We start from the raw sequence: 188058 nt of genomic DNA on the forward strand, positions 1-188058 counted from the left end.
ACCGAGACCGAAAGATTGGCGCCTCAAGACAGATAATGCTCCATATTTCGAACGTTATGCCGCTTAATGTTCGAAATATGGAGCATTAACCCGTAGTCCAAGTTCTACACCACGAGCTTCGGGAAGGCGATCTCGAAGCGGGCGCCGCCCTCGGGATTGTTGGCGGCGCGCAGCGTGCCGCCTTGGGCCGAGATGAGGGCCTGGGCCAGGGAAAGCCCAATACCGAAGCCGGCAGGCTGGCGCACGGCGGTCTCCGCGGCTCCGTCGGCGACGGCTGCGAGCTCCTCACTCTGCGCGCCATCGATGTCGACCGCGACCAGCACGCCCTGCGCGCCGGAGTCTTCCACGCCGCGGGCTCCCTCGTCGCGACCGCGGTAGAAGCGCTCGAAGATGTGGGGCAAGTCCTCCGCAGCGATGCCGGGACCTGTGTCGCTCACCATCAAGGTGGTGGCCAGGGCGTCTTCCCGCACGGTCACGGTCACGGTGCCGCCGGCAGGAGTGTGTTCCATGCAGTTCTTCACGATGTTCTCCAGGGCCTCGGCGCTCCACGGGGCATCGCCCGCGAAGGTGGCGGCCTCGTCCACATCCATCACCAGGTTCACATCCCGCAGGTCCATGGCCGTGGCCAAGGGCCCCACGGCCCGGCGGGCCACCTCGCCGGCCCGCACGTCGCGGCGCTCCACGTGCATGGCGCCCGCGTCCACCTTGGCGATTTTCAGCAGCGTGGTCACGAGCCAGGACACCTGGTCGAGCATTCCCTCCAGCTCCCGCACGAGGCGGCGGCGCTCCCGCCCGTCATCAGTGCGCTCGATGAGGGGCAACATGAGGCCGATGGCCGTGAGCGGCGTGCGAATCTGGTGGGACACGTCGGCCAGAGCGTCGGCCAGGGCGTTGCGTTCTTGCGCCAGGGTGTCGCCGGTGCGGGCCAGGCGCGCCACCATCTTCCCCAGCTCGTTGGTGAGCACGGCCACATCGCCCTCGCGGCAGTTGGAGAAGTCAACCCGGCGCCCGTCGTGGAGCACCTCGTCGATCTCCTCGGCGAGACGGCGAATCTGGTGATGGCGGTAGAGCGACACGGCAAGGAACGCCGCGAGCAGCACCGCCCCCGTGCCGACGACCCACAGCTTCGCCTCGTAGGGAGCGGCCCAGGCGAGCACGACCGTCAGCGCCACCATGGCCGCGCATTGGCGCAGCAGCGTGGAGAGGGAGCCCACCCTACTCCCCCACCTTGTAACCGAGGCCGCGCACCGTCACGATGATGGACGGATCGGACGGGTCGGCCTCCACCTTCTCGCGCAAGCGCTTGATGTACACGTTCAGGGCATTGTCGGACACGTATTCCCCGGCACTGTCCCAAATGGCGTCGCGCAGGTTCTCGCGGGTAACGAGCTTGCCCTTGCGCTGGAGAAAGTACAGCAGCAGCCGGTATTCCAGGACCGAGAGGAACACCTCGGTCCCGCCCCGGGTCACGGCGCCGGAACTCACGTCGAGCCGCACGTCGCCCACGGTCAGCACGTTGTCGGCGGGGCTCGTGCGCCGCAGGGCCCCGCGCATGCGCGAGACCAACTCCCGGGCGCGGAAGGGCTTGGCAATGTAGTCGACGGCCCCCATATCCAGGCCGGCCACAGTGGAGTACTCGTCGTCGGAGGCGGTGAGGAAGATGACCGGCATGTCCGGCGCCACCTCCCGGGCGGCGGCGCACACGGCGAACCCGTTGCCCTGGGCCAGGGTCACGTCCAGCAGGGCGATGTCGAAGTGCTCGGCGGCCAAGCGGGCACAGGCCCCGTCCTGGGTCGCCTCGGCGACCACCGAGAACCCCTCGTCGGCCAGCAACTCCGACAGCGTGCGCACGATGGCGCCGTCATCCTCGACCAACAGCACGTTCATGGCGCCTCCTTTCCATCGGCACCATGATACCGTGGGTTGCGCCCCATCCCAAGACCGCCCCGGGAAAAGGATCGCCCCCTTACGGAACCGTAATCACAGCAACGACGCAAGGGGGGCGTCCATACGCAAACGAAGCCAAGGGCGCGAATGGGCCGTAGGGGCAATGGGCCGAAGGAGCGCCGAAGAAACAGGCTCGTGCTCAAGCGCCCCGTTCCACGGAGCCGCCCCGCTCCCGATAGCACTCGCGCCTTAGGCGAGATGGGCCGCCACGACGTCCACGAGGCGACGGGCCACAGCGGCCTTGCTCATGAGGGGCAGCAGCACCTCATCGTCGGCGGTCACGAGCCACACCTCGTTGTCGTCGGCACCAAAGGCGAGCCCGTCGCCCACCTGGTTGGCCACGATCATGTCGGCATGCTTCTTCGCGAGCTTGGCGTGGGCGTTCATGAGCACGTCGTCGGTCTCGGCGGCGAATCCCACCACATACTGGTCGTCGCGCTTGCCCGCGGCCAAAGTAGCCAGAATGTCCGGATTCTCCGTGAGGGGCACGTTGGCCAGTGCCTCATCGTCGCGGCCCTTCTTCAGCTTGCGGTCGGCCGGATTCGCCGGACGCAGATCGGCCACAGCCGCGGCGAAGATGGCCGCATCGGCCACGGGGAATACCTCGGAGGCGGCGGCCAGCATGTCGCGGGCCGTCTTCACGGACACCACCTCCACGCCCGCCGGTGCCGCCAGAGCCACCGGCCCCGACACGAGCACCACCCGGGCACCGGCGGCAGCCGCGGCCTCGGCTATGCAATAGCCCATCTTGCCCGAAGAGTAGTTGGAAATGTAGCGCACCGCGTCGATGGGCTCCACCGTGGGGCCCGCCGTCACGAGCACCGTGCGGCCCGCGAGCGCGCCGGCTGGCATCGTCGCCGCCCCATCGGCCACAGCCGCCGGCAGCGGAGCAGCGCTGGCCGCAGGTGCACCGGGTGTCGCAATCTCCCCCGATGCCGCTGGCATCAGCCCATCACCGGCCCCGGGCACGTCCGCCGCTTCCCCCGACGCCGCGCCGGCCGCCACGACACTCCCTGAAGTTGACACGCAAGGCACCGCAGCTCCAGCCACCGGCTGCGCCCCTTCGTCGCCTGAGGCGCCGCGGCCCGCAGAAACGGCGCGCAATGATTCAACCACCGTGGCGAACGGCACTTCCCCATAGGACTCGCAGGCAGCCCGCAGGGCTTCCTCGCCCACCCGCTCGGCCAACAATGCCAGCGTCTCGCGCACAATGATCGCCGGGTCGGCCAAGCGGCCGCGCCCCACATCCCCACAGGCCAAATAGCCCGCATCCCCTTCGATGAAGCGCACGCCGCGCGCCCGCAGCGTGGCCATGTTCGCCTGAGTGGCCGCCGCCTCGTACATGTGCACGTTGGCCGCCGGCGCGATGGCGAGCGTTGCCGTGGTGGCGAGCGCCGTGGTGGACAGCAGATCGTCGGCGATGCCGCAGGCCACCTTCGCCATCACATTGGCCGTGCAAGGCGCGATGAGGAACACGTCGCACTCCTGGGCCAGCGAGATGTGATGAATGGGGTCGGACGGATCGTCGAACAGACCCACGGCCACCTTCTCGTGGGTCAGCGCCCGGAAGGTCACCGGATCCACGAAGTGGGTGCCGTGCTCGGTCATGACCACCTTCACCCGCACGCCCGCCTTCTGCAGCCCGCGCACAATCTCGCAGGCCTTATAGGCCGCAATGCACCCGGTCACACCCACCAAGACACAAGGCCGCTCCACGCTCATATCAACCTCCTGAAACGATTTCCCCGCAATCTCAACGAGCCTGTCGCTGGAAAACAAGGGTATAGACGTACACAGTATCGAGGGCATCGAAATACTCGTAGAAAATATCGAAGGGATCGACGACCATCTTTAAGACGCCCTCGCCGAACTCCGCTCGGATCATCCTGGGGATATTGCGCGAGCCAATGGAAGGCACAGCCTCGATGATATCCAAGGTATCGTAGATTTTCTGCTCCACTCGCGCAGAGGTCACTCGGGAGAGCTCCCGGGCGAACCGCGGCGCGTAAACCATCTTAGCCATGCTGGGCCCGCAGCGCGGCAACCGCCTCGCGAAGGGCATCGGTGCCCTCGATGCCAAGGCCCGCCGCAATCTGCTCGCGACCTTCAAGAATACCGCTCCGCACCAGCTCAACGTAATCAGCATCCGCCTCGCCGGCAGGCGCAATCACCACCCAGGGCTTCGAGTTCTTGAACACCGTCACGCGCTCCCCCGTCTCGCTTACCGCCGAGGCGATGCGCGAGAAATTGGTGCGAGCCTCCGCTGCCGTAGCCGTCAAAACTGTCATTGCAGCCTCCTTTGTTAGCCTAGGGGGAATTTTAGCGTAAATTCAAGCGTAAATATAGCCTCCCTATACTTCTGTCATCGCTCTGAAGTCGCAAAGAGTCATAAGAAAGGGGCAGCTCAAAGGCTGCCCGACCTCAGACCGTCGACAGGCGAAGGAGCATCTCCCTTCGCCGCCTGCCCAACAGCCTCTACATGTTCACGCAGTGGATCTTCTCGCCGCGCTCCAGGTAGGCCATGACTTCCTCCACGGCCATCTTGGCGCAGTTGTCCTCGGCCTCGGCAGTGGAGGCGCCCAGGTGCGGCATGACGATGGCGCGCTCCATCTTCACCACGGCCGGGTTCGCGAAGTCGGTCACGTAGGCGCTCACCTTGCCGCTCTCCAGGGCAGCGGCCATGGCCGCATCGTCCACGAGCACGTCGCGGGAGAAGTTCAGGAACACCACACCGTCCTTCATCTGGTCGATGGCGTCGCCGTTGATCATGAGCTTGGTGGAGGGCAGCGCCGGCACGTGGATGGTGATGAAGTCGCAGGCCGGATACAGCTTGGCCAGGTCATCGGCGAACTCCACCGTGGGGGAGATCTTCTCGTGCACGGTGATGCCGTCCATGGCCGGGTCGTAGCCGATGACCTTCATGCCCAGAGCCTCGGCCGCCTGCGCCACCTTGGCCCCAATGGCCCCCAAGCCGATGACGCCCAGGGTCTTAGCGCAGATCTCGCCGCCGGCGAACTGCTTCTTGGCCTTCTCGGCGGACTTGCCCACATTCTCGTCGTCGGCGTTGTCGCGCACCCAGGCCACGCCGCCGATGATGTCGCGGGAGGCCAGTAGCATACCGGCCAGCACCAGCTCCTTCACGGCGTTGGCATTGGCGCCCGGGGTGTTGAACACGGCGATGCCGGCCTCGGCGAAGGCGTCGAGCGGGATGTTGTTCACACCGGCGCCGGCGCGGGCCACGGCCTTCAGGTTCGCGGGAATGTCCATGGCGTGCATGTCGGCGGAGCGCACCAGGATGGCGTCGGCCTCTTCCACGTTGTCGGTCAGCTCGTACTCGTCGGTGAGCAGGGCCAGGCCCTCGGCGGAGATGTTGTTCAGGCAGTGGATCTTGTACATGGAGCGCTCCTTCTCGCATTTCGCGGAACCCAGGTTCAAATACCGTCCCTAGCATACCGCGAAACCGTCCCGGTGCCCGACGGGCGCCGCCCTGCGGGGCAAATGCGGCTCGCTATGGCGTGACGGCGTTGGCGTGGTGCACGAAATCGCGAATGTGCTCGACGAAGCGATCCCGGGCCTCGGCCAGATCGCCCCCCTCGCCGCCGATGTAATAGAGCGTGGTGGTGAGCACCATGCCCACCAGGGCCACGGCCTCGAAGGCGGCATCGATCTCGGGGCGCACCGTGCCCTCGCGCTGGCCGCGCTCGAGCTGGGCCTGCAACAGAGCCAGCAGGCGCTGCTCGTGGCCGCGCATGGCCTCAGACCAGGCTCGGCCGGGACGCCACAGCTCCGCCACGAAGAAGCGGCCGAAGGCATCATTCTCGAAGATGACCGAGGCGAACAGCTCCACCATGGCAATGAGGGCATCAGTAGCCGTGGGCGCTTCGGCGGCAATGGCCTCGAAGGAGGTGATGAGCTCGCCGATGCCCTCCACGAGAATGCTCTCGGCAATATCGGCCTTGCTGGAGAAATAGTAGTAGGCGACGCCCTTGGAAACGCCGGCCTCCTCCACGATGCGATCCACCGTGGCCTCCGAGTAACCGCGCGCGGCGATGACGGAAAGGGCCGCGTCCAGAAGCTGGCGGCGCGTCGCATCCGCCTTGCTCGTCCTCGCCTTCTGCCGGGCCACGCCGCTCCTCCCTCGGGTCTGCTCATGGGTACTGCCGAAAATTATACCCTTCGCGCTCCGGTGGAATTCGCGAACGGGAACGATCATCAATTCCCCAATTCCCTGACCTGTTGACTCAACATAAATAACCGATTATCCCCTGATAGACCCTGAATTTCTCCCTATTTCAACCATCGGATGCCAAGTTGGGAAAAGAATTGCTACAATGCGCGAAAGCCAACCTCGATCCCATTGAAAGGAACAGGCCATGGCAGCGAAGATCATCAGATTTCCGGTGGATCCGCGCACGAGGGCCCAGGGGACGGCCCGCGCCACCGAAGGGGGAGCATCTCTCGATCTCGTCATCGAGCTGGCCGACACCGATCCGGCCCTGTTCCGCTGCGCCACGGTACGCGCCGACGACTCCCTGGCCGACCTCCACGCCCTCATAGCCGACCTCTTCGGCTGGGACGGCGGCCACAACTACTTCTTCAGCCACGGGAGCAACCGCTACGAGGATCCGGCCCTCTTCCGCAGCCGCGATCCGCTCATCAGTCGCTGCCTCAAGCTGTACTCGGCCGCCGACGTGCCCCTCGGCAACGTGCTCGGCGGCACCGAGACGCCCCTTTTCTACGCCTACAACCTGGGAAACTGCTGGGAGTTGCGCATCTCCGTTCGTGCGGAGGTCGCCCTCGAGCAGTTCGGCTAGGACGTCGGAGGCCGAACGGAGAGGGCGGTCCCGGCCGGAACCGCCCTCTGCTTCGCCCCTCCCAATCCGACTCCGGACGCGGCGCCCTTAGGCCAGCATCAAATCGAGGGCGGCGAAGAGCTTGTCCATCTCAATGGGCTTGGTCAGGTGGCCATCCATGCCGCAGCGCAAAGCCCGCTGGCGGTCCTCCTCGAAGGCATCGGCGGTCATGGCCAGAATGGGAATGGCCGCCAGGCGATCATCCTCGAAGCGGCGGATGACCTTGGTGGCCTCATACCCGTTCATGACCGGCATCTGCACATCCATGAGCACCAGCTGGAAGTGGTCGGGGCCGGCCTCGCGCAGGGCATCCACGGCCTGCTGGCCGTCCACGGCGTATTCCACGATGAAGCCCTCGTCCTCCAGCAGGGTGATGGCGATCTCCCGATTCAGATCGTTGTCGTCCACGAGCAGGATGCGACTGCCGCGCATGCGGTGATCGGAGCCGAAGCTCGTCATCGGCGCCGGGGCCGCCACCGCGCCCGCGCCCGACCCCAGGGCCAACGTCAGCTCGATAGTGAACAGGGAGCCGACGCCCTTCTCGCTTTCCACGGCAATGGTACCGTGCATCATGTCCACGAGGTTCTTCGTGATGGACATACCCAGGCCCGTGCCCTGGATGCCGCTGATGGTGCTCGTGCGCTCCCGCTCGAAGGGGTCGAAGATGTGCTCCACGAACTCGGGGCTCATGCCAATGCCCGTATCCGACACCGTGAAGCGATAGCGGCCGTAGCCCGCCGGAGCACCGTCCACTTCGGTGACATGCACTTTGATGAAGCCGCCGGCCTTGGTGAACTTCAGGGAATTTCCCAACAGGTTCAGCAAGATCTGGTTGATGCGCAGCTTGTCGCAGCGCACGTTGGGATGCTCGATGCCCTCCGCATTCACCGTGAGGTACAACTGGCGGGCACTCGCCTCGGCCTGGATGATGCTGTACAGATCGTCCAAGAGCACCGTGAGGTTGCAGGGCTGCTCGTCGAGGGCCACCTTGCCGCTCTCGATGCGGCTCATGTCCAAGATGTCGTTGATGAGGCTCAGCAGATGGGTGGAGGAGGACTGGATCTTGTCCAGGTACTCCCGCACTTTCTCCGGCTGGTCGATGCGACTGCCGGCCAGGGCGGTGAAGCCGACGATGGCGTTCATGGGCGTGCGGATGTCATGGGACATATTTGACAAAAAGGCGCTCTTGGCGGCGCTGGCCTTGTTGGCCCGCTCGAGAGCCTCTTCCAGCAGCGCCCGGCGCTTCATCTCGTCGCGCGTCTGCACATCGACGCTGCGGAAGCCGAGCACGATGTTGTGATGCTCGGGCCAGCTGCCCGTGCGCACGGCCGTGACCTGGCAGTATTCCACTGTATCGCCGCGTCGGGTGCGGTAGTTCACATGAACGCGCTTGTCTTCGGCCAGCTCTTCCCGCAGAGCGGCGGCCGACAGCGACGCCCGCACCATGGCCCGATCCTCTTCGCAGACGATCTGGTCCATGTAAGCGCCCAGGCACTCCTCCAGTACGAGCGAGCCGAAGAAGATTTTGTCCAAGCCGCGCTCTTCCTCGGCCGCCACGCGCAGGGGGATGCCCTCGCCGCTATCAAGATCGAAGGAGCAGACGAGCAGATAGTCCTCGGACAGGGCGTGGATGAGCTCCCGCTGGTAGCGGTCCTTCTGCACCTCTTCCAGCTTCTTGTCGGTGTAATCCAGCAGGAAGCGCTGGTAGAGCAGCTCCCCGTCGCTTTCCACAAGCTTTACGTTGCCGAGCACGTGCAGGATGTCGCCGTTGTCGTGGCGCACCCGGTACTCGGTGCTCACTGAATCGCCCACGGCCTTCAACGTGGCGATGCTCGCCCGCAGCCGATCGGCATCGTCGGGCAGCACCGAGGGGGCCACCATATCGAAGCCGTTGCGCTGCAGTTCCTCTTCCGAGTCGTAGCCGAGAATGTTCAAGGCCGCCTGGTTGATGCCGATGATGCGATGACCATCGTGGGAGTGGGTTATGACGCCGCATTCCATGGAGGTGAAGATGGTCTCGAGGGTGCGGTTCTTATCGACGATCTCGTTCTCGTAGGCCCGTTCCTGAGTGACATCGATGGCCACGCCCACGGTGCCCATGACCGAGCCGTCGATATTGTAGAGGGGCGACTTGTAGGTGGTGAGCAGGCGCGTTCCGTCGCCGGTCTGCACCACCTCCTCAGAGACGATGGTGGATTCGGTTTCCATGACCTGGCGCTCCGATTCGATGCACGCCGGGTCATCGGCCTCCACATCCCAAATATAGGCATGGCCGCGGCCCTGCACATCGTCCTTGGTCTTGTTCACCGTGCCGCAGAAGGCGTCGTTCACTTTATGGTGGATGCCGTCGGCAGACTTGTACCACACGAGGCAGGGAATGGAATTGATGGTGGCCTCGAGGTACTGGGCCGTCTCCCAGGAATCGGCATAGCGCTTGCAGCCGCGCTGCCAATGGTTGTAGCGATAGGAGAATTCCGCCGGAGACAGCGGCGCGATCCAGATATCGGCAATGCGGTCGAAGAACGGTTCCAGGGCCTCCACCTGCTCGTGGCGGGCAATGACCATCATGGTAGCCGGCGGCTTCTTCACCGCGCACAACTCTTCGGCCCACGCGGCGGCATCGTGCTTTGTCACGTCCACGAACAGCGCATCGGCCTGAGCCGTCAAAGCGGCATCGGGGGCGGCGGTGCGCTGGTAACTATGGGAGAACGGGGCCAGCGGAGCTGTGCTCTCCACGATGTGGGCCGCCTCTTCGCTGAGGCCGACCAGGCAGAAGTTGACCGGGCAGTGGTACATGACAGGCGTCCTTCACAGGGTACCGGACAGTTGATGGAAACGTTACGGTAAGGCAACGGTTTCCATCACGGTAGTATACCAAGTTAATGCCGACTTTATCTGCGCATTTCCGCGATGACCCCCGAGGCGGCCCAAATTTGCTATAGTGAACGCCTTCCCAACCGTCGTCTGCCCAGGAGGTGCCCCGTGCCCCGCGATCGCGCCCGTCGCCCGTCGCTTGTCGTCCGCTGCTTGCGGGCACTGGCCCTCGCGGCCCTGGCCCTGGCGGTAATCGTCGTGGCGGCGAACGCCATCACCGTGGGCACCACCCGCGGCAACGTGCACACCGTAGCCCAGACCGCCGAGCTCCTCGAAGGGCAGCCGGCCGATGCCGTAGTGGTGCTGGGGGCCAGCGTGCACGCCGACGGCACTCCGAGCGACATCCTGGCCGACCGCCTGGAAGTGGCTGTGGATCTGTACCGTTCCGGCGCTGCACGGGCCATCATCGTGAGCGGCGACAACCGCTCCTCCCACTACAACGAGTCCGACGCCATGAAGGCCTTCTGCGTGGATTTGGGCGTTCCCAGCGCCGACGTGTACGTGGACCACGGCGGCGTCGGCACCTACGAGTCCATGTACCGGGCCCGTCATGTTTTCGGGGCCGAGCGCATCATCGTGGCCACCCAGGCCTACCACCTCTATCGCGCCATGTTCGCCGCCGACTGCCTGGGCATGGAGGCCTGGGGTGTGGCCTGCGACAAGGGCGCCTATAACGACCAGGCCCGCTACAGCATGCGCGAGGCCCTGGCCCGCACGAAGGACTTCCTGGCCGCCCTGCTGCGACTTCCCGTGGACACGGGCGGCGAGACCGTCTCACTCGATGCCCCGGGCGACCTCACCTAAGGAGACGCGGTGCAGACCATCTCGACCGAACTGGACATGCTCGTCGCCAACCTCGGCGAAGAGGCGGCCCGCGCGATGAAGCGGGCCCGCAACAAAGAGCGCTACCGCGCCGCCGTGGAGCGCACGTGGCGGATGCGCCCGGAAGTGGCCCGGCTCATCCTGGCCCATACCAATGGCATCTTCATCGCCAAGGACGAGCGCCCCCGCCGCGGCCCCGATCGCGACCGCGACTGGTGGGTGTTCGGCATCTACCTGGACGACGCCATGGTGCGCACCGAGGTGGATGCCTGGCAGTCGGTGCTTCTCCAAACCCTGCGCGACGAGGGCATCTCCGTGGACGAGCTGCGCTTCCTCCCCGCCAAGTGGGATATGCGCGCCCGCAAGCTCTTCCCCGAGATAGCCGCCGGACGCGAAGAGCCCGCGACCAGCGAGAAAAGCGCCCGCGGCCCCTGGCGCGGCCAAGACGAGTCCCGGGCCCTGGATACGGTGAAGAAGGCGGTGTGCCTCGTGTTCGAGGACACGGAGCAGGCTTGGGCGCTGCTCGAATCGGTGCGCGGCGCCGCCTTGGACGAGGTGCTCTTGCGCGAGCCCACCGACACCGGCTCCCGCCGCGACGGCAAGACCCAGGGGAAGAAGAGCTACTGGTTGCGGCTCTACGTAGACGACGTGGCCGCCACCGAGCACCTCCTCGGTGCCTACGGCGAGGCCATCCGCTCCCGGGCCTACCGCCTCGGCCTGCGCATCCGCAAGATCGTCGTGCGCCCGGCCGGCGCGAAGCTCGCCGGCCAGCACGCCTTCTACCGACAGGGCCCCTCGCGCCCCCTCCCCCGACCGGGCCGCTAAAGCACGCGCCCGGGATCTCGTTGCACCTCTCCCATTGCGGGAGGGGACGCCCCTTGGCGCAGACCTCTGAGCGCCCCGCGAAGAACGCGATAGGTAAAGAAAGAGCCCCACGCCAGCAGCAAGTGTGCTGGGACGGGGCTCTCATGCGTGCGTTCCTTCCGCTCTTTCTTTCATCTCGTTCGCAGCGGGAAAGAGCGCTCAGCGGGCTGGGCCAAGGGGCGTCCCCTTCCGCAGCCCGAAAAGGCTTTGCCTACACCGCCACGATGTTCACGAGGCGGCCGGGCACGTAGACTTCCTTCTTCACCGACTTGCCCTCGATGGCGCCGGCCACGGCCTCGCGGGCGGCAGCCAGCACGTCGGCCTCGGGGGCGTCGGCGGCCACCAGGATGCGGGCCTTCACCTTGCCGCAGATCTGCACGGCCAGCTCCACCTCGTCGGCGCGGGCCTGCTCGGGATCGAAGGTGGGCCAGGGCTCGCCGTAGAGGAAGCCCTCGCGGCCGAGGGCCTGCCGCCACAGCTCGTCGGTGATGTGCGGCGCGATGGGGGCCATGAGCTTCACGAGGGTCTCGGCCACGTCCGCATCCAGGGCCCGATGGTCGGGGCAGGCGGCGCGAACGTCGGGGCTGAAGGCACGCAGGTACTCACCGGCGGCGTTGGACAGCTCCATGATGGCGGCGATGGCGGTGTTGAAGTTGTTGCGCTCGATGTCGGCGCTCACCTTCTGCACCACGCGATGGCGCTCGCGGTTCAGCTTCTGGGCCAGCTTCACGGCCACCTCGGGCTCGGGCGCAGCCGTGAACAGCGTCTCATCGCCGGCCTTGCCGCACAGGTCGTGCACCTGGCGCCACAGGCGGTTCAGGAACTTGTACATGCCCGGCAGGCCGTCGTCGTTCCACAGCTTCTCCTTCTCGGGCGGCCCGAGGAAGAGGGTGTAGGAGCGCACGGCGTCGGCACCGTACTCGGCGATGATGGCCTCGGGGGACACCACGTTGCCCTTCGACTTGCTCATCACCTCGCCGTGGGCGTCCAGCACCATGCCCTGGCACAGCAGGTTGGTGAAGGGCTCGTCGAAGTCGAGCATACCCAGATCGCGCAGGACCTTCGTGAAGAAGCGGCTGTAGAGCAGGTGCAGGATGGCATGCTCGATGCCGCCGATGTACTGGTCCACGGGCATCCAGCCGTTGGCCTTGGCGGGATCGAAGGGGGCGTGGATGTTGTGCGGGTCGGTATAGCGCATGTAGTACCAGCTGGAGCATGTGAAGGTGTCCATGGTGTCGGTCTCGCGCCGAGCCGGCGCGCCGCACACCGGGCAGGTGCACTCGGCGAAGCCGGCGTGGGTGGCCAGGGTCTCGCCGGCGGCCAGGTCGATGTCCTCGGGCAGGCGCACGGGCAGGTCCTCCTCGGGCACCGGCACCACGCCGCAGGTCTCGCAGTGGATGGCGGGAATGGGGTTGCCCCAGTAGCGCTGGCGGGAGATGAGCCAGTCGCGCAGGCGGAATTCCACGGTGCGCTTGCCACGGCCCGCCTCCTCCAGGGCGGCCACGATGGCGGCCTCGCCCTCGGAGTGCTTGCCGCCGGTCATACCCGTGTAGGGACCCGACTGCACGAGGGTGCCCTCGGCGGCGTAGGCCTCGGGCCAGTCCACGGTCGTGACCACGCGGTTCCGCTCGTCTTTCAGCGACGGGTACAGCGGGTCGTCGTCGCCCAGAATGATGGGGATGATGGGCAGATCGTACTTGCGGGCGAACTCGAAGTCGCGCGCGTCGCCGCAGGGCACGGCCATGACGGCGCCGGTGCCGTAGTCGGCCACGATGTAGTCGGCCACCCATACGGGCACCTTCTCGCCGTTGATGGGATTCACCACGTAGCGGCCCGTGAACGCGCCGTGCTTCTCGTGGTCGCCCTGGGCCCGCTGCACGGCGGTCACCTTCTTAGCGGCCTCCACGAGCTCCATGACCGGCGCCTCGTATTCCGTGCCCGCCACCAGGCCGTGCAAGAGCTTGCTCTCGGGGGCCAGCAGGAAGAAGCTGCAACCGAAGAGCGTGTCGGCGCGGGTGGTGAACACGGTGATGATGTCGTCTTCCGTCGGCTCGGCCGGCACGTTGCCCTCGGCGTCGCACAGGATGAAGTCCACGTTGGCGCCCTCGGAGCGGCCGATCCAGTTGGCCTGCTGCTGCTTCACGCGCTCGGGCCAGCCTTCCAGCTGGTCCAGGTCGTCCAGCAGCTCCTGGGCATAGTCGGTGATCTTGTAGTACCACTGGGTCAGGTCACGCTTCTCCACCTCGGAGTCGCAGCGCCAACAGCGCCCCTCGATGACCTGCTCGTTGGCGAGCACCGTAGCGCAGCTGGGGCACCAGTTCACCGGGCTGTTGCGGCGCTCCACCAATCCGCGCTCCCAGAATTTCAGGAAGATCCACTGGCCCCAGCGGTAGTACTCGGGATCGCAGGCCACCACCTTGCGGTCCCAGTCGTAGGAAAAGCCCATGCGCGTGAAGCTCTTGCGCTGGGTCTCGATGTTCTGGTAAGTCCAGATGGCCGGATGGCTGTGGTGCTTCACCGCCGCGTTCTCGGCGGGCAGGCCGAAGGCGTCCCAACCCATGGGATGCAGCACGTCGAAGCCCTGCATCTTCGCGTAGCGGGCCGCCACGTCGCCGTAGGTGTAATTGCTCGCGTGCCCCATGTGCATGTCGCCGGAGGGGTAGGGGAACATCTCCAGCACGTACTTCTTCGGACGATCGGAGTTCTCCGGCACGCAGAACAGGCCGGCTTCCTCCCAGGCCAGCTGCAGGCGCGGCTCGATCTCATGGGGATTGTAGGCTTTCATGGCACTCCCTCGGAAACGTCGTTGAAATAGGCAATGCCCCATTATAACCGTGATTTTCCCCAGCGGAAGGGGCACCTCGCCACCGCGTCCCTCCCCCACCTGAATGGGCCCCTCACATCCGCCAAGCGAACTGGGCCGGAGATCTTTCCGCCTACCGCACGCGACGCAGAGAGGCGCCGCAGTTCCAGCAGGCTTCGCGGGTACCGTCGTTGTCGGCGGCGCACACCGCGCAGGTCTTCACCGGACGGGGGGCCTCCACCTCGTCGGTGGGCAGCGGCACCTCGACCTCGTCGTCGGCCAGACGCGCCATGGCCGCCCGAATCCCTTGCACCCCGGTGATGCGCGCCACTTCCAGCTTGTCGCTGCGTCCTTTTTCTGCCATTCCGCTGCCCCCATCCTTAGGTGGTTTGTCTTTCGGCTACCATGAATGAAACCATTCTCCGCCTTGTTGGCCGTAAAGTGGCTTGAAAATGACGGTTTTGGTACCCGGAGGCTCGATTCTCGACGTAAAGCGTATTACTGACGCAACGTTTTCCCTGTTCGTGTATTACCGCGGCCGATTTCAGCCTCTTTTCGGTTCCAAACTCGTCATTTTCAAGCCAAAATACGAGGTATCAGGCGAAGATGTCACGAAACGGTCGTTTTCAAGCAGCCCGTCCGTGCGCGAGCGCACGCCGCTGGGCACCCGTGCGAGCGAGCATCATCAGTCCCCGTGCGCGGCCGTGCGGCACCGCACCGCTGCGCCCGAACGCGTGGCACCGCCCCGTCCCCGAAGGAGTCCCCATGAACTTCCATAACGCATCGTTCAAGGCCGCCTACGGCACGTCGGCCCAGCTGCCCCCCTCCACGGGCCCCGAGGTGTCCTTCGCGGGTCGGTCGAACGTGGGCAAGTCGTCGCTGCTCAACAAGCTCATGTATCGCAAGGGCCTGGCGAAGGTGTCATCTACCCCCGGCAAGACGGCCACCATCAACTTCTACGACGTGGACGGCCGCGACCTGGTGGACCTGCCCGGCTACGGCTTCGCCAAGGTGTCGAAATCCGAGAAGGGCCGCTGGAGCGACCTCATCGAGGGCTACTACAACCAGGACCGCGCCTTCGCCCTGGTGGTGTCGCTCATCGACATCCGCCACGACCCCTCGGCCCTCGACCGCAACATGGTGCGCTTCCTGCAGGACGCCGAACTGCCCTTCGCCATTGTGCTGACCAAAGCCGACAAGCTGTCGAAGCAACAGCAGCAGAAGCAGCGAGCCGCCATCAAGAAGGCCCTCGATCTGCCCCGCGGCGTGCCCATGGTGGTCACCTCATCGGAGAAGGGCGACGGCATCGACGAGCTGCGCACCCTCATCTCCCGGGCTATGGAGCGCTAGCCCCATCTGCTCGCGGGCCGGCACCTCCTCGCCGCTCGCCTGGTGCCAGCCGCTCCCTAGCCAGTCTTCCCGCCCCATCGCTCCTCCACGCTGCCCCCCGCGCCGCCCTGGCGTTTTTCCACCCCCCCGCCTCTTCCCCGCGCGAACGATCCCGAAAAAGGCGAACGCCCCGGCAAGGGCACCGGGGCGTTCAGGAGAGAGAGGAGGGGCCATCGGCATAGGCCGAGGCAGAGAATTGGTTGTTACTCGACGATCTCGGGCATCAGCACCGCAGGGGCTTCCGCAGCCGGAGCCGCCGCCTTCGCGCCCTTCGGCGTGCCGAAGAAGAACCTCATGTAGTGCACGAAGACGTAGGTGACCATCACGGCCGCGAACACCGTCTCAAGGGCGATGAGCGCTTCCACCATGGGCAGAGCGGGAATGGTCACGCCAGCGGCATAGAGAGCCTGCATGCCCTTGCCGAGGGCCATGGCGGAGATCACGAAGGGGAAGGTCATGGCCGCGTAGCTCGGATAGAACTTCAGGGCGAGGAACTTCGGCAGCTGGGTGGCCACGCCCACGAGCATCACCTGGCCGAGGCCCATGAGCACGCCCACAAACAGCGGGTCGGGATTCGGCGTGACAGCCAGATAGCCCACGAGCGACAGGCCCATCGGAGCCGCGAAGATGCAGAACAGCGGGCGGGCGGGCTCGGGAATCTCATGCTTGAGGTAGCGGGCCACCACCGTGGCCAGCAGCACCGCGAAGCAGGCCAGGCCGAACCAGAAGATGCCGCGGCCGAAGGCCTCCATGCCGAAGACGGGCGAGGTAACCGCCGCCACGATAATGCCCACATAGCAGATGAAGTACGTGGGGAAGACCTCAGAGAGCTTGAAGCGGCGAATGAAATGGGCCGTGAACCACCCCATCAGGATGAAGTGACCCGCAATGGCCGCGCACCACAGCCCGAACGCCGGCACGATGGCCACGGGAGCCAGGTAGCCGGCCAGCTGCATGAGGGTCATGAAGAACGTGGCCGAAACGCTCGCGAAGATGGAATTCTGCAGATCGTCGCGGATCATGGAGGGGAACAGGATCACCTTCGCCACAATCATGGCCACGAGGAACAGAGAGAGGGCACCGCAGATAATATGGGCAACCTCGGCGTAGGGTTGCAGCAGATTACCCAGAGCGGCCAGGCCAAGGGCCACGCCCGCCGTGGGAATCGGCACTTTTTGAATGATGTCGCGCATGGGCATCGCCTTTCAGAGGGGCACATTGATCGATGCAGGGTGTTCGACCACGGATCGCCGGGGGAGCCGCAGCGGGCCGCAGGAACTCAGTACGGCTATTATGCGCTCTCGGTTACCAAATGAAAACTTATATATATTTATGCTGTCATAACTTGAGATTATGGTTATAGTCAAGGGGATCGCCGCGCCGAAAGGATTCCCATGCAGGACTTCCGCGTCAAGACCTTCCTCACCGTATGCCAGACCCTGAACTACACGCGGGCGGCCGAGGAGCTGGCCCTCACCCAGCCCGCCGTGTCGCAGCACATCAGCTACCTCGAGCGCGAGTACGGGGCCAAGCTGTTCACCTACCGCCACAAGAAGCTCGAGCTCACCCGCGCCGGACGGGTGCTACGCGACGCCCTGGCCACCATGGCCCATGACGACGCCCTGCTCCATGAGCGCATCGCGGAGGTGGCCCACGGTGCCGCAGTGCCCCTGCGCATCGGCATGACCCTCACGGCCGGAGAATACGTGGTGGCCGAGCCCCTCGTCCGCTACCTGGCGGCCCACCCGGAGATTCGCGCCTCGGTGCGCTCGGGCGGCACCAAGGCCCTGCTCGACCTGCTGGCCGCCGGGGCCATCGACTGCGCCTTCGTCGAGGGGCTCTTCGACAAGAGCGCCTTCGCCGGCGACACCTTCCGCACCGAGAATCTTGTGTGCATCTGCGCCGCCCATCATCAGTTCGCCCGCGAGCCCGCCACCTTGGACGACCTGCTCGGCGAACGCCTCATCCTGCGCGAGGAGGGCTCGGGCAGCCGCGCCGTGCTCACCCACGCCCTGGCGAAGCGCAATTTGAGCCCCAGCGCCTTCGCCGACAGCTGCGTGGTGGAGAGCCTCGACATCATCAAGATCTTCGTAGCCGGCGACCTGGGCATCTCCTTTGTCTACGAGGCGGCCATTCAGCGGGAGCTGGCCGCCGGCACTCTGCGCATCGTGCCTTTGGCGGGCGAGCCCATCACCCACGACATCTCCTTCGTGCGCCTGCCCCACAGCATCTTCGAGGACGACCTGCGCGCCCTGTTCGAGGGCCTCGCATAGAAAAGGCGCACCCCGCAGGGTGCGCCTCAAGTCAAGCAATGGAGTGGGACGGCTTTACCTGGTAAGAGTGTCCCAGCTGGAACAAGGTTACCGGGTTAAGAGTGTCCCTTTTTTACAGGTCGGCAGCCAGGGTCAGCAGCAGCAGCGCGTCGTGGGCGATGGCGTCGTCCACGATCTCGCGGGTGAGCACGGTACCCTTCGCCACGGTGAAGGAGCCGTCCTCGCTGGCCACGTCGTCCACCAGGGTGGCGCCCACGAGCAGCTCCACGAGCTGGGCATCCTCAGCGGACAGCTCGGGGCCGGCCTCGGCAGCCTCCTCGGCGGCTTCCTCGGCCTCAACGGCCTCTTCGGCATCGTCCTCAGCGGCCACCTCTTCGTCGGCCACCTCCTCGATCACGGCCTCCTCAACCTCGGCCTCGGCAACGCCGGCGCGCAGCTCAGCGGCCGTCTTGGCGCCGTTGTCGACGAAGACGAACTCGGGGGCGAAGAAGACGAAGGTATCGGCAGCGAACACGGTGCCGTCGTCCAGGGTCACGCTCGTCACGGTGCCGTAGACCGGATCGAAGTCGTAGGTGGCCACGGTGCCCAGCTTGTTACCGGTGCGGCTGTAGGCCTCCACGCCCACGAGCTTGAAACCATCGGCGATGAGGGCCTGGGCCTCGGGATCGGAGGCGGCCAGGAAGTTCTCGCGAGACTGCACCGTCACAAAGGTGTCGCCGATGGCCAGGGCGCGATCGAAGGGAAGCGCGAGAGGGGCGTTGGTGGTGGCGCTCGCCACGATGTAGTGGCTTACGGCAAGGGTGTCGCAATTGACGCGCAGTTCGCGCATCTTGCCGATGACCCGGCGGTCGTCCAGGCCCACGACGTTGCGAACGAGAATGGACTCATTAGTCTCCATCTTCAGCTCTTTCTCGAGGGAGCAGGCCGCGCGGGGCAGCCGTGGCGCTCTTTCTTGCAGGTAGGCTTCATTATAGGCGAAACCCGCGCCCGCAACAGCGAGAAGTCGGAGAGGTTTGCTCTGTCCGGGGAAAATCAAGGGCGCCGGAGCACGAGGGGGCGAAAGCCGGGGCGGCCCTATTTGTTCGGGTCGACGCTTCCCTCGGAGGTGGTCACGGGCGTCGTCTCGTCAACCTGGTAGATGTCGCTCGACAGCAGGTCGCGCGTGGTGCGCTCGCCATCCTGGTAGTACACGCGGAAGGCCTCGGACACGTAGTACTGGCGCGAGGTGCCGGCGGCATCGTCACGCTCGTAGCGGCTCACGATCTGGGACGTGGCGTCCACCGTGCGCCCCTCGGGCAGCGGCGCGCCCTCGATGGACACGTCCACCGTCTGCCCCACGGCCTTGGCATGGATGATCATGGGCTCGTCGGTATTGTTCTTCAGGCGCAGGTCGAAGGAGCCGTAGACGATGGTGGCATCGAGGCCGATGGGGGCGTAGTCTGAGGGCACCGAGTGGGGATGGCGCTCCACGATTTCCATATCGGCCTTCACGGCGGCGATGTAGAGGGCCGTGGACACCTGGCACACGCCGCCGCCATCGCCCTGGGCCACTTGCCCGTCGCGAATGACGGCCGCCTCCTGGTAGCCGCGCTCAGCCGAGGTATTGCCCACCACGTCGTTGAAGGAGAACGTGCCGCCGGGCTCGATGACCGTGCCGTCGATGGCCTCGGTGGCCAGGCGAATATTCTCGCGACGGCCGGGGTCGTCGCTCTGGGAAATGGCCTGATAGCTGCCGACGACCTCCAGGCCGGACTCCTCGGGCTGCTCCGTCTCCTCTTCGGAAGTGCCGGGATCGGCCGGAGCGGGCTGGTCGGAGAGGGACTCCGGATCGAGGAACTGGTCGGCCCCGGTCCACAGCACCGGGTTGCCGAAGGCCATGCAGGCGGAAAGGGCCACGGCGCACACGGCCACGAAGGGGGCCACGTAGGGCGAGGCGACGGGCATGCGCGGACGGCGGCCGAAGGCGGGGCGATCCGCCGGCACGCGCGGCTCGACCGGGCGCTCGGCCGCAGCGCGACTGGCCGAGGGACGGCTGTCACTTTGGCGAAGCGTGGGACGAGGGGTGGGGGCCATGGGCTATCCCATCCTCTCGACGGCGTCGAGCTTGATGCGCTCGATGCGGGTGAGCACACTGGCGTTGCGCAGCTCGGCTGCGAGAGCGCGGGCCTTGTCGCCCTGGCCGGCCTTCACGTAGCAGGCCATCTCCTCGAAGCGGGCGCGGCGAGCCTCCGACGTGGAGGACGCAGCCGCAGCGGCCTCGCCGTAGAGACGGGCAGCCACGGGGAACAGGCCCTTGTCGCGCAGGCCCTGGGCCTTGGTGATGAACTCGTTGTAACGCGCATCGCGCGTGGAGGCGGCAGCGGGAGCCGGTGCAGACTCGGGGGTCGGCGCGGGCTCGGCGACCGGGACCGGAGTTGGGGTGGCCGGGGTGGCCGGGGCCGGGATGGCCGAGACTGTCGCGGCGACCGGGGGCTCGGGACGCAGGACGGGGGCAGCCGCGGGCTCCACAACCGGTGCGGGCTCGGGGGCCGGTGCCACGGTCGGCTCGGAGATGGGGGCGGCCGGGGACGGGGCCGCAGCCGGCGCGGGCTCGGGGACAACTGGGGCCGATGCGGCAGCCGGTGCGGACGCGGAGGCAATCGGGGCCGATGCGGGTGCCGGAGCTACGGGCTCGACAGCGATCGCGGTCGGCGCGGGCGCCGGAGCCGCGGGGGCCGCAGCGGCGGCCATGGCGGCGGCCACGGGCTCTGCCGCGGGAACGGCCACGGGGCGCTCCTCGATGGGAGCGCGCTGTTCGGTCGCAGCCGGGACGGCTGCGGGCCGGAGCTCGGGTTCCGAACGGAACGCGGCAACGCGCGGCTCGTCAACGGGCCGCTGCACCGGCGCCTCTTCAACCCGGCGAGGCTCGACAGCGGGGCAGATGCCCGACTCGACGATGCGACGCTCGGGCCGGGGCTCCGCAGCCGACCGAGCCGGGGCGACCGCCTCCTCGCCGCGGCGGGGCTCGGCGGCAACTTCGGCAGCGCGGCGGGGCTCCACGGCAGAACGCCCCTCGGTCGGGGAAGCCGGAGCGGCCGTGCGGGCAGCCGGGGCCGAGGCCGCGGGGGCGTGCTTGGCCACCGGGCGGAACGCCGGCTTGAAAGGGCTTTCCGGACGCGGCGTGAAATCGAGCTCCAGCTGCGGGGCCACGGGAGCGCTGTCGTCCTTGGGAGCCTCGCGGAAGATGGCGGCGAAGTCCACGCTGGCCGGCGGCTCGCCGAGGGCGGGCTCTTCCAGCTCCACCGGCTCCTCCACCTGGGGCAGCGGAGCGGCGGCGCGCGGCTCGGCGGCCGGCGCGGCGGTCTGGCGGCTCTGCGCGGCAGCCTCCTCGGCCTCTGCCGACGGCTTGGCATGAACGCCGCGACGGGAAGCGCCCAGGGGCACCAAGTGGGACGAGGTGGTGCGCTTGTAAGCGAGGATGGGGTTGGGCACCGACGTGGTGTCGGACACCACGAGGTACTGCTCGTCGCCCTCCGGGAAGGGCACCGTCATCATCATGGTGGAGGTCGTATGGGGCGCCTCGGTGCGAGGCTGGAGGGAGGGGGCCATCTCGGGCTCGAACATGCCGTCCTCGCCCTCGTTCTGCTCGATCAGATACTCTTCGATGAACGCCTCGGTGCGCTCGGCCCGCTCCTGGGGCTCGTCGGCCTTGGGGGCAGTGCCGCTCTCTTCCGCAGCCCCGGCCGTCTCGGCCGAAACCGCCTCGGCATCCTCGGCAGCCGGAGCAGCCACCGGCGCCTTCTCCTCGACCGTCTCCGCTGCGCTGGCGATCTCATCGCGCCGCTCTTCCCCATCGGCCGCTTCCGGCGCATTATGGAGGTCGCGGAATTCGTTCACGGGGTGGTTGGGGGCCACGGGCATGACGGCGGCCTCCAGGGCCGATCCGGTCTTGGCCTGGCGCGGGCGCCCGTCCTCGCGGCGCTTCGGCTCGGGACGGGAGGACTTCGAGGCCTTCATGATGCCGCTGTAGGCGGCCACGGGAACGACGATGCAAGCGATGGCGAAGAAGGGAGCCGTCCACACCTGGGAGGCGCCCATGGCCACGGCCCAGAACGCAGCAGCCACCAGGGCCATGAGGACGAAGGAAACCGCCACGGCACGGCGCTGGGGAGACGTCGAGCTGAGGCGCAGCCCGATGATGAGGCCAACGATAATGATCAGCACAAAGAGCGCGATGCCGATCGACATATTGCCCACGTCACGTCCTTCCCTCTTGCAAAATGGCGGTCTTATCCATTAAAAGGGCAGTATAGCATCCGTCAAGAATGACGGCACGAGAACGTCAATTTCTTAGAATTATAGACACAACCAGCGGATTTTCGGTCGTTCCAGCGCCCTGCGAGCAGTCCGCGGGCACCTCCGACCCGGCAGCGCCACGCAGGACACTTTGGCGCCCCCGGGCGGCCCATCCGGAAGCAGCCCGGGGGCACCCCCGACCCGCAACGCAGAAGGCGGCCCCGCAGAGCCGCCTTCCCTTCCAAGCCTTTTGGGGCACCTCCTAGCGGGTGTTGCTCGCGTAGGGAGCCTTGTCCTTCAGCAGGACGTCGTGGGCGCCGCCCTCCACGATGGAGGTGGCGCTCACCAGGGTGAGCTTCGCCTTGTCCTGGAACTCGGGGATGGTGAGCGCGCCGCAGTTGCACATGGTGGACTTCAGCTTCAGCAGGGTGATGGCCATGTTGTCCTTCAGGCTGCCGGCGTAGGGCACATAGGAGTCGACACCCTCCTCGAAGGAGAGGTTCTTCTTCTTGCCGCCCAGGTCATAGCGCTGCCAGTTGCGAGCGCGGGCACTCCCCTCGCCCCAGTACTCCTTCATGTAGGTGCCGTTCACCATGACCTTGGCCGAGGGACTCTCGTCGAAGCGGGCGAAGTAGCGGCCGAGCATAACGAAGTCGGCGCCCATGGCCAGGGCGAGCGAGATGTGGTGGTCGTACACGATGCCGCCATCGGAGCAGATGGGAACGTACACGCCGGTCTCGCGGAAGTACTCGTCGCGGGCCTTCGCCACCTCGATGGTGGCCGTGGCCTGACCGCGGCCGATACCCTTGGTCTCGCGGGTGATGCAGATGGAGCCGCCGCCGATACCAATCTTGATGAAGTCGGCGCCCGCGTCGGCGAGGAAGCGGAAGCCCTCGGCGTCCACCACGTTGCCCGCGCCGATCTTCACGGAGTCGCCGTAGTGCTCGCGCACCCATTCGATGGTCAGCTTCTGCCAGTCGGAATAGCCCTCGGAGCTGTCGATGCACAGCACGTCGGCGCCGGCCTCCACCAGCGCCGGAATGCGCTCGGCGTAGTCGCGGGAGTTGATGCCCGCGCCCACCATGTAGCGCTTGTGGGAGTCGAGCAGCTCGTCGGGGTTGGACTTGTGGGAGTCGTAGTCCTTGCGGAACACGAGCGCCACCAGGTGATCGTCGGCGTCCACGATGGGCAGGGAGTTCAGCTTGTGCTCCCAGATGATGTCGTTGGCCTCCTTGAGGGAGGTGTCGGCCGGGGCCACCACGAGCTTCTCGCGGGGGGTCATGAAGTCGGCCACCTTCTCGTCCAGGGACATGCGGGAGAGGCGGTAGTCGCGCTCGGTGACGATGCCCAACAGCTTGCCGTGGGCGCTGCCGTCGGCGGTGACGGGCATGGTGGAGTGGCCGAATTCCTCCTTCAGATCCACCACTTCGCCGAGGGTCATGTCCGGCGAGAGGTTCGCGTCGGAAGTGACGAAGCCGGCCTTGTAGTCCTTCACGCGGGCCACCATGGCGGCCTCGTCCTCGATGGACTGGTTGCCGTAGATGAACGACAGGCCGCCCTCGGTGGCCAGGGCCACGGCCATCTTGTCGTCGGACACGGCGGCCATGATGGCGGACACCATGGGCACGGACAGCTCGAGGGGGCAGTCCTCCTCGCCCTTGCGGTACTTCACCAGCGGCGTCTTCAGGCTGACGCGGGCCGGCACGCAATCGGCGGGCGTATGGCCCGGGACCAACAGGTACTCGTTGAAGGTACGGGACGGTTCATCGAAATAGTAGGCCACGGCTGCGCTCCTTCTTCCACTCGGTGCCCTGGATTCCAGTAATTGACCCATTATAGGACGAGAAGGGAACATGCACCAGAGCGCCGCCATATTTTCGGCAGCGGCCCATGGCGGCAGCGCCTCTCCTACCGCGCCACGGCGGAGCGGCCCCGCAGCAGTGGGGCCTCCTCCGAGCGCGCCACGGCGGAGCGACCGCCATGGAGCTCCGACGGCCGTCCCGCCGCTAGCCTCCCCTACCGCGCCACGGCGGCGTCCATGGCGTCGGCGAAGATGGGCGTGGCCAGGCCGAAGCCGCCGGAGACTTCCAGCAGCTGGCCGGTGGTGGAGGCGCTCTCGTCGCCGAGGAAGTACACCACGGCCGCGGCGATGTCGGCCGGGTCGGCCATGCGGCCCAGGGGAATGTGGCGCAGGAAGAAGGCCTTGAACTCGTCGGAGAGGTTGTCGGCCACGGCGTCGGCGGCGGTCATGCCCGGGGCCACGGCGTTCACGCGGATGTTCGCCCGGGCCAGCTGCACGGCCATGGACTTCGTCATGTGGTTGATGGCCGCCTTCGCCGTGCCGTAGGCCAGCTGGCTGATATCGGGCACGCTGCCGGCGATGGAGCTGATGTTCACGAGGGAACCGCCGCCGGCCTTCGCCATTTCGCGAGCCGCCGCCCGGCAACCGAGAAAGACGCTGCCCACGTTGGCGTCGAGCCCGGCCAGGAAGGAATCGTAGGTGCTGTTCAGCAGGTCCTTGTCCTCGGCCGGGTTCGTGCCGCCGAAGTTGTTCACAAGGCCGTCGATGCGACCCTCGGCGGCCACCACCGTATCGATCATGGACTGGTAGCTGTCGGGCTTGCTCGCGTCGTTGTAGACGCACTTCACGTGCAGACCCGCCGCAGCCAGCTCGTCGGCCTCAGCCTGGGCCCGCTCCAGATTGCGCGCACCGATGTAGGCAGTGGCGCCTTCCTGGGCGCACGCCTTCACGATGGCCGCGCCGATACCGCGCGTCGCCGCCGTCACTACCACCACTTTATCTTGCAGCCGCATGGGGAATCCTTTCGCGCATCCGGGCCTTAAGCCCGGTGAACAGACAACGCCCCCATCATAGAAAAGGCCGCGCGCGAAAGGGAGTGACCGCTCTCACCCGTTTCACGCCCGTTGCCGAAGGCGCCCGTCCGCAACCCGCGCGGGCCCAGAAAAGGGAAGGAGCCCCGAGGGGCTCCTTCTTGTCGCATCTGGCGTTTCCACGCCTGTTTGGTCTTTGCGCGGCTGTATTTCGCGGACCCGTGGGCCCCGTGGCCGCAGGCGAACCCGTTGTAGCGCGGTTTGGCCGCCAGCGTCGCCTCCTCGGCCGACTGTCGCCACACGACGGCGTCCTTCGGCTTCGCCGGCTGCACCGGATGCGCCCGCTTGCGCTTCTTCGACATACCCTCTCACCTCCTTCGCAAGCAACTTCCAACGATCCCATCCTACACTCAAAACGCCATTCTTCGTCAACGAATCACCCTGTTTTTGCACAAGATCTCGAATTATCAGCGTCTAAGAAGGCCTTCCTACTTCCAATTTATATGCTTTACGATAATTTCTCTTGAAAGTGTCTTGTGCAGAGGCTCATAACTCGCGATCTCGTGCATATTCCGTCGGTTGGCTGACCGCAACTATGCAAAAAGCGGCCACCCGCAGGGCAGCCGCTTTCGTCAGACTCGTTTTCCGCAGAGAGCTTAGAACTTGCGGAACTTGTCGGCCGGGGTAAAGCAGATGGGGCACTTCTCGAAGTCGTCGCCCTTGTGGATGTAGCCGCAGATGGGGCACAGGTAGTAGGCCTCGTCGGTGGGGGCGTCGATGTTGTTGTAGGCGTCCATGTACAGCTCGGCGTGCACGGCCTCGGCCAGCTTGGCGCGGGTGAACACCATCTCGGCCTTCTTGTTGCCCTCGTCGATGGCGACCTTGATGAAGTTCGGGTACATGTCGGAGGTCTCGTAGATCTCGCCCAGGGCGCCGGCGATGAGGTTCAGATCGGTGGCGATGCCCTCGGCCTCGGGGGCGGCGGGACGCTCGTAGCCCGGCTCCATCTCGGTGATCACGCCGGCCTCCAGGCCGATGTGGATCTGCTCGGCGGCGCTGGTGGCCTCGAACAGGCGGGCGATCTGGTCAAAGCCCTGATCCTTGGCGGCCACGGCGCAGGCGGCGTACTTGGCGGAAGCACCGGTCTCGCCGCAGACGGCGGCCTTCAGGTTCTCCAGGGTGGTGCCCACCTCGGTGATGGCCTCGGGGACCACGTTGAAGTTGCTGGAGTTCTCGGCGGTAGGAATAACATCACGCAGATTCATGGAATCGCTCCTTCTTGTTCGTCTTCTTGCTTCGGCCGCTTGAAAAATGGCCGCCTGACAGTATAGTGCGCCCAGCGCCTCGCGCGAGCGAAACTGCGAGGCTTCACAAACCCCTTACTTCGCCCGCCCGGGGACCATCGCGCAGCAGTCGCGGCGATCTTTCGTCCACGGGCCATTATGGGGCACGGGCCCTGGTTTTTCCTTGGCCTTGCGCCCATCCGTTGCGGTTTCGTAGCATACTGAAGACAAGCATTCGCACCTTCGAGAAACGAGGTTTTATGGAACGCGAAGTGGCCTGGAAGCAATACGACGAGGCGGCCCTGACCGCCCTGGAGGCGCTGGCCGCCGACTATATCGAATTCATTTCCGTGAACAAGACCGAGCGGGAATGCGCCGCGGCAGCCATCGCCGCAGCCGAGGACGTCGGCTACGATTCCCTGGCCGACTGCATCGCCGCCGGCACCCCGGTGGGCCCGGGCAGCAAGCTGTGGGCCTGCGCCCAGGGCAAGGCGGTCATCCTCGTGCACGTGGGCAGCGAGCCTATGGCCGCGGGTCTGAACATCCTGGGGGCCCACATCGACTCGCCGCGCCTGGATATCAAGCAGAACCCGCTGTACGAGGCCAACGATTTCGCGCTTCTGGACACTCATTACTACGGCGGCATCAAGAACTACCAGTGGACGGCCCTGCCCTTGGCCCTGCACGGCGTGGTGGCCCAAACCGACGGCACCGTGGTGGAGGTGAACATCGGCGAGGATCCCGCCGACCCGGTGTTCTGCGTGACCGACCTTCTGCCGCACTTGGGTGCCCAGCAGCTGGACAAGAAGGGCTCGAAGGTGGTGGAAGGCGAGGATCTGGATGTGCTCGTGGGCAATCGGCCGCTGGTGAGCACCGCCGACCCCTCCGACTCCTCCGATATTGAGAAGGCCGAAGCTCCCAAGGACCCGGTGAAGGCCCTGGTGCTGTCGCTTCTGGCCGACAAGTACGGCATTGCCGAGGAGGATTTCCTCTCCGCCGAGCTGGAAGTGGTGCCCGCCGGCCGTGCCCGCGACCTGGGGCTGGACCGCTCCATGGTCATCGGTTACGGCCAGGACGACCGCGTCTGCGCCTACACGTCGCTGGCGGCCCAGCTGGCCCTGGGCGATGATGTGCCCGCCCGCACCGCCGTGTGCGTGCTGGTGGACAAAGAGGAGATTGGCAGCGTGGGTGCCTCGGGCATGGCCTCGATGTTCTTCGAGAACACCATCGCCGAGATCATGGCCCTGGCCGGGGAGGACGGCCCCCTCGCCCTGCGCCGGGCCCTCACCCGCTCCCGTATGCTGTCCTCGGACGTGTCCGCCGGCTTCGATCCGGCCTACGCGAGCGTCTACGAGGCGAAGAACTCCGCCTATCTGGGCCGTGGCCTCGTGTTCAACAAGTACACCGGCGCCCGCGGCAAGAGCGGCTCCAACGACGCCTCGGCCGAGTACGTGGCCCTCGTGCGCCGCATCATGGACGATGCCGGCGTGAGCTTCCAAACCGCCGAGCTCGGCCGCGTGGATGCGGGCGGCGGCGGGACCATCGCCTACATTCCCGCGAAGTACGGCATGGACGTCATCGATTCCGGCGTGGCCGTGCTCTCCATGCACGCCCCCTGGGAAGTGACGAGCAAGGCCGACATCTACGAGGCCCAGCGCGGCTACGAGGCCTTCCTGCGCGACGCCTCCTAGGCCGGCTGCCCGAGCCCCGACCCAACCCCCACCTATGCCGAAGGGCTCCCCGCGGGGAGCCCTTCCTGGTTTCACGGGTGGGACACCTTACCGGGTAAGGTGTCCCACCCGGCATCCCGCCCCGGTGGCTGCGGCGACGTTCTTGCCGGAGAAGGCAAGGCCCCCGCGGCGGAGTGGTACGCGATTGTCGCGCTGTACTTCCCTACTCGGCAGTCTCAGCAGCTTCTTCGGCCCAGGGGCTCGCGTACACGGCGTAGCTGGCGAATTCGGGAGCGCCCACGGCGTAGATGTCGTAGTCGGCGGCCTTGCCCGGCTCGGTGTCGACGATCTTGAAGTAACCGCCCTCGATCTTGCCGTCCTGGTCGAGCAGGATCACATCGACCCGCGACTGGGTGGCGCCGTCAAGCTGTTCGCTCGCGGTCACGGTGCCCGTGAACTCCTTGGCGCCGAACTCGGTGTCGGCAGCTCCGCCGTCGGTGACGGTGTACACGTCGCCGAGCTTCTGCTCGGTGGCCTGCCAAGAGCCCTCGGGAGTCGTGATGGTGAAGTCTACCGTCGCGGGCTTGGCGCTCGTCGTGGCATCGGCACCCTTACTCGCCGTAGAGCCGGCCACATAGGAATAGTAATAGGTGGAATCGGGCAATACGCCGGGGGTCTCGATGGTCTCGTCGAAGATCACGTTGCCGGCCTCGTCCTTGCCCACCACCTCGATGACGGGATCCACCGCCTCGACGGTCTTGTTGGGGTTCTGCACTTTCACGGCAAAGTCGACCATGCCGTTGTCGGCAGCGAACCAACCGGAATCGACAATCTGGAGCGCGGCGGGGCTCGCCGCCTCCTGTTCGGCCGTGGCCTCATCAACCGGCTCGGCCGTCACCACCTCTTCAGTTTCCTCAACCGTCTCAACGGTCGCCGGAGCCCCGTTGTCCAGGGCGGTCGGCTGATCGGTCTGCGTGGCCGCACAGCCGGCCAGGCTCAGCGCGAACAGGCCGGAGAGAGCCGCCGTGCCCAAAAAGCGAAGTTTCATGTCAATCACCATTCCCTTACTGAGAGGTCCGTGCTCGATGGACGGGAAGGCGCTTCCCCAGGGGAAGCCCTAGGGACATGATGAGGGGAACGAGGGACCGGCGAAGAGCGCGCAGGGGTGCCGTCAGGGCCGCGCCATGGGATTGTTTTCCTAGAAATCGTGGCGTTATACGGGAGAAATATGCACCTTCGACCTCAAGGTTCACGCTGCGTCAACCAAGGTAACGCCCTGGGTGCATGCGGCGTTCGTCGGGAAAACGGCGCGGAAGTGAGCGCCCTTTCTTCCGGAAAAGAAGCCCCAGAAACACGAAACCCGCAGGGAGGGGAGGTCCTGCGGGTTTCGTGGTGGCGAGCGCGAGACGAGGAGATGCACTCGCCACCCCATAAAACAAGAAGAGAGGAGGTGTCTTCCAGTTGCAGAACCTTCGGTTGATCTGGTGATCTTCCGTCGGCCCGTGCCCCTTCTGACAAAAGTTATAGTACGTTAACTCTCACGACTGATCAAGGGTGTTAACCGTGGTTTACACTTTCTCCACAAGTCGCTCAGCCCGAAAGCGCTCAGCCGAAATGTCCTCGCCTCCCCCAGGCGCCGACCGATCCGCGGAGAATGGCCCGGGCCTCGCCAGAAACGGCCGATGGCGAATTGTCACGGGAAGATGGACGCTTATTTACACGACGGTAACTAAGCGCATCGCTGACCTTCTCCCTGAGGAATGAGGGCCTATACTGCGATCAGCGAAACGGAGAAAAGAGCAGAAACCTCCTCCTTTCCCTTTCCTTTCCTTCTTCTCTCTTTTGGAAGCGAGCATCCCCTCAACAGGCCCGCTTCCGCGAGAACGAGATCTCCCCAATCCGTTCTCGAACCCTGCACGAGGCGGCCCTCCCCAGGCCGCCTCACTTCTTTTCTACGGAATAAACGGCGTCGGGAATCCAGGGGACTCCCCGTCCCCATTCCCAGAAGCTGCCCTCCATGGGAATGCGGCCCCCATCCTTTGCCCGGCCACGGCGGGTTCGACGATGCGCGCTACGATGCCTTGGCGGGAGGCTCCTCGCCTAGAATGGCCAGGGCGCGCCCGTAGCCGCCGGCACCGTAGCTGAGGCATTTGGAAACCCGGGCGATCGTGGTGGCCGAGGCACCCGTTTCCGCCTCGATGGCCGCGTAGGACTTCCCCGCCGCCAGCAGCCGTGCCACCCCGAGGCGCTGGGCGATCTCGCGAATCTCGCGCACGGTGAACAGGTCTTCCAACAGCGCGAAGATGGCGTCCGGATCGTCCATCGCCGCGAGCACCTTCAGAAGGTCGTCCACTTCCGCCGTGCGAATTTCCGCCATCGTATGTCCTCCCACACCTCGCAAGCCCGAAAGGCCTGCCGCCAGCCCTATAAGTAAGTAAGGACCATTGTACTCCAACACAGTAGAGTGGCGAAGCCGTTTCGGAGAACGCCCATTCTCAGCCGCCCCCGCCCCGAACACCCCAATGTGCCACTTTTTAGTCGGAACTTTTGGCATTCGCGCCATTTTTTAGTCGGAATAATTGGCATCCATGCCACTTTTCAGGCGGAAAATTAGCTTCCAGCTCCAGCAACACTTGCGAACATGGTATTCTGACAGCAGCGGAAAGGAGGTTGTTGCCATGGAGCGATTTGCCCTAAAAGACCTGGTTGCCTGGAAGAATTCGACCCATCGGCGCCCCCTGCTCGTACAAGGAGCGCGGCAGGTGGGCAAAACGTGGCTCATTAAGAAGTTCGGGCGCGACAATTTCGCGAAGGTCGCCTATGTGAACTTTCTTGAAGACGAGGCTCTGGTCCGGCAATTCGAGGGCGAGCTGGCTCCCTCAAGGCTGCTCGACGCCGTCACCCTGTACACCGGCGTCAACGCCAAGGACCCGAATACCCTCGTGGTGTTCGACGAGATCCAGGAATGCCCACGGGCACTCACGTCTCTCAAATCGTTCGCCGAACGCAGGCCCGAAACCGCCCTCATCGCTGCCGGTTCGCTTTTGGGGGTCGCCCTCCATCGGGGCACTTCCTTCCCCGTCGGGAAAGTTGACCACCTGTTCATCTATCCCATGACCTTTGATGAGTTCCTGATTGCAACAGGCAATGAGCTCATGCTCAGCACCCTGCGCGAGGGCAATCTGGCCTTGGCCGCCTCCCTTTCCGAGCGCTACATAGAGCAGCTGCGCACCTACTACTTCATCGGCGGCATGCCCGAGGTGGTTCAAACATTTTTGGATACGGGCAGCTTCAGCGAGGCACGGAAGCAGCAGAACCGGCTGCTCTTCGACTACGAGCACGATTTTTCCAAGTATGCCGACGCCGCCCTCGCTGAAAAAATACGGCTCGTGTGGAACTCTGCCCCCGGCCAGCTTGCCCGCGAGAACAAGAAGTTCGTCTACTCCGCGGTGCGCACCGGCGCCCGTGCCCGCGGCTACGAAGAGGCCATCCAGTGGCTCGTGGACGCAGGGCTGCTCCTGCGCGTCAACCGCATCACGAAACCGGGGCTGCCCCTCTCCTCCTATGAGGACAGGGACGCTTTCAAGATCTATCTGTTCGACGTTGGACTTCTGGGCGCTGCAAGCCGCCTCGATGCCTCGGTTCTCGTTGACGGCCACAAACTGTTTTCCGAGTTCAAGGGTGCCCTTACGGAAAACTACGTATGCCAAGAGCTGGTGGCATCGGGCAAGGTGGTTCCCTACTATTGGTCGGCCGAGAACTCCTCGGGCGAAGTCGACTTCGTGTACGATTACGGCCGCTCCGTCGTAGCCGTCGAAGCGAAGGCGACCACGAACCTGAAAGCGAAAAGCCTGCGCCTGTTCGTAGAGCGCAACCACCTCGGCCGCGGTCTGCGCCTGTCGCTTTCCCCCTTCAAGGAGCAAGACTGGGTGGTGAACCTGCCCCTGTACGCCGCAGGTCTGCTACCTGAGTGGTTCAAGGAGCTCCAGGGGAACAACCGATAGGGCCCGAAGTGCGCGACTCCGGGCCCTGGGAGAACGGCGAATTATTGTCCTTTTATTGCGAGGCCTTTTCAGCTGGACGTGAAACCCGCGCTACGCCTGTTTCCACTATACTGGCTGCGAAGACTATTCGCGCTAACTCGAAGGAGGTCCCGCGCTTCTCTACCATGGCTCGCGTCACAGCATTGACGGACCCATTGTGCCTATCAGCCGAGATCGGTGCGACTTCGGGCGGGGCTTCTACCTGGGCACCGAGCCCATGCAGCCGCTTACGCTGATCTGCGATTTTCCCGATGCGCGCCTGTACACCCTGGAACTCGATCTTGACGGCCTTGATGTGCGCGAGCTTTCTGCCGACGCAACCTGGGCCCTCGTCGTCGCCTATTACCGCGGCAAGATGGAGCAGGCTCGAGGCACCGACCTCTATACGGCGACGGCCGCCGTGCTTGAGGGAGCAGATGTCGCCATCGGGCCCATTGCCAACGACCGCATGTTCGTCATGCTCGATCGGTTCTTCAACGGGGACATCACCGACGTCGCCCTTATAAAGAGCCTTTCCGCGCTGCAGCTGGGCAACCAGGTAGTAGCGCTCACCCAAGCCGCCTGCGATGCCATTCGCATCGTGGATGAGCGAGACCTCAGCGAAGCCGAGCGGGCCGAGCTGATTGCCACGAACGAGGCGAACCGGGCCGAGGGAGTGGCTTTGGCCGAGCGTATCTGCCGCGACTATCGCCGTGAGGGGCGCTTCTTCGACGAGATATTGGAAGCTGGTGTTCCCCTTGGCTGACCTGCGATTGGACCAACGACAGCTGTGCGACATCCAAGGGCGGCTCTTCGAGCTGGCCCGCGCCAACGGCTACGATTGCCCCGCCTTTATCGCCGCCTTCATGGAGAGCGACGTAGCCCGGCGCATGGACGCAACGTTCGACTTTCTGCAATGGGCCGGCGAGGAATACCTGCTAGAAGAGCTGAACGACGAGGTGGGCGGCCTTCCCCGTGCCGGCACTACCTGGGGCCGCGAGCCCATGTACTGGACTGGCTGGCTGTATCGCTTTTGGCACTACCTCACCGGCGAGACGAGCCGTGCTATCTATGCCACCGCCGACGCCGCCACCATGGGCGGCGCTTACCTCGGCATGCACACTCTCGACCCGGAAATGGCCATCGAGAACTTGAAGGAGCTGGCGGCGCAACGGTCGCAGGCCTAAGCGATTTCCTTGCCCGTGCCTTTCAAAGCCATGGCTCTCCAGGCCGTTTAGCGGAAAGACTATCCTTCGAAGAAAGCGCTGAAGGGCGGCTATACGAACCGGATTAAGCGGCCTTCCGCAGCTTGCGGGCGTAGGCGAGGGCGAGGGAGGCGCCGGTGAGGGCTATGGCGGCGGCTACGGCGAGGGCGCAGGCGAAGCCCTCCGCGCTGGCCTGAGCGGCCGGGGCGCCGGTGACGGCGAAGGCGGCCGTGGCGGCGCTCATGACGCCGATGTAGAGGGCCGGCCCCAGGCAGGCGGACAGCTGCACGGCCATGGACATGAGGGTGACGCCGTGGGAATCCAGCTCGTTGGGCAAACGCCGCAGGCCGGCGGTCTGGGCCGGCGAGAGCACCATGCCCGTGCCGAGGTAGCCGAAGAAGATGCCCACCGTGGCCGCGGCCACCGAGCCCGCGAGTGCCCCGCCGATGGTGACGAGAAGCCCCGCGGTGGCGATGCCGAGCCCTGCGGGCAGCACGGGCCATTCCCCGCGACGGTCAAGCACACGGCCCGACAGCACCGATGCCGTGGCGTTGGCCAGCACCGGTGCCACCATGAGCACGCCGGCGGTGCTGGCGGCCAGGCCCGCGGCCTCCTCGAAGTACAGCGGCGCCATGACCGAGAGCGAGAAGTAGGTCATCATGGTGATCATCACGAGCACGGCCGCCGGCCAGAAGGCGGCATGACGCACCGGCTCCAGGGACACGAGCGGGCGGGTCAGGCGCACCTGGCGCCGGGCGAACCAGCCGAGGGCGAAGGCGGCGCCGATGAGGGCCGCAGCGCCCACCGCCGGGTGCAGGGCCACTTCCGAGAGGCCCACGGACAAAAGCGTCACGCCCGCGGCCACGAGCAGGGCCGAGGGCACGTCGAAGGGCTGGCGCTGCGCCTCGCGGCCGCCGCGCACCACGAAGGCGCCGGCCCCGGCCAGCAGCACCGCAGCGACCAGGGGCACCGTAAACACGCTGCGCCATCCCAGATCGCTCACCATGAAGCCGGTCACAATAGGGGCCGTGGCGGGACCGATGGTGATCATGGCCGAGCCGATGGCCAGGTAGGTGCCCATATTCTCGTGGGGCACGCGATCGACGATGACGTTCATCATGAGCGGGATGAACACGCCGGTACCCAAGGCCTGCACGAGCCGCGCCACCAGCAACAGCGCGAAGTTCGGCGCCACGAGGCCGCCGAGCGAACCGACAATACTCAGCCCGGCGGCGGCAAAGAACAGTGCCCGCATGGTGAGGCGCCGGTACAGGTAGGCCATGCAGGTGACCACCACCGTGACGGCGATCATGTAGCCGGTGACGAGCCACTGGGCTGTCACGGCATCCACGGCGAAATCACCCATGATGGACACCAGGGCCATGTTCACCAAATTCTCGTTGAAGCCAGCTAGAAACCCGCAGCCGTAGAACACCGCCAACAGCGCCTTGAGCGAGGGAGTGCGCATGGGCCTTCCTTTCCTCAGTATCCGAACCGTGAAGCGCGGCGGAACCCAGGGAACGGCCGCAGGCAGCGTAGATACGAGGAAGAATCCTCGCCGCGTTCTGCAAGCCGCTAGTATAGCGCAAAAGGGCCGCCCGCCACGGAATCGTCACGGACAGACAGCGCGAACGTTTCCGCACCGACGCGCGCATTCGGTCGCCCGAAGACAGCCAAGATCCCTCCGATACCTTGCTCGGAGAAGTCGTTTCTCTTTATCACTTCTTTATCAAACGGCTTGAGGCCGGGCTCGTGGGAGCATCAGTGCGACTGCTCCTCGAGCCAGAAGGCGTCGAAGGCGTCCATGAGTTCCATGCGGGAGTGGACATCGCACTTGCGGTAGATGCTGTGGACGTGAGCACGCACGGTGGACTCGGCGATGAACAGTTTCTCGGCGGCGAAGCTGGTGGTGCGACCGGCCAGCAGAAAGGCGGCCACCTCCGCCTCGCGCCGCGAGAGGCCCCGGGCCTCGGCAAAAGCCACAGCCGCCTCCTCGCGGGTTGGGCCCTCGGCGCCATGCTCGGCGAGAGCGCGATCGTCAGCCACCGAGGCCAGGGAGGCGAGATCGCGTTCGGTGAACACGACGGATACGGCCAGAAGGGCCGCGAACAGGCCCAGCGCCACGAGGAACGCCACGGTGGCGTGCATCCCCGCCGCCGTGGCTGCGGCGAACACGACAAGCCATCCGGCGAACATGCCGACGGTGATGGCGAGCCGGGCGGCGGCCATCACCCGCAAAAGCGACGAGTCGTTGGCCTTCACCACGTTGCAGCAGTCGTTCAGCACGAGTAGCTCGAACAGCACGTAACCGAGCGCCACGCAAAAACCGCCCACGGCATCGGGCAGTACCGGCACCACCATGAGCAGAAACCCGAGCCCCATGAGCGGGGCCACGGCGCGGTAAAGGGCATAGGGCCGCTCGGGGTGGCGGGAAGTTTTGAAGAAGGCGAGGCAGATGAGCCCGAGCGCGATCATGGCCACGGGCTCCACCGTGAACGACGCCTCGGGGCCGGCGAACAGCACGATGCCGCAGGAAACGGAGAACGCGAAGGAGTACAGCACGAGGCCCCCGGCGGCCCGCACCTGCTGAGAGCGGCCCACCATGCGGGCCCGAGCCGCAGCCCAAGGACCAGCGGCCGCCTCCCCCGCCGCGGCCGGCACGCCCTCGCCTGCGACCTCGGCCCCCACCGCGGCCCCCTCCGCAGCGCCGAACAGGTTCTCACCCGTGCGGGCGGCGTTCAAGCGCTGCGAGAGCACGAAGGCCGCTCCCGACAGCACGGGGAACAGCACCGCCGCAGCGGCCATGGCGTTGAAGCCGAGGGCTACCGTCAGAAGGAAGAGCACCGAGCCGATGGCGTAGGCGCCCACGAGCAGCACAAACGTCTCGCCTAGCTTCATGTAGCCGAAGAAGCACAGCCACAGAAGGAACATGCACACCTCGCCGAGGGCGGCCGCGACGGCCGAAGCGCTCGCCGCCGCCGGCACCGCTCCGGCCGCCAGCACCAAGGGCGCCGAAACAGCACTGGCGATCACGCCCGTGCCGAGCAGCGCCCACTGGCCCGCCCGGGTAGCCAGCGGACGGGCCGCCACCAGGGCCGCAACGAGTCCAAGAGCCCGCACCGATAACTCCATCATCTCAAAGGGCGCGCCGCCGAAACCCGTCGGCGCCCCGATGAGCGGCGAGGGCGTCACCCCCGCCAGAAACAGCCATGCCCAGAAAAACCCGAACCCGAGAAACCGCACGGGAAAGAGGTTCCCGTCTGCGCCCCTATCGGTTGCCATAGTGCCCGCTCCTCTCCCCTTCACGGGGCATTCCCATAGCTAAACACCCTCCACCTGCGGTTTCACCGAACCTAAGCGTTTTGGTGGAGGGGAATATTGCCGTTTTTACAGCGTTTAGGAGAATGTTCAGCACCCCTTTGTCCGCGTAACCTTGCCTGCCAAGGGAGGCTCGAAATGACGAGTGGATGAGCCTCCCGCAGTGTACCAGAAACCCCTTGCCGCCGTCTTGCGGCAGCCTCGGGCAATCACGGGAGAGGAGACGCGTGATGGGGAAGAAGGAGAAGGACACCAACGCCACGGCCCCGGGTCTGAGCCGGCGGTCCCTGGTCGGCGGGGCTGTCATGGCCGCCGGACTGGTGGCCTTCGGAGGCGCTACCGTGGCCTTCGGCGGTGAGATCGAGTCGTTGCGACCGCCCGGAGGCCAGGACGCCGATCGGTTCTGGGGCGCCTGCATCCGCTGCGACCGCTGCCGGGCGGCCTGTCAGCTCACCGCCATCGGCGTGGAGGGACTGACCCCCGGCATTATCGGGGCGCGGCTGCCCCTGATGGACTTCCGCGAGGGCTACTGCGACATGTGCAACGGCGAGTACCGCTGCATCGCCGCCTGCCCCACCGGAGCGCTCACGACCTTCGACCCTTACGTGGACAAGATCGGCATGGCCGTGGTGAACGAGGACGAGTGCCAGCTGTTCGGCATCTCGGGCACCTGCAACGCTCCCTGCATCGATGCCTGCACTTGGGATGCCCTGGCCCTGGATGGGCATGGGCGCCTGGTGGTGGACGAGGAACGCTGCAACGGCTGCGGTGCCTGCGAGTACGTGTGCCCCACGAGCGCCTACCGCAACTACGACGCCAGCAACCGGCGCGGCATCAACGTGGAGGTGTGGCATGGCTAAGGCGAAGACCACCGGAAAGACCGTTCAGTCTCCCAAGCCGTCGAAGAAAGAAGGCCGTTCGAAGGTGAGCCGCGTGCGCCGGTATGTCCCGGGCATCGTATTCGCTCTCCTCCTGATCGGGCTGGTGACGGGCGTCGGCTCGGGCACCCTCTGCTCGGTGGGCTACGAGTCCATCGCGGCGGTATGCCCCCTGGGCGCGTTGGAGTCGCTCTTCGGCGCTGGAACCTTCGTAGCCCGAGCCCTCATCATCCTGGTCGTGGCCGCCGTGGTGGTGCTGCTCGTGGGCAAGGCCTTCTGCAGCTGGGTGTGCCCCATCCCGCCGCTGGATCGGTTCCTGTCGGGCAAAAAGCGCCGCGAAGCCGACAAGGCGGCCCGCACCGAGGCAGCCCAGCATGTGAGCACACGGCTAACCGGGTGCGCAAGTTGCGCGGGATGCCAAGACAGCACCGGCGGCGAGGGCGTGAAGAACACCGGCGCCAGTACCGGCACCGACGCCAACGGCTTCGCAATGGCCGAAGGCTCCTCGCCGAAGAAGCGGCGGTTCGCGAAGGTGGACGGCCGCCACGTGGTGCTCGGCGGCTCGCTGGTGTCGGCGGCGGTGTGCGGGTTCCCCGTGTTCTGCCTCATCTGCCCGGTGGGCCTCACGTTCGCCACGGCCATCGCCCTCTACCGCCTCGTCGGGTTCAACGAGCCCACGCTGGACCTCATCGTGTTCCCCCTCATCATCGTGGCCGAGCTCACGCTGCTGCGGAAGTGGTGCCACCGCTTCTGCCCCATCAGCGCCCTCATGGCGCTTCTGGCCAACTTCAACAAGGCCACGCGCCCCAAGATCGACCCCAACCTCTGCCTGCGCAAAGATGGCACGCCCTGCACCGTGTGCGCCACCGTCTGCCCCGAGTTCATCGACCCGGCGGGGGATCTGGGAAACAGGGCCCTGGCCGAGTGCACCCGCTGCGGCCAGTGCGCCGAGGCCTGCCCCACCGACGCCATCCGCTTCACGAAGAAAGGACTGACCCGTGGAAACCGCTAGCATGCCCGCGCCTCGCCCCGACGACGCCAGCGCCGAGGCCACCTTCGAAGAGGCCGTGGCGTCCCTCACCGAAACGGTGAACCGGGCGCCCCTGCACCGCGAGATCTTCCTGAAGCTCCTCGCCTTCTGCACCACCCAACGTCCGCTGGCCGAGGCCGAGGAAGCGGCCCGGGGCTGCCCCGAGTTCGCCTCGGTGGCCCAAAGCCCCTACCGACTCATCCGCACCCTCGTGCACGCCGGCGGCCTGTACTGGCTGGAACTGGACGAGACCGGCACGCCGCTCACACTCCAGTTTAAGGCGGGCCTCACCCCCGACGAGATCGAGGACGCCACCTTCGCCTACGCCGTGGTGACCACGCCGGTCGGCGAGCAGGTGGCCGACGACCTCGCCCCCGAAAAGCGGCTGCGGCGCCTGTTCGACCTCGTACCCCAGCGGATGGGCACCTACCTGGACCTCATGGATTTCTGCCGCGAGCAGCGTACCTTCAAGGAGATCGAGGCGCTGCTGCGCGCCCGGCCCGCCACCACCTTCGCGAGCACCGCATCAAGCCAACCCTTGCAGCCGAGCTTCTTCGTGGACGCACTGGAACGCTCGGGCGGCCTTGCCTGGAACGATGGATGGAAGATCACAGAGAGGGGAATGAAGATTCTGCAAGAACTGAGCTAGACCGACCGCACCACCCCGAGAGACGAAAGAAAGAGAGGAAGCGATGACCCAGACAACCCTGAGCCGACGGGGCTTCATGAAAGCCGCCGCGGCCACCGGCGCGGCCTTAAGCGCCGCATCCCTCCCGCTGTTGGAGGCCACCGACGAGGCCTTCGCCGACGGCTCCGTGGAGCGCGTGATGCACAAGACCGCCTGCCACGGCTGCACCAACTGCTGCCCGGTGCGCGTGTACACCGAGGACGGCCGCGTCGTGAAGATCGAGGGCGACCCGGACGGCCCCTTGAACAAGGGCGGCGTGTGCCTGAAGTGCCTGTCCCAGATTCAGACCGTCTACAGCCCCCGCCACGTGCTGCATCCCATGAAACGCGTCGGCGAGCGCGGCGAGAACAAATGGGAGGCCATCAGCTGGGACGAGGCCGTGGAATTGGCCGGCGAGCAGATCGCCACGGCCGTGAAGAAGTACGGCCCCTACTCCTACTGGAGCGCCCGCGGAGGCGGCGGTGCCTATATCGAATGGGAGACCTCGGGCCTCGACTACACCTTCGGCGGCTGCAACTCGCTCGCCTCCGGCGCCTGCCAATGCGCCATGCCCCGCGACTTCGTGTCCACCACCTCGGTCGGCTTCAACTGCTGTGTCGACATGGATAACGTGGACCGCTGGGTGGGCATCACTGACAACGCCGAGCTGGACGGCACCCGCCGCGACGACACCGAGCGCGTCTTCGTGCTGTGGGGCAGCCAGCCCCATTCGTCGAAGGCGGCCCACGGCGGCCACGGCCTCACCGACGCCCGTTCCAACTTGGGTGCCAAGACCATCGTGGTGGACCCGTACCTGACCGCCGAGGCCTCCAAAGCCGACGTGTGGCTGCCCGTGCGGCCCGGCTCCGACTGCGCCCTCATGCTAGCCTGGATTCACCACATCATCGAGAACGACCTGTACGATGAGGAGTTCGTGAAGCACTGGACGAACCTGCCCTTCCTCATCAACCCCGACACGCGCCTGGCCTACAAGGCCGAGGACGTGTGGCCCAACTACGTGAACCCGGCCGCCGATCCCAAGGGTATCTACGACACCCCGGCCTACGTGTGCTTCGATGCCAAGACCAATTCCATCCAGCCCTTCCCCTTCACCGCTCCCGAGGATTGCGCCGTTGACCCGGTCATCTTCACCACCGCCACGGTGAACGGCAAGGAGGCCAAGACCGCCGGCCAGATCTACCGCGAGGAGGCGGAGCCCTGGACCCTGGAGGCGGCCGGCGAGACCTGCTGGCTCGATCCGGAGCGCATCCGCGAGGCCATCGAGCTGTACGCGAACGCCGATTTCGGCGGCCTCTCCAACGGCGTGTTCTCCGACCACCAGGAGAACTCCTCCACCGCGCCTTTGGGGGCGCTCGCCATCGACGCGCTGCTCGGCTACGTGGAATCCCCCTGCTCCGCCTTCCAGAACCACGGCGCCGCCAGCCGCACTCCTGACCGCCCGACCCAGCGTCTGGGCGTGTTCTCCTCCACCTTCGAGCGCTACGGCCTGGGCTGGACCACCGGCCTCACCAAGGGCGAGAACGACCGCCTGTTGGACGAGATTGTGGCGGGCTGGGACGCCAAGGGCCGCGACGGCAAGGAGATGCAGCGCTACTTCTTCCAGTCCCGCTGCGACACCATGGGCGCCAACGAGCATAAGGGCACTCACCAGTGGCAGACCTGCGCCCCCAAGGAGCTGCGGCTGGCCATCACCACCGGCGAGCCCTACCGCCCGCGCGTGATGTACGAGATGTCCGGCAACAAGTACGCGGTCATGGGCCCGTCCCTGGAATGGAAGAAGGCCTACGACCAGCAGGACTTCGTCATCCAGCAGTATCCGAACATGACCTCGTTCACCGTGCAGACCGTCGACTTGTTCCTGCCCACCAACGAGTGGCTGGAGTACGACTCCTACGAGGCCCCGGGCACCCACTTCAACCGCCACTACGCCCGCTGCCAGGTGACGCACCTCGGCGAGACCGTGAACCCCTTCGTGTCGCCCTACCAGGTGGCAGAAGCGGCCGTGGAGAAGCTCGGCGCCGAGAACGTGTTCGACCCCGACGCCTACAAGGTGCCGTTCTTCGAGAGCCTGGAAGCGGCCCGGGCCGCGTGGGCCGAGCAGATGGGCAAGGAGAGTTGGCAGGCGATGCTCGACGACATCGACCACCGCTTCACCGAAGAGCCCATGGACACCTACATGGCCTACTACCAGTACAAGGAACCGGTGAGCGATGGGCTGCCCCGCGGGTTCGCCACCATGTCGCGCAAGGTGGACGTGTACTCCGAGGCCATGCTGCGCCTGGCCCGCACCGGCTTCCCCTACATGTACCCCTTCGATCAGCCGGCCTGCGAGGATTACGACCCCATCTGCACCTTCAAGGAACCCACGGAAAGCCCCCTCGAGGGACAGCCGGGCTACGATCCGGAATACCCGCTGGTCATCACCACCGGGCGCCTGCCCCACTTCCACCACGGCACCATGCGCCACGCTCCCTTCGTGCGCGAGGTCATGCCGGCCCCGGAGCTGAAGATCAACCCGGCCACGGCCGCCGAGTACGGCATCGAGCATTTGGACTGGGTGAAGATCACCTCGCGGCGCGGCTCCTCCAATGCCCGGGCCTACCTCACCGAGGGCATTGCCCCCGGCGTCCTCATCACCGAGCGCTTTTGGAACCCGGAGTGCTTCGACGAGACCCAGGAGACCATCACCCCGGGCATCGAGGAGTGCGGCTACAACATCATGTCCGCCGACGAGTTCCAAAACCCCTGCTTCGCCACGAACAGCTACCGCGCCTTCACGGTGAAGATCGAGAAGACCACCCGCCCCGAGCGCATCTGGATCGAGAGCGAGCAGTTCCAACCGTTCATGCCCACGCTTTCGGGCGAACCTGTCACCGAGGAGGTGTTCTAAATGCGCAAGGGCCTGCTGATCAACCTGGATCGTTGCTCCGGCTGCGACAGCTGCATCGTGGCGTGCAAGCTGGAAAACGACCTGCCCCTGGGCCATTTCTACAACAAGGTGATCGCCGTGGGCCCCACGGGCACCTTCCCCGACGTGGAGAAGTACTGGCTGCCATCCCAGTGCCAGCAGTGCGAGAACCCGGCCTGCGTGCATGTGTGCCCCACGGCGGCCAGCTACCGCGACCCGAAAACGGGCATGGTGCTCATCGACAAGGAGAAGTGCATCGGCTGCCAGTACTGCATCTACGCCTGTCCCTACGGCGTGCGCCAGTTCAACGAGGACGCCGGCGTGGTGCAGAAGTGCACCCTGTGCGCCCAGATCACCGCTGACGGCGACGGCGTGCCGGCCTGCGTGCACAACTGCAACTGCGGCGCCCGCTTCTTCGGCGACTACGACGACCCCGACTCCGACGTGTGCCGCGAGCTGGCGAAGTACCCGGACGAGGCCATCCACACGCTGCCCGACCCCGGCAACGCCAAGCCACTCACGCGCTACATCCTGTCCCCCAAGATCGCAAGCTGGAAGGAGCTGGTGTAACCATGGCGATCCAATGGCCCCTTGTCCTGTTCTCCCTGCTGGCCGGCGGTGCCGGCGGCCTGCTCGCCCTTGCCGGCCTCTCCGAGCTTTTGGGCGGCTCGCGCACCGTGCGCCGTCGTGCCTCGTGGACGGCACTCGTGCTGCTCGTGGTGGGCGGCCTCGCCTCGGTGGCGCACCTGGCGTCGCCCTTGAACGCCATCAGCGCCGTGACAAACCTGCTGTCATTCTCGGGCATCTCCATTGAACTGATGCTCTTGGGCGCGAACTTCATCGTGGGTGCCGTATACCTGGTGCTCACCCGCGAGGGCGACGGCAGCACGGCGGCGAAGGTGTTCGCGGTGCTGGCCGTGGTGTGCGGCATCGCCATCGGATTCTTCTGCGGCCACGGCTATGTCATCGACGCCCAGCCCACGTGGAACACCGAGACGCTGCCCTTGGCCTACCTGGGTACGGCCTTGGCCCTGGGCGCATTTCTGTACGCGCTGGTGGCCGGACTGACGAAGAAGCCGGCCGGTGCCGAGGTCGCGAGGGCCGACAGCTCTGACGGCGCCCCTGCGGCGACGGTTGTCGCGAGCGAGCTGGGCGGCAAGCTGTGGCTCGCCGTGCTGGTGTGCTGCGCCTTGGACGCCGTGGGCATCGTGGCCTACGGGCTGTTCCTCGGCTTCGACGCCGCCGGGGCCCACGGTGCCCTGTTCTGGGGCGGTTGCGTGGTCGTCGGCGTGGCCGGCGTGCTGGCCTGCGGCGTTGCCGGCATGACGGCCGCGGCGACGAAGGCCCCGGTGCCCCTGGCCGCCGTGGGCGCGGTCTGCGCCTTCGTGGGCGGCATCGCCCTGCGTATGCTCATGTGGGCAGCAGCCACCGGCTACCTCGACCTGTTCTCCCACACCGTTCCCAGCGTCATGCTGAACCTGTAGCGCATTCCCTCTCTTTTCCGGCGGCGGGAGGCTTTCCTCCTTCCTGCTTCCCGCCGCCGCCCCTCCTCATCCACTCGTCATCTAAGGAGCTTGCCATGAACGACGACACCCGCGCCGAGGCCATCGCGCTGTGCGAGAGCCGCGCCGGCCTCTACCGCCTGATCGCCACGCTGTACTTCCAGCCGCTCTCCCAGGAGCAGATCGACGCCCTGGCCGCAAGCGATATCGCGGACGCGGCGTCGGAAGAGGGCTCCCCCTTCGCCATCGCCTACGCCGATTTGTCCAAAGCGTTGCGCCTGCGCCATTCCGGCACGAAGGAAACGCTGGCCGCCGACTACACCGGCGCCTTCTACGGCATCCGTACCGTGAGCGGCCGCACCGCCCAGCCGTTCCAGTCCCTGTTCGAGGCGAACGCCCTGGGACTCATGGGCGAGGCCCGCAGCGAGGTGTACCGCACGCTGAAGGCCCATGCCCTGCGCGTGCCCGCAGGTGCCGACCTGCCGGAAGACCACCTGTCGTTCATCTGCGAGTACCTGGCCTTCCTGTGCGACGAGACCGCAGCAACCCTTCGCGAGCAACGCGACGAGGATGCCACCTCGCTGATCCGGGACCAGCGGGCCTTCTTCGAAACGCACGTCGCCTCCTGGTTTCCCACCTTCCACGCCATCGCCGACCAGATCGTGGAGACCCGCTTCTACCGCGGCGTCCTCAACCTGACAGAGGCCTTCATCGCCGAAGAGGCCGCCATGCTCGATGATCTCGAGCGGCTACTCAGCTGAGTCCGAACGCTGGTCTCGCGGATCGCGACCGCCGCCCGGACCTCCCATGCCGTGGGCGCCCATGCCGCCCACGGTGTTGCTCGGGGTGGTGGAGGCGGTGAATTCCGTGGCAGTACCGTTCACGATGACCTGGTAGGTGCCCCCTTCGGTGAAGTCGGGAGACGACACCACGGCGCATTGGAAGGCCTTGGGGACGGTGTACTCGGCGAGAGTCGCGCCCGAGGCGTCGGCGATGGTCAGGGTGTCGCTGGCCGCGCCGCTCACGGCCACGAGGGCGAAGGGCTGGGTGCCCTCGGTGAAGGTCTCGGCCATGCCCGTGGAACCGGCGAGGATGACGGTGCCGCCCGTTACCGTGGCGCCGTACTCGTAGTCGAGGGCGCTGTCGCCGCCGCCAGCCGAGCCGTTGGCGAACACGGTGCCGCCGTTGATTTCCACGTACCCGTTGGAATCGAGCCCGTCGCCGCCGGCATCGATGGTTACCTTCCCGCCGTTGATCTGGATGAGGCAGTCCTCACTGGCATTAGACGCCATCGGGCCGCCGGCACCGCCGCCCATGCCGCCGGGGCCGCCGAAGCCACCTTCGGGCATCTGACCCTCTTCCGCGCCTTCGGGAAGTTCGGGGCGCTCGCCGCTGGCGGGATCGAAGCCCTCAGGGGGTTCGGGCATGGTGCCGTTCTCACCCGTCGGGGGCTGGGGCTGCTGGCCGTCGGCGCCCGTGGGAGGCTCGGGCATCTGCCCCTCTTCCATACCCTCGGGCAACGCCGGGGGCTCGCCGACGCCATCGCCCGGAGTGTCCTGCTCTCCGCCGGCCGCGGTGTCGCCGCCGGTTTTGCCATCCGCAGCGGTCGCCTCCACCGTGCCTTCGGTCTCGTCCGAGCGCTCGGCCACAGCGGCGTTGATGCCGTCGTCGCTGGCCACGATATTCAACGCGCCGTCGTTGACGATCACCTTCTCGGCCTCGATGCCCTCATCGCATCCGGTCACGTTCAGCGTGCCGCCGTCCATGGTGAAGCGGGTCTCGGGGTTCATGCCCTTGCCGCCGGCTTCCACGGTGAAGTCGCCGCCGGTCATGGCCGCCTCCACTTCCGAGCGGAATGCGTGGTCGTCGGCGTTCACCGTGCCCTCGCCCCCGGCGATGCGCAGGTAGGTAGCGGCCTGCACGCCGTCGTCCTGCACGTTCAGCGCAAAGGTGCCGCCATCGATGGCCACGAACCCGCGCGTGGGATCCTCGTCGTTGCTCGACTGGATGCCGTCCTCCCCCGCCGTCACCGTAAACGTGCCGTCGGCGATCTTCACGCAGTCCTTCCCGCGCAAGCCGTCCTCCTTGGCCGTCACGGCGATGGCGCCGCCCGTCACCACCAGGTCGTCCTTGGAGTTCACGCCGTGGCGGTAGTTGCCTTCCACGGTGAGAGCGCCCGTGCCGTTGATGGTGAGGTCGGCCTTGGAGAACAGAGCCGCGTTCGGCTCGTCCTCCCCTTCGGCCAGAGCGTAATCGGCCCCATCGGCCAGCGTGTTCTGGGTGCCCTCGGCCAGGGTCACGAACACCTTGTCCGCTTGCTGAATGTTCAGGGCCGCGCCGTCGGCGTTGCGAACGGAAGCGCCGGCCAGCACCACCTGCACCTTGTCCTGGTCGCTGGCGTTCACCACCACCTCGCCGTCGGCCAGCTCGCCGGACACCACGTAGGTGCCCGCGGCGAAAATAGCAACCGTGGAGCCGTCAACGGAGGCGCCTTCGCCCGTCACCGTGGCCCCGTCGCCCGTCAGCTCGATGGTGGTAGCGGAGGCGGCGTCGTAGGAAGCGTCCTTGTCGCGATCAGAATAGTCAAAGTCCATCCCGTCGATGTCGATGAGCGCATCCCAGTCGACGGCTTCCGCACCACTATCGGTCGCGGACGTATCCTGCTTCTGAGCGTCATCGCCAGCGACAGCCGCATCGTCGCCGTAGTTCCCGCCCGCACATCCCGTCAGTGCCAACGCTCCCGTCAGCGCCACAGCCACCGCCCCGCGACCCCAAGCCCGCCGTCGAGCAGCTACCTGATCCAATAAGCTATTCTTCACCATGTTCAATTCCTTTTCCATTCGTGCATTTCAACCAGGGAAACCGTTCCAGGCGGCTTCCGGATGTGCGGTTTCGGCGACCTCTGAGCGCCCCACGGAGAACGCGGCCCATAAGAAGCAGATTCCACTTCAGCAGCAACGATGCTGGGATAGTACCGGCAGATGTGCGTCATCTTCTCTGCTTCTTCTGCCGCGTTCGCAGTGGGATCAGCGCTCAGCGGGCGACGAAACCGCGCATCCGGAAGCCGCCCCGGCAGACTTACAACGTTTCCCGACCCTGGGGCATAACCCCGAGGGAAATCTTCAAGTTCCCGTTCAGGCACCGCAACTCGTCGATGAGGGCCTTCTCCAGCCCCGGCTCCTGCAGCCGCAGAACGTAAGTGAGCTGGAAGAGGCTGCCCATGTTGGTGGTGGTCACCTCGATCAGCTCGGCCTCGGTGGTATAGCGGCCGAGCACTTCGTCGAAGACACCGTCGTATTCCAAGTCTTCCGGGATGGTGATTTTCAGCATCTTGCCCGGTTCGCGCGGCCGGCCGAAGGGGGTGAGCACGAACAGCAGGTTCACCAGGGCCACCACCGCGGTGAACAGCACCGCGAGTCCCAGAAAGCCCATGCCCGTAGCCAGGCCCACGGCCATGGCCAGAAACACGCTGCCGATGTCCTTCGCCGAGCCGGGAATGGAGCGGAACCGCACGAGGTTGAACACGCCCATGACGGCGATGCCCGCGCCGAGGTTGCCGTTCACCAGGGTGATGACCATCTGCACAATGAGCGGCAGCAGGGCCAGCGTGACCACGAAGTTCTTCGTATAGCTGTGGCGGAACATGTACACAGCCGCGCAGATGGCACCGAGCACCACCGAGAAACCGCAGCACAGCAGGAAGTCGGCGGCGGATACCGCCCCCACGAGGGATTCGGCCGTGCCGAACACGGAGCTGAACGTTGCATCGAACATGGAAATCCTTTCTCTAGGCGAACTTGCGGGGCTGCGGCGCGACAGGCGGCGTGCAGCAGCAGTAGGCCTGGCCGTACTTGGTGAACGAGGCCGGGTAGATGCGGTGGGCCGAAAGGACTGTCACAAGCCAGGGTGGGTAGGGGCCGGCGCTCTTGATCTCCAGGATGGCCTCATCGGGCGCGATGATCGGCACCCACGGGGCCTCCAACTGGTGACAGTCGAGATACGCCAGCCCGTCGTCGAAGGTGAGGCGCAGACCCGGATCGAAGGCGGCCTGTCGGGCTGCATCGGAGACAGAGCGCAGAATCGGGTCGAAGGGGCCAGTCGCTTCGATTCCACGGTTCCCTTCTGCCCCGCCCTCCCCTTCGGATGCCGCGGCCGCAGCATAGGACCAGGCCTCGCGGTCGCAGGCGATGCCCATGGAGGGTGCGAGCGGCAGCCAGCGGTCCATGGCGGCCGTCAGTTCCCGGGCGATCTGACGGGCACCGGGGGCGAGGCCGTCCTCCCCGGAGCCGTCGGTCACGGGCCAGCAGGCCCAAGCCTGCTCGTAGGGCAAGCCGCTCACGAAGGCCAGGGCCGCTGGCAGCGTGAGGGCCAGGCGCCGCTTGTACACGATGCCCTTGAACTTCTTCTTGATGCCGAAGAACACCGTCGGCGCAGCGCTCAAGCCCGCCGTCGCCAGGGCCGCGGCCACTCGCGCCTCCACTTCAGCATCTGCCAAGGGCGCGCCGCCGACTTCCCGTCTCATCGGCCCGGCGCCAGCTTCAGGCCGCACCCCTTCCGCGCCGCTAGCCCCGCACCGCACTCCTTCCACGCCGTCAACCCCGTGCCCCATCGGCCCCGCGCCGAACGCAGCCATCAGCGCCACGCCAGCCGCCTCGCCGTAGGCCCGCAGGCGCAGTTTCTCCTTGTAGAGGGGCTTTTCCACGGACCGGGCGATCATGGCCCGCTCGGGCGTGTCCAGATACAGGCTCGTGATGCGCGTGCGGCCGTAGGCGTCCACGGCCAAGGGGCCGCCTTCCCGGGCAGCCGCCTCCATCGCGCGACGCTCGGCCGCCCCGAGACGGTACTTCTTTTCCACGCGCTTGAACACGCACTGGTAATCGGCCATGGGCACCTCCGTTCGCTCTTTGCCGGCGGCCATCATAGGGGGACTTCCTGAAAAGTCCCTGAAGCAGGGCGGTCCTTTCAGCTTGCTTTCAGCCACGGCGTTACAATGGAGACCGCGGCAAAACGGCCCGGCCTAAGGAGAAGGAGCCCCATGCACATACTGGTGGTGGAAGACGACGTGCGCCTCGCCGAGGCGCTGGCCCGCATCCTGGAGGACAACGGCTACACCGTGGACGCGGTCCACGACGGCCAGGCCGGCATCGACTACGGCGCGACGGGCATCTACGACGTCATCATCCTGGACGTCATGCTGCCGAAGGCCGACGGCTTCACCGTGGCCCAGCACCTGCGGCGCGCCCACGTGAGCACGCCCATCCTGCTGCTCACGGCCCGCGATGCCACGGCCGACAAGATCGCCGGGCTCGATTCGGGCGCCGACGACTACATGACCAAGCCCTTCTCCCCGGCCGAGCTCATGGCCCATTTGCGGGCCCTCACCCGCCGCCAGGGCGACGTGGTCTTCGAGACCCTGACCGCGGGCGACCTCACCCTGAACCTGGAGAGCCTCGATCTCGGCTGCGGAGAAGCCGCCGTGCGCCTGAGCCAGAAGGAATTCGCCATCGCCCGCATTTTGCTGGGCTCGCCCGGGGCGGTCATCTCGAAGGAGGCGCTCATCACCCGGGCCTGGGGACCCGATTCCAGCGCCAGCGACAACAATGTGGAAGCCTACATCTCCTTTTTGCGGAAGAAGATCGCCCACGTGGGATCGACAGCCAAGATCGAGACCATCCGCAGCGTCGGCTATCGCTTCGCCGAGGGCGGCGCCTCGTGAGCGATGGCACTTCCACAACGGCAGCGAAGGGGGCGAAAAGGGCAAATGCGCTGGCCGGAATGGGCCCGGCACTGGGCGCTCACGCCAGGGCGGCCGGCCCTGGCGGTGCGACGACCCCGCCTTTGCTGCGCGGCCTGCGGGCGAAGTTCATCGCCTTGAACATGGGTCTGGCCGCCCTGGTGCTGGCCGGCTCCTTCACGGCCATCTGCTACATGGACTACCGCAGCGACGTGGACGAGACCTACCGCACCCTCGCCCAGGCCCTGAGCCCCGCGGGCCGCCGGGCCCAACTGGTTCCCGACCGCCACCCCCTCACGCCCCCCGACGAGAACGGGCCCGCGGACGAGGGCACCTTCACGCCCCCGGAGATCGGCGGCGAGCCCCAGGGGGCGCCGGACAGCCCCGTGCCCACGGCCGTGTACCATTGGGAGGACGGCCTTATCCAGCCGCTGTTGGAACAGTCGAGCGCCGCCGTACCCGAGGCAGTGCTGCCCGAAGCGATGCAAGCCGCTCTCATGGCACCGGGCACCCACGGCTACCTAGAGGAGCAGCGCCTGTTCTTCTCGAAGCGGGAAGCGGGGCCCGGATGGCTCGTGGCCTTTGCCGGCGGCGGGGCGGCGAGCGCCTGGCAGGGGCTCGCCTGGGGACTCGCGGGCATCGGCGTGATGGCCCTTGGGCTGTTGTTCCTGCTCAACCTGCGATTCTCTCGCTGGGCCCTCGGACCGGTGCAGCGGGCCTGGAACCAGCAGCAGCAATTCATTGCCGATGCGTCCCACGAGCTGAAGACGCCCCTCACGGTGATCCTCGCGAACAATGCCATCCTGCGGCGGCGGGGCGGCGATACCGTGGCCAGCCAGATGCAATGGGTGGAAAGCACCCAGGTGGAGGCCGAGCGCATGCAGGCCCTCGTAGCCGATATGCTCGATCTGGCCCGCCCCGCCACCGAAGAGGCCACGGGCGACGAGGCCCCGCTGGTGAATCTCAGCCGCCTCGTGGAAGGGGAAGCGCTCTCCTTCGAGGCCGTGGCCTTCGAGCGCGCCATCACCTGGGAGTGCACCGTGGCCGCGGGCATCTCGGTGCGCGGAAACAGCGCGCGCCTCGAGCGGCTCGTGGCCGTGCTGCTGGACAACGCCTGCAAGTACACCGAGCCCGGGGGCACCGTGGCCATCGGCCTCGGCATCGAACCGGGCGAGGCCGTGCTCGCTGTGCGCAACAGCGGCGAGCCCATCCCGCCGGAGGACCTGCCGCACCTGTTCGACCGCTTCTACCGAGCCGATAAGGCCCGCACCCACGGCGCGGCCGGACCGGCCGACGGCTACGGCCTCGGGCTCGCCATCGCCCAAGACATCGCCCGGGCCCATCGCGGCACCCTCGCCGCCGCGAGCGCCGCCGAAGCGGGCACCACCTTCACCCTGCGCCTCCCCTTGGCCTAGGCTTGCGCCCCGGTTCCTCCCCTCCCCATCTTCCCCAACTGCCTGCCGCCCATGCAGCCCGGTTCCCACGCGCCCCGTGGCCGCCATGCAAAAAGCCCCCGAGCCATGAAGAGGATAGAGGCTCGGGGGCGGGGTAGGACAACTGCCAAATGACCGATGTTAACTCGTCCAAATTGACGATATTAAATCTGCCAAATGACCGATGTTATTATTGCCAAATGACCGAAATTATCGTAAACTTCCTGATTATTAGGAGGTTCCCATGCTTGAATACTATCCTCGCGTTGCTGACTCCCTCCTCGATTTCAAGCTGCAATCGAGCGGAGCCGTGCTCATCCGAGGGCCCAAATGGTGCGGTAAGTCGACGACTGCCGAGCAGAGGGCCCGAAGCTCCGTCTTCATGCAAGATCGCCAAACAAGTGCCCAGAACAGAGAGCTTGCCAAAAACGCTCCCTCCCTCCTGCTGGCCGGCCCCACCCCTCGGCTCATCGATGAATGGCAAGTGATTCCCTTCATTTGGGATCAAATTCGCTTCGAGGTGGATCAGCGCGACGAGAACGGACAGTTCATACTCACTGGCTCAGCCACACCGCTCTCCGATCCGGAAGGCGACGAACCTCATCCCTACGAGCACAGCGGCATAGGACGCATAAACCCCCTGACTATGAGAACCATGTCGCTATTCGAATCTCGCGACGGCAACGGCAGCGTTTCCCTAGCGGACCTGTTCCGCGAAAACGGAGCGATAGCCGCCCAATGCGACCTGACACTGGAAGACTACGCCTATCTCACCTGTCGCGGCGGGTGGCCCCGCGCCCTCGATCTGGATCGAGAGGTCGCCCTCGAACAGGCCTTTGTGTTCTACGATGGCCTCGTTCACGAGGATATCAACCGAATCTTTCGGCGAACAAAGAACCCCGAGCGCATCAAGCGCTTCATGCGCTCCTACTCCCGTGCCGTCGCCACTGAGACCTCGCTGGCCGAAATCCGCAAGGACATGGCAGCCAACGACGAGGCGACGCTGAGTGACGAGACCATCTCGCTCTACATCTCTGCGTTGGAAAAATTGTTCGTCATCGAGAATCTTCCCGCGTGGAATCCGAATCTGCGGTCGAAAACCGCCGTGCGAACATCGGCGACGAAGCATTTCGTCGACCCATCCATTGCCTGCGCCGCCCTCGGTCTTGGACCCCGCGATCTCATCAACGACCTCGCGACCTTCGGACTGCTCTTCGAATCCCTCTGCGTGCGAGACCTGCGCGTCTACGCCGAGAGCCTCAACGGTCAGATATACCATTACCGCGACAAAAGGGGCCGCGAGGCCGATGCGGTCATCCACCTGAGAGACGGAAGCTGGGCGCCGGTCGAAGTAAAGCTGGCCAGCCAAGAGCACATTGAGGAGGCAGCGCAGAACCTACTCCGTTTCGCTGCCGATATTGACACCGACAGGATGAAGCCCCCGAGCTTCCTCGCAGTCGTCACCGCCACCGGCTATGCCTATCGTCGCTCCGACAGCGTCTACGTCATCCCCCTCGGCTGCTTGCGCCCGTAAGAACCCATCCATGGATTTTAGACGATGAGAAGAAGATCGCGCCATTATATACTTCGCTCGCCCATCAGGGCAGGTGAAACAAAAGCCCCCGAGCCATGAAGAGGATAGAGGCTCGGGGGCGGGGTAGGACGGCTGCCGAAAAGTTGCAGGGAGAGTGGCGGCCGTCTACCTCTCGAAAATGTCGCCGTTGAAATCGAGGCGGAAGGTGTCGAGAATCTGATGGGGGTTGTCGCTGAGGCTGACGGGGCGGGGCGTCATGGCGTAGCGATGGGCATCGCCATCCACGAGGCCGGCCGTGCGCACCTCGTCGAGAACCGTGATGGCATCGGCGGGGCAAATGTCCGCACAGCTGCCGCACTTCACGCAGTCGGCGGGGCGATGGACGACCCCGAGCGCGCCATCGGCCTCGTCGAACTTCTCGATAGCGCCAGTGGGGCAGAACGTGGCGCACATACGGCAGGAAACGCACTTCGTGCCGTCGATAACCACGGTGCCCCACAGGCGGCACGCTATCGATGAAGTTGCTGGTTCGCCCAAGGCGGCCAGGGCATCGAGCAGGCGCTCGCGCCGATCGGGAACGAAATGGGGCAGGGTGCCGTCCTTCATGACATGCAGGGAATGGGACGCGACCTTGCGGCTGTGACCCGAATTCCAGAAGAAGCGCAGACCCGGACCCACCGTGGTATCGGCCGCCTCGGCCTCCGGGGATGAGAGGGATACCGGGCCGCGACCGGCCTCGCGGGGGCTGGCGGCGGAAGCGGGTTCGCTGGGGGCAGCCGAATCGCCGGCAGCCAGCTCGGCATCAGCCGCGATATCGCCGCCGGACTCGCCAGGGCCGTCGGCCGCAGCGCCCCCTTCGCACACCACCGGCGCGCAGGCGCGGCCGTCGGCGAAGAAGTCGTCGCGGGCCCGGGCCGCAGCAGCAGCCGTGACGCCCTCGGCCAGCAGAAACTGCGGCACCTCGTCGGTCACCCGCACGGTCAGGGAAGCGCCCCAGGCATCCAGCAGGGTCTGGGCCGTCTCAGCCACGAGCACGGCCGTCGCGGCTCCATGGCGCTGGGCGCACCGGTCGCACCGACCGCAGAGCACGGTAGCTTCCCGCACCCCGCGGGCCGCCAGCGTACACAGAAGCGACTCGTCCACGCGCCCAGCGCACACCACGGGAACCACGGCGGCGCTATCCACAAGACCATCCAGCGCCTCCAGGGCCAGCCCGCAGCCCACAACTACCCGCCCGTCGCGCGCGGCATTCAGGCAGGCGCCGACCAACTCGGCATCACTCGGGTTCAGGGATTCCAAGGCGCAGGTGGGACACACCGTCGCGCAGGTACCGCAACCGACGCACTGGGCCGCATCGATCACCAGCTCGCCCTCTACCAGGGCAATGCAGCCCGAGGTGCAGGCAGCGGCGCATTTCAGGCACTCCACATTGCGGTTGCGCACCTTAGCGCAGCGCTCGCGATGAACGCGAATGGCCGTGCTATCCACGGCCGTAAAGGCGGCACCCACATGACGGTGGGCCGCCGCATCGATCTTCTCAACCATAGTTGCTCCTCTTCAAAGGCGGTCGAGCCTCTCCCAAAGCCCTTCCGCACCAACAACTAAAGCAATATCTCTTACGTCGGGCTCCGGCGGCCGCCCTCGCCGACCTCTGCTCGCCCTGCACTCTGCTCAAAATGATATCGCGCAGGCGGCCCGCGGCATCGGCGCGAGCCGCCCCAAGTTCCTAGTCCAGCTTCGGTTCCAAATCCTCCAGAGCCGGATCGGCCTCCACGACGGTGCCCTTCGCCTTCTTCCCCGCCAGCAGCGGCATGGTGATGGCACGCGTGGGGCAGGCATCCACGCAGGCGCGGCAGCGGGTGCAGTCGGCCATGGTGAGCTCGCCGAAATCGGGATGGCGCAGGTTGATGTCGAACTGGCACACCTCGGCGCACTTGCTGCACGAGGCGCCCTTGGCCGTCTCCAGGCACTTCTCGTCGTTGATGGTCGGCACGAAGGTGCGCGAGAAGCGGCCCACCAGGTTCATGAGAGCCGACAGCGGGCAGAAGCGCGTGCACCACTTCCGCAGAAACACGATCTCGATGATGAGCATGGCCGGGATGAGGACAATGCCGATGGTGGCATCGCCCGCCGAGAAGGCCCGCCACAGCACAAGCACCGTGGCGAAGGTGAGGCCCACGGGGCACACGAGGCAGAACACCGGGAAGCCGAACACGGCCGTGGACAGAAGCGCGCCACCGAGCACCGCATGGCGGGAGTCCAGCTTACCGTGCTTGAGGGGCTGGCACTTGCCGCAGGCACCGCAGGCGTGGGCCGTCGATCCGTCCTTCGCCGGCTTCAGGCCGTCCAGCTCCTGCTGGGAAATGGCCTTGATCTCGGCATTCTTCTGCTCGGCCAGGGCCTTGCGCTTCTTAGGCGAGCGGAAGTAGTCGCGGATGCGGTAGATGAGGGTGGTGGGGCACAGCCACGCGCAGAAGGCGCGGCCCACGAGCAGCACGAGGGCCGCCATGATGACGAGCGAGATGACCGCCCGGGGAATCATGGTCTTCGTGGCGATCATGGTGCCGAGGGCGCCCAGGGGGCACAGCGCCGCGATGGTGTCCCAGCCGAAGCCGGACAGGGTGCCGGTGCTCACGCCGGCCACCAGGCCGATGGTCATCACGCCGAACACCGCGGCGGCAATGAGGGTGCGGAGGTTCTTGGTCTTCATGGGTGCGTCCTCCCTACGCCTGGATGGGGCGAACCACGATGGCCCGCTCGCTGGACTTGATGGAACCCGACGACAGCGACAGACACACGGCCTGGCACGCGCCGCAGCCGTTGCACCGGTCTTCGATGACGTAGGGAATGGGGTTCGCGCCGCCCTCGTCCTTCAGCTCGATGGCGCCGTACTTGCAGGCATCGTAGCAGTCGCGGCAGCCGGTGAGGCGGTAGGCCAGGCAGGTGCGCGGGTCAATTTCAGCCGTGCCGATGATGATGTCGCCCGTCTCGCCGGTCTCGGGGTTGCCCACGGTGTAGGAGGCCGGAAGCTCCAGGGCCTCGGTGGGGCACACGGCCACGCACATGGGGTTGCCGCCGTTCTCCTCGTAGCAGAAGTCGCAGTAGTTCCCCGTGTTGAAATCGAGCATGGGGCTGCGCATGCCGAGCAGGCCGTCCTCGATCTTCGCGGGCACGATCACCTTGCGCGGGCACGCCTCGTAGCAGCGCTCGCAGCGGATGCAGCCCGACACCAGATGCGCCTCGTCGGTGCCTCCAGGAGGCCGGTTCACCGGGTTGTGGCCCGCATAGCGCAGGCCGCCCAGACCCAGCAGGGCCACCGTGGACCCCACGCCGATGAACAGTCCGCGGCGCGAGATGCCGCCGCGCTCGGTGCGCTTGGGCTCAGCGGCGCCGTCCCCGGGCACCGCCGTCGCTTCGTTCTTCTCCTCAGCCATGGCTTCTCCTCTTCACTCTCGCTCAAATGGCTTCAAAATCGAGGTTGTGCCACCGCCCCAGGCCGCCGCCGGGGCAATTCCCCGCGCCAAGTGCTCATTTTCGCCGCTTTCGCTACCGAAACGGGCGCCGTGGCAGCAGTTGCGCCTCGAAAGCGTCGCGCAACCTCGATTTTCAAGCCATTTCCGAAACTACATGACCCCTCCCCTGGGGAAGGCGCCGCCCGCGCGCCGCATTGCCCCTCGGGAAGGGGCCGCTATCAGGCGGGAAAGCGAGGCGGGCCGGTGCGTTGCCTGCGGGGCTTGTCCGGTAAGAAAAGCCCGCCTCGCTCAGGTTCCTCAAAGGGCGGCCCGTCGACCAGAACGGGCCGCCTCCGTTACGCTAGTTCGCCCACTGGAACTGGATGAGGGCGTTCACGGCCACTTCGTAGAGCAGCACGCGCCACACGATGGTGCCGATGATGGCGCACGCGATGGCGATCACGGCGGCCACAAGCACCTTGTCGGCGGCGATCTTGCCGGTCATCGCCAGGAAGGAGACGATGGCCGGGGCCACGCACCCGATGACGATGGCGCCGAGCCAGAAGGCCACGGCATGCTCGCCGGTCATGATGGCGCCGGTCACGGCAGCCTCAGCGCCGCGCATGGGCACATCGGGCAGGGTCGGGTCGAAGTAGTACTCCATGGTGGTGTAGGACTCGCCCATACCGGAAATGGCCACGGCGTAGATCACGGTCACGATGGCCACGCACACGGTGCCGATGAAGGCCAGGGTGCTGGACAGCTTCACCGCGTCCTCAGCCTTGGTGGCGCCGGCGATGATCATGGCGGCCAGACCGCCGAGCATCACCGTGGCGGCCACGTAGTAGACCGGCAGCAGCATGGTGTCCCACACCGGGATGGCGGCCATGAGGTAGGAGTCGCCCGTCGCGAACGGCAGGGCCACGGACACCACGATGGCCAGGATGGCGCACCACTTCGGGGCAATACCCTCCTCGGCGCGGCGCATCATGAGGAAGTACAGCACCACGGCGATACCGAAGATGATCACGAAGATCAGCTCAATGGTGATGCCGGAGGTGATGTGGCCGAAGCCGTTCAGCATGCGCAGGGGGTTCTCCAGGTGGAAGAACACCGCCAGGCCGCCCACGGCCAAAGCCACGATGGCGCTCGCGCAGGAGGCCAGCTGCATGGCCTTGCCCTTGCCCGCCAGGGTCAGGACGCCCTGGACGAGGAAGATGCCGGAGGCCAGGCAGTTAAAGAACGTGAAGAGAATCAAGGGCCATTGGATTTCCATCGGTTGTTACTCCCTCCACTTGCGGCCCTCGCGCAACAGGTACATGATCTTGGGATCGTTGCCCTTGTTGGTGAGGTGGTGAATATCGTTCTCGGTGAAGGCCTCCACGTAGTCCTTCAGCTTCACGCGAGTCTTGGTCATCTCGTCGTACTGGCAGCCGGGGCTGTCGGGATGGGCCGGGCCCTCGAAGTTCTCGACGCCGGCGTCCAGATCGCCGAAGAAGCGGGCGCGGGCGCCGCACTGGGCCACGCACTGGGGCAGCTCGCCCTGGGAGATACGCTGCTCGCACAGGGTGCACTTCTCCACGACGCGCTCCTCCTCATTGAGGTAGCGCACGCCGTAGGGGCAGGCCATGGCGCAGAACTGGCAGCCGATGCACTTGTCCTTGTCGATCTGGATGGTGCCGTCGGCGGCCACATGGGACGCCTCGGTCGGGCACACCTTCACGCACTCGGGGTTGGCGCAGTGCTGGCACTGCACGGGGAGGAAGTACATCTCCACGTCCGGGAAGGTGCCGGAGCCGCCCTCGGTGGGGTGCGGGCCGACGCGCAAAGTCTTGATCCAGAAGTTGCCCACGTCGACGCCGTTGATGGCCTTGCACGCCACGGTGCAGGCGAGGCAACCGGTGCAACGGTTCAGGTCGGTGATGATCGCGTAATTCGCCACGGTTCTTCCTCCTTTCTATTCCTTGATGAGGCTGATAGTCTGCAGGCCCTTGGCATCGGCGCTCGCATAGGTGAGCTCCACCTTCGAGTCGGCCAGACGCGGGTCGTTGGCCAGCCATTCCTTCAGACGCGGGTCGTTGGCGTTGGTGATGGCCTCGTTGCCCCACGGATCGCACGGCACGGGGTTGCCGAACGGCGAGTTCTCCTCGGTGGCCTTGTAGACGACCATCGGGTTGCCGCGCAGCTGGGAAGCGCCGCAGATCCAGCACTGGGCGTACTTGTCCATGGTGCAGTTGATGCCGACGAGCTCGAAGCCGTGGGCGGCGTGGTCCATCTCGGGGTACCACCAGGCGTGGTTGGCGTTGGTGGTGCCTTCCTTGATGCCGTAGTACAGGTCGACCACCTCGCGGATGGCGCCCCAGGGGGTGCGCACCCAGACCCAGTCGCCCTGCTCCAGGCCGAGGCGGGCGGCGTCCTTCGGGTTCATCTCGAAGCGCGGGGACGGCCACAGCTCGCGGCACCAGGGCAGCTGACGGTGCTCGGAGTGGAAGTAGACGGGCTGGCGGGCACCGGAGGTGCAGATGAAGGTGGCCTCCGGGTTGTCCTTCACAGCCTGCTTGTAGGCCTCGAGGTTGTCGGTGGAGCCGTCATCGGTGGCCTGGCCCGTGCCCACGCCGGGCAGGGCGTGGTAGGGCTTGTTCAGGTAGCCCTCGCTGTTGTAGGAGGCGCTGTCCACCAGGCTCGCGTCGTACCACTCGGGCGCCTGGACGCGGGAGTTCTTCGCCTCGAACCAGTGCGGGAACTTGTCGATGTCCGGGATGTCGCCGGCGTAGGCGGCGCGATCCGGCGAGCATACCTCGGCAAAGGTCTTGGTCTCGTCGCCGATGTAGGACTCGGCGATGGTGGACCAGATCTCCACCTTGCCGGTGGGGGTGCCGAAGGCGCACTTCTCGTCCACGGCGGCGTACAGGTTGTAGCCGGCCTGCTGGCGACGGTAGCCCATCTCCCAGCGACGGTAGGTGCCCCAGCGCTCGGGATGCCACTTGCGGCAGTCGAACCAGCCCTCTTCCTGGAACTTCGCCGCGTACTGCGGGAAGTCGGGGCCGTCGGGGAACTCCTCGATCTTCCACCAGTCGGTGGCGTCCTTGAGCACGCGGTACTCCTGCTCCTCGTAGCCCACGGAACCGCCGTTCTGGATGAAGTCGTGGTAGTCGAGGTTCAGCCACTCGTCGTACTCGGGGTCGCGGTCGTTGAACGGCACGCCCATGGCCTTGTGCAGGCACACGACGAAGGTCGGGTCGAAGACCACGTCACCGATGGGCTCCACGCAGCGCTGGCCGGCACCGAAGATGCCGCCGGCGCCCTGGGACACACGGCCGGTGTTGGTCTCGAGCCAGTGGGTGCAGGCGAACACGTAGTCGGCGCAGCCGTTGTTCGGGCAGGACCACAGGTTGATGTCCACCCAGAAGTCCAGCTGGGTCAGGGCGTCCCACGCCTCCAGCAGGTTCGACTGGTTCATGAAGTCGCCGGACATGCAGATGCCGCCGTAAATCTTGTAGGGAGAGTCGATCTCGCGCACGGCGTCCCAGATGGAGCTGGCGTCCGACCAGCTGTTCCAGAAGCGCAGCAGCGGGAAGCGCTCGGCGGAAATCTGGTCCTCGTTGGTCTCGAAGGGCGTCTTCAGGCCGGGGAAGGCACGGGAGGACTTGTAGTTGCCGCCCTTGCGCTCGGCGATCCAGCGGGCCTCCTCGGCCGTGGGCACCTTGCCGCCGTAGCGCTCCACCAGCGGGGACTTCTCGTCGATGAGGTACTGCACGAAGTTCTGGATCAGCGGGATCTGGTCCTCAATGGTCAAGTCGCGCGGCGTGTTGCCGAGCTCCATGGTGCCGATGCCCTCGCGGATGCCCCAGTCGACGGGCTCGTGATCGGTCACCAGCATGTTGGCGCGGCCGGCGCAGCCGTCAACCTGGGCCTTGGAGGAGCCGCGGTTGCCGGCGGGCTCGTCGGAGTTGCCGGTGATGCAAGCGATGATCTGCAGGGCGCGGGTGTTCTGCACCGCGTGACCCGTCTGGTCGGGAGCCAGCTGGTAGTGGATGCCGCCGTTGCCGTGCAGGGGGTTCAGGCGCGTGGTGTAGGTGCGCACAGCCTCCTCGATCTTGTCGGCGGGCACCTCGGTGATCTGGGACACGTTCTCGAGGGTGTACTCCTCCAGGTTGTGCTCCCACTCCTGCCACACGGACTTGGCCTCGATCATCCGACCGTCAGCGAGCTTCACCTGCACGCCGTCGGGCCACAGCTCCGGGTCCTTCGGCAGGCCCTTGGGGTTGGACTTGGCGCCCTTCTCGTTGCCCTCGCCGGTCCAGTAGGCGTCGTAGGCCGGGTCGGCCGGGTCGGCGAACTTGGAGGGGTCGGGCAGCCAGGCATCGGCGATGATGGGCTTGTAGGGGTGCTCGATCCAGGTACCGGTGGTCGGGATCTTGTGCTTCTCGCCCTCCCACTGGCACTCCTCGGCGTCCCAGTAGGTCGGCTTCTCGTTGGCCGCGTCCCAGCAGATGAAGCGGCGGTAGGAGTACTCGGCCGGAGCCGGCTCCCAGAACTGGGACACCCACTCGCGATCGAGGTCGGCCTCAGTGAGAAGACGGCTGGTCATGTGGATGCCGCCGTTCATCTCGAAGAAGTAGCCCTTGTAGTTCTTGCCGTCGGCCTCGGGGTTGTACAGGAACGGGCCGTTGGACCAGCGCTTCACGAAGTTCTTGTCGTAGGCGTCGTTGTCCACGATCCACTTCAGCCAGCCCAGAGACAGCGCCAGGTCGGTGCCGACGCGGATGGGCAGCCAGATGTCGGCCTCCTTGCCCAGCGGGCTCATGCGGGGGTCAACGAGGATGTGCTTGTAGGCGCGCTGGGAGCAGTCCACCACGGTACGGTTCGTGGAGTCGTAGTTGGAGTACTCGGACGCGGTGCCCCACTGCACGTACACGATGGGGCCCTGCTCCACCTCCATCCAGGGCGAGCCCTTCTCATCGGTGAGCACGCCGCCGAAGTGACGGGGGCCCTTGCAGATCTCGTAGGCGGAGTGGAAGTTGTGGGTGCCGAGCACCGACTTCAGCGTGCCATAGGGAGGCTGCGCCCACACGCGGGACGTGCCGCCCATGGTGAACAGCGCCTTGCCGCCGCCGAACTTCTCCTTGATCTCGTTGAACTTCGCGCCCACGGCGTCGAGCGCCTCGGCGAAGCCCACGCGCACCCAACCGGGATCGTCCTCGCCCTTGGGATTGGTGCGCTTCATGGTGTAGCGCAGACGATCGGGATGGTACAGCGCCAGCATGGACGACTGCGACTTGGCGCAGCAGTGACCGCGGCTATGCGCGTTGGACTCGTCACCTTCCACCTTGATGACCTTGTTGTCCTGGACCGTGACCCACACACCGCACTCAACCTTGCCGCAAGCACGGCAGCAGGAGCGGATGCGCTTGACCTCACCAGCTGATTCGTCGACACCCTCGGCCAAGGCCGTCGAGGGCACGGCGGCGAAGCTCAGCGTGCTCGCGGCGCCCGTCACGGCAGCGGCCTTCAGGAAGCTGCGACGCGTCAGTGAAAGTTTAGCCATGGGTCCTCCTCTCTCTTACTCGTTTGATTTCCAACAAAACACCGGCGGCGGCCGGTTGGGTGCGGCGCCTTCCAGGAGGGGTCGGTCGGCGCTGGCCCGACCGGTGCGCCCCCGATGTTTTGTTGCCCAACGGTGAGAAATGATACGGAGCCGTTAGAAACGGGAATCATAAGAGGAGGGGGATTGTGGGGCCGCGCAATCATCCGCAGGGTCATCTTAGCGGGATGATTTCCCTGTTGGCACCCCTTCTATACTGGTCGGCGAAGAGGATAGAAAGGAGAACTTCCCATGAGCAAGCCCCATCCTACTTTGGCCTTGCGCCTTGATCTGGACGAGCGGTTGGTAAACCACGATCTGCGCCTGGAGATCGACCGCTGCTACTCCTATCTCGGCACGCCGGTGGTGCGCACGCACCCGGCCGCCGAGGGCGCCCCGGAAAACATCATGGTGGCCACGGTGCGCGTCGGCGCCCGGGAGTACCTGGACGCATCGGTTCCCGGAGCCGACGAGCTGTGGAACGACTACATCGAGCACTGGCTGCTGAACCAGGTGCACGCCCTGGAGAACCAGATGAAGATCTTCAACCGCCGCCAGCGGGAAGAGGGTCGCGACGAGCTGTTGTTCACCTGGCTCGATGTGGAACTGGCCGGCGGCCGCCTCACGGTGCGCCTGCGGCTTGATTCCGCCTGCGGTATTGATCCGGCCGACAGCGTGTGGGTGGGCCGCGTGCGCCGCGCCCTGAACGAGGGCCGCCTGGGCGACGACGTGGTGCGCGTGCAGCTGCCCTCCGACACCTCCTACGAGGCTCAGCTCGCGGCCGGCCTGGCCGCGAAGGCGGCCCGCGAGGCCGCCGAGGCCGAGGCGGCGGCCGAAGCCGCCCAGCGCGAAGCGGCCGAGGCCGAGGCGGCCGAGGCAGCGGCCGAGGAGGCATTCCTGGCCTCCCCCGCCCTGTTGGCCGAGGCGGCCGAGGCGGCGGCCGAAGCCGAGGAAGCGGCCGACTTGGTGGTGCAGGCCCGCATTCGCGAGGATTTGGCCGCGGCCGAGCGCGGCGAGACGGACAAGACCGCCGAGGAGATCATCGCCGAGCGCATCGCCGAGGAGGCCCATCTGGGCGAGGATATTCAGAAGAAGTACGCCCTGCCCCAGGCTGATTTCCCCCTGACCTTCGATCAGTGGACCGTCATCTACGACGATGGCTCAACCCGCGACTTTAACGCCACGACCGGCGTTTTGGCCGAAAGCTAGGAGGCGCCATGATTTCCGTGATTGACGAGATCGCCGCCTTTACGGGCCGCGTCGCCAAGGTGAGCGGCGCGGTGCGCACGGGCAAGACCGAGGCCCTGGTGCGCCGGGCCGCCGCGGCCGTGGCCGCCGGTGCCACCCCCGAGGATATCCTGCTGGAAACCACCACGGCCGAGGGCGCCCGCTGCGCCCGGGTGCGCCTGGCGACCGCCCTGGCCGATGCCGGCGTGGCCGAGGCCGAGGCTACGGCGGCCCGCGTGCACGTGGCCACGGCCGACGAGGTGTGCCTGGAGGTGCTGGCAACGGCCGAGGCCCGCGCGTTCACGGGCCGCGCACCCCGGGTGCTCGCCCCCTTCGAGTACAACTTCTTCCTGGAGGACATGAAGACCCTGGGCCAGCCGGCCCGGCGCCTGCGCTCGGTGCTCGGCCAGTTCCGCCGCCAGTGGTGCGCCCTGGCTCCCGAGGACGAGTGGCTCGTGCCCGGTGATGAGGAAGAGGCCCTGCGCCACAGCGAGCGGCTCCTCAAGGTCATCGACGCCATGCTGCCCGAGGAAGTGGCCTATCTCTGCGGCACCTACCTGCAAAGCGAGGCGGGCACCGACGCCCGCGCCCGCTTCGCCGTAGTGCTCGCCGACGACTTCCAGAACCTGTCGGCCGCCCAGCAGACCTGCCTGTGCCTGCTGGCCCGCGACCAGCTCATCGTGGCCGGCAACACCGACGAGACCGTGGCGGTCGCCACCGCCTTCCCGGCTCCCGACGGGTTTGCCACCTTCGACACCCTGCGCCGACATGTCACCACCTTCACCCTGGTGGAAGCCTTCGGCAACCCCAACGTCACCGCCTTCTGCGATGCCCTGGGCACCGCCGAGGCCGCCGATAAGCGCACCGGCACCATCCGCGACATCGCCCTGGTGAAGTGGAACACCCCCGACGACGAGTTCAACGGACTGACCCGCTACCTGTTCGCCCTGAGCCAGGAGCGCGACGAGGCAGCCGTGCGCACCGCCGTGGTGGCCCCGAACAAGCAGTGGGCCGCCGCCTTTGCCCAGATGCTCGCCCGCCGGGGCTTCGCCGTCTCGTCCCTGGGCTTCGACACCATCGGCGGCGACCCGCGCGACGTGAACCGCGCGAAGGCCATGATGGCCTACACGGCCCTGAACCTGCTGGCCGATCCCGCCGACGCCGCCGCCTGGCGCGCTTGGGTGGGCTTCGGCAACTACCTGACCTTGAGCGACGGCTGGGACGCCCTCATCGCCTGGTGCGACGAGCAGGACGCCACGCCCCTGGAGGCCCTCGCAGCGGCGGCTGCGGCGGCCGATGCCGGTGCCGAGGAGCCCTTCCTGCGGGCCTTCGCCCTGGCCGAGCGCTACGAAGCGGGCCAGGCCCTTCTGGCTGCCCACGGCGCCCGCACCGGCTTCGGGCTGCTTACGGCCGTCGGGGCCGCCGGGCTGCGGGAGTTCGCGGCCGTCGAGGAGGCCATGGTGGGCGACGAGGACGCCGCCGCCCTGTTCGCCCTCATCCGCGACCGCCAGTTCGCCCCCACCCACACAGCCGACCCCCGGGCCGTGGCCGTGAGCTCCTACGAGCAGATGGTCGGCTGCTCCTACGACAGCCTGTACCTGGTGGGCTGCGTGGACGGCTTCATGCCGGCCCGCGACGCCTTCGAGGTGGTGGCCACCGACGCCGATCGCGCCCGGGTGCGCGACACGGGCCGCCGCCTGTTCCTGAGCGCGGCGGGCAAGGCCGGCGACACCCTGACGTTCTCTGCCTTCGCCAAGGCCGACTTGGAACTGGCCGAGCGCACGAAGATGCAGGTCATGCGCGTGCGCATGGAAGAGGGCCGGCGCATCGCCTGCCTGCGCCCCACCGACTTCATCGAGGAGGCCGGCGCGGCAGCCCCCATCACCGTGGGCGGCCAGGCACTCCTCGCCGACATGGGCATCGACTAAGCCCCGTTGGCGCTGGCTGTGCCCAGCGCGCCCGCCCAAAGCGGGCACACCTCAGGTGTAGTTACGAAAAAAGGCCTCGTCACGAGGCCTTTTTCTCTGGGCAATTTCAGGTTCTTCAAACCCTCTTTCCGCCCCCAGATATGCGTCGACCCCGCGAGGGGGAGGCGGGGTCGACAGAAGGAGGGGAAGAAAAGGGGGATGGTAAAGGGATGGCCGTCGGGCATCGCGCAGAGCTCGGCCCGCGCGGCGCCCGGGCAGCGGGCGCGGAGGGGACTTACTCCTCCACGGAATCCAGCAGCTCGCGCAGAACGGCGCCGTCCTCCTCGATGGTGCCCAGAGTCAGCTGGCCCAGACCCTGGTAGAACAGGGTCTTCGAATGCAGGCGCATGTCGGTGACCAGCATGGGCACCCAGTTCAGCAGGTGATTCTCCAAAAACTCGTAGGAGGTGCGCAGATAGGCCACGGCCTCGTCCTCGGCCCCGTCGGCCAGGGCCTCGGCGGCGCGCAGGGCCATGCGCTGCATGAACTCCAGCTCCAGGGCGATGTGGTCCTCGGCCTCGTTCCAGTCGCCGCGCTTCAGCTCGTTCTCGCGCAGGGTGGCCAGCACCTCAGCTCGGGCCTCCTGCATGAGCAGGCGGCGCTCGGAGGTGTACACGCTCTCATAGGGGTAGGCGGCCGAGTAGCCGTTCACGCCGTGGCCGATGAAGGTGCGCACGTAGTCGATGGCCAGCTCGGTCACGGAATCTTCCCATGCGCGGCGCAGGTACTCGAACAGCTGGTGGTAGCCCTCGTCCACGGTGGCGTTGCCCGTGGCCGTCGGGAAGCGCATACCCTGCAGCTCGCGCAGGGTGGCCAGATCCACTTCCTCGCGGAACAGGCGGGCGAGCATGCCGTAGGCCTGCGCCCGGCTCTTCATGAGGTCGATGAGATTCACGTCTTCCATGGTTTAAGCCTCCTTCGCGGCTTTCATCTCGGCGAACAGGGTGCGGCCCAGGTCGGTCAGCTGCCAGCCCTCGCGGGCCCACACGGCGCAATCGGTGGCCTGGAGCACGTCCATGAAGTGCTGGCCGTAGCGCTTCGGCTTCTTCGTGATGGGGAAGGTGTCGGTCAGCGCCTCGATGGCGCCCATGGACTGGGGAGCCTCTTCCAGCAGCGCCATGACGGCCTCGTACACCTCGCCGTAGCGGGCCTCGTCGCTTTCCAGCACCACGGAGCGGAACTGGTCGCCGCTCAGATACTCCTGGCGCAGGGCCAAAGCCTCGTCGGTGGCGCGCCACACCGGATCCACAGTCTCGCGAATCTCAAGGTAGGCCACGCCGCCTTCCGCATCCTCGGCCACCTCGGTGGTCTCGGGCATCTCCAGCACGAGGGCGCCGGCGCGCTCCAGCATGCGGCACAACGTCATGGGGGCGTACACCGAGCGGTTGTCGCGCATCCACTCGTCCACCTTCGCGGAAATGGCGCTGGCGGCGCAGCCGCCCTCGGCGAGTCCCACGATGTTCATGAGCACCCGGCGATGGCTCGGGTTCTGCCGCACGAGGGCCCGCAGCGCCTCGGCCACCGAGCCCTGGCGCTCCGGCGTGTACACGGCGGCGCGATGGGGCGTCTCGGGCATGTTGCGCAGGGTGGGGTAATCGATGGTGTCGTAGGGATTCTCGTCGTCCATCCATTCCTGGTCGATGGCCGTCTCGTCCACCGCCAGGGGGTCGAACTCGTCGTCGAAGTCGAGCAGCGTCAGGGTCCCCTCCCCCGTCGCCGTTGCAGAATATGCCATGGGGCACCTTCCTTCTCTTGCGCGACGGCACCGGGCGAGCCGGGCCGTCAACCTATCCTCTTCGCTCTCCATTCTAGTGAGCGGGGCGGGGCCGTCTTCATACGGGGAGGCCGTATCTGCTGGTCACGGCATCATCCTCCCGTGATGATTTCACCCCATGGCGAGGATGATTCCGCCCCACAGCAGCCCCTTTGCCCTTGACGCTCCGCGCGAGCGCGCCATAATGGATGTGCGTTGCGAAACTGCGGGGCGACCAACCAAGGGAGCACTTATGACCAACGCAGCATTCGGCAAGAAGACTCTTGCCATCGCGGTTATGGCCAGCCTTTGTGCGGCCCTGATCGCCGTCCCGGCCTATGGTTTCTACCATGTGCACGACGACGGCGTGTCGGACGGATCGAAGGGCCTGGGTGCCTGCGAGGTCTTCGCGGTGGTCGACGAGACCGCCGTCGGGGGCGACGTGCACTCCGACCTGATGTTCGTGCCGGCGGGCAGCACGGCCGATGTCGTCCTCACCGAGGGCGTCATCTCCAGCGAGAACCAGAACGGCCTGGATGCCATCCACAACTATGATGTGCAGTCCATCGCCGACTATCTCGCGGCCAACGGGTACAACTACACCGTTGCGGTGTACCCGACGGGCGAGGCCCAGACCTACAAGGATGCGGAGGGTGCCTACGCCGCCACGTCTCAGAACGTGAGCGAGGCGTACACCGCCGCCTCCAAGGGCGACGGCAGCACCGTCGTCGATCGCTACGACAACGTGGTGATCACGGTGACCCAGTAGGGCACCAGCTCATTGGAGGGCCGTCCTTTCGTCGACCAGCGAAGGGGCGGCCCTCGGCCCTCTCGGTGCGAGCAGGGCGGCAGAGACCGGGGATTGGCGCTTGACCGGGGGACGGCAGCCATCTATAATCCGCTGGCTCAGCGTTAATGGAGTCGTCGCCGCAGGCGATGGGGCAGGTAAAGGGGGCGTTATGGGTTTCCATGTGCCGCGCGTCACTATTCGCGTCGATTTCGGCAAGGAGGCATCCTTCGGGGAGCTGAGCCTCATTTCCCTCGGTTACGGGCTGCACCAGGCCTGGATCTACAGCTCCATGTTCGACAAGAGCGGCATCTTCGGCAGCACGCCCCTGGAAATCACCCCCTTGAACGGCGAGCTGTCCCTGGCCTACTTCGCCTCCATCCTCATCTATGGGCTGGTGCTGCTCATAGCGAGCATCCTGGACACCCGACTCATTCGTCTCCTCCACGCCACCCCCGTGCTGGCCGTGGCCGCCGGCCTCGGTTGCCTTGGCACCCTGCTCCTGCTTGATCCCTCCCAAGGGGCCCTCGATGGCACCGTTTTGAATGTCGCGTCGGGCGCACTCACGGGCGCGGGCTCCGCCATCCTGCTTCTGGCCTGGGGTATTGCCTTCGCCCGGCGCGATTCGGCCTCCATCATCATCAACGGAGCCCTGTCCATCGCCATCGGCTTCGGCGTGTATGGCCTGGTGCTGCACCAGGCGCCCTTCCCCTTCAGCGGCATTGCAAGCGCCCTCATTCCCCTGGCTGAGCTGGCCCTGCTGCTCGTACTGCGACGCCGCGTCAGCCTTGATTTCGACAACCGCCGCCTGCTGTTCCAGCCCCTGCCCATCAACCACGCCCGCTTCGTGTTCCGCTTCGGCATCCCCGTGTTTCTGCTGGGCATGGCCCTCGGCATCATGCGGCAGACCTCCATCAGCACCGTGCTGCCGGGCACCGTTTTCGATGACCAGGCGCTTCTGTTCGTGACGGCCTGCTGCGCCATGGTCATCATCATGGTGACCTTTTTGGCCCTCGGCGGCAACGAGCGCTGGCACACCCTGTTCCGCCCGCTTCTGCCCTTCATCGCCGTGACGGCGGTGTTCATCCCCTTCACGGCCGAGGGCAACTCGTTCTGGGGCACCTCCATCGTGCTGATGGGCTACATGTCCTTCGAGGCCCTTATGTGGATCTTCTTCTCTGAGCTGGCCCAGCGCTTCCGCCTCTCCCCCATCTTCGTGTTCGGCCTGGGACGCGGCGTGATGGCCCTGGCGGCCCTCGGCGGCTCATCGCTGCCCCTGTTCACCGGCGGCATTCCCCTGGTGACTACGTTCGGAGACCTGGGTACCGTGCTCATCGTCATCATCGCCATGATGCTGGCCTACGCCCTGCTGCCCGACGAACGGGAAATGGCCCGCATCCTCGCCGTGGACCCGCACCAGGTGGCCGCCGTGCGCAATATTCCCCGCGCCCCCTTGATCGAGGTGCGCGAAGGGGCCGGCACGGAAGATGGCACCGATGGCATGGAAGACGACGTAGAAGAAGAGATCGGAAGTCCCGTCGCGCTTTCTTCCGGGGAAGAGGCGCCGGGCCGGGAAGCCGCCCTGCGCGATGGGGGCGTCCCTGGCGCGATTGCTCCTCAGAGCGTTGTTGGGAACGGCACCCCGGCTGATGGCGGCGCCTTCGGAGACGGGAGCACCTTCCCCGTTGCGTCCGCACCCCGAGAGGCAACGGCCGCTCCAAGCCCGATAGCCGCGCAGGGTTCCCCGACCGATGTTTCCCCGTCAGGCGCCCCAGCCATGCCGGGCGCGACTGCCATCCCGGGCGCCGTGGGCGACCCTACCGCTCCCGCTGCCCCTGGCGCGCCGGCCGCTCCGGCGCAGCCCTCGGCGGCCCGTCAGGCCATGGACCCCTCCCGCTCCATCTTCGCCGACAGCGAGGGAGGCGCCACCGCGGCCGAGGACGAGGCCCGCCGCAGCCGCTTCCGCGAGCGCTGCGAGATCGTGGCCAACACCTACCTGCTGTCGCGCCGCGAGAACGAGGTCATGTACTACCTGGCCCGCGGCTACAAGTCCACCTTCATCCAGCAGCAACTCTACATCTCCGAGGGCACGGCGAAGACCCACATCCGCCACATCTACCGCAAGCTGAACATCCACAGCCAGCAGGACCTCATCCGCCTCATCGACGAAGTAGAACTGTAAGGCCCGAGCGCCTGCCCGACAACACAATCGAGCACCCTTAGACGCGGAAAGCCCCCGGCGGGGGCGATTCGCGTTTGCAAGGGGTTTGGGGAAACGAACCGCGCCCGCCGGGGGCTTTCTCGGGAGGGTCAGTCAAGATCGAGTGCAGCGGAACCATAACGCTCAAAACCGAGACCGGGCGTAGAGGAGATGCCGGGTGTTCCAACCGAGCGAGTTCCGCAGCGACCGGAACAGTCCAGTGGACTGTTCCGCAAAGCGAGGACTGTCTGAGCGAATTGGAATGCCCGGCAGCTCCGACCGGGAGGGGCCGCAAGCCGCGAGCCCCTCCCGCTGGGCCGCTAGAAGAACGGGTACACTGACACGCCGGTCATGTAGAAGACGACGCGCAGGGCGATGGCGCTCGCGAGCACGCAGCCCGCACCCACGGCGCCCCACACCTTCCAGTCGCCCTTGGCCCTGCCGATAAAGGCGCTCGCCGCGCCGGCCACGGCGGCGATGATGGCCACCACGGCCGCGCCCACCGAGGCCCCAGCGAAGGGCGCCGTGGAGCCGTCGGGGGTGATGTCGAGGGTCGGGCTCGTGGGATCGAACCAGAACTCCACGGCGGCGTAGGAGCCGGCTGTGGCCTGCATGGCCACGAGGTAGGCCACCGCCAGCACGAGGTTCGCGCACTGGCCGATGACATTGGCCCGGGCGTCCAGATCGGAGGCCTCGTCGCGCACGGCGCAGATGAGGGCCATGGTGGCCGGGCCGAAGGCGCAGGCCGCGCCCAAAAGCGAGCCGATCTGCAGCAGGGAGTCCCAGGCCGGCAGCGAGGCCATCATGTAGGAGTGGCCCATGACGACCACGAGCACGACGGCCACGACGATGCCGACGGCGGACAGCCACGCCGGCACCTTCGCCTCACCGCCACGGCGCAGGTACACGAAGTACACCACCATGACCACGGCGAGCACCACGATGGCGATGAGCTCCTGGGTGATGCCGCTGGTCATGTGACCGAAGCCGTTGAAGATACGCTCCCAGTGCTCCAGGTGGAAGAACACCGCGATGCCGCCGACGGCCAGAAGCGCCGCCGAGCCGATGAGGGCCGGCATCTGGGCCTTCGCGCCCCGGCCGCGCAGGGCCCACAGGCACTGGGCGCCGAACAGGCCGGCCGCCCACGCGAGCAGCGTCGTAAACAAGATAAGGGGCCATTGCAGTTCCATTATTCCCCACCCTTCCATTCTCTATCGCGCAGGATGTAGGCGAAGTGCGGGCCGTTGCCCACGTCGGGCAGATGGTGCACATCGCCGTCGGCGTACTCCTTCACCATGTCGCCCAGCTTCACGCGGTTGCCGGTGTACAGGTTGTCGTAGGAGCGGTCGGTGTCGTAGCCCACGGCCGGCGCCTCGAAGGAATCGATGCCGCCGTCCAAGTCGCCGAAGAAGCGGGCACGGCCGCCGCACTGGATGACGCACTGGGGCAGGCCGCCGGCGGCGGTGATCTGCTCGCAGAGCGTGCACTTCTCCACGACGCGCTCCTCCTCGTTCAGGTAGCGCACGCCGTAGGGGCAGGCCATGGCGCAGAACTGGCAGCCGATGCACTTCGACTTGTCGATCTGCACGGTGCCGTCCTCGAGCACATGGGAGGCGCCCGTCGGGCACACCTTCACGCACTCAGGGTTCTCACAGTGCTGGCACTGCACGGGCAGGTAGTACATCTCCACGTCGCGGGCGCTCGTGGCGCCGGCCTTCTTGCTCGGGCCGATGCGCAGCACCTTGTTCCAATAGCTGCCGATGGGCACGTTGTTCACGGCCTTGCACGCGACCATGCACGCGAGGCAGCCCACGCAGCGGTTCAGGTCGGTGACGATAGCGTTCGTTGCCATGGCTTTAGGCCTCCTCTCGAATATCGTAGTTGGGCAGCCATGCCTTCAGGCGCGGGTCGGAGGCATCGCAGATGATCTGGGTGCCGTCCTCGGGCGCGCAGGGAATGACCTGGCCGTCCGGGCAGTTCTCGGGCATGGCCTTGTAGATCTTCACCGGCACGCCGCGCATGTGGGAGCTTCCGATGAACTTGTCCTGGCCGTAGGGGTTCCAGATGCACTCGATGTTGGACAGCGTGAAGCCGTGGGTCGGCGCGGGAAGCTCCGGGAACCACCAGGCGTGCTCGGCGTTGGCCCAGCCCGGCGCGATGCCGTGGTACAGGTCGACGCACTGGCGCACCTTGCCCCACTCGGTCTCAATCCAGGCCCAGTCGCCCTGCTTGAGCCCGAGCTTCTCGGCGTCCTCGGGGTTCATCTCCAGGCGCGGGGCCGGCCACAGCTCGCGGCACCAGGGCAGCTGGCGATGCTCGCTGTGGAAGTACACGGGAATGCGGCGGCCGGTGGTGAGGATGATCGGGTACTCCTCCAGATCGATGGTGCCGCTGCCGGCCGCGGACACGGGCGGCTCGTAGTTCGGCATCATTTCCTTGATGACATCGAACTTGCCCGGCTCGGCCTCGTTGGCCATATCGAGGCACAGCGTCTCGAACTGCATGGACCAGAAGCTCACCAGGCCCGTGGGGGTGGGGCAGCCGAAGTTGTTCACCGGCTGGCCCGTGGCGGGATCGGTCGACCAGGGAGCGGCGGTGCAGGCGTCCTTGCCCATGCGCATCCAGCCGGTTTCGAAGCGGCGGTAGGTGCCCCAGCGCTCGGGTTCCACCACCTTCGCGTTGATCCAGCCGTTGTCCTGGAAGTCCTGGCGGAAGTCCTCCCAGTGCTCCCACTTGCAGCCCGGGTAGCGATCCGAGAAGCCCGACACCTCGTTATGGGCCTGGAACCAGTCCTCCAGACGGTCGTCGTGCAGGTAGGCGCCCGGGGCGTCGCCGGCGATGTTGGTCCAGGTGCCGTTCGGGTTGCCCTGCTTCTCCAGGGCCTCGAAGATGAGGCGGTTGATGTCGTAGTCGAACTTCGTGTCGGCCGGCGGCTCGATGGCGCGCTGGGTAAGCCCGATGCCGCCCGAGGCGCCCTGGGACACGCGGATGCAGTTCAGCTCGGTCCAGTGCTGGCAGGGCAGGATGATGTCGGCCATCTCGGTGCCGGGGTGGTGGAACATGTTGATGTCCACCCAGAAGTCCAGCTGCGAGAGCGCCTCCCAGGCCAGGTTGGCGTTGGACATGTTCATGAACGAGCCGGACTCGTTGATACCGCCGCGCAGGCGGTACTCGCCGTTGCCGAGGCAGGCCTCCCAGATGAGGGTGGCATCGGCCCACTCGCCGTAGTAGGGCAGCATGGGGAACTTGCTCGCGCCGATCATCTTGCCGTGCACATCGCGCTTGTCCGGGATGTTCATGGGGTCGATTTCCACGTCGTTCAAGTACATCGGCGGGCACATGGGCTCGCCGGTGAGCAGCTCCATGCCCTTCAGGGTGTACTTCACTTCCTCGGGCATGTTGGTGCCCGGGGCGGCCGTGGACTGCTCGTCCACAGGGGAGCGCGTAAGGCCGCGGTTGCCGGCGGGGCCGTCGAAGTTGCCCGAGGTGTAGATGAGGTTGCAGATGGCGCGCACCGTCTGGGTGCAGTTGCCGATCTGGTCGGGGGCCAGCTGCAGGTGGATGCCGCCGTTGCCGTAGGTCTGGCCCTCGGGGCGGGTCAGCCACAGCACGCAGGTCTCCTCGATCATCTGCGGGTCGAGGCCCGTGATCTCGGCGGCCCACTCGGGGGTGCAATCGGCCACGGAAGCGGCCAGGTAGCTCCACACGGGACGGGCGACGTGCTTGCTGCCGTCGGCCAGGGTCACCTCGTGGGTGCCTTCCAGATCGAAGTCGATGCCGGCCTCCACGAGCTCGTTATAGGAGATGGGCGGCAGGTAGCCCTCCTGGGAGGTGCCGGCGTACACCACTTCCATCTGCTCGCGGGTGGGGGCCACGTGGTTGCAGCCCTGCCACTGGGTGGTGTCGGCGTCCCAGTACACCAGGCCGCCGGCGCCGTTGTTGGCGTTCTTGTTCCAGGCCATGAACTTGTGGGGGCTGCCGCCGGCCACCAGATCGCTCTCCTTCAGAAGGCGCGTCTTCAGCTTCGTGCCGATGAGGTCCTGCAGCGGCGGCACGGCGATGGGGGCCGTCAGGTCCAGGTAGCGGCCGCCCGTGGGCTCCATGTCCTCCACCACCAGCAGGGAGGCGTCGGTCCAGCGCTTCACGAACTCCCAGTCCACCAGGTCCTTCTCGATCATAACGTGCTGCCAGGCCAGGGCGAGGGCCCCGTCGGTGCCCGGCTCCAGGTTCAGCCAGTAGTCGGCCTCCTTGCCCGAGCCGGACAGGCGCGGGTCGACGCAGATGTGGGTCTCGGCGTCGGTCATGCGGTCCACGAGGTTGCGGCAGCTGTCGTCGTAGTTGGAATTCTCCGGCGCGGTGCCCCACTGCACGTAGACGCGCGGCCCGTCACGCAGGGCCATCCACGGGGAGCCGTCCACCGAGCTGATCCAGCCCATGAGGCGGCGGGGACCCTTGCAGATCTCCGAGGCCACGTGGGCGTTGGGGGTCTGGAACAGCCACTTGTAGAACGCATAGGGCCCGTAGACCCACTGGCGGGAGGTGCCACACATGTTGAAGATGCACTCGCCGCCGTACTGGTCGATGAGCTCCTGGAACTTGGTGCCGATGGTCTCCATGGCCTCGTCCCAGGTGATGCGCACCCAGCCCGGGTCCTCGCCCTTGGGGTTGGTGCGCTTCATGGGATGGTAGATGCGGTCGGGGTGGTAGGCCGCCTGCAGCGACGACTGCGACTTGCCGCAGCAGTTGCCCGACGACTGGAACGACGACTGGTCGCCCTCCACCTTGACGGCGCGCCCGTTCTCCACCGTGACCCACACGCCGCACTCCATCTTGCCGCAGCCGCGGCAGCAGGTGCGCACGCGCTTGACCTCGCTGCCCTTGTTCGGCGCCTCGGCATCCTCGGCCAGCGCCGCACCGGGCACGGCACATCCGATGACCGCCGTGGCGGCCGTGGCCGCGGACAGCTTGGCGAAGATACGGCGGCTCAGGTTGAGCTTACCCATCTCTCCTCCTTTGTCTCTCTTCTCTTTCGGAAGCCGCTGGCGCGGTCTCCCACGTTGACATGGTGGCAAAATCGGGGTGCCACCGCATCATATGTTTGCCATGATTTTTAAGTTTCCCCTGCTCAATGCTGTCTTTCCCAGTAAAAAAGATGAGGGGTTCCCGGCTGGTTTCCCACTATAATTTTCCCAGGGGAAACAGGGCAGATTCCCCGCCATTTCCAGGGGAGGAACGGAAGCGCTGCCCCGCCCGTTCCATGGTTGCCAGTCAAGTCGAGGGGGCTCGCGTGAGATTCGACTACATCGCAGAGAACCTGCGCGCCCGACGCGCGGAAATCGGCTCGCACCCGCTGTCCCCGAACCGGGTGCTCGGCTTCACGCTCATCCGCGGTTGGGTATACCTCATGTTCGTCGGCGCCGCCGCCAGCTCCATGACGTGGACCGGCGAGGCCCTCCCACCCGTCTTCTACACCGTCTCCACCGCGAGCCTGTGCGCCGTGCTGCTCGCGAGCGCCCTGGCCGGTAACCGCTTCGTCCAGCTCATGCTGCACCCCGCCGCCCGTCTCGCCGGGCCCGTGCTCACCAGCGGGGGCACCCTGCTTCTGGCCTCTTCGGTCGGCGAGAGCGGCGCGGCCCTCATGTGCGGGCTTCTGGGCGCCCTCACCACGGGCATCGGCTCGGGCATCATCGATTTGGGCTACGGAGAGCTGTACCGCAACGAGCCGCCGGCCCGCACCACCTTCGAGGTGCCCCTGGCCTTCTTCCTGGCCGCCGTGGTGTTCTCCCTCGTCATCGCCCTGCCCCCGACCGCAGGCTGCGTCATCTGCTCGCTGTTGCCCGCCCTTTCCGGCTGGATCCTCTTCGGTCGCGAGCACGCCTGGTCCCGCCGGCACCGCGCCAGCGTGCTGCCCATCGACTTCGATCTGAAGTCCTTCGCCTGGCGCATCGGCGTGTGCGCCTGCCTCGTGGGCGTGGCCGATGGCATGGTGCGGGCCGCCTTCCTCTCGTCCAACAACCTGAGCATGCACATGTTCCTGCAATGGCCTCTGGCCGGGGCGGGGCTGCTCACCATGGCCATCGTCTACGGCGCCGCCATCTTGAGCTCCGAGCAGAGCGCCCGCACCATCTACAAGGCGGCCATCTTCGTCATGGCCTTCTTCTTCATGCTGCTGCCCGTGTTCACCGGCGCCCAAGACGTGGAAAGCGTGCTGGCCCTGGCCGGCTACGGCACCTTCAACGTGCTCATATGGATGCTGTTGGCGGAAATCTCCTACACCTACCGGCTCTCTTCCACCGAAGTGTTCGGCATCGGCTGGGCCATGGTGACCCTCGGCGTGCTGCTCGGCTCCATCGCCGGCATTGTGGTGGACCAGTTCGCCCCGTTCACGCCCCAGTTCCTCAGCCTCATCGCGCTCGTGGCCACCATGGCCGTGCTCCTGTCGTTTTTGTTCGTGTTCCGCGAGAGCGACCTCATCGACCTGACCGAGGAGCCCGAAGACGACAGCGCGAACGCTGCCGAGGAGGCAGCGGAGGGCAGTGCCGCCGCAGCGGCCGACGCGCCGAGCACCGAAGAGCCCCATCGGCCGCGCTTCCACGATCGCTGCCTGGAAGTGGCCGCCGCATTCGAACTCTCGCCGAAGGAGACCGAGGTCATGACCTTGTTCGCCAAGGGCCGTTCGGCCGCCCGCATCCAAGAGGAGCTGTTCATATCGAAAGGCACCGTGAGCACCCATTTGCGCCATATCTACCAGAAGATGGACGTCCACTCCAAGCAGGAGCTCCTCGACGTCATCGAAGACCGCGACCGGGGATAGCCCGAACGGCCCACCACCCCTCTTTTCCTTTTTCGGGCGTTCAGTATAATAGCGGGCTGGAAGGAGGGGGGTCATGGCTTTGAACGGACGTGCTGCGCTCATCGCGCTGGGAGCGGCCCTGAACCTGAGCACCTACGGCATCGGCGTCTGGGGCGAGAGCGTGCTGCTCTCCAGCGGCGCCTTCGTCGGCCCGGCCCTCGCCGCCCTTGCCGACACCTACCTGCTGTTCTCGGCCCTCGGCCTGTTCGGCGCCCTCATCCTGCGCATCGCCGTGGCCGCCCTCACCGAGAAGAGCAACCGCTACTACGCGACCTGCGGCCTGGGGCCCATGGCCTTAGGCGCGCTCCTCTTCCTGTCGGGGGCATGGAACTCCTCGGGGCTGCTCGTGGCCCTGGCCGCCTTCTGCGCGGGGTGGACCTTCGGGTGCCAGAGCCTGTTCTGGATGGCCTCGCTGTCCTTCGAGCCGGCTCGCGTCGGAGTGGTGTTTCCCCTGGAGCTTATCGGAGCCGCAGCGCTGAACGGCCTGTTCATCATCGGCTTCCTCGATCACCAGGGGCTCTTTCTCGGCCTGTGCATCGCCCTGTCCACCCTTTGCAGCCTGGGACTCGCCCGAAAAGATGCCGCTCTCGAGCGCCCGGCCGTCGCGCCCTTGGCCGGCGCCCTCGTGAGCTGCTACGTGCCGGGCTTCCGCGCCTTCGCCGAAGTGCTGTTCTGCGTCGTGGCCCTCCAGACCATCGCTCCCACGTTAAATTACATGGGGCTGCTCGGCGCCCTGGAGCCCGCCCAACAGCAGGTGGCCGTCATCGCCGCGAAGGCGGCCGCGGCCCTGGCCCTCGTGGCCATCCTTCGCTTCTCGCGGGCTCCCCTGTATTCGGTGCAGGTGTTCAAAGTGGTCACGCCCGTGCTCATCCTGCTGCTGTTCGCCGTGCCCTTCGCCAGCCCCGACTATCTGTTCGTGCTGCTCGTCGGCGGCTCCTGCCTGCACTTCATCGTCACGAACTCGCTGTTCTGCGTCGACGCCATCACCCTGGCCCGCAGCCGCAAGCTCGTGTTCGAGCTCTTCTACGGCGTGGGCTACGCCGTGCTCATGGCATTCTGCATCGTGCTGGAGAAGGTCATGCCCCGGCTGCTGGCCGCCTCGTCCTCGGCCGAGCTCCTGCTCGTCTTCGGGGTGTTCTTCTGCGTCTACGCCCTCTCCATGGCCTTCGTCCTCGTGCGCCGGCGCCGGCGCGACGGTGCCACGGCCACGGCGCCCTCCGCCCCCACCGAGGCCCCGGAGGCGCCGCACGCTTCCGCTTCCCCCACCGCCGCCGCGCCCGAGAAGGCAGTGCCCGAGCCGACCGCAGCCGATCGGGTGGCGGCCGTCCAAGAACGCTGCGGGCTTTCCGACCGCGAGGCCGAGATCGTGCTCCTCATGATGCACGGGCGCAACGTGCCGGCCATGGCCGAGGAGCTGGTCATCTCGCCGAACACCGTGCGCACCCACGTGAAGCGCATCTACCGCGCCTGCGGGGTGCATTCCCGCCAAGAGCTCATCGCCCACTGCGAAACCGAGGAACCCCTGGCCCGCGACGACGATTCCCCCAGGTAAATCACCTAGTAACCCATCATAATCACCCATTTTGAGACACGGTGGCGCCCCCTTCGTGCCCTATGGTTTCCCTGTCGCAGGAAGCGACGAGAGACCAAGGAGGGAACCTATGTCGAAGATCACCCGAGGCGGGCTGTCCCGCCGCCAGTTCCTGACCGGATCGGCGCTCACCGCCGGTGCCGTGGCATCGCTCGGCCTGGCCGGTTGTACCCCGAAGGCCCCGGCCGAGGCCCCCGCAGCCGGAGACGACCTGGCCGCCACTGGCGATAATGCCGCCAACGTGCGCGCCCATGCGGCCCAGCTCAACCCCCAAGGCGAGCCGAAACCGGTGCAGAACACCACCTGCCCCTCGCTGTTCACCGAGTGGAAGATGGGCGCGCTCACCTTGCCCAACCGCGTGGTGAAGTCGGCCGCCGGCTACATCGGCGTGACAAGCCAGGGCATCACCGGCGACTTGCACATGCAGCACTACGGCAAGCTGGCCGCCGGCGGCGCCTCGGTGGTGTACTGCGATGACTTCGCCGAGCTGTACGACCACTTCCGCGCCATTCCCGACGTGGGCAAGTTCACCGACTGGACCGATGCCGACCTGACCGCCTTCGCCCAGAACATCAAGGACAACGGGGCTGCGGCCGGTTACCAGCTGGCCACCATGGGCCTCGTGTTCAGCGGTTTCGAGCCCGATCCCACGGCCATCTTCCAGTCCTCGGACTGCATGGACATGACGGCCGAGGAGATCCAGAACCTCATCGCCGACACCATCAAGGCCGCTGCCACCCTGAAGCGCTGCGGCTTCGACTGCGTGGAGATCAACGCCGCCGGCGAGAACATCGGCCAGACTTTCATGTCCCGCAACCGCAACAAACGCGAGGACGACTACGGCCCGCAGACCCTCGAGAGCCGCACCCGCTTCGTCTGCGAGATCGTGCGCGGCATCAAGGCCGAGTGCGGCGCCGACTTCCCCGTCCAGGTGCTCATCAACGGCGTGGAGGAGAACGACAAGGCCATCGGCGACTCCGCCTTCTTCACCACCGTGGAGGAGAACAAGGAGATGTGCAAGCTCATCGAGGCCGCCGGGGCCGACTCGCTGCACATCCGCATCGGGCCCTGCGGCCAGCACGTGGCCGAGTTCGCCGGCGATCTGTACTTCTGCGGCACCGGCATCGAGGGCACCACGGGCTACGGCACCCAGTTCGACTTCACCCGCCATTGGCAGGGCATGCTGAAGGCCGACCAGTCGGGCCTCGGCGTCATGGTGCCCGTGGCCGCCGAGATCAAGAAGGCCGTGAGCATCCCCGTGGGCGCGGTCACCTACATGGACCCGGCCCGCGATCCGGAGTTCTTCGAGGGGCTCATCGCCAACGGCGAGCTGGACTTCATTCTCATGAACCGCCCGCTTTCCGTGGACTACGACTACCTGCACAAGCTGGAAGAGGGCCGCATCGACGAGATCCGTCCCTGCACCCGCTGCATGCACTGCCACTGGGACGCGGCCGACGACGGCAACCTCACCTTCAGCTGCCGCACCAACGCCGCCCATCCCTTCCGCTTCGTCACCGGCCAGCTGACCGGCGGTTACGACCCGGAGCCGGCCGCAGCGGCCAAGAACGTCGTAGTGGTGGGCGCCGGGCCGGCCGGTCTGGAGGCGGCACGCGTGGCCGCCGAGCGCGGGCACGCCGTGACCCTCTATGAGAAGAAGGGCTCCGTGGGCGGCCTGCTGGAATTCGCCAACAACGTGAAGGGCCCCCACGAGAACTTGGCCGTGCTGCGCAGCTACTTCGAGCGCCAGATGGAGCTGCTCGGCGTGAACGTGGTGCTGAACACCGAGGCCACGGCCGATATCATCGCCGAGGCCGCCCCCGATGCCGTGATTCTGGCCACGGGCGGCGTGCGCGACAGCCTGGGCCTGGCCGAGACGGCCGGCACGAGCGTGGTGGGCATCGACGACTTCATGATGGCCGATGTGGCCGAGGAGGTCGTGGTGGTGGGCTCGAACGCCCAGGCTATCGACGCGGCCATGTACCTGCTGGCCCAGGGCAAGGCCGTGTCGGTGGTCACGCCGAGCGCGGCGGAGGCCATCGGCACCGGCCACTCCTTCTGGGTGAAGACCTTCACCCAGCCGAACATGAAGGCCCTGGGCGTGCGCTTCTGGCCCGAGGCCGAGGTAGTGGCCGTGAACGATGGCTCCGTTACCGTGAAGACGGCCACGGGCATCCAGCAGGAGATTCCCTGCGGTACCGTGGTGGAGGCCCTGGACAGCCTGCCGAACCCGGCCCTGGCCGAGGAGCTCTCCTGCGAGGTGGTCACCGTGGGCGATGCCGCCCGGCCCTTCAACATCGGCGAGGCCATCTGCTCCGCCAACGCCGCCGCCCGCGCCCTTTAGCACGGGGGAAGCCCCGGCAGAGCGACACCCACCCGCGACACCTGGCGGCCGAGGGCGGCGGGACTCCCTTCGCACGGTTCCCGGCGCCCTCGGACCACCTGCACCCTCCCCGAGGCGGGCGACCCACCCGGATCGCCCGCCTCCCTTCGTCGCATCTCGCCCTCGGGTCGCCCGTCCATGGTATGATGCCCCGTCGAAGAGGGGAGGATCCGTGAACATCAATCAACTGGAATGGTTCTGCTTGGCCTACGAGACGCGGTCGTTCGCCAAGGCGGCCGAGAGCGCCTTCGTGTCGCGCCAGGCCCTGGGCAAGGCCCTGGCCCATTTGGAAGGCGAGGTGGGCGCTCGCCTGTTCGAGCGCAGCGAGGCCGGCGTGACCCCCACGGGCGCCGCCGATGCCGCCTACCCCATCGCCCAGCGCATCGTCGCCGACGAGCGGGCCCTGCGCCGCGCCTGCGCCGAGGCATCCCAAGCCGAGCGCCCCGCCCTGCGCATCGCCATCGCCAACGGCGTGCTCCGCTCGCTGCCCACGGGCCTGCTCGCCCGCTTGGAGACGGCCTTTCCCGCGCTGGATTTCTTCATCGAGAAGCACTACTTCCTGGAATGCTTCGATCGCCTCGAGGCAGGCGAGGTGGACTTCGCGCTCTGCCCCGCCCCGCGCGAGGGCGCCTACCAGCGCTGGTCCGTGGCTGAAGAGACCGTTTTCGTGGCCGCCGTCGACGCCCTCATCTCCTTCGACCCCGCCGCCTGTACGTTAGAAGACCTTGAAAGCCTCGTGTTCTTCCTACCCGGCGATCGCGGCCCGAACGACCTGGGGCTCGGCCGCGCCATGGCCGAGCGGGGCCTCACGCGCCACACGAACACCCAGTACACCGACTACGACTTCATCACCGAGAAGGTCATTGCCGGTCAGGGTGCGGCCCTGGCACCGACAAGTGCCCTGGCCCCCTTCGTCGAAGCCGGGCTGACCACCTTCCCCGTACCGGAGCCCACGGTGCGCTGGCGCGTGGAGCTGCTCGCCCGACAGCGGGAGCTCACTAAGGCCGAGCGCCAGGTCATCGCCTTCCTCACCGCACCGACGACCCGGCAGTAACCCGCGACCCGCCTCGCTCGGGGTGAAACCTTTGGTTGCACCCCGCAAGATCTTCGCTTCTTCCCGCCCCCGTCCTCCCCATGGTTGAATGGCCCCGTTGTCCCGGCGCCTGCGGGCGCCATCCCAGGAGGAGGAGAAACCATGACCCAGCATTCCGTATCCCGTCGCTCGTTTCTGCGCGGTGCGGGCCTCGCGGCCCTCGGCGCGGGCATCGCCGGCGCGGGCCTTTCCGGCTGCGCGCCCCAGTCCCCGGCCGTCGCAACCGGCGAAGAGCTCGCCAGCACGGCCGGCAGCGCCGGCGAGAACGATGTGATCTACCAGGCCCTCGTGAACCCCCAGGACTACGACTATCGCGCAAGCACGACCGATTTCGCCACACTGTTCTCGCCCTGGAAACTCGGGCCCCTGGAAATCAAGAACCGCGTGGTGAAGAGCGCCGCCGGCAGCGCCACCTACCTGGCCGGCTATACCGACGAGCTGCGCCAGTACTACGTGAACTTCGCCGAGGGCGGCGTGGGAATGATCTGGGTGGAAGGCGAGGCCTTTGCCATGCCCGCCGATGGCGGCCCGGTGCCCGAGGAAGCCGTTGCCTTCTTCACCGATCTGACCGACGAGCTGAAATCCCACGGCGCTCACGTCGGCTTCCAGTGGGCGCCCTTCGGCGTGGCCCCCTCGGAACTGACCGTGGAGGCCATCAAGGGCATCGAGGCCGCCGGTGCCGCCCTGGCCGCCCAGCTGCAATCCATGGGCTTCGAAGCCATGGAGATCAACGCCGCCGGGTTCAACCAGGGCGAGCAGTTCCTCTCCCGCTTCCACAACGACCGCACCGACGAGTACGGCCCCGACAGCATCGAGAACCGCGCCCGCTTCGTCGTGGAGTGCATTCAGGAGATCAAGAAAGCCTGCGGCAACGACTTCGTCGTGCAGGTGCTGATCGATCTGGCCGAGGAGAGTGACAACCTCACCAACAACCCCACCCTCATGGATCTGGATTGCGACCTGACCAAGCCTTTCAGCAAGACCACCACCGTGGACGAGGGTATCGCTCTGGCCCAGCAGTTCGAGGCGGCCGGCGCCGACTCCATGCACCTGCGCCTCGGGCCTTTGAGCAACCATCCCTGCCAGTTCGGCAGCGATCTGTACTTCATCGTCAACGGCATCGAGGGAGCCACGGGCTTCGGCACCCAGTTCGACTTCAACCGTCACTTCGGTGGCGAGCTCATCGGCAACCACAGCGGCGCCGGCATGACGCTGAACATGGTGGCCCGCTACAAAGAGGCGCTGTCCATCCCCTGCGGCGCCGTCACCTACATGGACCCGGCCCACGCCCCCGACTTCTTCGAGGAGGCCCTGGCCTCGGGCATGGTGGACTTCTATATGATGACGCGCCCGCTGACCGTGGATCCCGAGTACGTGAACAAGCTCGCCGAGGGCCGCGCTGACGAGATCATGCCCTGCACCCGCTGCTTCCACTGCCATATCGGCAGCAACGAGATGAACGCCGCCATGGGCTGCTGCCGCGTGAATGCCCTCACCCAGCGCGTCATGCGCGACGGAGGCCCGGCCACCTACGAGCTTGAGCCGGCCGCTACGGCGAAGAAGGTGCTCGTGGTCGGCGGCGGCCCTGCCGGCATGGAGGCCGCCCGCATCGCCGCCCTGCGCGGGCACGCGGTGACCCTCTGCGAGAAGAAGGGCTCCCTCGGCGGCCTGCTCTCCTTCGCTTCCCAGATCAAAGGCCCCCACGAGAACCTGGACGACTACCGCGCCTACCTGGAGCGCCAGTGCGAGCTGGCCGGAGTGGACGTGCGCTGCAATACCGAGGTGACCGCCGAGATGGTGGCCAGCGAGGCCCCCGATGCCCTCGTGCTCGCCTGCGGCGGCCTGCGTGGCAGCCTGGCCGTGGACGGTGCCACCGTGGTGCCCCTGGAGAACTACATGAATATGGAAGGCGACAATGTGATCGTCTGGGGCTCCAATGCCCAGGCCTTCGATATGGCGCTGTGGCTCACGGTGCACAAGAAGAACGTGACCATCGTCACCCCGAGCGGCGTGGACGAGCTGGATATGCAGCAGTCCCATCACGCCCAGCGCTTCATGACCACGAGCCTCTACGCCCTGGGCGTGCGCCCCTACACCCACGCCTCCATTACCGCCGTGGCCGACGGCTTCGCCACCGTGCACGCCGGCGACATGGACTGCGAGGTGCGCATCCCCTGCGACGCCATCGTGGACGCGGCCGACATGCTGCCCAACGACGGCCTCTTGGCCGAGGTGTCGGTGGCCGAGACCTATGCCATCGGCGACTGCGCGAGCCCCTTCAACATCGCCATGGCCGTCCGCTCCGGCAACGACACGGGCCGCGCGATCTAGCGATCCTCCATCGGTCTTAAGCCTCGGCGCGAACCATACCCTCCCGCGGCGGCCGGCCCTTCCCCTTGGGCCGCTCGCCATCCCTGTACCCTCCCCCATCTGGGCCAGTTCGTCTTTCCGAGCTGGCCCAGCTTTGTTACGATCCACACCCCAAAGATGCCTCTCTCACACCACCGACCTTTGCATGGGATGTTTGAACCGCGAGATAGCGCAGAGCTCTCAGCTCTTACAAGTGGAAATTTCGTTCTATAGATAACTTTTTTTCCGGAAATAATGTTACAATTGCAACGAAATTTCCGATAAGGAGTAAGCCATGCGTCGAAAAATCACCTCAGATCTCTTTCAGTGGAAAGACGCATCCCTTCGCAAGCCTCTCGTCCTTCAAGGGGCGCGACAGGTGGGGAAGACCTACTCCGTGCTCGAATTCGCTCACGAGGCCTTCGATGACCTTGTCTACATCGATTTCTCGGCCCAAAGGAACTACGCCAGCCTCTTCGAGGGCGATATAACCCCCGCTTCCTTGATCCCCCAACTCGAAGCTCTGGAGCGCAAAACCATCTCGGCCCGACGCACCCTCATATTCTTCGACGAGATCCAGGCATGTCCCCGTGCCCTCACCTCGCTCAAATACTTCTACGAGCGCGCGCCGGAGTATCATGTCATTGCCGCCGGAAGCCTCCTCGGCGTCGCCCTCGGTCGCGATGACTACTCTTATCCCGTCGGCAAAGTGGATACCCTTGCCATGCATCCGCTCGATTTCGAAGAGTTTCTCTGGGGCGTGGGCGAACAGAGAATCGCCGACCTCATCATCGACGCCTATCGAAGCAACGCCCCTCTCGGCCTTCACGAACATGCCCTGGATCTTTACCGCACCTATCTTCTTGTCGGAGGGATGCCCGAAGCCGTTGCGGCCCACATCAGAGGAGCAGACCTCCCGAGCGTGCGCCGTATTCAGCACGATCTCACCGATGCCTATCTCGCAGATATGACCAAATACGCCTCGCCTATCGATTCGTCGAAGATCCTTAACGTATGGCGCAGTATCCCGGAACAGCTGGCTAAGGAGAACCACAAATTCCAGTATGCAACCATCGCCTCATCGGCCCGAGCGCACCAATACGAAGCCCCAATCAACTGGCTCCATGCGGCAGGGCTCGTGTCATTCTGCTATCGCGTCAGCGAAGGCTCGCTCCCTCTTCAAGCCTTCGCTGAGCGCGATTTCTTCAAGCTCTACCTACTTGACACTGGCCTGCTCGGTGCCCTCCAGGGCGTCGAAGCGGACGACCTGCTGCCCAGCGCAGGAAAAGGCGCCCATCTACGGGGCGGCGTCGCCGAGAACTACGTGATGCAGCAACTCGTCGCGGCGGGCATAGAGCCCTTTTACTGGGGAACAACCAGCAAATCGGAGGTGGATTTCATTATCTCGGTAAGCCACCAGGCCGTTCCGCTGGAAGTGAAATCGGGAAAGAACGTTACCGCTCGCAGTTTGGAGGCTTACCGCAAGGCCTACAACCCTTCCCTCGTGTATCGGCTCTCAACCAAGGAATTTGGCCTCGAAGGCGGCATACGGAGTGTCCCCCTTTATGCCGCCTTCTGCTTGGGGAGCGAGATTTCCCCCTATCGACCTTGCTGGGAGGGACTTGGCCAGCAGGGGCGTCTCACGAGCACTGATGTCCATTCCTAAGCAAGGGCCGTCTCGTCGGTGGGGAAGGTGAGAGTGATGGTCAGCTCGTTGCCTTCCAGCGCGGCCGTGACCTCCATGTCCTGGGCGGCGGCGAGGCTCGCTACCACGGCCAGGCCGAGGCCCGCGCCACTGCGGGCCCGGGCGGCATCGGCCCGGTAGAAACGCTCGAAAAGGCGGTCGACGTCGAGAGCCGCCGGGTCTTCCACCATGTTGGCGAAGGTGATGGCGCGGCCCTCCTGGGTGATAGCGGGCGCCGCCGTGCCATAGCGCAGGGCGTTGCTGATGAGGTTCTCGAAGATGCGGGCGAGAGCCTCCTCGTCGGCCTCCACCACTAGGGACTCGTCGGAGATGCGCACCTCCGGCTCCCAGCCGCGCTCCTCGAAGGCGGGAAACTGCCCCGTGAGCACCGAAGCCAGCACGGGCATCACCGCCGTGGGCCGCAGGTCCAGCGCAGCGGTCGGGTCGGTGGCCCGGGCGTAGGCGAACAGGGCGTCGAGCAGCCCCTCCATGTCGTCGAGCCGGGCCGAGGCCGCGCCCAGGTAGTGGGCCCGCCGCTCGCCGTCGGCCTCGTCGGCCGCCAGGGCCACGTAGCCCTTGGCCCCCATGAGCGGCGTGCGAATATCATGGGACAAACTCGCCAAGTCGCGCTGGAACTGGCGCTGCTCGGCGGCCGCCTCGCGGCGCTCCGCCTCGGCATCGTCCAGGGTCTCGTTCACGGCCCGGGCCAGGGCCGCAAAGCCCGGACCCGGCATCTCGGTGGATAATCGTCCGTTGGAGCGCTGCTCGCGTCCCCGCAGGAAGGCGGCCATGCGGCGCAGCTCGCGACCGTACAGCACCACCGTCGCGAAGGCGCACAGGGCCAGGGCTCCCATACCCAGCGCAAACGTCATGAACCGCTCCTTTCCCATCGGCGCCCGGGGCGCCGCTACTCACTTGCACGACGCCCGTGCGCCCTACCTCACTCTTACAACGCTCGGGGTGCCCCGCCTCACTCCCGTAGGGCAAGGGCATGGCCCTTGCCCTACGGGAGGGCGCCGCTCCTCACTTTCAGCAGCCCCAACACGGAGGGGCGCCCTACTTACACGTCCCGCTTGCGCAGCACGCCCAGGGCCAGGGCGCTGCACAAACCGGCCACGATCGCGCCCACAAGGAGCACCTGCACCGCCACGGGCACCATGGTCAGAGGTGCGGCTGCCGGGCCGCTGAGCAGCGTGCCGGCGTTCGAGCCCAGGGCTTGCACACAGGAAGCGAGCAGCCACGGCTCCAGAGCGCCGAGCCACGGCACCGCCGTGCCCAGCAGCAACAGCACCTGGCCCGCCATGGCCCCCAAGAAACCCGAGCATACCACGATGGCCCAGGCCACACCGGCTCCCGCGCTGCGGCTGATCCATACGATAACCGCCGCCGAGCAGCCGTAGGCGAAGACGACCAGCCACGTCAGACCGAAGAACGCCAACAGGTCGGCCGGACTGTTCATGTCCCCGTAGGTAAAGCCCGCCGCGGCGAAGGACACCACGCTGACCAGCGAGACCACGGCCACAAAGAACGCCGCCAGCACCCCCACGAGCACGATCTTCCCCCCGTAGTAGCGCACGCGACCGCGCCGGTCCATCACGAGGTTGCGGGCAAACCGCGTCGTGAAGTCCTGAGCGCAGAACAGCGCCGTCACCAGGGCGACGACCAGGGTCAGCAAGCCGCCCGACACCACCGAGTCGCCCAGCATATCCGCAGGGGTAGCGAAGGTGCGCATCTCCCGGGACACGCCCTCGAAGTCGGCCTCGCTCAGGGCCTGGGGGCTCTCCTCGACCAGGGCCCACAGCTCCGCCGAGGCGGAACCGGGCGCGGCCCCCTCCCCGGCTTCCGCAGCCTCTTCCATGGCATCCTCGGCCGTCTCCACCGCGGTGTCGGCCGTAGCCCCCAGCGACGCCCCGGGCACAGACTGGCCGCCACTCTCAGCGCCCGCGCGCTCACCGCCCCCAGCCGAACCCTCTGCCGTCTCGTCGTCGCAGGCCGTAACCGTCATATCCATGGCAGACGCGGACATGGAAAGGAACTCCGGCGACGACACCGCGTACATCGCGACGGCCGCGAGGATGGACAGCGCCACCACGACGACCGTCACCACCCAGAGCATCTTGCCGTGGACCAAACGGTACAGATCGCTCTTCATCAGGTTAAACATGGGTCGCGCCCCCTTCCATCAACGCAACGAAGTAGTCTTCGATATCCCGGTGGTCCTGGGAGAATTCCAGGACCACCTGGCCCGCACCGGCCAAGGTGCGGGCCACCGCCTCGGCATCGTAGTCACCCGACACCACGATGGTGCCGCCCGGCTCCGCGCGGAACGCCGCAGCGGGATAGGCCTCCTCCAGCAGGGCCAGGGCCCGGGGGCTGTCGGCCGTGCGCACCCGTAGGCTGCCCCCGCACTCGGCCGCCACCTCCTCGGCGCTCATCTCGCGCACCATGCGGCCGTTGGCGATCACGCCGTAGCGGGTGGCCATGCGATCCAGCTGGTCGAGCACATGGGACGAGATCACCACGGTAATGCCGAAGGTTTGGGCCAGGCGCACGATGAGGTTGCGCATGGCGCGGGTAGCCTCGGGGTCCAGCCCATTGAAGGGCTCGTCCAGCAGCAGCACGTCGGGGTTGCCCAGCAGGGCCAGGGCCAGGCCGAGGCGCTGGCGCATGCCGAGGGAGAACCCGCGCACCTTCTGCTTGCCCGCGCCGGATAGCCCCACGAGCCGCAGCACCTCCTCGCATCGGGCCGGCCCATCCACAATGCCCCAGGCCAGAGCCTTGGCCTGCAAGTTCTGATAGGCCGTCAGGTTCGGCAGCAGCCCCGGCTGCTCGATGAGCACGCCGATGCGCCGGGCCTGATCGCCCTCGCCGGGCGCCCCCTGCGCGGGGCCAACGCCCGTCGGCACGCCGAACAGCGCCACCTCGCCGGCCGTCGGCGTCACCTCCCCGCAGATCATCTTCATCACCGTGGACTTGCCGGCCCCGTTCTTTCCCACAAAACCGTAGATATCGCCCGCGGCCACGGTCATGGCGAAATCATCCACCACGCGCCGACCGCCGTAGGCCTTGGCCAGACCGCGCGCCTCAATCACATTCATGGCTCTCTCCTTTCTCCGTACAGGTATACCCCATTTCCGACGCGTTCCAGTGTGGAGGGGAACATTAAAGAAAGTTCTGGCGAAGCGTTAAGAATGTTTGAAGATGGCGCCTCGCGCCCGCGCGCCGTATTATGCTGCCAGAAAAGCACCTGGCGAAGGAGGCCCGAACCGCCCGATGGACACCCCCTTGGACATACTGGTTATCGAAGACGACCCTTCCATCAACGAGGTGGTGACCGCCCATCTGGAACGTCAGGGCCATCGCTGCCGCCAGGCCTTCTCGGGCACCGAGGGCACCCTGCTTCTGCGCGAGCAGCGCCCCGACCTGGTCATCACCGACCTCATGCTGCCGGGCATCACGGGCGAGGAGATCGTCCGGACCATCCGCGCCACCGACGGTGCGCTGCCCATCATCGTCATCTCGGCCCGCATCACCGCCGCCGACAAGATCATGCTGCTGCAAGAAGGGGCCGACGACTACCTGACCAAGCCCTTCGACCTGGACGAGCTGAGCGCGCGCATCGCCGTGCAGTGCCGCCACCGGGCCGCCCGCAGCCGCGACAGCGCTTCTACCTCAGATGACGCGGCCGCCGATGGGCGCGGGCCCGACAGCCCCGAAACCGCCGTGCTGCGCTTCCGCGATTGGGAGCTCAACAGCGACGAGCGCACCTTCGCTGTGGCCGGCACCCCCGTGGCCCTCACGCGCACCGAGTTCAACATCCTGGAGCTGCTCATGGCCCGTCCGCGCAAGGTGTTCACCAAGCAGGAACTGTTCGAGCTGGCCTGGGGCGAGCCCTATTCCGTGGAAGACTCCACTGTGAACGTCCACGTGTCGAACCTCCGCCGCAAGCTGAAGCCCACAGGCACCGACGGCTACCTGCAAACAGTCTGGGGTATGGGATTCAAACTGACAACCCAGTAGGACTCCCGAAGCCCCGGCCCCGCGCCCCGCGTCGCCCCGGCCGCCGTCACTCTCGTTCCGCGCAAAATCCGTGCAAAGTAACGCCTCTTCGCTCGAAACATGCATGTTTTGCCCCGCTTTGCAAGTTTCGGTGTCAGGCGGGCGTCACTTTGCACGGATTCCCCGCCTCGCTCCGTCTCGCCCCCAGCGCTCCATAAATACAGGTCGCCTTTCGCCGTTGCGCTGGCTATTGTCGTGGCAATGTGGGACAATGATACGACTTGACTTTCTCGACTTCCCCATGGGAAGGAGCCTATGATGTTTGACTTTTTCCGCAAGAAGAAAAGCGGTGGCAGTGACGGCCAGGGCTCTGCGCCGGCCGCGGACGGCAACACCCCCACTGGGGACAAGACCACCCGCGATGTGCTGGGCGAGTTCATCACCGCACCGCTGCCCGACGCCGTGGACGGCCTGCTGTTCCGCGTGTCCATGGCCGACGCCGCCAACCCGGCCCCGGGCTTCGAGGCCTATGCCGCCCGCCTGCTCTCCGATGCCGAGGCGCCCACCCTGCGCGCCATCGCCGTGGAGCACCCGGTGGAGCTGCGCCGCCTGAACACCACCGAGCTGTTCTGGTCGGTCTTCGACGACAGCACCATCAGCGCTGGCGCCCGCGGCACCATCCTGCGCATCGAGTCGGTGCTCGACCGCCTGGCCCTTATCTCGAAGCTCATGGAAGACGGCAACGGCGCCGTGGCCGCTACCGCCTACAGCGAGGAACAGTGCAGCGAGGCCGACTGGCGCGTGCTGCGCTCCATCGCCAACGATGCCGGCGACTACCTGAGCGCCGCCGACCGCGACAACAAGCTGAATACCCAGTACGGCACCACGGGCACTCGCGGCGGCAACTGGGACCTGGCCACCCGCTTCGCCGCCTCCTGCGAGGCCATGGTGCTCCCCTTCCGCCTGGAGTACCGCTTCGTCTGCGACGCGAGCACCGGCACCATCGTGGCCGACGTGTCCACACCGGCCCCCGACGTGTTCCCCAAATCGCGCTACGATGCCGCAACCGACCAGTGGGTCGACAACACCCTGCGCCGCGCCGATGCCGCTGCGGCCTACGGCCTACGCCTGGCGGCCCTCATCGCCGCGGCGGCCTTTGGCTGCTCCGTGGGCGTCACCCGCGTGGTGGTAAACGAGAAGGAGGGCTCCATCGCCGGACCCACGGTCATGTCCCTCGAGTTCGGCCGCATCCCCTTCACCATGGGCACCATGGCGAAGATCCGCAGCGGCGAGTTCGCCTCGCCCGAGAGCGAGTGCAACCCAGGGCTGCTCTTCGACATGCTGCACCTCCAGAACCGCGCCATCGACCTGGCCGATGACGGCACGCTGCGCCCCGTCGAGCCCCTGGCGGTGGAGCTGGGCACCGTGCGCACCCCCGTGGCCGAAGACGACCGCGAGCTCTCCCCAGAGCTGCGCGACCTGCTGCATGCCGATGTGGTACGCGACCTGGACGTGATGAGCGAGCAGAATGCCGACCTGGCCGCCCGCTACCGCGCCATCATGGACGAGAAGGACGATTCCCTGCTGTTGGCCGTGGCCCAGCTGGAGGACATCGTGGCCGAGACGAGCAAGGCCACCGAAGAGGAGGAAGTCGCCCGCGCCCTGCGCGAGACCGGCGTGACCGTGAAGCCGCTGTACTGCGAGAACGTCTTCGCCCGGTACCTCACGAGCGTCGTGGAAAGCGACCCCGCGGTGCGCTACCAGCGCCTGTCCGACATTGGCCAGGCAGCCCGCTCGTCGCTGTCGCGCATCTACCGCGATATGGGCGATCTGGATGCCGCCGAGGCCCAGGCCCGCGTGTGCATCGAGCTGGCTCCCACAAGCGCCCCGGCCTTCAACGACCTCATCACCTGCTTCGCCGAGGGCGATCACTACGACCGCATCATCGAGGTGGCCAAGGACGCCCTGCGCGTGGCCGTGACCGGCAACGACATCTCCTATATCTTCTACCGTCTGGCCTTCGCCTACTGGCAGACCGGCCGTTTGCGCGAGGCTCTTGCCTGCTATCTGCGGGTGCCCGAGGCGAGCCCCATGGGCGAGGCCGCCCTGCGCGAGCGCAACGACCTGCTGAGCGAGATGGGCAACAACGTGCCCGGCAACGACTGGGATCCCACGGCCTGCCTGCGCACCGCCGGCGTGCCCCTGGCCCCCTTGGACGATGTCATGGAAGTGGTCGGCCGCGCCCTCGTGCTGCTGTGCGACCAGAACATGCCCCTGGCTGCCGCCCCGCTCGCGAGCCTCGTGGCCAGCACCCAGCGCAACGACATCCTCCACGCCGTAGCCGCCAGCCTCCGCCAAGGCGTGTAGAAGCCCGCACTACCCCCCCCCGAACGCACGAAGGGCCCGCATCACGCGGGCCCTTCCCTTATATTCTTCTTTTTGTCCCCGGAATGCGCCCTAGGAAGTCAGCGAGGTTCCGACCGGCGCCTGGAATTGCGCTAAAGAGCGGCTGAGCGGCCTTTGCGCCGCGAAGGAAAGCTCTGAAGCGCAAGGCCAGGTGCCCGTCGGAACCGCAGCGTCAGGCGTAGTTAGAAGCGGAAAGCTTCTAACTACGCGTAAAACAAAATCTCATTGTAGGTCGGCACCGGCCAGGCCTCGCGCTCGACGATGATCTCCAGGCTGTCCACGGCCTCGCGCAGCGCGTCCATCACCGGTACGATCTCGTGGGCGTTCATGTTCGCCCGCTCCTGCTGATCGGCGATCTCGCGGGAGGCGTGGTGCAGGTCGTTCAGCTTCTCCAGCTGGCGGTTGATCTCGGCAGCCCCGGCCACCAGGCGACGCAGCTTGTCTTCCATGAACGAGGTGTCGCCATCGGGCAGCACGCCGCGAATGGCGGTGATACCGTTGGCCAGCTTCGCCGCGTAGCGGTTGATGGCCGGCAGGTAATCGCGGCGCACGAGGCGCTTCATCACCCGGCACTCGATGTTCATGATCTTGTTGTACTTCTCCAGCTTCACCTCGTAGCGGCTGCGCACCTCGGTTTCGGTGAGCACGCCGAACTCGGCGAACAGCGCGATGGACTTCGGATCCACGTAGCAAGGCAGCGCCTCGGCTGTGGTACGGTGGTTCGCCAAGCCGCGACGGGCCGCCTCGGCCTCCCACTCGGCGGAATAGCCGTCGCCGTTGAAGATAATGCGCTCGTGATCGCGCAGGGTCTGCTTGATGTAGTCGATGGCCGCGGCCTCGAACTCGTCGCCGGTCTTGCCCTCCATGGCATCGGCGAAGCCCTTGAGCGAGGCGGCCATGGCCGTGTTCAGCACCATGTTCACATCCGACAGGTTCTGGGCACTCCCCGGCATGCGGAACTCGAACTTGTTGCCGGTGAAGGCGAAGGGGCTCGTGCGGTTGCGGTCGGTGTTGTCCTTGATGAAGTTCGGCAGCACATCCACGCCGAGATCCATGGCCACGCGCTCGGCCGAGGAGTAGTCGTGCTCGTCCACCAGGGCCTCCACGATGGCCCCCAGCTCGTCGCCGAGGAACATGGACACGATGGCAGGCGGCGCCTCGTTGGCCCCCAGGCGATGGTCGTTGCCGGCGCTGGCGGCCGACATGCGCAACAGCTCCTGGTACTCGTCCACGGCCTCGATCACGCAGGTGAGAAACACCAGGAAACGCAGGTTCTCCATGGGGTTCTCGCCGGGATCGAACAGGTTCTTGCCGTCGGCGGAGATGGACCAGTTGTTGTGCTTGCCACTTCCGTTGATGAACTCGAAGGGCTTCTCGTGCTGCAGGCACACCAGGCCGTAGTGGCTGGCCAACAGCTTCATCTTCTCCATGGTGAGCAGGTTCTCGTCTACGCCGCGATTCGTCTCTGCGAAGATGGGCGCCAGCTCGTGCTGGGCCGGGGCCACCTCGTTGTGCTTGGTGCGGGCCGATACGCCCAGCGCCCACAGCTCGTCATCGAGCTCCTTCATGAACTCGTTCACCGTGGGGCGGATGGCGCCGAAGTAGTGCTCCTCCAATTCCTGGCCCTTGCAGGGGGAATAGCCGAACAGGGTGCGGCCCGTGAGCATGAGGTCGAGGCGCTGCTCGTAGTCCTTCTCGGAAACGAGGAAGTACTCCTGCTCGGCGCCCAGCGTGGTGGTCACGCGCTCCCCCGCCTCGCCGAACAGGGCCAGCACGCGCTTGGCCTGAATCTCGATGGCCTTCATGGAACGCAGAAGCGGCGTCTTCTTATCCAGGGCCTCGCCGGTGTAGGAGCAGAAGGCCGTGGGGATGCACAGCACTTCGTCCTTGATGAAGGCGTAGGAGGTGGGGTCCCAGGCCGTGTAGCCGCGGGCCTCGAAGGTGGCGCGCAGGCCGCCCGAGGGGAAGCTGGAGGCGTCGGGCTCGCCCTGGATGAGCTCCTTGCCCGAGAAGGTCATGATGGCCCGCCCGTCGGGGGTGGGGTCGATGAAGCTGTCGTGCTTCTCAGAGGTGATGCCCGTCAGCGGTTGAAACCAGTGGGTGAAGTGGGTGGCGCCCTTCTCGATGGCCCATTCCTTCATGGCGTGGGCAACCACGTTCGCCACGTCGATGTCGAGCGGCTCGCCGCCCTTGATGGTGCGCATGAGCTGCTTGTAGGTGGCAGAAGGCAAACGCTCCTGCATGGTGTGCTCGTTGAACACCATGGAGCCATACAGATCGGTCACTTTCGACATAGCGGGCACGCTCCTCACTCGGATCGATGATCGGACAAAGATACCACGTTGCCGCGAAGTCGGCGAGCCGAGCCGCCCGTTTACCAAACTAACGGCGCATCGTTTCGGGAAGTTTCCGGTCAGGAAAACCGAGATTGCGAAACAGGAGCCCTCGGAGAAGCTGCCGCTCCCTTAAAGGATAAAGGAGCCAGTGCGGGCAAAACGGCGCCCGCACATTTGCTACGAACGGCAGTTACGAGGACTGCACTTCATCAACTGAAATGAGGTAGAGCCTTGCTATAGGCCATAAACCTGGAAAAGACTCTCCGCCACTGCAGGATCAGCCATAGCAGCAAGGGCGTCCTCGGCACGATCTTCCTCCGCAAGTCGGCCAGCGAGGGCCGCCATACGTGCAGCAAACTCCGCGCGACCTTCCTCGCGCCCTTGGGCCATGCCCTGAGCCATACCCTGAGCCATACCCTGAGCCATACCCTGAGCCATACCCTGAGCCATACCTTGGGCTATGCCCTCCGCCCGACCTTCAGCCAGACCCTGCTCTTGAGCATCGAGGCGAACCTCCTCCATCAAGTCTCTCGCAGTCATCACGGAGCCCACCCACTTTCTGTCCTTGTTGGCCGTGGAAACCTCGGCGTCCATGGCAGTAACGAGCCTGTCGCCTGGGGCCACAGCACCCTTTCGGATGTATTCTAGCAGATTACGCATTCCCTCGGTGGGAGCGCAGGCGGCGGCCCGAGCGTTCAGGATCTTCCAAACGGCGCCTGTGGCGGCACTGAGCGTCGGGTCCTCGCGGCACAGACTCTCGAAGGTATAAACGGGAAGCCCCGCGCCGAACCAGTCGAAGTCGCAAGCGAAGATGATATAGCTGTCGCGCAGTTCCCTCCATGCGGCACCCTGATCCATAAGTCCCGAGTCGATGCCAGCTTGATAGTAGCGCAACCGTCGCCCTGGGGCGGCGTGGGGATTCGCCTGCATCTCCACATCGACGACGCCTGCGTCCGTCTCGGCGTACACATCCAGCCGCACGCCACGCGCATCGACAGCCGGTTGGAGCACCTGCTCCCGGTTGAGGTAGGCGATGTCGCCCACCTCGATGCCCAAGACACGTTCCAGAAAGCCGCGACACACCTCCTCGTTGCAGAGCACGCGCCCGAACATGAAGTTGTCGGATATAGGAAGTCGACCGGCCATGACAGCCCCTTTCCCTCGGCGGCTGTCCCCGCGAACGGGTTAGGGGCTCCCCAGCCTAGATTCCCACTGAAGGGAATCTTACGAACGTTTGTTTCATTATAGCCTCAAAAGTTAGCCAATGCAAGAAAAATAGAACATTAGTTTTATTTTGAGAGGCTTGGCGAGCTGAGGTAAAGCCAAATCGCGGTCGACGAGGCGGCGGAGGCAGTCGGATCGGCTCATGCCCCCGCGTTTGGCGCGGGCATCCATCTCGGACAATTCCCGCCGAGGACTCTTGAAGGCGATCGAAGCCAGCTCTTCCCCGAACTTGGGGGGGTCATCCGCGCACAATGCGCGTCTCGTCCGCAGGTCATTCACCGCGCTCGAACATCTCGGCCAGCGCCCCAGCTGTTCATCGCTCACAACAGAACCGCTCTTCGTTATAAGGGTGGGGCTGGGTATCGCCTCATGTATCGTTAGCCCCTATCGCACGAACGGCAGAACAATACATATACCCAAAGGTATTTCAAATTGTGCAGTAGTACGAGCGTCATATTTATACAAGTTTTCGCGACCAGCGCAAGACGCAGCATGCCTCGCCAAAAACCCACTTAGCCATGCTGCTTTGCAGAAAAGGGTGCAGCGCGTAGACACAAAACGGCCCCGCCGAAGCGGGGTCGTCGCAGAGCCAAATCAGAAACGGCAAACGCCAGGGGAGCGCTCACTAGCGAGACGCCTCCCCTAGTCGATATGCTTCCCGTAGCGCTCATCGGTGATCTCGTCGAGGGTGCGGCCCTGGGTGTTGGGGCACCACACGACGCCCACCACGAGCGACACCAGCAGAAAGCCGCACATGATGATGCCGGCGGTCACGAAGCCCGCGGGCGCTTCCACGCCCAGGCCCGCCACGGCCACGAGCGACCAGATGCCCAGCACGCCGCGCACCAGGAAGAACATGATGCCCTGCACGCCGCCACGGTACAGCGTGGGGAACAGCTCCGTGGACCACAGGGCGTAGAAGCACTGGGCCGAGAAACCGGCCGAGATGCCCCACAGCGCCACGAACACCCACAGAAGCCAGCCCCAGGCATCAGCGGTGCCGGCCTGCAGCTGCATGCCGAAGAACACCATGACCGCCCAGGCCGCCAGGGCCATAAGGGCCGTGGCCGCGAACAGGATGCGGTGCGGAATCTTGTCGCCGAACTTCGAGAAGATGGCAAGCGACCCCACGGCCGTGAGGATCCACATGACCGCCTGCAGAAGCGAGATGGTGGTGTCGTCCAAATGACCGGCGGCCGCATACATGTAGGGCATGAACTGGCCCATGGTGCCGGCCACGATGTTCCAGGTCAGGTACACCGCCACCAAAAACACGATGGACTTCACGTTCACCGAGTTCGTCAGCGCCCGGCGCATCATCTGCACGAAGGTGTCGCGCTGGCCGGCCGCGTCCTGCTTCTCGGTCCAATCCTTCGACTCCTCCAGCTTACGCTGCAAATTCCACGCAACGAGCGCCACCACGAACAGGATGAGGAACAGAAGGCGCATAGCGAACAGGCCGTCGAAGGGCCCGTAGGTGCCCGCGGGCAGAAGCGCGCCGTCCGGCCCGAAGGTGGGGAACACGAAGGAGAACACCAGCGCGATGAGGAAGATGGCCGCCGGGCCGCAGGACCAGGCGAACTGGCTGATGCCGATGTTGGCGGCACGGCTCGTGGAGGAGGACATCTCGGAAATGTAGCTCCACGACGAGGGCACGCCGGCGCCCACGGACAGGCCGGAGATGACGATGCCGATGCACAGCATGGACAGGTTCACCGCGCACATGATGATGAACACGCCCGCCGCGTACACGAGCAGGTTGTAGGTGTAGATGAACTTGCGGCCAAAGCGGTCGGCCAGAAAGCCGCCGATGAGCGCACCCACGGCAGCGCCGAAGGCGTTCGCGCCCACGGCGCCTAAGATGGACACCCACACGTTGTCGAAGTTGAACGCCACGGCCCAGGCGGCCAGCGCCACGGCCGAGGCCACGATGCACCCGGAATCGAGGAAGTTGGTCATCGAGACCGCGATGGTGCCCTTTTTCTCTTGAGACAGTGCCATAACCGTTGTGAACCTTTCTTAGTTGTTGCCCTCCAAGGCCACGGGGAAGCCCAGCATGGCCTCGTTGATCTTGATGTTGAACTCGCGGCCGATAGCCCGCAGTCCCTCATCGGTGATGGTGTTCATGAAATCGTCGGAGCCGCCGTTCATAGAGCGGGCGCGCACGTAGATGTCGGCGGCCTTCTCCACGGTGTGCATGAGCCCGAAGGTGGTGTCGAAATCGGGACCGGCGGCGAACAGGCCGTGCTGCGCCCAGATAACGGCGTCGAAGGTCTCCATCATAGCCGCGGTCTCCCGGGCGATCTCGGCACCGCCCGGCACCATCCACGGCACCACGCCCACGCCGCCGGGAAACACCACCACGCACTCGGTCATGGCCTTCCACAGTGCCCGGGTGAAGGCGCGCGATTCCAGGGGCAGCACGAAGGTCATGGCAATGACGTTGTTCGGGTGCGCATGGTACAGCACCCGCGACGCCCCGTCCGTGGCCCGCATGCGCACGGCGTGGCACATGAAGTGGCTTGGGAACTCCGAGGTGGGCTTGCCGCCGTCGGTGAGGCCCCACACGATGCGCCAGGCGCTGCCAGCCGGGTCGATCTCCACGATACCGATGTTATGGGCCGGGTCGGCGGCCACGTTACGCATGTAGCGACCCGAGCCCGTGGTGAGGAAGAAGGCCCCGCCCAAGTCGGCAGCCTCCACACCCATGGGCACCCACGCGCCGGGCGCTTCGTTGAAGAAGGGGCGAGCGGCGCTCACGTCCTCGTCGCGCATACGATAGGTGAGGTTGCCGCCGTTGCGCTCGTGCCAACCCTGGCCCCAGCCATCATCGCACAGGCGCACGAAGCCGCGCACGAAGCCGAGCTGCTCCACGGCCACGCCCGACACCGCCCCGCGAGCCGCACTGGCCCCCTTCGCCAACAAATCCTGTGCCTGATCGATAAATGCCATCTTAACTCCTTGTCGTAACTCTCCCCGATCGGGACCACCGGGTATTCCAATTCGCTCAAACAGTCCTCGCTTTGTGAAACAGGACATTAGGTCCTGTTTCAGTCGCTGCGGAACTCGCTCGGTTGGAACACCCGCTGTTCCCTCTGCGCTCAACCTTGGTTGAGCAGGCGGGGGACACGGGGTGTGCCTCCACGCGCAGTTCCGCAGCGAACGGAACAGTCCGGTGGACTGTTCCGCCGAGCGAGGACTGTCTGAGCATGGAGGTATACCCCGCGGCCCCCGCCGAACAACCCGCTACTGTCGGGTCGGCAGAATCTTTGCCTCGTAGGCGGCAACGAGAGGATACACCTCGCCGTCGGTGGGGCAGCCCTCGCGGCGGCAGTACTCGTCCCATACGGCGCCGAAGGGCATGCTCTTCGCCTGCTCGGCCAGGGCCATCTTCTCGGTGAAGCGGTAGGTGTCCTGCATCTCCTTCAGCTGAGCCGCCGGCTGCAGCAGGGCGTACAGCAGCGACTTCTCCATGGCGCGGGTGCCGATGGCCCAGGCGCCCACGCGGTTGATGGAGGCGTCGAAGAAGTCCAGGCCGATGATGACCTTCTCCCAGGCCCCGGGGCAGTGGGCGATCTCCATGGCCATTTCCTTCACCGGGTCGTCGAAGAGCACCACGTGGTCGGAATCCCAGCGGATGGGGCGCGTCACGTGCAGCGGCACCTTGTCGAAGAACAGCAGCAGGGCGGACAGCTTGTCGGCCACGTTCTCGGTCGGGTGGAAGTGCCCCAGGTCAAGCAGGTCGTACACGCCGGGGTGCGTGGCAGCGTAGGCCAGGTAGAACTCGTTGGAACCCACGGTCATGGACTCCAGGCCGATGCCGAACACCTTCGACTCGCAGGAATCGATCACGCGGTCGTACTTCTCGGCGTAAATGGCGTCCAGCGAATCGCGCAGGCGCTCGCGCAGCCCGTAGCGGTCGGCCGGCACGTCCTTCAGGCCGTCGGGAATCCAGATGTTGCACAGGGTCTCGTCGCCCAGCGCCTCGGCGATCTGCTGGGAGATCTTGCGGCAGGCCTGGCAGTGGCGAATCCAGAAATCGCGCGTGGCCGCGTCGGGCGAGGAGAGCGACAGCTCGTTGTTCATCATGGGATGGCCGAAGATGGTGGGGTTGAAGTCGATGCCGAAGCCGTGTTCCTTCGCCCAGGTCACCCAGGGCTCGAAGTGCTTGTACTCCAGGGCGTCGCGATCGACCCAGGGGTTCTCGTCGGTGAACACGGCGTAGCTCGCGTGCAGGTTGATGCGCTTGGCACCGGGCACGAGGGCCATGGCGGCCTCGAAGTCGGCCGTGAGCTCCTCGAAGCTGCGGGCGCGACCGGGATAGTTGCCCGTGGTCTGGATGCCGCCGGACAGGCCGCCCACCTGATCGAAACCGAGCACGTCGTCGCCCTGCCAGCAGTGCACCGAGATGGGCTTGTCCGCCAGCTTCGCCATCACGGCCTCGGTATCGATACCGAGGGCCGCGTACTCCTCTTTCGCCAGTTCGTACATGGTGGTCATTTAGATGTCCTTTCGCTCAGGTTCGATTTTTCTCACATCGAAAGATTCGGAAATAGCAGCCCGCACGGCTTTGAGGTGCGGGAACACGCCGTCGGCGAGCATCTGCACGGCCAGGTTGCCGAGGGCTGTGCCCTCCACGGGGCCGGCGTACACGGGCAGGCCGCACAGCTCGGCCGTGCGGCGGTTCAGGTGGCTGTCGCGGCAGCCGCCGCCGACGATGTTGATGGAGGCGTAGCCGTGGCCGGCCAGGGTCGCCAGCCCCTCGATGGCGTCGCGGTAGCACCGCGCCAGGCTCTCGTACACGCAGAGCATGAGCTCGCCCAAGGTCTCGGGCACCGCCTGGCCCGACTCGTCGCAGGCCGCGCAAATCTCCTCGATCATGGAGTCGGGGGCCAAGAACCGGTCGTCGTTCACGTTCACGATGGAGGCCACCACGCCGGCGGCCTCGGCCTCGTCGGCGGCCTTGATGAGATCGGCGAATCCCACCTCGTGGCCGAGCCCTTCCACGCGCATGTACTGGTGCAGGCGCCCCTTGCGCATGGCCTTCTCGTCCACCACGTAGGTGATGCCGTTCAGTTCGCGGCGGATGGACTGGATCATCCACAGGCCCATGATGTTCTTCAGGAAACGGTAGCGGAAATGGTAGCCGCCCTCGTTGGTGAAGTTCGCGCGGAAGGCCGCCTCCGAGCAGATGGGGCTGCGGTTCTCCACGCCGAGCAGGCTCCAAGTGCCCGACGAGAGGAACACCGCCGGCGGCTCGCAGGCGGGCACGGCCAAGTAAGCGCTGCCCGTGTCGTGGGTGGCCGGCAACACCACGCGCGGCTCGTAGCCGATGGCCGCGGCGATCTCGGGGCGCACGGGCCCCAGGCTGGCTCCGGCATGGGTCACGTTGGGGAACAGCCGCCGCGGAATGGAGAAGGCGGCCATGACGGCCTCGTCCCAGGCGCCGGTTTCCGCGTTCAGCAGGCCCGTGGTGGAGGCGTTGGTGTACTCCACGGCCTTCTGGCCCGTGAGCAGGAAGTTCAGGTAGTCGGGAATCATGAGGAAGGTGGCGGCTGCCTCCAGCTGCTCGGGATGTTCCCGCTGCAGGGCCAGCAGCTGGTAGACGGTGTTGAAGGGCTGCCGCTGCAGGCCCACGCGACGGTACAGCTCCTCGGGGGCCATAATGGCGTCGGCCACCGCGTACATGCCCGCCGTGCGACCGTCGCGGTAGGCCACGGCATCGCCCACCAGGTTGTCATCGCCGTCCAGCAGCACAAAATCGACGCCCCAGGTGTCGATACCCACGGTCTTGGGCGCAAAACCGGCCTCCTTGCAGCGGGCCAAGCCGCGCACCAGCTCGCTCGAGAGCAGATCCAGGTCCCAGCAATCGTGGCCGTCGCGGCGCACCTGGCGGTTGTCGAAGCGATGGACCTCTTCCAGGCGGATGAGCCCCTCTTCCACGTACCCGACCACCACGCGCCCCGACGACGCGCCGATATCCACCGCCGCGTAGCAATCGTCCCGCAGCCTCGGTGTGCGATGAGCCATGGCCCCATCCTATCTATGAGTGTATTTCTCAGCTTTTACCTGGCGAAATACGCGGTCGAAGAATAATGCGCGGGACAGTGTAGCATCACACGGGGCCCTGCAGGCGCACAGCGCCAAAGCGGCGACCGTCTGTAGCAAATCAACAATAATGGCTTCACGGAAGGCGTTCTTCGACTCATTCGCTGTCTTCCAGACCCCGACGCTTTTCCATAAGGTAGCCTTCTAGCTCCTCCACGCTGGGGAGCTCAAATTGGTAGCGAGATGCGAACATCTGCCTACCATCTGCGAGGGTCGAGTACTTCGCAATGGCCTCGTTCTTCTCCGAGCACAGGATAAGCCCGATCGTAGGATTGTCGTCCGGCTGCCGCATGAGGTCGTCGAACATACGAATATAGCCGTCCATTTGACCTACGTCCCCATGGGTCAGCTTTCCCACTTTCAGATCAATGAGCACATAGCATTTCAAAATGCTATGATAGAAAACCAGGTCAACGTAGAAATCGTCATCGTCGTAGCGCATCAGCTTCTGACGGGCGACGAAGCAGAAGCCTCGACCCAACTCAAGGAGAAACTGCTGCAGATGATCGATCAGCACCTGCTCCAAGCCTGATTCGCGCAGCGCCGGATAATCCTTCAGATCGATGAATTCTAGAACGTAGGGGTCCTTGATAAATTGCACCGGCTCTACCGCTGCGAGCTTTTCGACCGCCTCAGCAACGACCGATTCCTTCTCGGCACTTGCCAGAAGCCGCTCATAATACAGCGTCGAGATTTGACGTTCAAGCTGACGGCTCGACCAGTGATTCCGCACGGTTTCCTCAATGTACCAGTCTCGGGCGTCGGGGTTCTCAACCCGGAGAAGGGCCCGGTAGTGTGTCCATGTCAAATGCGAACGCAGTGCGTTCGCATTTGGGAACAAGTCGTAGAATTTCTTCATTTGCTGCAAGTTGCGAACGCTATAGCCCTTTCCGAACTCGACGGTGAGCCGATCGGAAACACTCTTCAACACGCCTTTTCCGTAGGCACTTCCCTTCCCCTCTTCCCCAAACACGAAAAAAGCCCGCTCCGGGGAGCGGGCTTTCTGCAGGTTGTATCTCGCTGCGGCTTAGCGCTTGGAGAACTGCGGGCGCTTGCGGGCCTTCTTCAGACCGTACTTCTTGCGCTCCACCATACGGGCGTCGCGGGTCAGGAAGCCAGCCTTCTTCAGCTCGGCGCGGTAGTCGCCGGCCTCCAGCAGAGCGCGGGAGATGCCGTGACGCAGAGCGCCGGCCTGGCCGGACACGCCACCACCGTCGATGCGGGCCTTCACGTCGAAGTGACCAGCGGTGTCGGTCACCTTGAAGGGGGTCATCGCGTAGTTGAACAGCGCCTCACGACCGAAGTACTCCTCGCCGTCGCGGCCATTGATGGTCACCTTGCCGGTGCCGGGAACGAGACGGACGCGCGCCACCGCGTTCTTGCGGCGGCCAGTGCCGTAGTACAAAGCCTCATCTGCCATGATTAACCCTCCAACTCAATCTTGCGGGGCTTCTGAGCAGCATGGGGATGCTCAGCGCCAACGTACACCTTCAGCTTCTTGCCCATCGCACGGCCCAGCGTGTTCTTCGGCAGCATGCCCTTGACGGCATGCTCGATGACGCGCTCGGGGTGCTTGGTCATGGCCTCGGTGAACGTCTCCTGCTTGAGCCCACCCGGGAACCCGCTATGACGATAGTAGGTCTTGGTGGCAGCCTTGGTACCGGTGACCTTGATCTTGTCAGCATTGATGATGATGACAAAGTCGCCGGTGTCCACATGGGGGGTGTACTGCGGCTTGTGCTTGCCCTTCAGAATCTGAGCGGCGCGGGCAGCCACGCGACCGAGGACCTGGTCCTCAGCGTCGATGATGACCCATTCGCGCTCAACCTCACCGGGCTTTGCATAATACGTCTTCACTGTTTCCTCCATTAACTTGCAGGTTCTGTCCGACGGGTGAAGCCTCCGCTTCTCCGTGCGTTGCGACCTTGCGGCCGCGCTGCCTGGAAGCGCGGAACCGTCTTCCAGAGTGTTTGTTTTCAAAAGTGCACGATCCGTGGAAGTCGGTTTCCTACGCCGACACGCGGTGCCGCGGGCCTGGACAACCCTTGGCGGTTGCGTTTCCTTGAACCCATGCGTTTACGGGGCTTTTGAAAGCGAACTTTTGCATTCTCACCCGCCCGCGCGTATATGTCAACGGACGACTTCGCCGAACGGCCAGAAATGCAGAAACTCTCCGCGAAGGGCGGAGGCGTCCACCAGCGGTCGGCTATCTGGGAGGCCTCACGGTCACTCAGTCGACGAACGCGCCGATAATTGCACGAGATCTCGAGTTATGAGCGTCCCCGGGGGCACTTCCGGGCAAGCTGCCGGAGTATAGCCCCACGAGTGACGCCCCGATCGGGCTTTTTCCGAAATCGCCTTCTAGTCGCAACTCGCCTTGAGCCGGCCAGACGCTCATAACTCGCGATCTCATGCAAAAATGCCCTTCCTGGCAATCGCTATGCACATTTCCTTCTGGACGTCGATAACAAACACCGGACGAACTTTGCCCATGCCCGGGTGGTCGAGAAAATCAACATAGGCGAGCCAAATCTCTCCTGGCCTTGGCTCACAGGAGGACATCGTAGACCCCCTTGTCTTCTTCGTCGTCCCAATCAGCGGGCAGGAAGGTGCGTCGTGTTTCCGGATCAACGCGAATAACATCCTGCCTCGCCCAGTCGATACTCGGAACATGATCGCTGCAGCTACACTCAATATGTATTTGAGGCAGTTTTTTATCCATTGTCAAATCCACAATCCCCAGATAAGGGCATTGAAGGCTGCAGCGGCAGCAACGCCGAGCGCGGCAACATAGCGCTTGGCCCTAACCTCATAAACAAAAAGAATAGCCAGATAGCCATAGAAAATTACGTTTACGATCGCATTGGCTACCATGCGAGGCATTTCCCAGAGGAACGTCGCAGCCATGCAGAGCACAATGAGAACCGTCGCGACCATTGCGATAACGATCCAAGGATTTTTCGCACTCCAGAACGTGTTGGTGTTCTCTCGTTCGAGCCACCATAAAAGATCTTTGCGCTCCGACTCTTTCTCGCCCATGGCCAGCCACCTTCCGTTGTTGGGCTACGTCAGACAGATGCCGCTAATTTTGATTATACTCCCACAAGTCTCGGGGAAGCGAGCGTATCCCCTCCCGGTCTCACGCCGCTGCGGGAGAAAAAGTTACCTTCGACTAACGTTTGGGGGCTAAGCGGTGGGCTTTCGGCCGTCGTTGGCGCACAATAGGGGCCGTGCCCGAGCGGGCGACGTGCCCGAAACGTCGCTGGCCCGCAACGGACAGCGCAGCACGACAGCCATTCGAGTTAGCAAAGGTCTTTCATGGAAGCAATGGATCCGTTCCTCTTCATCACCTTGGTCACCCTCGTCTCCGGCGCGGGAGGCACGGGGCTCGGGGGCCTCATCGGCGCCTTGTTCAAGAGCGAGAGCAACCGCACCATCAGCCTGCTCCTGGCCTTTGCCGGCGGCGTGATGACCGCCATGGTGTGCTTCGATCTGCTGGCCGAGGCCGAAGAGGCCGCCAACCAGATCACCGAGCACGGCGTGCTGCTGGTCATCTTCGCCGTGGCCCTGGGCGTGGCCGTGGTGTACCTGCTGAACCACCTGATCGACCGCAAGACGCGCAAGGAAGTGTCCCACACCGCCGACGCAGCACACCCCGAGACCCACGACGACATCGACGAGCTGGTGCACGCCGACCACCTGAACATGCACAAGCGCCATAACGACTCGCGGCTGTCGCTGTTCGTGGCCGGCGTGGTCATGGCCTGCGCCATCGCCCTGCACAACATCCCCGAGGGCATGACCATCGGCGCGAGTTTCGCCGTGTCGAGCGATTTGGTCTGGGGCACCGGCATGATCATGGCCGTGCTCATCGGCCTGCACAACATCCCCGAGGGCATGGCCGTGGCCGTGCCGCTCATCTCCGGCGGCACGAGCCGCGTGAAGGCCACCCTGCTCACGGCAGCCTGCGGCTTGCCCACGGTGCTCGGCGCGTGGCTCGGCTTCTGGCTCGGCGACATCGGGCCTTTGGGCCTCACCATGTCCCTCGGCTTCGCCTCGGGCGCCATGCTCTACGTGGTGTTCGGCGAGATCATGCCCGAGAGCTACCTCATCTACCGCAGCAAGCTGCCCGCCTTCGCCGTCATGGTCGGCCTCGCCCTGGGCATGCTGATGATCTTCTTCTAGGACAGCTTTTCCAGCAGCTGGTTGAGTCTCTTGTCAAAGGTGAGCACTGGAACACCTTCGATCACCGAGCGGGCGGCGAGGACGCAGTCGGCGAAATCGAGATTGTGGTCCCGGTAGAGCTCGAGTGCATAGCGCATAGCGGCCTCATGCTCGCAGGCAATATCATCGAGAAGGAAGCCCATGGTGCTCGCCACATCGGCCCGGTCGAAGCCGTAAACCGATCCGCCGAGCACGTACACGCATTCCGCTATGAACTCCGGCGCGGTGCACGCGCCCTGCTCCACGCAGCGGCGCACCATCTCGAATTGGTCTTCGATGTCGGCGAGCAGATAGCGCAGGAGGCAGTTGGTATCAAGGAAGGTCGACATACTTGGCCTCCAACGCCTCCCGATAGGCGGCTTTCTCAGCCTCGCGCGATACCACCGGCCGTTTTCCGGCCAAGGCCCCTGCCGCCTTCAGCTTCCGCGGCGCAGGCTTGGGAATGGGCACGATCATGGCGCAGGGCCGGTTTCTCACTGTCACTACGAACTCCGCCCCCGTCTCATCCACGCGCCGAACGACGGAGGAGAGGTTCGCCTTCGCCTCCGCCAAGGCAATGTTCGCTGCCATGGAGCCCCCTTTCCAAGATGGATCCCATGCCACCGATTCTACCACCTATCTGACCATTTGACTAGTTAGATGGTCAATACAGCTTCTCGTAGATGAGGCGGTGGGACTGGTGGCCGAGCCAGTCGGAGAGGTCGATAGTGCCGGCCACGGTCCAGCCCTCGCGGGCGAGCAGGTCGCGCATGGGGCCGTTGGTGGCGTACACGTCGCAGCAGAGGTTGCGGCAGCCGCCGTCGCGGGCGATGCGCTGGGCCGTGCCCAGAATGTAGGCGCCCACGCCGCAGCGACGGGCCTCCGGCTCCACATTCACCCAGTGCAGGGCCCCGTAGTTGCCATCGCCCTCGGTGAGCCAGGTGAGGCCGCGGCCGCGCTCGTAGGCCGGGTCCCCGGTCACGTCCACATCGAACATGGCGATGATGCGGCTCTCGCCGTTCGGCTCCGCCGGCGCCTCGCCGCCGTCCACGCCGAGCCATCCGGGGTTGCTCACCACCACGTACACGCCGCCGGCATCCACCGCGCGCAGCAGACGGCGCGACGAGGGATAGCGCTTCGTGCCCTCCTTCACCCCGAGGGCGGCCATGGCGTGGCGCCCGTCGGCCAGCAGCTCCTTGAGCCGCGGCACATCGTCGCGCGTGGCCTGGCGGGCGGCGTAGTAGCCCAGCTCGCTCGCCCGGCCCTGGAACAGGGGCATAGGCCCGCGGGCGCCATCGTAGGGCGTGGCCTCGCGGTCGGCACTATCCTCCCGCTCGGTCACGAGAAACACCATGGCCACGATCATGGCGCAGCCGATAATATCCATCACCGACACCGTCGTGCCCAGCCACACCGCCGAGATGATGGTGGCCGACACCGGTTCCACGCACCCCACCAAACCGGCGCGCACCGGGCCCGCATCGGCGATGCCCTGAAGGTAGAACAAGTAGGCCGCGAAGGTGCCGACGAGCACCATGAGCGCCATGACGCCCACCACTTCCGGCGTCACCGTCACATTCAGGTTCCACGGCTGCACCGCTACCATGGACACCGAGCCGCCCAGGGCCATGGCGATGCCCGTCACGATGAAGCTGCCCCATTTCGCCAGAGGCTTGCCGGGCATCAGCGTGTAGAAGGCCAGGGCCACGGCGGAAATAAGCCCCCACATGAGCCCCATGGGAGCGATAGAGAGCCCCGTGAGATCGCCCTGGGTGGCGATGATGACGGTGCCGCCGATGGCGAGCACGAGACCGACCGCCTCGCGGGGATGGGGCAGGCGTCGGGTGCGCAGGCAGACGTAGCCCATGATGAGCACGAGGCCCGTGCGCTCGAGCACAGTGCCCGTGCCGGCGTTGGTGTAGGCGATGGCCGAGAGGTAGCTCACCTGGGTGAGCAGCACGCCGAGCAGGGCGAACCCGGCAATGTAGAGCAGCGAGCGGCTGTCACGCAGGGCCGCCAACAGGTTGCGCGGCTCGCGCACCACGCAGACGAGCAGGAAGATAACAGCAGCGGCCGTCAGGCGAAACGGGGTGATCCACATGACCGGCACGCCGAGACCGGCCGTGAGCAGCTGGGCACAGTTACCGGAAAACCCCCAGCAAATGCCCCCGAGGGCTGCAAAGACAATACCGCGCAGGGCGTGATTCTCCGCCGCGCCCGCCTGGCCCCGATTCCCCATGAACGCCCTCCTTCTCGGTTCGAGATGTCGTCGTCAGGGCGATTGTGACAGGTCGCCGCACCCCCGTAAAGGGGCCGCGCCCGAAGGCGTTTCGCGAACCGCGAGCGGGCTCTAGGCCCAGGGATCCTCCTGGAAGAGAGGCTCGGGTCGCGCGGGGCGGTCGGAATAGGGGTCGTAACCGTCGTCGTCCTCGTTGGCGGCCCGCAAGAAGGGGTCGGCCGGCGGGGCAGCCGAGCCGGCGGCACCCGAGCGCGCGTCCGCCCCCGTCGCCTTCCGCCCTTGGCTCGGCAGCGGCTTCACCACGAAGTGGGCGTGGGGATCATGCTTCGGATCGAGGGCCATGGAACACGTCGCCTTCCTTCTCGCCGGCGCGGGTAATATCGTAGGGGGTCGTCTGGTACACATAGTAGTTCAGCCAGTTGGTGTACAGCAGCTGGGCATGGGAAAACCACGTGGCCGCGGGCTCGGCGGCCGGGTCGTCGCCCGGGAAGTAGTGGGCCGGCAGCGCCATGGCCATACCGGCCTCCACGTCGCGCTCGTACTCGCGCAGAAGCGTGTCGCGATCGTACTCGGGGTGCCCGAATACGAAGAAGTTCGACGAATCGGTGGACTTCGCCACGTACACCCCCGCCTCGTCGGACACGGCGATCAGCTCCAGTTCGGGATGGGCCTCGATGTCGGCCGCCCGCACCTCGGTGAACCGGGAATGGGGCGCCCAGAAGGCATCGTCGAACCCGCGCACGAGGGGCGACGTGCGCTTCACCACCTCGTGGGGAAACACGCCGAACATCTTCTCGGGCAGAGCGTGCTTGGGCACCCCGTAGTGGTAGTAGATGCCCGCCTGGGCACCCCAGCAAATATGGAACGTGGAATGCACATGGGTCTTCGACCATTCCATGATCTCGCACAGCTCGGGCCAGTAGTCCACCGCCTCGAAATCGAGGCGCTCCACGGGGGCGCCGGTGATAATGAGCCCGTCGAAATGCTCGTCGCGCACGGCGTCGAAGGTGGTGTAGAAGGCCTCCAGATGCTCGGCCGCCGTGTTCTTCGCGGCGTGGCTGACGGTCTGGAGCAGTTCCACTTCCACCTGCAGCGGCGTGTTCGACAGCTTCCGCAGAATCTGGGTCTCAGTGGTGATCTTGGTGGGCATGAGGTTCAGCAGCAGCAGCCGCAAGGGGCGAATATCCTGGTGCATGGCGCGATGCTCCGTCATCACGAAGATGTTCTCGCTTTCCAAGGCGGCGGTGGCGGGCAGGGCGTCGGGAATGCGGATGGGCATAAAGGGCTCCTTTATCGAGCGACGGGTTCGGCGCGGCATTGCGCAGAGCGGGAATGCCGCGCCGGCGCGAACGGGCGAGTGCAGTGCGCCTACCGCACGGCGGCCAGGGCCTGGTCGATATCGGCGATGAGGTCGGCGGCGTCCTCGATGCCACAAGACAGGCGGATGAGGTCGGCGCTAATGCCCGCAGCCTCGAGCTCGCCGTCGTTCATCTGGCGATGGGTGGCGTTGGCCGGGTGCAGCACGCAGGTGCGCGCGTCGGCCACATGGGTGGCGATCTGGGCCAGCTTCAGGTTCGCCATGAAGGTCTCAGCCGCGGCACGGCCCCCGGCCACCCCAAAGCTCACCACACCGCAGCTGCCCTCGGGCAGGTACTTCTCGGCCAGGGCCGCCTCGGAATCGCCCGCCAGCGAGGGATGGCGCACCCAGGCCACCTTCGGGTGGGCCGCCAAATGCTCAGCCACCGCGCGGCCGTTGGCGGCGTGCCGGGCCATGCGCAGGTGCAGGCTTTCCAGGCCCAGGTTGATGAGGAAGGCGTTCTGCGGCGCCTGGATAGACCCCAGATCGCGCATGAGCTGGGCCGTCGCCTTGGTGATGTAGGCGCCTTCCAAGCCGAAGCGCTCGGTGTACACCACGCCGTGGTAGCTCTCATCGGGCGTGGTGAGCCCGGGGAACTTGTCGGCGTGGGCGTTCCAGTCGAACGTTCCCGCGTCCACGATGACACCGCCGACGGAAGCGCCGTGACCGTCCATGTACTTGGTGGTGGAGTGGGTCACGATATCGGCACCCCACTCGATGGGGCGGCACAGCACCGGCGTGGGGAAGGTGTTGTCCACGATGAGCGGCACCCCGTGGTCGTGGGCCGCCGCCGCGAAGCGCTCGATGTCGAGCACCGACAGGGCCGGATTCGCGATGGTCTCGCCGAAGACGCACTTGGTGTTGGGGCGGAAAGCGGCCGCCAACTCTTCATCGGTGCAGTGCGGGTCCACGAAGGTGCACTCCAGCCCCATGCGGGCCATGGTGTGGGCGAACAGGTTGTAGGTGCCACCGTAGATGGCCGAGGAGGCCACCACATGATCGCCCGCGCCGGCAATGTTGAACACGGCGAAGAAGTTCGCCGCCTGGCCCGAGGAGGTGAGCATGGCTGCCGTGCCCCCTTCCAGCGCAGCGATCTTGGCCGCCACCGCGTCGTTGGTGGGGTTGGCCAGACGCGTGTAGAAGTAACCGGACTCCTCCAGATCGAACAGGCGCCCCATGTGCTCGCTCGTATCGTACTTCCACGTGGTGTTCTGATAGATGGGCACCTGGCGCGGCTCGCCATCGCCGGGCCGCCAGCCGCCTTGCACGCAGATGGTTCCAATGCGCTCGTCCATGGAGGGCTCCTTTGCTGATCTCTTGTCTCATAGAAGGGGTTCGCCCATTATAGGGGCAACGGGCCCGTGCCCGTTATAGGAACTATCCGGCCAATGCCATCGAAAAAACCGAGGAACGCGCTGCAACCGCAGGCCAGAGCAAAAACAGAACGGACCCCCGGATCGTCATATGACGTCCCAGGGGCCCGATTTTCTATCGGCTCGCTTTCGCAGCGCACCCGTTTGCAAGGGGGTTTGGGGAAAGGCGCCCTGCGAAAAGCGGCTTTTAGTAGAACATGAACACCGACGCACCCGCCGAGTAGAACACCATGCGCAGGCACACGGCACCCACGATCGCGCAGGCGAGGCCGACGCCGGCGAGGGGCACCGCGGGCGCACCCTTGCGACGGCCGAGAGCCGCGCATACGACCGGTACCGCGCAGCCGATGACCACCACGCCTATCCAGAACAGAAGCGATGCTTCTCCGGACAGAATGTTCGCCGCCTCGGCCGGATTGACGATGGGATAGTTGGGATGGGTCGGATCCCAGTACAGGCCCACCTCGGTGAAGGACGCCGCGCTCATCATGACCGACGCGCCCCATGCCACCGAGAGCACGGCGTTGGCGACGGCACCGACCACACCGCTGGTGGCGAGCACCGATCCCGCTCGCACGACCGCTTTCGCCGAAGCGGCTTCCGGGGCATCCTCAGAGACACCTTCCGCATCGGGGAAGGATGCAGCCAAGAGCGTCACCGTCAGCGGGCCGAAGAGGGCGGCGTTACCCAGGTAGGCCAGCCAAAGCAGGGGCGAATCCCAGGCCGGACGGGCCGCCATGTTGTAAGAGTGGCTCATCACCACCACAAGCGCCACCGACACCACGATCGCGGCCACCGCCAGCCACCGGGGCACCACAGGCTCCGGCTTGCGCAGGTACACGAAGTACACCACCATCACCACCGCCATCAGCACGATGACGATGAGCTCCTGGGTAATGCCCGACGTGGGGTTGCCGAAGCCGTTGAAGATGCGATCCCAGTGCTCCAGATGGAAGAACACCGCGATGCCGCCCACGGCCAGCAGCACGACCGACGTCACCAGCGCAGGCATTTGCACCCGCTTGCCGCCGCCTGCCAAGGCAAGCACCGCTGCCGTTCCAAATACACCGGCCGACCACGCCATGAACAGCGTGAACAGAATAAGGGGCCATTGCATTTCCATTGCCTACTCCTTTCCCTGCCAGGTGTGGTCGCGCAGGATATAGAGGAACGACGGCCTATTCCCCACATCGGTCAGCGTATGCACATCGTGCTCTCCATCGAAGGGCTCGCAGAAGTCGCCCATCGTTTCCCCGCAAGGCCCGCGGAAGCTCTCGATGCCCTCGTCCAAATCACCGAACCATTTGGCCATGCCCACGCAGTTCGTCACGCACTGGGGCAACTCGCCCTGGGCGATCTGCTGCTCGCAGAGGGTGCACTTCTCCACGACGCGCTCTTCCTCGTTCAGGTAGCGCACACCGTAGGGGCAGCTCATGGCGCAGAACTGGCAGCCGATGCACTTCCCCTTGTCAATCTGCACCGTACCATCAGGCAGCCTATGGCTGGCGCCCGTGGGGCACACCTTCACGCATTCGGGGTTTTCGCAGTGCTGGCATTGCACGGGAAGGAAGTAGAAGTCGTGGCTCGGCACCTCGTCCTGCCCCGGCTCATTGGGGCCGATGCGCAGCACCTTGTTCCAGAAGCTGCCGATGGGCACATTGTTTACCATTTTGCACGCACCGTTGCAGGCCATGCAGCCCACGCACCGGTTGCAGTCGATGGCAAGTGCGTAACGCGCCATTACTGATCCCTCCCCTCGTAGACGGGCGCCCAGTCCTTCAGGCGCGGGTCGCTGGCATCATGAATGATCTCCACCCCGTCATCGGAGCAGGGACATGGATTGCCGAACGGCGAATTCTCCGGAGTGGCCTTGTACACCTTCACGGGATAGCCGCGCACCACCGACGCACCGCAATGGGGGTCATCGATATCGTTGTTGACCAGCTGGTTGACCGCCGAGAGCCGCCAGCCGTGCTCGGGAGCGGGCATTTCCGGATACCACCACATATGCTCGGCGTTGATGACGCCGCGCGGAATACCATAGTAGAGATCGGCTGTTTGGCGAATCTTGCCGTGAGGGCTCTCGATCCACACCCAATCGCCCTGCTCGATGCCCCAGTCGGCCGCATCGTCCGGGTTGATTTCCACGCGCGGCACCGGCCACACTTCGCGGCACCAGGGCAGCTGGCGATGCTCGCTATGGAAGTACACGGGAATGCGACGCCCCGTCAGACAATGCACGGGATACTCTTTCCAAAGCTCGGGATTCTTGTCTATCGTATCGGGATGGGGGCGATAATCGGGTAGCGCATCCTCAGCACCATGGTAGGTCTCCATAATGGTGCACCAAATTTCCTGCTTCATGGTGGGCGTGTTGAATCCCGGAATAACATTCGACGGGGTGGGGTCTTCCGCCATCGACTTCTTCATAAAGCCAGTCTGGAATCGATAGTAGGTGCCCCAGTCGTCTGGACGCAGCTTCTTCACGTCCCACCAGCCGTTTTCCTGGAATTCCTCAACCAATTCCTTCCACGACGGACCCACTTTGCGCACAGTGTGGTCGAGAATCTCCTCCATCGTGGGATAAGGGTTGTCTTCGTCCCAACCCCAGGGTAGCCCCGCGCGCTCGTACAGATCCTCGACGATCTGCGGATCGTAACGCGTATCGGCTGGAGGCTCCACGCAAGGTACGCACAGTCCCAGCGCGCCACTCGACCCCTGGCTCTGGCGCGGCGAGGGCACCTCCAGCCAGTGCTGAGCCGGCAACAGAACATCGGCCATTTCAGCGGTGGGATGGTGCCACAGGTCGATGTCGAACATGAAGTCCAGCTGGGCAAGGGTGTCCCACGCCATCGTGGTATTGCCCATGTTCAGAAAGTCTCCAGACTGGCACACGCATCCCTTCACCGGATAAGGCTCGCCCGTGACGCCCGCCTCCCAAACCGTATTGGCGTTCGCCCAGTTCGTCCACCACGCGAACAGCGGATGCGTGTCGCGCCCCAGTTGCTTCTCCATAATTTCCGGATGGAACTTCGGGTTATCCAACAGGGGCGATTGGGGAAGGCTGTCGAAAGAGCCCATATACGTGACGTCTATCTTCGTGGAGCCGCGCTGACCGCCGGGGCCGTCGGTGTTCCCGGTAATAGCGGTGAGCAGCTCGATGGCCCGGCAATTCATGATGGCATTGCCGTGATGCTCTACCGCCAACTGGTACATGATACCGCCATTGCCCCAACGCGGATCTACCCGCGTGCCGTACACAAGGGCCGCTTCGGTCACCTTTTCCGCAGGAACTCCGGTGATGGATTCCGATTTCTCGGGCGCATATTCAGCGCAACGTTCAGCGAACTTCTGCCAAACGGGAATGGCTGTGTGCTTCGTGCCATCGGCGAAAGTTACTTCGAATGCCCCCTCGGTAGCAGGATCAATGGACTCGAAATCATCTAGCTCGGGAGACCACGCCTGCATGTGGCCCTCCCGCACGTTCGCCTCTCCCCATTGACCCGGGAAGTTCTCCTTTGACCAATGCTCCTCGAAGCCGGATCCGTCATAGCGCTTGTAGGGCTTCTCCCCTTCCCAGATGCCGCACTCCGGATCGGTGGCGGGATCGTAGTCGGGATTGGCCTTTGCCTGGTCGGCCGAAGCGTTGAACCACTTCAACGAATTGGACGCCTTGTCCCACACCATGTACTTCCAGGGACTTCCGTCTTCCTGCAGATCCGCTTGGGTCAGCAGCTTGGTCTTCACCATTGTCGTAGCATTGTACGTATGAGGAATGGGCGGTCCCGAAGGCTCCTTGTCATCTACCACAAGGAAGCACGCGTTGGTCCAGCGCTTTACGAACTTCCAATCCACCAGGTCGTTCTCGATAATGACATGGCACATGGCCAAGGCAAGCGGCGTATCCGTCCCACCCTTCAGCGCCAGATGGATGTCCGCCTCCTTGCCCAGGTTTGTCGTGCGTGGATCCACCGAGATAAATGTCTGAGCCTGCATGGCCTCATCGACGACCGAGCGGCCGGCCTCATCATAGTTGGAGCCCTCGGGCGTGGAGGCCCAGATGGTGAACACCGGAGGCCGTTCCACCGTGGCCGACCAGCTATGGTTGAATTCGGAGGTGAGTGCCGAAGCAAAGTGGCGAGGGCCCTTGCACACCTGCCATGCCACCACGTTGTTAGGGGTCATGAACCAGCTATCATAGCCGTTGTAAGGGGACATGCTCCAGATGCGCCCCGTACCGCCCATGGTGAACAACGACTGGCCACCGTATTTGTCCTTTACCTGCTGAACGCCGGCCACAATGATGTCCAGCGCCTCATCCCAGCTAATACGCACCCAGCCCGGATCCTCTCCCTTGGGATTGGTACGCTTCATAGGATGGTACAGGCGATCAGGATGGTAGCACGCCTGCAACGACGAGACCGACTTGTTGCAGCAGCTGCCCATGGTGTGGGGCGCCGTCTCGTCGCCCTCAATCTTCACGGCCCGGCCATTCGCCACGGTCACCCACACACCGCACTCCATCTTTCCACATCCGCGGCAGCAACTGCGAATGCGCTTGACTTCGCCCGCGCCATCTGCGGCAGTGTGCGAAGTTTCGGCCAGAGCGCTTTCCGCATTCAGAGCGAGATTCGCCGCAACTGCCGTGGCCGCCGCCGTTTTCAGGAAGCTCCGTCGGGACAAGTTCAATGAGCCCATTTCCTCCTCCTTCTCTTTCCTAGTAGGGTTTTCCCGCATGGACCCGAGCCCGTACTCGCGCATCTCTTCCCAGTGAATCAGACCGGTCGGCCACAATGCCGAGAGCGGCACTCATCTAGCGGGCTGTGTAATTAGCCTATCGCGCTGCTCCCAGCGATGGTGGTGCAACCTTTCTAACCTTTATGCAGACCACGACGCCCTGTTGCGCAGCCGCCCAGCCCCCTGCACTTGCCTCCTGCGGTGATGCTATACTTGCATCACCAATTCCATGAAGCCGCGCCACCGAACGGAGCCCTATGGCATACTGCTCATGGTTGAGGGAAAGAGGGGATATGGAAATAGAGCATCTACGAGAATTCGCCATCCTCGCACGTCACTTGAATTTTCGCGAGGCCGCAGCAGACCTGCACATCTCGCAATCGGCACTCAGCCGCCACATTGCCGCACTCGAGCAGTTCTACGGCACGGCCTTGTTCAAGCGCGATCGCCACGCCGTCTATCTCACCGATGCCGGAGCCTTCCTTCTCGATTACGCCGAGCAACTTTGGGAGCAGTTCTCCCTCTCCCGGGAACATCTCCAGCGTCTTTTTTGCGGAGAGCGCCACCTGCGTATCAGCGGCATCGTCGGGCACCCTTCGTTTTATCCTTACATCCTTAATGCGGAAACTCGTTTGCGCGCCGTCGATCCCACCGTCACCCTGCGGGTCGAGCGCAATGCGAGCGCCTCGCTCCTCGAGCAAGTCGAGGCGTTGCAGAGCGGTGAGACCGATTGTGCCCTGCTTCTCTCCTCCGTTGCCGGCACCAGGGAGGCCCGCGAAAACATGGAGAGCATCCGCTTGGGCCATGTCCCCGTGTCCCTCATCGTGCGGCGCGACCATCCCCTCGCCCATGAGCCGCTCCTCACCGCCAACGCGCTCCAGAACGGCCGTTTCGTGCACTTTACCGGCCCCGATTTCTCACCTTACTGGCACGTTTTCAGCCAGTTGCTCGATGGGGCCGGAATAACTTATACGACCGCACCCTACCCCGCCAACAGCGAGTATGATGTTATCCGGGCCATTGATGCCATGGGCACCGACCTCTATCTCTCGCCTCGGACTTCCATTCTGCCCGCCATCGCCCAAAACCCCGACGCGGCCATCATTCCCCTCGTCGGCGAAGAGCTTACCCTGGACCTGGATTTGCTCTACCGCCCGGGGCACAAGGAGGATCTTGTGCGCCTGGTCGCTCCGTGCCTCGAAGGTGCCTTCGCCGCATTCAACGCAACTCTGTAGGTGGGCACCGCCGGCCCACCCCGCACCCCACTCGGATCGCCGCGTGGCCGCGCATCCCCAGGCTTACGACGCCCCTACTTCCCGCGCACGGCGTCGGCGGGGTGGATGGTCATGGACTGGAAGCGGTCGGCCATGACGGTGTCGTCGAAGTGCTGGTCGTAGAACTGCTGGATGGGCGTGTCCACCTTGTCGCCGGAGAGGCGCTCGTACCAGCAGTCCAGGGCCTGCAGGGTCATCACGGCATCGGCCAGCATGAACACGGCGGCCACCACGGTCAGCCCGTAGCGCCAGTTCCACGGAATGAAGTTCACAAGCCGCAGCATGAAGGGCAACGCCAGCTTGATCCACACCACCCCGAGCAGCCCCCAGCAGGCCATGAACGGCAGACAGGTGCGACCGCCGAACAGCGATCCGGGCATATTGGAGTAGTCCCACGCCACCGCGCCGTAGGCGTACTGCATGAACAGGCTGGTCAGTGCCTCGAAGCCACCGCCGATCACCGCGGCCACCACGAAGATGATGAGCCAGTTGCTCTTGTGGAAGCGGTTGAGGAACACGGTCATGAGCACCGCCCCGCAGCCGTAGATGGGCGAGAACGGCCCGAACAGGAGCCCGGCGCGGTCCTGCCACTGGCCCGGCACCACGATCAGGAAATGCACCACCTCTTCCATGATGAGCCCCAGGATGCTGGCCACTACGAAGATCCAGAACAGGTTGAAGAAGTTCAGCGTGATGTAGCCCTTGCCCGTGAGGTCGCGGCCCAGGGTGCCGGCCTCGCCCTCGGCGTGCTCCTCGGCCTCGCGCTGCTGGCGGTGGCGACGGCGCTCTTCCAGAAGCGAGGGGTCCAGATAGCTTTGCAGCGCGATGGTCACCACGAAGGCCACCAGGTAGAACACCAGATTCGACGTAATGCCCTGCAGCATGATGGAGCACAGCACCCCGGCGATCAGCAGCACGTACAGGCCGTAGGAGATGATGGCGGCCCAGCGGCGCTGGTTGCGGAAGAGGCGGTAGCCGAAGATGACCGCCGTCAGCGCCAAAACCGAGAGCACCCCCAGGTGCAGGAAGTTCACCACCACCGTGGAGACGCCCTCGGTGCCCACGCCATGGGCCTCCAGGCTCGTCGCTGACCGGTAGATGGCAGTGCCGATACCCGGCAATGTTGCGAGGGACACCAGGGCCAGCAGCACGCCGAACACCTTCAGCACCCGGGGCAGCTTGCGGGCGTCGGCAGGGCTCGTGAACTCGGCGGCAATGGTGGCGGCGGTGCGGTCGAAGGCGGCCTTCTTGGCAGCCACGGCGCGCTCGGCATCAGCGACGATCACGCTGGGGTGCTCCACGGCGTGCATCATCGCGCCCGCTTCCGCGGCACCGTGCTCCAACCGCGCTTCGGCTGCGGCCACAAAGCGCTCGGGATGGCGCAAGTCGTCGACCGCCTGGGCCACTTTCTGCTTGTCACGGGCCACATCGGCCCGCAGCTCGGCGCCATCGTTGTGCAGCTGCTCGCTCCACTCGTGCTCGGTCTCGGCCATATCAGCCCGCTCGAACGCCACGGCCTTTTCCAGCTCTTCGGCCACCTTCGCCTCGGCGGCGCGGATGGTCTTGGCAAGGCGTTCCTCGCGCTCGGGATGCTGACCGCTCTCGGGTTTCGACGGACTCACGGCCTCCCCCTTCCCTACTGACACTGATTCATGGTGCCAGTATAGAAAGGCCGCCCCTCCATTGATGACCGCCGCACCCAACATCTGCCAACCTGGCACGCACCCGTCACGCGACCGAAACGTCACCGCGCCTCTCCCTTGACCAAATAGGAAAAAAAGGAAAAAATAGGAAAGAAAGGAAAACTTAGGAAAGAAAGGAAAGGCCGAGCATGCATCCCAGCGACACGGTATTCTCTCCATCCTTCGGAAACCGGCCCTCCTACCTCGTGGGCCGCGACGACATGCTCGACCAGCTCATGCGAGGGCTCACCTCAGCCCCCGGAAGTCGCGACCGCGCCGTGGTCCTTTTGGGGCAGCGCGGCTCGGGCAAAACCGTACTCCTCTGGGAACTGGCCGACCGGATGCGTCGGCAGAATTTCGTCGTCGCCACTCCCACCATCGTCTCAGAAAGCATGCTTGAGCGCATCGCCGAGAAGATCGTCGACGACGCTGGCACCGCTGCAAAAGGGAAAGCCCACGTCAGCGGTGGCAGTCTCGGAGCGCTCGGATTCTCCGCGGGTCTTCAGTTCCAACACGACGCACCCGAGCCGCCCAGCATCCAGCACCGGCTCACCCAGCTGTGCCGCGCCCTCACCAAGCAAGGTCGCGGCGTGCTCATACTCGTGGACGAACTTCAGGCGAGCAACCCCGAGGTGAGGCAGCTCATCATCACCTATCAGGAGCTCGTAGGCGAAGGGCTCAACGTGGCCATCGTGCTCGCCGGACTGCCCGGGGCGGTCTCCGCCACGCTGAACGACAAGGTGCTCACCTTCCTGAACCGAGCCCGCAAAGTGCCGCTGGAGCCCCTTGCCTTCGGAGACGTGGACGCCTTCCTCGCCCGATCTTTTCGGCAGATCGGCCTCGCCATCGATCCGGATCTGCGCCGTCGCGCGTCCAGCTTTACCGAGGGATCGCCCTATCTCCTGCAATTAGTGGGCCACAACACCGTGCAGTACGCCCAGCCCGACGGGGAGGTTACGGAAGACACGCTCGAGGACGCCCTGCGCACATCCCAGGAAGACTTCGAGAACGACGTGTGCCGCACAACCTTGGCGGCGCTTTCCGAAAAGGACATCGAGTTCCTTGACGCCCTCGCGGCCGAAAGCGGGGAAGAAGGTGAGGGCGCTACCGCGGCCATCGCCGAACGCATGGGCGTCACCCACGATTACGCCCAGAAGTACCGCAAACGCCTCATCGATGCCGGTATCGTGCAGGCCTCCGGCCGGGGGCGCGTCGCCATGGCCGTACCGCACCTCGCCGATCACCTGCGACGCCAAGCCCAGGAGTAGGGCCGTCGTCGCATGGCCCCGCGCGGCACCTGGCACTCAGCTCAACCCGGCACCGGGTTCGCGATCCACTCCCTGGGCTGACGGCCTGCTAATCTCCGTAGGGAATGACGTTGGTGAAGGGGTAGGTGCCGTCGGTGGCGATGACGAGGTAGTTGTCGGCACCGCCGAACTGCTCGTCGGCGGCATCGATGACGTACACGTTAGCGAAATGTTCGCGCAGGCGCTCCACCTGCGCGAACAGCTGGTACATGGCGTTGCCGGTGAATTCCACTACACAGTTGGCCATCAGCAGACCACCTGGAACCAACCTCGCCTTGGCAGCGGCAATGCCCTCGTCGCTGGCGAAGAACGCCACCGGCTCGCGCCCCACAAAGGCATCGTTGATGATGACGTCGTAGCCTTCGGCCGCGCCGCCTTCGCCTCGCAGGAACTCGGCACCATCTTCCACGAAAATGCGCAGATCGTCGGCCCGATCCTCCGCCGCCAGCAACGCCTCCAGGCGATCCAGACAGAAGTGCTCGCGGGCTAGCGCCACCATGGCAGGATCAATCTCCACCACATCCAGCCTCACGCCCGGATGGTTCACCAGCAGCGCCTTCGGGTAGGCGAACCCGGCCCCGCCGATCATGAGCACTGACCCAACGGCCAGCGGATGGGGCGCCGACGGGTCCGCAGCCTCGAAGAGATGGTCGAAGGCCCGCAGGTAGGCGAAGGGGCACACGGCCCAGCGCTCGTCGGTGTAGGTGGCCGACTGCAGCACGCCGCCCACATTCAGCATGCGCACGAGCGATCCGTCCTCGTCGGGCATCGTGTACACCGTGGCCTCGCCGAACCGCGTGGGAATCGTCAGCCGTCCCTCCCGCCGGCGCACCTTGCCCCACCACTCAGAAAGCACAGCGCACCCTCACATGCCCTGCGGCCGCGCCGAGCCGTCAGTCGGCTGCGCTGTCGCCGCAGGCTCGGCCGGTGCCGGCTGCGGCGCGGCGGGCGCCGGGCGGCCATTCTCCTGGACGTACTTCTTAATGCCCGCGTACACCGCCTGGCGCACCACGAAGTACAGCGCCACGAACGCCACGGCCGCGGGAACCAGATATATCAACATATATACGGGGAGCAGCACCAATTCCATACCGCCAATGCCCATCATACGATCAGCCTCCCATCGCCTCGGATAACGCCCTCATTATACCGCGCGCAGGATGCTTCCCCCGCACCTGGTTTCCCGCGGCTCCTGCCTCCCGCCAGAAACTCTGCGGAAAGCGAAAGAGGGCAGGACGGGGCACCGGCAGCCTCTACCCCCAGCAGGCGATCATCATGGCGATGGCCACGAACACGGTAGCCAGGCCCATCACGGCGAAAATGTCACTCAGCTTGTTCATGGGCATCTCCTCACGCAGGCTGCGGCATGTGGGGCGCAGCGAACCCCTCACAGGCCGCCCCCGCCACCGCAGGCGCGGCCTCTCTCTACTTCTAAGACGCGCGGGACACCCCCTTTTGTTGCATCCCCCGCACCCATTCCACGAAAGCGCCATGACTAGGAGGCCGGCTCGCCCGAGCGAATCCCGTCGAGATAGGCGTTGCGCACGCCCGCCCGAGCCGCATCGTGGGCGTTAGCGAGCTTCAAGGCAATGATGCGGCGGGGATGGTAGTCGACGTAGGAGATTTCCATGTTCGAGAGATCCGCGCCGTCGATGCCGTCCTCTTCCGCAAAGCTATTGCGGAAGATGCGGAATGCGTAGCTGATGACGCGCCTCTCCCCCGGCATCACCTGGTTGTAACCACCGCCGAGCGCCGCGGGTGCCTCTTCCCCTTCCAGGGGATACAAAGCAGCCTGTACAGCATTGTCGGGAAACATTCCCGTGTTGAACATCGTGTACGGCCCAAGAAACGCCGCGCTCTTCAGGATGGGGTCGGGCGGCGCGATCGCCTCGGGGCCGAGGTTCTCGACCTCAACGTCCACCACCACGATTCGCTCATCCTCTTCGGCAAACAGTACGCCAGAATGGTCGAGTTCGGGATACAGCGGGTACCATTCCGCAAAGGCCGAGGGCGACACCATGGCGCAACCGACGACGCGGGCAGAGAAGGGAGCCCGCTCGAAATCCCAGTCCTCGCTTTCCCGACATTCCTGCCGCTCGGCCTCCGTCTTCTTTTCCCATTCGTCCTGCAAATAGGAGCTGGCCTCATAATCGTATTTCATTCCCCGGGTGAGATCGTCGAGCACCACGGTCTCGCCATAGGGAACTTCAACGATCTCGTCGGCCTCCACCGCCAATTCCCCGGAAAAGGCAACGCCTACGGGAGTCGGCTGGGTGAGGGTGGCTTGACGCGGCTGGGCGATGAAGCGACCGGCCATCCACCAGAAAGCAAGCAAGAGGCCCACTACGGCGGCCGCACCCACTGCCACACGCATGATGCGGCGAGAGGTCCTTGATGCCGCCAGCCCGAGGTGTCTCCGTTCGACCATGGCGCGTCCTTCCCTTGCGATATCCGTCTTCTTCCATGGCCCAAGCTAGCATGCATCCTGGTCAGAGGGCAATGGTGATATTTTTCACCCTGGGGATTTCCCGCCCCATGGGGTAAAGTGGGAGGCGGTCAAATTCGGAAAGGAGACGCCCCTCGTGATTCCCCTCTCCAGCTTCATCGTCGTGCTGTGCGCCTTGGCTGGGGTGGTGGCGGCATGCTATGCCATCGGCCAGGCTTGCTTCCGACGGCACCGCGACGGTGCGGCTACGCAGCTCGCGCTGCTCTGGTCGGCCGTCAGTGTCGCGCTCACCATTGTCGTGCCGGCCCTCGACGGTTTTCGTGCCTCGGGAACCGCCGCCCTCGCCTCCATCCTGCTACTGGCGACAGCGGCTTTGCTCGCGTTCTTCCTCGGCCACCAGTGGCGCGAGGCGGCCATGGAGCGCGAGGTCCAGCGAATCCGGCTCCAGCGGGCGGAGAGTGCCGATGCCAAGACCGCCGACCCCGATCTTGAGACGCTGTGCGCCAAGGCCGCCCGTCGCTACGATCTCACCCGTCGCGAGGAGGACGTGCTGCGCCTGCTCGTCGAGGGGCGCACCGCCCCGCAAATCGCCGAGGACCTCGTCGTGTCCCCCAACACCGTGAAGACCCACGTGCGCAACCTCTATAAAAAGCTCGGCATCACCCGCCGCGACGACCTCGCCAGCCGGCTGAAAGGCTAGGAAATCCCCCTCGTTTGAGCGGCCCCCCACGCTACCACAACGATCCCCCAACGCAAGCAACGGCGGTTAACATGGCGATCGACCCCCTGTTGCAGAGGGGAACGTTCGCCTTCAAGACTAGGCACCCACGTATTCCAGAATGCGACGCGCCGTAGCTCGGCTTACTTTGGAACTGTCGCCCTTTCCGAGAAACGCATAGACGTTTCCCTTGTTCAGGCCCAGCTCTTCGCAAATCCGGTAGCCGGTGAGGCCGCGCTGCTCCATGGCGGTCAGAATCTTGCGCCGCATCAGGTCGATAACACGCCGGTCGGTGAGAACGGCATCGCGCTTCGCCACATAGGCACTCCACACCTTCTGATAGCGCTGCGGGGCACATTCCGACTGCAAGAAGGACGCAACCTCTTCGGGGGCGCCCAAGCACGACGCCGCCGCTTCGTAATCTTTCTCCATCCAAGTGCCCCGGCTAAGCGCAACCAGATACGGCGCTTTGCCCTGAATGGCAGCGAACACCATGATCGCCTCGGCAGCCGCAGGCGAGCCATCGGCCGCTGCGGCACACAGCTTTTTCAAGCTATCTGTCTGCAATCCCGTCAGCTCGCGGCAATAAGAGCGGAGAAACCCCTTGAACGTCAGGTTCATCTCCCAATCCTTTCGCAAAAGCGCTCATAGGCGCCGAGCATCTCCCGATACCGACGTGCCGACAATGCCGAGGCTTGGGCTTCGTCGGAAGCACGAACTAAATGATCGAGCAATTCCCAATCCACCAGCCCTTGCCGGGCGGCATTGTCCATATCCTGAAGGTCATGGGGGCGCTCCGCATAGAGCTTCATGACGATCATGTCCTCGGTCGAAGGGGTGCAGTACGTGATCGCCCTCGCCCCCATATCCAAGGGCGCAAGTCTGTCTTCGAAATTATAGGGTATCTGATCTGCATAGGTTGCAACAGCACCGTTGACATGGGGATAGGCGTTGAGTATCTCGCGAACTTGCCGACTTGCTTGCAGGACATCCACATCATGAGTGACAGGCCTTGAAGTAAGATCTCTCAACATGAAAGCCGCTCCACCAACAATCACGACCACGGGTTTCGCCTTTGCGGGGTCAAGGACAAAAGATGCCTCTTCATCAATGGAGAGAAGCACTTCGACAAGATCGTTCTTATTCATGGCACCCTCCGAATAGTATTATTAATCTAGATGAATAATACTATTGCCATTGGCTTCGTGCAATATCGTGTGCCTGATACATGCCCATCTTCGAGAGAGGAACGCTCTTGGCAGACCAGCCAGGCAGCGGAACCAGCGACGAGCAGGTGGCGGCACAAGGTGCACGTTTCCCTTGTTCAGGCCCAGCTCTTCGCAAATCCGGCAGCCGGTGAGGCCGCGCTGCTCCATGGCGGTCAGAATCTTGCGCCGCATCAGGTCGATAACACGCCGGTCGGTGAGAACGGCATCGCGCAGCTCGGTGCCGATCGCGTTGGCCTCGCGAGACAACCGACGAGCCGAGGGACGCCCTACACCAAGGAGCCAACAGCGAACTCGCCAATTTGCGTCTTGCCATCCGATTCGTAAACAGGAATATGTGTGGACACCTGGTCTTGCGCCGCCAGATACGCGTCATCGAGAACAGCCTGCACGTCCGTTTCCGGAAGGCCCGTTGCCTGGGCCAAATCGGCAAGCCCCTGCTGGCGCACAGATGCCAACCCCTCGTCGAAGGGATCGGGGATGGCCGCCCGCACCACCGTATCCAAGTATTGGGTCGCTTGCTCCACCGTCACCTCCACACCCTCAGGCAACAGACGCGTCAGCTGTTCGGCAAGGGCCCGGTTACTTGCCGCCTCGGCATTTTCCATATATTGGACAGCCTCATCGGGACTGGTCGCATTCATGCCGGCGGCCTCTTGAAACGCATCAAAGTACACATAGCCCTCGCGACCATTGGTGGCCACCACCGCCACAAGATCCACCTGCCCGCCAGGCGCTTCGGCCTGATCTACGGTTCCATACACAAGCCCATCGTCGTTGATACGCGGCGGAATCGAATTCAGGTCAAGCCCATGATCCGCAACGGGCAACGACGCTTCAGCCACTTGCGAAGTGGCGGAGCTCTCCTCAGATACGGTCGTCGCGCCAAACGCCGACGAAACTCCTATCATGAGCCCCATGCCCAACACCGTTACGCCGAGCACGCGCACCACCGTTTTCCGAGAAATCAACTCCGAAGATTTCGCCTTCATGGCTACCAACCTCCTTCGCTCGATCAACTTTCCAGTTGCATCCCTGTGAAAACACCCTTGCAAAAGAATCTAAACGTCAGCGTTGATGTAATCCATGACCCTTTGCCCATCAGCCTCATCTAGTGGCTCTGATCCAAAATTCTCATGTACCGCCGAGCCATCATCTCCGTAGACGGGAATATAGTCAACGACATTCGCTTGTGCCTCATCAATAACCTCATTAACAAGCTGCCCATCAAGGGACGCGAACAGCACTGGATCCGCAGCCTTAATCACCTCGAGAAGAGCTTTCGCACGGTTTGAATTACATAGTTCCTAGAATGGTTTTTCCATCTTGGGCGTACAGTGTCACGCCGTCGAGCGTGCGAGGCGCAGCGGCTTCAGGAGAAGGAGGGTCCTCTCCAAAAAAGTCGTCGAGAGTGATGTAGCCCTCGATGCCTTCAGTGTTCTGCGCCAAAATGAGGTCGGGATAGAAGACCTTCATCTCCTCCGTTGTCCCGCTGAAGCCCTCTGGAATGTTCGCGTCGAGTGCGCTACCGCAAGTCTGCCCCGCCTCGTTGACGGGGAAATCGACCCCGTTGATATCGCGGTACTGCACCTCTGACTGAGCGCAGCCCCCACATACCATGCCGATCATCAACACCACCAGCGCCACGCCAAAAATGCTCTTCCACTTCTTCATGAGAGCTCACCCCTTACGTCAGATTTGAGCAGCCGTCGCCACCCGTTTGAAGAAATCGGAAAGTTTTCCCTTCACTGAGCCATACACTTGAGGCTGATAATTCCTTACAAATTTGATAAAATTTTTTGATAGATTTCTAAAGAAATTGTTCACCGATATATCTCAGAGACTTTGGTCAAACTTTTCGAAAAGTTTTTTCAAAAAGCTGTAAGAAAACAAGGGGGTTTGGGGTAAGGCTTATAGAAGGGGTTGCGCAACTCTAGGAAGCACTCAGCGAGAGGAGTGTGGTGCTATCGACAATATCGATGACATTGAACGGGCATTCGATGCCTACGGAGACCGCGTCTCTTGGCTAGCCATGCGTTACTTCAAGTCGCGGGATACGGCGGACGATATCGTTCAGGAGACGTTTCTTCGGCTCTGCCGTGCCACTACCGTCTTCGCCAGCGAAAAGCATCTTGAGAATTGGCTGATTAAAACAGCGGCCAACCTTTGCAAAAACAGAATCCGTCATCTCTCGAATCACCCAACCGCAGCATTTGACGATGCCGCCGTCGAAGCCCTTGATCAGAGGGCTTTCGACCAGTACTCCCTCGATGAGGTTGAAAAAGATGCCCGTGAATTCATAGGCGAGCATCTTGACGCGCTGCCAGAGGGTCTGCGCGACATCATCAACCTGCGCTACTTCGACGAGAACGACACGGCTACCATCGCCGAAACTGTCGGCATCAGCAAGAGAAACGTCTACGTCAAGCTACACCGTGCACGCAAATTTCTCAGAGAAAGGATTGAGAGGGAGGGGGTTTCCCATGCTTGACCGGGATTCCGCATACCACGCAGCTGAACTTGAGCGCTGCAAACTGAGGCCCGAGAGCGCCCAAAGAATTCGGCAGCGGCTACGCCAAGAGTGCGCCATGAACAACCACAGAAAGTTGTTGCGAGGCAGAAGCCGTGCGTCTGCCGGTCGCATGGCGCACTCCGGGCAACGCGCAAAGACAGCTACGTTTCTAAAGGCGGTCGCCTGCCTTGCGATTATCGCCGGCATCGGCGTTCTCGTAAATACGGGCATGGTCGTCCACGAGACGACCACCCACTCTGTTGAACGCGCCATAGCAGGTACCCCCATGCGCCCCTATCAGCGCATCGAGTTGGAGGGTGGATTTTTTAGCTGTCCCGCAGCCGAACCGCCCTATCGCGAAACGAGAGTGTATACCCCATCCGCGCAGTACCAGTGTGGCGTAACAGCACGATTATTCCTGCCTGGCATCTCTGCCGACCAGTGCGAAATAGCTTTAATGAATGCTGGCGACGCAAGGGTGTGCTGCGAAGACCTCTTAAGTCTGAACATGGAAATCCCACCAGAAAGTACGCGAGCTATCGCCACTAAAGACACTGACTATCTTTTCAATATTACGTGGCCGATAGAAATGACCCAGAAAAAATTTGACGAAGTATTCGGGGAGACACCGGGTTTCTCGTGGCTTAGCCGAGAACCTGCAACTTTTTTCGACTCAATTCGTGATGCCCAACTTCTTGTAACAGCTGATGGGATCACGCACACCTATCGTTTTAACTTTGGCGATCTCACCGACGAACAATCTATTCGACGGGAATTCGCACACAATTACAAACCCGCTATTTTTGGTCTCATTGAGGAGAACAGGTGATTTGATGCAAAATTCCATACTCGATCGTTCGGCCACCCGCCGGTCTTTCTCCGTTCTAGCCGCTACCGCCATTTTCACCATGGCCTTCTCGCCCTCCCAGGCGCTTGCTGCCACCCTGTGGAGCACATCTTCTTCCCACTCGGATCAGGGCGTGAGGTTTACCTACCAGTCTGGCCTAGATACCGGATCACCCGTCAAAGCCCACACCACCATCAGAGCTAGCCAGTCTGTACCCGCAGGAACGATGTACGCCCAGGCATGCATCGTCAAGGGCCTCGATCTTGCCATCATCGCCTCCAGCGCAGCAACTTCCAATAAGACTAAGACAGCATCATTGACGGCGACCGTGAGCCTCAACAGATTGGCCGCAGGATATCGATCAAAGGGCAAGGTGAAGACCTACAGCTCTGGCTGGAGATCATGCACTTCCACTGCAGTAGGCTACTCCCTATCTTCCGATCTCCCCATGAATGGCAGCGGCCAGACTTACGGCACCTACGGAGACGTGGAGGCGGGTGCCATTCCCGATCTTATTGCTATCGTGGCTGATAGCGGCCTCGAGGGCTACGCCCTTTACGAGCAGTTCAGCGCCGTTGACGCGCCCGACGCTATTCCCGTCTACGATGTTGAGGGAACCACTCTCATCGGCATGTTCACGTTTGGGGACAAATAGCGCAGCCGCGAACGCCAGGGCATCCAAACACCCGGCAACTCAGCAACACCAACACAGACGGGCCGGCTGCGCCATAGGGTGCAGCCGGCCCGTACCATCTATCCAAACTATCTGCTATAGCTTGCTAACCACTGCATTCGCCGTACCCTCATTACGCCCAAAAGAACTGCAGACACCATGACGCCCAGGCATATTGCGAGCTCCAACTCAGGACACAGAGCGAAGTCGTCGAACTGGCGAGATCGCGCAAACATCCCATACTGAGGAAACAGCAGAGGATTCTCGAAAAACACCGAGACCAGCAGATAGGTCACCGCGCCCCCAAGCACATACGGAGCATCAACAAAAAGCGACAATGCGGTACACAGCATGCAGAGGGCTAGTGACGACATATAGCATACTAAAATATCGAGAATCAATTCCCTTGTTGAATAATTAGAATTTATTATAAGGTAATCATCATAATATAATAAATGATTATATGATACTTCAAAAACACCGCTACCATTAATTATCCCCACCGCAACACAGAATCCCAGAAGCACTATCCAAAGGATTGAGACAACCGTAAACACCCACAAGCACTTCGAGGCCCACCATGAAATGCGGCTCGTCCTGATAACAATCCCATTGCCATCACGTTCTCGCGCCCTTACAGGATAAGAGATGATGGAAAAAACAACTGCCAGCTGCACCACTATCCATGTGACAGGCAATACGAGCACGTGATCAAACCCAAAAACAACCGGCATGTTTCCTTCGCAAATACCCATTATGATACTTGCCGCCGAGAGTGGTTCTGATGACGAATTGACCATACTGCGTGAGCAGGTACTCACCAGTGCCGCACTTAGGGTGAGGCAAGCCCCGAGAAGCCGCCATTTTGCCTCAGAAAAACCGCGTTGCAAATCATATATGTACAAGCGCATTATCTTCTTCATAATCTGACAAACCTATTCTATCCACCACAAAGGAGGCTTGCCCTCTCGACGTCAACAATAGACCCGTTTTCCATGAATATCGTAACGTCGGCTATTTCAGCAAGTTTTCCGACATCGTGACTAGCTACCAAAAGGCAGGCACCCCGCAAACGCTCTTCCTGAATGACTTTCAGAGTCTTCTGAACAGCCGCCTCGTCCAATCCGTTAAGGGGCTCGTCCAGCAGAATTAAATCAGGATGCTCAACAATTGCACCCGCAATCCCTAGCTTTTGCTTCATTCCCAGAGAATACTTCCGAAAAGGACGCTGATCAGCGGCATCGAGACCGACACGCTCGAGAGCAAGAGATATATCATCCGAGCTAGCCGTCTTTTTAATCGAACAAAGCAATTCTAAGTTTTTGCTTCCCGAATAGCCTCCCAGAAAAGCCGGACGCTCAATTAACAACCCGAGACTGCCGGGAAATTCAATATCCCTCCCCAGAACTTGCCCTCCAACGATCACCTTGCCCCCCGAAGGGAATACCAGGCCTGCGATAACGCGCAAAAGCATTGTCTTGCCGCAACCGTTATGACCGCGCAGGCAATAGATTGATCCTCTCTCGAATGTAAAATCTATACTCGCAAGAATAGTATTACCCTCTATTATCTTGCTTACATCGACTACCTCAACCATACATACCTCGATCCACTTTTCCTCTCCAAAATGACCTAATCGCGAGCAACTCTCCGATTGCAAGCAAACACAGCGCTGCACCTATAGGCGCGAAACCGATGCCGCTATGAAAAGGTTGGTAAGGCTGCATAAACGTAATCGGAGAAAGAAACACGAACGCCTCAGTTCCTATCATTTCTCCTGCAAAGAGATAAAGGAGCCCCATGCAAAGGGCAAACGAGGAGCATGTCAAAACAATCCTGTTTCTCACAACTTGCGTACAAGCCAGAGGAAAACAGCTTAGCAAGCCACCAGTAACTGCGATCAGCGTTATATATGCTGCAGTGTACATATATGCGTTCTCATAGAAAAGCTCGCTCCACATATGGTATGCCGCAAGGGGAAATATCCCTGAGCTCGCATCTGGCTGAACCAAAGGCAAGATAAGGGAACACAGATAGAAGTTGAGCAGAAGCGGCATAGTCGAAACAGTGGCGCCAACGGCAAAGCACGCAGCCATTTTCGCCAAAATATACGCACGGATCCCTGATCGCACGCCCACCTGCTCACTCCACCCACTTCTCAAATCTTCATAAAGCGAAGACGAGAAAGGTATGCAAACCAGCAGTGGGGTCAACATAAAATACAGCGTGGGCCAGACGCCCTCCCCCCATCCTCCAATCCATCGATTAAAAACCGACAGAGGCTACTGCACAAGATCTAAATACATAATCTGATCCTGCGCCTCGGGAAGAACGAAAAAGAAAATATGTCCTATGGTGATCGCGGCAGCCGTGGTAATTGCCGCGACATATGCACGGCTCAGAAAGGCTCTCTGGAATTCTTCTTTCAGCGCTCTCACTGGCTAATCCTATCTCACGAATGAAGGCTGACCTCTATTTTTCGCGGATAATCACGAAACACGAGTTTGTAGTTCAAGTCCCTCACAAGGGCCCATTGGCTGGAGCTCATTCCAACTTGCCACAATTCGAAGGCAACTACCATATGATGCGTGGAATGTGCCGGAGCACGCCAATAGAATTCATTCTCTGCATGATAATTTTCATCAACCCAATATCCGTTAAGCGCCTCGGTGGCACTTTCATCATGACATGCCGAAAACGATCCGGCCTCCACGTCAAACCAAAGAGGGCTGGTAGGAATATCACTCTCGTTGCTGATCGTTAAGTCCACTAGAAGGTAAACATACTCGTCATGAGAGCGGCCGGCTAGAGAGGCCATATCCCACTTTCCCCCGGTAAGAGAAAGCATTTCATCAACAGTCACGAAACGAGGATCGGAGAAAGAGAAGGTCACCCCCTCCTGCATAAGATGATCATGATCTCGACATCCCGCCACATCGATGGGCTCCCCCATACCATACTGCTCGATTACTTCTTTGCTGTCGGCAATTTCTTCTATTCCGTTTGCGTCTAAAACCGCTTGCTTTTGCTCGGAGAGCAGTTGAGTGTTTACATACTGGATACGAAAATACGAAGCCATGAGCAGAGCAACGCACACAGCAACGCCGACGACAACCTTGAGGGCGTTGCTGTGTTTTTTCAAGCCGCTGGTCATTCCCCACTCATCCTAGTAGCCGGAGGAGTTGTCGGGGCTCCAAACGCCATCGGAATGATAGCGAGTAAGTGTATTGTTGTTAGAAAACTGCAAGTAAGCATAGGCTTCTTTGTACTGGTTAGGGCGACTCTCTAAAACATAATTAGTGAGATACTTCGTGCCTTTTGATCCTGCATACTTCGGCCCATAGCTGTACGTCTTGCCATCCTGGAGGCCATTGGCCCTAACGCTACCACTTCCCGTGACATTCACACACTTCAGATACACCTTTGTCGTGTTGCCTTTTGGCCGACTTGCCGTATTCTTGCTCGTATTCGTCGTGATATCAACCATGTAGGTTGTATCGGCAGTATTTGCTGCATGGGCAACCGTTACCCCGAAAAACGACAGCAGGAGCAAGAGAGCAACCCCTAAGCACATCATATGCCGGGTAATCCACTTTTCTTTCCGCGCAAACATCATGATCCCTTCCTTTCGCTCCCATGGGCAATCGTCATTACCCTTCACTATGCCTTACACCCGAACCGACCCACTTCTTACAGAATCTGACAAACTCGCCCCAAAAAATTTTCGAGAAGGCAAGCCACTGTAGCCACCAGCGCATTCCCCTTGGCAATAAATGGCATTCGGCAAGCCGTCAAACACGGCAAGCGTATCTAGTCTTTCCCGCAATTAAAGTGGGGCACCAAAACACCCGGCAAGTCAGCAGCGACAACACGAGCGGGCCGGCTGCGCCATGGGGTGCAGCCGGCCCGCATCGTTCGGGCATCTTATTTCGACGCCGTGCGAACTTACAGAGCCGCGGCTCCGACGCAGCCGGCGAGGGCGGCGGTGGCGAGGGCGAACAGGGCGGCTCCGGCAACAATGGCAATCATGGCAGATCTCCTTTCCGGGCAGGCGGGACAACCTCTTTCGGCGCCCCGCTTCCGTGCGGCTGGGGCGATCTCTTTCGATGCCCCGCCTTCATGCGGAATAATTTCGATAAGACCACTATGACAGCCCCACCTTACCGCCCCGTTGCGCGTCCCTTACAAAAATGTCGCTTTTGCGCCGAGACCCGGACAAAAAGCTCCCTACCACCCTGGCACAACGAGGCCACGCTCGGCAGCCAGCGTGTTCACCGTGGTGATCTGCCTCGCCGTTTGCTTCTGCACCGCAGCGATAAAGCGCTCGTCTATCTCGGGGTTCTCCCCCAGCACGGCGGCGATGTCGTCGGCAAAGCCGTCGAGCGCCGACGGATCGTACCAGCTGAGGTCTTCCACCAACGCCAGCTGCTGGGACGGGTATTCGCGAAACGGATGGCTCTCCCAGCCATAGGGACGCGCCTCCAGCTCGGCGGTGGTGGCCCGACTGTAGAATCCGCAACCGTGATCGAACAGGGGCGCGACGCGGTAGCCCTCGAGGGCCTCGGCATTGCGAATGAGGCCGAAGTTGTGGGTATGTCGGTCAAAATTCGCCATAAGGTGATCGACCACGACCATCTTATCGATGAGCCGCTGAGCTCCTTCCACGCCCAACTCCTCCAAAGCGTGCAGATAGCCCCGATGCCCATCGCGCCCCTCGCTCACGGCGAAGGCGGTCAGCACATCTTGAGCGGGAATGAGCTCAGTTTCCGCCGTCACCATGTTCGCGCACGACGAATAGGCCCTCCCCGCCCGCGTGGTCACCGTATAGGGAACGAATTCTCCGGCCTCCAGAAGCCGTTCGAGCAGCCGCGTCGCCAGCTTCTCGTTGTAGGGCTCACGGTTCTCGTTGCCCACGCCGCCCTTGATAAGATAATCCACCCCACGCCGGCGCACCCAGGTCTTGCTGAGCATGCCGTTGGTGGCCGTGTCGGGAGAATGGGTAAGGGCCGGCCCGCGTCCCGATGGCACCGTGGCGGCACCTTCCCCGTGCGCCGTTCCTGGGCGAGGCGCCGGTGACAGCCCCGCTAGCATGAGATCGCCGAACGCCTCCTCATAGCCGTGATCGAAATAGTTGATGGCGGCCCACGAGGCCTCAGCGCTCTCGGGCCTGAACCAGTAGGGGTCGGACAGGCTCAGGCCCCACGATTGGAACATGAGCGTTGGCGCGTTGCGGGCGGCCAGATCGCGCAATGCCACGGGCAGATTGGGGCGCATGCCGGGAATGGCGCGGTTGCGCAGCCATTCCGCCATGTCATAGCGGTTCGGGGCCTTATCGCGACGACCGATGCCGAAGGGCTTCCAGGCAATGCCGTCCAAGGGCTCGATGCCCGTAACGGCACCGGTGCGGAAGTGATAGGTGAAGGCAAGCACCTCGTGCTCGCGGCTCATGAGCGTATAGCGGGCGCTGTCGGCCGCATCATCGGCCCGGGGGCGTCCCGGCTGCGATCCGGCCTGAAGCCGCTCCCGCACCGAGGCCTCGTCCACCATCCACGCGCGGCCGAACTTCTGCGCGCGCAATGCCCCGGCCTCGATGAGGTTGTTCACCCGCCGTGGGGTAACACCCAGCTTTTCCGCCGCCTCTTTCGTCGTCAGCATACGCGCCTCGCCTTCCCTGTGCCGTTCTGCTAACTATACCGAATGAGGAATAGTTTTTGCGCACGTATTCCCGAAAATAAAGGTTCCTCATAGTATAAAGCTGGCTTACTCGGCGCAAGCCTCGCCTGCATAATCACCAGAGCCCTCAGCTCAAACCAGGGTCCGGTACCGCGAATAGATTCGTCAAATAGCTGTAGGCCTCACCCCTTGACTCAAGAAAAGAACTTGAGACTGTCTCTTTCGAAGAGACATCCCAGATAAATATCATCCGAGTTCTAACATCGAGGAAGTAGAGTTTGCCGTCCTTCGCGATCATTTGGTCCGCCCCATAGGGCAACGGATACGACTCAACGGAACCTGAGGCAATGTCAAAAACGCACAAGGTTGCGCTATCGCCTGGATCACTTCCAACAATATCGTAGCAGGCTACATAGAGTTTCCCATTCTCGGCAATCACCCCGAAAGGGTAATCGCAACCCAAGTTAATCTGCGTAATTTCTCCCGTTGATAAATCAAGGGATCCAAGTTGGGTCAACCCCTGCGGAGTCGAGTCGTCAAGGCCGGTAAAGTACAGCACACCCTCATCATAGGATGCCCGATATTGATTTGTCCCCAATGCACTAATATCAAAGGAGCGAATCTCGTTCAGGTCTGCATCGAACTGAATTACCCTTTCGGAACATGAGGGGGTTTGCCCGACACCGAAAGAATCGTTGGCGGAGAATGCCATGAGCGATTCATTCGCCCAAAGAATAAGGCTGACGTATTCACCCGCGATAGTTTGCTCCGCAACGTCGCCAGTTATTTTGTCATAGCGCACGATATAAGAGTCGCCATTCCTATTGCCTGCCACAAAAATATACTTGTCATGTGCTGCCACGGAAAGAATGCCGGGACGACCCACATCATAGGATGTCATTGAAAGGTTTTGGAGAGAAAATTCAATGACTTCTTGGCCATCCTTGACATTGTAATAGCCAAGCGGCAGCGTGTAGAGCGACCCTCCCGAAATACACGGGTCGTAGAACGACTCCCCCAAGGTCGCCCTTGGAATAGGAACTTCCCACATTTCTTGCAAATTGTCATCGAGCAACACTATTTTGCTATCGAGCCGGGCTCCAGACGTTTCGATGAAGCCCACTGCCGCGTTTTCCAAAACTGCGGTAATACCCTCATCGGCCTCGCGCCCCCCATGATTTTTCAATACGGAAGAATCTCCCACGCAAGCAGAAAGAAAGAGAGGAACAGCCAACGCAATCAAATACAACAGCGCCCTTTTCATAGACACATCCTCTCGCAAGTAGAGGACTCCGCACAATAGCGGAGCCCTCCGCAAGTCCTATTTAGTGTAAACAATCATCGAAGTCTTGGGGCTTTTAAGAAGATCTGGCGGGTAGATGACTCCGCCCGTCTTAACAGGACAAATGTCGATGAATGCCGTGCTCAAGTACGCCTGCCAGACCAATTGCGAGCAATAGAATTGATCTGTCCTTTTTGGGTTCAGGAAATCCATGCTATAGGGCTTTCCTATCTGCCTTGCCGCCCAATCAGCAGCTTTGGTTTGCTGGGACGACGATGCTGCGTAGATGTTAAGACCATAGCAAGTCTTTTTAGAGGTTGTCCAATTGTTCGGCCCTTTTTGCACCCCAGTTCCTAAAGACTCGATTACCGTATTTGACGTGTAGACAATTGCAGCATGGCCTGTGGGAATTAAGTCTTAATCCCCTCTTCGGCAAAAGCAATCCCTGGAGCGGCTACGGGAATGGCAAGCAATCCCACCAACGCGATTGCGAGAGTAGTTTTTCTTAATTTCACGATCGTCCTCCTTTTCGATCAGGTGAGCGATCGTCATCGCCCTTTACATCTCTCGGAAAATTTTCCTTTCACTAAGCCTTACACCGTGGACGATTGATTTCTTACAAAAATGCCGAACTTTTCGAGAATGCTTGAGTAGAAGTTCAATCTGTGTTCTTTGAAAAACATTCCGGACTCGCTGCTTCTCAGGAATTTCCTCATGTCACCACCGTGACAGCCTAAGCCTACCACGCTGTTACCAGTGCCTTACGGTTTTTGCCTTATCGGAATGCCGCGACGCCACGTGCCCTACGCAGAGGGGACAGCGCCCAACCAGCAGCCCTTAGCAACCTGCACATATTGTAAAAGGATAGAAGGCGCCTATTCCCTCGCCTTCGCGAGGAACTTGTCGGCGGTGAGGTCTTCCCAGCTGGCGATGAGGAAGTCGGCGCGGGCGAGCAGGTCGGCGCGGGGGCCGGAGATGTCGTTGTCATAGATGGCGCCGGTGCGAAAGCCCGCCGCCCGCAGGGTGTCCAGGGCGTAGGAGGCGTCCTCGAAGCCCCAGGTGTGGGCGCGGTCGGTACCGAGGAAGCCGCGGGCGTAATCGTACACCGCCGGCTCGCGCTTGCTCGTACCCAAGTCGTCCACGGATACGACGGCCTTCAGGTAGGGTGCGAACCCGCAGCGCTCGATGCAGGTGGCCAGCATGTCGGGCGGCGTGGACGAGGCCACGGCCATGGGCACGCCGCGCTCGTGCAGCCCTTGCACGAAGGCGAGCGCCCCGGGCCGCGCTTCCACTTCATAGGCGTAGAAAGCGCGCATGCGGTCGAAGATCATCTCCTTCACCGCCGCCGTGCTAGCACCCAAGCCGCATTGCTCGTGCAGATAGGCGCTCGCCTCGTCGAGCGACATGGTGGTGATGGCGTCGGTATCCGCCTTCGTCAGCGCGATGCCCGCCTCGGCCGCAAGCGTGCGATCCACCTCGTGCCACGCGCCCATGGAATCCACAAGCGTCCCATCGCAATCGAAGATAACGCCGATATTCTGCGCCACAGCCTGCTCCTTCCAACAAAACGGGACGGAGTAGCACCCCGCCCCGCAACAATCTCATCCTATTGGGACACCGTTACCCGGTAAGACTGTCCCACTCCACCCGTCAGGCCACGCGGAACCGGTTATTCCTCCACGCGGATGACCGAGGGAGTATCCAGCACCACATTGTCCAGGGAGAGGGCCTCTTCCAAGGCCTCGCGGATATCGCGCTCGCTGCAGCGGTGCGTGACCACCACCTGGTCCACCCGCTCGGCGCCCGAGCGGCCGCGCTGCACGATGGACTTCACCGAGATGTTGTGACGGGCGAACACGCCGGCCATGGTCTCCAGAACGCCGGGGCGGTCGGTCACGGAGAAGCGCAGGTAGTAGCGCATGACGAGCTCGTCCATGGGAAGGATCGGCAGCTCGTCGGTGCAGGTGCAGCCCACGATGGGGGCCACGCCCTGCTGCACGTGACGGGCCACTTCCAGCACGTCTCCCATAACGGCGCTGGCCGCAGCACCAGCACCGGCCCCTTCGCCGAAGAACATGGTCTCGCCCACGAAATCGCCCACCACGTAGATGGCGTTGAACACGCCGTTCACCGTGGCCAGCTGATGGTTGGCGGGGATCATGGTGGGGTGCACGCGCACGTCCACGCCGCCCTCGCGGCGATGGGCGATGGCCAAAAGCTTGATGACGTAGCCCATGTCGCGTGCCGCCTCGATGTCCACCGGCGTGATGTTGGTGATGCCGTCGGTGAACACGTCGTCCAAGGTCACGCGCGAGTTGAAGGCGATGGAGGCCAGAATGGCGATCTTGGCGGCCGCATCGAACCCGCCCACATCAGCGGTGGGATCGGCCTCGGCGAAGCCCTTCTGCTGGGCCTCGGCCAGCGCATCCTCGTAGGACAGGCCGTTGTCGGCCATGCGGGTGAGCATGTAGTTGGTGGTGCCGTTCACAATACCCATGACCGAGGTGATCTCGTTGGCAATGAGCGAGTGCTTCAGCGGGTCGATAATGGGAATGCCACCGCCCACACTCGCCTCGAAGGCCAGCTCCTTGCCCGCGGCGGCCGCAGCGTCCATGACTTCCTTGCCATGGGTCGCCATGAGCGCCTTGTTGGCCGTGACCACGTTCTTCCCCGCCGCCAGCGCGTTTAAGACCACGGTGCGGGCAATGGTGGTGCCGCCGATGAGCTCCACCACGATATCGATCTCGGGATCGTTGATGATGTTGTTGAAGTTGTCGGTGAACAGGTGCCCCACGCCATGGGCCTCGGCCTCGGCGGAAGACAGCGAGCACACGCGCACCAGTTCCAGGTCGATGCCGAAATGGCGGCGGAACGCGTCGCCGTGCTTCAAAATGATATCGATGCAGCCGCCACCCACGGTGCCGGTGCCCACCAAGCCGATCTTCACTGCCATATTGCGTCCTCTCCCGAGCGCGAAGTCTTGCGAATGGGATGATTATACGGGCAAAAGCCGCACCCCCGCCCGCAAAGCGGGGAAAGGCCCACCCAACCCCGCGAAACCCACCGACCCCGTTTCCGACCGCCTGACCGCGGCCCGTTCGCTTCCGCTCTGGATAATTAGCGGAAGTGAAACTAATTTCGCTTCCGCTATGCAAAAGGAACGGAAGCGAAACCCGGTTCGCTTCCGTTCCTTTTTACGGGATAGATCGTTGGCAGGGATCGCCGACGGAGCCGCATGGCTACGCCGCGAAGATTTCCTTTTCCACGACGAGGTTGTTCTTAATGTGGCCGACGAGTTTCTGGAGAGCGTCGATGCAGTTGGGGCGAATGTCGGCGCCGATGAGCACGTACATGAGCGAATCGCCCACCTCGCAGCGGCCCTCGTTGAGCCAGGTGCGCACGTAGTACACGCCGGGCCAGGTGAGCGCCTCGGCCTCGGCAGCGGCCAGGCCTTCCGCGTCGTAGGAGAACTCCACGGCCACCACCTCGCCAAGGCCCTCCACGCCCTCGCGCACCTGCTGCTTCGGCGTGATGCGCACCACGCCGTTATGGGTGAGGAACATGCCGCACTGGGCCGCCACCGGATCGGCCTTGGCCTCGGCCAGCCACTGGTCCACCGAAGGTTCTGTCTTCGCCATGTCGCGTCCTTTCGCCGCGGCCGCGCCGCACCGAGCAACGGGGCCATATTATTCACTGGCGAGAATATACCACAGCCACCGTGTCGCGCTCGTGCCGCAGCCACGAATTTCCGCACCATTCGTTCCGAATTCTCATACGGACACCCACGGAATTTGCCCGCCGGAAATAAACCCTTGCTACCATGGGCGCGCACGGGGAATCCACACGCGAGCCCGCGGGCCGCGTTTACCAGAAGAAAGGATGGGGAAATGGCCCTGCCTGCCTCCGACTTGACCAAGAAGCCCGACCTGCGCACCACCATGGAGCTGGGCGCCGTACTGCCCGAGACCGCCGAAGTGCGCGACGACCACCTGTTCATCGGCGGCGTCGACATGGTTCAGCTAGCCCGCGAAGAGGGCACTGCGCTCTACGTGTTCGACGAGGCCGACCTGCGCCACCGCATGGAAACCTACCGCGAGGCCTTCCGCAGCCGCTACGAGAACTCCGACGTCATTTACGCCTCGAAGGCCTTCCTCAACAAGGAAGTGGTGCGCATCGCCCAGGCCGAGGGGCTGTGCCTGGACGTGTCCGGCGGCGGCGAGCTGGCCTGCGCCCTTTCGGTGGGCTTCCCCGCCGAGCGCGTGTTCGTGCACGGGAACAACAAGACGCCGCGCGAGCTGGAAGAGGCCATCGCCGCGGGCGTGGGCCGCATCGTGGTGGACAGCCGCATCGAGCTGGCCCGCGTGAACGAGATCGCCGGCCGCCTTGGCGTGGTGCAGGACATCTACATGCGCATCACCCCCGGCGTGGAAGCCGATACCCACGAGTACATCCGCACCGGCTGCGAGGATTCCAAGTTCGGCTTCACCATGCGCGAGGACTTCGCCTTCACGTGCGTCGCCGACGTGCTGGCGGCGGAAAATGTGCGGCTTGTGGGCCTGCACTGCCATATCGGCTCGCAGATCTTCGCCCTGCACTCCTTCCGCGAGGCCGCGGCGGTCATGGTTGAGTTCATGGCCCGCATCCGCGACACCTACGGCCACGAGATCGCCGAGCTGGATCTGGGCGGCGGCCTCGGCATCGCCTACCTGGCCGATGACGCCCCCTCCTCCATCGACGACTTCGCCGAGGTCACCTGCACCGCCGTGCGCGACCTGTGCGAGCGCCACGGCCTGGCGCTGCCCCGCCTGCTGGTGGAACCGGGCCGCAGCCTGGTGGCCAACGCCGGCGTGACCCTGTACACCGTGGGCATCTTGAAGACGCTGCCAGGCATCCGCAAATACGTGGCCATCGACGGCGGCATGTCCGACAACATCCGCACGGCCCTGTACCACGCCGACTACGAGCCCACCATCGCCAATAAGGCTGGCCAACCGCGCACCGAGATCGTCACCTTGTGCGGCAAGCACTGCGAGAGCGGCGACGCCGTAGTGGTGGACATGCCGCTGCAGAAGGCCGATGTGGGCGACATCGTCTGCGTCTTCGGCACCGGCGCCTACAACATGACCATGGCCAGCAACTACAACGGCCAGCCGCGCCCCGCCGTGGTGTTCGTGCGCGACGGTGAGGCCCGCGTGGTCACCCGCCGCGAAACCTACGACGACCTCTACCAGCGCGACCTGTAAGGACCGAGCGCAGTTCCTGTCCCACAGACGGGCGACCTTCGGGCCGCCCTTTTCTTTTCGGTTCCGTAGCAAAGGGTTCGCAGGTCAGTAATGGGAAGAACCTTCGCCACCTTCTGCGATCCGCGGCCGCTAAAGTGGGAATCCGATGCGATCATCGCGCCCTCGGCGCGTTCTCGCGGCAGTCCGCGCCCTGGGTGGCGCCCACCGCTGCGTCCCACCAGCGAAAAGGATCGAGGCAGTCTCATGAACGCCATCTTCAAACGGAGCAGCGTGCGGCAATTCACCGACGAACCCGTGGCCATTGACGACATCGAGCGGCTTATGCGCGCCGCCATGGCCGCCCCTTCGGCGGGCAACCAGCAACCCTGGGAGTTCTATCTCGCCCGCGACGAGACCACCCGCATGGCCCTGGCCGCCACGAGCCCCTATGCCGCACCCGCGAAGCTCGCTCCCTGCGTCATCGCCGCTTGTACGCGCACCGACGGCCTGCGCTTCGCCCCCTGCGCGCCTCTCGACATGAGCGCCGCCGTGGAGAACATCCTGCTGGAAGCGGCCAATATTGGTCTAGGCGCGGTCTGGCTCGGCGTGGCCCCCGACCGCGACCGCATGGCCGCCGTAGCCGTGGCCCTGGGCAGCCCCCGGGGCGCGGAGCCTTTCGCCCTCGTCGCCGTGGGACACCCCACCCATCGCCCGGAGCCCAAAGGCCCTAGCCGCTACGACGAGACCCGCGTCCACTGGATTTAGGGAAGGACGCCCCCGGGGAGGAAGAGAGCGTCCTTCACGACCGCCGGTCTACGCCCAGTCTTCGAGCGTAGCCGCATCTTTCGCCGCAATATACCCGAACACCTTGGTAGCGCCGATGGAGCCGCCGGCTCCAGGGTACACGCGGCCGGGAGCGCCGATGGCGGCGGCGTTGCTCGTCGCGTACAAGCGCGGCACGATGTCACCGAGCGTGCTCAGCACTTGGGCCTTCTCATTGACCTTGATGCCGCCATGGGTGCCGTTGTAGAACTGCGTGCACTTCACCGCGTAGTAGGGGCCCTCTCCGAGCGGCGCGATGCCCATGCGGCCGTACTCGGTGTCGACGCCACCGTTCGCAGCATCGCTGTTCCAGCGATCGAAGGCCACCTGCAGATTGCGCCCATCGATACCGGAATTCTCGGCAAGCTCGGCGATGGTGTCACCCCGCGTCAGCCAACTCGGCAGAGGATCGAGCGTGTCGAATTGGGATGCCGCCGCTCCAGCCGCATCGAAGATAGCGAAGCTGTAGGGCAGGTACCGGTGCTGGAAATCGCCGTGGGCGTCCAGGCCCGCCCACGCATCCATAGACGAGTAGGTTCCCGGCTCCGCATAGAACCGCTGCCCCATACGGCTCACGACGAAATAGGTAGCGTCGAAGCCAATGCGGCGCCCCTGGAAATACGTGTCATGGAAATCGCCGGCCGAGGCATTGATGGGCAGCGGCACCGAACCGCTCTCGATTTCGTCATAGGCGTAGATCTCGACGGGACAGGCCCACCCTTGGGTAACCATGCCGCAATCGGCACCCACCGCCTGGGCCATCCTGAAGCCATCGCCCGTGCAGGTGTCGTTTTGGAAGGTGTAGGGCGTCGTATGGGGAAGGTACTGTTTGCACAGCTCCCGGTCCCAATCGAAACTGCCCGTGCCAATAATGACGGCCTTGCGTGCCTTAATGGCAATGTCCGCCGCCCCATCGTTGGCTATGACACCTAGTACTTCCTGACGCCCGTCCTCCATGGGCCGAGCGACCAGCCGCACCGCCGGGGTCCCCGTAAGCAGCGTGCCGCCCAGAGCCTCGAAGGCCTCTATCTCGGGTACCGTGAAGTTGCCACCCGTCGACTTGGTGGGATCGTCGGCGTTGGGCACATTGAGGCTGCGCATGTTCGACGAGGCGCCGGGCCAATCAGGCTGCAAGTCCTTACGCTCGGCCACCTGCCAATTCGCCCCCGTCTTCTCAATGAGGAAGTCGATCATCTCGGCACCGTTGTCCAGATAGGCGTCGATCATGGCCTCCGTGACGTAGTCGTCGACGTTACAGCGCATCATGTATTCCTTCGCAGCCGCTCTGTCGTCATCGACCAAGGACGAGCAGCAGATATAGCATTTGCCTCCGGAAAATGCCGTGGTGCCACCTGCCATCGGCGCCTTCTCCAGCACGATAGTCTCAAGGCCATCGGCGGCTGCCTTCACGGCAGCCGAGAGCACCGTGCCGCTTCCGAGGATCACCACGTCGGCTTCCCGATCCCATGCCTCAGGCACGCCGGCCACCATCGGGGTGCCCGTCCCGCTCAGTCCATCGGAGGATCCGGAATCCGTCGCCGAGCATCCGGCAAGCCCGAGGACCCCTAAAGATGCGACGCCCAAGGCAGTCGCCCCCAGAAAACCCCGTCGATCCATGTTGCATCCGCTCTTCATATTCCTCTCCTTCTCACAACGATCTCACTGGTCGCGCCCTCAACGTTGCTGCGATCTGCCATGGGCGTCCGTAGAGCCGAGAGACATCCAGGGCCATCCATGGCCACCCTCGAAGCACCGAGAGCGCGATATGTATAATAGGAAGAGCGGCACGGAATCGGCATCGTCCGAAATGGCGGTAACTCCATTTTGACGAGCCATTTCGATAATTTGCACCATTATGGTGGAGAACATGGGAGGGAATGCACGATGGCCCGGGAAGTCACCCTACGGCAGCTGCTGGGAGGCGTACTGCGAAAGCAACGAAAAGCGCTCATTGCATCTGCCTGTTATGGCGTTTGGCTGTTTTCTATCCTCTTCAACAACATGTTCTTCGAGGGCGGCTCCGTCTTGATCGCTATCAGCGCCTATGGATGGGGAATCGTCATCAGCCTCGCTCTGCTCGGAGTCGCGCAGCTTGTATCATCCCGCTCTCAAAAACCGTTGTCGCCGAAGGCCCTGGTCATTGCATCTCTTGCCACGGCCCTCGGTTTCTGCGCCGTCGAGGCCGCTTGCTTCGCGCATCTGATTGATTCTGGCCTGGGAGCGGCACTGGCCATCATCGCTGCCGCGACAAGCCTCACTGCGGGAATGGCCGCTGCCTTCGCGCTTCTCGCTCCCTTATCCCTTGAAGAGCGCCTTGGCATGCTCATCCTCGGCCTGACCGCGGCCGGCCTGCTTTTTCTCGGAACACTCCTCGCGCCTTTCCGGGTCTTTCGACTTGTCCTGATCGCCACCATCCTCATCGTCGGCCTCGGGGCCAGCGCAACAGAGAGCGGATACGACTCCCGAAACCGTCAAGAGGACTACCGCTTTGACGCCCGTTCGCGAAGGGGCCTCATCCTCCTGCTCGCCGGCGGAGGCTTCCTCTGCTCCTACGAGCTGAACACAATGCAAAAGACCACGCATTTCGTGCAAGACATATTCGGTCAAGCTGCAATCGGGGGCACCGCCGCGGCCTCGCTCTTGGCCGTGACCCTGCTCATCGTGCTGCTCTGCCTCATCTTGCGCGAGCTCAGACGACCGCAACGCGCCATTGCGGCCATCGCCTTCGCCCTCATCCTGATGGCCATCTATTACTGTCTCCCCATTATGGAGAATCAGACTTTTCCCATTTCGTTCATCCTCATTCTTGCGCTGGGCAGCTCTTTTCTCGTCGGCGCCCTTCTCCTTTTCCTCGAAGGCCGACGAAGAAAAGATTGGCTCGTCGAAAAATCGCTCTCCCCGATAGGGGCCTGGGGCATCGTCCAGGCAGGTGCCCTCGGAGGCGCTACGCTCGCCTACTGGATCATGGAGAGTTTCAGCGCCGGGTCCCCAGTCGGCAAAATACTCTCTTTTCTGCCCTCCCTGACCATCTTCGCCATCCTCGGATGCTTTCTGTTCTATTGGAAGGACTTGCGGTCGCTGACCCAAGAGGCGCCCGACCTCGCATCACCGCCCCTACGAGATCTCGATACGTCCCGCATGGAAGATCGCTGTCAGTTTTTCTCCCAACAGTTCAAACTTACCCGGCGCGAGAGCGAGGTATTGCGGCTCGTCTCACAGGGACGGAATATTCCCGGCATAGCCGAAGCGCTCACGGTGTCCCAGGCCACGGCGAAGTCGCACCTGCTCCACATCTACAAGAAGGCATCTGTCTCCTCGCGCCAAGAGCTCATCGATCTCCTCTACGCCAACGAGGGCGACCGATAGAGACCCGCGTCCACTGGATTTAGGACTATTTCTTACTTGCGCGGCGGGCGTTGTTGCGGGCGGCGGTGACGTCGCTGAAGGCGCGGGTGAGACCGCGCAGGGCGTTGAGCATGGTGGTGCGGTCGGCCATGGGAGCCCGCATGACGCCGTCCCGCAGAATGGCCCACTCCCGTCCGCCGGCGAATAGCTGGGCCGCATCGGTGATGCCCGCGGCCTTCAAGGCGCTGAACAGGGCGTTCACCATGCGCTCGCGATCTTCCCCGTCCATGGAGGCAAGCCATGCCGCCAGCGCCTCGGCCCGACGCTCCGTGCGCTCGGGCAGCGCGCCTACCGTGGCGAAGTCAACGCCGCCCTCGGCCACAACCCAGCGGTACACCGTGTGCTGCTCGAAGCCCCGCCCTGTGGCCCGCACCACCTCCGTGGGCATCAGGGACTCCATGAGAATGCCCACCATGGAATCTTCCGGCACCTGCTTGGTCATGCGGCCCGCCAACGGCTCGTAGTCGGCCGCCGTGAAGGTGCCGGGCATGAACCCGGGGCCGTCGTGGTTGTACAGGCGGGCAATGCGCTCCTGCACCGCCGGCGATGCCTTCAGCGCCGCATATTCAGCCAGGTTGCCGCCCTTGGAATGGCCGCCCACGATGAGCCGTTCGGGCAACCGGCGGTCGGCGGCCACGGCCTCCAGATAGCGCACGGCCAAATCCTGGGCCGGCACCGGCACCATGTAGGCCATGTTGAAATCCTCGCGCCACCCAGTGAGCGTCGTGTCGGTGCCTCGGTACCCCACGTAGGTGAACTGCCCCGGGCACACGAAGGTCGTAGCGGCGAACTGCATGTCGAGGGCCTCATCGAAGGCGGCCTCGTGGTCGTAGATGAGCAGCTCGCGAAAGCGGGGGCTTGCGGCCATCCAAAACAGCTGCTGGACCATCGAGGTCGCGTGCATGCCCGAGAACATCGTGGGGAACAGCTCGGCCCACAGCAGATCGGTGAAGCGAATGGGCTTCGTGGGAGCTCCGGCATCTTGGGCATCCTCGGCCCGATCCAACGTTTCGGCCTTCGTGGCGCCCGGGATGGCCGCAACGCCATCGCCGGCCGCAGCCGTCTGGGTCGCCGCCCGCACCAAGCCGCCAGCCCCGACGCTCGCTGCAGCCGCCGCCTCGTTGGCCGCCGCAGCACCACCCGCCGCGCCTCCGGCAGTCGCCCCAGCTCCATCGCCGGTCGCGGCGCTGCCGGCCCCACCGCGCTCTCGCGGCCCCCGCGGCCCGTGGCCCCGGTGGCGCAAGCGCTCAAGCAGCGCCGTCAATCGATGGCGACCCCGTGGCGCGGCTCCATCCTCTTCCGGCGCCGGCGCCAGCATGCGGGGCATCACCCCCTCGCCCCGGGCCATGCAGAACTGGGCGAGCAGCGCCGAATCCACCGCATTGAAAGGCTCCTCGGCAAAGGAGGCCCGTTGGGTTTCCAAATATGTGAGCACATCGTTCATGGTTGCATTATGCCCCACTTCCCCGCCGGGCGCACGGTTTCCTCCCCCGCCAGACACAAAGCCGTTGCCAAAGCCAACAACGCCCACCATGACCTTCGTCCTCACCTTCCGCTACAATGGCTCCTGCAATTTCGTTCAAACGCACGGACGCGACGGAACACGGCCCCGGCCCGGCCCGCCGCGCCCCCAGTCCAAGGAGAACCCATGGCAACCGATCCCGCCTCTATCCCCGCGCCGGCCCGCGACGCCGCCGTCCCGGCCGCTGACAGCAACCCCGCCGGCGGCGACATCCCCACTGGCATCGACAGCGCGGCCGCGCCCCGCGAGCACTTCGCCAGCCGCCTCGGCTTCATCCTCATCTCGGCCGGCTGCGCCATTGGCCTGGGCAACGTGTGGCGCTTCCCCTATATCGCCGGCGAGTACGGCGGCGCGGCGTTCATCCTGCTGTACCTGATCTTCCTCGTTATCCTGGGCCTACCGGTCATGGTGATGGAGTTCGCCGTGGGCCGCGCCTCCCAGCGCTCGGCGGCCCTGGCCTTCGACGTGCTGCAACCCTCCCGCCGCTGGCACTGGTTCAGCTGGTGGGCCTACGCGGGCTGCATGCTGCTCATGATGTTCTACACCACCGTGTGCGGCTGGATGCTCGCCTACACCGCTAAGATGGCCACGGGCACCTTCAACGGGCTCGATCCCGAGGGCGTCGGCGGCGTGTTCGGCACTATGCTGGCGAACCCCTCCGAGATGGTGGGCTGGATGCTGGCCGTGGTGGTCATCGGCTTTTTCGTGTGCAGCTTCGGCCTGCAGAAGGGCGTGGAGCGCATCACCAAGATCATGATGATCTGCCTGCTCGGCGTCATGGGCCTGCTGGTCGTCCGCTCGGTCACCCTGCCCGGCGCCGCCGAGGGACTGGCCTTCTATCTCATCCCCGACTTCGGGCGCATGTTCGCCGGCGGCATCGGCGGCTTCGGCGAGGCGGTGTACGCCGCCATGGGCCAGGCGTTCTTCACGCTGTCGCTCGGCATCTCGGCCATGGAGGTCTTCGGCAGCCGCATCGGCAAGCAGAACTCGCTCACCGGCGAGGCCCTGCGCATCTGCGGCCTTGATACCCTGGTGGCCATCCTCGCGGGCCTCATCATCTTCCCCGCCTGCTTCGCCTTCGCCGTGGCCCCCGACCAGGGCCCCTCGCTCGTGTTCGTCACCCTGCCCAACGTGTTCAACCAGATGCCCTTAGGCCAGCTGTGGGGCACCCTGTTCTTCGTGTTCATGAGCTTCGCGGCCCTGTCCACCATCATCGCCGTGTTCGAGAACCTCATCACCTTCACCATGGAGAAGTGGGACCTCTCCCGCCGCGACGCCATCAAGCGCACGGCCATCCTCGTCACCGTGCTGAGCCTGCCCTGCGCGCTCGGCTTCAACGTGCTGGCCGGCGTCACCGTGCCGGGCATCGGCGACATCCAGTCCATCGAGGACTTCATCGTGTCGAACAACCTGCTGCCCCTGGGCAGCCTCCTGTACGTGGTGTTCTGCGTGTCCCGCAAGGGCTGGGGGTGGAAGAACTTCCTGGCCGAGGCCGACACGGGCACCGGCGCGAAGTTCCCCCGCTGGGCCCGCGGATGGCTCGCCTTCGGCCTGCCGACGCTCATTATCATCATCTTCATCATGGGCTACGTGCCGAAGATCATGCTGTGGCTGGGATTGGCCTAATTCCCCTCGACGGCGGCGCGGCCTTCCGCTATACTGCGTAGATGCGCTCAGGCCCGGGTGGTGGAACGGCAGACACGACGGTCTCAAAAACCGTTGCCGCAAGGTGTGCGGGTTCAAATCCCGCCCCGGGCACCATGAAACTGCAAGCGGCTCCCTCTCGGGAGCCGCTTTTCGTTGAGAGTGTTGGGAGTGGGCCGGTTGGCAGAGTGTTTTGCCGTCGTTGCTACTCCGTGCGACCACAGGAAAACCCGTCCAGTACCAGCAACTCAAAAGATGCCGGCACCAGCAACCCAAGAGACGCCTCCGAACGTCGGCAAAGGCCCGTGGCTCGTCCGTGCTTCCCTCTTGCCAGTTTTCGTGCAACAAACTCCGCGAAATAGACTCCGGAACCTTCCCCTCTCTCGACTCGCTGCGCTCTGCCCTGAGATTACCAGGGAAAATGTCTTTTAGCTGGCGCCAAACACCCTGATCGACCAATTCTCGCTCCACAAACATCTATTTCGCGGAGTTTGTTGCACGAAAACACGATTATCAAAAACACCACGCATCGTTTACTTCCCGTGCAGCCCCAGTACCCCGGAGCCGCCTTCTTTCGAGCGCTCCGTGCGCCCCGGCGCAGCACCGCTCGCCGCTCGACTCCGGCACCAAAAAAACGCCGCCGCGACAGCGACACCGCCAAAGCAGGCCCATCGCACGCAGCAACCCCGCAACAACTTGCGGCAGAGGGAGCGTGTCAATCACCGAGCGGAAAATGCTCACGATGAAACTTTCGAACCTGCTGCCTCAGCTTCATGTGCACTTCTATTTGACCCGGACCCCAACCTCGGAAACGCTTCCCCACTTTTTCGGATACCTTGGCCATAATCTCAGAGAACTCATACACGCTGTCAAACTGGGCCGCGGTCACCGTCACCATCTCGACGCCTTCTGCAAGCAATGCGTCCCGGCGACGAGAATCGCGGGCGCGCGCGACGGCTCCCCCATGGGATGAGCGGCCGTCGTACTCAACCGCCACACTGCATTCCCACCAGCACAAGTCGCCCACAACGTATTTCTGCCGCGCAATGCGACGACCCTTCTCACCCAGACCAAACGCTTCGTTTAAAGAGCCCGCGGGCAGCCCTAAGCCGCCGCGCCGTCGCGAGGTCAGGGCTGTTATGGCGACCTCGGTCTCCATAACCGAAGCCGACTTGCGCCGAACCTGGGCCGCCGCCGAACGAGCTAACTTTACAGCCCGGATGTCGGAAAGCTGTTCGAGGAAGGCCAGTAGTCGCTGCGGGGTCGTAAGCGGGCGCCGCACCAGAAAGCCACCTTGTCCGGGAATCGGGTAGCTGCCACACAACTCGTATCCCAAAGCAAGAAGTTCTCCGTAAGTCAGGCGCGTGGCCATTTGCGCGAAAACCAGCTCCGGCGAAGAACTCCAGACCCCCGGCGCGATTTCGAGAAACGCCTTACGCGGCAAGTTTCGGTCGCACTGATGCCGCTTCACCGAGGACGAGGAACGCACACCGGGCCTGCGTCCCACCAGCACCTCGACCAGCGCCCCTCGATCCAGCGAGACGCAGGGAGTTTTCGCCGTCCCCGGAAGACCGCGCGCTTCCCACACAGACTCGGCGAGAATGGAAGCTATCTCCTCATGCGTCGAGGCGGCGGCCCGGATCACAGCCGATCCCGGGAGCAAGTGCGAGGGCAGATCGAGCCCCTTACGCCTCCCGGACAGGTGAAATTCCTGCAGCGTTACCGGACGCGCCGCCGACCAGGAACGCCAGAGCTGAAGAGCAGACCTATGACTGAAATATATGTTCATAGGGGGCAGGCTACCGCAACATTGGCAATTGACGCTCCACCTTGGGCGAAACCAATGAACGCCCATTCATGATAGTGGCGCTCGTGTTTTCGAAACCAGCGTGTTTGTGCAACAAACTCCGCGAAATAGATCCTAGTAGCGCTTAAACCGGCCAGGCGGAAAACTCGAGTCCGAAGGAAAGAGCGTTTTACCTGGTAAACTGAGGCAGATCTGCAATATCCCCTCGGCGAAGGAACACTGGCATCTACTTCGCGGAGTTTACTGCGCAAAACCACGCATCATCGGAACCGCAAGATTTCCCAAGCGCCGATCGACCCCTCTCGCACAGCGGCGAGTCCCGCCGGAAGGGCCGTCCCGCATGGTAGCGAGCCTCACCAGAGGATTCCCCTTCGGCCCCCTCCGCCAGATGCTAACCGCCTACGCCCAGAAAAGCGTCCCGTGTTTGTCCAACTCCCCTTGCCCCGACTAGATGCCAGCCGCCTACACCACCTCACGGTAGTAGATGCGCATGTCCTCGTACTCGTCATCCTTGTTGCGAAACCCGCCGGGGATGGTGCCGATGTAGGCGAACCCGAGGCTCTCGTACAGGGCCCGGGCCCGTTCGTTGCTGGCCACCACGGCGTTGAATTGCAGCCCGCGAAATCCCAGCTTGCCCGCCTGGCGCAGGGAATCTTCCACGAGCTGGCGCCCGAGGCCGTGGCCGCGCAGGCCCGATGCCACGGCGTAGCTCGCGTTGGCCACGTGCCCGCAGCGACCGACGTTGTTGGGGTGCAGGATGTAGAGCCCCGCCACGCGCCCGGCCACGGTCACCACGGCCGTGTGGGACTGCTCGGCGAAAAACACCCGGGCCTCATCTACCGTCATGGGATCAGTCTGGGGAAAGGCCGCCCCCGTTTCCACCACGGCATTCCAAATGTCCGTCATGGCCGGCACGTCCTCCTCACGGTAGGGCCGCACCTCCCGCACCGTCATCTTCTCCGCGCCCATGGCTGCGCACCTTCCCTTCGTCGTCCATAAAGAAAGGCTCCCTTTCGGAAGCCTTTCCCAAAATGCCTTCGCGTCCGCTGGCTTAGATGTCGGCCAGGGTGAAGTCGCGCTCGCCGTTGAACACGGCCAGGGCGTCGGCGACGGACCAGTCGGCCAGGGTGATGGCGGAGATGGCCTTAGTCAGGCGCACGGCCTCGTCCAGAGAGCGCTGGTGGATGTTGCGGCCCGTGGCGTTGCCCACGGCCCCGCCCACGTGAATCTGATCGTAGAGCTGGGTGAGGAAGGTGTCGGCGTCCACCGTGGAGCCGCCTGCGCACACCAGGCCGCAGCGGCCGGCGGCGGTGGAGGCGATCTTCAGGGCCTCGGCGGCCGGGGTGCCGTCCTCGGGCTTCGGCGGGTTCACCTTCACGAAGTCGGCGCCGAGGCACAGGGCCACACCGGCGGCACCGGCGATGAGATCCGGATCCTTCTCAGCGGTGACGGCCTTGCCGCGGGGGTAGATCCACAGCACCACGATGAGGCCGTTGGCATGGGCCTGGGCGATGAGCTCGCCGGCCTCGGCCATCATGGTGGCCTCGTACTCGCTGCCGAGGTAGATGGTGTAGCCGAGGCCCACCACGTTCACGCCGGCCTCCTTCATGGCCAGCACGGCGTCCAGATCGTACAGCTGCGGAGAGTAGGGATCCTCCTGCTTGGTGCCCACGAGGTTGGTCTTGGAGTTCATCTTCACGAGGTAGTTGATCTCCGGGTAGTCGGCCGCGTACTGGGCCACCAGGCCGCGCTGGCCGGCAAGCACGCCGCAGACGCCCTCGGAGCCGATCTTGAAGAGGTGCTCCGGATCCAGGTCGGCGATGTCGATGCCCTCGCCGTAGAAGTCCTTGTTCAAGTGCTCGATCTTCTGATCGCAGGCGAACAGCATGAGACGACCGGTCTCGCGCGTGGCCTTCATGTAGTTGGAGATGTACTCGTCACGGGCCTCGGGCATGACGTCGGCGGGAACGCGCACCTGATCACGGGTGATCTTCGGCATGGGGATCCTCCTTGAAATTCGTAACGTTAACGGTGGCTATTGTACAGAAAAGTAAGCCTGACCGCGCATTCTTTCACAAAGAAAGTGGCGAAGGGCCGGCACGGCGAAGAGCTCCGCACTGAGTGAAGAGAGCCGCCCCGCGCCAGGCGCCCTTACTCCTTCGGGCCGGCAGGCTTCTTGGTCATGCGGCTGTACACCACGAGCGCCACAATGGCGATAGCCGCCGTCACCGCGAAGATGACGATGGACTCCACGATGTTGCCGCTCACCAGGCCGGCGGCGGCGTAGGTGGACAGCACGATGCCGGGAATGCGGGCGAAGTTCGAGATGAGCACGAAGTTGCGCATGGACATGTGCGTGAGCGGCGTGATGTAGGTGAACACGTCCTTCGGCAGCCCCGGGATAAGGAACAAGATGAATACGATGACGTTGAACTTCTCGGAGGTTTCCCATTCGCGGAACTTGCCCATGTACTTCTCGGGCACCATGGCCTGCACGAAGGGGGCGCCCAGCTTGTGCACGAGCACGAAGATGAAGGCGCTCGAGATGACGCAACCGATCCAGATGATGAGGGCGCCCACCCAGGGGCCGTAGATCATGCCGGCGGCCACCTGCACCACCTCGCCGGGAATGAAGGCCACCACGATCTGCAAAAACTGGATGGCCAGCAGAATGAGGAAGCCCCAGGGGCCGGCGTCGCGGATGTCGGTGGTCACGCGATCGACGCCGCCGGGCTCGAACAGCTCGTGGATCATGGGCCAGATGGCGATGCACACCACGATCATGATGACGAAGAACGCGATGAGGCCCGCGAACTTGAAGATGTTCGCCGCAGGCATCTCGTGGCCGGCGACGGACTTCTCCTCGTGGGCCTTGGCCTCCAGCTTTTGGAGGCGCTCGGATTTGGGGGTTTTACTGTCGTGTGTATTCATAGGCTCCAGTGTAACGGAGCGCCCCGCGGGGCGGGGCGCATCTTAAAGAACTCTATAGCTTAGTGACGAAATCGTAAGAGCTGCCCCTAGTCGTCGTCCTTGCGGGCCTTGTCGTACTCCTCCTTGAAGGCGGAGAACATGCCGCTGGCCCGCTTGATCTGACGGCCCGTGGCGTAGGCCCCGGCATTCACGGCCTTGCCCGCGGCCTTCGTGGCCGTGGACACGGCCGGCTTCACCGCTTCCACGGTCTCCCGGGCGCGGTCGGCCACCACGGCCGTGGCCTCGCCGGCCTTCGCCGCCAAGCCGCCCTCGGCGGTCAGCTCGGCCGCCTCGTCGGACACGAGAATCGCCCCCAGCTCGGGGTTCTCCTCGTCGGCCTGGCCGTTCACGGACAGCGCCGTGCCGATGCCGCGGCGGAAGCCCCGGATCATGGAGCCGGGAATCTCCTTCACGCCGAGCAGGGCGTTGGCCGTGGCCCCCTGGGTCACGGCCAGGGAGCGCACCTCGCCGGTCTTGGGGTCGAAGGACACGTCGCCCACGGTGCCGTAGACGGTGCCGCCCTCGCTGATGACGGGCAGCCCCGCCCACAGCACGCAGTCGTCGTAATCCACGCCCAGGGCCTTGCAGGCGCCCTTATCGGTGGCTGCGGAATCTTGCAGCACGAGGATACGGCCGTCCACCACGTCGTAGCCGTTGTAGGCCACGAACACATCCTTGCGGTGGAACATCCACAGGAGATCCGGCCGCTTCACGATGAAGCCGACGAAGCGGCGCTGGGTGGGATGGAACACGCAATGGCGCACCTTCCCCAGCCTTTTCACCGCCTCGGGCTTCTTGGGCGTGCTCTTGTCGAAGAAGACGCGCTTCCCGACGATTTCCCCGGTGGTGCCGTAACGCTTGGCCATGGTTTACTCGGCGTCCTTCTTGTCGTCGGCCTCGACGGCCTCCTGCACGGTCTCCTTCGCCTCGTGGGCGGCGGTCTTCACGGCCTCGCCGGCGTCGGCGGCCGCATCCTTCACGTCCTCGGCGGCATCGGCCACGGCGTCGGCATCTTCGCCGGCGTTCTTGGCCACCTGATCGGCGATGCGCTGGCGGGCGGCCTCGATCTTCTCGCGCAGCTCGTCGCCCTTCTCGTTGATGGTGGGGGAAATGGTGCTGGCGGCCTCCTGGATGGAAGCGGCCACATCGGCGCCGCGGGCAGCGGCCTCGGAGGCGATCTCCTGGCCCCGGGCAGTCACGTTGTTCACCACTTCGACGCCCTTGGCGGCAGCCTCCTGGTAGATGTGCTGGGCGCCGGCCGCGGCCTGGCCGCCCCACTGCTGGGCATCGCCCAGGATGTCGTTGGCCTTGTCGGCCACCATGGCGCGGGTCTCAGCGCCGGGACGCGGCGCGGCCAGCAGGGCTGCGACGGCACCGACGACGCCACCGATCAGAAACATTCCAAATTTGTTGGCCATAACTGCCTCCTTTATCGACAGGTTATCAAGTCCGCTCATTATAGGGTGAGCGCACCCGAAACGGGGCCGTGAAAGCCCGCCTCTCACCTTACGGTAAACAAGCCGTCAAACATCATCGATAAGGAAAACTCTCAGAGAAAACCTCAGCCTGTGCGCAATGCGGGCACAGGCTGAGGCGAAGGGGCGAACTTGGGCGCGGGCGCTTAGAACTTGGCGCCGCGGGCGTAGGCCTCGGTCACGAGGGTGTCGAGCACCTTCGGCAGGGTGAGGCCGGCGGCCGAGCAGGCCATGGGGAACAGGGAGTGCGGCGTCATGCCCGGGGACACGTCCAACTCGAAGCAGCGAGCGGCACCGCCGTCCCACACGAGATCCACGCGGCCCAGATCGCGGGCGCCATAGGCCCGGTACACCTCGAGGGCCGCCCGCTCAATCTCGGCGCGGATGGCGTGGGCCGCAGCCTCATCGGGCGACAGGGAGGCGGGGCGCACGGGGCAGAAGAATTCCACGGCATCATTGCGCATGCGGGCCGCCGCGTCGAAGAACTCCCCTTCGCGGGCGACGATCTCCACCGGGGGCAGGGCGTAGGCGTCCCAGCCGGTGCCGAGGATGGCCACGGACACTTCCACGCCGTCGACCCACTGCTCGATGTTCACGGCCTCGTCGAAGGACAGGGCGTCGAGCACGGCCTCGCCGAGCTCCTCCTGGCTCTCCACCTTGTGCACGCCCAGGGCGCTGCCGCCGTGGGCCGGTTTCACGCACACCGGGTAGCCCCCGATGACGCGGTCGGCCACCATGTCGAGGGCCGTGGCGGCCCCCATGTCCTTGAAGGCGTCGCGGGCCAGGTACACGCCCTGGGGCCACGAGGCGATGCCTTCCTCGCCGGTGACGTCGCGGTACTTCTCCAGGGAAGAGTGCAGGGCGTCCTTGTTCCAAGCCCGGTGGCACACGCTGGCCGGAGAGCCGACGAAGGGCAGGCCGACGAATTCCAGCAGGCTCTGGATGGTGCCGTCCTCGCCGTGCTTGCCGTGCAGGGCGTTGTACACCACATCGGGGCGCTCGCTGCGCAGAGTGGGCACCAGATCAGCGTTGGTGTCCAGGGGCACCACCTTGTGGCCGGCCTCTTCCAGAGCCTCGCACACCACGCGGCCCGAGGCCAGCGACACCTCGCGCTCGAAGGACTTGCCGCCCATCAGCACTGCTACTTTCATACACGTCTCCTTTTTGTTGCAACTCTCTCGGGGCGGAACCACCGGGTACCTTGATTCGCTCAGGCAGTCCTCGCTTTGGGGAATGCCCAGTGGGCATTCCCCGTCGCTGCGTAACTCGCTCGGTCAAGGCACCCGGCAGTTCCACTTCACTCAACCATAGTTGACCGATGGACGCTATTCAGCGGCGGCTTCCTCCTGGGCGTCGGCCACTTTCTGCTCGGCGATCTCAATCTGGGCAGCATCGCCGTCGTGGGACTGCATGACGGCCTCCTCGTTCTCCTCGGACGCCACGATGACCTCGTCCCAGTTCTCGCGCTCGTTTGTGGCCATGATGGCCTCCTTTCCGTAACCCGGCAGCGCGCCGGCGTTGATGAACACGCGGTACAGTTCCAGGCGCTCCTCGATAACCCCGGCCAGGCGGCGAATGGCCTCGGTGATGGACTCCGGCGTCTCGAAGCTGAAGTTCACGCGCATGGAGTTCTTACCGGTCACGCCGTCGGGGAAGAAGGAGTTCCCTGGCACATAGGTTACGCCCGATTCCAGCGCCTCGGCAAGCATCGAATCGGTATCCATATAGTCGGGCAGGGTGATCCAGAGGAACATGCCGCCCTCGGGGTGCGTCCAGGTGGCCTCGGGCGGGAAGAACTCCTCCAGGGCCGCCAGCATGGTGTCGCGACGCTCCTTGTACACGCCGATGAACTTCTGCAGAGTCTTCTGCCAGGGAATGTCGGCGAAGTAGTGCTGCACCACGAGCTGGTCGAAGGAGCTGCCGCACAGGTCGGCCCCCTGCTTCACCAGGTTGATGCGGGCGAGCACCGCCTCGGGAGCGGCCACCCAGCCCGTGCGCAGGCCGGGGCCGAGCATCTTCGAGATGGTGCCCAGGTAGATGACCGAATCGTCCATGGCCTTCAGGGGCACCTGGTGACCGCCGTCGTAGCGGAGGCGCCCATAGGGGTCGTCCTCCACCACCATGAAGCCGTATTCGTCGGCCAGCTCCAGCAGGCGGCGCCGGCGCTCGGCGCTCATGGTGACGCCGCCGGGGTTCTGGAAGTTCGGGATGGTGTAGCAGAACTTCAGGCGCGGGTTGTTCTTGCCGATGCGCTCGAGCTCGGCCTCCAAGAGGTCCATGCGCATGCCCTCGTCGTCGAAGGGGATGGCGCGAACGTCGGGCTCGAAGGCGGAGAAGGCCTGGAGCGCCCCCAGGTAGGTGGGTCCCTCGGTGATGATGATGTCGCCCGGATCGATGAAGGCCTCGGCGATGAGGCTTAAGGCCTCCTGGGCGCCGGTAGTGACGAGCACCTGGTCGGCCTTCACGCGAATGCCCAGGTCGCGCATCATATCGGCCAGCACGGCCCGCAGGCCGGCCAAGCCGTCGGTGGGCCCGTACTGGAGCGACACGGCCCGGGCCTGGGGGCTTTCCACGGCGGCCAGCACGGCGCGGCGCACGTCTTCCTCGGGCAAAAGCGATACGGCGGGCATGCCGCCGGACAGGGAGATCACATCGTCGCGAGTGGCGGCGGCGAAGAGATTGCGCACGGCCGAGGGGCGCATCTTGCGCACGCGGCGGGCGATCTTGTCGCCGGTGGTATCGAAGGTGATGTGAGCTGATGACATGGCTAATCCACCATCCCTTCCATAAGCGCCCGAGCGGCCTTGAGGGCCGCCAAAGCGATGAGGTCATCGGTAAAGTTTACTTCAACGCGGGCCAGGCCGCCCGCTTCATCGAGCCATTCCGTCGTACCGACAAAAGTAGCCGCCGAGCGGTCATCGAACTCGGCTTGGAAATCGATGATGAGGTGCTCCAGGATATGGGGAAGGGAGGTACGGTCGAGGATGGTGCCGAAGGGCTCCCCGGCCTCGTTGAGGCAGGCGTGGGCCGCCAGGGTGGGGCGCTCCCGCAGCAGCCGGGCCGCGGCCGCCGGGGACAGTCGGGCCCCCGCGCCGCCGGCCACCCGCACGAGCAGGGCCATGCGGTCGCGCTCGATGGCCACCCGCTCGAGGGCGAGGGGCGCCATCAGGCCCCGCGGCCGGCCGAGGTTCCGGCCCCGTCGCCGTCGTCGGCCCCCGCGCCCGCCGTGCCGGCACCATCCGGAGCGCTCGCACCGTCCCCGGCGTTGCCCGTCGCGCCGCCGGCGCTGCCGCCCGCGTTGCCGGCCGCACCGGTGCCGGTGCCGTCCTCGGCGGCCTTGTCGCGGGGCTCGTCGATGGCGGCGGGCACCTTGCCGGACAGGTCGCCCACGGGCTCGTCCTCGATGGTCTGGGTGCCGTCGTCGGCCTCCGGGTCATCGTCGGCGCCATCGGCACTGCCGCGGGAATCGCTGGGTGCGGGGGTGTCGCGCACCGACTGGGGGTTGGCCGCGGTGCCGGCGGTGGGGGTGCGCGAGAGCAGGGTGAGGCCGCGGCCCGCCTCCTCGGCCGGGGGCAAGTCACCGTCCCGCAGCTTCTCGATGAGGGCTTCCAGGGTCCAGCCGATATCGCGGCCCAGGGTGTCGGTGGCCGAGAAGGAGCCGTCCACCAGGGCCAGCTCGTCGCGATCCAGCGAGAAGCGGTAGCAGCCACCCCCCGTGAGGTTCCCAAAGGTGAACTGGATGGTCTTGGCCACCGGGTCCAGGGTGTAGTGGTAGGCCACATCCTCGGTCAGCTGGATGCGCTCGTCGGTGATGGTGATGGGGGTGGACGTGCCGGCCAAGTACCAGGTGCCCTGGATGTCGGCGCCGTCGTCGGCCGAGAACCAGCGCAGCCACGAGAAGCCGGCCACCACGGCGGCGGCCAGGGACAAGGCGAGCAGCGACAGCACGAGGGCCGCCACCTTCCCCTTCGTCCAGCGGCGCTTGCGCACGGCGGGACGGCCCCCGCGATCCGCGCGGCCGTCGCGGCCGGCGCGACCCGGACGGGCCGCCGGCTCGCCCTCGGCGACGCCGGCACGCTGGGCGAGGCGAGCCGCAACGCGCTCCTCGGCCGAGGGCGGCTCGTCATCCCAGGTCGCGGCCGTTCCGCGGCGCGCGGCACGGCGCTCCGTCGAGGAACCGCTTCCGCGGCCGAAACGTTGCGCCGAGGCGCGGCGCCGGGACTCGCGAGGCCCCGGCTCGCGCGATTGTGCACCCATGATGGCCTTAGACCTCTTCCGGCCCAATCACCGTTTTGCCGCCCATGTAGGGCACGAGCACCTCGGGCACCGTGATGGTGCCGTCGGGGTTCTGGTAGTTCTCGATGACCGCGGCCATGGTGCGGCCCACGGCCAGGCCCGACCCGTTCAGGGTGTAGGCGAAGCGCGTGCCCTTGAAGTTGGCCGGATCGCGGTACTTGATGTTGGCGCGACGGGCCTGGAAGTCGGTGCAGCAGCTGCACGAGGAGATTTCCTTGTAGGCGTTGTAGCTGGGCAGCCACACCTCCACGTCGTAGGTCTTGGCGGAGGAGAAGCCGATATCGCCCGTGCACAGGCTGATGACGCGGTAGGGCAGCTCCAGCTTCTGCAGGATGTTCTCGGCGTCGGCCACCATGGACTCCAGCTCGTCGAAGCCGGTCTCAGGGGTGGCGAACTTCACCATCTCCACCTTGGAGAACTGGTGCACGCGGATGATGCCGCGGGTGTCGCGGCCCGCACTGCCCGCCTCCTCGCGGAAGCAGGGGGTGAAGGCGCAGTAGTGCAGCGGCAGCTGGCTGGCGTCCAGCACCTCGCCGGCGTGCAGGTTGGTCAGCTGCACCTCGGCCGTGGGGATGAGGTAGAGCCCCTCGGTGGTGTGGAACAGGTCCTCCTCGAACTTCGGCAGCTGGCCCGTGCCCGTGAGCGTGGCGGCGTTGGCCATGGCCGGCACCCACCACTCCTTGTAGCCGCGGGCGGTGTGCTGATCCAGCATGAAGGAGATGAGGGCGCGCTCCAGACGGGCGCCGGCGCCGCCGAGCACGTAGAAGCGGCTCTCGGCCAGCTTCACGCCGCGCTCGAAGTCGATGATGTTCAGGGCCGGCCCCAGATCCCAGTGGGCCTGGGCCTCAAAGCCCTCGGCGGCGAAGTCGCGCGGGGTGCCCCAGCGGCGCACCTCGGGATTGTCGTCCTCATCCTCGCCGATGGGTGTAGAGGCGTCGCACAGGTTCGGCACGCTCATGAGCAGTGTTTGCAGGGCACCGTCGGCCTCGGAGCGAGCAGCGCTGGCCGCTTCCAGCTTCTCGTTGATCTGGCGCACCTGCTCCTTGGCAGCCTCGGCCTCGTCCTTCTTGCCCTGGCCCATGAGGGCGCCGATCTCCTTGGAGATCTTGTTGCGCTCGGCCTGAAGGGCCTCCTCCTCAGCGATGACCTCGCGGCGCTGCACATCGAGGGCAGCGAACTGCTCCGGATCGAACGACGCATGGCGGTTCCGCATGGCCTCGGCCACTTCATCAAGATGGTCGCGAACGTATTTGACATCCAGCATAGGGGCGCTCCTCGAATCGTGCGTTTTGCGTTCGACCAGTATAGCGCAACCAGTAGGCATGGAGATTGCGTTTGCGGTGAAGAAGCATAGTATACTTTCCCCAGCAAAAACACCGACCCGCCGCCGCGCTCGGTGCCAGGGCCCCGCGGCGTTTCAGGCAGACGAGGACGACGCCATGAACGTGAACTTTGAAGAGATCTACCATTTCCTGTTCGAGACCGTGCCCGGCATCGGCGTGCTCGTCGGCGGCGGCCTGCTCGTGAGCATCATCGTGTGCATCATTCTGGAGCGCAAAACGCGCAAGCAGTTCAAGAACCACGAGAAGACCGAGGACGACTGGTCGCTGTTCGACGATGACGAGGACGGCGAGGAGAACTAGCCTGCGCCCCTTCGCCACTGACCCCGCACAATCACGCGAGCCCGGCCATAACGGTCGGGCTCGCGATGTTTTTTGGGAGCGAAACCGAGCAGGCGCCCGGCCCGAAGCCGAGCGCCTGCCGGGGTGGGGCAGCCCGAACCGGGGTGCGCGCCTACCCTTCCAGTTCCTCGTCGTCGAGGTACCACTCCTCCTCGGCCCAGCGGGCGCGGTCGGGAATACCCATGACCGCGGCGGCGATGCCGAGGGCGCCGGGCACGAGGGCCCCCAGCAGGGCCGGGGGCGCGGGCAGCCACGAGCCGCCGAAGGAGCCCAGGTGGGCCGCCGCGCACACGCCGAGCATGAGCAGGGCCGCGGCTACCACCGACCCGGCAATGTCGAAGGTGCGGGTGCCGCGCACGCAGAACAGGCTGTAGGCCGCCGCCGCGGCGATCCAGCTGACGCCGATGGCCCACGGCGCGCTCTGGGAGACCATGGAGATGCAGGCCGCCTGGGGGTTGCTACCGAATTCCATATGGAACAGGGCGTCCCAGTTCAGCAGGTCCAGGGAGCCGAAGGAGGCCATGACCAGGGCCGTCGCGAAGGCGAAGGCCGCCGTGATGGCCGATTGCAGCACCGGCAGCAGCACGCCGCAGCACACCGGTGCCAGCCCCGCGAAACCGAAGGAGCCGAACAGGGGCTGGGCCAGGGCCGCCACGGCCTGAGTGGTGCCGCGCCGGCCGACGTAGTACCACCACAGCCCCGTGACCGCGGCCAGGAACAGGGCGAGCACCCAGCTGCCCGAGGCCCCGAGACCCACCACGAGGGCGCCGTAGCCGAGGAGCGTTCCCCAAGCGGGGCGCAGGGCCGCCACCCCGGCACAGAGAACCGCCACGACCCAGTACACCACCGGCGCATCGGTGGCCAGGCCCATGGGCGAGCCCGGGCTGAGGGAGATGTTCGCCATGCCCACGGCGGCCATGAGCCCCACGGCCACGGCGGCCAGGCTGTGGCCCACCACCATGGCGCCCCGCAGGCCGAGGCGGTCCACCAGGGGCGGCAGGGGCTCGGCGGGCTCCGCCGACTCCGGGGCGGCGACGGCATCTTCCTTCCCCTTCACGATATCGGCCAGCACCTTCTTGCCCTTCTTCGCGTTGCCGAGCAAGGGCATGAGGGCCTCGGAGAAGTCGGCCACCGTATCGAAGCGCTCGTCGCGGTCGGGGTCGAGGGCGGCGAACATGATGTCGTCGGCCTCGGCGGGCAGCTCGTCCCAGCACAGGGAGGGCAGCACCAGTTCCGCCTCCTCGATGGCCTCCTCGGCCTCGGGCAGGTCGTTGGCGAAGAAGGGGTTCTCGCCGGAGAGCATCTCGTAGGTGAGGCTCGCCAGGGCCCACTCGTCGGTGCGCACGTCCAAAGGCTCCTGGCGCATCTGCTCCAGGGGCATGTAGCCGATGGTGCCGCCACCGGTGGTGCCCGAGCCCGAGGCATCCATGAGGGCGGCCAGGCCGAAGTCGGTCACCTTCGCCACGCCCTTGGAGTTCACGATGACGTTCTCGGGCTTGATGTCCAGGTGCAGCGTGCTCGCGCCGTGGGCCACCTCGAGAGCGTGGGCCACGGCTGAGAAGACGGCGGCCACCACGTCCAGGGTGATGTTGTCATCGATCTCGTCGATGATCTGGGCCAAGGTCTTGCCCTCGATGTACTCCATGATGACGTAGGCTGTGGAATCCTCCACGGCGCAGTCGTACACGGTGACGATGTTGGCGTCGGACAGCTTCGCCACCGAGCGGGCCTCTTCCAGGCCGGGAATGTGCTCGAAGAGATCGGCGTCGTCGGGCTCGTCGAAGTCGGCGGAAGCCGGGGGCACGGGGGAGGCGGCCCCACCCACGGCGGCCGACACGCTCGGTGCCGCGACGGAGGCGGCCACGGCACGGCCGCCGCGACGGCGGCGCTTCTCGGTGGCACCGTCGATGGTGCGGGACGCCCGGATGCCCCGCAGATGGCGCACGTCCACGGCGCTCTCGTCGAAGTAGTCGCTCATGGGGGCGGCGTCCTGCACCTCCACCGCTGGCGCGGACGGGGCCTCGGGGGCATGGCGCGTCTTGCGCGGGCCCACCCGACCGTCGAGGCTCGGCCGCGCACGGCCGGCGAAGCCGCCCGTAGCGGCGTTCCAGGGAACGAGAGAGCCGTCCTCCTCCTCGGCGAAGGCCACGTCCTCCCACGGGGGCACCTCCTCGGCGCTGCGCACGGTGGCAGCCGAGCGACGGCCGCCGCGGCGCTCGTCCACCCCGCGCAGGAAGGCGGGGTCGGCGGGGAAATCTCCGGCGGCGGGAGTGGGGGTCGGGGCCCCCGAAGGGGCGGCGCTCGTAGGGGCAGCGGCGGAAGCCGCAGCACCAGGGGCCGCGGCCGGGGAGGGCTCTCCGTCCTCCAGGTCGGCGGCCATGCGGGCCTCCAGGGCCACGAGCCGGGCGCGGGCCACCTCGTCTTCCGAGAGCTCGATGCACTTGATGGCCACATCGCGCTTGAGGTGCGTGTCGAAGGCGTGCACGACGGTGCCGTAGCCGCCGGCGCCGGCCTGGTCGATAACGCGATAGCGGTTGAGGATGAGCTGAGATCGTGCCATGGGGCGAGAACCTCTTCTGTCTTCGTTTGGGCTGCATATTCTTGAGGTAGGGCCATTCTACCATCCGGGCAACGCCACGGCGACAGTTGATCGGCGGCTTCCACGGGCAAAACGGCACCGTGCTAGCATCGAGGGTGCGCCCGGCCCGCCAAGGCCGCGCGGTGCGAAATTCACGACCGAAAGGATTCCCCATGCTGACCATCGGTTGCCACTTGTCGAAGCGGCGCGGCTATCTGGAAATGGCGAAAGAGGCCGCCTCCATCAACGCGAACACCTTCCAGTACTTCACCCGCAGCCCCCGAGGGAGCAAGCAGGCGGAGCTGGATGCCAAGGACGTGCGGGAGTACCTCGCCTTCGCGGCCGAGCACGGCATGCGCGACGTGCTGGCCTACGCCCCCTACGACACCGACCCGGCCACGGCCCAGATGAGCGAGCGCGACTTCGCCCTCATGACCTACGCCGAGGACCTGGCCCAGCTGGCCGAGTTGCAGGTGCCGCTGTACCTCGTGCGCCCCGGCAGCCGCATGGATATTTCCGTGGACGAGGGGCTGGCCGATGTGGCCGACGCCCTGAACAAGGTGATTACCCCGAGCCAGACCACCCTCGTGCTGCTGGACACCATGGCCGGCGAGGGCAGCCAGGTGGGCACCTCCTTCGAGCAGCTGGCGGCCATCATCAGCCAGGTGAAGCTGGCCGACCACGTGGGCGTGTGCCTCGACTGCGCCGGCGTGTGGGCCGAGGGCTACGACATCGTGGGCGACCTGGACGGCGTGCTCGATCAGTTTGATCGCGCCATCGGCCTGGGAAAGCTGAAAGCCGTGCACCTCAACGACGCCACCCACGGACGCGGCAGCCATGTGGATCGCCACGCCCGCATCGGCGAGGGAAAGATCGGCTTTGAGGCCCTGGCGGCCCTCGTGAACCACCCGAAGCTGGCCGGCGTGCCCTTCTACCTGGAAGAGCCCGACAGCACCCTCGTCATCTACGAGCACGACGTGGCCCGCTTCCAGGCGGCCTACACGGGAAAGTAGGCACCCCGAGCGGCAACGAGAAGGCCCCCGTTCGCCGTGGCGAGCGGGGGCCTTGTCATAGGCGGGGAAACCTTAGCGGGCGTGGCGGCCGCGGGCCTGGGCCTGGGCTTGGGCCACGGCCGAGGGCACCGGGGCGGCCGGGCCTCCGTAGGGGCGCACGGCCCCGCGGGCCTCTACCCCGCGGGCGGCCGCAGCCCGGGGATTACCCGTGCGCTGAGCGCCTCGGGGGACCGAGACCTCCTGGGCGCGGCGAGCTTGGCGAGCCTCCAGCTCGGCGGCGGCCCGGGCGGCGAAGGCGCGCTCGGCCTCGCGGCGGGCCTTGCGGCTCATCTTCTTCCCGGGCATGACGATGGCCTGATCGGCCGGGCCGCCCTGCACCCAGGAATCCACCTCCTGGCCCGTGGGCAGGGGAATGCTCGTGGGGGTCCAGCCGGCAGCGGCCGGCTGGGGCGTGGGAGCCGGCGCGGCCTGGGCGCCGCGGGGAATCTGCGGGTGCCGATTGCCCTGGCCCCGGGCGGAACGGCCGCCGCGGGCCGGTGCGGGCTGCGGGCCGCGGGCCTGGGGAGCCGGTTGCGGGGCGCGGGCCTGGGCGGCCTGCTGCGGGTTGGGAGCCGGCTGGGCCGGGCGGCCGGGCACCGGGGCTCCGGGGGCCGTCGCGGCGGCGCCGTTCGGGCCCGGCGCGGCTTGGGCCATGGCCGCGGGAGCGCCGTTGGGCACCGGGGCACCCGTCGGAGCCGGAGCAGCCGCCGGGGCGGGACGGCCGCCGCGCCCATAGCTGCGGGCCGCGTTATTGCGGCGGCCGATGACCATCTGCATCTCGGCCACCTTGCGTCGCTCCGCCTCCAGGCCATCGGCCATGCCGCGCATACGGCGGTCGAGCGTGGTAATCCACAGGCACAGCGCCAAGACGGCCACCGCCAGGACACCGAGGCCCACGGCTACTAAACCGAATGGCGAAGACAAGAATTCAAACACAGGAACAATCCCTCCCGCAGCGGGCATATCATCAGCTATTCGGATGATAAACGACGCGGGAACGAATGTCGATACAAAAACGCACAGCCCATCGGCCAAAAGGGTGAAAGATCGAAAAGCCCGAACGAGCGTCAATAGGCCGAGCTGTCCCGATCGTGCACCCCACCCGCGCACGCCTCGGACTGCACACCCCGATGGCGCCATTCCGCGCCACCGGAAGGAGCCCGCCGTCGCTTCTGCGCACAGGTCGGGGCACCTTGGCGCATCAGTGTCGCAGGGCCTCCTCGGCCGTCGCCCTACACGGGGAAGACGAGATCGCCCGCCACAATGGGGAAGGGCTCGTCGTCGCCGGGCCGTTCCAACAGGAGATGGCCCTCCTCATCCATGCCGCGCACGATGCCAGTCTGCTCTCCCTCGATATCGCGCACCGTGGCCTCCTGGTTCAGGCCGAGGGCCAGATCGAGCCAGCGGCGCCGCACCGAGTCGAAGCCCTCCTCGGCAAAGGAGCGGCTCACCCGTTCCAAACGGTTCAGAATAGCTCCGGCACACTGGGCCCGCGAGGGCTCCGCCGCCGGCCTGCCTATCCCCGCAGCCCCACACTCGCCCGCGGCCGCGCAATCGTCAGCCCCTTCCGCACCGCCCGCGGCCGCCACCATGCGCAGGCTGGCGGCCACCGAAGCCAGCTCCCCCTCGAAGGCGTCCTGGTGCACGTTGAGGCCGATGCCGACGCTCACCCAGGCCAGGCTCCCGTCTTCGGCCACGTCCATCTCGGCCCGAATGCCGCAGAGCTTGCGGCGGAAGAGGGGGCCGTCGGCCACGAGCACATCGTTGGGCCACTTGATACCCACGGGAAACCCCAGGGAGAGCAGGCCGTCGGCCACGGCCACGGCGGCTCCCAGGGTGAACCAGGGCGCCCGCTCTACCGGAAGGGTCGGTCGCAGCAGGGCCGTCATCCACAGGCCGTCCCCCGGCGCCGAGGCCCAGGGACGGTCGTGGCGGCCGGTGCCCGCGGTCTGGCTCTCGGCCACCGCCACGGTGAAGGCCGGCGCTCCCGCCTCGGCGGCCCGGCGAATCTCGGTCATGGTGGAACCTACCGTATCGAAACTGTGGATGGTCCAGGGATGGCCGAGGCGCAGCTCGGCGGCGATGGCTTGGCGGGGTATCACGGCAAACTCCCTTCCGCCGCCCTAGCGGCGGCTGACATCGGCGGGAAAGGTCCCTTCTTCCCACAGATAGCAGGCGATAGTGGCCGACAGCAAATCGGCGCTGCCCCCGGGGCTCAAGCGATAGGCGGCGCAGAACGCCCCCAGGCGCCCGTAGGCCGCGCGCCCCGCCTCGGTGAACACCGAGCCCGCTTCCAATACGGCGGCGGCGCGGTCCTGCACCTCGGCCAGAAGGCGGTCGTCGCCGCGCCAGAGCACCGTGGTGTCGTCCACCACGGCCATAAGGGCCACGAGGCTGTGGGTCAGGGCCTCCGAGAGAGTGCCCCTGCGCCCGAAGGCCGCGCGCAGGGCCGGCAGCCCCGCCTCGACCACTGAGGGAAACCCGGCCTCCACCTCGCCGCGGATGCCCGTGGCCCCATAGCGCCTATACAGTTTCTCTCCGGCCGTGACCGGCTCAGCCTTCCCTGCCAGCTCCCGCTCCACGAGGCCGGCAGTGGCCGCGCGCGCATAGGCAAAGAGGGACGGGCACCGCACTTCTCCGTGAAGGCGATGCACCTGGCCGGCAAAGGCCGCCAGCATACCGAGGGCGAACAGCGCCCCCCTTTGCGTATTCACGCCGCCGGTCGCCTCCAGGAGGCGACGCTCGGCCGGCACGCCCCGACGCCGCGCCTGGCGGAACAACTCGGCGGGCTCCCCTTCAAAAGAGAGCCCCAGTTCGATAAACTCCAGGAAGTAAGGGAGAAGGGACGCCGACCCGCACATGAACGTGAGGATGCTCATATCGTCGTGGCTTCCGGTACTGCCAGGGCAAACCAGTCCCGGTTTGCCTGCCGTTGCCACTTCGAGCAACAGACCGTTTACCACCGGCTCAGCCAAAGCCCAGCGCACGTCGTTCAATTCCTTCTCCCCCGCGCATAATCCTATGCCGTTACTTCCCCGGGCGACCGTTACGCGGCTCCTGCCAGAGAACCGGCTCATCGCCCACCACCGCCCCATCGGCCCCTGCCAGAGGGCCTCGGCGGCCTGAAGCGCCACCGCGCCGCGCCCGGCCCCTGACCTAGGGCCCCGGCAGCGCGATCGGTGCCGCTAGAAGAACATCGTAAGTGCCAGATACAGCACCGACGGGCACAGCAGGCAGCCCGTGCCGGTGTAGAACGTCGCCGTCATGGCACCGTAGGGAACCAGGCGCTCGTCGGTGGCGGCCAGGCCGGCGGCCACGCCGGAGGTGGTGCCCATGAGACCGCCGAAGATCATGGCGGCCTTCGGGTTGTTCAGCCCCAGGGGCTTGGCCAGCATGGGCGTGGCGATCATCACGATGATGGACTTCAGCACGCCGATGGCGATAGAGATGGCGACCACCTCGGAGGAGGCGCCCACGGCGGCTCCGGTCACCGGGCCTACGATGAAGGTGACGGCCCCGGCCCCGATGGTGGCCATGTCGGCCGCGCTCGTGTAGCCGAAGGCGAAGGCGAAGATGGCGCCGATGATGAAGGCGAGCACCACGCCGATGAACAGGGCCAAGATACCGGGCAGGCCGGCTTTCTTGATCTCATCGATGCTGGCCCCGAAGGCCGTGGACACGATGGAGAAGTCGCGCAGCATGCCGCCGCCCATGACGGCCAGGCCGCTGAACATGGCCACGTCCGACAGGCCCTTCTCGCCACCGGTGGCCAAACCGCCGATGAGGGCCAGGATGAGGCCGAAGACGATGGCGATGGCCGAGCCGGCGATGCGGCCGCGGGTGGCCTTGCCCAGCACATTCGCCAGGGCCATGACCGCGCCCACGACGAGGAACGACATGACCAGACCGTTCTTGGTCATGATATTGGTAACCATTTCAAACAGTTCCATGGCTGGCCCCCTATTCCTTGCTCAGCGGAGGCAGCGGCTCAGAGGGCGCGCCCAGCTTCGAGATGACCGGGATGAGCAGCATGGGCACGATGGTGCCCACAATGCCACAGAGAATGGTGAGCACGCCACCGCCCATGATGGCCGCAGCGACGTCCTGACAGGCCGTCATTGCCACCACGATGGGAATGTACATCGCGCTCCAGAACAAAATGCCGTCCTGGGCCTTGGTCGAGAGCTTGTTCTCCTTCAGCAGCTTGCTCGAGATGAGGATCAGCGCCAACATGGCGAAGCCCACACCGCCGACATTGGAGCCGACGCCGGTGATCATGCCGAGGATGTCGCCCAGCAGCATGCCGCCGAAGAAACATCCCGAGAGCAAGGCTAATCCGTAGATAACCATGAATTGCCCCTTACGTTTCGGTGAGGGGGCACCCCGCGTTACCCCTGCGAAGACGCCCCCTGCGGTTTCTCAGTTACTCGATGACGAACATCACGGCGCCGGCGTCCACGCGGTCGCCGGGAGCGAACTTGATCTCCTTGACCACGCCGTCGCAGGGGCAGGCGATGTTCTGGTTCATCTTCATGGCCTCCATGACGCCGAGCACGTCCTTGGTAGCCACGGTGTCGCCCACGGCGACCTTGACCTCGACCATCTTGCCGGGCACACGAGACTTGACATCCATTGCTTTCTCCTTCTCTAACAGAGCGAATATCTATGATCCAGGGCGCGCACCTCATCCTTATCCATGAGGCGCACGCCCGTGAATCCCTTGGCGAGCACGGTGTTTCCCCCGTCGAAGAGCTCGGCGAGCTTGATGCCCGCCCCATCGGGAAGCTCCAGCTCCACGTCGATGGCAACGCCGCTCTTGACGACGAGGTCGCAGACCGCGCGATGGAAGCCCTCGACGGCATCGAGGGGCCCCATCTTCACCACGAGGTCCAGATCGGACCCTTCGTGGCAGTAGGGCAGGCCGGTAGCCAGGGCCAGCGCTGCGGAGCCGAAGACCCCGCAGGGCAGCCCGGCCGCGGCCGCCAGCGCCCACGCCTCGTCCAGGACGCCGAAGACCGGCAGGTCCGGGACGGTCGTGCAGCGCGATTCCGCGATCACCTGGTAGGGATCGCGGATGAGGCACACCGCCTGCGGGGACACCACGGCCCGCCCCCGCAGGCGGTTGCCCTCCTGGCGATAGGGGGATGCGAACCCCACCGCCAAGCCGGCCAGGCCCGGCTCCTGACGGGACACCACGGCCGGCAGGGCCACGCCGTCGATGACGCCGCGGCGCAGCCGATCCACCTCGGCGACAGGCCACCAGGCCTCGTCGCCGAGGACTTCCACCGCCTGGCGCGCCCGGGCAGCCGGCACGATGGTCACCAGGTCGTGGCGGCGGAAGCGTCCGTCCATGGCTCAGCGCCCCTTGGTCCAGAGCGGGTCGCTCTTGGCCGTGGCCTGGTACTGCTCCTGGGCCTCGAGGAGCCGGGCGAACAGCACGGTCTTGGCCGGGTCGTCGATAACGGCCACCGAGGCGTTGTCGGGCCAGGCGGCCATGAGCTCCAAGGTGTTGGCCGCGGCCCCCATCTGCACGGCGGGGGCCGGCCGCACGATGCGGCCCTTGGTGCGCAGGATGGTGCGGCAGGCCCGCTCCAGGGTCATGGCGGACTGGGCCGTGCAGGCCCGCACCACCACTTCCAGCTCCGGAGCCGTGCGGCGCCGGGCGTAGGTGCAGATGGGCCCGGCGGGGTTCAGCCGATGGCCGGCCCCGCCCACGGGGAAGCTGTCCCCCGTCGGCAGCCCTCCCACTGCCAACGTGGCCCATCCGTCCCGGGCGGCCTCGGGCACCAGGGTGAGGTCGTCGCGCAGGGGCACGCCGTCCATCACGAGCCAGCCGAATTCCTGGCACCCGTACAAATCGTGCACCGCAGCGCCCTTCTCGGCGGCCACGGGAATCAGCTCCAGATCGAGCGGCGTGCCCGCGCACAGCAGGGACACCCCTTCCGGCACCAAGTCCCACAGCCCCAGCTTCTTGGCATCCTCCAGGGAGGCGCGCAGAAAGCTCGACTCCCCCACCACGAGGGCGGGCCGGTCCTGGCAGAGCGCCGCCAAGAACGAGTCGCGGGAGGAGTGCGCCAGAAACTGCGGGCGCACCCCCGCCTCCTCGAAGGCCCCGCGCGAGAACACGTTCCCGAGCGGCCCGTAGCACAGCAGCACCGCATCCCCCGGCCGGGCCCCGGCGCGCCGCAGGGCCGCAGCCCCCGCCGCTGCCCGCTCGGGCAGCTCGGGCCAGGTGACCCCCACGATGTTCTGGAAGGCGGTGCTTCCCGTGGTGAACGTCGTGTAGGCCAGGTTCAGGGGCGTGTGGATCTCCTCGATGACATGGGCGCTCGTCGGGCCGGCCGCATCCTTGTCGGCCAGGGTGCGCCGGGCCATGGCCGCCAGCGTAGGGGCCGTGGAGAACTCCTCGGTCAGGCGGACGAACTCATCGAGGCGAAGCTGCTGCGCTGCATCCATGACGCGTCCCTACAGGTACTTCCCGGCGACGGAGGCGAACTCCTCCTCCATGCGGTCGATGACCTTGCGGCGCATCATGCGGCCGCCGCGCTCCTCGCCGAGGGTCCCGTGGCCCATGGGGCCGGTGGCGTCGCCGTCGCCGGCCAGCTTCGCGGCCTCCACTTCAGCGATGTGGCGCTGGATGGCCGGGCGCATGTCCTCGACGTTCTCCACCAGCTCGTCCACGCCGCCCAGGTGGTAGAAGAACTGCGGGCCGGCCGCGAAGACCGGGTTCTCCTTGGACAGCTCCTCCAGCCGCTCGATGTCCATCTTCGTGATGCGGGAGATGGAGGTGATGGGCATGACGTGGATCATGGTGCCGAACTCCGGCGACAGGGACAGGATGTGGTCGGCCTGCAACCCGTGGCAGAGGAAGGCGCCGGAGATGGCGCGGCCGATCACGAGCGCGATCACCGGGTGCCCCGCCTTGCGGGCCTCGGCCAGGGCCAGCTGGTAGGAGCCCGTGGCCTTGTTCATGCCGAAGATCTCCTCGATCTTGCCCGGGCCGTTGCCGGGGGTGTCCACCAGCAGCACGAGCGGGCGCTTCTCCCCCACGGGCTTGTCGGCGTCCTGTTTGATGGCGGTGTAGACCACCTTGGCCATCTTGTAGGCCTCTTCCAGGCCGATGACTCCGAAATACACCACGGGGAACTTGTCGTTGAAGGCCTGGGCGTCGTTGGCGATGACCACCACGTCGCGGCCGTCGATGGCCGCCTCGCCCACCACGGCCCCCGGGCCGAGATCCTCGGGGAAGGTGACGTCCCCCACCGTGTTCTCGCGGAAGCTGCCGGGGTCCACCACCATGTCGATGGCGTCGCGGCCCCGTCCGATCATTACCTCAACAGTCATTGACCTGCCTCCTTATCGACGCTGGGCCACAGCGAGGAACTCCGCTGTGGTCATCTCGGGAATCTGCTCGACGTCCTCGTTGCCGAAGTAGGCCCACACGTCGCGCGCGTCCTTCGGCGCCATCTCCACGGACAGCTCGGCCAGGGCCAGCTGCTCGTCCACGAGCGCCTCGCTGCCGATGCGACGGCACTGCACGATCTCGTCGTAGGGGGCCTCCATGATGGCAGCCAGCTGGTCGTGGAAATCGCCCAGGGTGTCCTCCACCAGGTAGTTCGCGTCGCGCATGATGTACTTGTGCTTGCCGCCAGTGGTGCGGTACACCAGAGAGCGGTCGGCGGAATCGAACTCGTCCTTGCCCATCTCCTGCTCGATGACCTCGGGGCCGGTCAGACCCAGGCGGCCCAGATCACTCATGACGATGACGTCGGTGGCCGCGGCCACGAAGCCCATGCCGCCGAAGCAGCCCACCTTCGAGCCGATAAGCGAGATGACGGGGAACTTGCCCTTGGTCTCCTGAATCTGGTCCATCACCTCGGCGTGAGCCAGCAGGCCGGCGTTGGCCTCGTGGAGGCGCACGCCGCCGGTCTCGAAGGAGATGACCACGGCGGGCAGGCGCTCGGCCAGCTCATCGGGGTGCTCTTCCTTGATGCGGTCGTACATCTGGCGGGCCAGCACGAAGGCGCCCACCATCTTGGCCCCGTGCACCTCGCCCACGGCGCCGCCGATGAAGCGGCCCTCCTGGGAGATGACGAACACCGGGTGCTTGCCGATGAGGCCCACGCCGGTCACGCAGCCGTCATCCCATTCCACGGCCTCGCCGAGCACGGGCAGATGGGGGCTGCTCATGCGGTCGGCCGGGCCGGCCAGCTCGGTGAAGGTGCCCTCATCGACGATACCGCGGGCGCGCTCGCGGGCGGACGCGCCGTAGAAGCTCTTGGCCTCCAGCTCCTTCCAATCGCTCATTTACTCCGCCTCCTTCCTTGCCTCTTCCATGGCCTGGCGCATGCGCATGGACACCACGACCGGGGTTGCGTTGTTGTCGTTGATCTCGATCACCGCGTCGGACACCTGGCTCTCGCGCACGAAGCGGTCCAGCACGCGCTCCCACACCTCATCGAAGCCGACGACCGGGGTGCACACCTTGATCTGCACGTCGCCGCCCAGATCGCGCTGCTCGAACATGACCTCCATGTCGCCGGAGCCCACGACGCCGCGGTGGGACCAGCCCACCGGGAACGGACGCGGCTCGTCGGGAGTGAACGTGAAATTGAGTTCCCTCAATGCCATCGGGTAACCTCCTTGTTTATCCAAAAGTCGGAACGTCGGACTTACCAGTTGCGGAACTTCGCGGGCGGGTTGTACAGGCCGCCGGACCAGTTCACCAGGTCCTTCACGGACTTGGCGGCCAACAGGTCGCGATTGGCGCGGCGCACGTCGATGCCCAGGTCGGCCGGGGTCTTGAAGATGCCGCGCTCCCGCAGGGCCGCGGTCTCGGCCGGATCCTCGGCCATGCCCACCTCGGTGAAGCCGGCCACGGCGCGGATGGCGGCCATGCGGTCGGCCATAGAGGTGCACTTGTGCAGGTAGGCGATGCCCTCCTCGGTGACGATGTGGGTGAGGTCGTCGGAGTAGATCATGACCGGGGGCAGGTCGAGCCCGGCGTTCTCGGCCAGGGCCACGGCGTCCAGCTTGTCCACGAAGCCCGGGGCCATCTTCTCGCGGAAGGTCTCCTGAAGTTGCACGACGAGCCGCTTGCCGCGGGGAAGGTCGCCAACCAGCTCGTCGTGCATGCCGTACTCCTCGCCGCACTTCATCCAGCCCGGCGTGGCGTGGCGTCGGCCCTTGGCGTCGCAGCCCATGTTGGGGGCGCCGCCGAAACCGGCGATGCGACTGGCCGTGGCCGTGGAGGAATTGCCGTACTTGTCGATCTGCAGGGTGCCGCCGATGAACATGTCCAGGGCGTAGTGGCCCGCGGTCTGGGCATAGTCGCGGTTCGAGCGCATGGTGCCGTCGGGGCCGATGAAGAATACGTCGGGGCGCGCCTGCACGTAGTCGGCCATGCCCGCCTCGCCGCCGAAGCAGTACATGGTCTTCACCCAACCGGACTCGATGGCCGGGATGAGGGTGGGATGGGGATTGGTCACGAAGTAGGAGCAGATCTTGCCCTTGAGCCCCAGCTCCTCGCCGTAGGTGGGCAGCAGAAGCTCGATGGCGGCGGTGTCGAAGCCGATGCCGTGGTTCAAGCGCTGGATGCCGTACTCCCCGTAGATGCCCTTGATGACCATCATGGCGCGCAGGATCTGCGAGTCGGTGATGAGGGCCGGGTCGCGGGTGAACAAAGGCTCGATGTAGAAGGGCCGCGGCGCCTGGATGACGAAGTCCACCCAGTCGCCGGGAATATCCACGCGGGGCACCTCGTCCACCAGCTCGTTCACCTGCACGATGACGATGCCCTGGTGGAACTTCACCGCCTCGGCGATGACCGCGGTGTCCTCGGTGTTGAAGCCGGTGTAGATGTTGCCGTTCCTATCGGCGGACACGCCCACGCACAGCGCCACGCGCGGCGTGAGATCCACGAAGTAGCGGCCGTAGAGCTCCAGATAGGTGTGGATGGCCCCCAGCTCGATCTTGCCGTCGCGCACGTACTCGGCCAGGCGGCCCGCCTGGGGCCCCGAGAACGAGAAGTCCACCTTCTTGGCGATGCCCTTGTCGAAGACGTCCAGATGGGCCGGGATGGAGAGCACCGACTGCACCATGTGCAGGTCGTGCACCTTCTCGGTGTCCACCTCGCAGAGGCACTGGGCCAAGAAGTCGGCCTGCTTCTGGTTGTCGCCCTCGATGTTGACCTTGTCGCCGGGGCGGATCACGGCCTCGAGCAGCTTCACCGCATCTCCCGCCTCGACCACCTTCCCGTCCATCACATAGGGACGGGCGGCCTCGATGCGCTCACGGTAGTCCCGCTCGAGCGTGTTCCAGATCTTCGGTTCCGTCGTCATTCCTTCTCCTTTCCTTTCCTGATACCTGCTTGCCTTACTTCTCAATGCGGTCCAGATCGGGCAGGTGCATGACACCCAGGCCCACCCGCTCGTGGCACGAGAACACATGGAGGGACGATTCACCGTAGAAGGCCACGGCCACCCATCCCTTGTTGCGCACGATGGCGATCTTCATGGCGAGGCTCGCCGACGACGCCGTGTTCACGAGAACGCCGCGCTTGGCCTCCTCGGTCGCGTGCATGAGGGCGTGAATGGAGCGGCCCTCCTTCTCCACCAGGCCGGAGTTGAGCGCCGCTCCGATGACGGCGCGGGCGGCCTTGGTCTGGAAGTCGGTGTCGCTCGTGCCGCCCACCTCGGTGGCCACGGCCACGATGCCCTCGCGAAGGAACTGCCGCTTGAGGGCGTCCTCCTCGGACTTGGTCTCGGTCATGGACAGCTGGAGCGCCCGGCGCCCCAGGCCCTGGGGGCCGATACCCTTGATTTGAAGCCGTTCGTAGTCGATAGCATCCATGAGATCCCACCGCCCTCTCGGGGGCCGCCCCGGGAAGAGGCGGCCCGCTCATCGAATGGTTCGCGATTGAAACGCTGGACTAGAGGACCAGTCCGATGGTGGCGACGAAGACGCCGGCGGCAATGGCCGACACGATGACGCCGGAGATGTTGCAGCCCATGGCAATGGGGATGACGATGGCGAAGGGGTTCTCCTCCTCCACCGCATGCTGGGCAAGCTTGGTCGTCGTGGGCATGCAGGAGATACCGGCGATGCCGACGGCGGGGTTGAAGGACTTGCCGGTCTTCTTCCCCACGAAGTACATGACCCAGCCGCCGGCGATGCCGCCCACGGCCGAGATGGCCAGGGCCAGGATGCCGAGGACGAGGATGATGCCCACGGTGGGGTTCAGGATGGTGCTCGCCTCGCAGAGGCAGCCGAGCACGAGACCCAGGAACAGGGAGGAGAAGCTCGTGATGCCGCCCTCCAGCAGCTCCTGATAGGGCATGATCTTCGCTTCCTTCACGGCCATGCCGAGGAAGAAGGACAGCATAAGAGGCGCGGCCACGGGCAGCAGCAGGCACAGCAGCAGGCAGACCACCACGATGAAGACGAACTTGGCCTTCTGGGACACCTGGGGCATGTCGAACTCGATGTCGATGCCGCGGTACTTCTTGGGCACCATGGCCTTGATGATGTAGGGATAGCCCGCGTAGGTGAGGGACAGGTACAGGTAGGCGATGATGGAGACGGACACGAACAGCTCCGGCTTCATCATGAGGGTGCCGAACAGCACCATGGGCCCGTCGGCGCCGCCGATGATGGCCACCGAGGCGGCGCTGGCCGGATCGAGGCCGAAGAAGTCGACGCCGAGGGCCAAGGTGACGAAGGTGCCCAGCTCGGCGAAGATGGCAATGATGATGCAGGTCCAGGGGCGAGCCAGCAGGAAGCTGATCTCGCTGCGGGCGCCGATGCCCATGAACACAAGGCAGGCGATGAGGTTGTTGGAGAACATGAAGTTGTAGATCGGCTGCAGGAAGTTCACCTGAATGGCCGTCATGAGGTCATCGGTCTCGCTGACGAGCGGGTCGATGATCAGGGTACCCGTGGTGCCGCCGTCCAGGAACAGCACGCCGCAGTTCACGGCGATCATACCGAGGCCCATGGGGACCATGATCAGCGGCTCGAGCTTGCCCTTGAAGCCGAAATAGGCCAGTACGAAGCCCAGAATCGTCAGCCCCACGCGCACGGCCCCCAGAATGGGGTCGGTCATGAACAGGGTGGCGATGCCGGGGAAAATCTGAGCTAAAACATCCATCTTAGTTCGTTTTCCTTTCGGAGATCAGAGGAGCGGGCGCAGGGGCGCCCAGGGGCAAATCAGATACTCGGTTTAATCGGAATCCTGGGATTTGCTGCGGTTCATCAGCTTGTTGATGACCACGATGACGCCGATGACCAAAAGGGAGATCGCCGCCGTCAGCGCATACGTGAGAAGCGCATACAAGTTGACATCCATCCTCGTCTCACCTCCTTAAGGCAACAAAAAAGCAGAGCATCCGGCTTTCGCTCAAATACTCTGCTTCTCATAACCTTATGATGCGACGTCCGAGGACGCTCTGCATATTTTGAGACTTCCCTTTCCCCACGCTCGGTTCGAGGGAAATCTAGCTGTTGCTGCCATCATACGGACTTGGCACCGAAACGTCAACACCAATTCTCCAACTTTTTTCCCATCTTAGGAAAATAGCTGGTCAACCTGGATTTTTGTGCACCTGCACTAGCTGATTTGAGAGCTGCCGCGCCTCTGCGGGACTCTGAAATTATCCCTCGGACACCTGGGCCACGAGCTCGGCCAGCTCCGCCACGGTGGCCTCGTTGCGGGCCGCCTCCTGGGCCGCTTCGGGCGCCGCCTCGTCGGCCTCGCGGGCCGCTGCCTCACCGAGGGCCGCCACAGCGGCGGCGGGGGCCTTGGCGCACCCCGGGCAGCGCAGGGTCACCTGGGTGCCGGCCCCCAATTCGCTCGTGTACACCATCTGGGCGTCGGGCCCGAAGAAGCCCACCATGCGGTCGTGAACGTTCTTCACGGCAATGCCCAGACCCGTGGATGATTCCACCTGGGTGATGTTGGCGCAGGTCTCCTCGCTCATGCCCACACCGTCGTCCCCCACCACGATGACCACGTCGTCGCCGTCAGCCTCGGCCTGGATGCGGATGGTGAGCCGCCCCTCCGAGGGCATGGCGTGCTTGATGGCGTTCTCCACCAGCGGCTGCACGAGGAAGGGGGGCACCATCATGGACTGGAGCGCCGGGCTCGCCTGTACCTCCAGGGCCAGGCGCGTCTCGCCGAAGCGGGCCAGCTCGAAGTTGAAGTAGCGCTGGACCTGATCGAGCTCCCGAGCCAGGGAGATACGCTCGGTGGAATCTTCCAGCGTGCGGCGGTAGAACACGGCGAACTCCCGCAGCAGGGTACGGGCCTTCATGGGATCGGTGCGGATGAACGAGGCGATGGTGTTGATGGTGTTGAACAGGAAGTGGGGGTTGATCTGGGTCTGGAGCATCTTCAGCTCCATGGCGGTGGCCAGCTTGCGCTGGGTCTCCATTTCCACGGCGGCCATCTGGGTGGCCAGCAGCTGGGCGAAGCCGTGGGCGATGGAGCGCTGGGTCTCGGTGATCTTGTTGCCGTTGCGGTAGTAGAACTTCAGGGTGCCCTCCACGCGGTTGCCCACCCACAGCGGCTCCACGATGGCGGCCTTGATGCGGCTCTCGTCGGGCGGCTTGGGCAGGCCGATCTCCTCGGGCGTGAGCAAAACGAGGGTCTCCCCCTGGCGGATGGCCTCGTGGGTGGCGCTCGTGCGGATGGCGATGCCCGCCGGGTTGTGGGCCTCCTGGTAGCCGGCGTAGCCGAGCACCGACTCGCGGTTGGTGAGGGCCACGGCAATGGCCGAGGTGTTGGGTAGCAGCAGCTCGCAGACCTCCTGGGAGGCATGGGCCGTGAGCCCCTCCCCCATGGCATCGATCATGGAACTGGCCAGCTGCAACATGGCATCGGATTGCAGGGCGCGCACCGAATCGGGATCCATCATGAGGCGGATGACCACCACGACCGACACGGTGAACACCGCCCCAGACACCACGAGCACCGGCACGGGGAAGTCAGGCTGGGAGAAGGTCCACACCAAGGTGATGGCCGCGATGGCCGCGATGGTGGCCCCGAGCATCTCCAGGTTGAACTTCGACACGCCGATGCCGCGGCTGAACGCCGATGCCGATTCCGCTTCCCGCTTCGCCATGGCCCCTCCTGAGCGTCACTGAAATTGACGCCAGTATAGCAAAGGCGGGAGCCCTAGGCCACGGAGGCGAATTGGTTCACGACGAGCATGATGGCGGCCACAATGAGGAAGCCGGCGAACAGGAAGCGCAGCTGGCGCTCGGGCACGCGGGGCACGAGGCGGGCGCCGAGCATGGCGCCGGGCACCGAGCCGCAGGCCACGGCGATGCCGGCGACCCAGTTGATGTTCCCCAGCACGGCCTGGGTCACCACGCCGGGCACGGCCAGGATCATGACGGCGATGAGCGAGGTGCCCGAGGTGTAGCGCATGGACAGGTGGGCCAGGGAGATCATCATGGGCACCATGAGAAAGCCGCCGCCCACCCCCACGTAGCCCGAGGCCAGTCCTGCCACCAGGCCGATGCCGGCGAAGAGCAGCAGCTGGCGGCGGCCCACGTCGACGGGACCGTCGATGATGGCGGGAGACTGCGAACTGTCGGCAGTCTCGGGTGTCGCACCAGAGGCAGCGGCGTTCGGGGCGCCGTCAGCGGGGGCGTCGGCCGAATTCCCCTTCCCCGCGCCCCTCTTCTGGGGAGCTGCCCCCTTGGGCACGGCCAGGGCCTTGCGGAACATGGTGGTGGCCGAATAGGCGATGACGAGGGCCGCCGCGCCCATGATGGCCCAATCCGGCGACTGGGTGGCGAGCCACACGCCCAACGGCGAGGTGACCGCCCCACCAAGGCCGGCGGCGATGCCGAGCTTCGGCACGCAGGTGCGGTTGCGAATGCGGGAAACGGCTCCGGAGATGGACGTGGGAATGATCGTGAACAGCGAGGTGGCCGTGCACATGAGGGAGTCCATGAGGTAGCCGAGCTTGAAGATGGGCACGAGGAACATGCCGCCGCCCACCCCGAGCAGGCCTGACAGCACGCCCACGACGAAGCCCACCGCCAGGGAGGCGGCGGCCATGACTGCGACTGCCTCCACCGCCTAGTCCTCCATGTCGAGGCGAATCTGGGTGGTCATGCCCGCATCGATGGAGGGCCGGGGCACGACCGGAGCAGCGGAAACGCCGCCGGTCCCGGGCATGCCGGCCACCACTTCCGCCCCGGAAACGTCCGGAGCGGCCGCAGGGGTTCCGGGAGCCGGAGCCACGCCCGCAGGAGCCGCACCGGCCGGCGCGGGAGCGCCCATGGCGGCGCGGGCAGCGGCTCGCTCGGCGACATCGGCCGCGGCCGCTTCCACCCGCAGCATGCTGGAGCGCACCAACGCGCTGGACAGGATCTGATCGGATTCCATACGGCCCATGGCCTCGGGCCACACGTACTGGAACTCGAAGTACTTCGCGCAGTGGGCCTCGGCATAGGCCGAGGCGGCCCCGGTCGCGGCCTTGGCGGCCAGGCGGTAGGCCTTCTTGTCCGAGCAGGCGAAGCTGCGCAGCCAGGCCGTGAGCCGGATGCGATTGCGCAGGCCCGATTCCAAGAACGGCCCCGGATAGGGCTCCAGGGAAGCGGGCTTCACCTGCTGCAGGTCGATGAGGGCGCGGCTGTACTCCAGCTTGCGGTACTCGTAGAGCCAGCGGAAGATGTCCTGGCGGAAGCGGGTGCCCTCGCTGTTGGAGGCCGGGGGCAGATGGCGCAGCACCCACTGGTTGTCGAACCAGATATCGGAGCCGTACATGCGCAGGTTCAGCATGTAGTCCAAGTCCTCGCCGCGGGTGATCCAGGGGTCGAAGGCCAGACGGCGGAACGCTTCCTTATGGACGGCCAGACAGCCGCCGCACACGTGGTTGGAGCGGGACAGGCGCGGGCCCTTCATGGCCGCGGTGATCCACTGGTTGAAGTAGCGCCCCTGCTGCCAGAAGCGGTTGTACCACTTGTCCTCCCACTTCGAGAGGTAGGAGCCCTCGTCGTTGAGGTAGTAGCCGGTCTTCGCCACGATGGGCACGCCCTGGCGCGTGAGCTTCCCCAGGCCGTACATGGCCTTGGTGAGGAACTCGGGGTCGTCCACCACCTCGTCGTCGTCGAGGAAGACCGCGGCATCGAAGCCGAGCACGTTGGCCACGAGCAGGCCGAGGTTGCGGATGGCGCCGTAGCCGGACAGGCCGATCTCCTTGGAGAGGCGCTCGATGTTGAGCTGGGCCATGCGCTGCTCGATGAGGGCCATCTCCGCCGCCCCGATGACGAGCGTGGTGACACCGGGATGCTCGTTGCAGATGGCCTGGACCTTCTCGGCGGCCTGGGCCTCGATGGACACGTCGGCCGATACGAGGATGACGACGAGCCCCAGGCCCTCCACCTTCTCCAGGGACGCGAGGCAGCGGCCGAGCTCGCCGGGCTGGTTGGGCGCCGTGGGATGGTCGTAGGTGGCCACCACGTCGGTGCCGCCGCGATGACGGCGCGGGTAGATGAAGGTGGGGATGATGACGACGGGGTTCATAGGATTCCTCTCGCATATCTTCGGTTCGATTACATCGAACGTCACTATTGTAACCCCTTACGGCCCGGGAGCAAAAAACCGTCCGTCAACGCACATCTTACCGACGGCGACCGCCGCGGGAGGGGCCAGCCCCCTTCTTGCGGTAGCGCTTCGAGTAGGCCGCCTTGTCCTTGTTCAGGCGCCGGGCCTGCTCGCGGCGGTCGCGCACGTCGGCCGCCTCCCGGCACAGGGCCTGATAGGAATCGTAGCGGGCACCGGGCAGCGTGCCAGCGGCCACGGCCGCGCACACCGCGCACCCCGGCTCGCCCTGATGGGTGCAGTCGCGGAAGCGGCACTCCTCGGCCAGGGCCTCCACATCGGGGAAGGCCGCCTCAATGCCCGCCTCGGCATCCCACAGGCCCAGGCCGCGCACCCCGGGCATGTCCACGATGCGGCCGGCCCCGGGCACGGCCACGATCTCGCGGCTCACCGTGGTGTGGCGCCCCTTGCCGTCGCCCTCGCGCACGGCCCCCACTTCCAGCACCTCGGTGCCCACAAGCATGTTCACCAGGCTCGACTTCCCCACGCCGGACCGACCGATGAGCACTGTGGTGGTGCCCGGGGCCAGCAGGCGGCGCACGGCCTCCACCGAGGCGGGGTCGGCCTCGGATACCACGAGCACCTCGGTTTCGGGGCCGGCCAGAGCCTCCACGGCCTCGCGCACCGCCGCCGTGGCGACCTCATCGGTCAGGTCGCCCTTGGTGAGCGCCACGGTGACGGCGGCCCCGGTCTCGAAGGCCAGCACGAGCTCCCGCTCCAGACGGCGCAGGTTCACCTCGCCCACGGGCTGGGCCACGATGACCCGCTCGAAGTTGGCGGCCAGCACCTGGGGCAGGGCCCGCTCCGTAGGATCCTTCCGCACGAATTCCCGGATGCGGGGGGCGATGGCCTCGATGACCCCCTTGTCGTGGGCGGCGGGCACCGACACCGTGACCACGTCCCCGATGACGGCCCGCTGGTCGTGGCCCTTCACGAGGGCCGTGGCGTGCTCGCAGCGCAAACGCTCGCCGTCGGGGAAGCGCACGAGAGGGTAGCCGCGGTCGAGCTTCACCACCTCGCCGGTGCGCAGGGCCCCCTCGTCGGTCTCGCCTTCACGGCACGGCGCCTCGGCCATTAGCGCTGCCCCTCTCTCATCTGGTGGAATACGAGGATCATGATGGCGCCCAGCAGCACGAGGCCCAGCCCCGGCAGGAAGGCGCCGATGTCGAAGACCTGCTCGGTGACCGCGCCCTTCTCCACGACGCTCACGGTATCGGCGTGCAGGTCGGTCAGGCCCTGGTGCTCGGGGCAGGACAGGTAGAAGATGCCGCGGATCTGCAGCATGGTGCCCCGCCGCCCGTAGGCGCCGTAGGTGTCGATACCCTCGGTGGCGTCCTTCGAGATGAACACCGGCACCTCGGAGCGGCCCTTGTCGTTGCCCTGGAGCACGATCCAGCAGAAACCGGGGTTGAACTCGGCGTTGATGCGGTCGCCCACCACCTCGCCGGTCACCTGCACGATCTGGTTGTTCAGGTAGGAGTCGGCCTCCTGCAGGGCGCCGATGGAGGTGTCGTAGATGAAGGAGCTGTCGGGCTTCTGCTGGGGATTCAGCAGGTTGTTCTCGCTCACGCCCTCGCCGAACACCGGGTCCGGCACGGGGGGCAGCGTGGGCGCTTCCTCCCCTTCCGTCCCCGCCGCGCCCTCGGCACCCTCAGCCTCGCCGGCGTTATCGGCAGGAGCATTCCCGTCGCCTTCGAGGCTCGGGTTGCCCGCAGCGCCTTCCCCCGCGCCGGCGCCCTGGTTGCCGGAACCGTCGCCCGGGCCCGGGGCCGGCCCGTTCGGGACAGGTCCGCTGCCGTCGTCCTTGGCCGAGGGGTCCACCACGCCCGCTTCGTCGGTGGGCACATCCTGATTGGTGGTCACGTCCTCGGGCCGGTTGATGGGGTCGTCGGCCCAGGCCACGCCGACACTGCCCACGGCCAGGGCCAGGGCGAGGGCGGCCGCGAAGGCACGGGTCGGGCGCTGCGGTGTTCTCATGGGTTCAACCTCGGCTTCACCCGGGGCACGAGGGAGGCGCCCACTTCCACGATGAGCGCCAGCAGCGTGACGAACTCGAGGCGGCCGGCCCACATCTGCAGGATGTAGAACAGCTCCAACGTAGCCGGCATGCCCGGCTGGGCCAGAGACGTAGTGATGCCGCCGTTGGAGGTCATGGCCACCGACTCGAAGATGGCGGGAATGGCCTCGCCGCCGTGGGCGATGCCCACGAGCGCGCCGACGACATAGGTGATGACGTAGAGGATGAACACCGTCATGGCCTCTTTCACGATGTTCGGCGTGAGCGTGCGCCGTCCCAGATGGCTGTAGGACACCACTACGCGGGCCGAATCGGGGGCCAGGGCCTCCTTCACGTTCGCCACGATGGACTTGAAGATGATGCCCATGCGCGAGAACTTGATGCCGCCGGCGGTAGAGCCGGAGGAGCCGCCCACGGCCATGACGAAGGCCAGGGTGAGGAAGGCGCCGTTGGAGAACACCGTGGTGATCTGATTGGTGGTGACCACCTGGAAGCCCGTGGTGGTGAACACCGAGATGATCATGAACAGGCCGCGCCGCAGAAGCGTCAGCATGTCGTCGAACAGCGCCCACGACGACAAGGTGGCCGTGAACACGAAGGCCATGACGCCGATCCACAGCACCATGGTCTTGGTCTCCAGGTCCTTGAAGAAGGCCCCGGCGCGGCCCTTCCACACCTCGGCGTACAGCACGAAGCTGATGGAGCCCAGGATCATGAGCACCATGAGGATGCATTCCAGCGGGAAGGAGTGGTAGTACATGATGGACAGCTGCATGGGCGCGAAGCCCCCGGTCATGAAGCCGGAAATGGACACCCACAGCGCGTTGAGGAAGGCGCGCGCCGGCTCCATGCCAAGCCCTAAGCACAGCGCAGTGATGATGACGGTGGCCACGGTGACGATGAGCAGGGTGATGCGGGCGATGAACTGGGTGGTCTGCACCACGTTGGGCACTACATGCTCGCTGCGGCCCTCCGACGAGAACAGCGACGCGCCGCCGCCGCGCCCGAACAGCCCGAACGACAGGGCCACCACGATAAGGCCGAGGCCGCCCAGGGCGTGAATGGCGAAGCGGAACATGTTGTCGGCGTAGGAGAGGTGGTCCAGGTCCACGATGACCGAGGCGCCGGTCGTGGTCAGCCCCGACACGCCGTCGAACACGGCATCCAGGTAGGTGGCGTAATGCCCCGAGAAGTACAGCGGGATGGAGGCGAACAGGGCCAGCACCACCCAGGCGAAGCCCGTGACGGCCAGCGCCTGGCGCCGCGAGAGGCGCCCGGGCTCAATGCGCAGAAAGCGCAGGGAGCAGCCGCCCACCATGGCAATGCCGATGGCCACCAGGTAGCGTGAGGCCGGCTCCCATTCCTGGAAGATAAGGGCCGTGCCGAAGGGAGCCAGCATGAGCACGGCGAAGAACAGGATGAGCGTGCCGAGGTAATGGCCGATGACCCGCAGGTCATAGAGGGTGAATCGCTGCCACATGAAACTATCCCAGCACGATGCGGGTCAGGGCCATGAGCACCCACAGCCCGATGATGAAGCTGATGATGGACAGCAGTACGAGCGTGATGGCGGTGGCCGGCGTGGCCGGCTTGATGACCGGATGCTTGCGAGCCACGGCTACCACCCCGCTTTCCCTCGGTATGTCGGCGATTTGGTCATGGGGGTATTCTAGTACAATGGGGGCTGAGGGTCACCAACGGTAACCCTATCGCCATGGCAAACGGAGAGTTGCGCCTCGCCGCTTGCCGGAGCCGCAGGTATTCTGGTTCGCTCACCATCTGATAGAGGAAGGAAACGCCATGGACACGCGGGACTTCGAGCAGGAACTCCGAAGCATCATTGGGGCCGATCGCGTGCTGGCCGACGAACCCCTGGCGGCCCACACCACCTTCCGCATCGGCGGCCCGGCCCAGTGGCTCGTGCTCCCTTCCTCTGAGGACGAGGTGACCGCCGTGGTGTCGGCCTGTCAGGAAGCCGCCGTGCCCTGGCGCGTGCTGGGGCTCGGCTCCAACGTGCTGGCCCCCGACGAGGGCCTTGCCGGGGTCACGGTAAAGCTGACGGAGAACTTCTCGGCCGTGGACGTGCTGCCGGGCGGCCTTGTGCGGGCCCAGGCCGGGGCAACGAACGCCGCGGTGGCCGAGGCGGCCTGGACCGCGGGCCTGGCCGGCTACGAGTTCGCCAGCGGCATTCCGGGCACCGTGGGAGGGGCCGCCATCATGAACGCCGGCGCCTACGAGGGCCAGTTCTCCGATGTGGCCGTCAGCGTGCGCTGCCTGGTTCCCGATGGGACACACTGGCGCATCATGGATGTGCCAGCGCCGGAGGCGGCGTGGGGCTATCGTCACAGCCGCATGATGGAGGAGGGCTGGGTGGTACTCGGCGCCACCTTGCAACTGCGTGCCGACGACGGCGCCGCCATCCGGGAGCGCATGGACGACCTGCGCGAGCGCCGCGAGAGCCGCCAGCCCTTGGAGATGCCCTCGGCCGGCAGCACGTTCAAGCGGCCCGAGGGCTACTTCGCCGGCGCCCTCATCCAGGAGGCCGGCTGCCAGGGCCTCACCGTCGGAGGCGCCCAGGTGTCCGAGAAGCACGCCGGCTTCGTCGTGAACACCGGCAACGCCACCGCCGCCGACGTGCTGGCCCTCATCGCCGAGGTGCAGCGCCGTGTCCACGACGCCAGCGGCGTGCAGCTCGAACCCGAAGTAAGGCTGTGGTCCTAGGGGGGGCTACCCACGACAAATGAGCGGCGCCTGCGGAACTCGACCGCGCATTGAGAAAGGCTGCAAGACGGTGCAGCAACGATTGGCGGCGGGATTGTTCTGCGGTTTCCCCGCGACATAACTACGACTCTGGGAGCCTATGATAGGCGCCCAGAATCCCCTTGTCCGAGGAGCCGCCATGGAACAACGCAGCCTTCCCTTCTCAAATCGTTGGATGTTCAACCGCGTCATGCTGCAGGAGTCGATCTGCCGAAAAGTCATCAAAGCGGTCACCGGCATCGACGCGGGAGAAATCTCTTACCTCAATGCCGAGCAAGTGATCGAGCCCTCTCCCGAGAACCACGGCGTTCGCATGGATGTGTACGCCCAGGATGGCAGCCATATGTACGATATCGAGATGCAAACGGAACCGGAGTTCCTTCTCGGAAGGCGATTCCGCTACTATCAATCGGCCCTGGACACCCGGGGCCTCTCGCGCGGTGCCGACTACGACAAACTGCTGGAGAGCTTCATCATTTTCATCTGCAAGAAAGATCCCTTTCACGAGCAACTCCCCGTTTACACCATCGAGCGATTGTACCGCGAGGCCCCTGCCCTCTCCATTGGGAATGATGCCCATTGGATTGCCCTCAACGCAGAGGCCTGGGGCGGCCTGGCCGATGACGCCTTGCTCGATATGCTAAGATACATAGAAACCGAAGCGCCTTGCGGGCCGCTATCCCAGGAGATTCACGCAGCCGTGACCCGGGCGAACGAGGACTGGAAGTGGGTGGGCAAAGTGTGGTCAGTCAGCACAATCGAAGAGAATGATGCCCGTCGCCGTCGAATCGGCTTGCGCCTCGCCCGCAAAGAAGGTATCGAGGAAGGGGCTGCCCGATTTGCCGCCCTCACTGAGCAACTTCTTGCCGAAGGTCGCCTCGATGATCTCAAGCGAGCCACCCAGGACAAGGAATTTCGCGATGCCCTGCTCGCGGACTTCGAGGGGCCTTCCCGCGAGTAGTCGTTTCCCAAGTACTGCGGGCGCGCACTTGTCCTGGCATGAAGAAGGGGCCTGGTGGCCCCTTCTTGGTTGGTAGTGCTAGAGAGCGCTCATTCTATCCGCGGAAGTAGTCCACGCCGCCCTCGAAGAGGGGCTGGTAGGTGTTGCCGAAGGCGTTCTTGTAGAGGCCCGCACCGCTTCGCTCGGTGTGGCCCATCTTGCCGAGCACGCGGCCGTCGGGGCTCGTGATGCCCTCGATGGCGAGCACGGACCCGTTGGGGTTCGCTGCCAGGTCCATGGAGGGCACGCCGGCCCCGTCCACGTACTGGGTGGCAATCTGACCGTTCGCGATCATGGTGTCCAGCAGCGCGGGAGGTGCCACGAAACGGCCCTCGCCGTGGCTGATGGCCACGGTATGCACATCGCCCACATTCATACGGCTCATCCACGGCGACAGGGTGCTGGCCACGCGGGTGCGCACGAGCGTGCTCTGATGACGGCCAATGTGGTTAAAGGTGAGGGTAGCGCACTCCTCGTCCATGGGACGGATGTCGCCGAAGGGCACGAGCCCCAGCTTCACCAGAGCCTGGAAGCCGTTGCAGATGCCGAGCATGAGCCCGTCGCGGCGCTGCAGCAGGTCGCGCACGGCCTCGGTCACCTGGGGAGCGCGGAAGAAGGCGGTGATGAACTTCGCCGAGCCGTCGGGCTCGTCGCCGCCGGAGAAGCCGCCGGGAATCATGACGATCTGCGACTCGCCGATGAGCCGCGCCAGCTCGGCGGTGGACTCGGCCACGGCCTCGGGCGTCAGATTGTTCACCACGTACACCGTCGGGATAGCCCCGGCCCGCTCGAAGGCGGCCGCCGAATCGTACTCGCAGTTGTTGCCGGGGAACACCGGGATGACCACCCGCGGGCGGGCGATGGCCTCACCCGTGAACACCGCCGGGGCGCCCCCCTCGAAGCTGATCGCGGGCACGTCCTCGGCCGCCGCGCGGTCCTCGGCGCTGGTGCGGTAGGGGAACACGCCCTCGATGCCGCACTCCCAGGCCTCCTGCACCGCCGCCAGATCGGCCACGGCGCCCTCGCAGGCCAGCACGTACTCCTCGGTCACCGCGCCCAGAGCCACCACATCCACGTTGGCGGCCAGGCCCGCGTCCTCCAGGCGCGTCACCACCGACTGGGCCGTCTCGCCCGCGGCCAGCTCCACCACGAAGGTGCCGTAGGCCGGATCAAACAGCGAGCCTGAGGCCACGGCGTCGGTCAGGGCCACGCCCAAACCGTTGCCCACGGCCATCTTCACGAGGGTCTCGGCCAGGCCGGCCGCGCCGCTGCTCGCGCAGGCCCGCACCACGCCGGCGCCGATGAGATGCTCCATGGCGTCGAAGGTGGCGCACAGGCTGGAGGCCAGGGTATCCTGACAGGAGACCCACACCAAGTTGTCGCCGGCGGCCTTCAGCTCCGGCGAGGTCACGCGGTCAATGTTGCCGATGGCCGTGGCGAAGGACACGAGCGTCGGCGGCACGTCCAGGTCCTCGAAGGAGCCGGACATGGAGTCCTTGCCGCCGATGGCGCCCACGCCGAAATCGACCTGGGCCATGAGCGCGCCGAGCACGGCCGCCATGGGCTTGCCCCAGCGCTCCGGATCCTGACGCAGCTTCTCGAAGTACTCCTGGAAGGTGAGGTACATATTCTTGCGCTCGAAGCCCGTGGCCACCAGCTTCGCCACGGAATCGAGCACGGCCATGTAGGCGCCCGCATAGGGGTCCCAGTCCGACAGGTACGGGTTGAAGCCCCAGGACAGGCCCGACACCGTGGTGGTCGCGCCGCCGAGCACCGGCAACTTCGCCACCATGGCCAGAGCCGGGGTCAGCTGGCGGGAGCCGCCGAAGGGCATGAGCACCGTGGCGGCGCCAATGGTGGAGTCGAAGCGCTCCACGAGGCCCTTGTTGCAGGCGTGGTTGATGTCGCCCATGAGCGCTGCCAGGCCCGCTTCCAGGGAATCGGCCGCAGCGGCAGCCTCCACCACCGGGTCCGTCAGGCTGGCCGCCGCTTCGAAGGCGCGGTCGCAGGGAGTGGCCGCACGACTCTCGTCGGCCGGAGCGGGCACGGCCACGGCCGCGTGCTTCGGCGCGCCGTTGCTGGCCAAGAAGTCGCGGCTCACGTCCACGATGGTGGTGCCGCGCCAGTGCATGCGCACCCGCGGCTCCTCCGTCACCACGGCCACCGGGGTGGCCTCCAGGTTCTCCTCGTGAGCGAGCGCGATGAACGCCTCCACGTCCTCGGGGGCCAGGGCCACGGCCATGCGCTCCTGGGACTCGGAGATGGCCAGCTCGGTGCCGTCAAGGCCGTCGTACTTCTTGGGCACGGCGTCCAGGTTGATGTCCAGGCCGTCGGCCAATTCGCCGATGGCCACCGACACGCCGCCTGCACCGAAGTCGTTGCAGCGCTTGATCATGCGGCAGGCGTCGCCGCGGCGGAACAGGCGCTGGATCTTGCGCTCCACCGGCGCGTTGCCCTTCTGCACCTCGGCCCCGCAGCTTTCCAGCGATTCCACGGAATGGGCCTTGGA

At 65.1% G+C, this 188058-nt stretch carries 160 protein-coding genes, 1 tRNA gene and 1 pseudogene; 47 read left to right on the top strand and 115 right to left on the bottom strand.

Annotation, left to right across the window (positions count from 1 at the left end; genetic code table 11):
• Positions 1-104: 104 nt before the first annotated feature.
• The 7 genes from ACTOXK_RS05100 to ACTOXK_RS05130 form a co-directional block, all read right to left on the bottom strand.
• The gene (locus tag ACTOXK_RS05100) at positions 105-1214 is read right to left on the bottom strand and encodes a sensor histidine kinase (protein ID WP_482278106.1); all 1110 of its coding nucleotides are present in this window, start codon (positions 1212-1214) and stop codon (positions 105-107) included.
• A 1-nt stretch (position 1215) separates the two neighbouring features.
• The gene (locus tag ACTOXK_RS05105) at positions 1216-1887 is read right to left on the bottom strand and encodes a response regulator transcription factor (protein WP_482278105.1); all 672 of its coding nucleotides are present in this window, start codon (positions 1885-1887) and stop codon (positions 1216-1218) included.
• A 249-nt stretch (positions 1888-2136) separates the two neighbouring features.
• Positions 2137-3669 carry a bifunctional phosphopantothenoylcysteine decarboxylase/phosphopantothenate synthase gene (locus ACTOXK_RS05110; protein ID WP_482278104.1) on the bottom strand — a complete coding sequence of 511 codons (1533 nt, stop codon included), beginning with the start codon at positions 3667-3669 and terminating at the stop codon, positions 2137-2139.
• Between the two features lie 31 nt (positions 3670-3700).
• Positions 3701-3970 carry a sirohydrochlorin cobaltochelatase gene (locus ACTOXK_RS05115; RefSeq protein ID WP_482278103.1) on the bottom strand — a complete coding sequence of 90 codons (270 nt, stop codon included), beginning with the start codon at positions 3968-3970 and terminating at the stop codon, positions 3701-3703.
• Entirely contained in the window at positions 3963-4235 is a 273-nt protein-coding gene (locus ACTOXK_RS05120; protein WP_482278102.1) for a type II toxin-antitoxin system Phd/YefM family antitoxin, read from the bottom strand. The genes ACTOXK_RS05115 and ACTOXK_RS05120 overlap by 8 nt, the downstream gene beginning before the upstream one ends.
• A gap of 187 nt (positions 4236-4422) precedes the next feature.
• Positions 4423-5343 carry a 3-phosphoglycerate dehydrogenase gene (locus ACTOXK_RS05125; RefSeq protein ID WP_482278101.1) on the bottom strand — a complete coding sequence of 307 codons (921 nt, stop codon included), beginning with the start codon at positions 5341-5343 and terminating at the stop codon, positions 4423-4425.
• Positions 5344-5455: 112 nt separating this feature from the next.
• Positions 5456-6073 (bottom strand): TetR/AcrR family transcriptional regulator, encoded by a 618-nt coding sequence (locus ACTOXK_RS05130; protein ID WP_482278100.1) that lies wholly within the window; start codon positions 6071-6073, stop codon positions 5456-5458.
• Positions 6074-6320: 247 nt separating this feature from the next.
• Here ACTOXK_RS05130 and ACTOXK_RS05135 point away from each other — a divergent pair, with 247 nt between their 5' ends.
• Entirely contained in the window at positions 6321-6761 is a 441-nt protein-coding gene (locus tag ACTOXK_RS05135; RefSeq protein ID WP_482279866.1) for an IS1096 element passenger TnpR family protein, read from the top strand.
• An 87-nt stretch (positions 6762-6848) separates the two neighbouring features.
• Here the strand turns inward: ACTOXK_RS05135 and ACTOXK_RS05140 are convergent, their stop codons facing one another.
• Positions 6849-9596, bottom strand: a complete 2748-nt coding sequence (locus tag ACTOXK_RS05140; RefSeq protein ID WP_482278098.1) for a PAS domain-containing hybrid sensor histidine kinase/response regulator — start codon at positions 9594-9596, stop codon at positions 6849-6851.
• Between the two features lie 186 nt (positions 9597-9782).
• On the opposite strand from ACTOXK_RS05140, the gene ACTOXK_RS05145 reads away from it, so the two are divergent.
• Positions 9783-10478, top strand: a complete 696-nt coding sequence (locus tag ACTOXK_RS05145; RefSeq protein WP_482278097.1) for a SanA/YdcF family protein — start codon at positions 9783-9785, stop codon at positions 10476-10478.
• A gap of 9 nt (positions 10479-10487) precedes the next feature.
• The gene (locus tag ACTOXK_RS05150; protein WP_482278096.1) at positions 10488-11321 is read left to right on the top strand and encodes a hypothetical protein; all 834 of its coding nucleotides are present in this window, start codon (positions 10488-10490) and stop codon (positions 11319-11321) included.
• Between the two features lie 250 nt (positions 11322-11571).
• Here the strand turns inward: ACTOXK_RS05150 and leuS are convergent, their stop codons facing one another.
• Together leuS and ACTOXK_RS05160 are read right to left on the bottom strand one after the other, a co-directional pair.
• Positions 11572-14145, bottom strand: coding sequence for a leucine--tRNA ligase (leuS, locus tag ACTOXK_RS05155; RefSeq protein WP_482278095.1), 2574 nt, complete (start codon positions 14143-14145; stop codon positions 11572-11574).
• A gap of 151 nt (positions 14146-14296) precedes the next feature.
• Positions 14297-14527, bottom strand: a complete 231-nt coding sequence (locus tag ACTOXK_RS05160) for a hypothetical protein (protein ID WP_482278094.1) — start codon at positions 14525-14527, stop codon at positions 14297-14299.
• A 401-nt stretch (positions 14528-14928) separates the two neighbouring features.
• Between ACTOXK_RS05160 and yihA the strand changes: the two genes are divergently transcribed.
• On the top strand, positions 14929-15513 hold the full coding sequence (yihA, locus tag ACTOXK_RS05165; RefSeq protein WP_482278093.1) for a ribosome biogenesis GTP-binding protein YihA/YsxC: 585 nt from the start codon (positions 14929-14931) through the stop codon (positions 15511-15513).
• Between the two features lie 242 nt (positions 15514-15755).
• On the opposite strand, the gene ACTOXK_RS05170 is transcribed toward yihA, so the two are convergent.
• Positions 15756-16745 (bottom strand): TDT family transporter, encoded by a 990-nt coding sequence (locus ACTOXK_RS05170; RefSeq protein ID WP_482278092.1) that lies wholly within the window; start codon positions 16743-16745, stop codon positions 15756-15758.
• Positions 16746-16946: 201 nt separating this feature from the next.
• Between ACTOXK_RS05170 and ACTOXK_RS05175 the strand changes: the two genes are divergently transcribed.
• Positions 16947-17825, top strand: a complete 879-nt coding sequence (locus ACTOXK_RS05175) for a LysR substrate-binding domain-containing protein (RefSeq protein ID WP_482278091.1) — start codon at positions 16947-16949, stop codon at positions 17823-17825.
• A 112-nt stretch (positions 17826-17937) separates the two neighbouring features.
• On the opposite strand, the gene ACTOXK_RS05180 is transcribed toward ACTOXK_RS05175, so the two are convergent.
• From ACTOXK_RS05180 to ngr, 7 genes are all read right to left on the bottom strand, one after another.
• Positions 17938-18723, bottom strand: a complete 786-nt coding sequence (locus tag ACTOXK_RS05180) for a hypothetical protein (RefSeq protein ID WP_482278090.1) — start codon at positions 18721-18723, stop codon at positions 17938-17940.
• Positions 18724-18899: 176 nt separating this feature from the next.
• Positions 18900-19898 carry a VanW family protein gene (locus tag ACTOXK_RS05185; protein ID WP_482278089.1) on the bottom strand — a complete coding sequence of 333 codons (999 nt, stop codon included), beginning with the start codon at positions 19896-19898 and terminating at the stop codon, positions 18900-18902.
• 3 nt (positions 19899-19901) lie between these two features.
• Entirely contained in the window at positions 19902-22061 is a 2160-nt protein-coding gene (locus ACTOXK_RS05190; protein ID WP_482278088.1) for a hypothetical protein, read from the bottom strand.
• Between the two features lie 301 nt (positions 22062-22362).
• Positions 22363-23883: an IMP dehydrogenase gene (locus tag ACTOXK_RS05195; protein WP_482278087.1), complete on the bottom strand. Its 1521-nt coding sequence runs from the start codon at positions 23881-23883 to the stop codon at positions 22363-22365.
• A 233-nt stretch (positions 23884-24116) separates the two neighbouring features.
• Positions 24117-24914 (bottom strand): 7alpha-hydroxysteroid dehydrogenase, encoded by a 798-nt coding sequence (gene hdhA, locus ACTOXK_RS05200; protein WP_482278086.1) that lies wholly within the window; start codon positions 24912-24914, stop codon positions 24117-24119.
• A gap of 26 nt (positions 24915-24940) precedes the next feature.
• Positions 24941-25294 (bottom strand): hypothetical protein, encoded by a 354-nt coding sequence (locus tag ACTOXK_RS05205; RefSeq protein ID WP_482278085.1) that lies wholly within the window; start codon positions 25292-25294, stop codon positions 24941-24943.
• 294 nt (positions 25295-25588) lie between these two features.
• Complete coding sequence (gene ngr, locus ACTOXK_RS05210) at positions 25589-26197, bottom strand: nigerythrin (protein WP_482278084.1); 609 nt, start codon at positions 26195-26197, stop codon at positions 25589-25591.
• A gap of 278 nt (positions 26198-26475) precedes the next feature.
• Between ngr and ACTOXK_RS05215 the strand changes: the two genes are divergently transcribed.
• A complete protein-coding gene (locus ACTOXK_RS05215; RefSeq protein WP_482278083.1) occupies positions 26476-27906 on the top strand; it encodes an aminopeptidase in 1431 nt (476 codons plus the stop codon).
• Positions 27907-28108: 202 nt separating this feature from the next.
• Here the strand turns inward: ACTOXK_RS05215 and ACTOXK_RS05220 are convergent, their stop codons facing one another.
• On the bottom strand, positions 28109-28933 hold the full coding sequence (locus ACTOXK_RS05220) for a hypothetical protein (RefSeq protein WP_482278082.1): 825 nt from the start codon (positions 28931-28933) through the stop codon (positions 28109-28111).
• A 1023-nt stretch (positions 28934-29956) separates the two neighbouring features.
• A complete protein-coding gene (locus tag ACTOXK_RS05225) occupies positions 29957-30262 on the bottom strand; it encodes a YerC/YecD family TrpR-related protein (RefSeq protein WP_482278081.1) in 306 nt (101 codons plus the stop codon).
• 301 nt (positions 30263-30563) lie between these two features.
• On the opposite strand from ACTOXK_RS05225, the gene ACTOXK_RS05230 reads away from it, so the two are divergent.
• From ACTOXK_RS05230 to ACTOXK_RS05240, 3 genes and pseudogenes are all read left to right on the top strand, one after another.
• Positions 30564-31889 (top strand): ATP-binding protein, encoded by a 1326-nt coding sequence (locus ACTOXK_RS05230; protein WP_482278080.1) that lies wholly within the window; start codon positions 30564-30566, stop codon positions 31887-31889.
• 169 nt (positions 31890-32058) lie between these two features.
• Positions 32059-32673, top strand: a pseudogene (locus ACTOXK_RS05235) (DUF3990 domain-containing protein); the annotation flags it as partial.
• Entirely contained in the window at positions 32666-33094 is a 429-nt protein-coding gene (locus ACTOXK_RS05240) for a hypothetical protein (RefSeq protein ID WP_482278079.1), read from the top strand. The pseudogene ACTOXK_RS05235 and the gene ACTOXK_RS05240, both read left to right, overlap by 8 nt.
• A 103-nt stretch (positions 33095-33197) precedes the next feature.
• Here the strand turns inward: ACTOXK_RS05240 and ACTOXK_RS05245 are convergent, their stop codons facing one another.
• The gene (locus ACTOXK_RS05245; protein WP_482278078.1) at positions 33198-34580 is read right to left on the bottom strand and encodes an MFS transporter; all 1383 of its coding nucleotides are present in this window, start codon (positions 34578-34580) and stop codon (positions 33198-33200) included.
• 293 nt (positions 34581-34873) lie between these two features.
• Positions 34874-36394, bottom strand: a complete 1521-nt coding sequence (locus ACTOXK_RS05250; RefSeq protein WP_482278077.1) for a helix-turn-helix transcriptional regulator — start codon at positions 36392-36394, stop codon at positions 34874-34876.
• 266 nt (positions 36395-36660) lie between these two features.
• Here ACTOXK_RS05250 and ACTOXK_RS05255 point away from each other — a divergent pair, with 266 nt between their 5' ends.
• From ACTOXK_RS05255 to ACTOXK_RS05285, 7 genes are all read left to right on the top strand, one after another.
• Positions 36661-37290, top strand: a complete 630-nt coding sequence (locus tag ACTOXK_RS05255) for a 4Fe-4S dicluster domain-containing protein (protein ID WP_482278076.1) — start codon at positions 36661-36663, stop codon at positions 37288-37290.
• A complete protein-coding gene (locus ACTOXK_RS05260; RefSeq protein ID WP_482278075.1) occupies positions 37283-38320 on the top strand; it encodes a 4Fe-4S binding protein in 1038 nt (345 codons plus the stop codon). The genes ACTOXK_RS05255 and ACTOXK_RS05260 overlap by 8 nt, the downstream gene beginning before the upstream one ends.
• Complete coding sequence (locus ACTOXK_RS05265) at positions 38307-38987, top strand: hypothetical protein (RefSeq protein ID WP_482278074.1); 681 nt, start codon at positions 38307-38309, stop codon at positions 38985-38987. The genes ACTOXK_RS05260 and ACTOXK_RS05265 overlap by 14 nt, the downstream gene beginning before the upstream one ends.
• 43 nt (positions 38988-39030) lie before the next feature.
• Entirely contained in the window at positions 39031-41916 is a 2886-nt protein-coding gene (locus ACTOXK_RS05270) for a molybdopterin-containing oxidoreductase family protein (protein ID WP_482279867.1), read from the top strand.
• Entirely contained in the window at positions 41917-42504 is a 588-nt protein-coding gene (locus ACTOXK_RS05275; RefSeq protein WP_482279868.1) for a 4Fe-4S dicluster domain-containing protein, read from the top strand.
• A 2-nt stretch (positions 42505-42506) separates the two neighbouring features.
• Entirely contained in the window at positions 42507-43418 is a 912-nt protein-coding gene (locus tag ACTOXK_RS05280) for a dimethyl sulfoxide reductase anchor subunit family protein (RefSeq protein WP_482279869.1), read from the top strand.
• A 95-nt stretch (positions 43419-43513) separates the two neighbouring features.
• Positions 43514-44197, top strand: coding sequence for a TorD/DmsD family molecular chaperone (locus ACTOXK_RS05285; protein WP_482277026.1), 684 nt, complete (start codon positions 43514-43516; stop codon positions 44195-44197).
• On the opposite strand, the gene ACTOXK_RS05290 is transcribed toward ACTOXK_RS05285, so the two are convergent.
• The 3 genes from ACTOXK_RS05290 to ACTOXK_RS05300 all read right to left on the bottom strand — a co-directional run bounded on the left by ACTOXK_RS05290 (position 44186) and on the right by ACTOXK_RS05300 (position 48321).
• Entirely contained in the window at positions 44186-46258 is a 2073-nt protein-coding gene (locus ACTOXK_RS05290; RefSeq protein WP_482277025.1) for a carbohydrate-binding domain-containing protein, read from the bottom strand. The genes ACTOXK_RS05285 and ACTOXK_RS05290 overlap by 12 nt on opposite strands.
• A gap of 256 nt (positions 46259-46514) precedes the next feature.
• On the bottom strand, positions 46515-47210 hold the full coding sequence (locus tag ACTOXK_RS05295; protein WP_482277024.1) for a DUF4956 domain-containing protein: 696 nt from the start codon (positions 47208-47210) through the stop codon (positions 46515-46517).
• A 13-nt stretch (positions 47211-47223) separates the two neighbouring features.
• Positions 47224-48321 carry a VTC domain-containing protein gene (locus ACTOXK_RS05300; protein WP_482277023.1) on the bottom strand — a complete coding sequence of 366 codons (1098 nt, stop codon included), beginning with the start codon at positions 48319-48321 and terminating at the stop codon, positions 47224-47226.
• Positions 48322-48471: 150 nt separating this feature from the next.
• Here ACTOXK_RS05300 and ACTOXK_RS05305 point away from each other — a divergent pair, with 150 nt between their 5' ends.
• The 3 genes from ACTOXK_RS05305 (at position 48472) to ACTOXK_RS05315 (ending at position 52137) form a co-directional block, all read left to right on the top strand.
• Positions 48472-49152 carry a response regulator transcription factor gene (locus ACTOXK_RS05305; RefSeq protein ID WP_482277022.1) on the top strand — a complete coding sequence of 227 codons (681 nt, stop codon included), beginning with the start codon at positions 48472-48474 and terminating at the stop codon, positions 49150-49152.
• 59 nt (positions 49153-49211) lie between these two features.
• The gene (locus ACTOXK_RS05310) at positions 49212-50585 is read left to right on the top strand and encodes a sensor histidine kinase (RefSeq protein WP_482277021.1); all 1374 of its coding nucleotides are present in this window, start codon (positions 49212-49214) and stop codon (positions 50583-50585) included.
• Between the two features lie 262 nt (positions 50586-50847).
• Entirely contained in the window at positions 50848-52137 is a 1290-nt protein-coding gene (locus ACTOXK_RS05315; protein WP_482277020.1) for an ATP-binding protein, read from the top strand.
• A 165-nt stretch (positions 52138-52302) separates the two neighbouring features.
• Here the strand turns inward: ACTOXK_RS05315 and ACTOXK_RS05320 are convergent, their stop codons facing one another.
• The 6 genes from ACTOXK_RS05320 to ACTOXK_RS05345 form a co-directional block, all read right to left on the bottom strand.
• Positions 52303-53682, bottom strand: a complete 1380-nt coding sequence (locus ACTOXK_RS05320) for a 4Fe-4S binding protein (RefSeq protein WP_482277019.1) — start codon at positions 53680-53682, stop codon at positions 52303-52305.
• Positions 53683-53863: 181 nt separating this feature from the next.
• Positions 53864-54847 carry a 4Fe-4S binding protein gene (locus ACTOXK_RS05325; RefSeq protein WP_482277018.1) on the bottom strand — a complete coding sequence of 328 codons (984 nt, stop codon included), beginning with the start codon at positions 54845-54847 and terminating at the stop codon, positions 53864-53866.
• A 13-nt stretch (positions 54848-54860) separates the two neighbouring features.
• A complete protein-coding gene (locus tag ACTOXK_RS05330) occupies positions 54861-55571 on the bottom strand; it encodes a 4Fe-4S dicluster domain-containing protein (protein WP_482277017.1) in 711 nt (236 codons plus the stop codon).
• A 379-nt stretch (positions 55572-55950) separates the two neighbouring features.
• Positions 55951-56865 carry a dimethyl sulfoxide reductase anchor subunit family protein gene (locus ACTOXK_RS05335; RefSeq protein WP_482277016.1) on the bottom strand — a complete coding sequence of 305 codons (915 nt, stop codon included), beginning with the start codon at positions 56863-56865 and terminating at the stop codon, positions 55951-55953.
• Positions 56866-56871: 6 nt separating this feature from the next.
• A complete protein-coding gene (locus ACTOXK_RS05340; RefSeq protein ID WP_482277015.1) occupies positions 56872-57531 on the bottom strand; it encodes a 4Fe-4S dicluster domain-containing protein in 660 nt (219 codons plus the stop codon).
• A gap of 15 nt (positions 57532-57546) precedes the next feature.
• Positions 57547-61137 (bottom strand): molybdopterin dinucleotide binding domain-containing protein, encoded by a 3591-nt coding sequence (locus ACTOXK_RS05345; RefSeq protein WP_482277014.1) that lies wholly within the window; start codon positions 61135-61137, stop codon positions 57547-57549.
• 288 nt (positions 61138-61425) lie between these two features.
• Between ACTOXK_RS05345 and ACTOXK_RS05350 the strand changes: the two genes are divergently transcribed.
• Together ACTOXK_RS05350 and ACTOXK_RS05355 are read left to right on the top strand one after the other, a co-directional pair.
• The gene (locus ACTOXK_RS05350; protein ID WP_482277013.1) at positions 61426-62382 is read left to right on the top strand and encodes a hypothetical protein; all 957 of its coding nucleotides are present in this window, start codon (positions 61426-61428) and stop codon (positions 62380-62382) included.
• Between the two features lie 8 nt (positions 62383-62390).
• Positions 62391-64328 (top strand): UvrD-helicase domain-containing protein, encoded by a 1938-nt coding sequence (locus ACTOXK_RS05355; protein ID WP_482277012.1) that lies wholly within the window; start codon positions 62391-62393, stop codon positions 64326-64328.
• 274 nt (positions 64329-64602) lie between these two features.
• On the opposite strand, the gene ACTOXK_RS05360 is transcribed toward ACTOXK_RS05355, so the two are convergent.
• Positions 64603-65271: a TorD/DmsD family molecular chaperone gene (locus tag ACTOXK_RS05360; protein WP_482277011.1), complete on the bottom strand. Its 669-nt coding sequence runs from the start codon at positions 65269-65271 to the stop codon at positions 64603-64605.
• Positions 65272-65274: 3 nt separating this feature from the next.
• Positions 65275-66102, bottom strand: a complete 828-nt coding sequence (locus ACTOXK_RS05365) for a hypothetical protein (protein WP_482277010.1) — start codon at positions 66100-66102, stop codon at positions 65275-65277.
• 271 nt (positions 66103-66373) lie between these two features.
• Between ACTOXK_RS05365 and ACTOXK_RS05370 the strand changes: the two genes are divergently transcribed.
• A complete protein-coding gene (locus tag ACTOXK_RS05370; RefSeq protein ID WP_482277009.1) occupies positions 66374-66889 on the top strand; it encodes a LisH domain-containing protein in 516 nt (171 codons plus the stop codon).
• A 190-nt stretch (positions 66890-67079) separates the two neighbouring features.
• Positions 67080-69089 (top strand): LuxR C-terminal-related transcriptional regulator, encoded by a 2010-nt coding sequence (locus ACTOXK_RS05375; RefSeq protein ID WP_482277008.1) that lies wholly within the window; start codon positions 67080-67082, stop codon positions 69087-69089.
• A 338-nt stretch (positions 69090-69427) separates the two neighbouring features.
• Here ACTOXK_RS05375 and ACTOXK_RS05380 read toward each other — a convergent pair whose 3' ends face one another.
• The 3 genes from ACTOXK_RS05380 to ACTOXK_RS05390 are packed head-to-tail and all read right to left on the bottom strand — an operon-like array spanning position 69428 to position 74110.
• Positions 69428-70297 carry a dimethyl sulfoxide reductase anchor subunit family protein gene (locus ACTOXK_RS05380; protein WP_482277007.1) on the bottom strand — a complete coding sequence of 290 codons (870 nt, stop codon included), beginning with the start codon at positions 70295-70297 and terminating at the stop codon, positions 69428-69430.
• Positions 70297-70959 carry a 4Fe-4S dicluster domain-containing protein gene (locus ACTOXK_RS05385; protein WP_482277006.1) on the bottom strand — a complete coding sequence of 221 codons (663 nt, stop codon included), beginning with the start codon at positions 70957-70959 and terminating at the stop codon, positions 70297-70299. The genes ACTOXK_RS05380 and ACTOXK_RS05385 overlap by 1 nt, the downstream gene beginning before the upstream one ends.
• Positions 70960-70963: 4 nt before the next feature.
• Positions 70964-74110 (bottom strand): molybdopterin-containing oxidoreductase family protein, encoded by a 3147-nt coding sequence (locus ACTOXK_RS05390; RefSeq protein WP_482277005.1) that lies wholly within the window; start codon positions 74108-74110, stop codon positions 70964-70966.
• A 284-nt stretch (positions 74111-74394) separates the two neighbouring features.
• Here ACTOXK_RS05390 and ACTOXK_RS05395 point away from each other — a divergent pair, with 284 nt between their 5' ends.
• From ACTOXK_RS05395 to ACTOXK_RS05420, 6 genes are all read left to right on the top strand, one after another.
• Positions 74395-75921: a helix-turn-helix transcriptional regulator gene (locus tag ACTOXK_RS05395; protein ID WP_482277004.1), complete on the top strand. Its 1527-nt coding sequence runs from the start codon at positions 74395-74397 to the stop codon at positions 75919-75921.
• Between the two features lie 73 nt (positions 75922-75994).
• Positions 75995-77512 carry a helix-turn-helix transcriptional regulator gene (locus tag ACTOXK_RS05400; RefSeq protein ID WP_482277003.1) on the top strand — a complete coding sequence of 506 codons (1518 nt, stop codon included), beginning with the start codon at positions 75995-75997 and terminating at the stop codon, positions 77510-77512.
• Between the two features lie 109 nt (positions 77513-77621).
• On the top strand, positions 77622-79895 hold the full coding sequence (locus ACTOXK_RS05405) for an oxidoreductase (RefSeq protein ID WP_482277002.1): 2274 nt from the start codon (positions 77622-77624) through the stop codon (positions 79893-79895).
• A gap of 211 nt (positions 79896-80106) precedes the next feature.
• Positions 80107-80988, top strand: a complete 882-nt coding sequence (locus tag ACTOXK_RS05410) for a LysR family transcriptional regulator (protein ID WP_482277001.1) — start codon at positions 80107-80109, stop codon at positions 80986-80988.
• Between the two features lie 141 nt (positions 80989-81129).
• A complete protein-coding gene (locus ACTOXK_RS05415) occupies positions 81130-83358 on the top strand; it encodes an oxidoreductase (RefSeq protein ID WP_482277000.1) in 2229 nt (742 codons plus the stop codon).
• 313 nt (positions 83359-83671) lie between these two features.
• Positions 83672-85042, top strand: a complete 1371-nt coding sequence (locus ACTOXK_RS05420) for an ATP-binding protein (protein WP_482276999.1) — start codon at positions 83672-83674, stop codon at positions 85040-85042.
• On the opposite strand, the gene ACTOXK_RS05425 is transcribed toward ACTOXK_RS05420, so the two are convergent.
• The 3 genes from ACTOXK_RS05425 to ACTOXK_RS05435 all read right to left on the bottom strand — a co-directional run bounded on the left by ACTOXK_RS05425 (position 85039) and on the right by ACTOXK_RS05435 (position 88158).
• A complete protein-coding gene (locus tag ACTOXK_RS05425; RefSeq protein ID WP_482276998.1) occupies positions 85039-85932 on the bottom strand; it encodes a sensor histidine kinase in 894 nt (297 codons plus the stop codon). The genes ACTOXK_RS05420 and ACTOXK_RS05425 overlap by 4 nt on opposite strands.
• A gap of 188 nt (positions 85933-86120) precedes the next feature.
• On the bottom strand, positions 86121-87224 hold the full coding sequence (locus ACTOXK_RS05430; protein WP_482276997.1) for a hypothetical protein: 1104 nt from the start codon (positions 87222-87224) through the stop codon (positions 86121-86123).
• Positions 87217-88158 carry an ATP-binding cassette domain-containing protein gene (locus ACTOXK_RS05435; RefSeq protein WP_482276996.1) on the bottom strand — a complete coding sequence of 314 codons (942 nt, stop codon included), beginning with the start codon at positions 88156-88158 and terminating at the stop codon, positions 87217-87219. The genes ACTOXK_RS05430 and ACTOXK_RS05435 overlap by 8 nt, the downstream gene beginning before the upstream one ends.
• Positions 88159-88333: 175 nt before the next feature.
• On the opposite strand from ACTOXK_RS05435, the gene ACTOXK_RS05440 reads away from it, so the two are divergent.
• On the top strand, positions 88334-89080 hold the full coding sequence (locus ACTOXK_RS05440; RefSeq protein ID WP_482279294.1) for a response regulator transcription factor: 747 nt from the start codon (positions 88334-88336) through the stop codon (positions 89078-89080).
• Positions 89081-89374: 294 nt separating this feature from the next.
• Positions 89375-91426: a tetratricopeptide repeat protein gene (locus ACTOXK_RS05445; protein WP_482279295.1), complete on the top strand. Its 2052-nt coding sequence runs from the start codon at positions 89375-89377 to the stop codon at positions 91424-91426.
• 242 nt (positions 91427-91668) lie between these two features.
• Here ACTOXK_RS05445 and ACTOXK_RS05450 read toward each other — a convergent pair whose 3' ends face one another.
• The 10 genes from ACTOXK_RS05450 to ACTOXK_RS05495 all read right to left on the bottom strand — a co-directional run bounded on the left by ACTOXK_RS05450 (position 91669) and on the right by ACTOXK_RS05495 (position 104172).
• On the bottom strand, positions 91669-93759 hold the full coding sequence (locus ACTOXK_RS05450; RefSeq protein ID WP_482276993.1) for a glutamine synthetase III family protein: 2091 nt from the start codon (positions 93757-93759) through the stop codon (positions 91669-91671).
• A gap of 276 nt (positions 93760-94035) precedes the next feature.
• Entirely contained in the window at positions 94036-94947 is a 912-nt protein-coding gene (locus ACTOXK_RS05455) for an Rpn family recombination-promoting nuclease/putative transposase (protein ID WP_482276992.1), read from the bottom strand.
• 720 nt (positions 94948-95667) lie between these two features.
• Positions 95668-97026, bottom strand: coding sequence for an MFS transporter (locus ACTOXK_RS05460; protein ID WP_482276991.1), 1359 nt, complete (start codon positions 97024-97026; stop codon positions 95668-95670).
• A gap of 18 nt (positions 97027-97044) precedes the next feature.
• Positions 97045-97977, bottom strand: a complete 933-nt coding sequence (gene rhaD / locus ACTOXK_RS05465; RefSeq protein WP_482276990.1) for a rhamnulose-1-phosphate aldolase — start codon at positions 97975-97977, stop codon at positions 97045-97047.
• Positions 97978-98271: 294 nt separating this feature from the next.
• On the bottom strand, positions 98272-99525 hold the full coding sequence (locus tag ACTOXK_RS05470) for an L-rhamnose isomerase (RefSeq protein ID WP_482276989.1): 1254 nt from the start codon (positions 99523-99525) through the stop codon (positions 98272-98274).
• Positions 99526-101055: a rhamnulokinase gene (locus tag ACTOXK_RS05475; RefSeq protein WP_482276988.1), complete on the bottom strand. Its 1530-nt coding sequence runs from the start codon at positions 101053-101055 to the stop codon at positions 99526-99528.
• A gap of 175 nt (positions 101056-101230) precedes the next feature.
• Positions 101231-102106, bottom strand: a complete 876-nt coding sequence (locus ACTOXK_RS05480) for a PDDEXK nuclease domain-containing protein (RefSeq protein ID WP_482276987.1) — start codon at positions 102104-102106, stop codon at positions 101231-101233.
• A 54-nt stretch (positions 102107-102160) separates the two neighbouring features.
• The gene (rpsI, locus tag ACTOXK_RS05485) at positions 102161-102553 is read right to left on the bottom strand and encodes a 30S ribosomal protein S9 (protein WP_135970025.1); all 393 of its coding nucleotides are present in this window, start codon (positions 102551-102553) and stop codon (positions 102161-102163) included.
• Between the two features lie 2 nt (positions 102554-102555).
• On the bottom strand, positions 102556-102990 hold the full coding sequence (gene rplM, locus ACTOXK_RS05490) for a 50S ribosomal protein L13 (protein ID WP_028027495.1): 435 nt from the start codon (positions 102988-102990) through the stop codon (positions 102556-102558).
• 867 nt (positions 102991-103857) lie between these two features.
• On the bottom strand, positions 103858-104172 hold the full coding sequence (locus ACTOXK_RS05495; protein ID WP_482276986.1) for a hypothetical protein: 315 nt from the start codon (positions 104170-104172) through the stop codon (positions 103858-103860).
• Positions 104173-104451: 279 nt separating this feature from the next.
• Between ACTOXK_RS05495 and ACTOXK_RS05500 the strand changes: the two genes are divergently transcribed.
• Complete coding sequence (locus tag ACTOXK_RS05500) at positions 104452-105318, top strand: ZIP family metal transporter (protein ID WP_482276985.1); 867 nt, start codon at positions 104452-104454, stop codon at positions 105316-105318.
• Here ACTOXK_RS05500 and ACTOXK_RS05505 read toward each other — a convergent pair.
• From ACTOXK_RS05505 to ACTOXK_RS05545, 9 genes are all read right to left on the bottom strand, one after another.
• Positions 105315-105686, bottom strand: coding sequence for a type II toxin-antitoxin system VapC family toxin (locus ACTOXK_RS05505; protein WP_482276984.1), 372 nt, complete (start codon positions 105684-105686; stop codon positions 105315-105317). The two genes, ACTOXK_RS05500 and ACTOXK_RS05505, sit on opposite strands and share 4 nt — an antisense overlap.
• Positions 105670-105927: a type II toxin-antitoxin system Phd/YefM family antitoxin gene (locus ACTOXK_RS05510; protein WP_482276983.1), complete on the bottom strand. Its 258-nt coding sequence runs from the start codon at positions 105925-105927 to the stop codon at positions 105670-105672. Before ACTOXK_RS05510 ends, ACTOXK_RS05505 begins: the two co-directional genes overlap by 17 nt.
• A gap of 73 nt (positions 105928-106000) precedes the next feature.
• Positions 106001-107575 carry a GNAT family N-acetyltransferase gene (locus tag ACTOXK_RS05515; protein ID WP_482276982.1) on the bottom strand — a complete coding sequence of 525 codons (1575 nt, stop codon included), beginning with the start codon at positions 107573-107575 and terminating at the stop codon, positions 106001-106003.
• A gap of 111 nt (positions 107576-107686) precedes the next feature.
• Complete coding sequence (locus ACTOXK_RS05520) at positions 107687-107917, bottom strand: hypothetical protein (protein ID WP_482276981.1); 231 nt, start codon at positions 107915-107917, stop codon at positions 107687-107689.
• Positions 107895-108854, bottom strand: a complete 960-nt coding sequence (metA, locus tag ACTOXK_RS05525) for a homoserine O-acetyltransferase MetA (RefSeq protein WP_482276980.1) — start codon at positions 108852-108854, stop codon at positions 107895-107897. Before metA ends, ACTOXK_RS05520 begins: the two co-directional genes overlap by 23 nt.
• A gap of 89 nt (positions 108855-108943) precedes the next feature.
• Positions 108944-110227 carry an O-acetylhomoserine aminocarboxypropyltransferase/cysteine synthase family protein gene (locus tag ACTOXK_RS05530; protein WP_482276979.1) on the bottom strand — a complete coding sequence of 428 codons (1284 nt, stop codon included), beginning with the start codon at positions 110225-110227 and terminating at the stop codon, positions 108944-108946.
• A gap of 265 nt (positions 110228-110492) precedes the next feature.
• Positions 110493-111428, bottom strand: a complete 936-nt coding sequence (locus tag ACTOXK_RS05535) for a dimethyl sulfoxide reductase anchor subunit family protein (protein ID WP_482276978.1) — start codon at positions 111426-111428, stop codon at positions 110493-110495.
• Between the two features lie 3 nt (positions 111429-111431).
• Positions 111432-112046, bottom strand: coding sequence for a 4Fe-4S dicluster domain-containing protein (locus tag ACTOXK_RS05540; RefSeq protein WP_482276977.1), 615 nt, complete (start codon positions 112044-112046; stop codon positions 111432-111434).
• Positions 112046-115003, bottom strand: coding sequence for a molybdopterin-containing oxidoreductase family protein (locus ACTOXK_RS05545; RefSeq protein ID WP_482276976.1), 2958 nt, complete (start codon positions 115001-115003; stop codon positions 112046-112048). The genes ACTOXK_RS05540 and ACTOXK_RS05545 overlap by 1 nt, the downstream gene beginning before the upstream one ends.
• A 332-nt stretch (positions 115004-115335) precedes the next feature.
• Here ACTOXK_RS05545 and ACTOXK_RS05550 point away from each other — a divergent pair, with 332 nt between their 5' ends.
• On the top strand, positions 115336-116277 hold the full coding sequence (locus ACTOXK_RS05550; protein ID WP_482276975.1) for a LysR family transcriptional regulator: 942 nt from the start codon (positions 115336-115338) through the stop codon (positions 116275-116277).
• 74 nt (positions 116278-116351) lie between these two features.
• On the opposite strand, the gene ACTOXK_RS05555 is transcribed toward ACTOXK_RS05550, so the two are convergent.
• Positions 116352-117938: a putative ABC transporter permease gene (locus tag ACTOXK_RS05555; RefSeq protein WP_482276974.1), complete on the bottom strand. Its 1587-nt coding sequence runs from the start codon at positions 117936-117938 to the stop codon at positions 116352-116354.
• A gap of 209 nt (positions 117939-118147) precedes the next feature.
• Between ACTOXK_RS05555 and ACTOXK_RS05560 the strand changes: the two genes are divergently transcribed.
• Entirely contained in the window at positions 118148-119266 is a 1119-nt protein-coding gene (locus tag ACTOXK_RS05560) for a DUF8462 domain-containing protein (RefSeq protein ID WP_482276973.1), read from the top strand.
• Positions 119267-119354: 88 nt separating this feature from the next.
• Here the strand turns inward: ACTOXK_RS05560 and ACTOXK_RS05565 are convergent, their stop codons facing one another.
• From ACTOXK_RS05565 to ACTOXK_RS05575, 3 genes are all read right to left on the bottom strand, one after another.
• Complete coding sequence (locus tag ACTOXK_RS05565) at positions 119355-120161, bottom strand: spermidine synthase (protein WP_482276972.1); 807 nt, start codon at positions 120159-120161, stop codon at positions 119355-119357.
• A 9-nt stretch (positions 120162-120170) separates the two neighbouring features.
• Positions 120171-120413, bottom strand: a complete 243-nt coding sequence (locus ACTOXK_RS05570) for a hypothetical protein (RefSeq protein ID WP_482276970.1) — start codon at positions 120411-120413, stop codon at positions 120171-120173.
• Positions 120414-120800: 387 nt separating this feature from the next.
• A complete protein-coding gene (locus tag ACTOXK_RS05575; protein ID WP_482276969.1) occupies positions 120801-121733 on the bottom strand; it encodes a hypothetical protein in 933 nt (310 codons plus the stop codon).
• A gap of 154 nt (positions 121734-121887) precedes the next feature.
• Here ACTOXK_RS05575 and ACTOXK_RS05580 point away from each other — a divergent pair, with 154 nt between their 5' ends.
• A complete protein-coding gene (locus ACTOXK_RS05580; RefSeq protein ID WP_482276968.1) occupies positions 121888-122451 on the top strand; it encodes a helix-turn-helix transcriptional regulator in 564 nt (187 codons plus the stop codon).
• A 117-nt stretch (positions 122452-122568) separates the two neighbouring features.
• Here the strand turns inward: ACTOXK_RS05580 and ACTOXK_RS05585 are convergent, their stop codons facing one another.
• From ACTOXK_RS05585 to ACTOXK_RS05605, 5 genes are all read right to left on the bottom strand, one after another.
• A complete protein-coding gene (locus ACTOXK_RS05585; RefSeq protein ID WP_482276967.1) occupies positions 122569-123090 on the bottom strand; it encodes a hypothetical protein in 522 nt (173 codons plus the stop codon).
• Positions 123087-123617: a DUF6036 family nucleotidyltransferase gene (locus ACTOXK_RS05590; RefSeq protein WP_482276966.1), complete on the bottom strand. Its 531-nt coding sequence runs from the start codon at positions 123615-123617 to the stop codon at positions 123087-123089. Before ACTOXK_RS05590 ends, ACTOXK_RS05585 begins: the two co-directional genes overlap by 4 nt.
• Before the next feature lie 347 nt (positions 123618-123964).
• On the bottom strand, positions 123965-124687 hold the full coding sequence (locus ACTOXK_RS05595; protein ID WP_482276964.1) for a hypothetical protein: 723 nt from the start codon (positions 124685-124687) through the stop codon (positions 123965-123967).
• A 69-nt stretch (positions 124688-124756) separates the two neighbouring features.
• Positions 124757-124963, bottom strand: coding sequence for a hypothetical protein (locus ACTOXK_RS05600; protein ID WP_482276963.1), 207 nt, complete (start codon positions 124961-124963; stop codon positions 124757-124759).
• Between the two features lie 28 nt (positions 124964-124991).
• Positions 124992-125369, bottom strand: a complete 378-nt coding sequence (locus ACTOXK_RS05605) for a hypothetical protein (RefSeq protein WP_482276962.1) — start codon at positions 125367-125369, stop codon at positions 124992-124994.
• Between the two features lie 310 nt (positions 125370-125679).
• On the opposite strand from ACTOXK_RS05605, the gene ACTOXK_RS05610 reads away from it, so the two are divergent.
• From ACTOXK_RS05610 to ACTOXK_RS05620, 3 genes are all read left to right on the top strand, one after another.
• Positions 125680-126186, top strand: a complete 507-nt coding sequence (locus tag ACTOXK_RS05610) for an RNA polymerase sigma factor (RefSeq protein ID WP_482279871.1) — start codon at positions 125680-125682, stop codon at positions 126184-126186.
• A gap of 97 nt (positions 126187-126283) precedes the next feature.
• Positions 126284-127036, top strand: a complete 753-nt coding sequence (locus ACTOXK_RS05615; RefSeq protein ID WP_482276961.1) for a hypothetical protein — start codon at positions 126284-126286, stop codon at positions 127034-127036.
• Between the two features lie 151 nt (positions 127037-127187).
• Positions 127188-127709 carry a hypothetical protein gene (locus tag ACTOXK_RS05620; RefSeq protein ID WP_482276960.1) on the top strand — a complete coding sequence of 174 codons (522 nt, stop codon included), beginning with the start codon at positions 127188-127190 and terminating at the stop codon, positions 127707-127709.
• A gap of 107 nt (positions 127710-127816) precedes the next feature.
• On the opposite strand, the gene ACTOXK_RS05625 is transcribed toward ACTOXK_RS05620, so the two are convergent.
• The 11 genes from ACTOXK_RS05625 to ACTOXK_RS05675 form a co-directional block, all read right to left on the bottom strand.
• Positions 127817-128650: a hypothetical protein gene (locus ACTOXK_RS05625; protein WP_482276959.1), complete on the bottom strand. Its 834-nt coding sequence runs from the start codon at positions 128648-128650 to the stop codon at positions 127817-127819.
• A 17-nt stretch (positions 128651-128667) separates the two neighbouring features.
• A complete protein-coding gene (locus ACTOXK_RS05630; RefSeq protein WP_482276958.1) occupies positions 128668-129324 on the bottom strand; it encodes an ATP-binding cassette domain-containing protein in 657 nt (218 codons plus the stop codon).
• Between the two features lie 685 nt (positions 129325-130009).
• A complete protein-coding gene (locus ACTOXK_RS05635) occupies positions 130010-130165 on the bottom strand; it encodes a hypothetical protein (RefSeq protein ID WP_482276957.1) in 156 nt (51 codons plus the stop codon).
• A gap of 14 nt (positions 130166-130179) precedes the next feature.
• Entirely contained in the window at positions 130180-130881 is a 702-nt protein-coding gene (locus tag ACTOXK_RS05640; protein ID WP_482276956.1) for a hypothetical protein, read from the bottom strand.
• Between the two features lie 12 nt (positions 130882-130893).
• Positions 130894-131343 (bottom strand): DUF2712 domain-containing protein, encoded by a 450-nt coding sequence (locus tag ACTOXK_RS05645; protein WP_482276955.1) that lies wholly within the window; start codon positions 131341-131343, stop codon positions 130894-130896.
• 611 nt (positions 131344-131954) lie between these two features.
• Positions 131955-133382 carry a DNA-binding protein gene (locus ACTOXK_RS05650; RefSeq protein WP_482276954.1) on the bottom strand — a complete coding sequence of 476 codons (1428 nt, stop codon included), beginning with the start codon at positions 133380-133382 and terminating at the stop codon, positions 131955-131957.
• Positions 133383-133527: 145 nt separating this feature from the next.
• Positions 133528-134664, bottom strand: a complete 1137-nt coding sequence (locus ACTOXK_RS05655) for an NHL repeat-containing protein (protein WP_482276953.1) — start codon at positions 134662-134664, stop codon at positions 133528-133530.
• Between the two features lie 57 nt (positions 134665-134721).
• Positions 134722-135093: a YiiX/YebB-like N1pC/P60 family cysteine hydrolase gene (locus tag ACTOXK_RS05660; protein ID WP_482279872.1), complete on the bottom strand. Its 372-nt coding sequence runs from the start codon at positions 135091-135093 to the stop codon at positions 134722-134724.
• Between the two features lie 464 nt (positions 135094-135557).
• Positions 135558-136229 (bottom strand): HAD family hydrolase, encoded by a 672-nt coding sequence (locus ACTOXK_RS05665; protein ID WP_482276952.1) that lies wholly within the window; start codon positions 136227-136229, stop codon positions 135558-135560.
• Between the two features lie 122 nt (positions 136230-136351).
• On the bottom strand, positions 136352-137635 hold the full coding sequence (locus ACTOXK_RS05670) for a homoserine dehydrogenase (protein ID WP_482276951.1): 1284 nt from the start codon (positions 137633-137635) through the stop codon (positions 136352-136354).
• 286 nt (positions 137636-137921) lie between these two features.
• Complete coding sequence (locus ACTOXK_RS05675) at positions 137922-138320, bottom strand: molybdenum cofactor biosynthesis protein MoaE (RefSeq protein WP_482276950.1); 399 nt, start codon at positions 138318-138320, stop codon at positions 137922-137924.
• Between the two features lie 249 nt (positions 138321-138569).
• Here ACTOXK_RS05675 and lysA point away from each other — a divergent pair, with 249 nt between their 5' ends.
• Positions 138570-139925, top strand: a complete 1356-nt coding sequence (gene lysA / locus ACTOXK_RS05680; protein ID WP_482276949.1) for a diaminopimelate decarboxylase — start codon at positions 138570-138572, stop codon at positions 139923-139925.
• A gap of 243 nt (positions 139926-140168) precedes the next feature.
• Positions 140169-140669, top strand: a complete 501-nt coding sequence (locus ACTOXK_RS05685) for a nitroreductase family protein (protein ID WP_482276948.1) — start codon at positions 140169-140171, stop codon at positions 140667-140669.
• Between the two features lie 48 nt (positions 140670-140717).
• Here ACTOXK_RS05685 and ACTOXK_RS05690 read toward each other — a convergent pair whose 3' ends face one another.
• On the bottom strand, positions 140718-142361 hold the full coding sequence (locus tag ACTOXK_RS05690; protein WP_482276947.1) for an FAD-dependent oxidoreductase: 1644 nt from the start codon (positions 142359-142361) through the stop codon (positions 140718-140720).
• 249 nt (positions 142362-142610) lie between these two features.
• Here ACTOXK_RS05690 and ACTOXK_RS05695 point away from each other — a divergent pair, with 249 nt between their 5' ends.
• Positions 142611-144092, top strand: coding sequence for a response regulator transcription factor (locus tag ACTOXK_RS05695; protein WP_482276946.1), 1482 nt, complete (start codon positions 142611-142613; stop codon positions 144090-144092).
• Positions 144093-144117: 25 nt separating this feature from the next.
• Here the strand turns inward: ACTOXK_RS05695 and ACTOXK_RS05700 are convergent, their stop codons facing one another.
• Complete coding sequence (locus ACTOXK_RS05700) at positions 144118-145575, bottom strand: Mbeg1-like protein (RefSeq protein WP_482276945.1); 1458 nt, start codon at positions 145573-145575, stop codon at positions 144118-144120.
• A gap of 204 nt (positions 145576-145779) precedes the next feature.
• Here ACTOXK_RS05700 and ACTOXK_RS05705 point away from each other — a divergent pair, with 204 nt between their 5' ends.
• Together ACTOXK_RS05705 and ACTOXK_RS05710 are read left to right on the top strand one after the other, a co-directional pair.
• Entirely contained in the window at positions 145780-147279 is a 1500-nt protein-coding gene (locus ACTOXK_RS05705; protein ID WP_482276944.1) for a sodium-dependent transporter, read from the top strand.
• Between the two features lie 51 nt (positions 147280-147330).
• Positions 147331-147414 (top strand) — tRNA-Leu (locus ACTOXK_RS05710).
• A gap of 598 nt (positions 147415-148012) precedes the next feature.
• Here ACTOXK_RS05710 and ACTOXK_RS05715 read toward each other — a convergent pair.
• The 11 genes from ACTOXK_RS05715 to serS form a co-directional block, all read right to left on the bottom strand.
• Entirely contained in the window at positions 148013-149086 is a 1074-nt protein-coding gene (locus ACTOXK_RS05715) for a hypothetical protein (protein ID WP_482276943.1), read from the bottom strand.
• A 480-nt stretch (positions 149087-149566) separates the two neighbouring features.
• Positions 149567-150073 carry a GNAT family N-acetyltransferase gene (locus ACTOXK_RS05720; protein WP_482276942.1) on the bottom strand — a complete coding sequence of 169 codons (507 nt, stop codon included), beginning with the start codon at positions 150071-150073 and terminating at the stop codon, positions 149567-149569.
• An 82-nt stretch (positions 150074-150155) separates the two neighbouring features.
• Complete coding sequence (locus ACTOXK_RS05725; protein ID WP_482276941.1) at positions 150156-151103, bottom strand: beta/alpha barrel domain-containing protein; 948 nt, start codon at positions 151101-151103, stop codon at positions 150156-150158.
• Positions 151104-151255: 152 nt separating this feature from the next.
• On the bottom strand, positions 151256-152035 hold the full coding sequence (locus ACTOXK_RS05730) for a TVP38/TMEM64 family protein (protein ID WP_482276940.1): 780 nt from the start codon (positions 152033-152035) through the stop codon (positions 151256-151258).
• 86 nt (positions 152036-152121) lie between these two features.
• Positions 152122-152940, bottom strand: coding sequence for a PRC-barrel domain-containing protein (locus ACTOXK_RS05735; protein WP_482276939.1), 819 nt, complete (start codon positions 152938-152940; stop codon positions 152122-152124).
• A 3-nt stretch (positions 152941-152943) separates the two neighbouring features.
• Positions 152944-153492: a YtxH domain-containing protein gene (locus ACTOXK_RS05740; RefSeq protein ID WP_482279460.1), complete on the bottom strand. Its 549-nt coding sequence runs from the start codon at positions 153490-153492 to the stop codon at positions 152944-152946.
• A 203-nt stretch (positions 153493-153695) separates the two neighbouring features.
• The gene (locus ACTOXK_RS05745) at positions 153696-154700 is read right to left on the bottom strand and encodes a D-alanine--D-alanine ligase family protein (protein ID WP_482276937.1); all 1005 of its coding nucleotides are present in this window, start codon (positions 154698-154700) and stop codon (positions 153696-153698) included.
• Between the two features lie 174 nt (positions 154701-154874).
• The gene (locus ACTOXK_RS05750; RefSeq protein ID WP_482276936.1) at positions 154875-156314 is read right to left on the bottom strand and encodes an aminotransferase-like domain-containing protein; all 1440 of its coding nucleotides are present in this window, start codon (positions 156312-156314) and stop codon (positions 154875-154877) included.
• Positions 156315-156316: 2 nt separating this feature from the next.
• Positions 156317-156715, bottom strand: a complete 399-nt coding sequence (locus ACTOXK_RS05755) for a cyanophycin synthetase family protein (protein WP_482276935.1) — start codon at positions 156713-156715, stop codon at positions 156317-156319.
• Positions 156715-157806, bottom strand: coding sequence for a hypothetical protein (locus tag ACTOXK_RS05760; protein WP_482276934.1), 1092 nt, complete (start codon positions 157804-157806; stop codon positions 156715-156717). The genes ACTOXK_RS05755 and ACTOXK_RS05760 overlap by 1 nt, the downstream gene beginning before the upstream one ends.
• A gap of 7 nt (positions 157807-157813) precedes the next feature.
• A complete protein-coding gene (serS, locus tag ACTOXK_RS05765; protein WP_482276933.1) occupies positions 157814-159109 on the bottom strand; it encodes a serine--tRNA ligase in 1296 nt (431 codons plus the stop codon).
• A gap of 175 nt (positions 159110-159284) precedes the next feature.
• Between serS and ACTOXK_RS05770 the strand changes: the two genes are divergently transcribed.
• Positions 159285-159488, top strand: a complete 204-nt coding sequence (locus tag ACTOXK_RS05770) for a DUF6724 family protein (protein ID WP_482276932.1) — start codon at positions 159285-159287, stop codon at positions 159486-159488.
• A gap of 151 nt (positions 159489-159639) precedes the next feature.
• Here the strand turns inward: ACTOXK_RS05770 and ACTOXK_RS05775 are convergent, their stop codons facing one another.
• Positions 159640-162087: a serine/threonine-protein kinase gene (locus ACTOXK_RS05775; protein ID WP_482276931.1), complete on the bottom strand. Its 2448-nt coding sequence runs from the start codon at positions 162085-162087 to the stop codon at positions 159640-159642.
• A gap of 191 nt (positions 162088-162278) precedes the next feature.
• Between ACTOXK_RS05775 and ACTOXK_RS05780 the strand changes: the two genes are divergently transcribed.
• The gene (locus ACTOXK_RS05780; protein WP_482276930.1) at positions 162279-163118 is read left to right on the top strand and encodes a deoxyribonuclease IV; all 840 of its coding nucleotides are present in this window, start codon (positions 162279-162281) and stop codon (positions 163116-163118) included.
• 72 nt (positions 163119-163190) lie between these two features.
• Here ACTOXK_RS05780 and ACTOXK_RS05785 read toward each other — a convergent pair whose 3' ends face one another.
• The 22 genes from ACTOXK_RS05785 to ACTOXK_RS05890 form a co-directional block, all read right to left on the bottom strand.
• A complete protein-coding gene (locus ACTOXK_RS05785) occupies positions 163191-164093 on the bottom strand; it encodes a hypothetical protein (protein ID WP_482276929.1) in 903 nt (300 codons plus the stop codon).
• A 296-nt stretch (positions 164094-164389) separates the two neighbouring features.
• Positions 164390-165259, bottom strand: a complete 870-nt coding sequence (locus ACTOXK_RS05790; RefSeq protein ID WP_482276928.1) for a biotin--[acetyl-CoA-carboxylase] ligase — start codon at positions 165257-165259, stop codon at positions 164390-164392.
• 21 nt (positions 165260-165280) lie between these two features.
• Positions 165281-166252, bottom strand: coding sequence for a triphosphoribosyl-dephospho-CoA synthase (locus ACTOXK_RS05795; protein ID WP_482279289.1), 972 nt, complete (start codon positions 166250-166252; stop codon positions 165281-165283).
• Positions 166253-166342: 90 nt separating this feature from the next.
• Positions 166343-167107: a malonate transporter subunit MadM gene (madM, locus tag ACTOXK_RS05800; RefSeq protein WP_482276926.1), complete on the bottom strand. Its 765-nt coding sequence runs from the start codon at positions 167105-167107 to the stop codon at positions 166343-166345.
• A 10-nt stretch (positions 167108-167117) separates the two neighbouring features.
• Positions 167118-167507: a malonate transporter subunit MadL gene (madL, locus tag ACTOXK_RS05805; protein ID WP_482276925.1), complete on the bottom strand. Its 390-nt coding sequence runs from the start codon at positions 167505-167507 to the stop codon at positions 167118-167120.
• Between the two features lie 73 nt (positions 167508-167580).
• Positions 167581-167790, bottom strand: coding sequence for an acyl-CoA carboxylase biotin carboxyl carrier protein subunit (locus ACTOXK_RS05810; RefSeq protein WP_223899776.1), 210 nt, complete (start codon positions 167788-167790; stop codon positions 167581-167583).
• Between the two features lie 14 nt (positions 167791-167804).
• On the bottom strand, positions 167805-168509 hold the full coding sequence (mdcG, locus tag ACTOXK_RS05815) for a malonate decarboxylase holo-[acyl-carrier-protein] synthase (protein WP_482276924.1): 705 nt from the start codon (positions 168507-168509) through the stop codon (positions 167805-167807).
• Positions 168510-168512: 3 nt separating this feature from the next.
• On the bottom strand, positions 168513-169613 hold the full coding sequence (locus tag ACTOXK_RS05820) for a hypothetical protein (protein ID WP_482276923.1): 1101 nt from the start codon (positions 169611-169613) through the stop codon (positions 168513-168515).
• 9 nt (positions 169614-169622) lie between these two features.
• The gene (mdcE, locus tag ACTOXK_RS05825) at positions 169623-170501 is read right to left on the bottom strand and encodes a biotin-independent malonate decarboxylase subunit gamma (RefSeq protein ID WP_482276922.1); all 879 of its coding nucleotides are present in this window, start codon (positions 170499-170501) and stop codon (positions 169623-169625) included.
• Positions 170502-170513: 12 nt separating this feature from the next.
• Entirely contained in the window at positions 170514-171464 is a 951-nt protein-coding gene (locus ACTOXK_RS05830) for a biotin-independent malonate decarboxylase subunit beta (RefSeq protein WP_482276921.1), read from the bottom strand.
• Positions 171465-171788, bottom strand: coding sequence for a malonate decarboxylase acyl carrier protein (gene mdcC, locus ACTOXK_RS05835; protein ID WP_482276920.1), 324 nt, complete (start codon positions 171786-171788; stop codon positions 171465-171467). It lies immediately after the preceding gene.
• A gap of 41 nt (positions 171789-171829) precedes the next feature.
• Positions 171830-173497, bottom strand: a complete 1668-nt coding sequence (mdcA, locus tag ACTOXK_RS05840) for a malonate decarboxylase subunit alpha (RefSeq protein ID WP_482276919.1) — start codon at positions 173495-173497, stop codon at positions 171830-171832.
• 34 nt (positions 173498-173531) lie between these two features.
• Entirely contained in the window at positions 173532-174008 is a 477-nt protein-coding gene (locus tag ACTOXK_RS05845; protein WP_016310355.1) for a HutP family protein, read from the bottom strand.
• Positions 174009-174087: 79 nt separating this feature from the next.
• Complete coding sequence (gene madB / locus ACTOXK_RS05850) at positions 174088-175305, bottom strand: Na+-transporting malonate decarboxylase, carboxybiotin decarboxylase subunit (protein WP_482276918.1); 1218 nt, start codon at positions 175303-175305, stop codon at positions 174088-174090.
• A 72-nt stretch (positions 175306-175377) separates the two neighbouring features.
• Positions 175378-175503, bottom strand: coding sequence for a hypothetical protein (locus ACTOXK_RS05855; RefSeq protein WP_482276917.1), 126 nt, complete (start codon positions 175501-175503; stop codon positions 175378-175380).
• A gap of 304 nt (positions 175504-175807) precedes the next feature.
• Positions 175808-177277, bottom strand: a complete 1470-nt coding sequence (locus ACTOXK_RS05860) for a GAF domain-containing sensor histidine kinase (RefSeq protein WP_482276916.1) — start codon at positions 177275-177277, stop codon at positions 175808-175810.
• A 53-nt stretch (positions 177278-177330) separates the two neighbouring features.
• A complete protein-coding gene (locus tag ACTOXK_RS05865) occupies positions 177331-178242 on the bottom strand; it encodes a sulfite exporter TauE/SafE family protein (protein WP_482276915.1) in 912 nt (303 codons plus the stop codon).
• 3 nt (positions 178243-178245) lie between these two features.
• The gene (locus tag ACTOXK_RS05870; protein WP_482276914.1) at positions 178246-179694 is read right to left on the bottom strand and encodes a glycosyltransferase family 2 protein; all 1449 of its coding nucleotides are present in this window, start codon (positions 179692-179694) and stop codon (positions 178246-178248) included.
• A gap of 97 nt (positions 179695-179791) precedes the next feature.
• A complete protein-coding gene (rsgA, locus tag ACTOXK_RS05875; RefSeq protein ID WP_482276913.1) occupies positions 179792-180847 on the bottom strand; it encodes a ribosome small subunit-dependent GTPase A in 1056 nt (351 codons plus the stop codon).
• Positions 180847-181749 (bottom strand): hypothetical protein, encoded by a 903-nt coding sequence (locus ACTOXK_RS05880; protein WP_482276912.1) that lies wholly within the window; start codon positions 181747-181749, stop codon positions 180847-180849. The genes rsgA and ACTOXK_RS05880 overlap by 1 nt, the downstream gene beginning before the upstream one ends.
• The gene (locus ACTOXK_RS05885) at positions 181746-183269 is read right to left on the bottom strand and encodes a TrkH family potassium uptake protein (RefSeq protein WP_482276911.1); all 1524 of its coding nucleotides are present in this window, start codon (positions 183267-183269) and stop codon (positions 181746-181748) included. Before ACTOXK_RS05885 ends, ACTOXK_RS05880 begins: the two co-directional genes overlap by 4 nt.
• Positions 183270-183273: 4 nt before the next feature.
• A complete protein-coding gene (locus ACTOXK_RS05890; RefSeq protein WP_482279287.1) occupies positions 183274-183414 on the bottom strand; it encodes a hypothetical protein in 141 nt (46 codons plus the stop codon).
• Positions 183415-183589: 175 nt separating this feature from the next.
• On the opposite strand from ACTOXK_RS05890, the gene murB reads away from it, so the two are divergent.
• Both murB and ACTOXK_RS05900 read left to right on the top strand, forming a co-directional pair.
• Positions 183590-184510, top strand: a complete 921-nt coding sequence (gene murB / locus ACTOXK_RS05895; RefSeq protein ID WP_482276909.1) for a UDP-N-acetylmuramate dehydrogenase — start codon at positions 183590-183592, stop codon at positions 184508-184510.
• 178 nt (positions 184511-184688) lie between these two features.
• Positions 184689-185510, top strand: coding sequence for an Rpn family recombination-promoting nuclease/putative transposase (locus tag ACTOXK_RS05900; RefSeq protein ID WP_482276907.1), 822 nt, complete (start codon positions 184689-184691; stop codon positions 185508-185510).
• Positions 185511-185604: 94 nt separating this feature from the next.
• Here the strand turns inward: ACTOXK_RS05900 and ACTOXK_RS05905 are convergent.
• The coding region (locus ACTOXK_RS05905) for a phosphoribosylformylglycinamidine synthase (protein ID WP_482279870.1) at positions 185605-188058 on the bottom strand (2454 nt) is incomplete at its 5' end.

The organism is Adlercreutzia sp. (assembly GCF_056795635.1).

Bases quoted from the DNA above. Each gene is read 5' to 3' on its own strand.
- ACTOXK_RS05105 (WP_482278105.1), bottom strand. From the start codon at position 1,887: ATGAACGTGCTGTTGGTCGAGGATGACGGCGCCATCGTGCGCACGCTG.
- ACTOXK_RS05110 (WP_482278104.1), bottom strand. From the start codon at position 3,669: ATGAGCGTGGAGCGGCCTTGTGTCTTGGTGGGTGTGACCGGGTGCATT.
- ACTOXK_RS05115 (WP_482278103.1), bottom strand. From the start codon at position 3,970: ATGGCTAAGATGGTTTACGCGCCGCGGTTCGCCCGGGAGCTCTCCCGA.
- ACTOXK_RS05120 (WP_482278102.1), bottom strand. From the start codon at position 4,235: ATGACAGTTTTGACGGCTACGGCAGCGGAGGCTCGCACCAATTTCTCG.
- ACTOXK_RS05125 (WP_482278101.1), bottom strand. From the start codon at position 5,343: ATGTACAAGATCCACTGCCTGAACAACATCTCCGCCGAGGGCCTGGCC.
- ACTOXK_RS05135 (WP_482279866.1), top strand. From the start codon at position 6,321: ATGGCAGCGAAGATCATCAGATTTCCGGTGGATCCGCGCACGAGGGCC.
- ACTOXK_RS05140 (WP_482278098.1), bottom strand. From the start codon at position 9,596: ATGTACCACTGCCCGGTCAACTTCTGCCTGGTCGGCCTCAGCGAAGAG.
- leuS (WP_482278095.1), bottom strand. From the start codon at position 14,145: ATGAAAGCCTACAATCCCCATGAGATCGAGCCGCGCCTGCAGCTGGCC.
- ACTOXK_RS05160 (WP_482278094.1), bottom strand. From the start codon at position 14,527: ATGGCAGAAAAAGGACGCAGCGACAAGCTGGAAGTGGCGCGCATCACC.
- yihA (WP_482278093.1), top strand. From the start codon at position 14,929: ATGAACTTCCATAACGCATCGTTCAAGGCCGCCTACGGCACGTCGGCC.
- ACTOXK_RS05170 (WP_482278092.1), bottom strand. From the start codon at position 16,745: ATGCGCGACATCATTCAAAAAGTGCCGATTCCCACGGCGGGCGTGGCC.
- ACTOXK_RS05175 (WP_482278091.1), top strand. From the start codon at position 16,947: ATGCAGGACTTCCGCGTCAAGACCTTCCTCACCGTATGCCAGACCCTG.
- ACTOXK_RS05180 (WP_482278090.1), bottom strand. From the start codon at position 18,723: ATGGAGACTAATGAGTCCATTCTCGTTCGCAACGTCGTGGGCCTGGAC.
- ACTOXK_RS05185 (WP_482278089.1), bottom strand. From the start codon at position 19,898: ATGGCCCCCACCCCTCGTCCCACGCTTCGCCAAAGTGACAGCCGTCCC.
- hdhA (WP_482278086.1), bottom strand. From the start codon at position 24,914: ATGCGGCTGCAAGATAAAGTGGTGGTAGTGACGGCGGCGACGCGCGGT.
- ACTOXK_RS05205 (WP_482278085.1), bottom strand. From the start codon at position 25,294: ATGTCGAAGAAGCGCAAGCGGGCGCATCCGGTGCAGCCGGCGAAGCCG.
- ngr (WP_482278084.1), bottom strand. From the start codon at position 26,197: ATGAATCTGCGTGATGTTATTCCTACCGCCGAGAACTCCAGCAACTTC.
- ACTOXK_RS05215 (WP_482278083.1), top strand. From the start codon at position 26,476: ATGGAACGCGAAGTGGCCTGGAAGCAATACGACGAGGCGGCCCTGACC.
- ACTOXK_RS05220 (WP_482278082.1), bottom strand. From the start codon at position 28,933: ATGAAACTTCGCTTTTTGGGCACGGCGGCTCTCTCCGGCCTGTTCGCG.
- ACTOXK_RS05225 (WP_482278081.1), bottom strand. From the start codon at position 30,262: ATGGCGGAAATTCGCACGGCGGAAGTGGACGACCTTCTGAAGGTGCTC.
- ACTOXK_RS05230 (WP_482278080.1), top strand. From the start codon at position 30,564: ATGGAGCGATTTGCCCTAAAAGACCTGGTTGCCTGGAAGAATTCGACC.
- ACTOXK_RS05245 (WP_482278078.1), bottom strand. From the start codon at position 34,580: ATGCGCACTCCCTCGCTCAAGGCGCTGTTGGCGGTGTTCTACGGCTGC.
- ACTOXK_RS05250 (WP_482278077.1), bottom strand. From the start codon at position 36,394: ATGGCAACCGATAGGGGCGCAGACGGGAACCTCTTTCCCGTGCGGTTT.
- ACTOXK_RS05255 (WP_482278076.1), top strand. From the start codon at position 36,661: ATGGGGAAGAAGGAGAAGGACACCAACGCCACGGCCCCGGGTCTGAGC.
- ACTOXK_RS05260 (WP_482278075.1), top strand. From the start codon at position 37,283: ATGGCTAAGGCGAAGACCACCGGAAAGACCGTTCAGTCTCCCAAGCCG.
- ACTOXK_RS05270 (WP_482279867.1), top strand. From the start codon at position 39,031: ATGACCCAGACAACCCTGAGCCGACGGGGCTTCATGAAAGCCGCCGCG.
- ACTOXK_RS05275 (WP_482279868.1), top strand. From the start codon at position 41,917: ATGCGCAAGGGCCTGCTGATCAACCTGGATCGTTGCTCCGGCTGCGAC.
- ACTOXK_RS05280 (WP_482279869.1), top strand. From the start codon at position 42,507: ATGGCGATCCAATGGCCCCTTGTCCTGTTCTCCCTGCTGGCCGGCGGT.
- ACTOXK_RS05285 (WP_482277026.1), top strand. From the start codon at position 43,514: ATGAACGACGACACCCGCGCCGAGGCCATCGCGCTGTGCGAGAGCCGC.
- ACTOXK_RS05290 (WP_482277025.1), bottom strand. From the start codon at position 46,258: ATGGTGAAGAATAGCTTATTGGATCAGGTAGCTGCTCGACGGCGGGCT.
- ACTOXK_RS05295 (WP_482277024.1), bottom strand. From the start codon at position 47,210: ATGTTCGATGCAACGTTCAGCTCCGTGTTCGGCACGGCCGAATCCCTC.
- ACTOXK_RS05300 (WP_482277023.1), bottom strand. From the start codon at position 48,321: ATGGCCGATTACCAGTGCGTGTTCAAGCGCGTGGAAAAGAAGTACCGT.
- ACTOXK_RS05305 (WP_482277022.1), top strand. From the start codon at position 48,472: ATGCACATACTGGTGGTGGAAGACGACGTGCGCCTCGCCGAGGCGCTG.
- ACTOXK_RS05310 (WP_482277021.1), top strand. From the start codon at position 49,212: ATGGGCCCGGCACTGGGCGCTCACGCCAGGGCGGCCGGCCCTGGCGGT.
- ACTOXK_RS05315 (WP_482277020.1), top strand. From the start codon at position 50,848: ATGCTTGAATACTATCCTCGCGTTGCTGACTCCCTCCTCGATTTCAAG.
- ACTOXK_RS05320 (WP_482277019.1), bottom strand. From the start codon at position 53,682: ATGGTTGAGAAGATCGATGCGGCGGCCCACCGTCATGTGGGTGCCGCC.
- ACTOXK_RS05325 (WP_482277018.1), bottom strand. From the start codon at position 54,847: ATGAAGACCAAGAACCTCCGCACCCTCATTGCCGCCGCGGTGTTCGGC.
- ACTOXK_RS05330 (WP_482277017.1), bottom strand. From the start codon at position 55,571: ATGGCTGAGGAGAAGAACGAAGCGACGGCGGTGCCCGGGGACGGCGCC.
- ACTOXK_RS05335 (WP_482277016.1), bottom strand. From the start codon at position 56,865: ATGGAAATCCAATGGCCCTTGATTCTCTTCACGTTCTTTAACTGCCTG.
- ACTOXK_RS05345 (WP_482277014.1), bottom strand. From the start codon at position 61,137: ATGGCTAAACTTTCACTGACGCGTCGCAGCTTCCTGAAGGCCGCTGCC.
- ACTOXK_RS05350 (WP_482277013.1), top strand. From the start codon at position 61,426: ATGAGCAAGCCCCATCCTACTTTGGCCTTGCGCCTTGATCTGGACGAG.
- ACTOXK_RS05355 (WP_482277012.1), top strand. From the start codon at position 62,391: ATGATTTCCGTGATTGACGAGATCGCCGCCTTTACGGGCCGCGTCGCC.
- ACTOXK_RS05360 (WP_482277011.1), bottom strand. From the start codon at position 65,271: ATGGAAGACGTGAATCTCATCGACCTCATGAAGAGCCGGGCGCAGGCC.
- ACTOXK_RS05365 (WP_482277010.1), bottom strand. From the start codon at position 66,102: ATGGCATATTCTGCAACGGCGACGGGGGAGGGGACCCTGACGCTGCTC.
- ACTOXK_RS05370 (WP_482277009.1), top strand. From the start codon at position 66,374: ATGACCAACGCAGCATTCGGCAAGAAGACTCTTGCCATCGCGGTTATG.
- ACTOXK_RS05375 (WP_482277008.1), top strand. From the start codon at position 67,080: ATGGGTTTCCATGTGCCGCGCGTCACTATTCGCGTCGATTTCGGCAAG.
- ACTOXK_RS05380 (WP_482277007.1), bottom strand. From the start codon at position 70,297: ATGGAACTGCAATGGCCCCTTATCTTGTTTACGACGCTGCTCGCGTGG.
- ACTOXK_RS05385 (WP_482277006.1), bottom strand. From the start codon at position 70,959: ATGGCAACGAACGCTATCGTCACCGACCTGAACCGCTGCGTGGGCTGC.
- ACTOXK_RS05390 (WP_482277005.1), bottom strand. From the start codon at position 74,110: ATGGGTAAGCTCAACCTGAGCCGCCGTATCTTCGCCAAGCTGTCCGCG.
- ACTOXK_RS05400 (WP_482277003.1), top strand. From the start codon at position 75,995: ATGGCTTTGAACGGACGTGCTGCGCTCATCGCGCTGGGAGCGGCCCTG.
- ACTOXK_RS05405 (WP_482277002.1), top strand. From the start codon at position 77,622: ATGTCGAAGATCACCCGAGGCGGGCTGTCCCGCCGCCAGTTCCTGACC.
- ACTOXK_RS05415 (WP_482277000.1), top strand. From the start codon at position 81,130: ATGACCCAGCATTCCGTATCCCGTCGCTCGTTTCTGCGCGGTGCGGGC.
- ACTOXK_RS05420 (WP_482276999.1), top strand. From the start codon at position 83,672: ATGCGTCGAAAAATCACCTCAGATCTCTTTCAGTGGAAAGACGCATCC.
- ACTOXK_RS05425 (WP_482276998.1), bottom strand. From the start codon at position 85,932: ATGACGTTTGCGCTGGGTATGGGAGCCCTGGCCCTGTGCGCCTTCGCG.
- ACTOXK_RS05430 (WP_482276997.1), bottom strand. From the start codon at position 87,224: ATGTTTAACCTGATGAAGAGCGATCTGTACCGTTTGGTCCACGGCAAG.
- ACTOXK_RS05435 (WP_482276996.1), bottom strand. From the start codon at position 88,158: ATGAATGTGATTGAGGCGCGCGGTCTGGCCAAGGCCTACGGCGGTCGG.
- ACTOXK_RS05440 (WP_482279294.1), top strand. From the start codon at position 88,334: ATGGACACCCCCTTGGACATACTGGTTATCGAAGACGACCCTTCCATC.
- ACTOXK_RS05445 (WP_482279295.1), top strand. From the start codon at position 89,375: ATGATGTTTGACTTTTTCCGCAAGAAGAAAAGCGGTGGCAGTGACGGC.
- ACTOXK_RS05450 (WP_482276993.1), bottom strand. From the start codon at position 93,759: ATGTCGAAAGTGACCGATCTGTATGGCTCCATGGTGTTCAACGAGCAC.
- ACTOXK_RS05455 (WP_482276992.1), bottom strand. From the start codon at position 94,947: ATGGCCGGTCGACTTCCTATATCCGACAACTTCATGTTCGGGCGCGTG.
- ACTOXK_RS05460 (WP_482276991.1), bottom strand. From the start codon at position 97,026: ATGGCACTGTCTCAAGAGAAAAAGGGCACCATCGCGGTCTCGATGACC.
- rhaD (WP_482276990.1), bottom strand. From the start codon at position 97,977: ATGGCATTTATCGATCAGGCACAGGATTTGTTGGCGAAGGGGGCCAGT.
- ACTOXK_RS05470 (WP_482276989.1), bottom strand. From the start codon at position 99,525: ATGACCACCATGTACGAACTGGCGAAAGAGGAGTACGCGGCCCTCGGT.
- ACTOXK_RS05475 (WP_482276988.1), bottom strand. From the start codon at position 101,055: ATGGCTCATCGCACACCGAGGCTGCGGGACGATTGCTACGCGGCGGTG.
- rpsI (WP_135970025.1), bottom strand. From the start codon at position 102,553: ATGGCAGATGAGGCTTTGTACTACGGCACTGGCCGCCGCAAGAACGCG.
- ACTOXK_RS05495 (WP_482276986.1), bottom strand. From the start codon at position 104,172: ATGGGCGAGAAAGAGTCGGAGCGCAAAGATCTTTTATGGTGGCTCGAA.
- ACTOXK_RS05500 (WP_482276985.1), top strand. From the start codon at position 104,452: ATGGAAGCAATGGATCCGTTCCTCTTCATCACCTTGGTCACCCTCGTC.
- ACTOXK_RS05505 (WP_482276984.1), bottom strand. From the start codon at position 105,686: ATGTCGACCTTCCTTGATACCAACTGCCTCCTGCGCTATCTGCTCGCC.
- ACTOXK_RS05510 (WP_482276983.1), bottom strand. From the start codon at position 105,927: ATGGCAGCGAACATTGCCTTGGCGGAGGCGAAGGCGAACCTCTCCTCC.
- ACTOXK_RS05515 (WP_482276982.1), bottom strand. From the start codon at position 107,575: ATGGGGAATCGGGGCCAGGCGGGCGCGGCGGAGAATCACGCCCTGCGC.
- ACTOXK_RS05520 (WP_482276981.1), bottom strand. From the start codon at position 107,917: ATGGCCCTCGATCCGAAGCATGATCCCCACGCCCACTTCGTGGTGAAG.
- metA (WP_482276980.1), bottom strand. From the start codon at position 108,854: ATGCCCATCCGCATTCCCGACGCCCTGCCCGCCACCGCCGCCTTGGAA.
- ACTOXK_RS05530 (WP_482276979.1), bottom strand. From the start codon at position 110,227: ATGGACGAGCGCATTGGAACCATCTGCGTGCAAGGCGGCTGGCGGCCC.
- ACTOXK_RS05535 (WP_482276978.1), bottom strand. From the start codon at position 111,428: ATGGAAATGCAATGGCCCCTTATTCTGTTCACGCTGTTCATGGCGTGG.
- ACTOXK_RS05540 (WP_482276977.1), bottom strand. From the start codon at position 112,046: ATGGCGCGTTACGCACTTGCCATCGACTGCAACCGGTGCGTGGGCTGC.
- ACTOXK_RS05545 (WP_482276976.1), bottom strand. From the start codon at position 115,003: ATGGGCTCATTGAACTTGTCCCGACGGAGCTTCCTGAAAACGGCGGCG.
- ACTOXK_RS05550 (WP_482276975.1), top strand. From the start codon at position 115,336: ATGGAAATAGAGCATCTACGAGAATTCGCCATCCTCGCACGTCACTTG.
- ACTOXK_RS05560 (WP_482276973.1), top strand. From the start codon at position 118,148: ATGCATCCCAGCGACACGGTATTCTCTCCATCCTTCGGAAACCGGCCC.
- ACTOXK_RS05570 (WP_482276970.1), bottom strand. From the start codon at position 120,413: ATGATGGGCATTGGCGGTATGGAATTGGTGCTGCTCCCCGTATATATG.
- ACTOXK_RS05575 (WP_482276969.1), bottom strand. From the start codon at position 121,733: ATGGTCGAACGGAGACACCTCGGGCTGGCGGCATCAAGGACCTCTCGC.
- ACTOXK_RS05585 (WP_482276967.1), bottom strand. From the start codon at position 123,090: ATGAACCTGACGTTCAAGGGGTTTCTCCGCTCTTATTGCCGCGAGCTG.
- ACTOXK_RS05590 (WP_482276966.1), bottom strand. From the start codon at position 123,617: ATGAATAAGAACGATCTTGTCGAAGTGCTTCTCTCCATTGATGAAGAG.
- ACTOXK_RS05595 (WP_482276964.1), bottom strand. From the start codon at position 124,687: ATGAAGGCGAAATCTTCGGAGTTGATTTCTCGGAAAACGGTGGTGCGC.
- ACTOXK_RS05605 (WP_482276962.1), bottom strand. From the start codon at position 125,369: ATGAAGAAGTGGAAGAGCATTTTTGGCGTGGCGCTGGTGGTGTTGATG.
- ACTOXK_RS05615 (WP_482276961.1), top strand. From the start codon at position 126,284: ATGAACAACCACAGAAAGTTGTTGCGAGGCAGAAGCCGTGCGTCTGCC.
- ACTOXK_RS05625 (WP_482276959.1), bottom strand. From the start codon at position 128,650: ATGAAGAAGATAATGCGCTTGTACATATATGATTTGCAACGCGGTTTT.
- ACTOXK_RS05630 (WP_482276958.1), bottom strand. From the start codon at position 129,324: ATGGTTGAGGTAGTCGATGTAAGCAAGATAATAGAGGGTAATACTATT.
- ACTOXK_RS05640 (WP_482276956.1), bottom strand. From the start codon at position 130,881: ATGACCAGCGGCTTGAAAAAACACAGCAACGCCCTCAAGGTTGTCGTC.
- ACTOXK_RS05645 (WP_482276955.1), bottom strand. From the start codon at position 131,343: ATGATGTTTGCGCGGAAAGAAAAGTGGATTACCCGGCATATGATGTGC.
- ACTOXK_RS05650 (WP_482276954.1), bottom strand. From the start codon at position 133,382: ATGCTGACGACGAAAGAGGCGGCGGAAAAGCTGGGTGTTACCCCACGG.
- ACTOXK_RS05655 (WP_482276953.1), bottom strand. From the start codon at position 134,664: ATGAAAAGGGCGCTGTTGTATTTGATTGCGTTGGCTGTTCCTCTCTTT.
- ACTOXK_RS05670 (WP_482276951.1), bottom strand. From the start codon at position 137,635: ATGGCAGTGAAGATCGGCTTGGTGGGCACCGGCACCGTGGGTGGCGGC.
- ACTOXK_RS05675 (WP_482276950.1), bottom strand. From the start codon at position 138,320: ATGGCGAAGACAGAACCTTCGGTGGACCAGTGGCTGGCCGAGGCCAAG.
- lysA (WP_482276949.1), top strand. From the start codon at position 138,570: ATGGCCCTGCCTGCCTCCGACTTGACCAAGAAGCCCGACCTGCGCACC.
- ACTOXK_RS05685 (WP_482276948.1), top strand. From the start codon at position 140,169: ATGAACGCCATCTTCAAACGGAGCAGCGTGCGGCAATTCACCGACGAA.
- ACTOXK_RS05690 (WP_482276947.1), bottom strand. From the start codon at position 142,361: ATGAAGAGCGGATGCAACATGGATCGACGGGGTTTTCTGGGGGCGACT.
- ACTOXK_RS05695 (WP_482276946.1), top strand. From the start codon at position 142,611: ATGGCCCGGGAAGTCACCCTACGGCAGCTGCTGGGAGGCGTACTGCGA.
- ACTOXK_RS05700 (WP_482276945.1), bottom strand. From the start codon at position 145,575: ATGAACGATGTGCTCACATATTTGGAAACCCAACGGGCCTCCTTTGCC.
- ACTOXK_RS05705 (WP_482276944.1), top strand. From the start codon at position 145,780: ATGGCAACCGATCCCGCCTCTATCCCCGCGCCGGCCCGCGACGCCGCC.
- ACTOXK_RS05715 (WP_482276943.1), bottom strand. From the start codon at position 149,086: ATGAACATATATTTCAGTCATAGGTCTGCTCTTCAGCTCTGGCGTTCC.
- ACTOXK_RS05720 (WP_482276942.1), bottom strand. From the start codon at position 150,073: ATGGGCGCGGAGAAGATGACGGTGCGGGAGGTGCGGCCCTACCGTGAG.
- ACTOXK_RS05725 (WP_482276941.1), bottom strand. From the start codon at position 151,103: ATGCCGAAGATCACCCGTGATCAGGTGCGCGTTCCCGCCGACGTCATG.
- ACTOXK_RS05730 (WP_482276940.1), bottom strand. From the start codon at position 152,035: ATGAATACACACGACAGTAAAACCCCCAAATCCGAGCGCCTCCAAAAG.
- ACTOXK_RS05735 (WP_482276939.1), bottom strand. From the start codon at position 152,940: ATGGCCAAGCGTTACGGCACCACCGGGGAAATCGTCGGGAAGCGCGTC.
- ACTOXK_RS05740 (WP_482279460.1), bottom strand. From the start codon at position 153,492: ATGGCCAACAAATTTGGAATGTTTCTGATCGGTGGCGTCGTCGGTGCC.
- ACTOXK_RS05745 (WP_482276937.1), bottom strand. From the start codon at position 154,700: ATGAAAGTAGCAGTGCTGATGGGCGGCAAGTCCTTCGAGCGCGAGGTG.
- ACTOXK_RS05750 (WP_482276936.1), bottom strand. From the start codon at position 156,314: ATGTCATCAGCTCACATCACCTTCGATACCACCGGCGACAAGATCGCC.
- ACTOXK_RS05755 (WP_482276935.1), bottom strand. From the start codon at position 156,715: ATGGCGCCCCTCGCCCTCGAGCGGGTGGCCATCGAGCGCGACCGCATG.
- ACTOXK_RS05760 (WP_482276934.1), bottom strand. From the start codon at position 157,806: ATGGGTGCACAATCGCGCGAGCCGGGGCCTCGCGAGTCCCGGCGCCGC.
- serS (WP_482276933.1), bottom strand. From the start codon at position 159,109: ATGCTGGATGTCAAATACGTTCGCGACCATCTTGATGAAGTGGCCGAG.
- ACTOXK_RS05770 (WP_482276932.1), top strand. From the start codon at position 159,285: ATGAACGTGAACTTTGAAGAGATCTACCATTTCCTGTTCGAGACCGTG.
- ACTOXK_RS05775 (WP_482276931.1), bottom strand. From the start codon at position 162,087: ATGGCACGATCTCAGCTCATCCTCAACCGCTATCGCGTTATCGACCAG.
- ACTOXK_RS05780 (WP_482276930.1), top strand. From the start codon at position 162,279: ATGCTGACCATCGGTTGCCACTTGTCGAAGCGGCGCGGCTATCTGGAA.
- ACTOXK_RS05795 (WP_482279289.1), bottom strand. From the start codon at position 166,252: ATGGGGCGGTGGTGGGCGATGAGCCGGTTCTCTGGCAGGAGCCGCGTA.
- madM (WP_482276926.1), bottom strand. From the start codon at position 167,107: ATGGAACTGTTTGAAATGGTTACCAATATCATGACCAAGAACGGTCTG.
- madL (WP_482276925.1), bottom strand. From the start codon at position 167,507: ATGGTTATCTACGGATTAGCCTTGCTCTCGGGATGTTTCTTCGGCGGC.
- ACTOXK_RS05810 (WP_223899776.1), bottom strand. From the start codon at position 167,790: ATGGATGTCAAGTCTCGTGTGCCCGGCAAGATGGTCGAGGTCAAGGTC.
- mdcG (WP_482276924.1), bottom strand. From the start codon at position 168,509: ATGGACGGACGCTTCCGCCGCCACGACCTGGTGACCATCGTGCCGGCT.
- ACTOXK_RS05820 (WP_482276923.1), bottom strand. From the start codon at position 169,613: ATGGATGCAGCGCAGCAGCTTCGCCTCGATGAGTTCGTCCGCCTGACC.
- mdcE (WP_482276922.1), bottom strand. From the start codon at position 170,501: ATGACTGTTGAGGTAATGATCGGACGGGGCCGCGACGCCATCGACATG.
- ACTOXK_RS05830 (WP_482276921.1), bottom strand. From the start codon at position 171,464: ATGAGCGATTGGAAGGAGCTGGAGGCCAAGAGCTTCTACGGCGCGTCC.
- mdcC (WP_482276920.1), bottom strand. From the start codon at position 171,788: ATGGCATTGAGGGAACTCAATTTCACGTTCACTCCCGACGAGCCGCGT.
- mdcA (WP_482276919.1), bottom strand. From the start codon at position 173,497: ATGACGACGGAACCGAAGATCTGGAACACGCTCGAGCGGGACTACCGT.
- ACTOXK_RS05845 (WP_016310355.1), bottom strand. From the start codon at position 174,008: ATGGATGCTATCGACTACGAACGGCTTCAAATCAAGGGTATCGGCCCC.
- madB (WP_482276918.1), bottom strand. From the start codon at position 175,305: ATGGATGTTTTAGCTCAGATTTTCCCCGGCATCGCCACCCTGTTCATG.
- ACTOXK_RS05855 (WP_482276917.1), bottom strand. From the start codon at position 175,503: ATGGATGTCAACTTGTATGCGCTTCTCACGTATGCGCTGACGGCGGCG.
- ACTOXK_RS05860 (WP_482276916.1), bottom strand. From the start codon at position 177,277: ATGGCGAAGCGGGAAGCGGAATCGGCATCGGCGTTCAGCCGCGGCATC.
- ACTOXK_RS05870 (WP_482276914.1), bottom strand. From the start codon at position 179,694: ATGAACCCCGTCGTCATCATCCCCACCTTCATCTACCCGCGCCGTCAT.
- rsgA (WP_482276913.1), bottom strand. From the start codon at position 180,847: ATGGCCGAGGCGCCGTGCCGTGAAGGCGAGACCGACGAGGGGGCCCTG.
- ACTOXK_RS05880 (WP_482276912.1), bottom strand. From the start codon at position 181,749: ATGAGAACACCGCAGCGCCCGACCCGTGCCTTCGCGGCCGCCCTCGCC.
- ACTOXK_RS05885 (WP_482276911.1), bottom strand. From the start codon at position 183,269: ATGTGGCAGCGATTCACCCTCTATGACCTGCGGGTCATCGGCCATTAC.
- murB (WP_482276909.1), top strand. From the start codon at position 183,590: ATGGACACGCGGGACTTCGAGCAGGAACTCCGAAGCATCATTGGGGCC.
- ACTOXK_RS05900 (WP_482276907.1), top strand. From the start codon at position 184,689: ATGGAACAACGCAGCCTTCCCTTCTCAAATCGTTGGATGTTCAACCGC.